This is a genomic window from Gymnodinialimonas sp. JB5-7 (assembly GCF_055693405.1).
Window position 1 is genome coordinate 1569759 of record NZ_JBVFUX010000012.1, and the last position, 230221, is coordinate 1799979.

At 60.4% G+C, this 230221-nt stretch carries 195 protein-coding genes, 1 tRNA gene, 1 other RNA gene and 38 pseudogenes (2 of these 235 only partly in view); 133 read left to right on the top strand and 102 right to left on the bottom strand.

Annotated elements, in window-relative coordinates; genetic code table 11:
- From ACZ1HK_RS16400 to ACZ1HK_RS16420, 5 genes and pseudogenes are all read left to right on the top strand, one after another.
- Positions 1-396, top strand: partial view of a hypothetical protein gene (locus ACZ1HK_RS16400; protein WP_472629593.1) — the 3' portion only. It extends 138 nt beyond the left edge of the window; only the last 396 of its 534 coding nucleotides appear in the window; its start codon lies off the left edge, out of view; it ends in the stop codon at positions 394-396.
- 8 nt (positions 397-404) lie between these two features.
- Positions 405-959: a hypothetical protein gene (locus ACZ1HK_RS16405; protein WP_472629594.1), complete on the top strand. Its 555-nt coding sequence runs from the start codon at positions 405-407 to the stop codon at positions 957-959.
- An 82-nt stretch (positions 960-1041) separates the two neighbouring features.
- Positions 1042-1584, top strand: coding sequence for a molybdenum cofactor biosynthesis protein B (moaB, locus tag ACZ1HK_RS16410; protein WP_472629595.1), 543 nt, complete (start codon positions 1042-1044; stop codon positions 1582-1584).
- Between the two features lie 82 nt (positions 1585-1666).
- A complete protein-coding gene (locus ACZ1HK_RS16415; protein ID WP_472629596.1) occupies positions 1667-3124 on the top strand; it encodes an efflux RND transporter periplasmic adaptor subunit in 1458 nt (485 codons plus the stop codon).
- Position 3125: 1 nt separating this feature from the next.
- Positions 3126-6509 (top strand): annotated as a pseudogene (locus tag ACZ1HK_RS16420) (efflux RND transporter permease subunit).
- Between the two features lie 6 nt (positions 6510-6515).
- On the opposite strand, the gene ACZ1HK_RS16425 reads toward ACZ1HK_RS16420, so the two are convergent.
- Positions 6516-7106, bottom strand: coding sequence for a protein-disulfide reductase DsbD domain-containing protein (locus ACZ1HK_RS16425; RefSeq protein ID WP_472629597.1), 591 nt, complete (start codon positions 7104-7106; stop codon positions 6516-6518).
- Positions 7094-7279, bottom strand: coding sequence for a protein-disulfide reductase DsbD domain-containing protein (locus ACZ1HK_RS16430; protein ID WP_472629598.1), 186 nt, complete (start codon positions 7277-7279; stop codon positions 7094-7096). The genes ACZ1HK_RS16425 and ACZ1HK_RS16430 overlap by 13 nt, the downstream gene beginning before the upstream one ends.
- A 152-nt stretch (positions 7280-7431) precedes the next feature.
- Here ACZ1HK_RS16430 and ACZ1HK_RS16435 point away from each other — a divergent pair.
- A pseudogene (locus ACZ1HK_RS16435) lies at positions 7432-8009 on the top strand (YqgE/AlgH family protein).
- On the opposite strand, the pseudogene ACZ1HK_RS16440 reads toward ACZ1HK_RS16435, so the two are convergent.
- Positions 8000-8954, bottom strand: a pseudogene (locus ACZ1HK_RS16440) (L-threonylcarbamoyladenylate synthase). The pseudogenes ACZ1HK_RS16435 and ACZ1HK_RS16440 sit on opposite strands and share 10 nt — an antisense overlap.
- Positions 8955-9070: 116 nt before the next feature.
- Between ACZ1HK_RS16440 and ACZ1HK_RS16445 the strand changes: the two are divergent.
- From ACZ1HK_RS16445 to ACZ1HK_RS16465, 5 genes are all read left to right on the top strand, one after another.
- Positions 9071-10750, top strand: a complete 1680-nt coding sequence (locus tag ACZ1HK_RS16445; RefSeq protein ID WP_472629599.1) for an acyl-CoA dehydrogenase — start codon at positions 9071-9073, stop codon at positions 10748-10750.
- Between the two features lie 3 nt (positions 10751-10753).
- On the top strand, positions 10754-10978 hold the full coding sequence (locus tag ACZ1HK_RS16450) for a hypothetical protein (protein ID WP_472629600.1): 225 nt from the start codon (positions 10754-10756) through the stop codon (positions 10976-10978).
- Complete coding sequence (locus ACZ1HK_RS16455; protein ID WP_472629601.1) at positions 10971-12011, top strand: MBL fold metallo-hydrolase; 1041 nt, start codon at positions 10971-10973, stop codon at positions 12009-12011. Before ACZ1HK_RS16450 ends, ACZ1HK_RS16455 begins: the two co-directional genes overlap by 8 nt.
- A gap of 111 nt (positions 12012-12122) precedes the next feature.
- Entirely contained in the window at positions 12123-12266 is a 144-nt protein-coding gene (locus ACZ1HK_RS16460) for an aa3-type cytochrome c oxidase subunit IV (RefSeq protein WP_368477447.1), read from the top strand.
- Positions 12263-12799, top strand: coding sequence for a hypothetical protein (locus ACZ1HK_RS16465; protein ID WP_472629602.1), 537 nt, complete (start codon positions 12263-12265; stop codon positions 12797-12799). The genes ACZ1HK_RS16460 and ACZ1HK_RS16465 overlap by 4 nt, the downstream gene beginning before the upstream one ends.
- Positions 12800-12983: 184 nt before the next feature.
- Here the strand turns inward: ACZ1HK_RS16465 and rpsU are convergent, their stop codons facing one another.
- The gene (rpsU, locus tag ACZ1HK_RS16470; protein ID WP_224816188.1) at positions 12984-13190 is read right to left on the bottom strand and encodes a 30S ribosomal protein S21; all 207 of its coding nucleotides are present in this window, start codon (positions 13188-13190) and stop codon (positions 12984-12986) included.
- Positions 13191-13295: 105 nt separating this feature from the next.
- Here rpsU and ACZ1HK_RS16475 point away from each other — a divergent pair, with 105 nt between their 5' ends.
- Entirely contained in the window at positions 13296-13982 is a 687-nt protein-coding gene (locus ACZ1HK_RS16475) for a COQ9 family protein (protein ID WP_472629603.1), read from the top strand.
- A gap of 118 nt (positions 13983-14100) precedes the next feature.
- On the top strand, positions 14101-15084 hold the full coding sequence (locus ACZ1HK_RS16480; RefSeq protein ID WP_472629604.1) for an NAD(P)H-quinone oxidoreductase: 984 nt from the start codon (positions 14101-14103) through the stop codon (positions 15082-15084).
- 5 nt (positions 15085-15089) lie between these two features.
- Here ACZ1HK_RS16480 and ACZ1HK_RS16485 read toward each other — a convergent pair whose 3' ends face one another.
- The 5 genes from ACZ1HK_RS16485 to ACZ1HK_RS16505 form a co-directional block, all read right to left on the bottom strand.
- Positions 15090-15557 (bottom strand): CDP-alcohol phosphatidyltransferase family protein, encoded by a 468-nt coding sequence (locus ACZ1HK_RS16485; RefSeq protein ID WP_472629605.1) that lies wholly within the window; start codon positions 15555-15557, stop codon positions 15090-15092.
- A gap of 171 nt (positions 15558-15728) precedes the next feature.
- Positions 15729-16241 (bottom strand): helix-turn-helix transcriptional regulator, encoded by a 513-nt coding sequence (locus ACZ1HK_RS16490; RefSeq protein ID WP_472629606.1) that lies wholly within the window; start codon positions 16239-16241, stop codon positions 15729-15731.
- A gap of 61 nt (positions 16242-16302) precedes the next feature.
- Positions 16303-16596 carry a PepSY domain-containing protein gene (locus ACZ1HK_RS16495; protein WP_472629607.1) on the bottom strand — a complete coding sequence of 98 codons (294 nt, stop codon included), beginning with the start codon at positions 16594-16596 and terminating at the stop codon, positions 16303-16305.
- Between the two features lie 133 nt (positions 16597-16729).
- On the bottom strand, positions 16730-17875 hold the full coding sequence (locus ACZ1HK_RS16500) for an MFS transporter (protein WP_472629608.1): 1146 nt from the start codon (positions 17873-17875) through the stop codon (positions 16730-16732).
- Positions 17872-18558, bottom strand: coding sequence for an HAD family hydrolase (locus ACZ1HK_RS16505; RefSeq protein ID WP_472629609.1), 687 nt, complete (start codon positions 18556-18558; stop codon positions 17872-17874). Before ACZ1HK_RS16505 ends, ACZ1HK_RS16500 begins: the two co-directional genes overlap by 4 nt.
- A gap of 98 nt (positions 18559-18656) precedes the next feature.
- On the opposite strand from ACZ1HK_RS16505, the gene clpS reads away from it, so the two are divergent.
- Genes clpS through ACZ1HK_RS16520 form a run of 3 tightly spaced genes read left to right on the top strand, consistent with a single transcriptional unit; the run spans position 18657 to position 20953 of the window.
- Positions 18657-19010, top strand: coding sequence for an ATP-dependent Clp protease adapter ClpS (clpS, locus tag ACZ1HK_RS16510; protein WP_472629610.1), 354 nt, complete (start codon positions 18657-18659; stop codon positions 19008-19010).
- 25 nt (positions 19011-19035) lie between these two features.
- Positions 19036-20031, top strand: coding sequence for a methyltransferase (locus tag ACZ1HK_RS16515; protein ID WP_472629611.1), 996 nt, complete (start codon positions 19036-19038; stop codon positions 20029-20031).
- A 40-nt stretch (positions 20032-20071) separates the two neighbouring features.
- Complete coding sequence (locus ACZ1HK_RS16520; protein ID WP_472629612.1) at positions 20072-20953, top strand: SDR family NAD(P)-dependent oxidoreductase; 882 nt, start codon at positions 20072-20074, stop codon at positions 20951-20953.
- An 11-nt stretch (positions 20954-20964) separates the two neighbouring features.
- Here ACZ1HK_RS16520 and ACZ1HK_RS16525 read toward each other — a convergent pair whose 3' ends face one another.
- The 4 genes and pseudogenes from ACZ1HK_RS16525 to ACZ1HK_RS16540 all read right to left on the bottom strand — a co-directional run bounded on the left by ACZ1HK_RS16525 (position 20965) and on the right by ACZ1HK_RS16540 (position 22418).
- Entirely contained in the window at positions 20965-21129 is a 165-nt protein-coding gene (locus tag ACZ1HK_RS16525; protein ID WP_472629613.1) for a DUF4453 domain-containing protein, read from the bottom strand.
- Positions 21107-21295 carry a DUF4453 domain-containing protein gene (locus ACZ1HK_RS16530; RefSeq protein WP_472630857.1) on the bottom strand — a complete coding sequence of 63 codons (189 nt, stop codon included), beginning with the start codon at positions 21293-21295 and terminating at the stop codon, positions 21107-21109. Before ACZ1HK_RS16530 ends, ACZ1HK_RS16525 begins: the two co-directional genes overlap by 23 nt.
- A gap of 36 nt (positions 21296-21331) precedes the next feature.
- A pseudogene (locus ACZ1HK_RS16535) lies at positions 21332-21466 on the bottom strand (YARHG domain-containing protein); the annotation flags it as partial.
- A gap of 196 nt (positions 21467-21662) precedes the next feature.
- Positions 21663-22418 carry a DUF1013 domain-containing protein gene (locus tag ACZ1HK_RS16540; RefSeq protein ID WP_472629614.1) on the bottom strand — a complete coding sequence of 252 codons (756 nt, stop codon included), beginning with the start codon at positions 22416-22418 and terminating at the stop codon, positions 21663-21665.
- A gap of 153 nt (positions 22419-22571) precedes the next feature.
- Here ACZ1HK_RS16540 and ACZ1HK_RS16545 point away from each other — a divergent pair, with 153 nt between their 5' ends.
- Complete coding sequence (locus tag ACZ1HK_RS16545; RefSeq protein ID WP_472629615.1) at positions 22572-23204, top strand: ribonuclease T2 family protein; 633 nt, start codon at positions 22572-22574, stop codon at positions 23202-23204.
- Positions 23205-23472: 268 nt separating this feature from the next.
- Here the strand turns inward: ACZ1HK_RS16545 and recR are convergent, their stop codons facing one another.
- From recR to ACZ1HK_RS16565, 4 genes are read right to left on the bottom strand one after another with little or no spacing between them, the layout of a single operon-like run.
- Entirely contained in the window at positions 23473-24072 is a 600-nt protein-coding gene (recR, locus tag ACZ1HK_RS16550) for a recombination mediator RecR (RefSeq protein WP_472629616.1), read from the bottom strand.
- Between the two features lie 4 nt (positions 24073-24076).
- Positions 24077-24421: a YbaB/EbfC family nucleoid-associated protein gene (locus ACZ1HK_RS16555; RefSeq protein ID WP_472629617.1), complete on the bottom strand. Its 345-nt coding sequence runs from the start codon at positions 24419-24421 to the stop codon at positions 24077-24079.
- On the bottom strand, positions 24351-24953 hold the full coding sequence (locus ACZ1HK_RS16560; RefSeq protein ID WP_472629618.1) for a GNAT family N-acetyltransferase: 603 nt from the start codon (positions 24951-24953) through the stop codon (positions 24351-24353). The genes ACZ1HK_RS16555 and ACZ1HK_RS16560 overlap by 71 nt, the downstream gene beginning before the upstream one ends.
- The gene (locus tag ACZ1HK_RS16565; RefSeq protein ID WP_472629619.1) at positions 24950-26698 is read right to left on the bottom strand and encodes a DNA polymerase III subunit gamma/tau; all 1749 of its coding nucleotides are present in this window, start codon (positions 26696-26698) and stop codon (positions 24950-24952) included. The genes ACZ1HK_RS16560 and ACZ1HK_RS16565 overlap by 4 nt, the downstream gene beginning before the upstream one ends.
- Before the next feature lie 79 nt (positions 26699-26777).
- On the opposite strand from ACZ1HK_RS16565, the gene ACZ1HK_RS16570 reads away from it, so the two are divergent.
- A complete protein-coding gene (locus ACZ1HK_RS16570) occupies positions 26778-27119 on the top strand; it encodes a hypothetical protein (protein WP_472629620.1) in 342 nt (113 codons plus the stop codon).
- Between the two features lie 19 nt (positions 27120-27138).
- Here ACZ1HK_RS16570 and ACZ1HK_RS16575 read toward each other — a convergent pair whose 3' ends face one another.
- From ACZ1HK_RS16575 to ACZ1HK_RS16585, 3 genes are read right to left on the bottom strand one after another with little or no spacing between them, the layout of a single operon-like run.
- Complete coding sequence (locus tag ACZ1HK_RS16575) at positions 27139-27501, bottom strand: YidH family protein (RefSeq protein ID WP_472629621.1); 363 nt, start codon at positions 27499-27501, stop codon at positions 27139-27141.
- Positions 27502-27540: 39 nt separating this feature from the next.
- On the bottom strand, positions 27541-27924 hold the full coding sequence (locus ACZ1HK_RS16580) for a Hint domain-containing protein (RefSeq protein ID WP_472630859.1): 384 nt from the start codon (positions 27922-27924) through the stop codon (positions 27541-27543).
- A complete protein-coding gene (locus ACZ1HK_RS16585) occupies positions 27806-28576 on the bottom strand; it encodes a Hint domain-containing protein (RefSeq protein ID WP_472629622.1) in 771 nt (256 codons plus the stop codon). The genes ACZ1HK_RS16580 and ACZ1HK_RS16585 overlap by 119 nt, the downstream gene beginning before the upstream one ends.
- Before the next feature lie 356 nt (positions 28577-28932).
- On the opposite strand from ACZ1HK_RS16585, the gene ACZ1HK_RS16590 reads away from it, so the two are divergent.
- On the top strand, positions 28933-30474 hold the full coding sequence (locus ACZ1HK_RS16590; protein WP_472629623.1) for an ankyrin repeat domain-containing protein: 1542 nt from the start codon (positions 28933-28935) through the stop codon (positions 30472-30474).
- Positions 30475-30477: 3 nt separating this feature from the next.
- Here the strand turns inward: ACZ1HK_RS16590 and rsgA are convergent, their stop codons facing one another.
- Entirely contained in the window at positions 30478-31521 is a 1044-nt protein-coding gene (rsgA, locus tag ACZ1HK_RS16595) for a ribosome small subunit-dependent GTPase A (protein ID WP_472629624.1), read from the bottom strand.
- 231 nt (positions 31522-31752) lie between these two features.
- Positions 31753-31849, bottom strand: an RNA gene (gene ffs, locus ACZ1HK_RS16600) — signal recognition particle sRNA small type.
- Between the two features lie 124 nt (positions 31850-31973).
- Here ffs and glgB point away from each other — a divergent pair.
- From glgB to ACZ1HK_RS16650, 10 genes and pseudogenes are all read left to right on the top strand, one after another.
- Positions 31974-33896: pseudogene (gene glgB / locus ACZ1HK_RS16605) on the top strand (1,4-alpha-glucan branching protein GlgB); the annotation flags it as partial.
- Between the two features lie 36 nt (positions 33897-33932).
- Positions 33933-35193, top strand: a pseudogene (glgC, locus tag ACZ1HK_RS16610) (glucose-1-phosphate adenylyltransferase).
- Positions 35190-35588: pseudogene (locus tag ACZ1HK_RS16615) on the top strand (glycogen/starch synthase); the annotation flags it as partial. The pseudogenes glgC and ACZ1HK_RS16615, both read left to right, overlap by 4 nt.
- A 61-nt stretch (positions 35589-35649) precedes the next feature.
- A complete protein-coding gene (locus ACZ1HK_RS16620; protein ID WP_472629625.1) occupies positions 35650-36612 on the top strand; it encodes a glycogen/starch synthase in 963 nt (320 codons plus the stop codon).
- Positions 36609-38687 (top strand): glycogen debranching protein GlgX, encoded by a 2079-nt coding sequence (gene glgX, locus ACZ1HK_RS16625; protein WP_472629626.1) that lies wholly within the window; start codon positions 36609-36611, stop codon positions 38685-38687. Before ACZ1HK_RS16620 ends, glgX begins: the two co-directional genes overlap by 4 nt.
- A gap of 12 nt (positions 38688-38699) precedes the next feature.
- Positions 38700-40331: an alpha-D-glucose phosphate-specific phosphoglucomutase gene (locus ACZ1HK_RS16630; protein ID WP_472629627.1), complete on the top strand. Its 1632-nt coding sequence runs from the start codon at positions 38700-38702 to the stop codon at positions 40329-40331.
- A 69-nt stretch (positions 40332-40400) separates the two neighbouring features.
- Positions 40401-42797, top strand: a pseudogene (locus ACZ1HK_RS16635) (glycogen/starch/alpha-glucan phosphorylase).
- Between the two features lie 109 nt (positions 42798-42906).
- A complete protein-coding gene (locus tag ACZ1HK_RS16640) occupies positions 42907-43836 on the top strand; it encodes a DMT family transporter (RefSeq protein ID WP_472629628.1) in 930 nt (309 codons plus the stop codon).
- 373 nt (positions 43837-44209) lie between these two features.
- Positions 44210-44803 (top strand): HupE/UreJ family protein, encoded by a 594-nt coding sequence (locus tag ACZ1HK_RS16645; RefSeq protein ID WP_472629629.1) that lies wholly within the window; start codon positions 44210-44212, stop codon positions 44801-44803.
- Between the two features lie 316 nt (positions 44804-45119).
- A complete protein-coding gene (locus tag ACZ1HK_RS16650; protein WP_472629630.1) occupies positions 45120-45440 on the top strand; it encodes a hypothetical protein in 321 nt (106 codons plus the stop codon).
- Between the two features lie 3 nt (positions 45441-45443).
- On the opposite strand, the gene ACZ1HK_RS16655 is transcribed toward ACZ1HK_RS16650, so the two are convergent.
- Both ACZ1HK_RS16655 and nudC read right to left on the bottom strand, forming a co-directional pair.
- The gene (locus ACZ1HK_RS16655) at positions 45444-45638 is read right to left on the bottom strand and encodes a hypothetical protein (RefSeq protein ID WP_472629631.1); all 195 of its coding nucleotides are present in this window, start codon (positions 45636-45638) and stop codon (positions 45444-45446) included.
- Positions 45639-45990: 352 nt separating this feature from the next.
- Positions 45991-46968, bottom strand: coding sequence for an NAD(+) diphosphatase (nudC, locus tag ACZ1HK_RS16660; RefSeq protein ID WP_472629632.1), 978 nt, complete (start codon positions 46966-46968; stop codon positions 45991-45993).
- A 152-nt stretch (positions 46969-47120) separates the two neighbouring features.
- On the opposite strand from nudC, the gene ACZ1HK_RS16665 reads away from it, so the two are divergent.
- From ACZ1HK_RS16665 to ACZ1HK_RS16685, 5 genes are all read left to right on the top strand, one after another.
- Positions 47121-49013, top strand: coding sequence for a bifunctional 2',3'-cyclic-nucleotide 2'-phosphodiesterase/3'-nucleotidase (locus ACZ1HK_RS16665; RefSeq protein WP_472629633.1), 1893 nt, complete (start codon positions 47121-47123; stop codon positions 49011-49013).
- A 138-nt stretch (positions 49014-49151) separates the two neighbouring features.
- Positions 49152-49664 carry an SRPBCC family protein gene (locus tag ACZ1HK_RS16670; protein WP_472629634.1) on the top strand — a complete coding sequence of 171 codons (513 nt, stop codon included), beginning with the start codon at positions 49152-49154 and terminating at the stop codon, positions 49662-49664.
- Positions 49665-49691: 27 nt separating this feature from the next.
- Positions 49692-50045: a YciI family protein gene (locus tag ACZ1HK_RS16675; protein WP_472629635.1), complete on the top strand. Its 354-nt coding sequence runs from the start codon at positions 49692-49694 to the stop codon at positions 50043-50045.
- Positions 50042-50755, top strand: coding sequence for a sigma factor (locus ACZ1HK_RS16680; protein ID WP_472629636.1), 714 nt, complete (start codon positions 50042-50044; stop codon positions 50753-50755). The genes ACZ1HK_RS16675 and ACZ1HK_RS16680 overlap by 4 nt, the downstream gene beginning before the upstream one ends.
- Entirely contained in the window at positions 50676-51242 is a 567-nt protein-coding gene (locus ACZ1HK_RS16685; protein WP_472629637.1) for a DUF6596 domain-containing protein, read from the top strand. The genes ACZ1HK_RS16680 and ACZ1HK_RS16685 overlap by 80 nt, the downstream gene beginning before the upstream one ends.
- A 171-nt stretch (positions 51243-51413) precedes the next feature.
- Here ACZ1HK_RS16685 and ACZ1HK_RS16690 read toward each other — a convergent pair.
- Positions 51414-52243 (bottom strand): annotated as a pseudogene (locus ACZ1HK_RS16690) (prephenate dehydratase).
- 111 nt (positions 52244-52354) lie between these two features.
- Between ACZ1HK_RS16690 and ACZ1HK_RS16695 the strand changes: the two are divergent.
- From ACZ1HK_RS16695 to ACZ1HK_RS16720, 6 genes are all read left to right on the top strand, one after another.
- Entirely contained in the window at positions 52355-52873 is a 519-nt protein-coding gene (locus ACZ1HK_RS16695) for a c-type cytochrome (protein ID WP_472629638.1), read from the top strand.
- A gap of 209 nt (positions 52874-53082) precedes the next feature.
- The gene (locus ACZ1HK_RS16700) at positions 53083-53814 is read left to right on the top strand and encodes an ABC transporter substrate-binding protein (protein WP_472629639.1); all 732 of its coding nucleotides are present in this window, start codon (positions 53083-53085) and stop codon (positions 53812-53814) included.
- On the top strand, positions 53745-55007 hold the full coding sequence (locus tag ACZ1HK_RS16705; RefSeq protein ID WP_472629640.1) for an extracellular solute-binding protein: 1263 nt from the start codon (positions 53745-53747) through the stop codon (positions 55005-55007). Before ACZ1HK_RS16700 ends, ACZ1HK_RS16705 begins: the two co-directional genes overlap by 70 nt.
- A 15-nt stretch (positions 55008-55022) precedes the next feature.
- A complete protein-coding gene (locus ACZ1HK_RS16710) occupies positions 55023-56177 on the top strand; it encodes a microcin C ABC transporter permease YejB (protein WP_472629641.1) in 1155 nt (384 codons plus the stop codon).
- 6 nt (positions 56178-56183) lie between these two features.
- Positions 56184-57503: an ABC transporter permease gene (locus ACZ1HK_RS16715; RefSeq protein WP_472629642.1), complete on the top strand. Its 1320-nt coding sequence runs from the start codon at positions 56184-56186 to the stop codon at positions 57501-57503.
- The gene (locus ACZ1HK_RS16720; protein ID WP_472629643.1) at positions 57500-59407 is read left to right on the top strand and encodes an ABC transporter ATP-binding protein; all 1908 of its coding nucleotides are present in this window, start codon (positions 57500-57502) and stop codon (positions 59405-59407) included. Before ACZ1HK_RS16715 ends, ACZ1HK_RS16720 begins: the two co-directional genes overlap by 4 nt.
- On the opposite strand, the pseudogene hemN reads toward ACZ1HK_RS16720, so the two are convergent.
- Positions 59404-60754: pseudogene (gene hemN, locus ACZ1HK_RS16725) on the bottom strand (oxygen-independent coproporphyrinogen III oxidase). The gene ACZ1HK_RS16720 and the pseudogene hemN sit on opposite strands and share 4 nt — an antisense overlap.
- An 84-nt stretch (positions 60755-60838) precedes the next feature.
- On the opposite strand from hemN, the gene fnrL reads away from it, so the two are divergent.
- The 9 genes and pseudogenes from fnrL to ccoS all read left to right on the top strand — a co-directional run bounded on the left by fnrL (position 60839) and on the right by ccoS (position 69757).
- On the top strand, positions 60839-61585 hold the full coding sequence (gene fnrL, locus ACZ1HK_RS16730; protein WP_472629644.1) for a transcriptional regulator FnrL: 747 nt from the start codon (positions 60839-60841) through the stop codon (positions 61583-61585).
- A gap of 176 nt (positions 61586-61761) precedes the next feature.
- The gene (ccoN, locus tag ACZ1HK_RS16735; protein ID WP_472629645.1) at positions 61762-63357 is read left to right on the top strand and encodes a cytochrome-c oxidase, cbb3-type subunit I; all 1596 of its coding nucleotides are present in this window, start codon (positions 61762-61764) and stop codon (positions 63355-63357) included.
- Between the two features lie 14 nt (positions 63358-63371).
- Positions 63372-64094 carry a cytochrome-c oxidase, cbb3-type subunit II gene (gene ccoO, locus ACZ1HK_RS16740; RefSeq protein WP_472629646.1) on the top strand — a complete coding sequence of 241 codons (723 nt, stop codon included), beginning with the start codon at positions 63372-63374 and terminating at the stop codon, positions 64092-64094.
- A 12-nt stretch (positions 64095-64106) separates the two neighbouring features.
- Positions 64107-64295, top strand: coding sequence for a cbb3-type cytochrome oxidase subunit 3 (locus tag ACZ1HK_RS16745; protein ID WP_472629647.1), 189 nt, complete (start codon positions 64107-64109; stop codon positions 64293-64295).
- Positions 64292-65213, top strand: a pseudogene (ccoP, locus tag ACZ1HK_RS16750) (cytochrome-c oxidase, cbb3-type subunit III). Before ACZ1HK_RS16745 ends, ccoP begins: the two are co-directional and overlap by 4 nt.
- 192 nt (positions 65214-65405) lie before the next feature.
- Positions 65406-66918, top strand: a pseudogene (gene ccoG, locus ACZ1HK_RS16755) (cytochrome c oxidase accessory protein CcoG).
- Complete coding sequence (locus ACZ1HK_RS16760) at positions 66915-67409, top strand: FixH family protein (RefSeq protein ID WP_472629648.1); 495 nt, start codon at positions 66915-66917, stop codon at positions 67407-67409. Before ccoG ends, ACZ1HK_RS16760 begins: the two are co-directional and overlap by 4 nt.
- 1 nt (position 67410) lies before the next feature.
- Positions 67411-69602 (top strand): annotated as a pseudogene (locus tag ACZ1HK_RS16765) (heavy metal translocating P-type ATPase).
- A complete protein-coding gene (ccoS, locus tag ACZ1HK_RS16770; RefSeq protein ID WP_368477503.1) occupies positions 69602-69757 on the top strand; it encodes a cbb3-type cytochrome oxidase assembly protein CcoS in 156 nt (51 codons plus the stop codon). The pseudogene ACZ1HK_RS16765 and the gene ccoS overlap by 1 nt, the downstream one beginning before the upstream one ends.
- 59 nt (positions 69758-69816) lie before the next feature.
- Here the strand turns inward: ccoS and ACZ1HK_RS16775 are convergent, their stop codons facing one another.
- On the bottom strand, positions 69817-71226 hold the full coding sequence (locus tag ACZ1HK_RS16775) for a D-alanyl-D-alanine carboxypeptidase family protein (protein WP_472629649.1): 1410 nt from the start codon (positions 71224-71226) through the stop codon (positions 69817-69819).
- A gap of 242 nt (positions 71227-71468) precedes the next feature.
- Here ACZ1HK_RS16775 and hemF point away from each other — a divergent pair, with 242 nt between their 5' ends.
- The 6 genes and pseudogenes from hemF (at position 71469) to ACZ1HK_RS16805 (ending at position 76760) form a co-directional block, all read left to right on the top strand.
- The gene (hemF, locus tag ACZ1HK_RS16780; protein ID WP_472629650.1) at positions 71469-72347 is read left to right on the top strand and encodes an oxygen-dependent coproporphyrinogen oxidase; all 879 of its coding nucleotides are present in this window, start codon (positions 71469-71471) and stop codon (positions 72345-72347) included.
- A 27-nt stretch (positions 72348-72374) separates the two neighbouring features.
- Positions 72375-73433: pseudogene (locus ACZ1HK_RS16785) on the top strand (glycosyltransferase family 4 protein).
- 63 nt (positions 73434-73496) lie between these two features.
- The gene (locus tag ACZ1HK_RS16790) at positions 73497-74204 is read left to right on the top strand and encodes an FkbM family methyltransferase (RefSeq protein WP_472629651.1); all 708 of its coding nucleotides are present in this window, start codon (positions 73497-73499) and stop codon (positions 74202-74204) included.
- Complete coding sequence (locus tag ACZ1HK_RS16795; protein ID WP_472629652.1) at positions 74201-74950, top strand: glycosyltransferase family 25 protein; 750 nt, start codon at positions 74201-74203, stop codon at positions 74948-74950. Before ACZ1HK_RS16790 ends, ACZ1HK_RS16795 begins: the two co-directional genes overlap by 4 nt.
- Positions 74951-74967: 17 nt before the next feature.
- Entirely contained in the window at positions 74968-76008 is a 1041-nt protein-coding gene (locus ACZ1HK_RS16800) for a glycosyltransferase (protein ID WP_472629653.1), read from the top strand.
- Complete coding sequence (locus ACZ1HK_RS16805) at positions 76005-76760, top strand: glycosyltransferase family 25 protein (protein ID WP_472629654.1); 756 nt, start codon at positions 76005-76007, stop codon at positions 76758-76760. Before ACZ1HK_RS16800 ends, ACZ1HK_RS16805 begins: the two co-directional genes overlap by 4 nt.
- On the opposite strand, the gene hemE is transcribed toward ACZ1HK_RS16805, so the two are convergent.
- Entirely contained in the window at positions 76757-77788 is a 1032-nt protein-coding gene (hemE, locus tag ACZ1HK_RS16810; RefSeq protein WP_472629655.1) for a uroporphyrinogen decarboxylase, read from the bottom strand. The genes ACZ1HK_RS16805 and hemE overlap by 4 nt on opposite strands.
- A 102-nt stretch (positions 77789-77890) precedes the next feature.
- On the opposite strand from hemE, the gene hemC reads away from it, so the two are divergent.
- The 6 genes from hemC (at position 77891) to ACZ1HK_RS16840 (ending at position 84824) form a co-directional block, all read left to right on the top strand.
- On the top strand, positions 77891-78853 hold the full coding sequence (gene hemC / locus ACZ1HK_RS16815; protein WP_472629656.1) for a hydroxymethylbilane synthase: 963 nt from the start codon (positions 77891-77893) through the stop codon (positions 78851-78853).
- Between the two features lie 70 nt (positions 78854-78923).
- The gene (gene rfbC, locus ACZ1HK_RS16820) at positions 78924-79490 is read left to right on the top strand and encodes a dTDP-4-dehydrorhamnose 3,5-epimerase (RefSeq protein ID WP_472629657.1); all 567 of its coding nucleotides are present in this window, start codon (positions 78924-78926) and stop codon (positions 79488-79490) included.
- Entirely contained in the window at positions 79487-80527 is a 1041-nt protein-coding gene (rfbB, locus tag ACZ1HK_RS16825; RefSeq protein ID WP_472629658.1) for a dTDP-glucose 4,6-dehydratase, read from the top strand. The genes rfbC and rfbB overlap by 4 nt, the downstream gene beginning before the upstream one ends.
- Positions 80524-81369, top strand: a complete 846-nt coding sequence (gene rfbD, locus ACZ1HK_RS16830; protein ID WP_472629659.1) for a dTDP-4-dehydrorhamnose reductase — start codon at positions 80524-80526, stop codon at positions 81367-81369. Before rfbB ends, rfbD begins: the two co-directional genes overlap by 4 nt.
- A 122-nt stretch (positions 81370-81491) precedes the next feature.
- Positions 81492-82364: a glucose-1-phosphate thymidylyltransferase RfbA gene (rfbA, locus tag ACZ1HK_RS16835; protein WP_472629660.1), complete on the top strand. Its 873-nt coding sequence runs from the start codon at positions 81492-81494 to the stop codon at positions 82362-82364.
- A gap of 6 nt (positions 82365-82370) precedes the next feature.
- Entirely contained in the window at positions 82371-84824 is a 2454-nt protein-coding gene (locus tag ACZ1HK_RS16840; RefSeq protein ID WP_472629661.1) for a glycosyltransferase, read from the top strand.
- Between the two features lie 5 nt (positions 84825-84829).
- On the opposite strand, the gene ACZ1HK_RS16845 is transcribed toward ACZ1HK_RS16840, so the two are convergent.
- Together ACZ1HK_RS16845 and ACZ1HK_RS16850 are read right to left on the bottom strand one after the other, a co-directional pair.
- Entirely contained in the window at positions 84830-85885 is a 1056-nt protein-coding gene (locus tag ACZ1HK_RS16845; RefSeq protein ID WP_472629662.1) for an ABC transporter ATP-binding protein, read from the bottom strand.
- An 18-nt stretch (positions 85886-85903) separates the two neighbouring features.
- A complete protein-coding gene (locus tag ACZ1HK_RS16850) occupies positions 85904-86713 on the bottom strand; it encodes an IclR family transcriptional regulator (protein WP_472630861.1) in 810 nt (269 codons plus the stop codon).
- A gap of 173 nt (positions 86714-86886) precedes the next feature.
- Here ACZ1HK_RS16850 and ACZ1HK_RS16855 point away from each other — a divergent pair, with 173 nt between their 5' ends.
- The 9 genes and pseudogenes from ACZ1HK_RS16855 to ACZ1HK_RS16895 all read left to right on the top strand — a co-directional run.
- A complete protein-coding gene (locus ACZ1HK_RS16855; protein WP_472629663.1) occupies positions 86887-88149 on the top strand; it encodes an ABC transporter substrate-binding protein in 1263 nt (420 codons plus the stop codon).
- 115 nt (positions 88150-88264) lie between these two features.
- On the top strand, positions 88265-89308 hold the full coding sequence (locus ACZ1HK_RS16860; protein ID WP_472629664.1) for a carbohydrate ABC transporter permease: 1044 nt from the start codon (positions 88265-88267) through the stop codon (positions 89306-89308).
- A 6-nt stretch (positions 89309-89314) separates the two neighbouring features.
- Complete coding sequence (locus ACZ1HK_RS16865; protein WP_368477521.1) at positions 89315-90166, top strand: carbohydrate ABC transporter permease; 852 nt, start codon at positions 89315-89317, stop codon at positions 90164-90166.
- Positions 90167-90292: 126 nt separating this feature from the next.
- Positions 90293-92337, top strand: a pseudogene (locus ACZ1HK_RS16870) (alpha-galactosidase).
- Entirely contained in the window at positions 92334-93104 is a 771-nt protein-coding gene (locus ACZ1HK_RS16875) for an SDR family NAD(P)-dependent oxidoreductase (protein ID WP_472629665.1), read from the top strand. The pseudogene ACZ1HK_RS16870 and the gene ACZ1HK_RS16875 overlap by 4 nt, the downstream one beginning before the upstream one ends.
- On the top strand, positions 93101-94012 hold the full coding sequence (locus ACZ1HK_RS16880; protein WP_472629666.1) for a 2-dehydro-3-deoxygalactonokinase: 912 nt from the start codon (positions 93101-93103) through the stop codon (positions 94010-94012). Before ACZ1HK_RS16875 ends, ACZ1HK_RS16880 begins: the two co-directional genes overlap by 4 nt.
- 3 nt (positions 94013-94015) lie before the next feature.
- The gene (locus tag ACZ1HK_RS16885) at positions 94016-94633 is read left to right on the top strand and encodes a 2-dehydro-3-deoxy-6-phosphogalactonate aldolase (RefSeq protein ID WP_472629667.1); all 618 of its coding nucleotides are present in this window, start codon (positions 94016-94018) and stop codon (positions 94631-94633) included.
- Positions 94630-95469, top strand: coding sequence for an SMP-30/gluconolactonase/LRE family protein (locus ACZ1HK_RS16890; RefSeq protein ID WP_472629668.1), 840 nt, complete (start codon positions 94630-94632; stop codon positions 95467-95469). The genes ACZ1HK_RS16885 and ACZ1HK_RS16890 overlap by 4 nt, the downstream gene beginning before the upstream one ends.
- A pseudogene (locus ACZ1HK_RS16895) lies at positions 95466-97333 on the top strand (beta-galactosidase); the annotation flags it as partial. The gene ACZ1HK_RS16890 and the pseudogene ACZ1HK_RS16895, both read left to right, overlap by 4 nt.
- 120 nt (positions 97334-97453) lie before the next feature.
- Here the strand turns inward: ACZ1HK_RS16895 and ACZ1HK_RS16900 are convergent.
- Positions 97454-98902: an NAD-dependent succinate-semialdehyde dehydrogenase gene (locus tag ACZ1HK_RS16900; protein WP_472629669.1), complete on the bottom strand. Its 1449-nt coding sequence runs from the start codon at positions 98900-98902 to the stop codon at positions 97454-97456.
- Positions 98902-99918, bottom strand: a complete 1017-nt coding sequence (locus tag ACZ1HK_RS16905) for a type I glyceraldehyde-3-phosphate dehydrogenase (protein ID WP_472629670.1) — start codon at positions 99916-99918, stop codon at positions 98902-98904. The genes ACZ1HK_RS16900 and ACZ1HK_RS16905 overlap by 1 nt, the downstream gene beginning before the upstream one ends.
- A gap of 134 nt (positions 99919-100052) precedes the next feature.
- Between ACZ1HK_RS16905 and ACZ1HK_RS16910 the strand changes: the two genes are divergently transcribed.
- Positions 100053-100607 (top strand): thioredoxin family protein, encoded by a 555-nt coding sequence (locus ACZ1HK_RS16910; RefSeq protein ID WP_472629671.1) that lies wholly within the window; start codon positions 100053-100055, stop codon positions 100605-100607.
- A gap of 647 nt (positions 100608-101254) precedes the next feature.
- On the opposite strand, the gene ACZ1HK_RS16915 is transcribed toward ACZ1HK_RS16910, so the two are convergent.
- Entirely contained in the window at positions 101255-101539 is a 285-nt protein-coding gene (locus ACZ1HK_RS16915) for a hypothetical protein (protein WP_472629672.1), read from the bottom strand.
- Between the two features lie 120 nt (positions 101540-101659).
- On the opposite strand from ACZ1HK_RS16915, the gene ACZ1HK_RS16920 reads away from it, so the two are divergent.
- Complete coding sequence (locus ACZ1HK_RS16920; RefSeq protein WP_472629673.1) at positions 101660-102574, top strand: LysR family transcriptional regulator; 915 nt, start codon at positions 101660-101662, stop codon at positions 102572-102574.
- Positions 102575-102729: 155 nt separating this feature from the next.
- Here the strand turns inward: ACZ1HK_RS16920 and ACZ1HK_RS16925 are convergent.
- The 6 genes and pseudogenes from ACZ1HK_RS16925 to ACZ1HK_RS16950 form a co-directional block, all read right to left on the bottom strand.
- A pseudogene (locus ACZ1HK_RS16925) lies at positions 102730-104129 on the bottom strand (carnitine 3-dehydrogenase).
- On the bottom strand, positions 104126-104665 hold the full coding sequence (locus ACZ1HK_RS16930) for a lipocalin family protein (protein ID WP_472629674.1): 540 nt from the start codon (positions 104663-104665) through the stop codon (positions 104126-104128). The pseudogene ACZ1HK_RS16925 and the gene ACZ1HK_RS16930 overlap by 4 nt, the downstream one beginning before the upstream one ends.
- Positions 104662-105570, bottom strand: coding sequence for a 3-dehydrocarnitine:acetyl-CoA trimethylamine transferase BcoG (gene bcoG / locus ACZ1HK_RS16935; RefSeq protein ID WP_472629675.1), 909 nt, complete (start codon positions 105568-105570; stop codon positions 104662-104664). The genes ACZ1HK_RS16930 and bcoG overlap by 4 nt, the downstream gene beginning before the upstream one ends.
- A 60-nt stretch (positions 105571-105630) precedes the next feature.
- Positions 105631-106419, bottom strand: coding sequence for a carnitinyl-CoA dehydratase (locus ACZ1HK_RS16940; protein WP_472629676.1), 789 nt, complete (start codon positions 106417-106419; stop codon positions 105631-105633).
- A pseudogene (locus ACZ1HK_RS16945) lies at positions 106416-108457 on the bottom strand (acetate--CoA ligase family protein). Before ACZ1HK_RS16945 ends, ACZ1HK_RS16940 begins: the two are co-directional and overlap by 4 nt.
- A complete protein-coding gene (locus ACZ1HK_RS16950; protein WP_472629677.1) occupies positions 108457-109617 on the bottom strand; it encodes an acyl-CoA dehydrogenase family protein in 1161 nt (386 codons plus the stop codon). Before ACZ1HK_RS16950 ends, ACZ1HK_RS16945 begins: the two are co-directional and overlap by 1 nt.
- Positions 109618-109716: 99 nt before the next feature.
- On the opposite strand from ACZ1HK_RS16950, the gene ACZ1HK_RS16955 reads away from it, so the two are divergent.
- The 3 genes from ACZ1HK_RS16955 to ACZ1HK_RS16965 are packed head-to-tail and all read left to right on the top strand — an operon-like array spanning position 109717 to position 112216.
- Complete coding sequence (locus tag ACZ1HK_RS16955) at positions 109717-110640, top strand: GlxA family transcriptional regulator (RefSeq protein ID WP_472629678.1); 924 nt, start codon at positions 109717-109719, stop codon at positions 110638-110640.
- The gene (locus ACZ1HK_RS16960) at positions 110637-111989 is read left to right on the top strand and encodes a 5-guanidino-2-oxopentanoate decarboxylase (protein WP_472629679.1); all 1353 of its coding nucleotides are present in this window, start codon (positions 110637-110639) and stop codon (positions 111987-111989) included. Before ACZ1HK_RS16955 ends, ACZ1HK_RS16960 begins: the two co-directional genes overlap by 4 nt.
- Positions 111911-112216 carry a thiamine pyrophosphate-dependent enzyme gene (locus tag ACZ1HK_RS16965; protein WP_472629680.1) on the top strand — a complete coding sequence of 102 codons (306 nt, stop codon included), beginning with the start codon at positions 111911-111913 and terminating at the stop codon, positions 112214-112216. The genes ACZ1HK_RS16960 and ACZ1HK_RS16965 overlap by 79 nt, the downstream gene beginning before the upstream one ends.
- A 4-nt stretch (positions 112217-112220) precedes the next feature.
- On the opposite strand, the gene ACZ1HK_RS16970 is transcribed toward ACZ1HK_RS16965, so the two are convergent.
- The 21 genes and pseudogenes from ACZ1HK_RS16970 to ACZ1HK_RS17070 all read right to left on the bottom strand — a co-directional run bounded on the left by ACZ1HK_RS16970 (position 112221) and on the right by ACZ1HK_RS17070 (position 138544).
- Entirely contained in the window at positions 112221-113876 is a 1656-nt protein-coding gene (locus tag ACZ1HK_RS16970; protein WP_472629681.1) for an ABC transporter ATP-binding protein, read from the bottom strand.
- Between the two features lie 4 nt (positions 113877-113880).
- A complete protein-coding gene (locus tag ACZ1HK_RS16975) occupies positions 113881-114810 on the bottom strand; it encodes an ABC transporter permease (RefSeq protein ID WP_472630862.1) in 930 nt (309 codons plus the stop codon).
- A 15-nt stretch (positions 114811-114825) separates the two neighbouring features.
- Positions 114826-115779 (bottom strand): annotated as a pseudogene (locus ACZ1HK_RS16980) (ABC transporter permease); the annotation flags it as partial.
- A 166-nt stretch (positions 115780-115945) separates the two neighbouring features.
- The gene (locus tag ACZ1HK_RS16985) at positions 115946-117514 is read right to left on the bottom strand and encodes an ABC transporter substrate-binding protein (RefSeq protein ID WP_472629682.1); all 1569 of its coding nucleotides are present in this window, start codon (positions 117512-117514) and stop codon (positions 115946-115948) included.
- 132 nt (positions 117515-117646) lie between these two features.
- Complete coding sequence (locus ACZ1HK_RS16990) at positions 117647-118987, bottom strand: M81 family metallopeptidase (RefSeq protein WP_472629683.1); 1341 nt, start codon at positions 118985-118987, stop codon at positions 117647-117649.
- A gap of 14 nt (positions 118988-119001) precedes the next feature.
- Positions 119002-119133: a M81 family metallopeptidase gene (locus ACZ1HK_RS16995; RefSeq protein WP_472629684.1), complete on the bottom strand. Its 132-nt coding sequence runs from the start codon at positions 119131-119133 to the stop codon at positions 119002-119004.
- Complete coding sequence (locus ACZ1HK_RS17000; protein WP_472629685.1) at positions 119126-121081, bottom strand: CocE/NonD family hydrolase; 1956 nt, start codon at positions 121079-121081, stop codon at positions 119126-119128. Before ACZ1HK_RS17000 ends, ACZ1HK_RS16995 begins: the two co-directional genes overlap by 8 nt.
- Positions 121082-121141: 60 nt before the next feature.
- Positions 121142-121702: a hypothetical protein gene (locus ACZ1HK_RS17005; RefSeq protein ID WP_472629686.1), complete on the bottom strand. Its 561-nt coding sequence runs from the start codon at positions 121700-121702 to the stop codon at positions 121142-121144.
- A gap of 17 nt (positions 121703-121719) precedes the next feature.
- Positions 121720-124422, bottom strand: a complete 2703-nt coding sequence (locus ACZ1HK_RS17010; RefSeq protein WP_472629687.1) for a DUF637 domain-containing protein — start codon at positions 124420-124422, stop codon at positions 121720-121722.
- A gap of 19 nt (positions 124423-124441) precedes the next feature.
- Positions 124442-124753: pseudogene (locus tag ACZ1HK_RS17015) on the bottom strand (hemagglutinin repeat-containing protein); the annotation flags it as partial.
- A 67-nt stretch (positions 124754-124820) separates the two neighbouring features.
- Positions 124821-128009: pseudogene (locus ACZ1HK_RS17020) on the bottom strand (two-partner secretion domain-containing protein); the annotation flags it as partial.
- Positions 128010-128027: 18 nt separating this feature from the next.
- Entirely contained in the window at positions 128028-129590 is a 1563-nt protein-coding gene (locus ACZ1HK_RS17025) for a ShlB/FhaC/HecB family hemolysin secretion/activation protein (RefSeq protein ID WP_472629688.1), read from the bottom strand.
- The gene (locus tag ACZ1HK_RS17030; RefSeq protein ID WP_472629689.1) at positions 129583-130143 is read right to left on the bottom strand and encodes an invasion associated locus B family protein; all 561 of its coding nucleotides are present in this window, start codon (positions 130141-130143) and stop codon (positions 129583-129585) included. Before ACZ1HK_RS17030 ends, ACZ1HK_RS17025 begins: the two co-directional genes overlap by 8 nt.
- Positions 130144-130472: 329 nt before the next feature.
- Positions 130473-131618, bottom strand: coding sequence for an iron-containing alcohol dehydrogenase (locus tag ACZ1HK_RS17035; protein WP_472629690.1), 1146 nt, complete (start codon positions 131616-131618; stop codon positions 130473-130475).
- Between the two features lies 1 nt (position 131619).
- Positions 131620-132996 (bottom strand): aldehyde dehydrogenase family protein, encoded by a 1377-nt coding sequence (locus tag ACZ1HK_RS17040; protein WP_472629691.1) that lies wholly within the window; start codon positions 132994-132996, stop codon positions 131620-131622.
- Positions 132993-133373, bottom strand: a complete 381-nt coding sequence (locus ACZ1HK_RS17045) for a VOC family protein (RefSeq protein WP_472629692.1) — start codon at positions 133371-133373, stop codon at positions 132993-132995. Before ACZ1HK_RS17045 ends, ACZ1HK_RS17040 begins: the two co-directional genes overlap by 4 nt.
- Positions 133370-134736: pseudogene (locus tag ACZ1HK_RS17050) on the bottom strand (glutamine synthetase family protein). The gene ACZ1HK_RS17045 and the pseudogene ACZ1HK_RS17050 overlap by 4 nt, the downstream one beginning before the upstream one ends.
- Positions 134737-134795: 59 nt before the next feature.
- Positions 134796-135830 (bottom strand): TRAP transporter substrate-binding protein, encoded by a 1035-nt coding sequence (locus tag ACZ1HK_RS17055; protein WP_472629693.1) that lies wholly within the window; start codon positions 135828-135830, stop codon positions 134796-134798.
- Positions 135831-135883: 53 nt separating this feature from the next.
- Positions 135884-137203 (bottom strand): TRAP transporter large permease, encoded by a 1320-nt coding sequence (locus ACZ1HK_RS17060; RefSeq protein ID WP_472629694.1) that lies wholly within the window; start codon positions 137201-137203, stop codon positions 135884-135886.
- A complete protein-coding gene (locus tag ACZ1HK_RS17065; protein ID WP_472629695.1) occupies positions 137200-137781 on the bottom strand; it encodes a TRAP transporter small permease subunit in 582 nt (193 codons plus the stop codon). The genes ACZ1HK_RS17060 and ACZ1HK_RS17065 overlap by 4 nt, the downstream gene beginning before the upstream one ends.
- Positions 137778-138544 (bottom strand): annotated as a pseudogene (locus tag ACZ1HK_RS17070) (N-formylglutamate amidohydrolase). Before ACZ1HK_RS17070 ends, ACZ1HK_RS17065 begins: the two are co-directional and overlap by 4 nt.
- A gap of 75 nt (positions 138545-138619) precedes the next feature.
- Between ACZ1HK_RS17070 and ACZ1HK_RS17075 the strand changes: the two are divergent.
- Genes ACZ1HK_RS17075 through ACZ1HK_RS17085 form a run of 3 tightly spaced genes read left to right on the top strand, consistent with a single transcriptional unit; the run spans position 138620 to position 140431 of the window.
- Entirely contained in the window at positions 138620-138886 is a 267-nt protein-coding gene (locus ACZ1HK_RS17075) for a MurR/RpiR family transcriptional regulator (protein WP_472629696.1), read from the top strand.
- Positions 138883-139665, top strand: a complete 783-nt coding sequence (locus ACZ1HK_RS17080; RefSeq protein ID WP_472629697.1) for a MurR/RpiR family transcriptional regulator — start codon at positions 138883-138885, stop codon at positions 139663-139665. The genes ACZ1HK_RS17075 and ACZ1HK_RS17080 overlap by 4 nt, the downstream gene beginning before the upstream one ends.
- Positions 139604-140431: a 3-oxoadipate:acetyl-CoA acetyltransferase gene (locus ACZ1HK_RS17085; RefSeq protein WP_472629698.1), complete on the top strand. Its 828-nt coding sequence runs from the start codon at positions 139604-139606 to the stop codon at positions 140429-140431. The genes ACZ1HK_RS17080 and ACZ1HK_RS17085 overlap by 62 nt, the downstream gene beginning before the upstream one ends.
- On the opposite strand, the gene ACZ1HK_RS17090 is transcribed toward ACZ1HK_RS17085, so the two are convergent.
- The 7 genes from ACZ1HK_RS17090 to ACZ1HK_RS17120 form a co-directional block, all read right to left on the bottom strand.
- Positions 140424-141812: an FGGY-family carbohydrate kinase gene (locus ACZ1HK_RS17090; protein ID WP_472629699.1), complete on the bottom strand. Its 1389-nt coding sequence runs from the start codon at positions 141810-141812 to the stop codon at positions 140424-140426. The genes ACZ1HK_RS17085 and ACZ1HK_RS17090 overlap by 8 nt on opposite strands.
- The gene (gene rhaM, locus ACZ1HK_RS17095) at positions 141809-142123 is read right to left on the bottom strand and encodes an L-rhamnose mutarotase (RefSeq protein WP_472629700.1); all 315 of its coding nucleotides are present in this window, start codon (positions 142121-142123) and stop codon (positions 141809-141811) included. The genes ACZ1HK_RS17090 and rhaM overlap by 4 nt, the downstream gene beginning before the upstream one ends.
- Positions 142124-142134: 11 nt before the next feature.
- Positions 142135-143148 (bottom strand): ABC transporter permease, encoded by a 1014-nt coding sequence (locus tag ACZ1HK_RS17100; protein WP_472629701.1) that lies wholly within the window; start codon positions 143146-143148, stop codon positions 142135-142137.
- A complete protein-coding gene (locus ACZ1HK_RS17105) occupies positions 143145-144131 on the bottom strand; it encodes an ABC transporter permease (RefSeq protein ID WP_472629702.1) in 987 nt (328 codons plus the stop codon). The genes ACZ1HK_RS17100 and ACZ1HK_RS17105 overlap by 4 nt, the downstream gene beginning before the upstream one ends.
- Positions 144128-145660, bottom strand: a complete 1533-nt coding sequence (locus ACZ1HK_RS17110; protein WP_472629703.1) for a sugar ABC transporter ATP-binding protein — start codon at positions 145658-145660, stop codon at positions 144128-144130. Before ACZ1HK_RS17110 ends, ACZ1HK_RS17105 begins: the two co-directional genes overlap by 4 nt.
- Before the next feature lie 69 nt (positions 145661-145729).
- A complete protein-coding gene (rhaS, locus tag ACZ1HK_RS17115; RefSeq protein ID WP_472629704.1) occupies positions 145730-146728 on the bottom strand; it encodes a rhamnose ABC transporter substrate-binding protein in 999 nt (332 codons plus the stop codon).
- Between the two features lie 37 nt (positions 146729-146765).
- Entirely contained in the window at positions 146766-147566 is an 801-nt protein-coding gene (locus tag ACZ1HK_RS17120) for a DeoR/GlpR family DNA-binding transcription regulator (protein WP_472629705.1), read from the bottom strand.
- 189 nt (positions 147567-147755) lie between these two features.
- On the opposite strand from ACZ1HK_RS17120, the gene ACZ1HK_RS17125 reads away from it, so the two are divergent.
- The 3 genes from ACZ1HK_RS17125 to ACZ1HK_RS17135 are packed head-to-tail and all read left to right on the top strand — an operon-like array spanning position 147756 to position 151107.
- On the top strand, positions 147756-149858 hold the full coding sequence (locus ACZ1HK_RS17125) for a bifunctional rhamnulose-1-phosphate aldolase/short-chain dehydrogenase (RefSeq protein ID WP_472629706.1): 2103 nt from the start codon (positions 147756-147758) through the stop codon (positions 149856-149858).
- 9 nt (positions 149859-149867) lie between these two features.
- Positions 149868-150806, top strand: coding sequence for an L-rhamnose isomerase (locus ACZ1HK_RS17130; RefSeq protein ID WP_472629707.1), 939 nt, complete (start codon positions 149868-149870; stop codon positions 150804-150806).
- On the top strand, positions 150742-151107 hold the full coding sequence (locus tag ACZ1HK_RS17135) for an L-rhamnose isomerase (protein ID WP_472629708.1): 366 nt from the start codon (positions 150742-150744) through the stop codon (positions 151105-151107). Before ACZ1HK_RS17130 ends, ACZ1HK_RS17135 begins: the two co-directional genes overlap by 65 nt.
- Before the next feature lie 198 nt (positions 151108-151305).
- Here the strand turns inward: ACZ1HK_RS17135 and ACZ1HK_RS17140 are convergent, their stop codons facing one another.
- Positions 151306-152202 carry a LysR substrate-binding domain-containing protein gene (locus tag ACZ1HK_RS17140; protein ID WP_472629709.1) on the bottom strand — a complete coding sequence of 299 codons (897 nt, stop codon included), beginning with the start codon at positions 152200-152202 and terminating at the stop codon, positions 151306-151308.
- A 98-nt stretch (positions 152203-152300) separates the two neighbouring features.
- On the opposite strand from ACZ1HK_RS17140, the pseudogene ACZ1HK_RS17145 reads away from it, so the two are divergent.
- The 9 genes and pseudogenes from ACZ1HK_RS17145 (at position 152301) to ACZ1HK_RS17185 (ending at position 159069) form a co-directional block, all read left to right on the top strand.
- Positions 152301-153513, top strand: a pseudogene (locus ACZ1HK_RS17145) (NAD(P)/FAD-dependent oxidoreductase).
- On the top strand, positions 153513-154553 hold the full coding sequence (locus ACZ1HK_RS17150) for a pyridoxal phosphate-dependent aminotransferase (protein WP_472629710.1): 1041 nt from the start codon (positions 153513-153515) through the stop codon (positions 154551-154553). The pseudogene ACZ1HK_RS17145 and the gene ACZ1HK_RS17150 overlap by 1 nt, the downstream one beginning before the upstream one ends.
- The gene (locus tag ACZ1HK_RS17155; RefSeq protein ID WP_472629711.1) at positions 154528-154725 is read left to right on the top strand and encodes a hypothetical protein; all 198 of its coding nucleotides are present in this window, start codon (positions 154528-154530) and stop codon (positions 154723-154725) included. Before ACZ1HK_RS17150 ends, ACZ1HK_RS17155 begins: the two co-directional genes overlap by 26 nt.
- Positions 154726-154728: 3 nt before the next feature.
- On the top strand, positions 154729-155565 hold the full coding sequence (locus tag ACZ1HK_RS17160) for an NAD-dependent epimerase/dehydratase family protein (protein ID WP_472629712.1): 837 nt from the start codon (positions 154729-154731) through the stop codon (positions 155563-155565).
- A 14-nt stretch (positions 155566-155579) separates the two neighbouring features.
- On the top strand, positions 155580-156287 hold the full coding sequence (locus tag ACZ1HK_RS17165; protein ID WP_472629713.1) for an SDR family oxidoreductase: 708 nt from the start codon (positions 155580-155582) through the stop codon (positions 156285-156287).
- Between the two features lie 27 nt (positions 156288-156314).
- Positions 156315-157415, top strand: coding sequence for an NADH:flavin oxidoreductase/NADH oxidase (locus tag ACZ1HK_RS17170; protein WP_472629714.1), 1101 nt, complete (start codon positions 156315-156317; stop codon positions 157413-157415).
- A 122-nt stretch (positions 157416-157537) separates the two neighbouring features.
- Positions 157538-158071 carry a TetR/AcrR family transcriptional regulator gene (locus tag ACZ1HK_RS17175; RefSeq protein ID WP_472629715.1) on the top strand — a complete coding sequence of 178 codons (534 nt, stop codon included), beginning with the start codon at positions 157538-157540 and terminating at the stop codon, positions 158069-158071.
- 85 nt (positions 158072-158156) lie between these two features.
- Positions 158157-158561, top strand: coding sequence for a nuclear transport factor 2 family protein (locus ACZ1HK_RS17180; protein ID WP_472629716.1), 405 nt, complete (start codon positions 158157-158159; stop codon positions 158559-158561).
- 97 nt (positions 158562-158658) lie between these two features.
- Positions 158659-159069: a hypothetical protein gene (locus ACZ1HK_RS17185; protein WP_472629717.1), complete on the top strand. Its 411-nt coding sequence runs from the start codon at positions 158659-158661 to the stop codon at positions 159067-159069.
- A gap of 64 nt (positions 159070-159133) precedes the next feature.
- Here ACZ1HK_RS17185 and ACZ1HK_RS17190 read toward each other — a convergent pair whose 3' ends face one another.
- Positions 159134-160201, bottom strand: a complete 1068-nt coding sequence (locus ACZ1HK_RS17190) for a pyridoxal phosphate-dependent aminotransferase (protein WP_472629718.1) — start codon at positions 160199-160201, stop codon at positions 159134-159136.
- 100 nt (positions 160202-160301) lie between these two features.
- Between ACZ1HK_RS17190 and ACZ1HK_RS17195 the strand changes: the two genes are divergently transcribed.
- From ACZ1HK_RS17195 to ACZ1HK_RS17210, 4 genes are all read left to right on the top strand, one after another.
- A complete protein-coding gene (locus ACZ1HK_RS17195; RefSeq protein ID WP_472629719.1) occupies positions 160302-161255 on the top strand; it encodes an ornithine cyclodeaminase family protein in 954 nt (317 codons plus the stop codon).
- A 222-nt stretch (positions 161256-161477) separates the two neighbouring features.
- The gene (locus ACZ1HK_RS17200) at positions 161478-162473 is read left to right on the top strand and encodes an MBL fold metallo-hydrolase (protein ID WP_472629720.1); all 996 of its coding nucleotides are present in this window, start codon (positions 161478-161480) and stop codon (positions 162471-162473) included.
- 146 nt (positions 162474-162619) lie between these two features.
- Positions 162620-163192 (top strand): TetR/AcrR family transcriptional regulator, encoded by a 573-nt coding sequence (locus ACZ1HK_RS17205; protein WP_472629721.1) that lies wholly within the window; start codon positions 162620-162622, stop codon positions 163190-163192.
- Positions 163193-164042: 850 nt separating this feature from the next.
- The gene (locus ACZ1HK_RS17210; protein WP_472630864.1) at positions 164043-164738 is read left to right on the top strand and encodes a heparan-alpha-glucosaminide N-acetyltransferase; all 696 of its coding nucleotides are present in this window, start codon (positions 164043-164045) and stop codon (positions 164736-164738) included.
- 18 nt (positions 164739-164756) lie between these two features.
- Here ACZ1HK_RS17210 and ACZ1HK_RS17215 read toward each other — a convergent pair whose 3' ends face one another.
- The 8 genes and pseudogenes from ACZ1HK_RS17215 to ACZ1HK_RS17250 form a co-directional block, all read right to left on the bottom strand.
- Positions 164757-165422 (bottom strand): hypothetical protein, encoded by a 666-nt coding sequence (locus ACZ1HK_RS17215; protein ID WP_472629722.1) that lies wholly within the window; start codon positions 165420-165422, stop codon positions 164757-164759.
- 136 nt (positions 165423-165558) lie between these two features.
- Positions 165559-166143, bottom strand: coding sequence for a L,D-transpeptidase (locus tag ACZ1HK_RS17220; RefSeq protein WP_472629723.1), 585 nt, complete (start codon positions 166141-166143; stop codon positions 165559-165561).
- Positions 166144-166320: 177 nt separating this feature from the next.
- Entirely contained in the window at positions 166321-166638 is a 318-nt protein-coding gene (locus tag ACZ1HK_RS17225; RefSeq protein WP_472629724.1) for a DUF411 domain-containing protein, read from the bottom strand.
- A 197-nt stretch (positions 166639-166835) separates the two neighbouring features.
- Positions 166836-167750 carry a cation diffusion facilitator family transporter gene (locus tag ACZ1HK_RS17230; protein WP_472629725.1) on the bottom strand — a complete coding sequence of 305 codons (915 nt, stop codon included), beginning with the start codon at positions 167748-167750 and terminating at the stop codon, positions 166836-166838.
- Between the two features lie 26 nt (positions 167751-167776).
- Positions 167777-170125, bottom strand: a pseudogene (locus tag ACZ1HK_RS17235) (heavy metal translocating P-type ATPase).
- Positions 170122-170835 carry a TVP38/TMEM64 family protein gene (locus tag ACZ1HK_RS17240; protein ID WP_472629726.1) on the bottom strand — a complete coding sequence of 238 codons (714 nt, stop codon included), beginning with the start codon at positions 170833-170835 and terminating at the stop codon, positions 170122-170124. The pseudogene ACZ1HK_RS17235 and the gene ACZ1HK_RS17240 overlap by 4 nt, the downstream one beginning before the upstream one ends.
- Positions 170836-170841: 6 nt before the next feature.
- The gene (locus ACZ1HK_RS17245) at positions 170842-171282 is read right to left on the bottom strand and encodes a DUF6010 family protein (protein WP_472629727.1); all 441 of its coding nucleotides are present in this window, start codon (positions 171280-171282) and stop codon (positions 170842-170844) included.
- A gap of 114 nt (positions 171283-171396) precedes the next feature.
- Positions 171397-172008, bottom strand: coding sequence for an EF-hand domain-containing protein (locus tag ACZ1HK_RS17250; RefSeq protein ID WP_472629728.1), 612 nt, complete (start codon positions 172006-172008; stop codon positions 171397-171399).
- Positions 172009-172175: 167 nt separating this feature from the next.
- On the opposite strand from ACZ1HK_RS17250, the pseudogene ACZ1HK_RS17255 reads away from it, so the two are divergent.
- The 7 genes and pseudogenes from ACZ1HK_RS17255 to ACZ1HK_RS17285 all read left to right on the top strand — a co-directional run bounded on the left by ACZ1HK_RS17255 (position 172176) and on the right by ACZ1HK_RS17285 (position 178576).
- A pseudogene (locus ACZ1HK_RS17255) lies at positions 172176-172907 on the top strand (response regulator).
- Between the two features lie 290 nt (positions 172908-173197).
- Positions 173198-174397, top strand: coding sequence for an ATP-binding protein (locus tag ACZ1HK_RS17260; RefSeq protein ID WP_472629729.1), 1200 nt, complete (start codon positions 173198-173200; stop codon positions 174395-174397).
- Positions 174387-176387, top strand: coding sequence for a heme lyase CcmF/NrfE family subunit (locus tag ACZ1HK_RS17265; RefSeq protein WP_472629730.1), 2001 nt, complete (start codon positions 174387-174389; stop codon positions 176385-176387). Before ACZ1HK_RS17260 ends, ACZ1HK_RS17265 begins: the two co-directional genes overlap by 11 nt.
- Positions 176388-176391: 4 nt before the next feature.
- Positions 176392-176952, top strand: a complete 561-nt coding sequence (locus ACZ1HK_RS17270; protein ID WP_472629731.1) for a DsbE family thiol:disulfide interchange protein — start codon at positions 176392-176394, stop codon at positions 176950-176952.
- Complete coding sequence (locus tag ACZ1HK_RS17275) at positions 176949-177431, top strand: cytochrome c-type biogenesis protein (protein ID WP_472629732.1); 483 nt, start codon at positions 176949-176951, stop codon at positions 177429-177431. The genes ACZ1HK_RS17270 and ACZ1HK_RS17275 overlap by 4 nt, the downstream gene beginning before the upstream one ends.
- On the top strand, positions 177428-178237 hold the full coding sequence (gene ccmI / locus ACZ1HK_RS17280; protein ID WP_472629733.1) for a c-type cytochrome biogenesis protein CcmI: 810 nt from the start codon (positions 177428-177430) through the stop codon (positions 178235-178237). The genes ACZ1HK_RS17275 and ccmI overlap by 4 nt, the downstream gene beginning before the upstream one ends.
- A gap of 120 nt (positions 178238-178357) precedes the next feature.
- The gene (locus tag ACZ1HK_RS17285; protein ID WP_472629734.1) at positions 178358-178576 is read left to right on the top strand and encodes a hypothetical protein; all 219 of its coding nucleotides are present in this window, start codon (positions 178358-178360) and stop codon (positions 178574-178576) included.
- 40 nt (positions 178577-178616) lie between these two features.
- Here ACZ1HK_RS17285 and ACZ1HK_RS17290 read toward each other — a convergent pair whose 3' ends face one another.
- From ACZ1HK_RS17290 to ACZ1HK_RS17305, 4 genes are all read right to left on the bottom strand, one after another.
- Positions 178617-178820 carry a thioredoxin domain-containing protein gene (locus tag ACZ1HK_RS17290; RefSeq protein WP_472629735.1) on the bottom strand — a complete coding sequence of 68 codons (204 nt, stop codon included), beginning with the start codon at positions 178818-178820 and terminating at the stop codon, positions 178617-178619.
- Positions 178792-180756: a protein-disulfide reductase DsbD family protein gene (locus tag ACZ1HK_RS17295; protein WP_472629736.1), complete on the bottom strand. Its 1965-nt coding sequence runs from the start codon at positions 180754-180756 to the stop codon at positions 178792-178794. The genes ACZ1HK_RS17290 and ACZ1HK_RS17295 overlap by 29 nt, the downstream gene beginning before the upstream one ends.
- On the bottom strand, positions 180750-181508 hold the full coding sequence (locus ACZ1HK_RS17300; protein ID WP_472629737.1) for a DsbA family protein: 759 nt from the start codon (positions 181506-181508) through the stop codon (positions 180750-180752). The genes ACZ1HK_RS17295 and ACZ1HK_RS17300 overlap by 7 nt, the downstream gene beginning before the upstream one ends.
- A gap of 291 nt (positions 181509-181799) precedes the next feature.
- Positions 181800-182102, bottom strand: coding sequence for a DUF2933 domain-containing protein (locus tag ACZ1HK_RS17305; RefSeq protein ID WP_472629738.1), 303 nt, complete (start codon positions 182100-182102; stop codon positions 181800-181802).
- A gap of 202 nt (positions 182103-182304) precedes the next feature.
- On the opposite strand from ACZ1HK_RS17305, the gene ACZ1HK_RS17310 reads away from it, so the two are divergent.
- The 8 genes and pseudogenes from ACZ1HK_RS17310 (at position 182305) to ACZ1HK_RS17345 (ending at position 188016) form a co-directional block, all read left to right on the top strand.
- Positions 182305-182772 carry a c-type cytochrome gene (locus tag ACZ1HK_RS17310; RefSeq protein WP_472629739.1) on the top strand — a complete coding sequence of 156 codons (468 nt, stop codon included), beginning with the start codon at positions 182305-182307 and terminating at the stop codon, positions 182770-182772.
- 434 nt (positions 182773-183206) lie between these two features.
- Positions 183207-183782 carry a c-type cytochrome gene (locus tag ACZ1HK_RS17315; protein ID WP_472629740.1) on the top strand — a complete coding sequence of 192 codons (576 nt, stop codon included), beginning with the start codon at positions 183207-183209 and terminating at the stop codon, positions 183780-183782.
- A 217-nt stretch (positions 183783-183999) separates the two neighbouring features.
- Positions 184000-184698, top strand: coding sequence for a c-type cytochrome (locus ACZ1HK_RS17320; protein ID WP_472629741.1), 699 nt, complete (start codon positions 184000-184002; stop codon positions 184696-184698).
- A 42-nt stretch (positions 184699-184740) separates the two neighbouring features.
- Entirely contained in the window at positions 184741-185874 is a 1134-nt protein-coding gene (locus tag ACZ1HK_RS17325; protein ID WP_472629742.1) for a multicopper oxidase family protein, read from the top strand.
- Positions 185867-186148 (top strand): multicopper oxidase domain-containing protein, encoded by a 282-nt coding sequence (locus ACZ1HK_RS17330; protein WP_472629743.1) that lies wholly within the window; start codon positions 185867-185869, stop codon positions 186146-186148. The genes ACZ1HK_RS17325 and ACZ1HK_RS17330 overlap by 8 nt, the downstream gene beginning before the upstream one ends.
- A 104-nt stretch (positions 186149-186252) precedes the next feature.
- A pseudogene (locus tag ACZ1HK_RS17335) lies at positions 186253-186615 on the top strand (c-type cytochrome); the annotation flags it as partial.
- Between the two features lie 114 nt (positions 186616-186729).
- Positions 186730-187368: pseudogene (locus tag ACZ1HK_RS17340) on the top strand (DsbA family protein); the annotation flags it as partial.
- Positions 187369-187497: 129 nt separating this feature from the next.
- On the top strand, positions 187498-188016 hold the full coding sequence (locus tag ACZ1HK_RS17345) for a L,D-transpeptidase (protein WP_472630866.1): 519 nt from the start codon (positions 187498-187500) through the stop codon (positions 188014-188016).
- A gap of 46 nt (positions 188017-188062) precedes the next feature.
- On the opposite strand, the gene ACZ1HK_RS17350 is transcribed toward ACZ1HK_RS17345, so the two are convergent.
- Positions 188063-189280 (bottom strand): sialidase family protein, encoded by a 1218-nt coding sequence (locus ACZ1HK_RS17350; protein WP_472629744.1) that lies wholly within the window; start codon positions 189278-189280, stop codon positions 188063-188065.
- A 342-nt stretch (positions 189281-189622) separates the two neighbouring features.
- On the opposite strand from ACZ1HK_RS17350, the pseudogene ACZ1HK_RS17355 reads away from it, so the two are divergent.
- Positions 189623-192133 (top strand): annotated as a pseudogene (locus ACZ1HK_RS17355) (heavy metal translocating P-type ATPase).
- Between the two features lie 15 nt (positions 192134-192148).
- The gene (cueR, locus tag ACZ1HK_RS17360) at positions 192149-192550 is read left to right on the top strand and encodes a Cu(I)-responsive transcriptional regulator (RefSeq protein WP_472629745.1); all 402 of its coding nucleotides are present in this window, start codon (positions 192149-192151) and stop codon (positions 192548-192550) included.
- Positions 192551-192631: 81 nt separating this feature from the next.
- On the opposite strand, the gene petA is transcribed toward cueR, so the two are convergent.
- Complete coding sequence (gene petA / locus ACZ1HK_RS17365) at positions 192632-193210, bottom strand: ubiquinol-cytochrome c reductase iron-sulfur subunit (RefSeq protein WP_472630868.1); 579 nt, start codon at positions 193208-193210, stop codon at positions 192632-192634.
- Between the two features lie 217 nt (positions 193211-193427).
- Here petA and ACZ1HK_RS17370 point away from each other — a divergent pair.
- Together ACZ1HK_RS17370 and ACZ1HK_RS17375 are read left to right on the top strand one after the other, a co-directional pair.
- Positions 193428-193878: pseudogene (locus ACZ1HK_RS17370) on the top strand (DUF305 domain-containing protein); the annotation flags it as partial.
- A gap of 36 nt (positions 193879-193914) precedes the next feature.
- Positions 193915-194661: a MauE/DoxX family redox-associated membrane protein gene (locus ACZ1HK_RS17375; RefSeq protein ID WP_472629746.1), complete on the top strand. Its 747-nt coding sequence runs from the start codon at positions 193915-193917 to the stop codon at positions 194659-194661.
- Positions 194662-194686: 25 nt separating this feature from the next.
- On the opposite strand, the gene ACZ1HK_RS17380 is transcribed toward ACZ1HK_RS17375, so the two are convergent.
- Genes ACZ1HK_RS17380 through ACZ1HK_RS17390 form a run of 3 tightly spaced genes read right to left on the bottom strand, consistent with a single transcriptional unit; the run spans position 194687 to position 195280 of the window.
- A complete protein-coding gene (locus ACZ1HK_RS17380; RefSeq protein ID WP_472629747.1) occupies positions 194687-194794 on the bottom strand; it encodes a DUF2274 domain-containing protein in 108 nt (35 codons plus the stop codon).
- Positions 194760-194924: a DUF2274 domain-containing protein gene (locus tag ACZ1HK_RS17385; protein ID WP_472629748.1), complete on the bottom strand. Its 165-nt coding sequence runs from the start codon at positions 194922-194924 to the stop codon at positions 194760-194762. Before ACZ1HK_RS17385 ends, ACZ1HK_RS17380 begins: the two co-directional genes overlap by 35 nt.
- The gene (locus tag ACZ1HK_RS17390; protein ID WP_472629749.1) at positions 194921-195280 is read right to left on the bottom strand and encodes a TrbI/VirB10 family protein; all 360 of its coding nucleotides are present in this window, start codon (positions 195278-195280) and stop codon (positions 194921-194923) included. Before ACZ1HK_RS17390 ends, ACZ1HK_RS17385 begins: the two co-directional genes overlap by 4 nt.
- A gap of 416 nt (positions 195281-195696) precedes the next feature.
- On the opposite strand from ACZ1HK_RS17390, the gene ACZ1HK_RS17395 reads away from it, so the two are divergent.
- Both ACZ1HK_RS17395 and ACZ1HK_RS17400 read left to right on the top strand, forming a co-directional pair.
- Positions 195697-196506, top strand: a complete 810-nt coding sequence (locus tag ACZ1HK_RS17395; protein WP_472629750.1) for a recombinase family protein — start codon at positions 195697-195699, stop codon at positions 196504-196506.
- Positions 196412-197350 carry a recombinase zinc ribbon domain-containing protein gene (locus ACZ1HK_RS17400; protein WP_472629751.1) on the top strand — a complete coding sequence of 313 codons (939 nt, stop codon included), beginning with the start codon at positions 196412-196414 and terminating at the stop codon, positions 197348-197350. The genes ACZ1HK_RS17395 and ACZ1HK_RS17400 overlap by 95 nt, the downstream gene beginning before the upstream one ends.
- A 39-nt stretch (positions 197351-197389) precedes the next feature.
- Here ACZ1HK_RS17400 and ACZ1HK_RS17405 read toward each other — a convergent pair.
- From ACZ1HK_RS17405 to ACZ1HK_RS17430, 6 genes and pseudogenes are all read right to left on the bottom strand, one after another.
- A tRNA-Met gene (locus ACZ1HK_RS17405) sits at positions 197390-197466 on the bottom strand.
- A gap of 63 nt (positions 197467-197529) precedes the next feature.
- Positions 197530-198093 carry a UTRA domain-containing protein gene (locus tag ACZ1HK_RS17410; protein ID WP_472629752.1) on the bottom strand — a complete coding sequence of 188 codons (564 nt, stop codon included), beginning with the start codon at positions 198091-198093 and terminating at the stop codon, positions 197530-197532.
- 289 nt (positions 198094-198382) lie between these two features.
- Positions 198383-200321, bottom strand: a pseudogene (gene acs / locus ACZ1HK_RS17415) (acetate--CoA ligase).
- A gap of 149 nt (positions 200322-200470) precedes the next feature.
- Positions 200471-201052 (bottom strand): ester cyclase, encoded by a 582-nt coding sequence (locus tag ACZ1HK_RS17420; protein WP_472629754.1) that lies wholly within the window; start codon positions 201050-201052, stop codon positions 200471-200473.
- Between the two features lie 42 nt (positions 201053-201094).
- Positions 201095-201148, bottom strand: a pseudogene (locus ACZ1HK_RS17425) (hypothetical protein); the annotation flags it as partial.
- Positions 201127-201459, bottom strand: a complete 333-nt coding sequence (locus ACZ1HK_RS17430; protein ID WP_472629755.1) for a hypothetical protein — start codon at positions 201457-201459, stop codon at positions 201127-201129. The pseudogene ACZ1HK_RS17425 and the gene ACZ1HK_RS17430, both read right to left, overlap by 22 nt.
- Before the next feature lie 189 nt (positions 201460-201648).
- Here ACZ1HK_RS17430 and ACZ1HK_RS17435 point away from each other — a divergent pair, with 189 nt between their 5' ends.
- From ACZ1HK_RS17435 to ACZ1HK_RS17450, 4 genes and pseudogenes are all read left to right on the top strand, one after another.
- Positions 201649-201993 (top strand): hypothetical protein, encoded by a 345-nt coding sequence (locus tag ACZ1HK_RS17435; protein ID WP_472629756.1) that lies wholly within the window; start codon positions 201649-201651, stop codon positions 201991-201993.
- A 35-nt stretch (positions 201994-202028) separates the two neighbouring features.
- On the top strand, positions 202029-202838 hold the full coding sequence (locus ACZ1HK_RS17440; protein WP_472629757.1) for an ABC transporter substrate-binding protein: 810 nt from the start codon (positions 202029-202031) through the stop codon (positions 202836-202838).
- A 174-nt stretch (positions 202839-203012) separates the two neighbouring features.
- Positions 203013-204248, top strand: a complete 1236-nt coding sequence (locus ACZ1HK_RS17445; protein WP_472629758.1) for a carbohydrate ABC transporter permease — start codon at positions 203013-203015, stop codon at positions 204246-204248.
- Positions 204155-205301, top strand: a pseudogene (locus tag ACZ1HK_RS17450) (carbohydrate ABC transporter permease). Before ACZ1HK_RS17445 ends, ACZ1HK_RS17450 begins: the two are co-directional and overlap by 94 nt.
- 25 nt (positions 205302-205326) lie before the next feature.
- Here ACZ1HK_RS17450 and ACZ1HK_RS17455 read toward each other — a convergent pair.
- From ACZ1HK_RS17455 to ACZ1HK_RS17470, 4 genes are all read right to left on the bottom strand, one after another.
- A complete protein-coding gene (locus ACZ1HK_RS17455) occupies positions 205327-205545 on the bottom strand; it encodes a hypothetical protein (RefSeq protein WP_472629759.1) in 219 nt (72 codons plus the stop codon).
- Positions 205512-206291 carry a LysR family transcriptional regulator gene (locus tag ACZ1HK_RS17460; protein WP_472629760.1) on the bottom strand — a complete coding sequence of 260 codons (780 nt, stop codon included), beginning with the start codon at positions 206289-206291 and terminating at the stop codon, positions 205512-205514. Before ACZ1HK_RS17460 ends, ACZ1HK_RS17455 begins: the two co-directional genes overlap by 34 nt.
- Before the next feature lie 4 nt (positions 206292-206295).
- On the bottom strand, positions 206296-206997 hold the full coding sequence (locus ACZ1HK_RS17465; RefSeq protein ID WP_472629761.1) for an Ldh family oxidoreductase: 702 nt from the start codon (positions 206995-206997) through the stop codon (positions 206296-206298).
- 84 nt (positions 206998-207081) lie between these two features.
- On the bottom strand, positions 207082-208020 hold the full coding sequence (locus tag ACZ1HK_RS17470) for a hydrogen peroxide-inducible genes activator (RefSeq protein ID WP_472629762.1): 939 nt from the start codon (positions 208018-208020) through the stop codon (positions 207082-207084).
- A gap of 492 nt (positions 208021-208512) precedes the next feature.
- Between ACZ1HK_RS17470 and ACZ1HK_RS17475 the strand changes: the two genes are divergently transcribed.
- From ACZ1HK_RS17475 to mnhG, 9 genes and pseudogenes are all read left to right on the top strand, one after another.
- Positions 208513-209013 (top strand): hypothetical protein, encoded by a 501-nt coding sequence (locus ACZ1HK_RS17475; protein WP_472629763.1) that lies wholly within the window; start codon positions 208513-208515, stop codon positions 209011-209013.
- Positions 209014-209064: 51 nt separating this feature from the next.
- Positions 209065-209655 (top strand): annotated as a pseudogene (locus ACZ1HK_RS17480) (proton-conducting transporter transmembrane domain-containing protein); the annotation flags it as partial.
- A 121-nt stretch (positions 209656-209776) separates the two neighbouring features.
- Positions 209777-210814: a hydrogen gas-evolving membrane-bound hydrogenase subunit E gene (mbhE, locus tag ACZ1HK_RS17485; RefSeq protein WP_472629764.1), complete on the top strand. Its 1038-nt coding sequence runs from the start codon at positions 209777-209779 to the stop codon at positions 210812-210814.
- Complete coding sequence (locus ACZ1HK_RS17490; protein WP_472629765.1) at positions 210811-211233, top strand: Na+/H+ antiporter subunit B; 423 nt, start codon at positions 210811-210813, stop codon at positions 211231-211233. Before mbhE ends, ACZ1HK_RS17490 begins: the two co-directional genes overlap by 4 nt.
- Positions 211233-211649, top strand: coding sequence for a Na+/H+ antiporter subunit C (locus tag ACZ1HK_RS17495; RefSeq protein WP_472629766.1), 417 nt, complete (start codon positions 211233-211235; stop codon positions 211647-211649). The genes ACZ1HK_RS17490 and ACZ1HK_RS17495 overlap by 1 nt, the downstream gene beginning before the upstream one ends.
- A complete protein-coding gene (locus tag ACZ1HK_RS17500; RefSeq protein WP_472629767.1) occupies positions 211646-213157 on the top strand; it encodes a Na+/H+ antiporter subunit D in 1512 nt (503 codons plus the stop codon). The genes ACZ1HK_RS17495 and ACZ1HK_RS17500 overlap by 4 nt, the downstream gene beginning before the upstream one ends.
- A gap of 70 nt (positions 213158-213227) precedes the next feature.
- A complete protein-coding gene (locus ACZ1HK_RS17505) occupies positions 213228-213704 on the top strand; it encodes a Na+/H+ antiporter subunit E (protein WP_472629768.1) in 477 nt (158 codons plus the stop codon).
- Entirely contained in the window at positions 213701-214030 is a 330-nt protein-coding gene (locus ACZ1HK_RS17510; protein ID WP_472629769.1) for an MrpF/PhaF family protein, read from the top strand. Before ACZ1HK_RS17505 ends, ACZ1HK_RS17510 begins: the two co-directional genes overlap by 4 nt.
- Positions 214027-214359, top strand: a complete 333-nt coding sequence (gene mnhG / locus ACZ1HK_RS17515) for a monovalent cation/H(+) antiporter subunit G (RefSeq protein WP_472629770.1) — start codon at positions 214027-214029, stop codon at positions 214357-214359. Before ACZ1HK_RS17510 ends, mnhG begins: the two co-directional genes overlap by 4 nt.
- 187 nt (positions 214360-214546) lie before the next feature.
- Here the strand turns inward: mnhG and ACZ1HK_RS17520 are convergent, their stop codons facing one another.
- From ACZ1HK_RS17520 to ACZ1HK_RS17535, 4 genes and pseudogenes are all read right to left on the bottom strand, one after another.
- On the bottom strand, positions 214547-215281 hold the full coding sequence (locus tag ACZ1HK_RS17520; protein ID WP_472629771.1) for a metallophosphoesterase family protein: 735 nt from the start codon (positions 215279-215281) through the stop codon (positions 214547-214549).
- Positions 215282-215352: 71 nt separating this feature from the next.
- Positions 215353-217871, bottom strand: a pseudogene (locus tag ACZ1HK_RS17525) (ABC transporter permease).
- Entirely contained in the window at positions 217868-218224 is a 357-nt protein-coding gene (locus ACZ1HK_RS17530) for a hypothetical protein (RefSeq protein ID WP_472629772.1), read from the bottom strand. The pseudogene ACZ1HK_RS17525 and the gene ACZ1HK_RS17530 overlap by 4 nt, the downstream one beginning before the upstream one ends.
- On the bottom strand, positions 218221-218910 hold the full coding sequence (locus ACZ1HK_RS17535; protein WP_472629773.1) for an ABC transporter ATP-binding protein: 690 nt from the start codon (positions 218908-218910) through the stop codon (positions 218221-218223). The genes ACZ1HK_RS17530 and ACZ1HK_RS17535 overlap by 4 nt, the downstream gene beginning before the upstream one ends.
- Here ACZ1HK_RS17535 and ACZ1HK_RS17540 point away from each other — a divergent pair.
- From ACZ1HK_RS17540 to ACZ1HK_RS17560, 5 genes and pseudogenes are all read left to right on the top strand, one after another.
- Positions 218909-219612: pseudogene (locus ACZ1HK_RS17540) on the top strand (arylesterase). The gene ACZ1HK_RS17535 and the pseudogene ACZ1HK_RS17540 overlap by 2 nt on opposite strands.
- Positions 219613-219699: 87 nt before the next feature.
- Complete coding sequence (gene glpD, locus ACZ1HK_RS17545; RefSeq protein WP_472629774.1) at positions 219700-221253, top strand: glycerol-3-phosphate dehydrogenase; 1554 nt, start codon at positions 219700-219702, stop codon at positions 221251-221253.
- 74 nt (positions 221254-221327) lie between these two features.
- Positions 221328-222074 carry a DUF805 domain-containing protein gene (locus tag ACZ1HK_RS17550; protein ID WP_472629775.1) on the top strand — a complete coding sequence of 249 codons (747 nt, stop codon included), beginning with the start codon at positions 221328-221330 and terminating at the stop codon, positions 222072-222074.
- A gap of 9 nt (positions 222075-222083) precedes the next feature.
- The gene (glpK, locus tag ACZ1HK_RS17555; RefSeq protein WP_472629776.1) at positions 222084-223556 is read left to right on the top strand and encodes a glycerol kinase GlpK; all 1473 of its coding nucleotides are present in this window, start codon (positions 222084-222086) and stop codon (positions 223554-223556) included.
- Positions 223546-224376 carry a carbon-nitrogen hydrolase family protein gene (locus ACZ1HK_RS17560; RefSeq protein ID WP_472629777.1) on the top strand — a complete coding sequence of 277 codons (831 nt, stop codon included), beginning with the start codon at positions 223546-223548 and terminating at the stop codon, positions 224374-224376. Before glpK ends, ACZ1HK_RS17560 begins: the two co-directional genes overlap by 11 nt.
- Here ACZ1HK_RS17560 and ACZ1HK_RS17565 read toward each other — a convergent pair.
- Positions 224373-228781, bottom strand: a pseudogene (locus tag ACZ1HK_RS17565) (Hint domain-containing protein). The gene ACZ1HK_RS17560 and the pseudogene ACZ1HK_RS17565 overlap by 4 nt on opposite strands.
- A 129-nt stretch (positions 228782-228910) precedes the next feature.
- A pseudogene (locus tag ACZ1HK_RS17570) lies at positions 228911-230221 on the bottom strand (GMC family oxidoreductase) (it continues 314 nt past the right edge of the window).

The window sequence follows — 230221 nt, forward strand, 5'->3', positions numbered from 1 at the left end:
GGATTGGTAATGTTTCGGGACGAGGCTGGAGAGGTCGCGTTGTGTGACCCTGCGAGGGGCCGCAACTTCGCGGAACTGGTGATCGAGTTGCAGATGGCGCAGACCGTGTTGCTGGCCTGTCCCGGCCTGACAAACCCGCACCGGACGGGCCGCGTCGCCGCGATGCGCGCCCTAGCCTTGCCGCGCTATGCTGAGCGGGCCGGTGTTGGAGAGGGTGTTGTAGAGGCGGCCTTCGACGCGCGGGCAGAGGCAGAGGTGGAACTGGTCACGCGGTGCGGCGTGCGGGCGAATGAGATCGTCGCGGATGTGTCCGATGATTGGTTTGAGACACGGCTGCGAGAGGCGATGGAGCCGGAGCGGGTGCCTGCGATGAGTTGCCCGAGGGGGTTGGAGTGAGGCGGAGATTGCTGACGATCTTTGTGTTTGTTGTCTTTGCGTTAGGGGGTCTGATCGCACTCACTGAAGGCCGAGAATCTGCAACGCCTTCAGAACAACCGCTTGATTTACTTGGGTTGGTCGACTCGGAGGCTTTGCTGACTTCGTTTCCACACGAGTTAGAAACATTCGAATACGGCGCTCCAATTGCGCACTTCCTAAATGGCCCATCTATTAATCTGACCGAATCAGGTGAGATCGAACGAATTGAAGTTCCGCGCGATGGTTGGTCTTGCCGTATGGTCCGCTTTATTGAAACGCTGGCTTATTCAGCGGCGTGTCCGGAACGCGTAACTGATGCTCAAGCTCACACGCTTGAGCAGGCAGAAGCCTTTATGGCTTCCATCTATTCAGAATTCGTGGTCGGCGCGGGCGCTTCTACAGAAGGGCAGAGTATTGAGCGGCGCATCGAGTTGTATGCCAATGGTCTCGCCACTCGAGAGCAGGCTGGCAGGAGCGTGCCACGTGTTGGGCGTTGCTACATTCGACGAAGCAGGCACATTCACCACTTCAGCAGGCGTTGATGCACTTGTAGCGGATCCACTACGCCCGATCATACTGGTCGTTCTTTCGCAAATTGATCAGTGCTTTCGAGATGGCTGACGCATGACCAAAATCGACCAAACCCGCCCCTTCATCCCCTGCCGCATCGCGGTCCTCGCCGTCAGCGACACCCGCACGCTGGCTGAGGACAAATCCGGCGACACCCTCGTTCAGCGCCTGACCGATGCGGGGCACACGCTCGCTGCACGCCACATCCTGCGCGATGACCGCGATGCCATCGCTGACCAGCTCCGCGACTGGTGCGCCAATCCTGAGATTGACGTGATCCTCAGCACCGGCGGCACTGGCCTGACGGGGCGTGACGTGACCGTCGAAGCACACCGCGATGTCTACGAGAAAGAGATTGATGCGTTTGGCACCGTCTTCACCCATGTCTCCATGGCCAAGATCGGCACCTCCGCCGTTCAATCGCGGGCGACTGGGGGCGTCGCCAACGGCACATACCTATTCGCTCTTCCTGGATCATCAGGCGCCTGTAAGGATGCATGGGACGAGATCCTTGCCTATCAGCTCGACTACCGGCACCGACCCTGCAACTTCGTGGAAATAATGCCGCGCCTCGATGAGCATAAGCGACGGAAATAACGCGTCCGTGCGTGTTCTTGGACGGATGCCTTTGCACCGCTACATAGATAACAAAGCTTCACCCTGAGCACGGGACATAATAATGCGGTTTTTTGGTCGCGCCGTAATTGGATTATTCCTGACAGCACTGACAGTCGGGCTTCTGGCCCTTGCCGGATACACAACCTATGGCGCTCTTCAGGCACGTTGGGCAGATGAAGGCAGGCCGCCACAGGGGCGGGAACGCGTGTTCGCGGTTGAGGTGGCACCAATTGCCCTTGGTGAAGAAACGCCTGTACTCACCGCTTTTGGCGAAATCCTGTCGCGTCGCACTCTTGAACTGCGCGCACCTGCCGAGGGCACGGTCGTGGAGCTCGCCGAGGATTTTGAAGAAGGCGGGGCAGTCGAAGAAGGCCAGCTGCTTCTGCGGATCGATCCATTTGAGGCGCAATCTGCGCGCGATACGGCGGCCGCTGACCTGCAAGACGCTGAGAACGAACTGGCCGAAGCAGAGCGCGCGTTGGATCTTGCGGAGGAGGAGGTCGATGCGGCCCGCGCCCAAGCCACTCTGCGCGCAACGGCTTTGACCCGCGCGCAGGATCTTGCGGAGCGTGGTGTGGGGTCTGCAGCAGCGGTTGAGACGGCGGAATTGGCACTTGCAACCGCCAACCAGGCCATCCTTTCGCAACGGCGCGCGTTGGCTCAGGCCGAGACGCGGCTCGATAATGCGGGAACCGCACTTGAACGACGCCGGATCGCGCTGGCAGAGGCCGAACGCCGCTTGGAACAGACTGAGCTTTATGCGGCCTTCACAGGTGTCTTGACCGATGTTGATGTCGCCACCGGTCGGCTGGTCGGGCGGAATGAGCGGCTGGGCAGCCTTTTGGACAATGAAGCGCTTGAGGTCGCGTTCCGCGTGTCGACCGCACAGTACGTGCGTCTTCTTGAGGGCAGCGGGCAACTGACTGAGCGCCCAGTACGTGTCATCCTGGATGTCTTTGGCCTGGACGTTCAGGCCAACGCCACGTTGACACGTGAAAGCGGCGCGGTAGAGGAAGGCCAGACAGGGCGGCTTTTGTTTGCCCGTCTCGATGCGCCGCGCGGAATGCGGGTCGGTGATTTCGTGCGCGTTGAAGTGGATGAGCCACCCTTGCCGTCTGTCGCGCGCTTACCCGCGACGGCACTTGGATCGGACGGGCTGATCCTTGTTCTCGGCGAAGAGGATGTTTTGGAGGCCGTCCCTGTCGAATTGATGCGCCGCCAGGGAAACGATGTACTGGTCCGCGGAGAAGGGCTTCGCGACCGCGAAGTGGTTTTGGCCCGCACGCCTGTCTTGGGTGAGGGGATCCGCGTGAGCCCGATCCGACCAGATGCTGCCGATACGGAAGAGGAGCCGGGTACAATCGCGCTGGACCCCGAGCGCCGCGCGCGGCTGATTTCATTTGTCGAAGGTAACAGTTTTATCCCTTCTGACGTGCGTGACCGCATGCTGCGTCAGCTGAACGAAGAAGAAGTCCCGGCACGGATGGTGGCGCGTATCGAAGCACGGATGGGCAGCTAACATGCGCGCTTTGCCCAACAGCGCAGGCGGCTTGCTCAGTTACTTCACGCGCCACCGCACGGCCGCCAATCTGCTGCTTGTGGTTATGATTGTGACGGGATTGGCGGCATTCCCACAGATGCGCGCTCAGTTCTTTCCTGATGTTGTCAGCGATACGGTCGAGCTGCGGTTTGTGTGGGAAGGCGCTGGCGCCGAAGATGTCGATGAGGGCATTGTTGCTGTGGTCGAGCCGACCTTGCTGGCGGTGGCAGGAGTCGTTTCATCCGAGGCACAATCAAACGAAGGCCGCGCCTATATCGGGCTGGAATTCGAACCCGGATGGGACATGGATCGCGCGGCTGATGACGTGCAAGCCGCGCTTGATACAATCACCGATCTTCCGGACGACGCCGAAGAGGGGCAGGTCAGGCGCGGAAACTGGTTCGACCGCGTCACCGATGTTGTGATTACCGGCCCGGTGGCCACAGAACAGATCGGACGCTTTGCAGATGAATTTGTAACGCGCCTGTTCGATGTGGGGGTCACCAACACCACAATCCGGGGGTTGCGGCACCTGAGACCGTGATCGAGATCCCCTCCGCCAATCTGATCCGCTACGACATTTCGATGGCCGAGATCGCGCGTGTTGTGGGCGAGGCGGCAGCAACTGCGCCTGCAGGGGACGTGGACGCCGCAAACGCGCGCATTCGCACCGGTGGCGAGGCGCGAAGCGCAGAGGCCATTGCGGCGCTGACCCTGCGGATCAATGACGATGGGTCGTCACTCACAATCGGCGATGTGGCCTTGATCGAGGTAAACGGCATTGATCGTGAGCGCGCATTCTTTGTGGGTGAGAACCCCGCGATCACCATTCGCATCGACCGGACAGAGGACGGCGATGCGATTGCCATGCAGGCCGCGGTGGAACAGATCGGCGGCGTCGCTTGAAGCGACGTTGCCGGCAGGAAGCTCCATTGACCTGATCAACACTCGTGCCGAGGCGATTTCGGGGCGTCTGAACATCTTGCTCGACAATGCGCTACTTGGGCTGGGACTGGTCGTCGCCTTGCTGTTCTTGTTCCTGAATGCCCGTACGGCGTTCTGGGTGGCCATGGGCATCCCGGTGGCGTTGACAGCGGCGATTGCTTTGATGTGGTTGGCGGGTCTGACCATCAACATGATCTCGCTGTTTGCCCTGATTATCACGCTGGGGATCGTTGTGGATGACGCGATTGTTGTCGGCGAACATGCCGATTACCGCGCGCGCCAATTGGGCGAGGCGCCGGTCGTGGCAGCCGAAAACGCGGCTCAGCGCATGGCGGCCCCGGTTTTCAGCGCCACGATCACGACCGTTCTGGCCTTCACCGGACTTGTTGCCATCGGCGGGACGTTCGGAAACCTGATCGCAGACATCCCGTTCACGGTAATCGTCGTTCTTGTGGCGTCGCTCGTGGAATGTTTCCTGATCCTTCCAAATCACATGGCACATGCGCTGGCGCATTCCGCAAAGACCCACTGGTATGATCTGCCAAGCCGCGTTGTGAACCGAGGCTTCGATTGGGTCCGCGAAACCCTTTTCCGGCCCTTGATGCGGTTTGTTGTCTGGGCGCGGTATCCAGTCATCGCGCTGGTGATCGTGATCCTGTCCACGCAAACCGCGTCGTTCATCCGTGGCGACGTAATCTTCCGCTTCTTCAATGCCCCTGAGACCGGCAGCGTTACCGGCAACTTCGCGATGGTCGATGGTGCGACGCGAGCAGACACCCTGGCCCAGATGGCGGAGTTGCAACGCGCCGCTGAGGCCGTCGGCGCTGAGTTCGAGGCAGAGCACGGCGTAAACCCGTTGGCCTACGTGCTAGCGCAAGTGGGCGGCGGCACAGGGCGCGGGTTGGCCGGGGCTGACAACAAGGATGCCGATCTTCTTGGCTCGCTGGATATCGAGCTGATCAGTGCCGATCTGCGCCCCTATTCCAGTTTTGCCTTCGCGAGTGCGTTGCAAGACGAAGTGCGCCAGCTTCCGCTAACAGAAACGCTCAGCTTCCGGGGCTGGCGGGGCGGCCCTGGCGGGGATGCCATAGACGTACAGATTTTCGGGGCTGAGACGGAAACTCTGAAGGCGGCATCGGAGGCTTTGCAGACCGCCCTTGTGGTCTATCCTGAGGTCACTGGCCTGCAAGACAGCATGGCCTATGACAGGGAAGAGCTGAGCCTAGAACTGACCCCGCAAGGCGAAGCCCTTGGGTTCGATATCGGCACGCTTGGCAGCACCTTGCGCAACCGCCTGGGCGGGATTGAGGCGGCAACTTATCCCGACGGCCCCCGCACAGCTGCGATCCGCGTGGAATTGCCAGCCGCCGAATTGACCGCCGATTTCCTCGATCGTACCCTTCTGAGGGCAGATAGCAGCCAATACGTCCCATTGGCCGACATCGTGACCGTCACATCGCGGCAGGGCTTTTCGACCATCGCCCGTGAAAACGGCATCCGGCTTCTGACCGTTTCAGGCGATTTGGGCGAAGATGATCCCGCTCGTGCAGAATTGGTGATGACCGAACTACGCGAGGTGATCATTCCCCGTATCGAGGCGGAATTTGGCGTTGCAACGCGCCTTTCGGGACTGGCCGAACAGGAACAGGAGTTCCTGACCGACGCACTCGTTGGCTTCCTGCTGTGCCTGATCGGTATCTACCTTGTGCTGGCGTGGATCTTTGCAAGCTGGCTCAGGCCGATGGTGGTCATGGCGATCATTCCGTTCGGGCTGGTTGGCACGATCTTCGGTCACGTGGCGTGGGATGTGCCGCTGAGCATGTTCACGGTGGTCGGGCTGATCGGCATGACCGGCATCATCATCAACGACTCCATCGTTTTGGTCACTACTGTCGATGAATACGCTGAGAAACGCGGTCTCTTCCCAGCCATCGTGTACGGCACCTGCGACCGCTTGCGCCCGGTACTTTTGACAACGCTGACAACTGTTCTTGGTCTGATGCCGCTGCTCTATGAGACCAGCCAGGACGCGCAGTTCCTTAAGCCAACTGTGATCACTTTGGTCTACGGGTTGGGTTTTGGTATGTTCATCGTCTTGCTTGTGGTGCCGGCCCTTCTGGCGATCGGACAAGACTTGGGCCAACAGATGCGCGGGTTTCGCCGTGCGCTTGGCTCGGCGGCGCACAGCAAGGGAATGGCCCTCAGCATGGGGGTACTTTGCAGCGTCGTGGCGGTCCTGTTTGCCATGACCTTTGGTTCATTGATGATCAATGAGAGCCTTTGGGGGCCTTTTGCAGCATTGGGCGACACCGCTTCGGCCGCATTCGGGGCGTTTGCGTTGGGCACTTTGGCTGTTTGTATCCTTGGATGGCTTGGCGCGGTTGTTGTGCGGGCCGCCACACGGCGTAGCACCGCATGAGCCAGATTAGCTGGTGCAGCGATCCAGCTCGATAGCGCGCTGACTGCCGATCACGGTAATTCTGAGATCACCGCGATCTAGTGCAAATGGTCCTTGATCGGCGGGAACGACCTCTGCAACGGCAGTAAGAGAGCTGCCCTGACGCTGCGTGACGGCCTCTGATACCCAGATCATCGGATCACGGTGTTCGACAACGACCGTCTCATCATTACCAGTATCCGGAACCTGCGCGCTTACAGTGACGCGCAGTCCATCGTTGATAGGCTCAATCGAGCAGTTGACTGCACCTGCCCCAGCCTCTGTCGCTGTGTAGGGGCGGTCAGACAGGGCAGCTGCAATTGTGCCGTCGCGCGCAGTGGACGCGGGCAGTGCACCCTCAAGATCGACCGAAATCGGCATGCAAACGTCGTAGCAAACGCCAAGCTCCAGCCTGCCTTCGACCTCTGCCGCGCCGCTGGTGTCCACAATGAATTCGACAGGCAGGATCACGGATCCTTCGTACCCCACGGACCGCAGGCCGTTGGTGAAAAACACTTGTGGGCTTGGCCAGTGGATCGCCATGCCCGTGACGCCTTCCGCGTCGGTCAGGCGCAGCACTGTCGGCACTCCCCTTCGCCGGGCGCGCGCCAATAGGTCTTCCAACCGGGCGCCAGATCAATGCGAATCGCGGCCATATGCCGATCATCCGACATCCGGTACCCGGGTAGCATGGTGATCTGCACCACCTCGTCTGCCGAGAAAAACTGGGCAGACGCGGGGAGGGCAGACATCAAGCCAAGCGCTAATGCGCCAATGGTGCGAGCGAAAAAAGTCATCGCACCGGACGTAGGAAGTTGCGCCTGAAATTGAAAGTCACGTTTCCGATACTCTGGCCAAGCGCTTGATGATTGATTGATTCCGGCAACAGGCCCATGCTTCCCCCATGACGATGCCGGACCTTGCACATGATCTGACCGGAAAGCTTCTTATTGCGATGCCGGGAATGGAGGACCCTCGGTTTGCGGGCGCGGTTGTCTTCATGTGCGTGCATTCGCCAGGTCAGTCGATGGGGTTGATTGTTAACAAACGCATGGACGAGATCACCTTTGCCGAGATGATGGAGCAGCTCGAGATTGCAAAGCACGGCGCAACACCAGATGTGCCTGTGTGCTACGGCGGTCCGGTAGAACTGCGGCGTGGCTTCGTGCTTCATTCTTCAGACTACAAGCCAAGGGGCGAAGAGGCTTTGCGCATCGATCACCGTTTCGCAATGACAGGAACATTGGAGATCCTGGAAGATATTGCCGCCGGAAAGGGACCGCAACGCGCGCTTCTGGCACTAGGCTATTCTGGATGGGGGAAGGCCAGCTGGAGGCGGAAATTCAACGCAACGACTGGCTCACAGCAGATGCCACGCCTGAACTGGTCTTTGATATTGCCATGGACCGAAAATGGGATGCGGCGTTGCAGAGTCTCGGCGTAACGTCCCTGACCCTTTCAAGCGAGGCGGGTCATGCCTGAGGATGCGAGGCCCGGCGAAGTCGATCGTTGATTGCTCGCCCAAGCCCGACTTCAGGAATGTCTGTCACGTGAATGCGCTGGAAGCCGCGCGCAGTGGCCAATTCATCTGCTTTGTGCATGACGGAAAACAACCGCGCGGCAGCTTCCACGAGATCGCCGCTGTCTGACAGCGTCAGATGTCCCTCGACCGGACCAAAGCCGATGCAGAGATCCTCATCCGCTGGCTCACCCCCGAGCACGAGCGGTACATGTGTCGCATAGTGCCGTTCCATTTGGCCTGGTGCTTCGACACGTCCGGGGGTGAGATCTACTGAGACGGGACCGACCAGCCGCTCCACCTCCTCACGCGCAATGCCGCCCTCGCGGAGCAGCCGCACACCGTCGTCGCTGGTCGTGAGGATCGTCGATTCCAAGCCAACCTCACAAGGCCCTCCATCGATGATTGCGTCGATCCGTGCGCCTAACCCCGCTTCAACATGGGACGCCCGCGTGGGGCTCACCTGCCCGGAAAGGATTGGCGGACGGGGCTGCAATCGGCCCACCGAACGCCTGCAAGATGCGCTGCGCAAGCGGATGCGCTGGAACGCGCACGGCTAGGGTCGGCAGGCCACCACTTACCAGATCTGCCACCTTGCCCTTGGAAGGGAGGACCAAGGTTAACGCACCGGGCCAGAACGCATCTGCCAGAATTCGCGCGTTCGGTCCGAGTTCCACCAGTTCCGCAACATGATCGAGTGTTGGGACATGAACGATCAGTGGGTTAAACCTTGGGCGCCCTTTCGCCTCGAAAATCCGGGCGACGGCCTTGCCGTTCCGCGCGTCCGCTGCAAGCCCATAGACTGTCTCAGTCGGAAGCCCAAGCAACCCGCCAGAACGCAGCACCTCAACCGCTCGGGCGACCCCGATGCAATCATCTTGTAACATTTCAGGGTAAGACAGCGGCATCCGTGACGTAACGTTGAAGTTGCGCAAACTTGGGGGCGACCCTAGGTCTGACCCATCAGACTGAGGCCCCTAGCGCAATCCATGCGCTTTCGCAAATCGCCGGGAGGAACCAGACCTTGCCATATCGCGCACCCGTATCCGATATTTCCTTTTGCCTGGACCATGTCGTGGGCTTTGACCGTGTCCAGCAGACAGAGATGTTTGCAGAGGCTTCGAGCGATCTTGTGGACGCCATGCTGACGGAAGCGGGCCGTATCTGCGAGGAGGTGCTGGCACCGCTTAATCGCGCGGGAGACCTGCATCCAGCAGTTCTTGAAAACGGAGTGGTCCGCACTTCACCCGGATACGGAGATGGCTACCATGCCCTAGCCGAGGCTGGCTTTGTCGGTATTTCCGCTGATCCCGAATATGGCGGACTGGGGCTTCCACATACGGTGACAACGGCCGTGAACGAGATGATTGGCGGCGCGTGTCTTTCGCTTGAGTTGAACCCGTTGATGACACAGGGCCAGATCGAGGCGTTGGAGCATCATGCCTCCGACGAGATCAAGGCGCTGTATCTGCCGAAGTTAACATCCGGCGAATGGTGCGGGACGATGAACCTAACTGAACCGCAGGCAGGCTCAGACGTGGGCGCGCTGACGTCTAAAGCCGAGCCAAAAGGCGATGGAACCTACGCAATCTCGGGCCAAAAAATCTACATCTCCTGGGGCGACAACGACTTCACGGACAATATCGTGCACTTGGTCCTGGCGCGCTTGCCGGACGCGCCTAAGGGGACGAAAGGGATCAGCCTTTTCCTTGTTCCGAAGAAAATACCAGATGCCGACGGCAATTCAGGCGTCGCCAATGATCTTAAGGTCGTCAGTCTTGAACATAAGATGGGCCTGCATGGCTCACCCACCTGCGTCATGCAGTACGACGGTGCAACCGGCTGGTTGATCGGCGAAGAGAACAAGGGCATGGCCGCGATGTTCACCATGATGAACAACGCCCGCCTTGGCGTGGCAGTGCAGGGTGTGTCCGTCGCCGATGCCGCCTACCAGCATGCCCTCAGCTATGCGTTGGATCGCAAACAGGGCCGAACGAATGGCGATACTGGCATGATCATCGATCACGCAGATGTCCGCCGCATGCTCATGGAAATGAAGGCCGAGACCTTTGCCGCGCGCGCTATGGCACTTGATCTCGCCGTCGCGCTTGATCTCGCCAAAACAGGCGACAAAACAGCTGAGGCGCGCGCCGCTTTTCTTACGCCGATTGCCAAATCCTATGGGACCGAAACCGGCATGAAAGTTGCCAACATGGGAATTCAGGTGCACGGCGGCATGGGGTTTATCGAGGAAACTGGCGCAGCCCAATATGTCCGCGACGTTCGCGTGACTGCGATCTACGAGGGCACCAACGGCATCCAAGCGATGGACCTTGCCGGTCGCAAACTGATGGACGGTGGAGAGGCTGCTTTTGCGCTGTTGGACGAAATCGCTACCGTTAATGGCGAATTTGCCGCGGTGATCCAACCGATGGTCGAGGCACTGCGTAAGACCACCGAAGACGTGCTTGCCCTGGACATGGCCGACCGTTTCGGTGGGGCGGTACCGTTCCTGATGGCCTATGCTCGCGTTCTCGGTGCCTATTACCATGCCAAGGCGGCGTCTAGCGGCGATGAAACACGCAAAGCGCTAGCGCATTTCCATATCACACGGCTGTTGCCAGAAACGCATGCCATGATGATGCAGGCCCGCTGTGGCTCGGCTGGCCTTTATGACCTTTCTCCCGAAAATTTGGCGGCATGAGGCGTGAGTGATCTGGGTTTCACTTGGAAGGTGCGCAAATCCGGTGAAATTCAGATTTTTCATCGTGGTAAGCTTGCGACGACCTTGCGTGCTGCGAAGGCTTCCGATTTTCTAGACCTTGCCGAAACTGGCGACACTGAAGCCGCGCAACAAGAAGCCGCACGGCTGACTGGAAACTACAAGCGAGGCAATGAACGCCTCGCCAAGGGGCACCCGCGCAATGCCTGACGGCACCAACCCGATCCGCACACCATTTGATCTGCCCCCAGTCGAAGCCGAAGCTGTCGAAGTCGCGGACAGTGTGCTCTGGCTGCGTATCTCGCTGCCGATGGCGCTGGATCATGTGAATGTCTACGCCTTGCGCGATGATGACGGCTGGACCGTGATCGACACCGGGCTCAACACCAAACGCACGCGCGCAATTTGGCGGGCGATCATTGATGGACCGCTGGCTGGAGCGCCCGTGCGGCGGCTGGTTGTGACGCATCACCATCCTGATCATGTTGGACTTGCGGGCTGGTTCCAGTCGCAGGGGATCGAGTTGTGGATGACCCGCACGGCCTGGCTCTTCTCACGCATGTTGACGTTGGATGAGCAGACGCAGGCCACTGATGAACAAGTACAATTCTGGATCGACGCGGGCATGGCACCCGAAATCCTTGAGAAACGCCGTGCTGAACGCCCCTTCAACTTTGCTGACATCGTGTACCCTATGCCGCTCGGCTTTAGGCGGTTGATTGAGGGCGACACCATCGCGATGGGTGGTCGCATCTGGGACATCCGCTTTGGCCACGGCCACGCGCCCGATCACGCGACATTCTGGAGTAAAGACGGCGAGCTTGTGATAGGCGGTGATCAATTGCTTGCCACCATCTCCCCGAACATTGGTGTCTATGCAACCGAGCCTGGCGCGGACCCAGTCGGCGAATGGATGGCTGCATGCGAGGCTTTGCAACCGCATGCGCTTGAAACTCAGCTCGTTCTGCCCGGCCACAAACTGCCGTTTACAGGCCTGCCGTCGCGGATGCGGCAATTGATTGATAACCATCATGGGGCGCTGGACCGCTTGCTGGACCATATCGGCAAGCAGCCCCGTACGGCCGCCGAATGCTTTCCACCGCTCTACAAACGCACGATTGACGAAGGCACTTATGGCCTGGCGTTGGTTGAAGCCGTGGCACATGTGAACCATCTGCATAGTATTGGTGCTGTGACACGCGCACGTCGCACGGACGGGGCTTGGGAATACAGCCTCATCTGATCACAATTCGCACCAGCGGCTTGACGCCACAGGGGCTTGGGGCTGACACTTTCGCTATTCTGCGATATTACAGCGCTCAATTGATTTTCCGAGGCATGAAGGACCAGATCGATGGCCGACAATGACGACTACAAGCATGGTGAAATGGACATCCGCGAGCAAGAAAAGACGTTCGATGGGTTCATGAAGTGGTCCACCAATGTGGCTATCATTTCGATCTTGATTGTTATCGGTCTGGCGATCTTCGCCACATGATGCGTGTCCTTCGCTTTGCGGTTTCTAGCGTCGTCGCCTTGGCGCTTGCCGGGTGTGCAGGCGAAGCTGTCTGGGACTCCGATGAAGCGGTGGCCCGCGCGACATATGTGGCCCCTGGCCCCGCAACGGTCACGTTGATCACGTCGATCAACACTCGCAACGGTTCTGGAGCACATTCCGCGCTGTTGATTGACGGGGCGCAGCGTTTGCTTTTTGACCCAGCTGGCAACTGGCACAATCCGGGCGTTCCGGAACGAAACGACGTCCTCTTTGGCATGTCGCCGGGCTATATGGATCTTTACTTGGCATTCCAGTCCAACGGCGTCTTTGAAGCGCATTTGCACACCATCGAGGTTTCGCCGCAGGTCGCGGCCCAGTTGAGCCAAGCCGTGCAGGCCTATGGTCCTGTCGCGCCCGCCTTCTGCTCGCGGTCGATCACGGAAATCCTGTCGGGAACGCCGGGCTTTGGTACAATTTCGCCGGGCTTTTTCCGGTCAACACAATGGAACAGTTCGCTCAATTGCCGGGTGTGACGTACCAGCTTGTCGAAGGCACAATTTCGGATGAGGCGAACGGCAGCCAAGAGGTGTTAGCGGCACAGGTTGCTGGACAAAACTGAACGGGCCCGCCTGACCAATCCCAAAAACAAAACCCCCGCGGCTAGGCCTCGGGGGTTTTTTGATTTTCTGATTCGCGGGTCGGACCCGGCAGTGATGCTCAGAGCATCCCTTCGCGCTGCGCCTTTTTGCGCGCCAGCTTGCGGGCACGGCGAATGGCCTCAGCCTTCTCGCGCGCACGCTTCTCCGACGGCTTTTCGTAATGCTGCTTGAGCTTCATCTCACGAAAGACGCCTTCACGCTGAAGCTTTTTCTTCAGGGCGCGGAGTGCCTGATCGACGTTATTGTCGCGAACACTGACCTGCATGTGGTGTCACCACCTTTCTAGGTTAGAATTGAGCGTAGGTGCAGGAGGTGGCCGTATAGCAAGGGCCTCCTACCTTGTCTACCATGGCAATTTGGAGGCCTTGAGATGAGTGATCAGAGCGACGCAATCCTGGATGCAGCGATGATGCATGTACCGTTCGACGGTTGGTCGGAGGCCAGCTTTGCTGCTGCGGCGTCGGATGCGGGTGTCTCCTTGGCTGAGGCGCGCGCGCTGTTTCCGCGTGGCGCGGTCGATCTCGCGGTGGCGTTCCACCGCCGGGGTGACCGAGCGCTGGCAACACGGCTTGCGGAAACAGACCTTACGGGAATGCGTTTCCGCGAGAAGGTATCTTGGGCGATCAAGGCGCGTCTCGACGCTGTTGAGGACGACAAAGAAGCCGTCCGTCGCGGTGCGACCCTGTTTGCCCTGCCGATCTATGCTGCTGATGGCGCAAAGCTTGTTTGGGAAACGGCCGATACGATTTGGGCCGGTCTGAGGGACACGTCCGAAGACCTGAACTGGTACACCAAACGACTGACACTATCGGGCGTCTACTCATCCACAGTTCTGTTCTGGTTGGGTGACGTATCTGAAGGTCATTCTGCGACCTGGGCCTTTCTTGATCGTCGCATCGAAGATGTGATGCGGTTCGAAGAGATGAAAGCGAAGGTGCGCGCGAACGCGATCCTCAAGCCATTTGCGGAGGGGTTTGAAAGGTTTGCGGCCTCGGTCAAAGCCCCAGCGCGGCGCGCGCCGGAAGATCTGCCGGGACGCTGGCCGCCTCCCGGCTAGACAGTCCGTTAACCCGCGCACTCTTTGCGCCCGGGCCGTCCCCGCACCTTTTTTGTGCATGCCGGGTTGTGTCCATCCGGTGTCTGGCGTGTTCTGACCCAAACGGAGGAGGCAACACATGGCTGCGATGATGCGCGCTATTGAGATCGCGAAACCCGGTGGGCCCGAAGTACTACGGCAGTGCGAACGCCCTGTGCCCAATCCGGGTGCCGAACAGATCCTGATCCGTATCGACCATGCTGGCGTGAACCGTCCCGATGCATTGCAGCGGGCGGGCAGCTATGCGCCGCCCAAAGGGGCGTCTGACTTGCCCGGATTGGAAGCTGCGGGCGTGGTCGAAGCTGTGGGTCCCGGTGTGACGCGCTGGCAACCTGGTGACGCAGTCTGCGCCTTGTTGCCGGGCGGCGGGTATGCCGAGTTCGCTGTAACTCATCAGGATCATGCACTCGCTGTGCCCAAAGGCCTTGGCATGGCGCAAGCTGCCGCCTTGCCCGAGACGTTTTTCACTGTTTGGTCGAACGTATTTATGCGCGCCGGCTTGACGGCGGGGCAACGGTTCCTTGTGCATGGCGGGTCCTCGGGTATTGGAACAACTGCCATCCAGCTGGCCAACACCCTTGGCGCGAGGGTGTTTGCCACTGCAGGCTCACCCGAGAAATGTGCAGCCTGTGCCGCACTGGGCGCTGAGCGTGCGATCAACTACCGAGAGGAGGATTTTGTCGACATCTTGCGCGAAGAAGGCGGGGCGGATGTGATCCTTGATATGGTGGGCGGCTCGTACCTGCCCAGAAACGTCAAGGCATTGGCCGATGACGGCCATCTGCAACAGATTGCGTTCCTGCAAGGCCCAAAGGTCGAACTCAATTTCGCACAGCTCATGGCGCGGCGATTGACGATATCTGGTTCTACACTGCGCCCACAATCGGATGCGGACAAGGCAAGGATCGCTGCAGAATTGCGCGACAAGGTCTGGCCGCTATTGGCTTCAGGTCGCATTGCGCCGGTGATGGACCAATCCTTCGCCCTTGAAGATGCATCAGCTGCACATGCACGCATGGAAAGCAGCGCGCATATCGGAAAGATCATGTTGAAAGTCGCATAGGCAATCTACGGCCCGAACATCGCCCATCCAGCAGCCAGCCGTGTAATTGCCGTCACCATGCAGATGGCCGCGAACACCCAAGCAATGACGGCAAATGCCGCCGGGAAAAGGCAGAATGCGGTGAAGACGGCAATCGTTTCCGCGCCCTCCGCAAGCCCACCGAGGTAGTAGATACCCTTGTTCGGATAGGCGTCCGATGACATGCCCCGCCGTTCCGCGATAATTGAAAACGCAAGAAAAGATGTACCGGTCAGGATGAATGTTGCTGTCAGAAACGCGCCGGGCACGGCGTTGGCAGCAGGATCAGCCAGCACGAAGCCGAGCGGGAAGCAGGCGTAGAATACGAAATCCAAGGTGATATCGAGGAACGCGCCGCGATCCGTAGGTTCCGTCATTCGGGCTACCGGGCCATCCAATCCATCGGCCAAACGGTTCAGGGCCAAGCCCAGGAGAGCGAGCCAAAAAGGCCGCATGCGGCAGCAAGTGCTGCCAATAGTCCAACGGCGCATCCGATGAGCGTGATTTGGTCTGCCCGAACCCCGCGCGCGACAAGGCCGCGTGCAATCGGCTCCATCAAGGCGCGTTGTAAAGGTAAAAGGCGGGCATCGATCATGGCCGCGTCTTGGCCGGACGAGGCCAAAGCGTCAATGCACGGGTTCTTGAGCGGTGGGCACAAGAGCATCGTTCATCAAATCATCCAAGAACAGCGAGATAAGTTGCAAGCGGCCCGATACCTCCGCTTTTCGGTAAACCGACGCTGCCTGTGCCTTGGCCGTTCCCTGCGCTGTCTGCCGAAGATCTGCGATTTCCGCGATCGAGTATCCCTTGATCGCCAAAAGTGCCACATCACGCTCAGCGCTTGTCAGGGCCCAGTCGGCGAACTTAGCGTCCAGCAGTGTCTGGAATGCGCCAGAGGCGACCTGAAGCTGTTCCGTCAGACGGGTTTGATGGCTCAGCGCGCGGCGCAATTCCGTTGCTGTAAAGGCAAGACCGAGGAACAAGGTTACCGTCACAATGCCCTCTACAAGATCGCTGTCGACCAGCGGATTGACGCTGCCAGGCCGGACGAAATCCAGCGTGATGTCGTAAAGAAAGTACGCACAGCAAAGTGCCTGAACTGCGAACAGGCTCCAAAGCACAACGGGGCGGGACGGCATGGCTCAGCTTTCCTGTCTAATGGGCCGGCCGCTTAGTCGCGACCGGCAGTGTCGTATCGGATCAGGCGTCGTCGTCGTCCGCTTCATCGTCATCTTCATCCTCGGCTTCGATCTCGACAATCTGGCCCGTGGTCAGGTCAACTTCGATCTCGAAAGCGGCGCCGTCCAGCATCACCTCAACTTCCAGCATGTTGCCTTCGGTCTCGGTCTCTTGGACGGTGTAGCCCTCAGCCTCGAGGAAAGCGAGGACATCTGCCTCTTGAGTGCCGGCAACGTCACCGGGGCTCAGTTGCGCAAAAGCGACGGTAGGTGCAGTGATAAGGGCCAGGATTGCGGCTTTGGTTGCAGTATTCATTTGGAGTTCCTTTCCAGATTGAGAATTCGCCACCTCGTTGTGGCTTGGGTTGATCTGGGCAGGTCATGGATTTTCCTGAATTGCACCTTTGGGGGATGACAGGCGGCATAGGCCAAAGGTTTACGTCAAGTTTTCATAATCCTTTGTGTGACGTCAGTCGAAAAACCCCTGTCGTGCAGAGCGCGATTGCCGCAAGCCCGGCAAGGCTCAAGAGCATAGCTTCCGGCCCGATGCGACCAATGAGCCAAGCGCTGGCCACGGGGGCCATGGCCGCCGAAAACATGGCCGGGCGGGCGACATAGGCCATGACGAGTGGATAGTTCTCAGAACCAAAACGCGCCAACGGCACTGTACCGCGCGCGATCGAATAGAGCCCGTTTCCAGCACCGTAGGCGATCAGCGCAGCTGCCGCAGGTGCATCGAACCACAAAGCCAGAACACCGGTCAGGACCAGCGCAGTCGCGGTAAACTGAGTCACAATCGGTCCATGGCGTTGGCGGCCCAACATCTCCAGCAGTCGGGCGCCAACTTGTGCAGGTCCGATCAAGGCACCCAAGCCAACCGCCGCGGCAAGGGAAAGGCCAGTGGCCGTCAGGACAGAGATCAGATGCACAGCAAGGGTCGCGAAAACAAAAGTGAGGCACACCGCGACAAGGGCCAACAGACGGTGGCGCAAATCTGGCCGTAGTCTGCCCTGCGACCGAACATTTTCTTCACTCGTCGGCGTCGGCAGGCCCCATAGGCAGAGAGGAAGCGTCACGCACAAATGCATCGCCACGTATCCAAGGCATGCCCCGCGCCAACCGAAGCTCTCCACCATCCATGCCGAAAGTGGCCAACAGACTGTGCTGGCAAACCCGCCCCAGAGTGTGAGTTGCGTTATGGCACCGCGCGCTTGATCACCGAAGATCGTACCAAGGGTCGAAAACGCGGCATCGTAAAGCGTCGCTGACATACCGCATCCGATCAACACCCATGCAAACAGATAGATCGGGGCAACCGGTGCTACCGCAAGGCACGCCAGCCCGAGGGCCAATACGACAATACCAACCGACATGACACGCCGACCGCTCCGTGCACGGATCATGCGTGCCACAAGCGGCGCTGCAAGGCCCGAGACCATCAACGCAATCGAGATGCCGGCGGCAACCAACTCCATTTGCCATCCGGTGTCCGCCCCGATGGGCGAGGCCAAAACAGCAAGCAGGTAAAGAGACGATCCCCAAGTCAGGATTTGTACCAAACCCAGAGCTGCAGTGATGCGGAACTGGGGCCTCACTCCCCTGCGACCGTCGCGACATGGGCGGGCAACCCCGCCAGATCTGGGATCTCATGGTAGCGCGGATGACGGTCGGGCGGGTCAGCGTGCTCCAACGCCCAACTCAAGCCGTGGGGCACGTAGACCGCCCATGACCCGGCCTCAAGCGCTGGCACAACATCGGACTTCATCGAATTGCCCACCATCATCGCGCGCTGCGCCCCGCCATGGTTCGCGAATGCTCTGGAATACACACCGGCCACCTTCTCCGATACAATCTCTACGCCTGCGAACAGGTCGCCCAATCCGCTTGCTGCCAATTTCTGTTCTTGATGCAGCAAATCCCCCTTTGTGATCAGGACCAACGGGTAACGAGCCGATAGGTCACCAAGCGTATCTTCGACGTGCGGGAGCAACTCAATCGGATGGCGCAGCATGTCCTGCCCCATCTCTAGGATCGGCCCGATCACACGCCCGTCGACCCGGCCTTCGGTCACATCCACCGCCGTCTCAATCATCGACAGCATGAAGCCTTTGATCCCAAAACCGTAGTGGCCAATGTTCTTCTTCTCAGCCTCTAGCAGCCGCTCTTTCAGGTGATCCCGTTCGGCGAAGTCGGCAAGTAATTCGGTGAAGCGTTCCTCGGTCAGACGAAAGAAGCTTTCGTTCTGCCACAGCGTGTCATCTGCATCGAATCCGATCACGCTTAACCTTGTCACGCGCCACCCCTCTTTTCTGTTGACCTATCCGTCTTATATAGTGCGACCTCAGCGCAAGCGATCACAACGGGATTCGCACCAACATGACGACCGACTGGCACATGATGGCAGACAAACGCGACGACACCGAAGACGGTGACGGCGATGTGTCCCTTGCGACGAAAACCAAGCCCAAAACGCAGCGCCCGCCGATGTATAAGGTGTTGCTTCTGAACGACGACTACACGCCGATGGAATTCGTCGTCCACGTTCTGGAGCGGTTCTTTGGCATCACGCATTCCCAAGCGGTTGAGATCATGCTGACCGTGCACAAGAAGGGTTTGGCGGTTGTGGGCGTCTTCTCGTATGAGATCGCCGAGACCAAGGTTGCGCAGGTGATGGATTTCGCCCGCCGGAACCAGCACCCGTTGCAATGCACCATGGAGAAAGAGGAATAGGGCCAATGAGCCCCTCCTGCATCCAATGACCCCAGACAGATGGACCCTCGCGATTGAGGGCGGTGAGTTTGACCCGCCCTCCGGCCCCGTGCTTGTCATGCGCGCCCGTGGCGATGCGGACTTCGCGGCTTTGGGTGATGTCACATGCGTCCAGGGCTTTAAGCCCGACCATGATCGCTTGGCCGCACGTGGGCTTACTGTGATGGTCGAACCACAAGGCCAGTTCGACGCCGCCCTAATTCAGATCGTGAAATCCCGCGCCGCGACCTATTCCGCGATTGCCGAGGCGATGGGCCACCTGCCCCCCGGCGCGCTTGTCATGGTCGACGGCCAGAAGGAAGAAGGCATCGAGGCCATCGTCAAATCCCTCCGCCTGGTGTTCGAGGTTGAGGGCGTGATGTCAAAATCGCACGGCAAACTCGCCTGGTTCCGCCGCCCCGAAACCCTGCCGCAGCAGGTGCTCGATTGGGTCATGGCCCCCGTGCCGACGCCCGAAGGTTATCTGACCGTGCAGGGCGGCTTTTCCGTCGATGGCCCCGATCGCGGCTCGGAAATTCTGATCGCCCTTCTGCCGCAACTGACCGGCCGCGTGGCTGATTGGGGCGCAGGGTGGGGTTATATATCGGGTGAAGTCCTCGATGAGCAGGAGGGGATCGAAACCCTCGACCTGATCGAAGCGGATCATGCCATGCTGGAATGCGCCCAGATGAATGTCGACGACCCGCGCGCCAGCTTTCACTGGACCGATGCAACGAAGTTCGCACCGGACGCCCCATACGACGCAATCCTGTGCAACCCACCCTTCCATGTTGCGCGGCGCGCGGATCCGGGCCTTGGCCGCGCGTTTATCGCAGCTGCCGCAAGGAACCTTACGCCACGCGGGCGCTTTTTCATGGTCGCCAACCGGCATTTGCCGTATGAAGACACGCTGAAGGCGTGCTTTGGAACAGGTCGCCTGCTTGGGGAACTTGAAGGTTACAAGATCTACGAGGCTGCGAAGCCGAAGCGCCAGAAGCGCTGAGCTGCGGCCAAACCAGTCCAATCATCCAAAGGAAATCCAGATGGGCCTTTCCATCCAGGGCAAAACCGCCATCATCACCGGCGCCGCGAACGGGGTCGGCCTCGCGATTGCGCGTCACTTCATTGATCGCGGTGCAAATGTCATGTTTGCTGATCGCGACAAAGAGCGATTGAAAGATGAATGCGGTGAAATCGAAGGCGCGGATGAGAATATCCGGTATTTTGCAGGCGATCTGCGCGAACGACTGACGGTTGAGAACCTGATATCGGCCACGATTGATGCCTATGACCGTGTTGATGTTTTGGTGAATGCCAGCCGACAGATCCTGACCACCGATCCGCTCGACCCGACGGATATATCCGTCGAGACGATGCTTGAGCAAAACACCTTCGCCGCGCTCCGGTTGAGCCAAGCCGTCGCCAAAAGGATGATTGCGCAAGCTGAGAGTGATGAACAAGACGAGGGTCCGGTTGGGTCCATCATCAATGTCTCATCCATTGCGGCGCGCCGAACACACCCTGATTTGATGGGGTATTCCATTGCCACTGCGGCGCTCGATCAGGTTACTCGCAGCCTAGCAGTCGCCTATGCTCCACATCGGATCCGCGTAAATGGGGTGGCGTTCGGTTCGGTGATGTCTGCAAGCCTGCAAGACAGTTTGAACCACACCGATGGGCTGCGGCAGGAAATCCGCGAGTGCACGCCGTTGGGTCGCATCGCATCAGCACGTGAAGTCACATCAGCCGTGCAATTTCTGGCCTCCGACGGGGCCGGTTTTGTGACGGGTGAGACGATTACCATCGATGGTGGGCGAACGTTGCTGGATAATGTCACTAAAGCCGCCCCAGGCGCACGTCGGAGAAGAATTGAGCGCTATCTGCACGACGTCACTGGTAAACGGTTTGGAAAGCGAATGCTGTAAAGTACTACTGGCTACCCTGCCATCCATTCACAAACATCTTCGGTCATCTCGATTCCCTGAACCCAGCCATGGGCCCGCTCTTCGCTGTCGGGTCTATAGACCCCAATATATTCCCAGCCACCCGGCATCTGCCGGTGTGCAAATCCGAAGCTGTCACCCTGGGCGCAGGTAGCCAATGACCGTTGTGGTGTTCGACATGCCAGAATGCAGCTCCCTAACTGGGCCCGTATACCCTCCGCATCCGTGCTCGCTGTCTGCGCGGATCGGAATGGTCCAAAGTTCGCCAAGATCAATCCGCCAGCGTTCCACGATCGGATCGAGCCGCGTCGCTGATGTGTCCACCGCGCAGCCGCTTTGTTCTTCAAGGTCCAGGTATTCCGCGACAATGTGCTGATCCAGTGGCGTCATAGGCCGCTCGCCGGGTGTGCAGTTTGAATTGTCGAAGATCGCCCGACCCAACGGTGTGCTGAAGCAGTGGCCTGCACGGTCCATGACCGTATTCCGCCCAAGCCAGAGTTCCTGGCACCAAGCTCCCCCTCAGCGTGGGCGGGTGCCGCCAAAAAGACTGATACTGCCGTGCTAGCCAATAAAACTGCAGACTTGCCGTGATCCTTGCGCCGTTTGTTCATCGCCGTCCCCAAAAACACAAAAAGCCCCGCGAGGCAGAAGCATCGCGGGGCCGCACAAAGGGTTCAAGCGGCGGATACGCTTACTTGTCGTCTTCGTCCTCATCATCATCGCTGCTATCGGGCAGATTGAAGAAACTGTCCGCATCAGGCGTTTCCTCAACCTCGGGCTTTTCATCTTCGCCACTGCCAAGCGTAAAGGTCTCAAGCCCGGCAATCGAGGATGGGACCGCGGGTTCCGGATCCATCAACAAGGAAGTCTCTGTCGACACCAGCTTGCGACGTTCGTCGTCGGTCATGGCGGTGCCTTCGGCGGCTTTTTTGGCATTGGCTTTCTGTACCGCTGCATCCAATTCGGACTGCTTGCACAAGCCAAGCGCCACTGGATCGATGGGTTGGATATTGTTGATGTTCCAATGCGTCCGCTCACGGATTGCCTGGATCGTGGGCTTCGTAGTGCCGACCAGCTTGGAAATCTGGCCGTCGGTCAACTCGGGGTGAAACTTCACAAGCCAAAGGATCGAGGCAGGGCGGTCTTGCCGCTTGGAAAGCGGCGTATAGCGCGGCCCGCGGCGTTTTTCTTCACCAACGGCAGCCGCGTTGAACTTCAACTTCAGTTTGTGCGAGGCGTCTTTTTCGGCCGCATCAATCTCTTCTTGTGTCAGCTGGTTATTCACGATCGGGTCGAAGCCCTTCACGCCGACAGCCACATCGCCGTCCGCGATGCCTTGCACTTCCAATTCGTGCAGGCCGCAAAAATCACCGATCTGTTTGAAGCTCAGTGTCGTGTTGTCGACCAACCAGACGGCGGTGGCTTTCGCCATGATAGGTTTGTTCATTTCTGGCCTCCAAGGCTCACGTCAAATGCGAGGAAAGACCGGTGGAGCCGGGAGCGAGGGCGGGGCCTTCGCGGTTCCTCGATTTCAGGGAAATCGCAGGCTATATAGGCGCGAACGACGGACGAGGGAACCCCCATTGGAAGAAGGAACCACATGAAACGACTGATTGCCGCGCTGATCTGCGCCGCCGGCATGGCGCACGCCGATGGAGAGCCTGCGGGCGAGTTCGACTATTACGTCATGGCGCTGAGCTGGACGCCCACCTGGTGCGCGATCGAAGGCGATGATCGCGACAGCCCGCAATGTGATGCGGGGCAGGGATATGGCTTCACCCTGCACGGTCTGTGGCCGCAGTACGAGCAGGGCTGGCCAAGTTATTGCCCTTCAGTGATGCGTAATCCGTCCCGCGGAATGACCGGCGAAATGGTCGATATTATGGGGTCCAGCGGCCTGGCCTGGCATCAGTGGAATAAGCACGGAGTCTGCACCGGGCTGGAAGCGGACGACTATTTCACCTTGAGCCGGGTTGCTTATGAAAGCGTCACGCGTCCGGACCTTCTGCGCCGCCTTGACCAGGAGGTACGCTTGCCTGCCGCCGTGATCGAAGAGGCTTTCCTTGAGGCCAACCCTCAATTGGAGGCTGACATGCTGACCGTGACATGCCGCGCAAACCGCATTCAGGAAGTCAGGATTTGCCTGACACGGGAACTTGAGCCGCGCACTTGCGGTGCCGATGTGATCCGCGATTGCAGTTCTCCGGACGCCCTCTTTTCGCCCATGCGATAGGCTAAACGGAAAGCCGAGGCAAGACGCCCACTGGCCCGCAAGGCCGCGCCTCGGCTTGCCAGGAGAAAGCACCCGCCCATCGGAGAAGCTGGCCATGGCTTGAGCCCCGATTTGCGGGCGGGAGCGATCGCTCCTTCATCGTGGCAAAAACTCCCGCCGTAGGCCGCGCATCTTTACTGTTGAGTCAGAGACCAAAGGCGAGGCGGGTCATTCGTCACGCGCGTCCATCAAGTCTGAAATGCAGTGCAGCTGATTGGATCGGTGAGAGTTAAACAGATTTCCGTGCACGCAACGCGGCAGAAATTGTCCCATCATCCAGATAGTCCAACTCGCCCCCGATTGGCACGCCTTGCGCCAGCGAGGTCAGGCTCACGCCTATGCCAGCCAATTCGTCCGCGATGTAATGAGCTGTGGTCTGTCCATCAACGGTGGCGTTCAGGGCGAGGATCACTTCGGTGATCCCTTCGTCGCCCATCCGCTCTTTCAGGCGTGGGATACGGAGATCGTCTGGGCCAACGTCGTCCAGCGCAGACAGGGTCCCACCAAGAACGTGGTAGCGCCCCTTAAAGGACCCACCCCGCTCCATGGCCCAAAGATCGGCTACATCTTCAACCACGCAAAGCTCACCAGTGGCGCGCCGCTGATCCGAGCATATGGCGCACAGATCGTTTGTTCCGATATTCCCGCAATTCACGCATTCCCGCGCTGTCTCAGCCACGCGCGCCATGGATTCCGCCAAAGGCCGCATCAGTGCGCCGCGCTTTTTGATCAGCGTCAGCACCGCGCGCCGGGCCGAACGTGGCCCGAGACCCGGCAGGCGCGCAAGAATGCTGATCAGCTCATCGATGTCCTTGGGGGTATCGGGCAACGGACTAGAACGGCATCTTCACGCCAGCGGGCAAACCCATTTCTTCGGTCAGGCGGCCCATTTCTTCGTTGTGTTTGTCCTGCGCTTTGGATTGCGCATCCTTGATCGCGGCCAGGATGAGATCTTCGACGACTTCCTTGTCGTCTTCATTGAAAATCGACGGATCAATATCTAGTGCCGTCAGCTCGCCCTTCGCAGTCGCTGTGGCTTTCACAAGCCCGGCGCCGCTTTCCCCCTGCACCGTCATCGAGGCCAGATCTTCCTGCATCTGGGCCATCTTACCCTGCAATTCCTGTGCCTGTTTCATCATCTTGGCCATGTCGCCAAGACCGCCCAAACCCTTCATCATCGCGATGCTCTCCTGCTGGAATGTCGTTGATCCACAGATACGGGCGATGCGGCGTCGCGGCAAGGCGCGCTATCGCAGCGCCTTGGCATAGTGATGCCGGAGCGGCGAAAGGCCGGACGCCTCGAACATGCGTTGCGCCTCGGAATTGGCGGCCCAGGTATCCAGTGTAAGCCGAGCACAATCCCGCGGAGCGCGCGATCGCCTCCGCCGCCGACAGGAGAGCGGATCCAATCCCCTCGCGTTGTCGGTTCGGTAGAACCGCAATGTGCTCGACATGCATCTCAGGGAGTTTCCATCCGTAGGGTGTTTCTTTGCCGGCGTGGCGTCGCGCGAAAACGTACCCTGAAAGGTCCTCGCAGATCAGGACATGGCAGGTCTCGTCTCCGATTTGTTCAGCAAAGAAGCGACGCATCAACGCTGGGTCAGGATCGGTTCTAAACACGTCCGGGTAGTGGTCGGCGTGCCATTGCTGCACCACAGAATTCAGCCTCAAGAGAGCGTCCAGATCATCGAGTGTCGCCGCTCGGATCACTCGTCCTCGAACGGGTCCCAATCCTCGGCCTCCTCAAGCGCTTCAACGGCGGCCTCTGCCTCGATCTCCGCATGGGACCGGATTTCAGCGATTTTCGCATTCGGGAACCGCGACAGGACTGCTTGCATCAACGGATGTGCCGTCACCTCGGCCTCAAGCTCATGGCGCTTGGCCTGCTCTTGTTCTTCAATTGTCGGACCGCCGCCTTCAGCGGCTACTGTAATTCCCCAGCGTGCGCCCGTGGCGGTCTGCAAAAGCCGCCCGAGCCGCGGGATGAGATCTCGCGGTGCGCTCTGCGTCGTTTCCACCTCGATCCGCCCAGGCGCATATGACACGAGCCGCAGGCCTGATTTCAATTCGATCAGAAGCTTGATGTCGCGGGCTTGTTCGACCAGCGCAACGACGCTCTCGAATGTTGGATAAACGCTCAGGTCCGGACCCACCTGCGGCGCCAGCGCCGCCTGTGGCCCACCCCCGCCAACGGGCGCGCTGCCTGTCGACCGGGCTTGTGGTCCTGGGCCAAGCGCTGGCCCACTTCCGCCGCCGCCACTGGCGGGAGCACCACCCGATGGCGGCGTCATCTGCCCCAGCTTCTTGACCAGATCACCGGGCGTCGGAAGCTCAGCAACATGGGTCAGGCGGATCACCGCCATTTCGGCCGCCATCATCGCATTGGGCGCAATGGCGACTTCTTCCAGCGCTTTCAGCAGCATCTGCCACATGCGTGTCAGTACCCGCATGGGCAGCTTTTCCGCCAGCGCCAGCCCGCGCGTGCGCTCATCGGGGGATACGGTCGGGTCTTCCGCCGCCTCTGCCGTGATCGAAATCACGGAAAGCCAATGGGTGATCTCAGCCAGGTCGCGCAGAACGGCAACCGGATCGGCGCCGTCGGCATATTGCGCGCCCAATTCGTCCAGCGCCTTGGCCGCGTCACCCGCCATGATCGCCTCGAACAGATCCATCACGCGACCGCGGTCCGCAAGGCCCAACATCGCGCGAACCTGATCGGCAGTCGTCTCGCCCGCACCATGGGCAATCGCCTGGTCCAGAAGGCTCATCGCATCGCGGACCGAGCCTTCGGCAGCGCGCGTGATCAGGGCAAGTGCGTCTTCGGCAATCTCTGCGCTTTCCAGCCCGGCTACCTTTTGCAGATGCGCAATCATCACTTCGGGCTCAATCCGACGCAGGTCGAACCGCTGGCACCGCGACAAGACCGTGACTGGGACCTTTCGGATCTCCGTCGTCGCGAACAGGAATTTTACGTGCGCAGGCGGTTCCTCAAGCGTTTTCAGCAGCGCGTTGAACGCGCTTGTCGACAGCATATGCACTTCGTCGATGATGAAGATCTTGTAACGCGCAGTCGCAGCGCGGTAGCTGACCGTCTCGATAATCGCATCACGGATATTCTGTACGCCAGTGTTCGACGCGGCGTCCATCTCCATCACGTCCACATGCCGACCTTCGGCAATGCCCACGCAATTCTCGCAGACGCCACACGGGTCCGTCGTTGGGCCGCCATTGCCATCCGGCCCAATACAATTCAGCCCTTTGGCGATGATCCGCGCCGTGGTCGTCTTGCCCGTGCCGCGGATGCCGGTCAGCATGAAAGCCTGCGCTATCCGGTCTGCCTCGAATGCGTTCTTCAGCGTGCGCACCATCGCTTCCTGCCCGATCAGATCGGCAAAGGTGGCAGGCCGGTATTTCCGGGCGAGGACCTGATAGGTGGGCTTTTCGTCAGTGCTCATGGGGACTCATATCATCGGGTCGCGGCACAAGCTAAGCCGCCCCGCCCGCAGCGTCCACCTGATTGCGCGGCGCGCCCGAATGCGCTTCACTGAGGCGAGACACCAAACGGAGGATGCCATGTCGTGCTGCGGAAAATGTGAGGATCGTGAAGAAATGGTTCGCGATGCCAGCGCCTGGATGAACAACCTCAAGAAAGGAGAACGTCGGTCTGTCACCCTGACATTTGAAGATAACTACGTCGCCAACGGCAAGTTCGTGGCACTCCATGACGGCTATTTCACCTTCCATAATGAGAACAATTATGGCCCCGGCGCACCCAACAGCAGCGACACGGCGTGGCGTCGCGAAGATCACCCATACTGCATGGTGAAGCGCATTCAGCGCGATTATTTCGGGGAATACAAAGGTTATGGCGAATAGGACTCTGGACCAGCTTCGACTAGAGCGACCACAAAATCGCACCCGTCAGAACGGTGGCCGTTGTCAGGATCACCGCGAGCGAGGTGTAGGCACGGGAAGGCTGCGCCTCGGCGTCAGTCTCTTTAAGGCGATGGAACGTCTTCAAGGCCTGCCGCCGCGCTGACCAGAAAATGAAGATTGCCGCCGTCAGAAAGACGGTGGCGACCAGTTTCGCGGCCCAGGTTGGCTCGAACGCCCCGAAAACGGCCTTCAGGCCAATGGCCACCCCGACAGATGCCATGCCCGTCCCCATCCATGATGAAAACGTGCGTTCATTGGCCAGGATCGTCCGGTCCTCCGCCCAATCGGTGCGTTGCTGCGCCAGGTCATCTTTTTCTGTCATGTGTCGCAGGTTAGGGCACTGCGCCGCGCGGGTCGACCGTCACGCGGCTTTGACGGGCGCGGAAAAAGACGGGTGGCTCTGGGGTTCACCGGGTCCAAGCAAAGCGGTCGCTTCAAACGATCGCAGGATTCTGCGCGCTGGCGGCCCGATCTTGATATCTTCCTCAAGGGCCTCGGGGAACAAGGCCCGGATCTCGGATAAAGCGCCGTCATCCAGCGTGTTCAGCGCTTCCGGGCCTGGGTATAGGCTTTCACAGGCCAGACCGTTGGCAACCACGATTTCGTGCTGATCAAAGAGCAGATGGTTATATCCAACCCCGCCTCGGATCGGCGCAGATGCAAGCGCGCCTTGTTCCGATAGAAATCGCGCAGCCACCAGCACCTCGGCTTCGCCAAACAGCATTTCGGCCTTCCAATCCGTCAGCATGACCCGGTGGTTTGGCGACAGGACCATATCCGTATGCGGCAGTATTTTGGCCGAAGGTGTGTGCACCAACCAGAAGCGGCCGAAAGTCTGGGGATTTCCGCAATTCCTCTGCCGAAAGCGCGCGGCGCCCGACCCATCGTAGAGGCTGGGGTCCGTTGTCTCGCGTCATAACCATATCACCCGGTCGCAGGTCTTCGACCTTCACCGGACCATGCGGCGTGTCGATAAGAGTTCCATCCCCGAAACAGATGATCTGGATTGGCTGAAACGGATCGGTGAAGTCTTTTTCGCCACCGTCCAGCGCTCGGATAAAGCCGGTATAGGTGTTCCCGTCTGACCCAATGTAGCTGAACAGAAATTCATCGTTGCGATCGGGGTTCACCATGAAACCGAACCCGCCGATGAACCCAATTGAGTCGCTTGGGTCGTACTGCAGGATATCGATGCGCAATCCGTCCTGCGCAAAGGTGCTTAGATCGACGGTTACGCTATCGGCATGAGTATCGTCGATAAACCTGATCTTGAAGAAATCGACTGAACTGTCCTCAGCCGTAATGGTTACGTCACCGCCGCCGGTGATGTTGAGATTGACGAAATCGTTGTCGCCTACGGCGACCGATCCATCGGATGTGACGTTAATTTGCGCCACCCGATCCGTACTCCTGCCTCGACCCGCGCGATTGTTGTTTTGGTGCGCTGGGTGCCGAACCGTATCGCAAATTAATTGAATTCGGTGAGAATTGGCGACGTTCTCCGGGATCGCACCTCGCGCTGTGGCGCTCGCGACACAAGCCGCAGCGGACCCAAAGGGCACGAGCGCACCTGTGTACAGGTGCTTTCACTTGCAAACGTTCCGCTCCCGCGTTAACCCATGGGAGGCTGACAGGGCAGCCCCCAGATCCGCGGAAAGCCGGAAACAGCACCCTCTAGAGCACGCGACAGACACATATTCGGTGTCTCTCAAGCCCTCCCGAGCGGATCGTTGGGCAGATACGAGGGAACCCGATGATACGAAATATCGACCAGCTTCGCCGTGATGCCACGGCTCTCAAGAAGGCGTACCTTGGCAATGACAAGGGCGCTTTTTTGCGTATTGAGGCCCACCGTCCGCGCTCCGGCGACAAGGAGCTTAAGCATGCGGATTTTCTACATGTCGTGGCGCGTGAGCAGGGATTTGCCTCTTGGCCACATCTGAAACTGGCGGCAGAGACCTTTGGTATGGACCGCGCCGCGCGGCAGCAGCGACTAGGGATTGCGTTGGCAAATGGTCAGGAATTCGTCGTGCGGCAATTGCTGACCGACGATCCTGATCTGCCCAAAGGGAATATCGGCCTCGCTTGTCGGCTTTATCTTCGTGATGAGGTTGCGGAGATGCTCGCCGCTGACCCGTCTCTCGCAGCGAAGCCAGCCCCGCTCAATCCCCCATTGCTCATGATGGCACAATCCAAGGCACTCCACATGTTCCCCGAACGCGAGGGTGCCATGCTCGAAATCGCCGACCTCCTGCGTGCGAATGGGGCGGATCCAAACTACGGTGCGCCTTATGAAGGCGACGTGGCGCACAAACTCTCCACGCTCTATTTCGCCATTGGGCATGCGGACAACATGGCGCTCGGCGAATGGCTTCTCGACAACGGGGCAAACCCAAATGACGGTGAGTCCCTCTACCACGCCACGGAACTAGGCCATCATGGCGGTTTGCGCTTGCTGTTGGCACATGGGGCTGACCCAAAGGGAACCAACGCGTTGCTGCGCGCAATGGATTTCCACGATGTGGAAGCGGTCCGACTTCTTCTTGAGGCAGGTGCGAAACCAGATGACTTCAACGATGCAGAGGTTGGTGGTGAGCAGCCTTGGGTGATTCCCGCACTTCACCAAGCCGCACGCAGAATGAGCCCGCCTGCAATGGTTTCGCTTCTGCTTGACCATGGGGCCGACGCGCAACGCGAATACGACGGCATGACCCCTTACGCCTATGCACGGGTTTTCGGGAACGCGCCTCTTGCTAAGCTTCTTGAAGAACGCGGGCACAAGACGCCCCTGAAGCCCTATGAAGCGCTCTTGGCACGCGTCGCAGACGGCGAGACTAAAGCGGGTGAATACATCGACCCCGCAGCCTTGCCCGAAACATGCCGGTTGATCATTCGGCATATCCTGCATCTGCCGGGCAAACTGCCCCATGTGCAACGGCTTGTAGCTATAGGGATCGAGACGGATCGCCCGGATGCAGAGGGGCTCACACCGCTTCAAATGGCAGGGTGGGAAGGGTTGCCGGACGTCATGGAGTACCTTCTGCGCCAGAAACCGGATCTCGGCCATATTAACGGATACGGCGGCACGCTGTTTTCGACCATTCTGCACGGGGCAGAAAACAATCCGTCACGCGATGGCCGGGACTACATCGCGTGTCTCCGCCTTGCGTTAGAGGAAGGCGTCGCAATCCCGCGGGCCGCCCCCGAACGGGTTGGCGACCCAGAGATCGCGGCCTTCCTGAAGGACTGGTCCGAAACGCATCCCGGCCAGGTGGTAGAGGGCGGGCCAGTCTAGTCCCTAGCGTTTCCCCCGCTTCCCGCGCTGTTCGGCCATCACCGTTTTCACCATGCGGTGAAAGCTCTTCTCGCGGGCACGGCGTTCATGTGGGGCCTCTTGATTGATCTCCTCTTCGCGGACCAGTTTGCCGAAACGGCGTAACCGGTCCGCGTCGAGATCACCTGCCGCAATGGCGGCCTGAACGGCGCACCCCGGCTCTGCCTCGTGCTGACAGTCGCGGAACCTGCATTGCTCGGCCAGTGCCTCAATGTCAGAAAAGACCGCGCCGATCCCTTCGGCTGCATCGTTCAGACGCAAGGCGCGCATGCCGGGCGTGTCGATCAGCCAGCCGCCAAAGATCGTCTGCGAAAGCCCGCGTGCCGTCGTTGTATGCCGTCCCTTGGCATCATCCTCGCGGATGCCTGCTGTGGCCTCGCTTTCCCCAGTCAACGCATTGGCGAGCGTCGTCTTGCCGACTCCGGACGATCCGAGCAGCGCCAGCGTCTGCCCGTTCTTGGCCCATGGCTTTAGCAGCTCTGCCGCATCCTCCGCCTTCGCGTTAAGCGACAGGGCCGTGGCGAGCGGCGAAAGTGCCTCGGCCTTTCGTTCATAGTCTCGAGCGTCCTCGGTCAGATCTGCCTTCGTCAGCACGATCAACGGCAAACAGCCTGCCGTGGCCGCAAGCGCCAGATATCGCTCCAGCCGCGCCACATTGAAATCCGCATTGCACGAGGTCACGATTGCCAGCGTATCGACATTGGCGGCGATCAACTGTGTCTCAAGGCCTGATCCCGCAGCGCGGCGGCTGAGAAGCGTATCCCGATCCAACAGGCGTATGATCTGGCCCGTCTCCGGATCGACAAGTATCCAATCGCCGGTCGCGTAATCTCCGGTGTTTTTGTCGCCAGGTGTGACGAGGCTCAGCGGTCCGTTGGCGGACAACGCGGTCAGCCTGCTGCGCGAGACGCGGTTGACTCGAGCGGGCATGAGCCCCGCGTCAGAATCGCTCAATTGGGCTGTATGGCGCTGGCTCCAGCCAAGCGCTGCAAGTGTGGGGTTCGTCATTGTGAAAAGTCCCGAAATGTCATGACAAAGGACGCAGCTTGAGGCTGCGTAGTCAAATCATCGGGCGCGGTCTGAACGTCAGACGCGGGCCCGGAGGGGGATGCAATTGGCATGCGGCCTCCGGCGTTTTCGTTAGGGCCCTGTGCACAGCGTTTTACCCACGCTCCTGGGCTGACGCGTACCGCTGCGCGGCACGCCCTTGCGCACCTTGCTTTTCAAGAACCGCAAGTGGGTGAGAGGCTGGACAACGACCCAAGCAGGAATCGTTATGGCTGCTTCCTTCCGGACCTGACCAGGTTGGCGAAGTGCTTGCCCGCGCCAACCTCTCACCCGTGCAGATAGTCGCCTTCCGACCGAGATCGCAAGATCGAGCGACGCCCGCAATTTGACCTTCCCGACGCCCCGTGCAACCTTGTGCGACCGCAAGCCAGTGTGATCCCGATTGAGGTGATATGTCTCAAAGCGACCCAGATCCCAAGCGACCCCAGACCATGCGGCCTGTCCTGACAGATTTTGACAAATACCTGATCGGGGAAGGGACCCACAAACAGCTCTGGCGCGTATTGGGGGCTCAGGTCAGCACGGAATTAGACATGCCGGGTACGCGTTTTGCGGTTTGGGCACCCAATGCGCAGCGTGTCAGCGTTGTTGGAGATTTCAACGGCTGGGATGGGACGGAACACCCCATGCAACCAGCGGGCGAGACCGGCGTGTGGGAGGTCTTTGTTCCGAACGTGACCGACGGCGCACTCTACAAATACGAGCTGGTTGGGGCTGACGGCGCAACGCAACACAAGGCTGACCCCGTTGGTTTTGGCGCGCAGCACCCGCCCGAACAAGCCTCCGTAGTCCGCGACATTTCGGGGTATGGATGGCACGACGATAAATGGATGAAATCCCGCGCCTCGGCCCATGATCGCGCAAGCCCGATTTCCATCTACGAGGTTCATCTGGGCTCTTGGCGGCGGCGCTACGATGATGGCGGTCGCCCACTCAGCTACCGCGAACTGGCCCGCGACCTGATCGACTATGTCGCCTACATGGGCTTTACGCATATCGAGCTTTTGCCCGTCTCCGAATATCCGTTCGACGGCTCCTGGGGGTATCAGCCGGTAGGTCTCTACGCGCCAACGATCCGCTTCGGTCCGCCGCATGAATTCCGGGATCTTGTCGACGCGGCCCATGCCAAGGGCATCGGCGTTCTGCTCGATTGGGTGCCCGGCCACTTCCCGACAGATGCCCACGGTCTGGCACACTTCGATGGCACGGCGCTCTATGAGCACGCCGATCCGAAGGAAGGATTCCACCAGGATTGGAATACACTGATATATAATTACGGTCGGACCGAGGTGCGCAATTACCTCAGCGCCAATGCGCTCTACTGGCTGGAAGAATACCACCTCGACGGCCTGCGCGTGGATGCCGTGGCTTCGATGCTTTATCGCGACTATTCGCGGGCCGAGGGCGAATGGATTCCCAACAAGGATGGCGGGCGCGAAAACTATGAAGCCATCGCCTTCCTGCAGGAAATGAACATCGCAGTTTATGGCGCGGACCCATCGATCATGACGGTGGCCGAAGAAAGCACTTCCTTTCCTGGCGTGTCACAGCCCGTCCACAATGGGGGCCTTGGTTTTGGCTACAAGTGGAACATGGGCTGGATGAACGACACTCTGCGCTACATGGAAAAAGACCCGATATACCGCAGTCACGATCATCACCTGATGACCTTTCCCATCGATTGGGCTTTTTCCGAGAACTTCATCCTGCCGATCAGCCATGATGAGGTGGTGCACGGCAAAGGCTCGATGCTGGCGAAAATGCCCGGTAACGAGTGGGAGAAATTTGCCAACCTACGCGCCTACTACGCCTATATGTGGACCATGCCAGGCAAGAAGCTCTTGTTCATGGGATGCGAATTCGCGCAGCCCGAGGAATGGAACCACGATACAGAGCTGAACTGGGGTGCGGCTGAACAGCCAGCGCACAACGGCGTCCGTCAAATGGTGCGGGATCTCAATTTACTTTACCGCGAAACGCCGGCCCTTCACGCAAAAGATTGCGAGGCAAGCGGCTTTGCCTGGATCAGCAACGACCCGTCGCAATCAACGCTAGCCTATGCGCGCTACGGTGGGCTAAACGACGCGCCGGTTATGGTCATATGCAACTTTACACCGGTTGAGCGGTTGGACTTCCGAGTTGGCGTTCCAAAGGAGGGCTTCTGGGAGGAAGCGTTTAACACCGATGCCAAGACATATGGCGGCGGGAACCGCGGCAATCTGGGCGGAGTGGCCGCAACAGCCACACCCCAAGACGGGCACGAGCACTCCGTGACTCTGACTTTGCCGCCGCTGTCAGTGATTGTGCTGGCGCAGCGGGATGAGAAAAACACAAAGGGGAGGTTTAATCACATGGCACTTACTCAACGCCTGACCCAGCGCTCGATGGTCTTCGTGCTTGCCGGGGGCCGAGGCTCGCCGCCTGAAAGAACTGACCGACCGGCGCGTGAAACCCGCCGTGCCCTTCGGCGGCAAAGCGCGGATCATCGATTTCGCTTTGTCGAACGCAATGAATTCCGGCATCCGCAAGATGGCCGTCGCCACGCAATACAAAGCGCATTCGCTAATCCGCCATGTGCAGCGCGGCTGGAACTTTCTGGGCGCCGAACGCAATGAATTCATCGATGTCCTGCCCGCGTCCCAGCGGGGTGATACGGAAAGCTGGTACAAAGGCACCGCCGATGCCGTGACGCAGAATATCGACATCGTCGATAGCTACGGCGTCGACTATGTCGTGATCCTGGCGGGCGACCATATCTACAAGATGGACTACGAGATCATGCTGCGCCAGCATGTGGAAAACAAAGCCGATGTGACTGTCGGGTGCCTGACCGTCCCGCGGATGGAGGCGACTGCCTTCGGCGTCATGGCCACCGACAAAAGCGGCCAGATCACCAGCTTCCTCGAAAAGCCAGCCGACCCGCCCGGAACGCCAGATGATCCAGAAAAGGCGCTCGCCTCCATGGGCATCTACGTCTTCAACTGGAATTTCTTGCGGGATCTGCTGATCCGCGACGCCGAAAATCCCGACAGTTCAAATGACTTCGGCAACGACCTGATCCCTGACATCGTGGCCAACGGCAAGGCTATGGCGCATCGCTTCGATGAAAGCTGCGTCCGCCCCGATGGTGCGCCAGCTTATTGGAAAGACGTTGGCACCGTCGATGCCTTCTGGCAGGCCCATATTGACCTCACGAACTTCACTCCTGAACTCGACCTCTGGGATCGTGATTGGCCGATATGGACGTACAACGAGGCCACGCCGCCCGCCAAGTTCATTCACGACGAACGCGACCGGCGTGGTATGGCGATTTCCTCTATGGTCTCAGGCGGTTGCATCATTTCGGGCACCGAAGTGCGCAATTCTGTGCTGTTCTCAAACGTTCACACGAATTCCTATGCCGTGCTCGACAATGCCGTCTTGCTGCCCGAAGTCGTCGTGCACCGCTCGGCCCGGCTCCGGCAGGTGGTGATCGACAAGGGTGTCGTCATCCCCGAGGGCCTTGTGGTCGGCGAAGATCCGACCGAAGACGCGGAATGGTTCCGTGTGACTGATCGCGGCACCACCCTGATCACGCAAGAGATGCTGAACAAACGAGCCGCCGCCTTATGACGCAAATCCTCTCGGTCGTCTCCGAATGTGCGCCCCTCATAAAGACGGGCGGGCTGGCGGATGTTGCAGGTGCGCTCCCCGGCGCGCTGGCCGAGCATGGCGATCACATGCGGGTGCTGTTGCCCGGCTACCGCGCCATCATGGGCAAGCTGGGCAAGACCAAGGTTGTTGACACCTACCGCGACCTTTTCGGCGGCAAAGCCCGATTGTTGGCTTGTACGGCCCATGACTTGGACCTGCTGATCGTCGATGCACCGCATCTCTTTGACCGCGATGGCGGGATCTACGGCGATGCAGGCGGGCAGGACTGGTCCGACAATCCTGAGCGCTTTGCCGCGCTTTGCTATGTCGCATCGCTGATCGCCAAGAATGGGGCAGGAGGCTGGACGCCCGACATCGTGCATGGCCACGATTGGCAAGCGGGCCTGACGCCCGAATACCTGCACGCGTCAAGGTGTGCAGACGCCTTTCGTCTTCACGATCCACAACATCGCCTTCCACGGAAATACGGGTGCAGATCGCCTGAACGCCCTGCGCCTCAATCCGGCCCGCTTCAACGCGGATCACTTCGAATTCTGGGGCCATATCTCTGCCCTCAAAGCTGCCATCGCCGGGGCCAACCGGATCACCACCGTCTCGCAATCCTATGCGCGCGAGTTGCTGACACCCGAATTCGGCATCGGCATGGACGGCATCCTGCGTGCCCGAAGCGCCGACCTGGCGGGCATCGTTAACGGCATCGACACGAAAGTCTGGAACCCCGAAGCCGACCCCAACATCACCCCTTACAAAGCGCCATCGGGCAAGGCCGCCAACAAACGTGCGGTGCAAAAGACCTTCGGCCTCGCCAAATGCAATGGCCCCCTATGCGTGCTCGTCTCCCGCCTGACCGAGCAAAAGGGCATTGACCTCCTCCTCGACGCGCTCCCTACGCTTCTCGACCAAGGCGGCCAACTGGCACTCCTGGGCTCTGGCGACCCGGCGCTCGAAGTCGCCCTTCTTGAAGCCGCCGACCGCCACCCCAACCTCGCCGTCAAAATTGGCTATGATGAACCACTTTCGCACGAGATGATTGCGGGCGGCGATGCGATCCTTGTGCCGTCCCGGTTCGAGCCCTGCGGCCTGACGCAACTCTACGGTTTGCGCTATGGCACACTGCCGCTTGTGGCGCTGACTGGCGGGCTGGCTGATACGGTGATCAACGCCTCCCCCGCTGCAAGCGCGGTTGGTGTTGCCACGGGCGTGCAATTCCACCCCATCACCGCGCAGGCCCTGTCGGACGCATTTGCTACTCTGTGTGCTCTTTATTCCGATCCGCGGACCTGGAAAAAGATGCAGCGCAACGCGATGAAGCAGCCCGTTGGATGGGACACATCTGCCGCTGCGTACCACGCGATCTACACTGATCTGACGTCATGAGCTTTAGCCACGGCGCCATCCAGCCCGGGCGTCCCGCGCCGCTTGGGGCTACGCCTGATGAGGGCGGCGTCAACTTTGCCATTTTCTCGCGCCATGCCTCACGGGTTGTTCTGTGCCTCTTCGATGACACCGGCGAAGAGATTGAGAATATCGCGCTGCCCGAACGCGAAGGCCATATCTGGCACGGCTACCTGCCGGGCCTGTTGCCAGGCCAGCAATATGGCTTCCGCCTCGATGGTCCGTACGCGCCCACACAAGGGCATCGCTTCAACCCCCACAAGCTTCTGATAGACCCTTACGCCAAGCGGCTTACCGGGCACCCGATCTGGAACGATGCGCTCTATGGCTACCGCCCCGGGCATGCCGACAAGGATCGTAGTTTCTCCAAGCTCGACAGCGCGCCCTACATGCCCCGCTGCGTCGTGGTGGATCCCGGTTTTGAGTGGGGCGATAGCGCCCGGCCTGCAACACCCATGGAAGACACGGTCATCTACGAGGCGCATGTCAAAGGCCTGACCGCCGGGCGAGGGGATGTTCCCAATGCAGGCACCTATTTGGCAATGGCCTCCGACCCGATCCTGGATCATTTGAACCGCCTTGGCGTCACTGCGATTGAACTTCTTCCCGTCCACGCCTTCCTCAATGACAGGTTCCTCGTGGACCGCGGCCTCAGCAATTATTGGGGCTACATGACCTACGGCTTTTTCGCGCCCGACGCGCGCTATATGGGCGGCGGCGATATTGCCGAGTTCCAGCAAATGGTCCGCCGCTTCCATGAAGCAGGTATCGAGGTCATCCTCGACGTTGTCTACAACCACACCGCCGAAGGCAGCCACCTGGGCCCGACGCTCACGTTCCGTGGCCTCGACAATGCCAGCTACTACCGGCTGGCCGACGATCCGCGTTACTACATAGATGATAGCGGCTGCGGGAATTCGCTGGATTTCGAAAACCCCTTTGTCATCCGCCTCGTAATGGACAGCCTGCGCTATTGGGTCGAAGTGATGGGCGTGGACGGTTTCCGGTTCGATCTGTGCTCTTCCCTCGGCCGCACGCGCCACGGCTTTGAACGCGACGGCCCATTCTTCCGCGCGATCGGGCAAGATCCTGTACTGAACCGTGTGAAGCTGATTGCCGAGCCTTGGGACATCGGCCCCGGTGGCTATCAGTTGGGCGCCTATCCCGCCCCCTTTGCCGAATGGAACGACAAGTTCCGCGACGACGCGCGCGCCTTCTGGCGCGGCGATGCGAGCAAGGTCGCGGCCATCGCTGCGCGCCTGTCAGGTTCGGCCGAGTTCTTCGACCACGATGGCCGGGCCGCCACGTCGTCGCTGAACTTCCTGACGGCACATGATGGCTTCACGCTGCACGATACGGTCAGCTATGCGGCCAAGCACAATGCGGCCAATGGCGAAGCAAACAACGACGGCCATTCCAACAATTACTCCGACAACCTCGGGGTGGAAGGCCCTTCAAACGACCCCGAAATCGTCGCGGCTCGGACCCGTCGGAAACGCAATATGATCGCTACGCTGATGCTCAGCCAAGGCACGCCGATGTTGCTGGCCGGGGATGAACTCAGCAACAGCCAGGCAGGCAACAACAACGCCTATTGTCAGGACAACGAGATTGGCTGGGTGAACTGGCCCGACGGTGACGACCCTTTCTTTACCTTCGTGGAGCAGGCCATTTCTTTTCGCCGTATGCACCCTCTTCTGCGCCAGAAGCGCTTTTTGCATTCGCGCAAACGCGTCGTGGATGGCGAGCCGGACCTATTCTGGCGCCGCGCCGATGGTACGGCCATGCAGCAAACCGATTGGGACAATCCCGACCTTGGTATCCTGGTGGCCGAAATGCGCATGGCCTCGGGCTCGCCCGAATATGTGCAACGCGAAGGCGCGCTGCTGGTCGTGCTCAATCGCGGTCCTGCAACCGACATCACGCCACCACCCGTGGCCCAAGGCCAATGGGTGCGACGCTTTGATACCAGCCAGGTTGATGCCATCGCCGTCACGGCAGGCTTCCACGTCGCCGACAACGCGGTTGTGGTATTCTCACATGAGACCGAGACGTAAGGGAGACACAAAATGCCCATGCAAACCGCACGCACCGAGCCGATCGAAGGTCAAAAACCCGGCACGTCTGGCCTGCGCAAGAAGACCAAGGTCTTCCAGCGTCCCCATTACCTTCAGAACTACGTGCAGTCGATTTTCGACGGCATTGGCGGGATCGAAGGCAAAACCCTTGTCGTCGGCGGGGACGGGCGTTTTTTCAATGATGACGCGATCCAGATCATACTGCGCATGGCCGCGGCCAATGGCGCGTCGCGCTGTATCGTCGGGCAAGGCGGGCTTTTGTCCACCCCGGCCGCTTCCAATCTAATCCGGCAGCACAACGCCGATGGTGGCCTGATCCTGTCGGCCAGCCACAATCCAGGCGGCCCGGACGCGGATTTTGGCCTCAAATATAACGGCCCCAATGGTGGCCCGGCGACTGAGGGCGTCACGCAGAAAATTCATGACCGCACCAAGACCATCGACGCCTACAAGATCACAGCATCAGGCGGCATCGACATCGACACGCTTGGAACGCGCACGCATCAGGGCATGCAGGTCGACATCGTTGACCCGGTCGCCGACTACGCAGCTTTGATGGAGCGGCTGTTCGATTTCGACAAGATTGCCGCCCTGTTCAAATCCGGCTTCACCATGCGGTTTGACGCCATGCATGCAGTAACCGGCCCCTATGCGACAGCGATCCTCGAAGACCGCCTTGGCGCGGCGCCGGGCACTGTGATCAATGGCACCCCAAGTCCCGATTTCGGCAAGGGTCACCCTGACCCGAACCCGATCTGGGCGAAGACCCTGATGGACGAGATGTATGGCCCGAGCGCCCCCGATTTTGGAGCGGCGTCTGACGGTGATGGCGATCGCAACATGATCGTGGGCAAAAGCGCCTACGTGACGCCCTCCGACAGCCTCGCGCTCTTGACAGCAAAAGCCCATCTTGCGCCCGCATATGCCAAGGGGCTTGCTGGCGTCGCCCGCTCCATGCCGACCTCTCGCGCTGTGGACAACGTGGCCAAAGCGCTTGGCATCGACTGCTATGAAACTCCGACCGGCTGGAAATTCTTCGGCAATCTGCTCGATGCTGGCAAAGTCACGCTTTGCGGCGAAGAAAGTGCTGGCACCGGCTCCGACCATGTGCGCGAGAAAGATGGCCTCTGGGCTGTGCTTCTCTGGCTCAACATCCTGGCCGTGACAGGCAAATCTGTGTCCGACCTGCTGGCCGAGATGTGGGCCGACCATGGCCGCTGTTACTATACCCGCCATGATTTCGAGGATGTGGACAGCGACAAAGCCAACGCCATGATTGATGCCTTGCGCGCGCGCCTAGCGGATCTACCCGGCACCCAGGCTGCTGGCCTCACAGTCGCGGCGGCAGACGAATTCGCCTACGACGATCCCGTCGATGGCTCCCGCTCGACCAGGCAGGGCCTGCGCCTGACTTTTACCAATGATGCACGCGCCGTCTTTCGCCTTTCGGGCACGGGCACCCAAGGGGCGACCATCCGTGTTTATCTGGAGCAGTTGGAAAGCGATCCCGCCCGACTTGGCCTCGATCCGGCGCTAGCACTTGCAGCTGTTGCATCCGCCGCACTCGAAATCTCCGATCTCAAAGCCATGACAGGCCGCGACGCGCCAGACGTTATCACTTGACCCCCTTTCGCCATGCCGCAATCTGTGTCACCTCCCGCGCGACCACGAAACGGCGCCGGAGTCGCAGCAATGAACGCCATGGCCGATATCTCAGCCGACGCCCTGCGCGCCCGCATCGCGCAGCACCTGACCTACACGCTCGGCAAGGACCGGCCCCATGCCAGCCTCACAGACTGGCGCATGGCCACCAGCTACGCCATCCGCGATCTGCTGATCGAGCCGTGGTTTGCTGCCACCCGCAAAACCTACGAAGCACAGGGAAAGCGTGTCTATTACCTGTCGATGGAGTTTCTCATCGGCCGCGTGATCGAAGATGCGATGGTCAATCTGGGTCTGCGCGACACAATCCGCGACGTGCTGGCAGGCTGAGGGCATCGACCTGGACACCCTGATTGCCGATGAACCAGACGCGGCCCTTGGCAATGGTGGCCTTGGGCGACTGGCGGCCTGCTTCCTCGAAAGCCTTTCCACGCTGGCATGCCCCGCCTATGGCTATGGGATCCGCTACGAACACGGGCTGTTTCGCCAGAAATTCGAAGATGGGCGACAGATCGAACTGCCCGAGGATTGGCTCTCTCAGCCCCATCCATGGGAATTCGAACGTCCCGAGGCGCGTTACGAAATCCCCTTCGCGGGTCATGTCGAGACGGTCGATGGCAAAGCCGTCTGGCATCCGGCAGAGTCAGTTTATGCCCGCGCCTACGACATGCCCGTGGTTGGGTGGCAGGGCCAATGGGCCAATACACTTCGGCTCTGGGGCGCACATCCGACCGAGCTTTTTGACCTCGACCGTTTCAACGCGGGCGATCACACGGCTGCCGCGGCGCCAGAGGCACTGGCTCGCACGCTCTCCCGTGTGCTGTATCCCGACGACAATACCGACAGCGGAAAAGCCCTGCGCCTGAAGCAGGAATTTTTCCTGACTTCCGCCGCGCTGCAGGACATCCTCCGCCGGTTCCTTTCAGAGTACGACGATTTCGCCCTTTTGCCCCAAAAGGTCGCGATCCAGATGAACGATACGCACCCCGCGCTGGCCGGACCGGAGCTGATCCGTCTGCTGACGGATGTGCACGGACTGGGTTGGTCACGGGCCTGCGCCATCGCGCAGCGGTTGCCTCAACTACACCAACCACACCCTGCTGCCCGAAGCTCTGGAAAGCTGGTCCACATGGCTGATGGGCAATGTCCTGCCGCGCCATATGCAAATCATCGAACGATTGGACGCCGAACATCGCGCGGCAACCGGCTGTGCGGAGACTCTGGGGATCGTGCATCACGATCAGGTCCATATGGGCACGCTGGCTTTTGTGATGGCCGCCCATGTCAACGGCGTCTCTGCGCTCCATACCGACCTGATGCGCAAGACGGTTTTCTCGGCCCTCGACGCGCACTATCCCGGGCGTATCCTCAACCAGACCAACGGCGTGACTCCCCGTCGCTGGCTGCGCATGGCCAACCCTGCGCTTTCCGATGTTCTGACGGACACCATCGGCCCCGGCTGGGAAAGCGACCTTTCACGCCTGTCCGACCTTCGTGATCATGCCGATGACCCTAATGTGCGGGACGCGATCCGCGCTGCCAAAAGGGCAAACAAGGTGGCACTTTCCAATTGGTCAGCCGATCGGCTCGGCCTGTCTATAGACCCGGACGCCATGTTCGATGTGCAGATCAAACGCATGCACGAATATAAGCGCCAGTTGATGAACCTATTTGAAACGGTCGCACGCTGGCAGGCCATTCGCGCCAATCCCTTCCGCCAACTGGACGCCCCGCGTGAAGATTTTTGGCGGCAAAGCTGCGCCCGGCTATGGCTTTGCCAAGGACATCATCCGCCTGATCAACGATGTGGCGCAAACCATCAACGCCGACCCGGTCACGGGGCATCTGCTCAAGGTGCTTTATCCGGCCAACTACAATGTCTCCATGGCTGAACGCCTGATCCCTGCTGCCGACCTGTCGGAACAGATTTCGACCGCTGGCAAAGAGGCGTCCGGGACCGGGAACATGAAATTCGCAATGAACGGCGCGCTAACCATCGGCACGCTTGACGGCGCCAATGTCGAAATCCGCGACAATGTGGGTCCTGAGAATTTCTTCCTTTTCGGCATGTCAGCGCCCGAGGCTCAGGCCCGTTACGCCATGCAAGATCATGCCCGCAAGGCCATCGAAGCGAGCCATCCACTGCAAGGCGTCTTGCAGGCCATTGTCGAAGGCACCTTCAGCCCCAGCGATAGCGACCGCTACAATCATATCGTCGATGTCACCTGGACCCATGACCCCTTCCTCGTCGCCTCAGATTTCGACAGCTATCAACAGGCGCAGGCCAGCGCTGACCAAGCTTTCTGTGATCCGGACGATTGGGCCCGCCGCGCCCTTCTTAACATCGCAGGCTCGGGCCCGTTTTCGTCGGACCGCACCATTAAGGGCTATATGGCCGAAATCTGGAACATTCAGAGCCTAGGCTGAACTCCTAGTCTTTTCATCCATGCGCAAAATGCCTTGGGCGAGCACCACTGGCGAAGTGCGACAGCTTGATCCCCTTGCGGGCCTCCTGCTGCGGGCGTAGCCAGCTTCCATGTCCACCGCACAGCATCCCCTCCGCGGCATTGCCCTCAAAGTCGCCTCCGTCTGTGTCTTTGTCTCCATGGCCTCGCTGATCAAAGCGTCGGCCGACGCGATCCCGCCCGGCCAAGCCGTCTTCTTCCGCTCCTTCTTCGCGATCCCTGTCATTCTTGCCTGGCTCGTGATCCAGCACGACCTCGCCCATGGGTTGGAGACCCGCAATCCGATGGGTCATGTGTGGCGCGGCCTTGTGGGCACGTCTGCCATGGGCTTGGGCTTTGCAGGTCTGGGCCTGCTGCCTTTGCCCGAGGTCACTGCCATTGGCTATGCCGCGCCGATCCTTGTGGTGGTCTTTGCCGCCATGTTCCTGAACGAACAGGTGCGCCTTTTCCGGCTTTCGATGGTCGCCGTTGGTATGGGTGGTGTGCTGATCGTGCTTTCTCCCCGGCTGAACCTCGACCCAAGCACCGCAGATACCGGTGAGGCTTTGGGGGCCATGCTCGTCCTGATGGGCGCCGTCTGCGCCGCGCTGGCCCAAGTCTTCGTGCGCAAACTGGTCCAGACGGAACGCACTGCTGCCATTGTGTTCTGGTTCTCTGTCACGGCGTCCGTTCTGTCCCTGCTGACCCTGCCGTGGGGCTGGGTCTGGCCCACGACCGGTCAATGGGTGCTGTTGATCGGGGCGGGCCTTGCGGGCGGTGTGGGGCAGATCCTTCTGACGTCGTCTTATCGTTTCGCCGATGCCTCCCTGATCGCGCCGTTCGAATATACCTCGATGCTGCTGGCCATCGGCGTCGGCTACTTCATTTTTGCCGAAGTCCCCACGGCCACCATGCTGCTTGGTGCGGCTCTGATCGTCACAGCCGGCATCGCGATCATCTGGCGAGAACGCCAGCTTGGCCTGCAACGCGGTGCGCGAAAGGCGGGCACGCCACAGCCGTGACGTAACGTCAAAACCACAACCGCCGCACATCTGACGCCGCCCCCCAAGGTTTTCCCCCTTCGTGACGCAATCTCCCTGTGTACCACCACGGCACGACGGGAGCGGCGGCAAGTGAAGGGGTCGCAGCGCCCGCATCCATCGAAGCGCGATTATCCGCAGCTTCGATCCGCGTCACCGAACTGGGTGGGGCGGCGGTGGCAAAGGAGCATCACTCCGCTCTCGATCCACCAAGGGGGCCGGGCCGTGCATCGGGCAGATCGCACGCTCGGCCCCTTTTTGATTTGGATGTAACGACCATTTGCGATCTATCGAGTTGACGCCAATCCGGCGTTCATTAGGTTCTGCGGCGACCTTCTCCAAAGGATGCAACGCCATGACCCGGACCGCTCTACGCAATTGCCTTATGACCCTGCCGCTCCTCATGCTCGCAACGGTGGCTTCGGCCCATACCGGTGAGGGGATTAATACCGGCTTTGCCTCCGGCTTTTGGCACCCGATCCTCGGCTGGGACCACGTCGTTGCAATGGTCGCCGTCGGTCTGTGGGGCGCGTTTCTGGGCAAGCCGGGTATCTGGATCCTGCCTGTCGTCTTCCCGCTGGTCATGGCCTTCGGCGGTGCGTTGGGCGTTATAGGTGTCCCGATCCCGGCGGTTGAAACTGGCATCGCGCTTTCCGGCGTAATCCTTGGTCTTTTGATCGCGTTTGCCGTGAAGGCCCCGCTTTGGGTTGCGGCCGTTCTTGTTGGTATCTTTGCCATCTTCCACGGGCATGCCCATGGCGGCGAACTGCCAGAGCAGTTCAGCGCCTATGGTTACGCCGTCGGTTTCGTCATCGGCACAGGTATGCTGCACGTGGTCGGCATCGCCCTTGGCTTCCTGACGAAAAGCTCTGTCGGCACATGGGCCGCGCGTGGCATCGGGGGCGCGATTGCGCTGGTCGGTGCTGCGTTCCTCTTTGGCCTCGCCTGACTTGAACGCGAAGACGACCCAGTGAAACAGCGCCTTCTCCTACCAGTGGCAATTGCCGCTGCGCCCACCAGCGCTGCGGCCCATTCATTTGAATCCGGTGCGGATCTTTATGCTCAATTCGTCGAAGGGGCAGGTGTCGTCGTCACCTATCCGGCCGTTTTCCTTCCCCTCCTGGCCTTGGGTTTTTTCCTGAGCCTTTGGCAGCCCGAGGGCATGGTGAAGGCTTGGCCCTATTTTCTAGTGGGTCAGGTGGCCGGCATCGCAGTTGCCCCTTTGGTTGGCGAATGGATCCTGCCGGTGATGATGGGTGCGGGCATTGTCGTTGGTGCGCTTGGCGGCGCTGCTGCCGCAGCCCACCCGAGTGCTTTCGCTGCTATTTGCGGCTGTCCTCGGCACAGTCGCACTCGCCCTCGGATTGGAGGGTCATCGGTTGTTCGAGCTTCCAATCCTGATCCATCTGGGTCTGATCTTTGGCGCGAACGCGGCCGTGGCACTTGCGGCAGGAATTGCGCGTTTGGCGATGGAGAAGGTACCCGCAGACTGGATTCGCATCACGGTCCGTGTGGCCGCGTCCTGGATTGCGGCAATGCTGATGCTGATCCTCGCCTTCACGCTGCGCGGTGGTGGCGTTACCTGAACACTACCCTTGCGCGCGGCGGTAATCGTCCTCGGCCAGATTTCCCTGTCGTGCCAGCAGCCCCTGTAGGCGCTGCATCACGCGGCCCCGCGCCAATTTCAACGTTTGAAGGGCCAGACGGGCCGAAAGCGTGTTTGCCGACATATCCAGCACGACCTGCACACGAGTCATGTCAGGGCGTAGTTCGAGAAACGTCATCTCGTAGACTGCTTCCATGCCGCCGACTGTGGTTTGGATTTCGCACCTCTGCAGGGGCGTCCATCGCGCTGATCTCCGACGTTAACGGCCGCATACGTCCTCGGACCGTAACAGAACCGCGCCAGCCGCAACCTGTTGCGGCTTCGCTCCAGTTCCCTACACGCGAAAGATCAGCCCCTCGCCCCTTCGCTTCGGCCTCAATCCCGCTGAAATCCGTGAACCTGGCCCATGTGACGGCCGCCGACGCGTCCACATCCTCGGAAACCTTGAACTTCATGACTGGTATTGCTCCTGCTCAGCCCCACATTCCGTTTGCAGGGGCCTGGGGTAGGGCGTCAAGGTAAAGGTCAGGTCAACTCAGCGTATCGGCCAACCAGTGTTGCAGCAGGAAATGCGCAATCGCGCCCTTTCGGGCAGGCAGCATCGTTGGATCATTGCCTGCCCAGACTTCAAGCATCTGAGATTTCGTCACCCATTTGGCGTCTTCGATTTCTTCAGGGTCAATGTTGATTTCGGTCGAGATCGCTTCACCCCGACACCCAAACATAAGCGATGCCGGGAATGGCCAGGGCTGGCTGGAGAGATAGTCGACTTCGCCAACCTCGATCCCAGCTTCCTCGTAAACTTCCCTTCGGACCGCAGCCTCGATGGTTTCGCCCGGCTCGACGAACCCAGCCAAAAGGGAATACATCCCGTCAGGCCATCCAGGCGAACGGCCGACCAAGACCGACTCCCCGTGCGTGATCAACATGATGACCACCGGATCTGTTCGTGGAAAATGGTGTCCACCACATTTGGGGCAATCGCGCTGCCAACCGGCCATGGCCAAAAAGCTTTTTGCGCCGCACTTCGCACAGAACTGATGGGTCGCATGCCATGTGAGGATTGCACGTGCGGTTGCGGCCAACTCCGCGTCGCGACGGGTCAAACTGGTCATAAGACCCCGCAATTCGCGAAAACCGGCGTCCTTTTCCGAGGGGTGAACCTGTATGCTCGGGTCAAGAAAGGCATTCACGCCGTCTTCGTCAACGTCGACGGGTGTCCAGGCCGAGACGTCGCGCGCAAAGAGCAGGCGCTCGGCGTCTTCATCATAACCCAACAGCACAGGGGGCTCGCTGGCGCGGCCAAAGACCGGGGCGTCCGCTGGCCGAAATGCGAGAGCGACAGTGCCGTCTTCGGGGTCCCCGTCAACCATCGGCTTCCCACGCCACATCGCCAGCACCTTTGCGTCGGCAGCGAGCGCGGCCTCAAGTGCGTCTGATTTCCCGCGCAATTCTGCGGCGCGATTCAACCCGGAAGTCCCGAAGGTCACGGCTTCTGCGTATTTCATAATTTTCCCTTCCTGAGCGTCAGGTGCCATCTCTATGGCCTGAGGGCAACACCGCAAGGACGCGGTGGAAAAACCGTCTGGAACCGAAAGGAAGTCTCTTTGGAAGCACAGGCGAACCGCTACTCTGGAAAAAAATGGCTGGGGCCAAAAACATGACCCTTATAGGGGCAACACAGGTTTCGCAGGTTTCTGTTGGACCAGATCAGGTGCACCTGCGCTTGCTGGCCACTACAGATTTGCACGCGCATCTTTTGCCGTTCGATTACTTCACCGACACTCGGGCGTCGGGCATTGGCCTTGCGCGCCTGGCGGATCTTATTCTCGCTGCCCGCGAGGGTGCCCCAAACACGCTCTTGTTTGACAATGGAGACACTCTGCAGGGGACGCCATTGGCCGACACCGCGCTGGCGGAGATCTTGCCCAGGGGTGATGCAAACCCGATGATTGCGGTGATGAATGGCCTTGGGTTTGACGCAGCCACACTGGGAAACCACGATTTCGACTTCGGTTTGGAGTATCTCGAAACCTCGCTGTCGGACGCCCGTTTCAAACTGACGCTTGCCAATGTGCATCGCCCCGATGGCGCTCCCTTCCTGCCGGAACGTCACCTGCTCGATCGCCGCGTGACCGATGGCACGGGGCGCACGCATCACTTGAAGATCGGTGTGACAGGTGTGGTCCCCCCGCAGGTTGCCGCTTGGTCCAAACCCCACGTTGACGGAAAACTGCACTTCTCGGACATGACGACCGCCGCCGCCGCGCAAACAGCGGCCCTGCGTGACGAAGGCGCAGATGTTATCATCGTCCTGGCCCATAGCGGTCTCGGGCACGTTGATGCGGGCAGTCGGTCCGAGAATGCGGCCCAACAGATCGCGGCCCTGCCGAACGTCGATGCCGTTGTGGCGGGACACACCCATGATCTCGTATCTCAGGCCGCCATTGATGGACACGCGCCCATCGTGCAGCCCGGCGCATATGGGTCCCATCTTGGGCTGATTGATCTGCTGTTGACCCCCACCGACCAAGGAAAGCGCTGGTCAGTCGCACCGTCCCAAGCCGCAACGCCTGCCATCCCAGCCCGCGCACGCGGACAGCGCTGGCGGCCAAAGCGGCTCCTCAGCCAATTCCCTGATTTGCGCCAGCAGGTCGCGCGCGCGCACCGTACGACCCGCCTTCATGTTGATCGCCCGCTTGGCCACACGACTGCCCCGCTTGAAACCCTGTATTCGACTATCGCACCTTGTGCCGCCACACAGGTGATCGCGGACGCACAGCGTGCCGCTGCATTGCACCTTCTTTCCAGCCACCCCGAACTTGCCGAACTTCCGCTCCTGTCAGCCGTTGCCCCCTTCCGGGCCGGTGGCAGGGCGGGCCCGGAAAACTATACGGACATCCCGACCGGTGATCTGAAGCTGCGGCATGCGGCGGACCTCTACATCTACCCCAATGCTCTTTGCATCGTTCGTGCAAGCGGGTCCCAAGTGCTTGAGTGGTTGGAGCGCAGCGTATCCATCTACACTCAAATCGAGCCTGAAGCGTCTAAACCACAAAGCCTCATCGACCACACCTTTGCGCCATATAACTTTGATCGTTTAACCGGACTGATCTATCAAATCGACGTCTCGCAACCGCCACGGACCAATGCGGAAGGCAACCAATTGCATCCCGAAGCATCCCGTATCTGCAACTTGCAATACCAAGATGGCCGCCCTGTTGCCGCCGATGACACGATGCTTGTCGTGACCAATTCCTATCGCGCGGCCGGGGGCGGGCATTTTCCGTCGGCCGCGCAAGCGGACATGGTCAAGACCAGCAGCATCTCCGTCCGTGATGCAGTGGCAAAGCACATGGCTCAGGCCGTCCATGGGCTGACACCGACCATTCAGCAGAGCTTCTCTTTCAAACCGCTCGGCGGTGTGGATGTCCTGTTTGAAACGGGGCCCGCAGCCAAGAAACACGAAGCCAGGCAAAACCAACTGAAACTCCGGCCTGCGCCGGATGCCCTTGGAAAACAGGGCTTTGCGACCTTTTTCCTCGCCCTCTGACATCTGCGAAAAACGCGCTCGGACCAGTTTTTCAATTAATTTCGAATTTTTTTGGGGGTCGTGTCGATTTGCGGATGGTCCCGTTCGTCATGTGGGTGAAGGCGCTGTTGCCTTCGCCCAAACAGACGGAGAAACCCCATGACCCTCACGACTATCCTCGCTGCCGGGGCTGCAACCCTCGTCCTCGCAACCGCAGGAACGTACCTGCTGCCCCGTCACGTCACCGTGGAGCGCAGCGCGCTTGTCGACGCTACACCTGCAGCCGTCCTCGCGCTCGCATCGACCACCGAAGGCTTTCAGCAGTTCAACCCCTACATCACCGCCGATCCCGACCTGCAAATCGAAGCGTTCGGCCCTGCTGAGGGCATCGGCGCAGGCTTCCGGTTCGATGGACGCGATGGCACCGGCACCCAGACGATTAGCGAAATCAGCGCCAACACGGTCACCTACACCATCGACCTCGGCGCGATGGGCCAGCCCACGCAACACATTTCCGCCATGCCGGAAGGTGCGCAGACTCGCGTGACCTGGAGCGTCGAATCCGACCTCGGCATGAACCCCGTCTTCCGCGTCTTTGGCCTGTTCATGGACCGGATGCTTGGTGGCACCTACGAAACCGGCCTTGCCAACATTGCCCGCGTTGCCGCCTAATTCCTCTCGCACAAAAGGACTAATCCCATGCGATACACTTTCTTGCTCTATTCCGATCCCGCCGATTTCGCCCATCTGGGGCCAGAGGATTGGACCAAAATGAAATCCGCCTACCAAGCCTATATCGGTGCGCTGAATGAAGCAGGTGTCTTCGTCGACACCGACCGCCTGCACCCACCGCAATCGGCCACGACCGTGACGCTCAAGGGTGGCAACAAGGTGGTCCAAGACGGCCCCGTCGCTGAAACGCGCGAGACCTTGGGCGGCTATTTCGTGATCGACGTGCCCGACCTCGACGCAGCCCTCGCCTGGGCCGAGAAATGCCCGGCGGCTGAATTCGGCAAGGTCGAAATCCGCGCCTCCGGCATGGCGGATCTATGAACAAGGCGGCGCGCGCGGCCCAGATGGCGGCGCGCACCTCCTACGGTAAGCTGGTTGCCATGCTGGCCAGCCGCACGGGCGATGTCACCGCCGCCGAAGATGCGCTGGCCGATGCGTTTGTTCAGGCGCTGCGCGTTTGGCCCGAACGCGGGGTTCCCGAAAAACCGGAAGCCTGGCTTCTGACCACCGCCAAGAACCGCCGCATCGACGCCGCACGCCGCGACAAGCGCGTTGATTTCACCGACACGGTACCCGACCTGCCCGACCCTGCATCCTGCGACAACGTTCCTGACGAACGCCTGAAGCTGATGTTTGTCTGTGCCCACCCCGCCATTGACGAAGCGGTCCGCACACCCCTGATGCTGCAAACTGTGCTCGGCGTGGAGGCCGCTGATATCGGGCGCGTCTTTCGGATTGCACCCACGACGATGGCGCAACGGCTTGTCCGGGCCAAACGCAAGATACGCGACGCGCGTATCCCCTTTGCGCTTCCACCGGAGGCCGACCTGTCGTCCCGAATTGCCACCCTTCTCGATGCCGTTTACGCCGCTTACGCGATCGATTGGCAGGAAGGGCTTGGTGACCCTGAGTCACGAGGCGCACTTCCTCGCAACGACCCTCGCAACCCTGTTGCCCGATCAGGCAGAAGCTCTTGGTCTGGCTGCCCTGATCACCTTCACCGAAGCCCGCCGCGAGGCCGCGCTGGTTGACGGTGTCTACGTCCCACTACCGGATCAGGATGAGCAGCGTTGGAACACCGACCTGATCGACCGTGCGGCCTACTTTCTCACCCGTGCCAGTGAATTGGGCCAAATGGGTCGTTACCAGTTGGAGGCCGCGATACAGGCCGTCCATGCAGAGCGGCATGTCACCGGTGAGACAAATTGGAGAGCACTCAGCCAGCTTTACGCGGGCCTGATGCACATCGCGCCGTCCCTCGGTGCCGCCGTAGGCCGCGCAGCAGCCGTTGGCGAAGATGCGGGGCCCGCCGAAGGCCTGCGCCTGCTCGATCTGATCGATCGACAGGCAGTCGAGACATTCCAACCCTACTGGGCCACGCGCGCGCACTTGCTGTCTGAGACCAATCCCCAACATGCGGCCGAGGCCTATTCACGCGCCATCGATCTCAGCACCTATCCTCCCGCCACCGCTTGGCTCGAATCCCGCCGTGCGACCCTGCGCGAAAGGCTCTCCTGACGGGCCGCTTCCTTGTTTCAAAAATACCTCGGGGGTCAGCGATCTTTTCCCCGGAAAAGTCGCAAGGGGGCAGCGCCCCCTCACCTGCGCCAGCAGGTTAAGAAAAGGTAAATGAAAATCGATATATTACCTAAAAACAGATGCTTAAACCACCTTATCAACCTTGATAAGCTAGTCCCGGGCCGGATCCGCTGGATAGGTTCCTAGGATCTTCAATTCGGAGGTGAAGTACCCCAACTCGTCCAGTGCCAGCTGAACGTTCTCGTCATCCGGGTGGCCCTCGATATCGGCATAGAACTGTGTCGCGGTGAAGGCCCCACCCACCATGTACGATTCCAGCTTGGTCATGTTCACGCCATTCGTCGCGAACCCACCCATCGCCTTGTAAAGGGCTGCCGGGATGTTGCGGACGCGGAAGACGAAGGTGGTCATCATATGATCCGACCGCCGCGCCATGTCCGCCTCGCGCGACATCACCAGGAACCGCGTCGTGTTGCGGTCGTGATCTTCGATATGACGCGCCAGGACGTCCAGCCCGTAAATCTCGCCCGCAAGTTCCGAAGCCAGTGCCGCTTTGGACGGCTCCCCCATTCCGCCACGTCCCGAGCAGCGCGCGCATTGTCGGGGCTGACCCGACCTGAAATTCCGTGCTCTCGCAGGAAAGTGCCACATTGCGGCAGCAGAACCAGATGGCTGTAAGCATCCGTCACATCTGCAAGGTTAGTTCCCGGCAAGGCCAACAGGTTGATGTGCACCCGAACGAATGCCTCGTCGATGATGTGCAGCCCGGATTCCGGGAGCAGACGATGGATATCCGCGACGCGCCCGTAGGTCGAATTTTCGACCGGCAGCATAGCAAGTTCAGCCTCCCCACTCCGGACGGCTTCGATCACATCCTCGAAGGTGGCGCAGGGCAGCGGCTGCATATCCGGTCGCGCATCGCGACAGGCCTCGTGTGAATAGGCTCCGGGCTCTCCTTGGAAGGCAATACGGGCTGTCATGTGCAAAATCCGCTCGAAAAGGTCGTTTCGTCGCGCTCCCTACACCTTGCCTTGCCCCAAAGGAACACCATACATAGCCGCGAACGAGCGACAGACCTTTGTGGAGCCGACATGTTTGACACGATGACCATCACCAAAGCCGGCGGCGCGGTTTGCGCGGCACTGCTGGTGTTCCTTCTGGGCGGCTGGGCCGCCGAAGAGCTTTATAACATCGACCACCATGGCGAAGATCACGTCAGCGGCTATCGCATTGAGATTGCCGAGCTGGATGAAGGGCCGGTGGAAGAGGTGCCGGAAATTCCGTTTGCGGATGTGTACGCCGTTGCAGACGCCGGGGCCGGAGAACGCCTGTGGCGGCAATGCTCTGCTTGTCATGCGCTCAATGCAGGTCAGAATGGCGTGGGCCCGTATTTGCTTGGCCTCGTAGACCGGCCCATCGCTTCGGCAGACGGTTTTGACTATTCTGACACGCTCGCCGGGATGAGCGACATGGCTTGGACGCCGGAAAACATCTCTGGATTTATTGCAAACCCGCGTGATTGGGCGCCAGGGACGGCCATGTCCTACAACGGCATGGACGATATCGAGGATCGCGCGAACCTAATCGCATACCTCGCGACGCAGCAGTAAATCCCGCCGAAAACCAATGGATGAGCGCCGCCCAAGGGCGGCGTTTTTCGTTTTCGAGGGAAAATGGTGAAAAAAGCGTCCAATCACTACTTGATCACGGAATCTCAACTTGAACCGAACGCAGGCTGGTCTCTAACGTCTTGTGACACATAATAATGGTAGCGCGATCTAGAATTGCGTCCAATGACCAACCGACGACGGAGGTGCATATGCAGGACCAGACCAGAGCCAAAGTTGCCGTAGCCGCCCAGGAATCGAACGACAAACGATCTGCGTTCACGCTTCCGCTTGCGGGCGCCGCCCTGATCCTTGCACTAGGCGCGCTTGCCGCGGATGCGCAGGACGTTGGCGATGACGGACTGATCCGAACCTACGGCATCTCGACCTTTGGCGAACTTCGCTATGGACCTGACAGTCCGCACCTAGATTATGTGAACCCCGGCGCGCCCCAGGGCGGTGAGATGTCTTTTTCCTGGTCGTCAGGGTCTTTCGACTCGATGCACCCCTATTCCCGGATTGGTCGCCCCGCGGTTTTATCGAGCATCTTCTTTGAGGCCATGCTTGAGGGCACTGCAGACGAGATTGGCTCAGCCTACTGCCTGTTGTGCGAGGAATTCGCCTATCCTGAAGACCGCTCCTATGTAATCTTCACGCTTCGTGAAAGCGTCACCTTCTCGGACGGCACGCCTATGACGGCGCAGGACGTGATGTTCTCCTACGAGATTTTGCGTGATGAAGGCTTGCCGTCGTTCCGTGCGAACATTCCGAACACTATTGCCAGCGCAGAAGTGATCGACGACCGCACCATTCGGTTCGATTTCAATCCCGAAGCCCCCTGCGAGACCGCATTCAAACAGCAGGCGGTCTTCCCGTGTTCAGCCAGGCAAGCCACGAGGCCTCGGGCCTCGCGTTCGAGGATAGCCGCCTGGATCCTCTCGTAGGATCCGGCGCCTATACGCTTGGCGAGGTGGAGCCAGGCCAGCGGGTCGTGTTCGTTCGAAACCGCGACTATTGGGGCGACGATCTTTGGATCAACCAGGGCCGCAACAATTTCGACAGCATCCGGATCGAGTATTACGGCGACAGCCTTGCAGCGTTCGAAGGGTTCACCGCCGGCAACTACACATTCCGGCAGGAAAGCAGCAGCCAGGCCTGGGCCAACAATTACGACTTCCCGGCGCTCGATGATGGCACCGTCATTCGGGAAGAACTGCCCGATGGCACAATTGCCAGCGGCCAATCGTTCATGATCAACCTGCGCCGTCCGCAATTTCAGGATGTCCGAGTGCGCAGTGCCCTTGCGCATATGTTCAACTTCGAATGGACGAATGAGACGCTATTCTACGGCCTCTACTCTCCGGTTGTCAGTTTCTGGGAAAACACCTGGATGGAAGCGGCAGGCATGCCTGAAGGGGAAGAGCTTGCCTTGCTAGAACAATTCCGCGACCAGCTTCCGGAGACGGTGTTCACCGAGGAGGCTTACGCCGTTCCCGAGTCTAACCCGGAACGTGCACTGGATCGTCGGCAGTCACGCCGCGCTTTGGCGTTGTTGGAAGAGGCAGGCTGGGTTCCGGGTGATGATGGCCTGTTGCGCAACGAGACAGGTCAAACGCTGGACGTCGAGTTCCTGAATTCGTCGCCGCTGTTTGATCGGATCATTAACCCGTACGTCGAAAACTTGCGTGCCATTGGTGTGAATGCGTCCATGAACCGGGTCGACAACGCGCAATTGCAGCAGCGGCAGCGCGACGCCGACTACGATATGATTACCGACCACTTCCCCATGACGTATGAGCCGGGCGCTGGGCTGCGGCAATACTTCGGCTCACTTGGTGCAGACGAAAGCCTGTTCAACGTGCCGGGGCTGGCCGATGAAGGCATCGACGCCTTGATCGAAACAGTCGTGAATACCGAAACCCGCGAAGAATTGGACGTCGCCGTCCGCGCGCTGGACCGCGTCCTGCGTGATAGGGTGATCCGCGTGGGCCAATGGTACAACGATGCCCATTGGGTGGCTTACTATGACATGTATCGCTACCCAGCGGAGTTGCCGCCTTATTCGCTTGGCTTCCTCGATTTCTGGTGGGTGGACCCGGATGCCGAACAGGCCCTTCGCGATGCAGGCGCGCTGTAAGGCCGGACATTAGCCATGGGCGCGTATATTCTCCGAAGGCTTCTGCTGGTGATTCCCACGATCTTCGGCGTGATGCTTCTGAACTTCACGTTGATCCAATTTGTGCCGGGCGGTCCGATTGACCAGATCATTGCGCAGTTGGAAGGCGAGGGGGACGTATTCGCGGGCATCTCGGGCGGTGGCGGTGACAACAGCGCCAACACGTCGGACTTCGATGTGGGTTACCAAGGCGCGCGTGGCTTGCCGCCGCAGTTTCTTGAGCAGTTGCAGGTCGAGTTCAACTTTGCCCGCATCGTCTGTGCAGAAGGTTTTACGGGTGAACCCGACCTTGATGCTGAGGAATGCGTGGCCGAGGAAATTCCGATCCTCGAACGTTTTGGCCTGATGATGATGGACTACCTGCGTTTCGACTTCGGCGAGAGCTATTTCCGCTCCATTTCGGTCGTTGATCTGGTGATCGAGAAGATGCCTGTGTCGATCAGTCTGGGCCTGTGGTCCACCATCATTGCCTACATCGTCTCGATCCCGCTTGGTATTCGCAAGGCTGTCCGCGATGGGACGCGTTTCGATAGTGCGACGAGTGCGATCATCATCGTGGCCTATGCCATTCCCGGCTTTCTGTTTGCCATCATCCTGTTGGTGGTCTTTGCAGGTGGGCGTTATCTGAGCTGGTTCCCACTCCGTGGACTGACATCTGACGGATTTGAGGACATGACCTTGATCCGGCAGATCATTGATTATTTCTGGCACATCACCTTGCCGGTTTTGGCGTCAACCATCTCTGCATTCGCGACATTGACGCTGCTGACCAAGAATTCGTTTCTGGACGAGATCAAGAAGCAATACGTGATGACAGCCAAGGCGAAAGGTCTGACCGAGCGGCGCGTTTTGTATGGTCATGTGTTCCGCAACGCCATGTTGATCGTCATAGCGGGTTTCCCGGCGGTCTTTATCGGCGTCTTCTTTGGTGGGTCGCTGATTATCGAGACGATATTCTCGCTCGACGGGTTGGGTCGGCTCGGGTTTGAAGCCGTGGTCAGTCGCGACTATCCGGTGGTCTTTGGTACATTATTCGTCTTCAGCCTGATTGGTCTGACCGTCGGGATCATATCGGATCTGATGTATGTGTGGATTGATCCGCGCATCGATTTTGAATCGTTGGAGGGCTAGCACACTATGGCCCTTCCCACGGAATCGCCCAACACCCCGCCGCTGCCGGACAATGATCCGGATGCAGCCGAAACCCATGGCCGAGTGCAGGGAGATCGCAAAGGCTGGCTCAGCCCGCTGAACCGTCGCCGTTGGCGGAATTTCAAACGAAACCGCCGTGCGTTCTGGTCGCTTTGGATCTTTCTGGTGCTTTATGGGCTGTCCCTTCTGGCGCCATACCTCGCCAATGACAAACCGTTGCTGATCAACTACCGCGGTGAATATTTCACGCCGATCTTCAACTTCTATCCGGAAACAGCCTTTGGAGGAGATTTCCGGACCGAGGCCGTTTACCGGGATATCGAGGTTCAGTGCCTCATCGTATCGGGCGGGCTGGAAGACTGCTGGGATGACCCAGAAGAAGTGATCGAGCAGGTCGAAGAAACCGGCTATTTCAACGGCGTAGAGGTCGATCAAGGGTGGCTATTGTGGCCGTTGATCCCGCACAGCTTCAACACAATCGTGGATCGTCCGGGCAACGCCCCGGCGGCGCCGAATATTATCGGTTGGTGGCCAGAAATTGAACGCGACAGTGCGGGTGAGCCGGTGTTGGACGAAGACGATCAACCGGTCATCGATTGGCAGTTTGGGCTGTTGCCCGAAGATCGTCGCGGCACAAACCTTTTGGGCACCGACGACACGTCGCGCGACGTAATGGCACGCGTGATCTACGGGTTCGAGTTGTCAGTAAGTTTTGCGCTGATCGTGACCTTCTTCACGTCGATCATCGGCATCTTCATGGGGGCCTTGCAGGGGTTTTACGGGGGGCTGGTTGACTTGATCTGGCAGCGGATCATCGAGATCTGGAATGCGACGCCAAGCCTGTACGTGATCATCATCGTTGCGGCGATCTTCCCGATGAACTTCACATTGCTGGTCTTCCTGATGGTGTTTTTCGGTTGGATGAACCTGACAGGCGTGGTGCGGGCCGAATTCCTGCGCGCCCGCAATTTCGAATATGTCCGTGCGGCCCGTGCGCTTGGCGTGGGTAACGGCACGATCATGTTTCGCCACATCCTACCCAATGCGATGGTGGCGACGCTGACCTTCCTGCCGTTCATCGTCACTGGCACAATTGCCGGTCTTGCGAGCCTCGATTTCCTTGGCTTTGGTTTGCCATCGTCCGAGCCGTCGCTTGGCGAGATGACATTGCAAGCAAAGAACAACCTTCAGGCGCCATGGCTTGGGTTCACGGCCTTCTTCACGTTCGCCTTCATGCTGTCGTTGCTGGTGTTCATTTTTGAAGGCGTGCGCGATGCGTTTGATCCACGAAAGACCTTCTCATGAGCCGCCGCGTTCTTGATATTCGCGATCTTACTGTCGACTTCACACAGGAAGGGGGCACGGTGAATGCCGTGCGCGGGGTTTCGTTTCACGTTGAACGGGGAGAGACAGTGGCGCTTGTCGGCGAAAGTGGGTCCGGCAAATCTGTGACGGCGTTGTCCACCGTTGATTTGCTGCCCGGTGCGGCGGAGGTCGGCGGATCGATTAAGTATGATGGGGCCGAGATGGTCGGAGCCTCGGATGCAGAATTGCGGCGTGTGCGTGGCAACGACATCAGCTTCATCTTTCAAGAGCCGATGACCTCGCTCAACCCCCTGCACACCATCGAAAAGCAAATGGCCGAAAGCCTCGTGGAACATGGGGGCTATAAGTATCCAGGCGGATTGAAGCGGACGGCGAGTGCAATCGCGGGTGGCAACCCTGTACCCGTGCTGATGGCGGTCTTTCTGCTTCTATCGATTGTCATGTTCTACATCTTCGCGGTCATTCAACCCGATGATTTCAGCGCCGTTCGAGATGTCGTTCAGGCGCGCGCAGGGAATGCCGGTATTCTGGTATTTGCTGTCGCCAGCCTGATTGGGGCCATCGTACAAGCAGCCCTTTGGACCACCATTATTGCCGTTCCCCTACTGCTTGTGCGGTTTGTCCTGCGGGCTTTGGGCTACACAGATGTCGTGTCGTCAGATCTTCGAACCCGGGTAATTGACCTGCTGACCAAGGTCGGAATACGCGACCCGGAAACCCGCTTGGGGGCTTACCCGCACCAATTGTCAGGTGGTCAGCGGCAGCGCGTGATGATCGCCATGGCGCTTGCCAATGGACCGGAACTGTTGATTGCGGATGAGCCGACTACGGCGCTCGACGTCACCATTCAGGCGCAAATCCTCGACCTTCTGGGGGATCTGAAGCGTTCGGAAGGGATGAGCTTACTGTTCATTACCCATGATCTTGCCATCGTGCGTCGTATCGCCGACCGCGTTTGTGTCATGCAGGGTGGAGAAATCGTAGAGCAGGGTAAGACGAGCGACATCTTCGATAATCCCCAGCATCCCTACACACGCAAATTGCTTGGGGCTGAACCATCCGGATCACCCGATCCTGTTTCTGGTGACGCAGAAGAAATCCTGACCACGGACGATCTGCGCATCTGGTTCCCCATTCAGCGGGGGCTGTTGCGACGAACCGTGGGCCATGTGAAGGCCGTGAACGCCGCCAATATTCAGGTGAAGCAGGGCGAGACGCTCGGAATTGTTGGCGAAAGCGGATCGGGCAAGACCACATTGGCCCTCGCGATCATGCGGCTTGTTCGGTCCGAGGGACCGATCACCTTCTTTGGTCAGGATCTTTCCCATGCCACCAAATCCGAGCTGCGCAGCGTGCGGCGGGACATGCAAATCGTTTTCCAGGATCCTTACGGCTCCCTCAGCCCGCGCATGACGATCGAGCAGATCGTTTCCGAAGGGTTGAAGGTGCAAGGTGTGGGCCCGCGTGAGCGGCGTGCAAGGGTTGGTGAAATCCTCGAAGAAGTCGGGCTGAGCCGTGACATGATGCACCGTTACCCGCATGAATTTTCGGGCGGACAACGGCAACGGATCGCGATTGCCCGTGCTATGATCCTTCGACCACGATTGGTTGTGCTTGATGAGCCCACCAGCGCCTTGGATATGACAGTGCAGGTGCAGATCGTCGAGCTGCTGCGCAAGCTGCAGAAGGACCATAACCTGGCCTATCTGTTTATTAGCCATGACCTGCGTGTCGTGCGCGCGCTCAGCCACAAAGTGATCGTCATGAAGCAGGGCGATGTGGTCGAGATGGGCGAGACCAATGCGCTGTTCGACAACCCGCAGCAAACCTACACGCGAGAGTTGATGGCCGCGGCGTTCGGCGATCGCGCCGGAGCAGCTTAGATCGCGGACGAATGGTTTCTGGCCTTCTCGCAGGTATACGCGTCGACGTGGCGCGCGATCAGGCGTGTCAGCGGGCGGGATGGCTCCAGAATGGTCAAACCATTATCGTTGCGTGCAACATGTCCGCGGAATGCCCGCGCGAGGTCATCTAGGATCGGGTCTACCGCATCGCGAGCAGTGGATGATGTTGCACGTTGATCAAAACCGAAATCACACATCAAGCGCTCGATTATGTGGCTGCGCAGGCGGTCCTGGTTCGTCAGAATGTGGCCGCGTCCAGTGGGAAGCTCACCCGCTCGAACGGCTTTCTGGTAGGCTGCAGTGCTCGCAGCGTTCTGAACAAACCCTTGCGGGAACTTTGAGATCGCAGAGGCGCCAACGCCGATTAGGACATCGCAACTGTCGTCGGTATAGCCCTGAAAGTTGCGCCTAAGCTGCCCTTGTCGAGCGGCCACGGACAGGCTGTCTTCGCGGCGTGCGAAGTGATCGATCCCGATCGGGTCATACCCGTCCCACTTCAATACTTCGCCAGCCGTTTCAAACAGCTGCAACCGGGCCAAAGGGTCTGGCAAATCCTCGGTAGGGATCAAGGATTGGCGTTTTGCCATCCACGGAACATGGGCATATCCGTAGAGCGCCACACGGTCGGGGCTCAGGGAAAGCAGCATTTGCATTGAGGATGTAATGCGTTCCCGCGTTTGCCGTGGGAGCCCATATAGGAGGTCAGTGTTAAGCGAGGCGACGCCGCGCGCACGAAGCGCTTCGACAGCGGCGCGCGTAACCTCAAAGCTCTGATCGCGCCCGATGATCTTCTGAATCTCAGGGTCAAAATCCTGAACACCGATCGATGCACGGCCCATCCCTGCATCGGCCAAGGCATCCAGCCGGACCTCGTCAATTTCGTTCGGGTCGATTTCGACCGAGAATTCAGCCGTCTTTGTGAGCGGTATGGATGTCCGAATCGCATCTGCCAGACGGGTGATCTCAGGTGCTTTCAGAAGGGTCGGCGTGCCGCCGCCCCAATGCAGTTTTGCAATTTCGACGCCCTGCGGCAATATGTTCGTAAGTGCCTGAATTTCTTGTATAAGAGTGTTCGTGTAGGCGACCACTGGTTCTTCCGATTGCATGCCTTGGGTTCGACATGCGCAGAACCAGCAAAGCCTTCTGCAAAAGGGCACATGCGACGTAAAGCGACACCTTGGCGCCCGGCGGAACATCGGCAAGCCAGGCGCGGTGCACCTCTGGCGTGACATCACCTGCAAAGTGGTTCGCCGGCGGATATGAGGTGTAGCGAGGCACGTTTGCCTCGAACAGACCCAACGTTCTCATTTGATAATATCTGTCCATAGGCTACAACTTAGGCGTGTCTGGCCTCATGCACCTTGACGCAGATCAAGCCAGAAACATGCGCGAACAGGAGATTCTTTAACGATGCAGCACACGGACCTCCGGTTCGAGAGGGTGGATTGTTCCGCTTGCCCAATCCGGCACCGGGCCGTCTGTGCGCGCGCGGACGATGACGAGCTTGAAAAGCTCAATGCCATCAAGTTCTACCGAAGTTTCAAAGCGGGCGAGACGATTGTTTGGGCCGGCGAAGAAGTGGATTTCGTGGCATCCGTAGTGGGCGGAGTGGCGACGCTTTCGCAAACCATGGAAGATGGTCGCAGGCAAATGGTCGGGCTTTTATTGGGCTCAGATTTTATCGGCCGCCCGAACCGCGAAACTGTCGCCTATGATGTTACTGCCATATCGGATGTGACCCTTTGCTGCTTCCGCCGCAAACCGTTTCAGGAACTGCTGTCTGACACGCCCCATATCAGCCAACGCCTTCTGGAAATGACGCTCGATGAACTTGATGCTGCGCGCGAGTGGATGTTGATCCTGGGCCGCAAGACTGCGCGCGAGAAGATCGCGAGCTTCCTCTCCATCATCGCTCGCCGCGAAACCGGCTCAGACACAGTAGACACTGGAAGCAATGTGGCCTTTGACCTGCCTCTGACGCGCGAAGCAATGGCAGACTACCTTGGCCTGACCCTCGAAACTGTCAGTCGGCAGATGTCGAGCTTGAAGCGTGACGATGTCATTGTGCTTGAAGGCAAGCGGAGGGTGGTTATCCCGGATTTTAACGCGTTGCTTGAAGAAACCGGCGATGATGCTGATGGCGGCGTGCTCGTCTGATCACATCTAACCTAGCACCTCATTAAACGCCCCGGCTTTCGGGGCGTTTTGCATTTCTTGCCATTGCTTGACGCAGATCAAAGTCAGCGACGGCACGAAGTTGGATGAAAGGTCCCATGGAATGCCCGTGGTCCGTCCAGATTCGGACTGCTGAGGGTGAGGTAAAGGGACGACCGATGCTTGATTATTTGAAGCTCGCAATGCTTGGCCTTGTCACCGTATTCGCGGCAATTGCAGCGAATTACGGTCTCGACGCGGCTTACAAGCTGCATGCGTGGATCATCATGGCGGTCTCCGGTGGCTTGTTCCTGTGGCAGTTGCGCCGCACGGGCGAGCCTGCGGTGGCCGTGCCAACCGGGGAATATATGGACGGGCCAGTCAGGGCCGCGGCAATCGCCACCGCCTTCTGGGGCGTCGTTGGATTTTTGGCGGGCGTGTTTATCGCCTTCCAACTGGCATTCCCGGCACTCAATTTTGAATGGGCGCAAGGCTACGCAAACTTCGGGCGCCTTCGTCCGCTGCACACCTCTGCGGTGATTTTTGCGTTCGGGGGCAACGCCCTGATTGCGGCTTCGTTCTATATTGTGCAGCGCACCAGCGCCGTGCGGATGTGGGGCGGCAACCTCAGCTGGTTCGTGTTCTGGGGCTACCAGCTGTTCATCGTTTTGGCGGCGACCGGCTACCTGATGGGCTCGACCCAAGGCCAAGAATACGCAGAGCCTGAATGGTACGTGGACCTGTGGCTGACGGTTGTTTGGGTGGCCTTCCTGCTGGTCTACCTCGGGACGATCCTCAAGAGGAAAGAGCCGCACATCTATGTGGCCAACTGGTTCCTGCTGAGCTTCATCGTAACCGTTGCCTTGCTTCACGTGGTCAACAACATGTCGATTCCGGTGTCGATCTGGGGGTCGCGTTCTGTGCAGGTCTTTAGCGGTGTGCAGAACGCAATGACGCAATGGTGGTATGGCCACAATGCCGTAGGCTTCTTCCTTACTGCCGGCTTTCTGGGCATGATGTACTACTTCATCCCAAAGCAGGCCGAACGCCCGGTTTACAGCTATAAGCTGTCCATTATCCACTTCTGGGCGCTCATCTTCCTGTACATCTGGGCGGGTCCGCACCACCTGCACTACACGGCATTGCCGGATTGGGCCTCGACCCTTGGCATGGTGTTCTCGGTGATCCTTTGGATGCCCTCCTGGGGTGGCATGATCAACGGTCTGATGACCCTTCAAGGGGCATGGGACAAGCTGCGGACGGACCCGATTCTTCGGATGATGGTCACATCGCTCGCGTTCTACGGCATGTCGACCTTCGAGGGCCCGATGATGTCCATCCGCGCAGTGAATTCTCTGTCGCATTACACCGACTGGACCATTGGTCACGTGCACTCTGGCGCGCTCGGTTGGAATGGCCTCGTGACCTTCGGGATGCTCTACTACCTGTTCCCAAGGCTCTGGCACACCAAGCTTTACAGCCTGCGTGCCGTCAGCTGGCACTTCTGGCTCGCGACGGTCGGGATCGTTCTGTACGCCGCGTCGATGTGGGTGACCGGGATCATGGAAGGCCTGATGTGGCGCGAAGTCGATGCGCAGGGCTTCCTCGTGAACTCCTTCGCCGACACGGTTGAAGCGAAATTCCCGATGTATGTGGTCCGCGGACTGGGTGGGGTCATGTTCCTCTCCGGCGCGCTGATCATGGCCTGGAACCTTTGGATGACCGTTCGGTCGGCGGGCCAAAAGCCCTCGTCCGATCTGGTCCCGGCGGAATAAGGAGGGCTTGGACCATGGGTGTTCTTGACCAACACAAGAAGATTGAAACCAATGCCACGCTTCTGCTGGCGCTGAGTTTCGCCGTCGTCACCGTGGGTGGCATCGTGGAAATCGCCCCTCTGTTCTACCTGGAGAACACGATTGAGGATGTAGAGGGCATGCGTCCCTACTCCCCGCTCGAACTGGCGGGACGTGAGATCTACATCCGCGAGGGCTGCTATGTCTGCCACAGCCAGATGATCCGCCCGATGCGGGATGAGGTTGAACGATATGGGCACTACAGTCTGGCAGCCGAAAGCCAATACGACCACCCGTTCCAATGGGGGTCGAAACGCACCGGGCCAGATTTGGCGCGGGTCGGGGGGCGCTATTCGGACGAATGGCACTACGACCACCTGATCAGCCCACAATCTGTGGTGCCGGAATCGATCATGCCGTCTTACGCGTTCCTTGCCGACAACACGCTGACAGGCGAACGCATCGGCGATCTGATGGGGACCCACGCCTTTGTGGGCGTCCCCTACACGGAAGAGATGCTTGAGATGGCGTCAGCCGACTTCATCGAGCAGGCGACGGATTTCGGGGATCCCGGCGTGGTCGAGCGCTACCCCGGCGCGCAGCAGCGCGACTTCGATGGCAACCCGGCAGTCACCGAAATGGACGCTTTGATTGCCTATCTCCAAATGCTCGGCACGTTGGTCGATTTCTCGACCTTCACGCCGGACGAAAGCCGATAGGAGGGCGCACAGATGGACTATGAATTCCTCCGCAGCCTGTCTGGAAGCATCGGAACAGTGTTCCTTGTCGCCAGCTTCTTCGGCTTTGTCCTTTACGCGTTTCGGCCTGGCTCCAAACGCGTCCACAGTGACAGCGCCGAGATCCCTTTCCGCCATGACGATGCACCGGCGCAAGATGCCGGGCAGGAGGCGCAGCAATGACCGATCAACCGCAACATCCCGAAGAACAGGTCCTGCAAGAGGGTGACCCTGACACAACGGGCCATTCCTGGGACGGGATCAAAGAGTTCAACAACCCCTTCCGCGTTGGTGGCTGTGGTGTTTCTACCTGACCATCATCTGGGGTGTGGCCTACACCGTGCTGTATCCGGCTTGGCCGGGCATCAGCGGGGCAACGGCGGGTGTGCTTGGCTATTCCACCCGCGCCGAAGTTGCTGAAGAGATTGAGCGTTTTGAAGCGCTCAACGCCGATCTTCGGACGCAACTGACCGAGGTTGAACTGGCAAACGTGACCCGCCAGGAAGCGCCTGAGCTTTACAACTTCGCCCTTCAGGCCGGCGCCGCGACGTTCACGACGTGGTGCTCGCAATGCCATGGCGAAGGTGCAGCAGGTGTGCAGGCTGCAGGCTATCCGAACCTGTTGGACGATGATTGGCTGTGGGGCGGTTCGCTTGAGGATATCCAGATGACCATCGCCCACGGCATCCGCAACGAGGATGATCCGGACGCGCGTTGGTCCGAGATGACGGCGTTTGAGGGCATCCTAAGCGATGAAGAGATCGCTCAGGTTGTGAACTATGCGATGGCCTTGTCGGATGTGGATGGTGACGGAGTGAACGCGGCCAACCATGCCTATGACACAACACTGGCCAGTGCCGGTGAGAATGCCTTCCTCGACAATTGCGCCGCCTGCCACGGCGATGCGGGGAAGGTGACCGCTTTCTTGGTGCACCGAACCTGACGGATGCCATCTGGCTTTATGGCGGCAGCGCCGAAGCGGTCGAAGAAACCGTGCGCCATTCACGCTTTGGCGTGATGCCCGCTTGGTCTGGCCGTTTGAGCGAGGCGGAGGTCAACGCGACCGCGCTTTATGTCCATAGCTTGGGCGGCGGCGAATAACGCGGCCCTTGCACCGAATGCCGGTGGCGAAACGACCCGTCACCGGTAGAGCGCCGATCCCATGTCCTGTTCGCGCTTTACCCATGGGATCGGCGCACATCCATCCAGGTTTGATCCACGTCAAAGTGACCGTGCGGACTTTGCCATAGACAGGATGTGCGAACAGACAGAATCTCACAGGACAGCCGTGCCATGGCCTCTCAAGATGCCGCGCCTAAACTTTACGCCGCGCAAGAGCCGATCTTTCCCAAACGGGTCAAAGGCCCGTTCCGGAACTTCAAATGGGCGCTGATGATCTTCACCTTGGGGATCTACTACATCACCCCTTGGATCCGTTGGGATCGGGGCCCATCACTTCCTGATCAGGCCGTGCTGGTGGACCTCGCCAATCGGCGCTTCTTCTTTTTCTGGATCGAGATCTGGCCGCACGAATTCTACTTCGTCGCGGGCCTTCTGATCATGGCAGGTCTTGGCTTGTTTCTGTTCACCTCTGCCCTCGGGCGCGTCTGGTGCGGATATGCATGTCCGCAAACCGTGTGGACGGATCTTTTCTACACAGTCGAGCGCTGGATAGAGGGCGACCGGAATGCGCGCCTGCGTCTGTGGAAGCAAAAGTGGGATTTCCGCAAATGGCGCCTGCGGGTCACGAAGTGGATTGTTTGGCTTTTGATTGCCGTGGCGACCGGCGGGGCCTGGGTCTTCTACTTTGCGGATGCTCCGACGCTTCTGGGTGACTTGCTCAACGGGCAAGCGGCGTTTGTGGCCTATGCGACAGTCGGCATTCTGACGGCAACCACCTTCATCTTCGGTGGCTTCGCCCGCGAACAGATATGCATCTATGCCTGCCCTTGGCCGCGCATTCAGGCCGCGATGATGGACGAACATACGATCACGGTCGCCTACAGAGATTGGCGGGGAGCCGCGCGGTAAGGGCAAGAAGCGCCGCGAAATGGCGGAGGCAGCAATCGAAAGCTCGCGACTCGCCGGGCCAACGATCCGAGGCACTCAGCCCGGCGCGACGTCGGCGCCGGAAGTGGAAGCGCCCGGCGACTGTATCGATTGTATGGCTTGCGTGAATGTCTGCCCCATGGGCATCGATATCCGTGACGGCCAGCAGATGGAGTGCATCACCTGCGCGCTATGCATCGACGCGTGTGACGAAATCATGGACAAGGTCGGCAAACCCCGCGGTTTGATCGACTACCTTGCCCTAACGGATGAGGCCAACGAACGGGCAGGCAACACGAAGGTGCCTGTGATGCGCCACATCCTGCGTCCGCGCACGCTGATTTATACAGCGCTCTGGGCCGCAGTCGGCGTTGGCTTGATTGTGGCTTTGTTCATACGTTCCGAAATTGATCTGACGGTTGCGCAGGTGCGAAACCCACAGTTTGTAACACTCAGTGACGGGGCGGTGCGTAACACCTACGACATTCGCATCCGCAATATGACGGCAGCAGATGCAACGTTTCGGGTTGGGCTGACCTCTGACGACGTCCTGCGCGTCGATCTGGAGGGAAGTCAGGACCTGATGGTTGAGGTGCCCGCCGACGAGACCCTCCTTCAACGTGTCTACGTCATCGCGCGGCCCGAGGATGCTGCATCAAGTCGTGAGCGTACCGATTTCCGTTTCTGGGTCGAGGAATTCGGCACCGAGGAGCGCGCCTACAACGACACAACGTTCTTTGGAAGGGGTCAGCCATGAACCATGATATGGAAGCGCAACGCACTGAAGCGCCGCGAAAAATCACTGGCCGACACGTCGCGTTCATGTTCATCGGGGGATTTGCGGTGATCATTGGGGTGAATGTCTTTATGGCCACCCAAGCGGTCTCCACCTTCCCAGGTCTTGAGGTCACGTCTAGCTATGCGGACAGTCAGACCTTTGATGATCGCCGCATCGCGCAGGACGCGTTGGGTTGGCAGGCATCTGTTGAAACACGCAGCGATGAGGTTCGATTGACCCTCGTCGATGCCGCAGGGCGCCCGGTCTATCCGGCGCACTTGGACGCACTGTTGACCCGGCCGACGACCCGAGCGGACGACCAGCCACTTGAATTGTCGCGTGGTGCAAATGGTGTTCTGGTCGCCCAGGCCGAAGTTGCTCCGGGGCGCTGGCGGCTGCGCCTGACGGGGACGGCGCGCGATGGAACGGATTACCGACACAACATCACCTTCACCGTGACCGAGGGCTGAAATGAGTGCCTTTGCAGATCCACAACACCCCTCGGCCTGCCCGGCATGTGATGCCGTTCCCTTGGCTGAGCAAGTTGCCGGAAAAGCATTGGACAATGCGCGCCTGATGTTGGCGCTACCTGGCATCCATTGTGCGGCGTGTATTTCCGGTGTGGAACGATTGCTTTGCGATCAGCAGGGCGTTCGCGCCGCCCGTGTGAATCTGACGTTGCGCCGGGCTTCGGTTGATGCGGAGCCGGGCGTTACATCGGAAGACCTTTGCGCTGCCTTGAACGAAGGTGGGTACGAGGCCCATGAACTCGATCCCGGCCTCCTCGCCGCTACGGACATGGATGCACGAGGGCGCGCATTGCTGATGCGTTTGGCCGTCGCCGTATTCGCAATGATGAACGTCATGCTTGCTTTCGGTTGCCGTGTGGTCGGGTGCGGACGGTGTCACCCGCGACATGATGCATTGGATCAGTGCGTCGATTGCGATCCCGGCTGTTTTGTTCTGTGGACAACCTTTCTACGGGTCTGCTTTTGCAGCTTTGCGCGTGGGACGGTTGAACATGGATGTTCCGATCACGCTGGCCATTGCGCTTGCGGTTGGCACCTCCCTTTACGAAACCATGTTGTCCGGCGAGCATGCCTATTTCGACGCCGCGATCGCTTTGTGCACATTTCTTCTGGCTGGTCGCTATCTCGACCATCGGACACGGGCGAACGCACGGTCCGCCGCACAGGAATTGGCAGCATTGGAAGTGCCACGTGCGTTGCGATTGGTGGGGCAGGGGACAGAAACGGTGGCTGCCGCGGATCTGCGGCCCGGTGATCTGGTGCGTGTGCTGCCGGGCGGTCGTATTCCGGTGGACGGGCGGTTGGTGGAGGGATGTACTGAACTGGACCGCTCCATCATGACCGGTGAGACGTTGCCGGCAGCGGCAGCACCCGGTTGCACGGTCCATGCGGGCGAGGCGAACCTCACTGGCCCGATCACCGTTGAAGTCACGGCAGCCGGTCGCGACACAGAACTCGCGCGTCTGGGCGATCTTGTGGCCGTGGCCGAGGCCGGCCGGTCCAACTACACCTCTCTCGCGGACGCTGCGGCGAAGCTTTACGCACCGGGGGTGCACATTGTAGCGGTTGCCGCCGCGTTGGGGTGGTTCGCCTATACGTGGGATTTGCGCGTGGCCCTCAACATCGCGGCAGCGGTTCTGATCATCACGTGCCCCTGTGCGCTTGGACTGGCCGTACCTGCGGTCACAACGGCGGCGTCCGCGCGGCTTTTCCGCAAAGGACTGTTAATCAAGGATGGCACGGCGCTTGAGCGTTTGGCCGAAGTGGACACCGTTGTTTTCGACAAGACCGGAACCCTGACCGATGGCGCGCCCGAGCCTTTGGGGCTGGACCAGTTGGATGAAAGATCGGCCCGTGTCGTCCTCGCTTTGGCCCAAGGATCGGCCCATCCATTGGCGCTGGCGCTAGCAAACGGGCTGACGGCGCGGGGCATCAAGCCCGCGCGAGTGGAGCAACTGCAGGAAGTTGCGGGCTTCGGTGTTGAGGGGGAATGGGAGGGCAAGCGCGTTCGTTTGGGTCGAGCCGGTTGGGTCGGCGGCGGAGCGGGTGTTGGGACGACCGCCACCTATTTGCGCATTGCAGATGGCTCCGCGCAGGCTTTGACCTTTGCCGACACTCTTCGCGAGGGCGCGTTGGAGTTAGTGCAGGAGCTTCAAAAGCAGGGCAAGCGCGTGGTCTTGCTGTCCGGCGACGTTGCGCCAGCCGTCGAGATCCTTTGCCGCACGCTTGGGGGTCAAAGACGTGATTTCCGAAGCTCGACCGGAAGCCAAGGCAGAGGCCGTTTTGGCGTTGGCCGAAGAGGGGGCTCATGTGTTGATGGTTGGCGATGGAATGAACGATACGGCAGCCTTGGCGGCAGCACATGTTTCAATTTCACCCGCATCCGCGTTGGAAGCGGCCCGTGCTGCATCTGACATGGTCTTGACCGGACGAAGCATTCTGCCGGTTGTCGACGCGATGCAGACGGCGCGACTGTCTCGGGCACGTATCAAAGAGAACTTCACCATTGCCAGCGTTTACAACCTGCTGGCCGTGCCATTGGCCGTAGCAGGCTTGTGTTCGCCCCTGATCGCGGCGCTTGCGATGTCTGCGTCTTCGCTTAGCGTTTCGCTCAATGCATTGAGGCTGCGGTAATGGACGTTTTGGGCATATTGATACCGGTGTCACTGCTGTTGGGTGGCGCAGGTTTGGCTGCGTTTTGGTGGATGCTGCGCAAGGGTCAGTTTGATGATCCGGAAGGCGACGCCCATCGCATCCTGCGCGAGGATTACGACGACCATCCGAAGTAAGGAAGGGCCGCCTGCAGGCGTTCGCTTGCCGCGTCGCCGCACCCGCCGTCCCGTCTTGCCTAAGGCCCGAACGTCTCGCACGTGACATTGCGGGCGTTCAGTCGGGCACAGGCCCGGTTCGCCTGATCTTCCGTCATTCCGGCAAAGCGTGCGTCATAGCCACGGCTGACCTGAACGACGCGGCGCAAGGCTTCGTCAAACGTTCCAAGCTCAGCCAATGCTGTGCGCAGCAAAAGGCGTTCGGCGGCATGGTGCGACGTCTGCGCCCCCAGCGAAACGCCAAACAGGCGTGAGCCGGTGGACGAAGCGCGGGTCACGACCTCGGGCTCGGGTGCCGGTCGTGGCGGGATGAGGGGCTCAGGCTCAGGATCCAATGCCGCTTGCGGCTCGGGTCGCGGTGCCGGACGCGGGGCGTCTTCAACGGCATTCAGGGCCGCCTCCACTGCAGCGGCGACCTCTGCATCGGCACCTGTCGCTTGTGTCAGGGCAGCACCTACAGCGTCATCTATGGCGGCGAGCACATCAGCGTCGACACCGCCATGGGGCCGCATGAACGGGCGGATGGAGGACGTGGGTGCACGTTGCCCTGGCGGCGTGTGGGACGACCCTGCAGTTCCGTCATCTGTATAAGTCGGTAGGGCGGGCGTTCGGAGCGCGACCGTCGATGGCGCTCGTTCGAACCCCATATCCAGCAATTCCATAACCCGTTCGTTTCGCCAGGCCGAACTTCGTCCGCCAAACACAGTGGCGATGATCCGTTCTTCGCCGCGTTGGGCGGAGGCGACAAGGTTGAAGCCAGCCGCGCGGGTATAGCCAGTCTTGATCCCGTCTGCGCCACGATAGTTCGTCAGAACCACGCGGTTCGTGTTGCGGACCTGCGCAATGCCGGCATCGGCGGTGATGCGAGAGAACAAGTTGTAGTACTGCGGGTAGTCATAGACGAGGCGACGCCCCAGCATCGTCATGTCGCGCGCTGTGCTCAGATGACCATCTTCTGTCAGCCCGTGGGCATTGCGGAAGGTGGTGCGCGTCATACCAAGGGCAGCGGCAGTGCGGTTCATGCGGCGCGCGAAGGCGGCCTCGGACCCGGAAATTGCTTCGCCGATGGCTGTAGCGGCGTCGTTGGCCGACCGAATGGCCGCAGCCCGAATGAGATAGCGGAAGCGGATCGTGGAGCCTGAGCGCAAACCAAGCTCCGACGGTGGCTCAGCCGCAGCGTTTGCTGAGATCGTCACCTCAGTGTCCAAGGTAATTTCACCCAAGCGGATGGCTTCAAACGCAATGTAAATGGTCATCATCTTGGTCAGCGATGCCGGATGCAGGCGCGTGTCAGCGTTACGCGAATGCAATACCTCGCCATTGCGGGCATCCATGACCATTGCGGCATATGGCGCCGCCTGCGCTGGCGAAAACACACCAAACGCCAATGCGGCGCCCAAAAGGGCGACGTAAAAAAATCGTACGAACATGAGCTGCTCTATCTGCCTCGTGTGCCGTCTGTTGCGGCTATTGCTGTCGATCCTAGGCGAAACGAATCTCAAAATCCATGCTGGAGTGGCGAAATTCTCAATAGCTGCAAGGAATTGGCAGATGTGGTCTTGCATGCAACACATGGGTCAAAATGTGCCCTCCCAAGTGGCGTGCATCGCATGGCGGCGCTTGGCGTGACCTGTTACAACCTAGGCGAGTGTTGCAAAAGGACCGCGACCCCATGAAAGACTTGATTGACGACCACAAGGCCCGCGCCTCCGCTTGGTTTCGTAGCTTGCGAGACGAGATCGTTTCGGCCTTCGAAGAGTTGGAAGATACGCAAGGCGGGAACGGTCCCGCCGGTCGCTTTGAGGTGACGGAAACCAAGCGCACTGGCGATGATGGCGAAGATGCCGGTGGCGGCCTGATGAGCGTCATGCGCGGCGGCCGCGTTTTCGAGAAAGTTGGTGTCAACGTCTCAACGGTCTATGGCACGCTCGGTGAACGCGCCCAAAAAGCGATGGCTGCCAGGGGTGTGCCTGGTATGGATACGGACCCGCGTTTTTGGGCGTCAGGCATCAGCCTTGTTGCGCATATGCAAAATCCCCGCGTGCCGGCTGTTCACATGAATACGCGCATGTTCTGGACCCCGAACGCCTGGTGGTTCGGCGGTGGTTCCGACCTGAACCCGGCGATCGAATATGACGAAGACACGGCGCATTTCCACGGTGTCCTGAAGGCGCATTGCGACAAGCACGACCCATCCTATTACGAAAAATTCAAATCTTGGGCCGATGAGTATTTCTTTGTTCCGCATCGCCATCGTGCAAGGGGCGTGGGCGGGATCTTCTACGATGATCTAAACACGGGCGATTGGGAGGCTGATTTTGCCTTCACGCAAGATGTAGGCCGTGCCTTCCTGCCCGCTTTTGTAGGCTGTGTTGAACGCCGTCGACACGAGTCTTTCGACGAGGCAGATCGCGAAGCGCAACTGGTCCATCGCGGGCTCTATGCCGAGTATAACCTTGTCTATGACCGCGGGACGAAGTTCGGTCTGGAAACGGGGCACGATGCGAATGCCGTGTTGATGAGCCTTCCGCCGATCGCAAAATGGACCTGACGCACGCGCAGGGGCAGTAAGCGCAATATGACGACCCTGCCTGACCTTTCCCGGATCGATGTACTGGTGCCGAACTTCAAGCGGCGCTTGAGTGGTGTGACTGCAACCATTGTCCGTTTGGTGCCGCTGCAGGCGAAAAAGGTGGCGGTAGTGGCCGTTGCTCCGGACATGCCCGCACATGTGCCGACGGTGTCTCCGTGGAAGATCATTTCCATGTCCCGCAAGGGACCATCGGGCACTCGAGTATGGCACGCGCGGCGGAATACCGAGATGCTGGCCGGCTTGTTTTTGAAGCATGTGCTCCGAAAGAGACTGAAGCTGCTTTTCACGTCTGCCTCGCAACGTGCGCACACCGGCTACACGAAGTGGCTGATTAATCGCATGGACCGGTTGATCGCGACGTCGCAAAAGACTGCGAGATACCTCGATCATCCGGCTGATGTCATCTTGCACGGTATCGACACGGAACAGTTCTCACCCCCATCGGACCGCGCAGATTTGCGACAGAGCCTTGGCCTTCCAGACGCGGTACTGGTGGGATGCTACGGACGCATTCGCGCGCAAAAGGGCACAGGCGATTTTCTTGAGGCGATGATCCCACTGATGGAAGCGCGCCCTGACGTTCATGCCCTCATCATGGGGCGTGCCACGGGAAAGTTCGTGGAATACGAACAAAGCCTCCGCGTCCGCGCAGAGGCGGCTGGGTTGCGCGGTCGCGTGCACTTCTTGCCTGAGGTGCCGGTTCACGAGATTGCCGACTGGTATCGCGTCCTCGATCTGTTTGTTGCGCCTCAGCGTTGGGAAGGGTTTGGCCTGACTCGTTGGAAGCCATGGCATGTGCTGTTCCGGTTGTTGCAACGACGGTGGGCGCATTTCCGGAACTGATCGCCGAACAAGTTGGGAAATTAGTCCCGCCAGAAGACACTCCATCGATGCAGGGCGCGATCACGTCATTTCTTGACGATACGGATGGGCGACGCGCCGCCGGAGTGGCGGCACGCGAACACGCGGTGAGTACCTTTTCCATTGAGCGCGAGATCCGATGCCATCCTCTCGATCTACCGCCAGCTTTTGGCGCAATGCTGACGCCCCTTTTCCAGCACCTTCAGACCGGCTACACGGGGCCGTCCAGATTCAGGATCTTTTTTCGTGTCCGACCCATTTCGCAATCTTCGTCGTGCTTGGCATATTGTAACTGGTACGAAACGGTTCCAGCACTGGGGCGTGACCTTGTGCACGGGTCCGGCTGACATTCCAAAAACCGTACGTGGCCACATCTTCAAGGGTGGATACGAAGCCGTCGAAGCGGAATTGGTCAAAGCTATCCTGCGCCCAAATGACCGCGTTCTGGAGGTGGGGACGGGTATCGGCTTTGTCTCGATCCTGTGCACGAAGATCGCGGGCGAAGGGCGCGTCACGTCATATGAGGCAAACCCCGCTTTGGAGGATTGGATCCTCCAGAACTATGCTGTCAACGACCTGACGCCCGATCTGCGAATGAAGGCTGTGACCGTGGACGGAAGCGCGATCAGTTTCTTCCAAGACCCGAATATTCTGTCTTCGTCGTTGATCGATCGCGATTTGCCTCTCGACGAAATTACGGTCGAAAGTCATGCAATTTCGGCCGTCTTGAACGATGTCCGTCCCGATGTGATCGTGATGGATGTGGAAGGTGCCGAGATCGATTTGCTGACCAAGGCCGACCTGACAGGAGTGCGGGCCATGATTATCGAGGTACATCCCCATATCGTCGGGGATGACAAAATTGCAGCCATGGACGCAGCCCTCGTCAGCGCTGGATTTCAGATCCAGGCGCGCCGTCACAAGACCGTTCACTACGAGCGCACGGCCATATGAACGAGCTCGTCTGGCCAATCCACGTCATTAATCTGGCGGACAACACCGCCAGAATGGAGAACGTGCGCCGCCAACTCGATGCACAAGGATTGCCCTTTGAACGTGTGGACGCCGTCAACGGTTGGGCCTTATCGGAACAGGCGATTACGGAAGTCTACGATGCCGCTGGGAATTTGAGGCGCCACAAACAGGATCTCGTTCCAGCCGAAATTGGCTGTTATCTAAGCCATATCGAAGCCTGGAAGCGAATTGTGGCGTCACCGGCGGCTGGCGGCATCGTCTTGGAGGACGATTTTGCGGCGGAGCCAGATTTAAGGCAAGTCTTGGTGGCCCTATGTGCCCACCGGTCCCCCGACTGGGATATCGCGAAACTCTTCAGCATATCAGCCCCAGCGCGGGTTTTGCGTTCTGCTTCCCTGGAAGGGAAATATGATATCGTCCTGCCCTATCGTGTCCCGTCGACGACTTTGGGATACGCGATCTCAAAAGACAGCGCGCGGCATCTATTGGATCATTCGCTACCATTCAGCCGTCCAATTGACGAAGATCACAAGTTTTTCTGGGAGCACGGGCAATCCATTGCTCTGGTACAACCCAACCCAATACGCGTTGGCGAACAGGACACCGAAACGGGCACAATAGGTGAGGCGCGCAGAAGTGTGGAAAAGACCGGTCGGTGGCGCAAACTGCGTTATCAACTGGGCTACCAAATGCGGTTGCGCTGGCATCGGATGCGGGGGCGTTAGTGGTTGAGCACCCAAAGATGCGCATCCTCCACATGTGCTTTGGCAAGGAAGGTGGCGCGGAAAGGTTTTTCGTGAACCTCGTCCAGGCGTTTGACCGACGCGGTGGGATTGAGCAGCGCTTCATCATCCGACCGAACCGGACCTGGCGTAGGCACATTGTTGAAATTGGGCCGACGATTGAGAACAACTACAACTATCTGTCTCTTTCCCGTTGGTGGTTGAGGGCCGAATATCGACGGATCATCCGCACATGGGAGCCGGACGTCGTCTTTGCTTGGGCGCCCCGCGCCGGCCGCTTGCAGCAGAAAAAACCGGAGGGACCTCTCAAGATCGTGCGTCTTGGAGATTTTCCACCGCATCTCGACCATTTTCAGAACTGCGATGTGATCGTTGCCAATACGCCAGCGATCACCGAACACGTCAGGCAGTTGGGCTGGGACAGACCCTCGACTACCATCACCAACTTCGCACGACCCGTTCGACCTGAACCTGTTCAACGCCATGATTTTGAGACGCCTGAAGATGCGTTCCTGGTTGCAACAGCCGGGCGGTTCGTCCCGCGAAAGGGTATGGACGCCGCCATTAGGGCAGTCTCCAAGGTACCTGGCGCATGGCTTTGGATCATGGGCGATGGAGAGGAAAAGGACTCGCTTCATGGCCTGGTGGCTGACCTCGGCATCGCGGATCGCGTGCGTTTTCTGGGTTGGGTTGATGAACCCGTACACAAATTCGCGGCGGCAGATGCCGTGATATTCCCGTCGCGCCACGAGCCTTTGGGAAATGTCGTCCTTGATGCGTGGCAGGCGCGCAGGCCCGTCGTGGCCACACGCTCAGAAGGGCCGGGCTGGTTTATGCGCGATGAGGTCGATGGGCTGCTGACCGATATTGATGACGTCGAAGCGATGGCGGCGGGGCTATCACGTCTGCAATCAGACCCGCAATTGCGAGAGCAATTCGGCAGTGCAGGTCATGCACGCCTTCAGTCTTTCTTCGGTGAGGATGCAATTGTTGACGCCTACTTGGAACTCTTCAGGACCAAGGCCGAGGCGGCGTCTTGAAGGCCCTGATCATCAACCTCGCCTCGGAGACTGAGCGCTTTGCGTTTCAGGCCAGCCAATTGGACCGCTTGGGTATTGCCTATGAGCGGGTCGAAGCCTCCACACCCGGCACGTTGATCCCACCGGCAGACGACCCTTATTGGTCCGGTTGGGAACGCCCACTGCGCAAGACCGAAATGGCCGCCTTTGCCAGCCACCGCACGGCATGGGCCCGTGTTGTGGACGCAAACGTGCCGTTCCTGATCCTGGAAGATGATGCCGTGCTTATGCCCGGCGTGCCTTCGTTGCTTGCACAGTTGTCGTATGTGGCAGAGGCCGAGTATGTCACGTTGGAAACCCGTGGCCGCCGCAAACGCATTTCCGCATCTCCTCACGGCGAATTGCCTTTGCGCAGACTGTGGCAAGATCGTACCGGCGCTGCCGCTTATGTGCTTTGGCCGTCGGCGGCCCGGAAGCTGTTGAGCCGTGTCGCATCCGCACCTGGATTGGCCGATGCCGTTTTATGCGCCGCCTACGAACTGAATGCGTGGCAGGCGGTCCCCGCCTTGGCGTGCCAGCTTGATCGTTGCAGTGCCGAGGGGTTTTCCCCTCCAATCGAGACGCATAGCGCAATTGGGAAAGAAGCCAAGCCAACGGCATCACCAAGCATTGCACAAAAGCTGCGGCGGGTTGCTGGACAAGTGCGGATGGGTCTGCGGGCGCTGGCACATTCGAATGCTCAGAACGTGGTCGTTCCGTTGAAGCGCGACTAGCCCCGGATCGCTTCTAGCAACAGATGGACATTCTCAGGATCGGCATCCGGTGTGATCCCGTGGCCGAGGTTGAAGATATGCGGCCCGCCCTTCAACGTGTCGCAAATCCGGCGCGCCTCTGATTGAAGGGCGTCCCCGCCTGAGACCATCAATTTAGGATCGAGGTTTCCCTGAACGCACGTATCGCCTTGCAGATTTTCGGCTGCCCAAGCCGCATCGACCGACGTGTCGATTGCCAACGCATCGGCGCCCACGGCATTTGCGAAGCCAACGTACTTCTCACCTGCTTCGCGCGGGAAAGCGATGACGGGAAGGTCTGGATGGCGCGACTTCAACTCGGAGATGATGCGTTTTGCAGGGGCGAGTGCGAATGCGTCAAAGGCTTCACCCTTTAGGGAACCCGCCCAGGAGTCGAACAACTTCACCACTTCGGCACCCGCCTGAACCTGCATATCAAGATATTCGATAGTCGCGTCGGTTAGCAGATCGATCAGTGCTTTGAACGTCGCGGGATCCTCCTCTCGCAACTTGTGGGCCGGGGCCTGATCGGGCGTGCCGCGCCCTGCGATCATGTAGGTCGCCACAGTCCACGGCGCGCCGGCAAAGCCAATAAGCGTCGTCTCTTTTGGCAATTCCTGCGAAAGAATGCGTACCGTCTCATAGACCGGAGAAAGGTGCTCGTGGATGGCGTCCTTGCTTTTCAGGCGATCCATTCCGGAGGCATCGGTGATTGTCGACAAGCGCGGACCTTCGCCCGTGACAAACCACAGATCGGCACCAAGAGCATCAGGGATCAACAAGATGTCGGCAAACAGAATCGCCGCGTCAAAGCCATAGCGCCGGATCGGTTGCAAGGTGACCTCGGCGGCAAGGTCGGAATTGTAGCAAAGCGATAGAAAGTCACCGGCCTGCGCGCGGGTGGCGCGGTACTCCGGAAGGTAACGCCCCGCCTGTCGCATCAACCAGACCGGCGGCACATCCATCGTTTCACCCGCAAGGCTACGGAGCAGTTTTTTCTTGTCGGGCATTGGACTTATCCTCAGGGTCGTATTGCGGGTCTGGCCACTCTCCTTATGAGTGTCAAGCCGCCGCCAGTTGTCAACCCAAGTTGACACCGCTAGAGAGGATATATGACGACCGAATTGCCAACTCCCGCCACCCCTTTGCGCATCGGAACACGTGGCTCGCCACTGGCCATGGCGCAAGCATTCGAAACCCGCGCCCGGCTCATGGGGGCCTTCGATCTTCCTGAAGATGCTTTTGAAATTATCATCATCAAGACAACGGGCGATGATCGTAGTCTGATCGAACGCGACATCGCGCTGAAAGAACTTGGCGGAAAAGGGTTGTTCACCAAGGAAATCGAGGAGGACATGCTGTCAGGCAAGATAGACATCGCTGTCCATTCGATGAAGGACATGCCAGTCGACCAACCAGATGGCCTGATGCTGGATTGCTATCTGCCGCGCGAAGATGTGCGCGACGCCTTTGTCTCGCTGAACCATGACAGCCTCGCGGCGTTGCCCGAGGGCGCAGTGGTCGGCTCATCCAGCCTGCGTCGCCGGGCGCAACTGGCCGCACGGCGCCCTGATCTGCAGGTCGTCGAATTCCGCGGCAACGTCCAAACACGCATGAAGAAGCTTGGCGATGGCGTGGCCGAAGCCACGTTCCTTGCTATGGCCGGTCTCCGCCGCCTTGGGATGGAAGACGTTGTAAAATCGGCGCTTGAGGCATCGGATATGCTGCCCGCCGTCGCACAGGGCGCTATCGGAATTGAACGCCGGGCTGAAGATGTGCGCATGGCCGCGATGCTTGAGGCCATTCATGACGGCCAAACCGGCCAACGTCTTTCAGCCGAACGCGCGTTCCTGAAGGGTTTGGATGGCTCTTGCCAGACGCCGATTGCTGGGTTGGCGGAACTCGATGGTGGCACAATCCGCATGCGTGGCGAAATCCTTCGCCCCGACGGGTCAGAGGTGCTTACAGATGAGCGCACGGCACCCGTCGAAGACGCCGCAGCCCTTGGTGCGGCCATGGCGGCAGATCTCCGCAAACAGGCCGGGCCGGGCTTTTTCGACTGGCACGAACACTGACCGCGCCCCGTTGCGGGGTGTGCCGGCGCATGGCATTGTCCCCCACAACAACGGCGGAACAGGCGCAGCCATGAAAATTGAGGAAACTGGCCTTCCGGGTCTTTTGGTTCTGACGCCTGACCGCTTCGGCGATGAACGCGGCTTTTTCAGTGAGACGTACAATTCCGCGAAACTCGCGGAGCACGGCATCAAAACCACCTTCGTTCAAGACAATCATTCCCTTTCTGCTGAACCCAACACCATCCGCGGCTTGCACTTTCAGGCCCCGCCACGTGCGCAGGCAAAGCTGGTGCGCTGCGGGCGTGGACGTTTGTGGGATGTGGCAGTCGACATCCGGGCTGGGTCGCCGACCTTCGGCCAGAATTTCGGCATCGAGCTGACGTTCGAGAACGCAAAGCAACTTCTGATCCCGGCCGGTTTCGCCCACGGCTTCATAACGAGGGAGCCGGGAACAGAAATCATCTACAAGTGCTCCGACTGCTACGCACCGGAAACAGAAGGTGCACTGGTCTGGGACGATCCTGATTTGGGCATTGATTGGAAGGTGACCGGAACGCCCATCCTTTCAGGAAAGGATGCCGCAGCTTCGACCTTCAAGGATTTCGAAACCCCGTTCCGGTACGAGGCCATTCCATGAAACTTTTGGTGACAGGCGGTGCGGGTTTTATCGGCTCCGCGGTTGTGCGTCTTGCCGTTGAACGTGGGCACGAAGTGATCAACCTGGATGCTCTGACATATGCCGCTTGCCTCGATAACGTTGCATCGGTCGCCCAATCCAATCTCTACACGTTTGAACATGCCGATATCCGCGACCGCGCGGCGCTTGACCGGATCCTTTCGACCCATAGCCCGGATGCCGTGCTGCATCTGGCGGCCGAATCCCATGTCGACCGCTCCATCGACGGGCCAGCCGCCTTCATCGACACCAATGTCACCGGTACAGCGACGCTCTTGGACGCAACCCGGAACCACTGGGAGGCGCGCGGTAAACCGGAAGGCTTCCGCTTTCACCACGTGTCCACGGATGAGGTGTTCGGCACTCTTGGCGCGACCGGACTCTTCACTGAAGATACCCCGTACGATCCGCGCAGCCCTTATTCAGCATCGAAGGCATCGTCCGATCACCTCGTGCGCGCCTGGCACGAGACATACGGCCTCCCGGTACTATTGACGAATTGCTCCAACAATTACGGACCGTATCACTTCCCGGAAAAGCTGATCCCGGTCGTCATCCTGAAGGCTGTTTCAGGGCAGGCTATTCCCGTCTACGGCACCGGCGAAAACGTCCGCGATTGGCTGTATGTGGAGGATCATGCCGACGCACTCCTGACCGTTCTTGAAAAGGGCAAGATAGGGCGCAGCTATAACGTTGGCGGCCATAATGAGATGCGAAATATCGACCTCGTGCGCGTGATCTGCGGCCTGCTTGATGTGCGCCGACCCGATGCTGCGCCCCATGCAGATTTGATCACCTTTGTCAGCGACCGACCCGGTCATGACATGCGCTACGCGATTGATGCATCCCGTATCGAAAACGAACTCGGCTGGACACCATCGGTGACGGTCGAGGAAGGTCTGGCGCGCACAGTTGATTGGTTTCTCGAAAACGAGGATTGGTGGCGCGCCCTGCTGGACCGCGAAGGCGTGGGCCAACGGTTGGGAACAAAGGCATGAAGCTTCTGGCATTTGGCCTGTCCGGACAGGTCGGACAGGAATTGGCCCGCCTTGGAGTTCAAACCCTCAATCGTCGGGAAGCCGATCTGGAGGATCCCTTGAAATGCGCGGCATTGATCGCGGCCAGCGACGCTGATGCAGTCATAAATGTGGCCGCTTACACAGCCGTCGACAGAGCTGAAGAGGATGAAGCGACCGCCCACATGGTCAATGCCGAGGCACCGGCCGCCATGGCCCAGACGTGCGCGGCGAAGGGCATCCCGTTCGTGCACATTTCCACCGACTATGTGTTCGATGGATCTGGCGAAAAGCCTTGGATCTCATCCGCGCCGACAGCGCCCCTTAGCGCCTATGGCCGTACGAAACTGGAGGGTGAACAGGGTGTTCGCGCAGCGGGTGGCACATTTGCAATTCTACGGACGTCTTGGGTGTTTTCCGCGCAAGGTGCAAATTTCGTAAAGACCATGCTGCGACTTGGGGCAGAGCGCGATGCGCTTTCGGTCGTCGCGGATCAAATCGGCGGCCCGACGCCCGCCCGTGATATTGCAGCCGCCTGCGTCTCACTGGCGGAAGCGTTGACTGCAAACCCAGGCAAAAGTGGAACCTATCATTTCGCCGGTCGTCCTGATGTATCCTGGGCAGATTTCGCACGTGAGATTTTTGATCAGGCCCAATTGCAATGCGCGGTCACCGATATCCCCACATCCGCGTATCCCACGCCCGCCGTACGCCCCAAGAACTCCCGTCTCGATTGTACGTCAACCGAGACTGTTTTCGGTGTTTCACGTCCCGATTGGCGTGAGGGCTTGGCGCAAGTTTTGTCTGATTTGAACGAATCCTGACGCCTGTTCAGTCGCCGTTAACGCATATTGTGGCATCCCGTCTGCAGGTGGCGGGCAATTGGCAAGACCCGCCCGACGCGTTAGGCCAAAGCATCTTGGCCTAAAGGACGGAGGCGCACAGAATGGCGCGCAAAGGGATCATACTTGCTGGCGGCTCCGGCACACGGCTCTACCCGGTGACAACTGGCGTGTCCAAACAGCTTTTGCCGATCTACGACAAACCGATGATCTACTACCCCCTCTCGGTCCTGATGCTGTCCGGGATCCGCGAGATCGCTGTGATCACCACGCCAACGGATCAGGACCAATTCAAACGAACTTTGGGTGACGGTAGCCAATGGGGCCTAAGCCTGACCTATATCGAACAACCAAGCCCTGACGGCCTCGCACAGGCCTACCTGCTGGCGCGCGATTTCCTGAATGGTGCGCCGTCGGCGATGGTTTTGGGGGACAACATCTTCTTTGGGCACGGATTGCCAACTGTTCTGGCCGTGGCGGATGCGAAAGCCGACGGCGGAACAGTCTTCGGATATCGCGTGACCGATCCCGAACGCTACGGGGTTGTGGATTTTGAGAAGGATGGCAGCGTTCGTGCGATCATCGAGAAGCCGAAGGTTGCGCCGTCCCCTTACGCTGTGACTGGGCTCTACTATCTTGATGGAACCGCACCTGACCGCGCCGCTACGGTCACGCCATCACCGCGCGGCGAGTTGGAAATTACGAGCCTTCTGGAAAGCTATCTCACCGATGGATTGCTGACGGTCGAGCGTATGGGGCGCGGCTATGCCTGGCTTGATACCGGGACACATGAAAGCCTTTTGGACGCCGGGAATTTCGTAAGAACTCTCACGCAAAGACAAGGCCTTCAGGTTGGCTCTCCAGACGAGATCGCCTTCGAACTTGGCTGGATCAATGCCGAAGACCTGTCTGCGCGGGCCGACCTTTTCGGCAAGTCCGGCTATGGCCGCTATCTGGCCTCACTTCTGAAAGGGTAAGACCGTTTGATCCGCCGCCTACACGCCCTTTATCTGCGCTATGCGGCGGTCCACGCGGGTCGATTGCGCAGCGTGCCCTTGGGTCCGTTCTGGCGACGATCCGGTCAGGTTGAACGCGTCGTTCGCCGCGGCGATAAGGTCGAGATTTCGGGATGGGCCAATGCCGACGGTGTTGTCCTGCGGTGGTCAGGCAGCAAGCGATCGGTAAAGCCGGACGTCCCCCGACCGGACGTGAAAGCCCGGCGCGGCGGCCCACCCAATCAGGGGTTTGCGTTCGCTATTCCGGCAACCGCTCGTGAACTGCGCCTTGAAACGATCCACGGCGGCCTTGTGCACCACAGCGCGATCATTCCCCACCCTTCCGAACCGGTGAGCTCGCGCGGCCGACGTCGTTTGCAGCGGGCGTTCCTGCGCGACCTCTACCGCGCCGTGCCTGCCTTGTTGCGCTACCTGCGGTCACCGGATGAACGTTCAAAACTGGCGGTGAAGCGCGCGCTTGGGTTGGAGCTCACGACCCGTGGCACAGACATTGAACGCGCCTGGCTTCTGGAGGCGCCGACGACCCGAAATGTCAGTTGCAACGCGGAAATCACCATTGTGTTGCCTGTCTACAATGCGCTGGAATTGCTGAAGGAATGCGTGTCTCGGCTCGAACGCCACACAGACCTTCCCTGGCACCTGATTGTAGTTGAAGATGGCTCCAGCGATCCAGAAGTGCGACCTTGGTTGACCAAGTGGTCAGCCCGACACCCCAAGCAGGTGACTCTGGTCTGTCATGATGAAAACCAGGGCTTCGTTGGAGCGGTAAACACAGGCCTGGAGCGCGCATTGGCCTGCAAGGGTGAGGGGCCAGTCGTGTTGCTGAACTCTGACGCGATGGTCCCAAAGGATTGGGCGAGCCGCCTTTGCGCACCTTTGATTGAGCCCTCTGTGGCTTCGGTCACCCCCATGTCGAATGCCGCGGAAATCCTTTCGGTTCCAGATATCGGTCCTGGCATCGCCCTGCGAACGGGCGAGGCTGAGCAAATGGACACAGTCGCACGCAGGCTCGGCGCGGTGCCCTTGCCAGAGATCCCAACAGGAATTGGCTTTTGCATGGCTTTGTCACGCAATTGGTTGCGCAGGGTTCCGCGTTTCGACCCGGCATTCGGGCGTGGCTATGGCGAAGAAGTTGATTGGTGCCAAAAGACACGCGCTCTTGGTGCATCTCACCTTTGCCAGCCTGGTCTGTTTGTTGAACATGTCGGGGGGCAGAGCTTTGGGTCACTCGAAAAGCGGGCCCGTATTCGGAGCGCCGGCGCCATGATCTCGTACCGGTACCCAAGGTACGACGCGGAGGTGCAACGCTTTATTGCCAACGATCCCATTGCCACGCCGCGTCTTGCTTTGGCAGTTGCCCTTGCCGCGGCCCGTGTGGATCGGTTGCCAGTTTACCTTGCGCACTCGCTTGGGGGCGGGGCGGACGCCGCCTTGCAAGTTGAACTTGCAGGGTGCGAGGCCGCGATAGTCCTGCGGGTGGGCGGCCTGAGGCGCTGGCAAGTGGAGGTTTATGTCGCCGATCAAGTCCTGGCCGGCCGGACGGATGATATTGATCTCGTTCGTCGCCTCTTGGCCTCGGCCAATGCACTCGATCTGATCTATTCCTGCGGCGTCGGGGACTCTGATCCAGTGAGTTTGCCAAAAGCCGTGCTTTCTCTGCGACGTCCCGATAGGCTGGACCGGATATTCATGCGCTTGCATGATTACTTCGCTCTCTCGCCGTCCTACACATTGATGGGTCGCGATGGGTTTGCGGGCGTTCCGGGACCCGAAACCTCCGACCCGTGCCATGCGGCGCGCAGACCCGATGGCACGCGTGTGACGCTTGCGGACTGGCGCAAGGCATGGGGCGCTTTGGTTGCGGAATGCGATGAAGTTACAGCATTTTCAAAAGCCTCCGCACGCCTGTTCCTGGAGGCATACGCCCATGCAAATGTAACGGTTCGGCCGCATCTGCGATTGGTCGCACTCCAACAAATGGTAGAGCAATCGGGGCGACGCATCGGCATTCTTGGGCATCTGAACATTCAGAAGGGCGCGCTGATCGTTCGCGATCTTGCCGCGGCCCATCCGCGCCAGACTTTCGTGGTCATTGGATTGGTCGACAGTTCCATCCCGCTGCCGCGCAACGTCATCGTTCATGGAAGTTATGATAGGGACGAGATTACCGAATTAGCGCACCTCTACGGCATCCGAGCATGGCTGATGCCCTCGGTCTGGCCAGAGACCTTTTCCTTTGCGACCCGCGAAGCGCTTGCGACCGGTCTACCGGTTGCTGGTTTCGCTCTTGGCGCGCAAGGCGAGGCGTTGCGTGATGCCTGCAACGGTTTCACCGTCCCGCTCGAACCAAAATCAGGCGCGGCGGAACGGTTGTTTTCCGTGGTCGATCCGGCGCGCAACATGCAAGCCGCCGCCGAATAGAGCGCTCAGCGCAGACGCTGCTCGGTGTTGGCGTCGAAGAAATACGCATCCTCCACGTCAAAGCTGATCCCGGTTTTCGAGCCTGAGGCAGGCGCGTGCTGATCATGCGCTTCTACAACGATCCGCGACCCGTCGGGTGCATTTACGTAGTGGTAGCTGATACCACCCAACCGCTCGGACAAGTCGACCTCATGGGTATCCCCTTCCGACAAGGTGACCTTGTTCGGGCGCACGCCGACGGTCACAGGCCCGTCTGACGTCAGACTTGCAGGCGCCCGCATAGTCGCCCCGCCAAGGGCAGGGACCGTAACCGTGCCCCCTGCGTTCACGCCATCAAAGAAATTCATGGCCGGGCTGCCGATGAAGCCCGCGACAAACTTGTTGTCGGGATCGTTGTACAGGTGCAGCGGTGCGCCCACCTGCTCGATATAGCCACCCCGCAGCACAACGATCTTGTCTGCCAGCGTCATCGCCTCGACCTGATCATGGGTCACGTAGATCATCGTGGCGCCGATTTCCTTGTGCAAACGCGCGATTTCCACCCGCATCTCGACCCGCAACTCGGCGTCGAGGTTCGACAGTGGCTCATCGAACAAGAACACTTCCGGGCCGCGCACAATGGCTCGGCCAATGGCAACGCGCTGACGCTGCCCGCCAGACAGGGCGACAGGCTTGCGCGCGAGGTAATCGTCCAGCTTGAGGATGCGTGATGCTTCTGAGACCTTTTCCTTGATCTCATTCGCGGGGTGACCGTTCATCTTCAGGCCGAACCCCATATTTTGCTCAACCGTCATATGCGGGTAGAGGGCATAGGTCTGAAAGACCATTGCTACGCCACGCTCGGCCGGGTCAGCGCGGGTCACATTGCGCGCACCGATCTCGATGGTGCCTTCCGTGGTCTCCTCCAGCCCGGCGACCATGCGCAGAAGGGTGGACTTGCCGCAGCCCGATGGGCCGACAAAGACACAGAACTCGCCGTCTTCAATGGTCAGGTCGACCCCATGGATGACCTGAGTCTGTCCATAGCGCTTGATGACGTCCGTTAGTTGCAGGCCCGACATGGCGGTCTCCTCCCCGTGTTATTCTGCTGCGTCGGGAAAGCGCCAATCTTGCGCCTCCCCGGCTATGGATGACACCGCGGCATGGATCCGCGGCAAATGGGCGTCCAGCCCGGCAAGGCTGGTGCGTTCTGTAGACGATGTGACGGAAACCGCACCCAATACGCGCCCCGCACGTGTAACGATCGGCACTGCTACGCAAATGATGCCCGGTTCATGCTCTTCGCGGTCATAGGCATGGCCACGCTCGTAAATCGCGTTCAACTCGCCACGCAGATCATCAGGTGTCGAAAGGGTATGCGCAGTGAACGGATGATAGCTTTGCTGAAGCAACAGCTTTTCCTGATCGGCCTCGGGCAAAAAGGCCGCCATCGCCTTGCCAACGCCGGTACAATAAACCGGCCCAACTTTTCCGGCCTGCGAATACATCTGCAAGGGATCGCGCGCGTTGATTTTGTCGACGTACAAAACCTGCCCGCCGTCCAATTGTGCCAGGTGCACGGTCTCGCCGACTTCAGCGGACAGCGCTTCCAGATAAGGCCGTGCGACCGGGGCAAGCGACGCGCTCTGCCACGCCGCATGCGCCAAGCGCACAAGGCGCAATCCGGGTGCGTAGGTTTGACGGTCCGGATCGTAGGTCAACATGCTTTGCTTGGTCAGGACCTGCATCAACCGGTACAAGGTCGCCTTGGGAAAAGGACTGTCGGCCAGCAGCTCTCCGAATCGCACCGGACGACCGTAAGACGCCACTGCATCAAGCACCGAGAGGGCTTTGCCTACGGTCCCGTCCGAGATATCGCTGGCCTCACCTGGCACAGGTTTTCCTCCCATTTCCGGCCCCGCGACATCCTCCATGACGCGGGGTGGATTTTGCGCTTTTCCGGGGTGGACCCGGCGCTTTGCTGTTGACAACCCTAGGCCGAGTCAGCGTAGGATTTCAATATAAGAAACCAGGTTTCAAATAATGGAACCAAATTTCAGACCGGATCACTAGGGAGGACACCATGCGATCCATCTTCAAAACTGGCGCCACGGCGCTGGCAGCTGCCACTATGCTTTCGGGCGTCGCTTATGCCGACGGCCACGGCGTCTCCGGCCCGCTGCGTATTTTCTCTGACATGTCGAACCCGGCGCCGCGCGCGGTGATGGAAGACATGGTTGCCCGCTTCACCGCGGAAAACCCCGAGGTCGAGGTCGAACTGGTCATCACCGACCGCGAAGCCTGGAAAACGCAGATCCGCAACGTTCTGCAATCCGGCACCGCCGACATCGTGAACTGGTACGCCGGTAACCGCATGGCCCCCTACGTAGACGCGGGCCTGTTCATGGACATCTCTGACCTTTGGGAAGAGGGCGGCCTGACCGAAACGCTCGCCTCCACCCAAGGCTCTATGACCATGGACGACGGCATCTGGGGCGTTCCCTACACGTACTATCAGTGGGGCGTGTACTACCGTGAGGACATCTTCGCCGAGCTTGGCCTTGAAGCGCCAACCACTTGGGAAGAAGAGCTTTCGAACTGCCAGGCGATCATCGACTCCGGTCGTGCCTGCTACACCATCGGCACCAAGTTCCTTTGGACAGCCGGCGGTTGGTTCGATTACCTCAACATGCGCACCAACGGCTACGACTTCCACATGGACCTGACGGCCGGTGAAGTTGAGTGGACCGATGATCGTGTTCGCGCGACGTTTGAAAACTGGGCGACCCTGATCGAAATGGGCGCGTTCATTGCCGACCACCAGACCTACTCCTGGCAGGAAGCGCTTCCCTTCATGGTCAACGGTGAAGCCGCAGCGTACCTGATGGGTAACTTCGCCGTGGCGCCACTGCGCGAAGCGGGTCTGTCGGACGATCAGCTGGGCTTCTATCAGTTCCCGCAGATCGACCCGTCGATCGAGCCCGGTGAAGACGCGCCGACCGACACCTTCCACATCGCGGCAAATGCCGAGAACGTGGAAGCGGCGGAAGCGTTCCTTCTGTTCGTGGCTTCGGCTGAGAACCAGACGCTCATCAACAATGGTGACAACCTGGGTCAGCTGCCTGTCAACGCCAACTCCGGCGTCGATGATGATGAGTTCCTGAATGCAGGCTTCGAGATGCTCTCGAACAATGCAGGCGGCGGCATCGCGCAGTTCTTCGACCGCGACGCACCGGCAGAAATGGCGCAGGTCGCCATGCAGGGCTTCCAGCAGTTCATGGTTGATCCGTCGACCCTGGACCAGGTGCTTCAGATCCTCGAGCAGGCGCGCGGCCGGATCTACTGATCCCCGTCGTCTGATCTGAGATCGGTTCGGTCCGCACATCGCTGCGGGCCGAACATCCCCCTCCCGCCCGGGTCAAGGCGGCACAAATTCCGATAGATCCGAGAGGACCGGACGCATGGCATCTGTCACGACCGACACCCCGATCCACAGCAATGATCCAGCGCCAAGGGCCAAGATCAGCCAACAGGCGATCGCACCTTGGTTGTTCTTGCTGCCCGCGTTCATCTTCTTCGCGGTCTACGTGATCATCCCAATTTTTCAGAGCTTCTACATCTCCGCATACGAGTGGAACGGCCTCTATTCGCCTGAATACCGCGCCGTCGCTGGCAGCGAGATGACCGACCTCGAATGTACCGAGCTTGGCAACCGCGCCGCCCGCACCGAAGGGTGCGAACCGACGGGCGAAAATGTCTGGACCGGCGAATATGTTGGGTTCGAGAACTATCGCAATCTCTGGTCCGACCCGTTCTTCTGGACCTCGCTCAAGAACAACGTCATCTGGCTGCTGCTCTACTTCCTGGCTATTCCAGGCGGCCTCTTCATCTCGCTGTTCCTGAACCAGAAGGTCTTCGGGATGCGGCTCTACAAGTCGCTCTTCTTCTTCCCATTCGTTCTGTCTCAAGTCGTTGTGGGCCTTGTATTCAGCTGGTTTTACCTGCCGAACGAGGGCCTTTTGAATGAGGTGCTCAGTTGGTTCGGCGGCCCGCGTACCAACATTCTCGGCTCCAACGACTACGCCACCTACGGCATCATCGCCGCCGGTCTCTGGCCGCAGACCGCCTATTGCATGATCCTGTATCTGACCGGTCTGAACGCCGTGGACCCCGAACAGATCGAGGCCGCGCGCCTTGATGGCGCGAAGGGCCCGAAAATGCTCTGGTACGTCGTGCTGCCACAACTCTGGCCTGCGACCTTCATCGCAATTGTCGTGACGGTTATTGGCGCCCTGCGGTCCTTCGACTTGATCACGATCATGACCAATGGCGGCCCGGGCTTCTACAACACCTCAGTGCTTGCGTTCTACATGTACGACGTAGCGCTCTCCGAATTCGGGTTCCGCATGGGCTATGGCTCGGCCATCGCCGTGATCCTGTTCCTCATCATGATGGTTTATATCGCCGGCTTCCTTTGGAAGATGTGGCGTGACGAGAAAGGATGATCTGACATGTTTCCTCGTCCGATTGAACAATACGGCCAAGGCACCCGCGTCGCCTACAACGCGGTTCTGCCCCTCGCACTTCTGGTTTGGCTGATCCCGCTATTGGCGGTGATCTGGTTCTCCATCAAACCCGGTGAGGATTTCACCACCGGCAATTACTGGGGCTGGCCCGAGAACGGCTTCCAGGGGATCACCAACTACATGACGGTGTTCACCCAATCTGCCATGCCGCAATACCTGTGGAACTCGGTCATCATCACCGTTCCCACGATGTTCGGCGCGGTTGCGCTCAGCTGTATGACCGGCTTTGCGCTCGGTGTTTACCGCTTCAAAGGCAACCTCCTGATCTTCTTCATGTTCGTGGCAGGCAACTTCGTGCCGTTCCAGATCCTCATGGTGCCGGTACGCGACCTGACGGACCAGATGGGTCTGTACGATACACGCTTGGGCCTGATCCTGTTCCACGTCGCGTTCCAGACCGGGTTCTGCACGCTCTTCATGCGCAACTTCATCCGCGCCCTCCCGCGCGCGCTCATCGAAGCAGCCCGCGTTGAGGGCATCAGTGAATGGCGCATCTTCTGGTTTGTCGTACTGCCTCTCATGAAGCCCGCAATCGCCGCGCTCTGCGTGCTGATCTTCACCTTCATCTGGAATGACTTCTTCTGGGCCGTCGTCTTGACGCAAAGTCCGGAAAGTCAGCCCGTGACAGCCGGCATCACGGCCTTTAATGGCCAGTACCGCGCGATGTATCACCTGATGTCTGCAGGCTCGATCGTCGCGGCTATTCCGCCGGTCGCCATGTTCTTCCTGATGCAGAAGCACTTCATCGCAGGCCTGACGCTCGGCGCCGTGAAATAAGGGAAACCGGCCATGGATGTGGTCCTGGACAGCGACATCGCTGAAGGCTTGCCCGTGGGGGCGAAGGCGTCGCAACTTGCCCGCCCAGTGCGCACATGGCGGCTGGATGATGACGGGCGGCAAACGATGGTTCTTGCCGCGACTGGCGACCGCCTTCCTCAGGTGGTTTACTGGGGTGCGCCATTGCCTGCGGATGAAGACCTCGAGACGCTTCATCGCGGACATGAGCTCGACGTTACCGGCGGCATGCTGGATGAAAACCCGGACCTCTCACTTTGCCCCGAGGCCGTACGCACCTTTCCCGGTCAGCCCGGCCTTATCCTGCGTGACGGCGACGGCACGCCGCTGCTTCCGAAGTTCTGTTACGCTTCGGAGCAGCAAAGCGAGGAGGGGCTTAACCTCACATATGCCGACGAGGCCAACGGCCTCATTCTGATCTTCGAATTCGCGACCGACCCCTCGACTCGGATCATCACTGCCAAGACCCGGCTGGAGGCGAACCGCGCCGTTCACCTACACTGGCTCGCGGCTCCAGTCTTGCCAGCCCCACAGCAAAGCGACGAGATGATCGATTTCGCCGGTCGCTGGACGGGGAGTTTCAGACAAACCGCACCGCCTGGTCCCCGGGCATGCGCTACCGCGAAAACCGAACGGGCCGCACTGGGCATGAGCATTTTCCGGGCCTGTTGATCCCGCTTTCAGGCTGCACCAACACACGCGGAGAGGCGTACGGCTTCCACTACGGCTGGTCCGGTGGCCACAAGATGATTGCCGAAGAACTTCCCGATGGCCGCCGCCAGATCCAGTTCGGGCACGCCGCCCGGATGGAGACACAGGCCGCCAAATCGTTCGAGTCTGCGACACTGTACGTCACCTACTCGCACAAGGGCCTCAACGGCTGTGCGGTCAGCTTCCAGCGCCATCTGCGCGACCGGATCGTGACGTGGCCCGATGCGAACCGCCTGCGCCCCGTCCATTACAATTGCTGGGAAGCGGTGTATTTCGACCACAAGCTCGACGTATTGAAAGACATCGCAACCCGCGCCGCCGCCCTTGGCGCGGAACGGTTTGTCCTTGATGACGGCTGGTTCGGCCAACGCGACGACGACACGCGAAGCCTGTCGGATTGGGAGGTGGACCCCCGCAAATACCCTGATGGCCTCGGCCCGCTGATCGATCATGTCCATTCCCTCGACATGACCTTCGGCATCTGGTTCGAGCCCGAGATGATCAACCCCGACAGCGACATCCACCGCGCCCATCCGGATTGGGCACTGGGCGGTGAGGATCAGACGCTGGGGCGTCAGCAAAAGGCCCTCAACATGGGTCTGCCTGAGGTGCGCGATTTCATTTACGATCGGATGGCGGCAATTCTGGCTGCGCACCCCATCGACTACATCAAGTGGGATCATAACCGTGTGCTCCCCATGCCCGATGCCGATCAAACCCGCGGCTCTTATGCTTTGATCGACCGCCTCCGTGCTGACTTCCCGAAGGTTGAAATTGAAAGCTGTGCCTCGGGCGGGGGACGCATCGATTTCGGCATCATGAAGCGCACACAGCGCGTCTGGCTATCTGACTCCAACGACGCCCTCGAACGCCTCCGCATCCAGCACGATGCGGCGCTGTTCCTGCCCATTGCCGTCACGGGCTCTCACGTGGGGCCGCGCCGGTGCCATACCTCGGGCCGTATATTTGATATCTCCTTCCGCGCATGGGTCGCCGCCCAACGCCATATGGGGTTCGAGATGGACCCAAGGGAGCTGGACGAACGCGAGGCCGCCGTCCTGCGCGAAGTCACAAGCTGGTGGAAACACAACCGCACCTGGATGCTCGGCGCGGACATTCTGCGTCTCGACAGTGCCGATCCGGCGGTCATGGCCGAACAGCAGATGACGCGCGAAGGCGACAAGTTCGTGGTGTTCGCGGGCAAGGCCGCCACCTCTGACCAGATCGCCCCACGCCCCCTGCGCCTCACCGCCTTGCAGCCAGATGCCCGCTACCGCATCACCTTGATGAATCGCGGCACCGCCCCGGCACTTTCCCGCGGAATGCCCGCGCTCAAGGATGGCCCAGTTGAGGTCTCCGGTGCATGGCTTATGCATCACGGCCTGACCTTGCCGTGGAATTACCCCGACACCATGTGGGTTGTCGAAGGACAGCGACTATGACCGATACCGCCATCTACCCCGACCTGAACGGCGCTTCCGTGTATATCACTGGCGGCGGTTCGGGCATTGGTGCTTCGCTGACTGAAGGCTTTCTGCGCCAGGGCGCCAAGGTCGCCTATGTGCAACGCTCCCCCAGCGATGATTTTGTCGCGGAGATGGAGCAAAAGACTGGCAATCGCCCATTGGGCCTCGTCTGCGACATCACGGACACGGAACGTCTGCGCGCCACCATTGCCGAGGCGTCCGAGGCCCACGGCCCCGTCACCGTGCTGGTCAACAACGCCGCCAACGACAAGCGTCACAAGACGGAAGAAGTGGATGAGGCGTTCTGGGATTGGTCCCAGTCGATCAACCTCAAAGCCTATTTCTTCGGGTGTCAGGCGGTGATTGCGGGTATGCGCGTCGCCGGAGGTGGCTCCATCATCAACATGTCGTCCATCAGCTACATGATGGGCAACGCGGGCTACCCTGCCTATACCTCTGCCAATGGCGGCATCACTGCAATGACCCGCTCGCTCGCCCGCGAATTCGGCCCCGACCGTATCCGCGTGAATGCGCTCGCCCCCGGCTGGGTGCTCACTGAAAAACAGCTAGAAATGTGGGCCTCGCCAGAAGATCTCGATGCGCATATGGAACGCATGTGTCTCAAGGAACATCTGGCGCCCGAGGATATCGTTGGCGGAACCCTGTTCCTCGCGTCAAAGGCGTCCAAAGCAATGACCGGGCAATGCATGGTCATCGACGGTGGCGTGGTGACAACCGGATGAGTGGACAGTCCACATATGCCGACTGGATCGCCGTCGATTGGGGCACCACCCATCTGCGCGCATGGGCCATGGTTGGTGACAGCGCCAAGGCTGAGGCAACAAGCGCGGATGGCATGGGTGCGCTCGACCGCGATGGGTTTGAACCTGCACTCCTTCGCCTCGTCGAGCCTTGGTTAGGCCAGGGCTCGATGCCCGTTATGGCCTGCGGCATGGTTGGTGCGCGTCAGGGTTGGTTCGAGGCACCCTATGTTGCAGTCCCCACCAAGCCCGGCTGTCTTGCCCCCGTCCATGCCCCGACCAAAGACGCACGCCTCAAGGTCATGATCGTGCCCGGTCTCAGCCAGGCCGAGCATCCGGATGTCATGCGTGGTGAAGAAACCCAGATCGCGGGCTTCCTTGCGTCCTTCCCCAAATTCGACGGCGTCCTCTGCCTACCGGGAACCCATGCCAAATGGGCGCGGATCAGCGCTGAAGAAGTCGTCAGCTTCCAGACCTGCATGACCGGCGAGTTGTTCCAACTGCTGGCCGAAAAGTCCGTACTCCGCCACTCCATTGGCGCAGCAGGTGAAGACCCAGATGCGTTTTCCGAGGCAGTCTCCGACACCATCTCGCGCCCCGAAAAGCTCGCCCAACGGCTGTTCGGCTTGCGCGCTGAAAATGTGCTGAACGGCCTTTGTACCGCGACCGCTCGCGCGCGCCTGTCCGGCTACCTGATCGGCGCAGAGCTTGCCGCCACAAAACCCTATTGGCTGGGGCAGGAGGTCGCCATTGCAGGCAACCCCGCGCTGGCCACCGCCTATGCCGCCGCCCTCAAGACCCAAGGCGTGCAGGCCCAAACCCATGATGCAGGCCCCCTGACACGGGCTGGCCTGGCGCGCGTACACGCTTCGCTGACGGAGACTGCATAAGCCATGACACGCAACCTGATTGCCATCCTCCGCGGGATTACACCTTCGGAGGCCGTTCCCGCAACCGAGGCGCTCATTGCCGCCGGGATCACCACCATCGAGGTGCCCCTGAATTCACCAGATCCCTTCTCCAGCATCGCCGCGATGGCCGAGGCCTGCGCAGGCCGCGCCGTGATCGGTGCAGGCACCGTGCTGACCGTCGCACAGGTGGGTGACGTGAAGGCGGCAGGCGGCACGCTTGTCGTTTCCCCGAACGTCGATACCGACGTGATCGAGGCAAGCGTTGAACATGGCATGGCCTCTTGGCCCGGCATCTTCACCCCGTCTGAGGCTTTCACCGCGCTGAAGGCCGGTGCGACAGGCCTCAAGCTCTTTCCGGGCAACATGGCTGGCCCCGGCGGTCTCAAAGCCATCCGTGCCATCCTTCCTGTCGGAACTCAGGTCTATGCTGTCGGCGGTGCAGGCCCGGAGAACTTTGGGGAATGGATCGCGGCAAGCGCCGATGGCTTCGGCATCGGTTCAGCCCTCTATAAACCCGGCATGTCGCCGGACGACATCGCCAAACGCGCGGCCCATATTGTCGAAGCTTACGACACCGCCACCAAAGGCCCCCTCGTATGACCGTCACAGTCTATGATGACCGCGCCTGCCTTCTAGGCGAGGGGCCGCTTTGGCACCCGTTGCGCGGTCAACTCATCTGGTTCGACATCCTCAACCACACGCTTCTCACCGAAGGCCACCAAATGCACTTCGACCGCGCCGTCTCTGCCGCCGGTTGGGTGGATGAAGATCGCCTGCTCGTGGCGTCCGAGACTGACTTGTTCCTTTTCGACCTTCGCGACGGCGGATCCGAGCATGTTGTCCCGTTAGAGGCTGACAACCAAGTCACCCGTTCCAACGATGGCCGCGCTGATCCGCAGGGCGGCTTCTGGATCGGAACCATGGGTCACATGGGTGAAACCGGGGCAGGGGCGCTCTACCGCTTCTACCGGGGCGAGATCCGCCAGATCCGCGACGACGTCACCATCCCCAACGCCACCTGCTTCACCCCCGATGGCCGCCACGCCTACTTTGCCGACACGGCCGAACAGATCGTCTGGCGCTACACCCTTGGCGAAGATGGCTGGCCCGATCCTGATCCCGAGATTTACCTCGACCATCGTGACACGGATGTGAACCCGGATGGCGCCGTCGTCGATGCCGATGGCCGCTTCCATTGCGCCGAATGGGGCGGCTCCCGTATCGGCGTATACAGTCCCGCTGGTGATCTTGTAGAAGAAATCGCGCTACCGGTTCCGCAGCCCACATGCCCCGCCTTCGGACCCGACGCGCTTTATGTCACTTCGGCGCGAAAAGGCTCGCCTGACGGCGACATCGACGCCGCCCCCCATTCCGGCAAGACACTGCGCATCGATACCAATGCACGGGGCCAGCAGGAACACCAAGTGATCCTATGAAACGCACACTCGGCACCTGCTATTACCCGGAGCATTGGCCCGAAGAGATGTGGGCCGACGATGCTCGTCGCATGGCAGACCTTGGCCTAACATGGGTCCGCATCGGCGAATTCGCTTGGTCCCACCTCGAACCCGCGCCCGGCGATCTGCAATTCGACTGGCTGGACCGCGCCATCACCACATTGACTGACGCAGGCCTCAGGATCGTCCTCGGCACCCCCACCGCCACACCGCCGCGCTGGATGCTGACCAAGCATCCCGACATGCTGGCTGTGGACGCAGAAGGTCGCCCGCGGAAATTCGGCTCCCGCCGTCACTATTGCTTCTCGCACGATGGCTACCGGGAAGAGTGCATCCGCATCACGCGCCTTCTGGCCGAACGCTTCGGCAGACGCGTTGCCGCCTGGCAAACCGACAACGAATACGGCTGTCATGACACCACGATCAGCTATTCAAAGGCTGCCGAACATGCGTTCCGCGACTGGCTCGCCCAGAAATACCAGTCAACGGACGCCCTCAACCGCGCATGGGGCAACGTCTTCTGGTCCATGGACTACGCCGATTTCTCCGAGATCGACCTGCCCAACTTGACCGTCACCGAACCCAACCCGGCCCATGCCCTCGACTTCCGCCGTTTTTCGTCCGATCAGGTTGCCCGTTTCAATCAAGCGCAAGTCAACGCCATCCGCGCCCATTCCGACGCACCTATCAGCCATAATTACATGGGCCGCGTTACCGAATTCGACCATTTCGACGTGGGCCGCCAAATGGAAATCGCGACGTGGGACAGCTACCCATTGGGCTTCCTGGAAGACCGCGTCGGCGCATCTGCTGAAGATCAGCGCCACTATGCCCGACAAGGCGACCCGGATTTCCAGGCCTTCCACCACGACCTTTACCGTGCCGTCGGTCAGGACGGCCGCTGGTGGGTCATGGAACAACAGCCCGGCCCGGTGAACTGGGCCCCCTCCAATCCCGCGCCGCTCCCTGGCATGGTTCGCTTCTGGACGTGGGAGGCGTTCGCCCACGGCGCTGAATGCGTCGCCTATTTCCGCTGGCGCCAAGCCCCTTCGCGCAGGAGCAATACCATGCAGGCCTCCTCCGTCCCGACAGCGCCGAGGCCGAAGCCTTCGTGGAGGCTGCGCAAGTCTCCGACGAAATCAAACAGATGCCAGATGTCGAACAGGCCCAAGCCCCCGTCGCACTGGTCTTCGACTACGCCTCGCAATGGGCGTGGGAGACACAGCCTCAAGGTACCGGCTGCGACTATTTCCAACTGGTCTTCGACCTCTACAAAGGCCTCCGCCAGCTTGGCCTCAGCGTCGATATCATCCCGCCCGACACCGCTTCGCTTGATGGCTACGCCCTTGTCCTTGCGCCCGGTGTCATCACGCTCACCGATGCTTTCAAATCGGCCGTAGCCAACTCCGATACACAGATCATCCTTGGTCCCCGCACCAATGCCAAGACCGCAGCGCTCAGCATCCCCGTGCCGTTGCCACCGGCAATCGAAAATCTTGGCGTGACGGTCTCACGGGTCGAAACGCTCCGGCCCGACAGCCCTGAGCCTTTTGCCGATGGGGGCCACTACAAGCTCTGGCGGGAGCAGATCGAAACGACAGAAGAGATTGTCGAAACGGACGCGGACGGGCGCCCACTGATGGCGCGCGCACACCACCTCAGCTATCTTGCCGCTTGGCCAGAGGCCGAAGCGCTTCGTCGCATCCTGACCCGCGCGGCCATCGCCGCCGGACTCGACCCTCAAGACCTGCCGAAAGACATCCGCATCCGCGATACCGGAACCACCCGTTTCACCTTCAACCATGGTCCAGAGCCGGTGGAGTTCCACGGCCAGACCATCCCCCGGCTGGCGTCCTCTGGACCTGAGGGTCCAACTTCCTTGTTTCAAAAATACCTCGGAGGGGGTCCGGGGGAGGCAGCGCCTCCCCGCGCGGTCGTCCCGGCGCAGCCGGGGCGAAACCGCTCAAATCCCGTCGATGCAGACGTATTTCGTCTCCAGGTAATCCTCCAGACCCTGCGATCCGCCCTCTTTGCCCAGGCCACTCTCCTTGACCCCGCCAAACGGCGCCTCGACCGTGGTGATCAGCCCGGAATTGATCCCGATCATCCCATATTGCAGTCGCTCGTTCAGGCGAAACGCCCGGCCCAGGTCTGCAGTATAGGCATAGGATGCCAGCCCAAAGACCGTGTCATTGGCCATCGCAATCGCCTCGTCCTCGGTCTCGAACTTGAATACCGGCGCCAGCGGGCCAAAGATTTCCTCTTGTGCAAAGGCCATGTCCTGCGTGGCCCCAGTCAGAACGGTCGGCTCAAAGAACGAGCCGCCGTTCGCATGCCGCTTGCCACCGGTCGCCACGTCCGCGCCTTTGGCGACGGCATCGCCCAACAGCTCCTCGACCTTCTCGACCGCGTCCATATCGATCAGCGGCCCCTGTTCGACGCCATCCTCGCGCCCGTCCCCAACTTTCAACGCACGCGTCTTTTCAACCAGCTTCTCGACAAAGGCGTCATGCACCCCCGCCTGCACGTAAATCCGGTTCGCGCAGACGCAGGTCTGCCCTGAATTGCGATACTTGGACACGATCGCCCCTTCGGCCGCCTTATCCAGATCCGCATCGTCAAAGACGATGAACGGCGCATTGCCGCCCAATTCCATCGACACCTTCTTCACCGTATCGGCACTCTGGCGGATCAATTCCTTGCCCACCTCGGTGGAGCCCGTGAACGTGACTTTCCGCACGCGGAAGTCTTCCATCATCGCGCCCGCAATCTTGCGCGCCGACCCGGTGATCACATTCACCGCACCTGCCGGATAGCCGACCTCTTCGGCCAACGCTGCCCATGCCAGCCCGCTATAGGGCGTGGCCGTGGCAGGCTTCGCAACCACTGGGCAGCCGACCGCTAGGGCAGGGGCAACCTTGCGGGCCAGCATCGACGACGGGAAATTCCATGGGGTGATCATTCCCACAACACCAACCGGATGCTTGGTCACCAGAATGCGACGCCCGTTCACGCCCGCGGGTACAATCTCTCCTTTCGCGCGGCGTGCTTCCTCGGCGAACCAGCGCACATATTGCGCGCCGATGGCGATCTCACCTTTTGCCTCGGCCAGGGGCTTGCCCATCTCAACGGTCAGCAGCTCGCCCAAGGCGTTCTGGTTGTCCATCAGGGCGTCGTGCAGCTTCCACAGCAGTCCGACGCGCTCCATAAGGGGCATTCCGGCCAATGCATCAAACGCCGCTGCGGCTGCATCAATGGCGTGCCCGGTCTCTGCCGCACCGCAATTCGGGACCGTGCCGATCACCTCACCTGTGGCCGGGTTTGTCACCTCAATGGTCTCGCCACTATCCGCGCCGATCCACGCGCCGTTCACAAAGGCCGCGTCGCGTTTCCATGCATCCCAACTGCCCATCAGGCCTCTCCTTTGATCTGTCGTCCCATGATTTCCGCCACATCGAGCATTCGGCAGGAAAACCCCCACTCATTGTCATACCAGCCAAACACCCGCAACATGCCGCCCTTGGACCGTTTGATCTCGGGGCCTGCAATGATCAGCGATTCCGGTCTTGCGCGTAGATCAGAGCTGACCAGCGGCTTGTTCGTGTATCCGATCAACCGATTTGCGTTAGCCTCAAAAAGTTCCCGCGCAGCGTCAGCCGTCGGCATTTCCCGGGTCATCACGGCCAGATCCACACAGGACACCGATGCCGAGGGCACCCGCACCGCTGATCCCGTCACGCGGCCTGCGAGATGCGGCAACACAACGTCCACCAGCGCCTCTGCCGAGGTTGTCGTGGGCACCATGCTCAGCGCTGCCGCCCGGCTGCGCGCGGCATCGCGCATCGGCATGTCAACGGTTGGCTGACTTCCTGTATAACAATGCACGGTCGTCATCAGCGCGGAGTCGAGCCCCCACACGTCATCAATCAATCGGACCAGCGGAGCAATCGCGTTGGTTGTGCACGATGCGTTCGAGACGATCCGATGCGCGGCGGTCAGATCCGAGGAATTCGCCCCCATCACGAATGTCAGGTCAGGGTCCACTGCAGGCCCAGAGACAAGCACGCGCCGCGCGCCAGCGGCCAGTGCCGCTTCGGCCACATCCCGCGTGCCGCGGCCCGTGCACTCCATAACCACGTCGACATCTTCCAAGGGCAGAGCGCCCGTATCGCGTTCCATCGTCAGGCGAATGTGCCGCCCATCCACGACGAGATCGCTTCCCTCAACGGACACATCACCAGGGTAGGGGCCGAAGACACTATCGAATTCAAAAAGATAGGCACAGGTGGCCGCATCAGCGATATCATTGATCGCCACGATCTCGATCTCGGGCCAGTGCGGCCCCAATCGACCACCCCCTTGCGCCCACGCCCGCAACACCGAGCGTCCGATGCGCCCGAACCCGTTGATGGCCACGCGGATTGTCATGAGCATTCCCCTTTGCGCGAAGTGATGCCTTGCGTAGGGTCAGGGTGCAAGCAGGCGCCGCGCTGGTCTAATCGCTTTTTGTGATTGGCCCGCCAACGCCGCGTGATCACACCGTCCGACGACCGGAGCTTTCCATGGCCGCCCTTACACCCCCCGTCTGCGACTTTGACTGGCCCGCACCGGATTTCACTCTGCCCGCCACCGACGGCCAAAGCTACAGCCTGCAAGATATCAGCGGTCCGAAGGGCACGCTTATCATGTTCATCTGCAACCACTGCCCCTTCGTCCTCGCCATCCTCGACCGGATCATCCGCGACACGTCGGATCTGCAAGCCATGGGCATCGGCGTTGCGGCCATCTGCTCCAACGACCCCATCGCTTATCCATCCGACAATTTCGAGAACATGACCCGCATGGCCGCCACACGCGGCTTTCCCTTCCCCTATCTCCACGATGCCGACCAATCCGTTGCCCGAACCTACAACGCGGTCTGCACGCCCGATTTCTTCGGCTTCAACGCGGATCTCGGGCTGCAATACCGGGGCCAACTCGATGCCTCCCGCGCCCAACCCGCGCCACCGGGTGCAAAGCGCGACCTTTATGAGGCCATGAAACAGGTCGCGGACACCGGACAGGGTCCGCGCGACCAAATCCCCTCCATGGGCTGTTCGATCAAGTGGGCGGCATGAAGCGCCAATGATCGCCTACGTCACCCTCGGCGCCGATGATATGGATGCGGCGGAACGCTTCTACACCGCGCTCCTCCTGCCCCTCGGCTACCGGCTAGAACACTATCACGGCGACCTCAGCTTTCTGCCGCCCGAAGGCACGACCGCCCCCGACCTCTACATCAAGCGCCCCTTCGACGGTGGCGCGGCCAGCGCTGGCAACGGCACGATGGTGGCACTGCAAGTTCCGACTCATGACCATGTACGTGATCTCCATGCTGCTGGCTTGGCTGCAGGCGGCACGAACGAAGGTTCGCCCGGCTTCCGCGATGCCTACAGCGCCGATTTCTACGTCGCCTACCTCCGCGACCCTCAGGGCAACAAACTGGCGCTGTTTTCAACGGGCGCGGAGGGGGAAGCCGTCCCCTACAGCCGACCGCGATCCGAAAGGAACGCTATGCCCAAACTTTTCAATCGCCGCCCCGGACCAGAGGCGGCGATGCGTGCAGGGCGCGGTTTGCGAGGCTCAATACCACAATGGCCCGCCCCCGGCGGACGGACACTGCCGTTGGTGCAGGGTCCAGGCGCGCACCACATCGTCCACGTCCGGGACGGGTCGCATGCCCTCGGCGATCCCGAAACGCCCCCAAACAGCGCGCGCAAAAGGCTCATGCCTGCGCGCCCGAAGGCTCAAGGAAATAGGAAAGCTGTTCGAGGAATCCGTATTTCCGCATCATTGCGTCGCCTTCCGGTGTGCGGGTCGCTTTTCGCATCGCTTCAAGGTCGTGCACGTCAACGACAACGGCGATCTGGTTCGGATCATTGGGATCGTCCAGAATTTTCGCCGGTCCGGCATATGCGCCCAACAAGGCGTTATGGTCGTTGTGAAACGCCTGCATTTCGGCCGCATCGGGTTTGCGTGAAACGCGCGCGATTGAAATCATCAAAGTCATGATCTTGCTTCCTTTTTCTGTGTTGCCCGCCGCGTGTTCGCGACTTGGGAAAGGATTGCGCAAAACGCTTTGTCAGATAAGTTAGGTATTATCCGTTTGATAATTCGATAGGATCGAACAGTGATTGATCAACTGCGCGCCATGGCGATTTTTCAAACCGTCGCCGAGGCGGGCTCGTTCCGGGGGGCCGCGCGCAAGCTGAACCTGTCTCCATCGGTGGTCAGTCACCACATAACACAGCTTGAAGACCAACTCGGGCTGGCGCTTCTCTATCGCTCCACCCGTCGCATATCCTTGACCGACGCAGGCGCCGATCTGCTCTCCGCAAGTCAGCGCATGACAGCCGCCGCACAAGAAGGTCTCGCCGCTCTCAATCTCCGGGTCGAACAGCCGGTCGGCACGCTGACAATTACCGCCAACGCCTCAAGCTCTGAACGGCCGTATTCCGATCTCTACGCCGGGTTCGTGCGCGCCTATCCCAAGGTGCAGTTAAAGTGTCACTTTTCCGATGAGAGTGTTCGTCTGGAAGGGTCGCAATACGACGTTGCAATCCGTGGCCGCATGACCGACCTCGACGACAGCAGCTACAAGGCGCGCAAACTGGGCAGTCTGGAGTTCTGCATTTTCGCGTCGCCCGATTATGTCCGCGCGCGTCCGCCCCTGAAAACCATTGACGATCTGGCCGATTGGGATCGCATCGCCTGCCCGGCGATCCCGTGGGCGAGTATCGCGACCAGCGTGGATGGACACACCCCCACCCGCGAACCGCGTGCTCTGGTGACATGCGACAATTTCGCGATGGCCCGCTCCGTTGTCGAAGATGGCATGGGGTTCATGATCGAAACCTACCCCTTGGTGGCCGAGGCATTGCGGGCCGGGCGATTGGTGGAACTGTTGCCGAATGTCCGACTGCGGCCGATCGACGTCTACGCGGTCTATCCGGCCAATGCCCCGCGCGATAGCCTCGCGCGATTGTTTGTGGAGTATGCCTCTGCACAAAAGTGGCTCTTTGGGGGCGTCGGGAAACCGGCGTGACGGTTTCGCCGCTTCTTGGCCAAAGCCAAAAGGGTGCAGCGGCGCTCCAATGGCATCTCACCCGCACCGCGGCTATTCAAATTTGAATGGAAATGCCGCGAAATTTGCGAATTCCATTCAGGAATGAATGATCAACGTGCAACACCCGCGCTGTCCTATCGCCCCACGCGCCCCGATCCCTCCGGCACAGGTACGCCCTTCTGCGCCTCCGCAACCTCCGCAAGCGCCCGCTGAACCGCCTCCGTCGGCGGGCAGGATTTCCGGGTCCCGAGGTCCACATGGAGCAGGAACGTCTCCACCGTCGCCACCACCTCACCATCCCCGCGCATCAGCGTGTGGAACAGGTGCAACTTCTTGCCCTCTCCGTCCAAAAGCCGCGTCTCGGCGCGCAGCCGATCCCCGCATGGGCCTCTGCCAGATAGCGGACATGGTTCTCGACGGTGAAGTAACTCAAGCCCCCCGCGACATAAGCCGCATCGGCGCCAACCATCTCCATGAAGCGGTCGGTCGCCTTTGATCCAGCTTCCAGATAATGGGTCTCGTTCATGTGCCCATTGTAATCGGTCCAACCTTGCGGGATTTGCCGATCCAGCGTCACAGGCATCCCTGCTTGCGCGAGCTTTGCTTCATGGGCCGTCACAACCCCGCCCGCGCCGGAGCCGGAGTGTTTCAACGCCCGCATGATGCCCACAAGGTTATCGTCGCGCAGACGCTCCAACTCCCGGATGCTCAGATGCCCCGACTGCGCATCAGACTGCCCGGCGATAAGATCGACCAGCTCATCGGTGAACTCCGGCACATCCATCAGCTTGGTCCAAGGGAAACTCAAACAGGGCCCGAACTGCGCCATGAAATGCTTCATGCCCGCCTCGCCGCCCGCCACGCGATAGGTCTCAAACAGGCCCATTTGCGCCCATCGCAGGCCAAAGCCCATGCGAATGGCCTCGTCTATTTCCTCGGTGGTTGCGATCCCGTCTTTCACAAGCCAAAGCGCCTCGCGCCAGACAGCCTCAAGGAACCGGTCTGCAATATGGGCGTCAATCTCCTTGCGGATATGCAGCGGATAAAGGCCCACCTCCCGAAGCATTGCCTGAGCCAAGCCACAGGTCTGCGCGTCACCCACCAGCTCGATCAGAGGCAGCAGGTAGACCGGGTTAAAGGGATGCGCCACGATACAGCGCGCGCCCTCAGCCGTCAGTTCTGACGGTTTGAAGCCACTGGTAGATGAGGCGATGATCGCACCGGGCGGTGCGTGACGATCCAAATCGCCGAGAACGCGATGCTTGATGTCCAGCCGTTCGGGCACGCTTTCCTGAACCCACTCGGCGCCCACTACCGCATCGGCAATCTCGTCGGTAAACCGCAAGGTGCCTTCCACAGGCAACGCGCGATCATAAAGCGCAGGCAAGGCGCGCCGCGCATTGGCGAGGACCTCTCCAATCTTCCGCTCTGCCTCGGGGTCCGGATCAAAGACCGAAACGTCCCACCCGTTCAGCAAAAACCGCGCGGCCCATCCACCGCCGATCACGCCACCCCCGATGATGGCCGCCTTCATGGTGTCACACTCCGCTGCAATGGGCCGAGATCATAGCCGTTGAAATCGAGAACCTCGCGCGCAGCCGCCAAGCGGTCCGGCGGGATGTCAGGATCCCGGTTGAGGATCCAACCGACACGTCCATTCGGGGCGCCGACCACGGCCGTCCGGTAGCCTTCATCGACCCACAAAACCCAATAGGGAGCGGCGACTGGCACACCCTGCAATCGAACGGAAAGCCGGCCCAAACCTTCATCTGTTGCAGTGCCGGTGATGGTATCCGTCGGCTGGCCGTTCGCATCGAGGCAGATATTTGTCACCGTCAAAACACCCGGCGATTCCGAAAGGCCATATTCCGCAATTGCGCCGGGACAGTCCGATTGGAACGGGTTCGGATAGCGGTAAACCTCGTACCAACGGCCCAGATAACGGGTTGGATCAAACGCAGCCGCTGATGCAATCTGAACGCTCTCATCCCGATAGGACGGCCCAAGCGCCACATCGCACGAAGCAACAGCGAGGAGGGCTGCAAGCCCAAGCAGAGGTTGAACTCTCATACCGGTGCCCGCTTTGTCAGGCCAAGTTTCTCGCGAACTTCCGCGGGCCCGATGATCCGCGCCCCCATGCCTTCCACGACACCGACCGCCCGTTCGACCAATTGCGCGTTAGTCGCCAGAACACCCTTTTCCAGCCAAAGATTGTCTTCCAACCCAACCCGCACATTGCCGCCCGCAAGCACGGCGGCCGCAGCATAAGCCATCTGGTTGCGACCAAGGGAGAAGGCGCTGAAGGTCCAGTCGTCTGGCACGTTGTTGACCATGGCCATGAAGGTGTTGAGGTCATCCGGCGCGCCCCACGGCACCCCCATGCAAAGCTGCACAAGGGCGGGGGCATCTAGCACGCCATCGGCCGCCAATTGCTTGGCATACCATAGGTGGCCGGTATCAAAGGCTTCAATCTCGGGCTTCACACCCAGATCGGTCATCATGCGGCCCATGGCCTGCAACATGCCGGGCGTGTTGGTCATGACGTAGTCGGCTTCGGCGAAATTCATCGTACCGCAATCAAGCGTGCAGATTTCGGGGAGGCATTCGGCAACATGAGCGACGCGTTCCTCGGCGCCAACCATGTCGGTTCCGGGGGCAACCGGCAGGGGGGCGTCCGTTCCGCCAAAAACGATGTCGCCGCCCATCCCGGCAGTCAGGTTCAAGACCACATCGACCTCCGCATCGCGGATACGGTCGGTCACTTCGCGGTAGAGTTTCAGATCACGGGACGGCACGCCTGTTTCAGGATCGCGCACATGGCAATGAACAATCGCGGCCCCGGCCTTGGCGGCGTCGATTGCGCTGTCAGCGATTTCTTTCGGCGAGCGTGGAACATGGGGGGAGCGATCTTGCGTTGCACCCGAGCCTGTGACCGCACAGGTAATGAAGACATCTTTGTTCATTTGCAGTGGCATGTTGTGTCCTTCTGGCCGTGGGTGACGCTGGCCTTCGGCCTCGCCCCACCCGCCGTCCCGTTAGCGGCCCTTCCAGACCGGGTCGCGTTTTTCCGCAAAGGCGCGCGCGCCTTCGAGTTGATCTTCCGAGCGATAGAGCCGTTCGACCGTTTCGAACTGGCTTTTGGTGATTTTGTTCAGCGCGTCCTGAAACTTCATGTCTTCAGCCTCGCGCACGATCTCCTTGATGGCCGCGTTTACAAGCGGTGGGCCAGAGGCGATGAGCGCCGCCATCTCGCGCGCCCGGTCCATCAGCGCATCAGCCGGATGCACCTGGTTGATCATGCCCCACCGCGCGGCCTCTTCCGCGTCCAGCCACCGGCCGGTGAACAGCATCTCCATTGCAATGTGGTAAGGGATGCGCTTGGGCAATTTGACCGACGCCGCATCTGCCACCGTGCCTGAGCGGATCTCAGGCAGCGCAAAGCTTGCATGCTCTGCGGCCAGGATGATGTCTGCGCTCAACGCCAATTCCAACCCGCCGCCGCAGCAGATGCCATTTACCGCAGCAATCACTGGCTTGTTCAGCCCGCGCAATTCCTGCAAGCCGCCAAAGCCGCCCACGCCGTAATCGCCGTCAACCGCGTCGCCATCGGCGGCGGCCTTCAGATCCCAGCCGGGGCAGAAAAACCTCTCTCCAGCGCCCGTCAGCAGCGCCACGCGCAGCTCGGGGTCATCGCGGAATTCGGTGAAGACCTGGCCCATGATGCGGCTGGTCGCCAAATCGATGGCATTGGCCTTGGGGCGATCCAAGGTAACTTCCAGCACATGACCATTACGGTGCGTCTTGATGGGGTGGGTATCGGTCATTCAATTTCCCTCAGTCGGATCAAGGCGTCGACAGCGACGGCGCGAGTCGGAGTGCAGATCAGGGGGTTCACTTCAACTTCAAGCACCCGGTCTGCGTTGCTGGTGACATAGTCCTGCACGGCCAGCACCGCGTTGACAATCGATTGCCGATGGGCGGCGGATGCGCCGCGATAGCCGTGCAAAAGCGGGGCGATCTTCAGGCGGTCGAGCGCGCCGTTGATTGAATCTTGGTCAGGGGAATCAAAAGGCACTGCGTATCAGAAAGAAGCTCCGTCCACGTGCCGCCTGCGCCGATGGTCAGAACGAAACCGTGCGCAGGATCCACCACGACACCGACGAGTAATTCAACGACGCCATCCTCAACCATTTCTTCTACAAGAAATTTCTCAGCAGGCATCTTACTGGCCGCCATGGCCACGTCTTGGCTTGTGCAAAGATTCAGTGCCAGCGCGCCGACCTCAGATTTGTGCGCAAATCCTTCTCCTTTAAGGGCCAATGGCGGCCGCAAGGTCTGCGAAAGCTGACCCGCTTCTGCGCCAGAAGATGCACTGACAGATTTTGGAACGATCATGCCGTGGCGGGACAGAGCTTCTTTTGCTTCTCCCTCGGTCAGGACTTTCGATTGCCCCTCATGAATTGCGCTCGGCAGCAGGATAGGCCCGGGCAGTGCCGTTGGGTCGGATTGCGCCGCGAGCTCGATGGCAGACAATGCGTCATCGAGCCCACAGAGCGGTACAATTCCATCTTGTACCAAGGCAATCGCGACCTCTTCGGGAAGCGTTTCCGGCAGCGAAGAGACAATTGCAATCGGCTTGCCGCTGGCTGCGATAGCATCCTTGATCGCGTCAATGACGATGTCCCACAGGGAAGCATCGCAACGGTCGCCGCGCGGGAAATCCAGAACCACGCATCCAAGCGACAACGACGTATCCATCATGGCCGCGAACGTCGCCGCCATCGCAGCCCGGTCGCCCCAGATGTAGGTGTGGTAATCCAGCGGATTGGCCAATGCGACCTTCGGACCAAGGGCGTGCCGCAGGGCAACGGTCTGGCTGACATTCAAGGAAGGAAATTCGACGTCGAACCGCACAGCCGTGTCCGCCATCAAACTCGCCTCGCCGCCGGAGCAGGACATGGACGCGATGCGGGCCGACGGCAATGGGCCAGTGACGTGCAGCAGTTTCAAAACTTCGAGGAACACGGAAAGCGACGTGACCTTCCGAATGCCGAGCCGGGCCAATAATGCGTCGGATCCAGCGGTGCTTCCAGCAAGGGACGCGGTGTGGGAAACCGTGGCCGCGCGGGCCTGTTCCGACGCGCCAATTTTCAGCGCCACAATCGGCTTGCCCAACGTTCGCGCCGCGTTGGCCAGAGCCTCAAACCGCCTCAGATCGCCGATCCCTTCGATATGAAGACCCAGTGCCGTCACGCGATCATCCGCCAGGGCCGCCATGCCAAGCTCTGCCAGGTCGACCTGCGCCTGATTGCCGGCTGTTAGCAGATAGGCAATCGGCAAGCCCCGTTTCTGCATCGTCAGGTTCAAGGCGATGTTCGAGGATTGCGTTATGATCGCCACCCCTCGGTCGACCTTCACCATGCCATGTTGGTCCGGCCAAATTGCCACTTCGTCCAACCCGTTCAGGAAGCCATAGCAATTGGGCCCGAAGATGGGCATCTCGCCCGCTGCATCCAAAAGGGCATCTTGGACCGCGCCGCCGTCAGACAGCTCTTCAGACGCCTCCAGGAAACCGGAGGCAAAGCACACCGCCCCACCTGCACCGCGCGCGGTCAAAGCGCGGATGATGTCGACCGTGGCGTGGCGATTGACGCCAATGAAGCTTGCATCCGGCGCTTCTGGCAAGGCGGAGATATCCGCAAAGGCCGGTTCGCCAGCTACAGTGGCGTGGGTTGGATGGACCGGCCAGATCGGGCCTCTGAACCCGAAAGCCCGCGCTTCACGGATCACGTTTTCGCACCACGCACCGCCACCAATCACGGCGATGCTGTTCGGTCGCAGAAGGCGCGAAAGGTCCCGCATCAGGCGCCCAAGGGACGGAACAAGTCACGCGATATGATGTGACGCTGGATTTCGCTGGTCCCGTCCCAGATGCGCTCCACCCGAGCGTCACGCCAGAACCGTTCGATTGGGAAGTCGTCCATCAATCCCATGCCGCCATAGATCTGCAAAGTCGTATCCGTGACCCGCGCCAGCATCTCCGTGGCATATACCTTGGCCGAGGCAATCTCGCGGTTTGCGGGCAGACCTTCATCCAGGCGCCATGCACCAGCCAGTGTCAGGAAATCGGCTGCGTCAATTTCGGTGATCATATCGGCAATCTGAAAGCTCACGCCCTGGAATTTGGCGATCTGCTGCCCAAACTGCTTACGCTCCGCCGCATAGCTTAGCGCATAGTCGAAACAGCGCCGCGCACGCCCAACGCTGAATGCCGCCACGGTCAGCCGGGTCGCGTAGAGCCATTCGTTCATGACGGCGAAACCGCCATCGACCTCTCCCAAAACCTGCGCGTCGGGCAGGCGACAATCATCAAATTCAAGGATGCAATTCTTGTAGCCCCGGTGGCTGACCGAATTATACCCGTCGCGCACCACAAAGCCCGGATGGCCCCGATCCACGAGAAAACAGGTGATCCGCTTCTTGGGTCCACGCGGTGTTTCGTCCACGCCAGTGGCCACAAAGACGATGAAGAAATCCGCGTGGTCTGCACCTGAGATGAAGTGCTTCGATCCGTTCAGCACCCAATCACCGCCATCTCGCACAGCCGCACATTTCATGCCGCGCACGTCTGATCCGGCCTCGGGCTCGGTCATTGCCAGGGCGTCCATCCGCTCACCGCGCACGGCGGGCAGAAGGTACTTTTCGCGCTGTTCGCCCTCACAGGCCATCAGGATGTTTTGCGGTCGCCCGAAGAAATGCGTCAACGCCATGGAGCCTCGGCCAAGCTCCCGCTCCACCAAGGTGAAATCGAGATGGCTCAACCCCGCGCCGCCCACCTCTTCGGGAAAGTTGCAGGCGTAAAATCCCAGGTCGATGACCTTTTGCTTCAGATCTTGTGCAAGGTCATGGGGGACCCCGCCGGTGCGCTCGACCTCGGCCTCATGGGGGTAAATCTCGTTTTCGACAAAACTCCGGACGGTCGAAACGATCATCTCTTGTTCATCGCTCAAGCCGAAATGCATGTGCTGTCCCCCTTGTTCTGCCCCTGCAATACCGCATAGCGTGACTTCCGGATCATGCAGAATACACAGTAAATCATGCACAATACGAAAAGCATCAATATGCTCATTTTCGACGGGTTTTCGAACCTGTGCCTTGCCAATGCGGTTGAGCCATTGCGTGCAGCCAACACCCTTGCCCGCCGCGCGCTTTATAGTTGGACTTTCCTCAGCCTTGGGGAAGCGGTGCTGCGATCGTCCAGCGGGCTGCCCGTCACGCCAACGCAACTGACGTCGGATCACCGGGGCGACGCGCTTTTCGTGATGCCGAGCTATGGTCATGCGGCCCTGGCCACCCCGCAGACTGCGCGCGCCCTGCGCGGCGCATCTACCCGGTTCGACCTTTTGGTGGGCCTTGATACGGGGGCGTACCTGCTGGCCCATGCCGGTCTTCTGGATGGCCGCCGCGCCACCTGCCATTGGGACACACTGACAGAAAGCGCTGAGGCGTTCCCGCAGGTCACGTTCACCGAAGACCGGTTCGTGGTTGATGGAGATCGCGCGTCTTGCGGTGGGGCGACCACCACGCTGGATCTGCTGCTCGCCCTGATTGAACGGGACCATGGCGCGGCGCTTTCCCTCGAAGTGGCCGCCCTGTTCATGTACGGTGAACGGGCCGAGCTGACGGACCCCCAACACTTGCTGCCCAAGCACCGTCTTGTGCGCGCAACCGCAGCGCTTATGCGACGCAACGTGGAACATCCCCTGCCGCTAAGGAAAATTGCCCGCGAACTGGGGCTCAGCTTGCGCGGGTTGGAGGAGGCATTTCGCACCCATGCCGGGCTGCCGCCCGCACGCCTGTATCGCTCGATCCGGCTGGCAGAGGCCCGCCGCAGGTTGGAGCAGACCCGTGACAGCGTGGCCGAGGTGGCCTTGCGCGCGGGCTACAAGGATGCCACCGCTATGACGCGCGCCTTCAAGGCCGAATTCGGGATGACCCCATCCGCCGCGCGCAAGGCCAAGATATCTGAGGGAGGGGCGCGATGAAAACCGTGGGTGAGGCGCTGATCGCGCATCTGGAAAAGCGCGGCGTCGATACGATTTTCGGCATTCCTGGCGTCCACACGGTCGAGATGTACCGCGGTCTGGCCGACAGCCCGATCCGCCATATCACTCCGCGCCATGAACAAAGCGCGGGATTCATGGCCGACGGCTACGCGCGCGCCACCGGAAAGCCGGGCGTGTGCCTTCTGATCACCGGGCCTGGTGTGACGAACGCGATCACACCGATGGCGCAGGCCCGCGCCGACAGCGTCCCGATGCTGGTGATCTCGGGCGTGAACCGGGTCGCAACCCACGGACACGAGGCGGGTTTCCTGCATGAGCTTCCCGATCAGCGGGCGATGATGCGTGAAGTGGCACTTTGGTCGCACACTCTGCACCGGGCTGAGGTTTTGGACCACGTCCTGACGCGAGCTTTCGCGGTGATGACCAGTGCGCGCCCCGGGCCGGTTCACATAGAAGTGCCACTGGATGTGATGAAGCAACAGGTCGCAATCCCCGCAACCCTTCCTGCTTTGCCGCACCCGACACGCCCCGCGTCTGAGCCTCTTCTTGAAACGGTCCGTTTGCTGAACGAGGCCAGCCGTCCCCTGATCGTTGCTGGTGGCGGTGCGGTTGGCGCGGCCTCACCCTTGCGCATACTGGCGGAACGTTTTGATGCCCCCGTGGTCACGACAACAAACGCGCGCGGCATTCTAGGCGGCAGCCCGTTGGAGCTTGGGGCCAGCCCAAGCATGGCTAGTGTTCGGACACTGATGGCCGAGTCTGATCTTGTGCTTGCCGTTGGCACGCAATTCGGGCGCACCGATTACGATATGTATGAAGACGGCAGATCGCCCGATCTGTCCTTCCTCGTCCGTATCGACAGTGACGTTGCACAGCTTGGCCGCAACCGCGTGCCTGACATTCCAATTGTGGCCGACGCGGCTGCTGCCGTGGGTGCATTGGTCGACCTCACGAAAGACACCTCGCAATCCAGCGGCGCCGCGCAGCGGGTTGCGGATACGTTGGATGCTGCGCTGGCCGAAATCGGCGAGGTCTACGCGGAACAGGTCAACATGCTGCACATGATCCGCGAAACGATCCCCGGCGTCCGCATCGTCGGGGACAGCACGCAGGCCGTCTACGCCGGCAACCTTGTGTGCCGCATGGACAAACCGCGCAGTTGGTTCAACGCAGCCACCGGATATGGCGCGTTAGGCTTCGGGGCCCCGCGGCTATCGGCGCAGCCCTTGGCGACCCGGACACGCCCGTTTTGTGCCTCACCGGGGATGGCGGTCTGCAGTTCGTATTGTCTGAGCTCGGCACCGCAATGGACGAACGAACCCCGGTGATCTTTCTCGTCTGGAACAACAATGGCTATCAGGAGATCGAACGCTTCATGGTCGACAACGCCATCAAACCGGAAGGCGTGAATCCCTCTGCCCCCGATTTCGTGCAAGTGGCGCAGGCCTATGGCATGCCCGCCGAAAGGATCGAAGGCACGGCCGCGCTGGCATCCGCGCTGGAGCGGGCAAAGACGGCCGGCTCCGCCTATCTCATCGACATGACCGTCGACTGACCGCTTAGTTCCCGGCGCCCTCTACGCTGGCGCCGGCCCCACCCGCGGCACGTTCTTCCAGCAGTTTGTCCAGCCAATCCGGGTCCATCTCGGGAACTGAAGACAGCAGCAATTCCGTATAGGGATCGTGTGGTGGCTGGAACATTTCGGATTTTGGCCCCTGCTCCACAACCACCCCTTCCTTCATCACCACCACTTCATCGGCGATGGATTTCACCGTCGCCAGATCGTGGGTGATGAACATGTAGGCGAGGTTAAATTCGGCCTGCAGCTTGTCCAGCAACTTCAGAATGCCTTCCGCCACCAGTTGGTCGAGCGCGGAGGTCACCTCATCACAGATGATGAACTGCGGCTCCGCCGCCAGCGCGCGGGCAATGCCGATCCTCTGTTTCTGACCGCCAGACAGTTCTGATGGCAGGCGGTCGATGTAGTTGTCGGGCTCCAACTCAATCAGGTCGAGCAGGTTGCGCACCCGTTCTTCCAGCGCCTTGCCGCTTAGCCCGAGGTACATCTGCGCGGGTCGTCCAATCAGCTCCCGCAGCTTCTGCTTCGGGTTCAGCGCCGTGTCCGCCATCTGGTAGATCATCTGCGCCTGCCGCAATTGGTCCTTCGTGCGTCGGCGGTAATCCGGGGGTAGGGTGCTGCCGTTGAACAGGATCTCCCCCTGGCGGGGCGGCAAAAGCCCGGTGATCACACGCGCCGTGGTCGATTTACCAGAGCCAGACTCGCCCACAACCGCAACGGTGCGGCGGGCATGAATGTCGAAGTTGATGTTCTTGAGCACGTCGAGCGTGCCATAGCCAGCCGTCACACCCTTGACCGACACAACCGGCGTGGTCCCGGCGGGTACCGACGGTTGCTCCGCCCTCGCATGGCTGCGCACGGCCCATAGCGATTTGGTGTAATCCTGCGTCGGCGCGTTCAACATGGTGCGGGTGTCGGCTTCTTCCACCTCCTCACCCTTCAGCAGCACTTTGATCTTGTCGGCCATCTGCGCCACGACGGCGAGGTCGTGGGTGATGTAGATTGCCGCAGTGTCGAATTGCTCAACGATATCGCGGATCGCCGAAAGCACCTCGATCTGGGTGGTAACATCAAGGGCCGTTGTTGGCTCATCGAAGATGATCAGATCGGGGCGGCAGGCCATGGCCATTGCCGTCATCGCGCGCTGCAACTGCCCGCCCGAGACCTGGTGCGGATAGCGAAAGCCGATCTCGTCGGGGTTGGGCAATTGCATCTTCGCGTAAAGCTCAACCGCGTCGCTATTGGCTTCGCCGCGCGACATGACGCCGTGCTGAACCGGGCCTTCGGCATATTGGTCGATCAACTTGTGCGCCGGGTTGAAGCTGGCTGCGGCCGATTGCGCGACATAGGCAATGCGCTTGCCGCGCAGGCCCCGGCGGGTTGTCTCGCCCGCATTGCGCAAATCGATCCCGTCGAAATCAATGGTCCCGCCCGAGATACGGCAACCGTCACGGGCAAAGCCCATCGCGGCAAGGCCGATCGTCGACTTGCCAGCCCCGGATTCGCCAATCAGCCCAAGGACTTCGCCCTTGTGAAGGGTCAGGTCCACGCCTTTCACGATTTCAAGCCATTCCTCATCAGCCCGGCCTTCGATGCGCAGATCGCGGATGGTCAGAAGCACTTCTTTGTCAGACATCGATTTACTCCTTCAATCCGCTGGCGCGGTGCAGCTGCCAATCGACCACGAAGTTCACGCTGACTGTCAGCAGCGCAATGGCGGCGGCGGGCAGAAGCGGGGTGACGTTGCCGAAGGTAATCATGGTCGCTGTATCCTTCACCATCGCGCCCCAGTCTGCCGTTGGTGGCTGGATGCCGAGGCCCAGGAAAGACAGGGCCGAGATGGTCAGGAACACGAAGCAGAACCGCAGGCCGAACTCGGCCACCAGCGGCGCCATGGCGTTGGGCAGGATCTCTCGTGTGATAAGGCGCCATAGGCCCTCACCGCGCAATTTGGCGGCTTCCACATAGTCCATCACCACGATGTTCATCGCGACTGCTCGGGCGAGGCGGAATACGCGGGTGCTGTCGATCAGCGCGATTACGATGATCATGTTGATGATCGACGTGCCCACAATCGTCAGCAAAAGAAGGGCGAAAATCAGCGCGGGGATCGCCATCAACACGTCCACCGTGCGGCTCAGAAGCTGGTCCAGCCAGCCACCGACAATCGCGGCCAGCAGACCCAAGACTGAGCCGATGATGAAGGCAAGCGCCGTTGTGACGAAGGCAATGCCGACCGTGTTTCGCGCGGCGTAGATCATGCGCGAAAGCATGTCGCGGCCCAGATTGTCGGTGCCCAGAAGAAACTCGGGATTGTCACCGGGGAACAGGAATTCCGGGCCCACAACCTCCGTCTCGGAGAACGGCGCGATGATGGGCGCGAAAAAGGCCACGAAGATGTAGCACAGGATCATGAACATGCCGAAGCTGGCGGTCAGCGGCGCGGTCTTGAGCTCTTTCGAAATGCCGCGCGGTGTGACCGCCACGGCGGCGGTGCGAAACAGCCAACCCGATGCCATTGCTGCGATAATCGCGACGGCGAGCCAGAGAAGTCCGGTCAGAAAACCCATAATCCAGCCCCCTAGCGACGGTGCACGAGGCGGGGGTTGGACAGGGTCGCCAACACATCCGCGGTGAGGTTCAAAAGCACGTAGGCCGCGGCAAAAATCAGCGCGACGCCCTTGGACCACGGGCATGTCCCGCGCGGCCACGCTATCGACCATCAACTGGCCGAGGCCGGGATAGACGAACACCACTTCGACCACGACCACACCGGTTATCAGGTAGGCGAGGTTCAGCGCTATCACGTTGATAATAGGTGCTAAAGCATTGGGCAGCGCGTGTTTGACGATGATCCGCATCGGGTCCATCCCCTTCAGGCGCGCCATCTCGATATACGGGCTCGCCAGCAGGTTGATGATGGCGGCGCGGGTCATGCGCATCATGTGCGCGGTGACGACCAGAGTAAGCGTCAAAGCGGGCAAAAACGCACGGTAGAGGAAGTCACCGAATTCAGGCGTTCCCCTGAAATTCGCCATCGACGGGAAGGCGCCACCGGCGCCGGCCAGAAGGAAAATAAGGATGTAAGCCACGAAAAACTCAGGGAAACTTATCGACGACAGCGCGGAGGCGTTCACGAACCGGTCGAAGAAGGAGTTGCGGAACAAGGCCGCCAGAATGCCCAGGATCAGGGACAGCGGCACCGCGATGGCGGCCGCGTAAAGCGCCAGCCTGAGGGTATTGCCAAGCCTGCGTCCGATCAGGTCGGCCACGGATTGCCCGTTGGCCAGACTTTCACCAAAATCGCCCTGGAGAATGTCCGTCAGCCAGCCTAAGTACCTGATATGCATAGGATCATTCAGGCCCAACTGCTCCCGCAGGGCGGCGACGGTTTCCGGCGTGGCGGATTGGCCGAGGATCTCTTGTGCGAAGTCGCCGGGCAGAAGCTCGGTGCCCAGAAAGATGATCAGCGACACGACGAACAGCGTCACGAAGCCCAAGGCCAGGCGCTGTGCGATCATGGTTAAGATATGTGACATGTCCGTCCCTTGAGGGGCGCAATGCCCCGGTATTTTGTCCCGAAAGATGCGTTCTTCTGCACGCAAATGCGTTCAAGTGAGCGCTCTTTTGCAGGAAAAAGCGTTCAGATGAACGCATATCCCGGGCCGCAGGGAACGCGGCCCGGAATGTGATCAGGTGAGCGGATCAGGAGGCGAACCACCAGCGTTCGCCGATCCGGTGCCCATCATTGCGCCAGTTCGACGCGATCTGTTCGGGATGGGCCAGACGGTCGCTGTAAGCGCCCACATAAGCCGCAAACATCGGGATGATGATGCCACCTTCGTCGGAGACGATCTGCTGCATCTCGAAATACTGCTCGCGACGCAGACCTTCGTCGAGTTCCGCACGGGCGGAGACGAGAAGCTCATTGAAGCGTTCGTTCGACCAGTAGGTCTCGTTCCACGGCACGCCCTCGGCGTAGGCGGTTGCGAACATCCAATCCTCGGTCGGACGGCCGCCCCAGTAGGTGCCGGCGAAGGGCTTCTGCATCCAGACGTTGGACCAGTAGCCATCGTTGGGTTCACGCACCACGTTGAGGTTGATGCCACCGGCAGAGGCCGACTCGGCGTAGAGAACGCCCGCATCCAGCGCGCCCGCAAAGGCGGCGTCGGCAAGGTGAATGTCCACATCGAGGCTTTCCATACCCGCTTCGCGCAGGTGGAACTGCACGCGGTCCGGATCGTATTCGCGCTGCTCAAGCTCGGTGTTGAAGAAGCGCTGGCCGGGGCCGATCGGGTGGTCGTTACCGAGCGAGCCGTAGCCGTTGAGGATTGTGTCCACGAGCTGCTGACGGTTGATGCCGTACTTGAGCGCGAGGCGCACGTTGACGTCGTTGAACGGCTCGGCGCGGGTGTCCATCGGCAGGCCGTAATGCTGGGTGCCGGTGACGGACAAAACCTCGATCCCCGGCGCGCGTTCCAGCAGGTGCACGGTGTTCAGGTCGGCGGTGTCGATATAGTCAACCTCGCCCGAGATCAGCGCGTTCTGACGGGCCGCGTCGTCGAAGATGACGATCTGCTCGATGGCGTCGAAATAGGGCAGGCCCTCTTTCCAATAGCCTTCGTGGCGGACGTAGCGTGCGCCGACACCGAACTCGATCTCTTCGATGGCGAAGGGGCCGCAACCATCCTGTGTGTTGGGGTCGATGGTGCCGTCGGCCTGTGCAGGCAGAATCGGCAGGTGATAGTCGGACAGAACGAACGGGAAGTCCGCGTTGCCCGCCGCGAGTGTCACGACGACGTTCATGCCATCGGCGGTCATATCGACGATATCGGCCACGATCGGTGCAGCGGCCGAGGTGCTGTCTTCGCCGCGGTGGTGGTTGATCGAGGCGATCACGTCTTCTGCGGTCAGCACGTGTCCGGAATGGAACTGCACGCCCGAGCGGATCGTGAAGGTCCAGGTGGCGGCGTCAGCCGAGGCTTCCCAGCTTTCGGCAAGCTCTGGCACGAGAGAGCCGTCGGCGGCGATCTCGGTCAGGTAGTTGTTGCGCGTATGCGCCTGGAAGATCATGAAGTCCGCTTCCCACGACCCCGGATCAAGCGCGTCAGTGGTCGAGCCGTGTGCCATGCCCACGCGCAGTGTGCCACCCTGAACGGGCTGTGCGCGCAGCGGTGTGCCCCATGGCGTCACCAGTGCAGCCGCACCGATTGCCGTGGCCCCTTTCAGCACGCCACGGCGGCTGGGGCTGGCAAAGTTTGTCAGTTGAGTCATTATCGTCTCCCTGTTTCGTTATTCTGGCGAACTGCCATCTGGGCGCTCGCGTTATGGTTTCATTCTGACTGCAAATATTATGTATTCAACCCGTTTATGGGTCTTTGGCTGCAACTTCACGTTGAATTGGACTCATGCAGGCGGGCCGTTTGGACCGATCCGGACGCCTTTTCGCAAGGCTTTGTACGGCACATCTGTCAGGAGACATCCCAGTGCACCCGGACTTGCGACAGGGATTGTGGCCTGCGCTATGGGATCGAAATCCGCGCGAAAGTGGACCGTGCTTTTAACGGCGATCAGACGCGCCGTTTCCGGTGATAGGCCGATATGGCGGAAATAGGCGAGGTCGAGGCATTGGTTGCGGACTGAGCTGACGACGACCTTCACATCGGCCCCACCTTGCGTGATGTGCAACACTGCCGTCGGCCCGATCTGGGCGATGCCGCCGCCATACATCGCACCTTCGTAGACGACTTCGCCGTCGCTGAGGGCGTGGACCGTGCATGCCACGTTGAAGGGTGTATCGTCGAACTGCCCGGACTTGCCGCCAAGGCCGAGCGTCAGGGTCGCCCCAACCCCAGCCTTATGGGCGGTTGCGGCGGCCTGCGGGTCGTAGAGCACGCCTAGCATTGCGTTTTGCGCCTGTTGGGCGACGAGCGCGCGCAAGAGGCCCGTTGTGTCAGATGATCCGCCGCCGCCGGGATTATCCTGCACATCTGCCAGAACCACGGGTTTGCCCATGGGCTGTGCCATGGCGCGTTGGACGGCGTCCGCAGGCGTAGGCAGCAGTTGGTCGAACGCGTCTTCCGCCACGAGGACCTGCGCCAGAAGGGCGTCGGCCATTTCGTCCGCGCGGGCTTGATCCGGTGCATAGGCGATGATGGACGCGCCGGTTGAGGGACAATCCCCGCCGCTGAAGCCGGTGGCGAACTCGGCCCATTGGCCGGGGGCGTCGTATGCGATGACAGCCTCATAAAGCGGGCCGGCGGGCGCGGTGCCGGTGAATTGGGCGTGCATCGGGATGATGTAGGGCGCTTGCCGGAAGGCTTTGGCGGGGCGGTGGCCGTTTAGGATGTCGCTGAGCGCCGCATGCGCGCGCGCGCCCGCATCTGCCATGTCGAGGTGCGGATAGGTGCGGTACATGGTGATGGCGGAGGCGTGTGCGACCAGCTCTGGCGAGACATTGGCGTGCAGATCGAGGCTGACGACAATGGGCAGATCGGGGCCTGTTTGCGCGCGGATGCGGCGGAGAAGTTCGCCTTCGCCATCGGGGTGGCCGTCAGCGATCATTGCGCCGTGGAGGTCGAGGTAGATCGCGTCTGGGCGGGCCTGCGTGATGCCGTCGAGAATTTCGCCAGAGATACTGTCGAATGCGTGGGCGGTGACGGGGCCGGACGGTTCCGCCGCGCACCACAGGATCGGGTGGAGATCCGCCTTTGCCGCCGCGATGAAGCCCGCGATGGGCAGGTTCATGCCACGGGTCTGGGTCAGAACCGCCTCGGCGCGCAGGAAGGGGGCCAGCTATCGGCCATCTCGAACTCGGGCAAGTCGGCCGAGAGGTGGCTGAAGCTGTTGGTTTCGTGCTGAAACCCCGCAATGGCGATGCGGGGTTTAGACATGATCCCTCGGGATGTTTTCGGACCAGTTGCGTTCAAAGATCATGGTGTCGTTCTCTTTCGCGGCCAGCCGGGCCTCGACAACCCAATGGGTGGCGGTGACGCGCAGACGCCCAGTGGCGATGACTTCGGTGGCGATGCCATCGCGGATGCGCAGGGCGGAGGTTTCTTCGTGCGCCTCAAGGCTGAGCGGGTCGCCGCGTGTGATTGACCAGCGGGCCTTGTGCGTGTCCTCGAATTGCAGGCCGTGCTCGGGATGGGTGCGGACACCGCTGGTGCTGGATTGCACGATGGTCGTTTTGCCGGTGGCGCGGTCTAAGGTGGTCGTCCGGTTATCCTCTGCCGGAGTTTGGCGCGGATAGGGAGGACGAGGATCGCCAGCGGGCGGCTCTGGCACCTCGCAGGGGCGGTAGGGTGCGCTTGGCACATGCAGGGCGGCGTGGCCAAGGTCGATCTGCGCGGTCACATCCGTGGGGGGCGGCAGGATCAGCGGGAAATAGGCGGTCGACAGGGCAAGGCGCAGCTTGTGGCCCGGCAGCAGGCGGTAGGCGGTGGCATCGAGGGTCAGCGTGATCTCTTCCGCCGTGCCGGGTGTCATCGGCTGTGGATCAGCGCTGCTGTGTCGATGGGAGAGGTTCAGGACACCCAGAGTGATCCGGTGCGCGCAGCCATCGGGATGCACGTCGATGAGGCGCGCGATCAGGTTGCCTTGGGGCGCGTCGATGGCCACGGGCAGGCGCAAGACGGGCATTCCGATGATGTCGAGTGGGTCGGACAGCGCCTCTGTCTCGAAGCACAGGGAGCGGCCATCATCGGCGCGTTGATCGGCGGGCATGTCGGTGTCGCCGCCTTGGGTGAAGAAGGCCCCGCCATCGGTGCCGGTGTCCAGTGGTGAGCGGAGAGTAACGGTTTCATGGACTGCATCCGGCCCCAATCGGCCGGGCGAGAGGCGCAGGATGGTCTCTGTCGCCTTATCCTGCGCGATCTCGATCCAGCGGCCTGGTTCCACGTCGCGCGGCGCATCGGGGCGGACGGCCTGCGACAGGAACAGCCGATGCGCTGGCAGGTCAGGCGCGGGGTCGCCGCGCAGTTGATGGCCGAACCACGATGCTGCCTCGGTAACAAAGTCCATACGGGGCCCGGGCACCGCGAAATGTGGGTAGAGATGCACCCAAGGTCCGGTGAGGGCGCGCGCCCTGTGCCCCAGCCCCGCGCGCGCTTTCCACGGCGTGTTGCGATAGCCATCGGCCCATCCGGCGATCATCAGGGCAGGGGCCTGCACGGCGTCGAAATCCTCACAGATCGAGCCATGTTGCCAATAGGCATCGCGGCGCTGGTGGGTGATCCATTTGAAGGCCAGGGCGGGCATGTTCTTGAGCCGGTCCAGCCAGATGTCCCGCCAGCTATTGCCCACTACGGCAGCATCGGGCGGCACAGCCGCGCGCCCCAGCATTTGCGTGGCCCAGTAAAGGTTGGTGCCCATCTGAGCGCCGCCCTTGGTGTGGATGTCATCGGCAAAACGGTCGACTGTGGAAGCGATGGAAATGACGGCCTTGAGGGCTGGCGGCTGGCGGGCCGCGACTTGCAGCGCGTTGAAGCCGCCCCAGCTGATCCCCATCATGCCGACATGGCCGTTGCACCAGGGCTGCGCGGCGATCCAGGCGATGGAGGCCTCGGCGTCGGCAAGCTCGGTCTCGGAATACTCGTCGTCGAACTGCCCTTCGCTGTCGCCCGTCCCGCGCAGGTCGACGCGGACACCGGCAAAGCCCTGCGCGGCGAGGGCGGGGTAGGTGGCCTCATCCCGCGGTGCGGTCACATCGCGGCGACGATAGGGGAGGAATTCGAGGATGGCAGGGACGGGTCTGTCAGTCTCCGGGCGCCAGATGCGGGCGGCGAGGCGGGTGCCATCGGGCAGGGGGATCCAGACGGTGGGATGGTCTTGATGGGTCATGGGGGGACGGTGGCAAGGATGGAGGGCTGGGTCCATCATAATCCGCGCTGGTCGCTCCTGTCAGGCGACCGCGCCTTCCAACAACGCCATACTCTGCTTCGCAGCGCTCGGGCCACCTGTTTCTGCGAAATCGTAGAAATACCGCTCTATCAGGCTTTGTGTCACCAAGCCCGTTCGAGCGGCTGCATCCATCAATGGCACCATCCACGACAAGGAGAATTCCCCATCGAGAAAGGCTGCGTTGGCAACGCCATCTTCCATGCCACGCAGACCGATCAGATTCCGACAAATCTCGAACACATAGCCCCACACGAGAACTGCATTTTCAGAAGGGGTACGTTTTTCATAGTCGAAGTCATACTCACCATAGACCGCATAAACATCATCTGCGTAGTCGCCAGCAAAGGGCGCCGCGCGAAAATCTCGCGCCTCTATCGCTGCTGTCAAATCGATCAGAACTTGCTCAGCTTTTGCTGCAAAGTCCGTAGCGAGCGGCAAACGCGCATTGAGCCAGCGGCTGAGGTCGATCAACAGCCCGAAGAATTCGTCGCTAAGTTTCACCGCTTCAAATCGGGATGCATCGAACGCATCCATGCGATCCAAGAGTGCATGGTCAGGCAAGATCGGTGTCCTTTCCTTTAGTCAAGCCGCACACCGTTCTGGATGCGCACAACTCCGCGTGCAGGATCGCTGACGACAATGGTCATATTCGGGTAGTGTGTCGAGAGTTGGTGGATCACGCCAGGACCAGCGCCAGGGTTGTTTGTATTGAAGCCCGCATAACAGGCTGAACACATGGTTCTTTCGACTGAGAAGAACACTTCGCCTGTCACCTGAGTACGTGGGATCCCACTTTGCGACAGCGTGCCATGCAGATTGTTCGCGAAATCGACTTCGGCATCCCTTGCGCCGCGGAATCCTGAATTGTTCTGGAAAGGCGCATCGCCATGTGGCCAGGCCGGAGTGCCGTCATCATTGCGGTGCAATCCTCCGGACCGCCCTTCAATCGAAGTTGTTGGAAGGCCGTCAATGTTGGTTTGCCCAGCGATGATTGTTCCCTCCGCGGTATCGAAATCGTTACGACGCGTTGCAACAGCCTGATCGAGGTCACCCATGACACGTTCAGTGTTGACCGGCGTCCGCGTCAGGGATGCCTGTGCCGCGGCGACCGTGCGATAGCGTTGACCATCAGGGCCTTCGATCACGCGTCGCCCCGAAGAGGTCACGCTGATGTTGAAGCCCTGATCAAGGATGTGTCCGAATAGCCCTTCTTCCAGGCTGAACTGGAGAGTTGCATCCCATGAGCCGTTCAGAACGGCATTCTCGATCTCTTCGGCGCTCAGGTCGTTCCGGCCAAGGAAGCCTTCTGCAAACCCACTTGCAGCAGCGCTTTGCGCCTCTTCAGGCAATGCTTCGATGATGCGTGATAGGCTGACCGCGCTTGCTACGTTTGGTTGCCCGTCACGGTAGCCGGATGCAGCATAAGCCTGGAAGTAGGCATGCGCCCGGTCGGGGTCTGACGCCAACGCTTCGACAAACGACACGGCCTCAACACTTGTTGGACGCTCGGCAAATTCGATGATTGCTTCATGCAAGAAGGCGTTGGCGGCATCCTGGCCCTCTGGCCACAGCGATTGAGCTGAAGCGAAGTCGTACAGGCTTAGGTTGTCGAGCGCAGTTGAAGCATTAAGCAGGCTGTTGCGGTACTCGAACGAGTTCGGATCCAGCGTCGCGAACATGTGCTGGTTGTCGACGACAGCCGGACCTGTGTAGGTCTCATTGATGAACGCTCGTGCCTGCTCGCCAAAGACAATGCGGCGTCCCGGGCTTCCATAGGCGCCGAATGTCTCGGACACGCCATCGAGCGTTTCAGCGGTCAAAATGCCAAGCGCCTGGGCCCGCGACATGTCGCAGACATCGTTTTCAGCGCACATCCATTCGGCAAATGCATCCGCATTTTCAATCAGCCAGTCGATCTCGTTCTCATGAAGCTGACGGTTGTTCAAATCGAGGGAGGTTGCGATTGCGCCAGCGATCATCGCGCCACCGGTATCACCATCGCTACTGATCAGAACAGCAGCCGTTGAGATCAGGCCAACGAGTTCCGCTTCGCGCTCTCCGGACAAACCCAGATCGCCGATCATACCGCCCGCCAGCGCAGCAACCGCCGCGCCGATCGCACCGTCAGCGAAATCCTCGCCCAGCAGTTCTGCTGCCAGCCCACCCGCAACCGCATGTGCGACCAAATGTTCGATGCCGCCTTCCGGCAAACCGTTCGCATCTGCGAAATTGCCAATCTCGTTTTGAACGATCGACAGCCCGCCCATAACCATTGCGTTGGTCCAGCCATCAAACAGGGCATCACCCAAATCTCCACCATTGATGGCCGTGCTGACGGTTGCATTCACACTGGCGCGAATAAGGTTCGCTTGAAGGTCACGGATTGCGACCTCGGTGAAGGTCGCGCCCTCGGCAAGTGGTCCGCTGAGCCCTGCTGCATCCACCAGATGCGACCCCAGTCCGGCCGATACCATAGCTGTGACCAGGCCCCGGATGCTGTCGCCGGAGGCAAGTTCTTCCAGCACCGCGCCGATATCGCCGCCGTTGTTGACCAGAGAAACGGAGGCCGTGCTGACCAGGTTCCTCAGACCTGCCTGGATAGCCGCTTCGGCAGCGCCGCCCGTGGCGAAGCCCAGACCTTGGGTGATCGACTCGGCCCAACCGGCGGTGAGGCCGGATGTGGCGAACGACACCACTGCCGTGACGAAAAGCGCCCCGGCCTCGGTCAGGCCCTGGTTTTCGTAGTCCCACTCCTCGAACGCGGTTTCGGCGGCTTGCCAGTAGACGCCATCTTCCAACTCGGCCAGATCGGCCATCCATTCCAGCCCGGGGGCTTCGGCCAGCTGGGCGATGCCTTCGTTGAAATCGCCGGTGGCGACATAGTCGACGATGATGTCGCCGCCCGAGATGATCTGCAGGCCACCGCCCGCTTCGATGGTGGTGAAGGTGCGGGTGACTTCCGAGCTGCCTTCATCCTCTTCGTTCCACCAAAGCAGGTCTTCTTCGCGGAATTCATCGCGTGTGAAGGCGCTGTCCTCGGTCGTCAGGATTGACACGGTGCCTTCCTCGGCAGCGATCACCGTCTCACCGCCGCTTTCAAGTGCGGGGGCTTCGAGCGTTACGTCTCCCGCGCCCGACGCAATCGTCAGGTTGCCGCCTGCGCTGATTGTGGTCTGCTCGGTCGTGACCTCTTGATCCTGTTCGCGGATGTCGGTGTCGACGCCGAAGAGGCCGCCGCCGTTGATATCCCAGACGACGTCTTCCTGTTCGACCTCCTGCACGGAGGCTGATCGTGACGTCACCCTCTGCCGTGAGGGCGGCATCCCCGCCGGCGTCGATTTCGGCCCCGGCAATGGTCAGATCTTCGCCGGCGTTGATTGCAACGTCACCGCCAGCCGTGACACCGGCCAGTTCCGCATCGCGGGTGAAGCCGCTATCGGAGCCATTTCCGAATTCGTCTTCGCGGCTGGTTTCCACCATCAGTGCGCCAATGGCCACGTCGCCGCCTGCGTCGAGCGTTGCGTCGCCACCGGCCGTGAATTGGCCACCTTCGGACGACAGATCGCCTTCGACGTCGATGTCGAGATTGCCGCCTGCCGCGATCTCGCCGATCTGCTGGACGCGGTCGGCGAAGCCGTTGCCAGATCTCGTCGCGGATCAAGGCGGTGGAGTTTTCCAATTCGCCTGCGTCGATGTCGATATCGCCGCCCGCGGTGATCTGGCCGGAGACGTTCGCAAGGCGACCTTCCACGTCCAATTCGGCGTCGCCGCCCGCTTCGATCTGACCGCCGATGTTGATCAGGTCAGCATCCGTTGCGATCTCAAGATCCTGTTCCGCGGTGATGGCGCCTGTGTTGGCCACAGTGCCTGCGTCGATGTTGACCTCGGCGGCCGCAATCTGCGCACCGGCGAGCGAAATGCCCTCGGCCCCATTTGCGCCAAGGTAGACGACGGGGACGAGAACGGCCTGACCGTCAATGATCTGCTCTTCCAGCCAGATGATGTTCTCGGTCAGGGCGGCCACCTGTTCGGGGCTGAGCGCCACGCCGGGGGTCAGTTGCAGGCCTTCGGCCGCTTCGACGGCATTGTCGTACATGCGCGCCATCAGATCGCGCAATTCATCGGGGTCATCCGCCGCGCGGCGCCCAGTCAGCGCGAAAAGCTGTTCCTGGATCAGGCGGGCTTCGACATAGGCATCGCCAAAGCGGCGCTGCGTTATGTTGGCGTCATAGCCGCCGATCTGTTGCAGGAAATAGTCCGACGACAGGAAGCGGCTGACATCGATGAATTCATCGCGCGTCTCGATCAGGAACGGCGCGTTGGGGTTCTGCGTCGGCGTGAAGAGCGCCGAGCGGTTGAGGATTGCGTTGGGGTTCACGGAGCCAATCAGCGGCGGGGCCGACAGGGCGCGACCCCCTGAGCTGAGGCCGACTTGGGCCACGCCATCGCGGACGGCGTTGTTGCCGAGGTAGCCGGTGACGGTTGCGTTCAGCGTGCCGCCTGCCTGAATTGTCGAGAACACCGAACCTGTGGTTGCGGTCGTCGTGATTGGAACGCCCGTCGCCTCGCGATCACGCCAGGAGCGATTGAGGCAGAAGCCCAGAATGCGAAGCGTGCACACGCGGACCCGGTAGTGCGTGACCGTTGTGCTGACGTTCGTTTCGATGAGGTCCAGACCAGTGTTCGTGACAGAGCCGGCGTTCAACGTCAGGTCGCCGCCTGCTGCAATCTGGCTGTAATTGTTCAGGATTGTGCCTGCATTGATGGTCAGATCGCCGCCTGCGAGGATTGCGGCAGGCGCGTCGGTGCCGGGTTGAACCACCATGCGGGTTGTTTCGGTTGTTTCCACAAAACGGGTGGTGTTTGATCGGTTGAGACCACCCGGAAAATCCGCAAGGTTGGTGCCTTCACGCACCGTGGTTTCGGTTTCAGTGATGACGGTGGGCGACGGCTGGCTGTTCTCAACGCTTGTTGCTGCAATCAGGATGGCGCCGGTGATGGCTTCGATCTGGGCGGAGCGGTTGAGGACCGAGGCTGCGCGCGCGCCACTTTCGCCGCGGATCGTGATGCCGCCTTCGGCGATCACGTCGGCCATCAAATTCTCGAACGCCCCATCCAGGCGCATTGTGAGGTTCTGACCGGCATAGATCAGACCACTGTTGGTGATGTCGCCAAGGGTGGTGAGGGCGACGTCGCCGCCGGACGAGCCGAGCGCATCGGAGTTGGTGATATTCGCAGCCTCGACGCTGAGCGCGCCTGCCGTGACGATGGAGCCGGTGTTGTTGAAAGCGCCGCCCGCGGACAAATCGCCTGTGGCCCCACCGCGGATATCGCCGGAATTGGTCATGGCGCCGCTGGCCGTTAGCGCAAGTGCGCCGCCGGCATCGAGATCGCCGGAATTTGTCAACGCGCCTGAGGTCGCCTCAAGCGTTGCGGCCCCCGCCGCGTCGAAATCGGCAGAGGTGTTGAGCGATGTGCCCGTCGCCGTCAGATCGCCGCCGATGGCGTAGTCGCCGCCCGTGATCGCCAATGCGCCCGGGCTGGTCAGGGTCATGTCGCCGCCGATCATGGCGCTGGCGCCGTTGGCGGTGAGCGATGCCGCATCGAGTGTGAGATTGCCGAGGAGAGTGAGCGCTTCGGCCCCGCCCGTTTGATTCAAGGTGACGGCACTGAAGCTGAGCGCTGCGTCGCCTGCCGCCGCGATGCGTGCGCCTGTTGCGTTCAATGCACCACCGCCGCTGAAGGTCAGATCGCCTGTCGTGCCGAGCGTGCCCGCGCTGTCTGCGCCCGCTGCTGCGAGCGCGCCGCTGCCCAGTGTGACGCCATTGGTCGCCGCGATCGTCAGATCGCCTTCAGCCGCAACGGTCGCATTTGCGGCGATTTCGGCTGAGACCCCTTCCAGCGAGATGGCATCGCCGGAAAACAGGGAGGTCTGGACCACAACGGGTGCCGCAGATCGCACGGCCACAGAGCCTGTGGCCTGCGCACGCCCGATCACCAGACGACCATCAGCGGTCAGCGTCATGCCGCCAGCGCTGGCCGCCATTTCGCGCGGGGCTCGCACGGCGACGCCTGCTTCGGTCGACAAAAGCGTGATCCGACCCGCGTAGAGCCCGCCCACGGCGGTGCTGTCGATGCCAAAGGCGGGTCCGGTGCTGCCGTCATCGGGCAGGGCCGTGACAGCGCCGCTGTCATAGGCAAAGGCATTGCGCCCGGCGGCCACGCGCACCTCATCACTGCCGGCAACGGCACCTTCGAACGTCACTTGGCGAGAGATGATGTCGAACAGGCTCACACCGCTGAGGTCTGCGCCGTTCGCGCCGATCAGGATGTCACCGCCATTCACGGTGAACCCAGACAGGGTGCCGCCGGTGATATCCGGGGTGCCGGTGGTCAGCACGGCGCGGGGCGTGCGGATGAACCCGCAGCCATTACAGGTGATGCCATTGGGGTTGGCCACGATCACATCGGCAGATTGGCCCGCCACTTCGATCACGCCCCCAAGCTCGGACCTATTGGTGCCAGCCACTTCGTTCAGGATCACACGGGCGGGCACAACGCCGGTCAGGTTGGGGTTGCCAGGCACAACGCCGCCCAATTGGCTGTTGCCGAAATTGCCGCCCTGGTTGTTGAGGATCAGACCTTCGGAGCCGACGTTGAAGTCTCCGTAGAGGTTATGGGACAGCCCGCCTGCATTGGGTGTGGCGATGTCGATCAAGGGCACGCCGTTGGGCGCCGTGTTCACGTTCAACCCGCCGGTGGCTGCCGGGTCGGCTGTGACCTGGGCCAGCGCTGTCTGTGCCCCAAAGCTGAGGGCCACGCCAAGGATCAGGCGGGAGAAAAGCGAACGGGTCGAAATCAAAGCCATGGGTCAGGTCTTTCCATTCTAGAAAGTCAGTCGGGCCTGGAGTGTGAACAGGCCGTCATCGGGGGCTTGGGCAAAGTCTGGGGCGGACAGGATGTCGCTGTAAACAGCGTCGATGGAGAACACACCGTCGCTGATTGTGGCACCAATCGTGTAGGAGGTGAGCGAACCGCCCTGAATGCCGAATTCGTTTTCGGCGAAGATACGGCCCGCGTCGAGGCCGATATAGGGCGTGATGCTGGACCCTTCACCAAGATCCAAAAGGCCGGGCGCGCTGAGTGTATTGACCAGCGACACGCCGGAATTGCCGAACAGAAGGCTGGTGCGGGCGCCACGGACGCTGGAAAAACCGCCGATCGAGAATTGCTCGGACCCGAACAGGTTTTGCGCGGATACTTGCCCAGAGAAACGCGAATTCAGCAATATGATCTGTTCACCGACCTCCCAGGGTCGCACCCAGGTCGCGTCGACCAAAAGCGCCGTATACTGCGCAATCGGGGATCCGGCGGGGGCGGTGTCATCGTCAAACGCGCCGAACCAGTCGACGCCGTGACGCAGGGTTGTGGTCAGGTCGATCTGGCCGCCCCAAAGCGGCTGTGACGCCCTGACATAAGCCTCGATCCGCGTCAGGCTGCGCGAAGATGTATCGATCCGCGCCCCAAGGATCTGGTTTTCATTGTCCGCCCATTGCAGGGCGACGCCTGCATCAAGACGCCCGACCTCGGACAGGGACACCAGCCGCTCTGCAGAGACGCGCGCGGTGCGCGATTGGCCGGAGCTTGCGATTGGCCCGGTCACACCGGGAATGTCGATGGCGTAGTCCGATCCGCTGAGCGACAGGGAATAGGTCCAAAACCCAAAGGGCATCGTGCCCGACAGGCTGTAGGAATTCCCGACCGGCGCATCGGGTCCAAACGAAAAGGCGCCCGGTTCCATGCTGCGCGAATAGGTCAACGTCCAACTGTCGTTGAGACCAAGCAGGTTGTCGTACGCAAACGTGGTTCCGAAATTATAGACACCCGTGGAGGGTGTTCCGCGATCATCAACGGAGATGTTGCCCGACAGGCGCGGACCCTGCGCGATCTGCACGGCCACGACGCTATCGCCCGGCTCGGCGCCGGGAAGCAGCTCGCTTGTGGCGTCGCTCGACGGCAGACGGTTGATCTGGGCGATACCCTGTTCCAGCCGCCGCAATTCCAATGGTCGGCCCTCCATCTGCGGGAAGGCCGTGACGGCCCGGCGGGGCGCGGGCGTGCCGTTTTCGGCGACCACAATCTCGGACACGCGGCCTTCGACGACCGAGATTTCAAGTTCGCCGTCGGACAAATCCTGTTCCGGCAAATAGGCCCGCGCCGCGATATAGCCCGCATCCACATAGGCCAGCGTTACCGCCTCCAGCATGGCGTTGAGCGCTTCCAGCCCGACACAGCCCAGAAAGGGCGAAAATTCTGCCTGCAGAGACGCCTCGGGCAGAAGTGTAACGCCGGTCAGCGTCACCCGGTCCACGTCAAAGCAGGTCTGGGCCAGTGCAGCAGAGGGGGCCATCGCAAGGACGATGGCGGTGGAGGCCAGTCGATTATTCAAAGGTTTGTCTCGCGTCTTCAAAGGCTGCCATGGCAGCCGTGAACCCCCGGAGGGAGAAGCTGATGCGCACCGTTTCGCCTTCGACAAGGCTCAGTGCGGCTTCGGCGGTGATGCCGCGGCGGAAGCTGTTCAGAACGCCGCTATCGTCGCGCAGCAGAACCCAGCACCCGGTTTCATTGCAGTTGCGATAGCGCACGCGCCGTTCGCCGGTGCCGTCCACGCGCAGGCCGAAATCGGCGGGCAGGTAGACGTCGAGGGGGACCTGAAACAGGACGACAAGCCCGCTATCGGCGGGCGCAACGGATACGGCCATCACGTCTTGCAGGCCGTCGCCGTAAGCCACCTGCACGCGCTGCCAGACCCGGCAACTGTCCGCGCTGTCGCCCGGGCAGGACATGCGCCAATCCTCAAACGCCGCTACGGCGGGGGCGGTGTCGTCTTGCGCCGTGGCGGGTGGTGCAATGGGGATCAGGCAGGCTGCGCCAAACAGGGCCATCGGCAAAGCGACCCTCACGCGCACAATGCGCCATAGTTTGGAAAAGCAGCTGTTCATGGACCCGCGTCAACGTTCTGTTAACGACCTTTGAAAGCGGCCTTCTCCGCGCGAAGTCAACGCGTCTTGAGGGAAATAGGCGGCAATGCGCCGGGGTGCACAAGGGTGCTGCGCTTCGGCAACACCGACGGTCAGGTTTTGTAGTTGGACCCATGACCGACCTACATATGAGCGCTGGACCTATCCGCTTTGAAGGGTAAGCCTATCGAATCGCATTTTCGGCCCCACGCGCACTAAAACCTGGGCAAAATCCGCAGGTTACGCAAAGCGGGTGCCGCGCCATGGCTTTGTCGGTCGGGTGGTCGATGGCAGCAGAGCCGGGGGCAATCCTAGATGACGGCCTCAAACAATGCGCGCAGGTTGGCGTCGGTCAGCTCCACCGGGTTTCCGCCGCAGGACGGGTCGCGCAAGGCGCCCGCGACGAGGTCATCCATCCGGTCAGCCGTGACACCCATATCGGACAGTCTGCGGGGAATGCCCAGGCTGTCATTGAACCCCTGCACGAAGGCGCAAAAACCATCAAATCCGCCGTCGACGCCGAGGTAGCTGGCGGCCGTATCGAACCGGTCGCGGATCATCGGAGCGTTCAGGTCCAGCACAGCGGGCATACACACGGCATTGGTGGTGCCATGATGGGTGCCGAAGATCGCGCCGACCGGATGGCTGAGGGCGTGAATGGCCCCGAGCCCCTTCTGAAAGGCTGTGGCGCCCATGGCTGCGGCGCTCATCATCTGGGCGCGAGCCGCGATATCCGAGCCATCGGCATAGGCGCGCGGCAGGTTCTCGATCACCAGGCGCATGCCTTCCAGCGCGATGCCCTGGCTCATCGGGTGATAGTGCGGGCTGGAGAAGGCTTCGACGCAATGCGCGAAGGCATCGAGGCCAGTGCCTGCGGTGATGGCGGGCGGCATGCCAACGGTCAGCTCCGGATCGCAGATCACAACCGCAGGCAGGACCTTGGGGTGGAAGATGATCTTCTTCTCATGTGTTGCGCTGTCGGTCAGCACGGATGCGCGGCCAACCTCGGACCCGGTGCCAGCGGTCGTTGGCACGGCCACAATCGGGGCGATGGCATCTGCATCTGCACGGGTCCACCAATCGCCGATGTCCTCGAAATCCCAAACGGGGCGCGTCTGGCCCGCCATGAAGGCCACCATCTTGCCCAGATCGAGGCCGGAGCCGCCGCCAAATGCGATCACGCCGTCATGGTTGCCGGTGCGGTAGGCCTCCAGCCCCGCTGCAAGGTTCACCTCATTCGGGTTTGGATCCACCTCGGCAAAAAGCGCGCGACCAAGACCCGCGCGGTCGAGCACGTCCAACGCTTGAGCGGTAATCGGCAAGCCCGCCAGGCCCCGGTCCGTGACCAGAAGGGGCCGTTTCATGCCCGCTTGTGCGCAGGCTTCGGCCAGCTCCGCGATGCGACCGGTGCCGAAGCGGATTGCGGTGGGGTAGGACCAGTTCCCAGTCAGGCTCATCTCAGGTGACCTTCTTCAGATGGTAGGATTTGGGGCGCGTCAGGTTGTGGTAGCCGATCACGGACAAGCCGCCACCGCGCCCGGTATTCTTGCAGCCCGTCCAGCACAGGCCGGGGTCGAGGTAATCGGCGCGGTTCAGGAAGACGGTGCCGGTTTCGATCCGGTCGCCCACATGCGCGGCGCGGTCCACGTCTGACGTCCAGAGGCTGGCGGTCAGGCCGAATTGGCTGTCGTTCATCAGGGCGATGGCTTCGTCATCGTCGCGCACCGGCATGATGCCGACGACCGGGCCAAAGCTTTCGTCCCGCATGACGCGCATCTTGTGGGTCACGTTCGTCAGGATCTGGGGGCTGAGGTATGCGCCGCCATCGTCCGCTGCGAAGGGTTCGATATGGGCGGTTGCGCCATCTGCCACGGCCTCGGCGATCTGGGCGCGGACGTCGTTGGCGAACCGGCGATGCGCCATGGGGCCGAGGGTTGTGGCCTCGTCCAGCGGATTGCCGAGGGTATAGCCGTTCACGATGGCAACGGCTTTCTCGACGAATGCATCAAACAGGCTTTCGTGCACATAGATGCGCTCAATCCCGCAGCAGCACTGGCCGGAATTGAACATTGCACCGTCGATCAGCGTGTCGACCGCGGCATCGAGATCGGCATCATCCATGACATAGCCCGGATCCTTGCCGCCGAGTTCGGTGCTGACGCCCGTAAACGTGCCTGCCGCCGCGCGTTCCATCGCCGCACCACCCCCGACGGAGCCGGTAAAATTGATGAAGTCAAAGGCATTGCCAGCGATCAGGTCCGACGTGGTGTCATGATCGAGGAAGATATTGGCGAACACGTCCTCCGGCACGCCAGCGCTGTGGAAAGCCCGCGCCATGCGTTCGCCCACCAGCAGCGTTTGCGTGGCGTGTTTCAGCACAACCGCATTGCCCGCGATCAGCGCGGGCGCAACGGTGTTGATGGCGGTCATGTAGGGGTAATTCCATGGCGCTACGACAAAGACGACGCCGTGCGGGATACGCTTGATGTAGCGGCGGAAGGTGGCATCCTCGCCCACCTCGATGTCGGCCAGCGCCTCTTCCGCAATCTGCGCCATGTGGCTGGCGCGTTCGTTAAAGCCGCCGAATTCCCCGCCGTAGCGCACTGGACGGCCCATCATCCGGGCCAGTTCCGGCACGATCTGGTCATTCATCGCACCGATGGCCGCCACGCCCGCCATGACGATGTCGATCCGCTCCTCCAAGGGCCGGGCGGCCCACGCGGCCTGCGCTGTTCGCATGGCGGCGATCTGGATCTTGGCGGCGTCGATGGAGGCGGTCTCGCGTTCCGCAAAAACCGAGCCGTCGATGGGTGAAATACAGCGCAACACGCTCATGGTGCTTCGTCCTTTGCAATCGGCTGGCCCGCGATGAACAGGAACGGTCCGTGGATCAGGTGGAATTCACGTTGCCCGTTGGCGCGCGGCCCGGGTGCGTCACGATGGGAGGCGGGCAATTGCTGGATAGCCTCCTCACGCTCGGCCCACAGGGCGTCGACGTCATCGCAATCCATGTAGATCACCAACTGCCGGGCGGGATCATCCATGTCCGCATCTGGCGGTGCGTTGATGAAATGCACACCTGCATCACCGCGTTCGCAATAGGCGTGCCCCTCTCGCCTGACGAGTGTCTCAAACCCGAGGCAGTCTTTGACAAAGGCGCAAGCCGCGTCGATATCAGCGACCGGCAAGACCGCATTGGCCGTTCTGATCATGCCTTCTCGAACCCCCGTTTGATCTCGTAGTCGGTGACGGCGCGGTCGAATTCCTCGATCTCCCATGCGGCGGCGCGGGCATAGTGGTCGATCACCTCGTCGCCCATTGCGGCCCGCAACATCGCGGAGTCTCGTGAGCGCCGTGCGCGCATCGCGCAGGGTGGTGGGGATGTGGGTTGTATCGGATGTCTCATAGGCGTCGCCGCTGAACGGCTCTTCCAGCGACAGGCCCTCATCAATCCCGGCAAGGCCGCAGGCGAGCATCGCGGCGAGGCCGAGATAAGGGTTCATGTCGGCGCCCGGGATGCGGCATTCGACGCGCACCCCCTTCGTGCCATCGCCCACCAGGCGGAAGGCGGCGGTGCGATTGTCGACCGACCAGACGATGCGCGTGGGCGCGAACGTGCCTTTGGAGAACCGCTTGTAGCTGTTGATGTAGGGAGCAAGGAAACAGGTGACGTCTGGCGCGTATTTGAGGAGGCCTGCCATGTAACTGTCCATCAACGCTGGATTTGGCAAGCGGGCGATCGGGGTCGTGAAAGGCATTCTCGCCATCGCGGAACAGCGATTGGTGGATATGGGCGGCGGAGCCGACACTGTCGGCGGAAAGCTTGGGCAGGAACGTGGCCGCAAATCCCTGCCCATGCGCGATTTCCTTCACCGCATGTTTGGCCAGCGTGTGGTGATCGGCACAGCCGAGCGCATCGGCATATTTGATATTCAACTCTTCCTGACCGGCCTCAGCCTCGCCCTTGGTGCCTTCAACCGGCACGCCCATGGCGCGCAGGTGATTGCGGATCGGGCGCATCACAGGCTCTTCCTTGGAGGTTTGGAAGATGTGGTAATCTTCATTGTAATGGCTGATCGGTTGCAGGTTCTGGAACCCGTTATCGGCGATTTCGTCATGGGTGCCGCGGAACAGGAAGAATTCCAGCTCGGTCGCCATGACGGGCGACAGGCCCATCGCCTCGGCCCGTGCGATCTGGCGTTTCAGAACCTCGCGCGGGGCGTGGGGGACTGGGGCGTGTGTGTGATGATCCAGCACGTCGCACAGAACCATGGCGGTGCCGTCGAGCCATGGCACAGGCCGGAGGGTGGACAGGTCGGGCCGCATGACATAATCGCCATAGCCCCGTTCCCAGCTGGACGATGCATAGCCATCGGGCGTCGCCATGGCGAGGTCGGTGGCCAACAGGTAGTTGCAGCAATGCGTCTCATCCTCGGCGATGTCGAGGAACGCCTCGGCATGGAAGCGCTTGCCCATCAGCCGGCCCTGCATGTCGACCATGCAGACCAGAACGGTGTCCACCGCGCCCGAGGATATCTGCGCTTTCAGCGCCTCGAAGGACAAAATGTCAGCCATGTCTCAACCTTCTGATGGGGCATTGGGGCCCGATGCTGTGCCGGGCCCCGATGGTCGCTTTAGCTGTAGCGGTACGGGCGGCCAGCGGCCTCCATATCTGCGTTGTACTGGCGCAGGATTTCAACCACGCGTGCCTTGATCGGGCTTTCTGCGGCGATTTCGTCCCAGAAGGCGACGGCGGCCTGTTCGACCTGGGCCCATTCTTCATCGGGGATGGTCGTAAGCTCCATCTTGTCGCCATTCACGCGCAGGCTGGCCTCGCCGCCCCAATACCACCATTGGCGATAGTAGTGCGACTGGTCACAGCACACGCGGAAAAGCGTTTGCAGATCTTCCGGCAGTTCATTCCAGCGGTCCATATTGGCAAAGAACGAGCCTGCCCATGCGCCCGAGATGTTGTTGGTGAGGAAGTAGTTGGTCACATCCGCCCAACCGACCGTGTAGTCTTCGGTGATGCCGGACCATGCGATACCGTCCAGCTCGCCCGTTTGCACGGCGACCTCGATGTCTTCCCAAGGCAACGTCACCGGCACGACGCCGAATTGCTCGAGGAAGCGTCCAGCGGTGGGGAAGGTGAAGACTCGCTTGCCTTGCAGATCTGCGAGGCTGCGGATCGGGTCAACGGTGGCGAAGTGGCAGGGGTCCCAGGACCCAGCGGAGATGTGCTTTACGCCGACGGCGGAATATTCCTCATCCCAGATCTCATTGAGGCCGTACTGGTTGAACAGCACCGGCACGTCGAGAGAGTAGCGCGAGGCAAAGGGGAAATAGCCGCCGAAGACGGTCACGTCCGTGGGCGAGGCCATCGAGTCATCATCGGATTGCACGGCATCAATCGTGCCACGCTGCATGGCGCGGAACAGCTCGGACGTTGGCACAAGCTGATCTGCGTAGAACAGTTCGATCTGCATCCGGTCACCCGCAATCTGGTTGAACATGCGGATGGCCGGGTCGATCACATGCTCTGCCAAAGCCGGTCCGGCATAGGTCTGCATCCGCCATGTGATCGTGCTTTGCGCAATTGCTGGCGTCGCCAGCGGGGCGGCGGCTGCGCCCACGGCAGCGGTTTGTAGAAACTTACGTCTGGTGGTCATTTGATAGTCCTCCGTTGGGTTTCAAAAAATGCCCGCTCCCCGGGTCTTATTCGTTAATTTCCATAGACATAGCCCGGCAGCCACAGGGCGATTTCGGGGAAGGTCATGATCAGGGCAAGCGCCACAACCATGACCCCGACAAAGGGCAGGATCGAAACATAGATGTCGCGCAACGTGATCTCGGGCGGGGCCATCGCGCGCATCAGGAACAGGTTGTAGCCGAAGGGCGGGGTCATGTAGGCGATCTGCGTGGTGATCGTGTAAAGCACGCCGTACCAGATCAGATCGAAGCCCAACTCGCCGACCAGCGGCACGTAAAGGGGGGCGACGATCACCAGCATCGCGGTGTCGTCCAGAAACGTGCCCATGACGATGAAGCTGAGTTGCATCAGGATCAGGATGACCCAGGGGCTGAGGCCGAGTTGCTGGGTAAAGAGGCCCTCAATCGCCTCCACCGCGCCGAGGCCATCGAAGATCGCGCCGAAGCCAAGGGCGGCGAGGATGATCCACATGAACATGCACGAAATGCCGAGGGTTTTGCGAACCGAGGCCTCGAACACCGTCCAGGTCAGGCGGCGCTTGAGGATGGCGGCGAGAAGCGCTGTCAACGCGCCAACCGCGGAGCTTTCGACGAGCGAGGTCCAGCCTTTCACGAAAGGCACCATCATGGCGGCGAAGATCAGCAGGGGCAGAAGGCCGGCCAGGAGCAGGCGGAATTTCTCGGCCCTCGGCACGTCACCCGCTTCGGGCAGAGCCGGGCCCAGTTCCGGTTGCCGTTTGCAGCGCAGCCAGATGTAGAGGATGAACATTCCCGCCATCATCAGGCCCGGCAGCACACCCGCCAGCCAAAGCTGGCCCACAGGTTGGCGGGCGATCATGGCGTAGAGGACCAGAACGACAGATGGCGGCACAAGGATGCCAAGCGACGAGCCCGCCTGCACCACGCCCGTGACCATGCGCTTGTCATAGCCCCGGCGCAGAAGTTCGGGCAGGGCGATCGTGGCCCCGATGGCCATGCCTGCAACGGACAGCCCGTTCATCGCCGAGATCAGGACCATAAGGCCGATTGTGCCAATCGCCAGCCCGCCATTCACCGGTCCGAACCAGACGTGGAACATGCGGTAAAGGTCGTCGGCCAGCCTGCTTTCGCTCAGCACGTAGCCCATGAAGATGAACATCGGCAGGGTCAGAAGGGGATACCAACTCATCAACCGCATGGTTGCGGCGAAGGGGATTTCCTGCCCACCGGTGCCGTAAAGTGTAATCGCCGCGATGGCCGCAATTGCGCCAATGGCCCCAAAGACCCGCTGACCGGTGAACAGCATCAGCATCATCGACGTGAACATGAAGATGGCGATGTATTCCTGGCTCATACCTTCGCCTCCGCCCAGTCGAGGCCGCGGATACGGGCGATGTCCTTGCAGAGTTCCGACAGGGCTTGCAGCAACATCAGGATGAAGCCCACCAGCATGATCGTCTTGACCGGCCAGAGATAGGGCCGCCAGGCGGTTGGGGAGCGTTCTAGCCGGCCGATTTCCTCGCTTCCGGTGAGCAGACCGGCGAAGAACGAAACCGGCTCTAGTCCCCAATAGCCAAGCGAATAGGACAGCGAGCCAAGCGCGCCGTAGATCAGCACGCACAGATAGAAGATCAGGAACAAAACGGTCAGCGCGTCGATGGTGGCTTTCCGGCGCAGGGACCAATTGCCGTAGAACAGGTCCATCCGCACATGGCTGCCCATCTGGATCGCGTAGGGCCCGCCGATCACGTAATAGGCGACCATAGCGAATTGCGCGGTTTCCAGCGTCCAGTTCGCGGGGGTGAAGAAGGTCTTCGAGACGGACGACCACAGCAAGATCCCCATGATCACGAAGATGCCCCACATCGCCACCCGGCCAATGCCGTGGTTCATCGCATCGACGATGCGGACAAAGCGGTGCATGACGTTCATCCCAGCACCTCCGCGCGGGCCGCGCGTAATATGCCCTCTAGATGCTGCGCCATCGCCTTTGCGGTCTTTGGCGTGTCGATCAGGTCATTTCGCACCTCGACCATTACATTCGCCAACCCGCGCGCGTCCCCATGCAATTGTAGGGTGTGGGTCACGCCGTCACTGGCCGAATAGGGGGCGTTCAGGGCGGATTTGTATTTTGCGGTCCTGGCCTCAGTCCGCAAGGCGGCCTGCGCCAACCGGTCATCGCGATCACAGAGATAGCCGATATCGACGCTGCGGTGTTGGCCGTTATAGACCGGCGTGAAACTGTGGATGGTCACAAAGGCAGTGTACGGGGTGCGCCTGCCAGAAGCTTTGACACCGCGCCGTGGAACGGCTGGTGGACCAGATCGTAGCGCGATTTGCGGTCTTCATCGCTGAGCGCAGCATTCCCGGGTATTGCGAACACCTCGCTCTGCGCGGGAATGCAATCGGCGGAACTGAGCGGGCGGTTGCAATCGTAGACGAGGCGCGAGACCTCGCCCATGACCAGCGGAGCATTCAGCCGGTCGGCGAGCGATATCGCGAGATCCGCCGCGCCAATGTCCCACGCCGCATGGGAAAAGCGCGCATCGTCGGACAGGCCAAGCTGTGCAAGATGGTCAGGAATGCGGGCCGAAGCATGTTCACAGACCAGCACGAAATCCAGCGGTCGGTCCGCGCCGTGCAGCGTGACAACCGTTCCAAAGTCGTGACCCGTGTCTTGAAGACTCACCCCCATGTATGAAATGATCACTACATGGCCTAGCGCTCTGTCAAGAAAATTTCTGAACGGAATTGTTCAAGCGATACCGGAGTGAATAAGATTTCATCATCTGCCCCAGAAGCGCCCCTGATCCGGGATCTGATCCGCGAACGGCAAGCTGATCTGACGGCGTCCGAGCGGCGGCTGACCGCGCTTTTGCTGGACGATTCCCTGGTGGTTGGTCTGCAATCCATCACCCGGCTGGCGGAGAATGCGGACGTGTCGACGCCCACCGTTGTGCGCCTTGCCCGCAAGCTGGGCTTTGGCGGCTTCCTGATTTCCAGGACGCGATCCGCGAGGAAATCGCGGCCCGGATGAAGGAGCCGTTGGCGAAGCTGGACCCGGAACTGGGGTCCGAGCGGAAGGATCACATCGTCAGCCGGTTCGCCCGCGCCATGTCAAAGAACATCAATGCAACCATCGATCGCCTTGATACGGAGGAGTTTGATCAGGTCGTGCGCCTGCTGTCGGACGTGAACCGGAGGGTGTCCGTGCTGGGCGGGCGCATCTCACGCTCGAACGCACATTATTTCTTCAACCATCTGCAGATCATCCGTCCCGGTGTGACGTTGATGGATTCCTCGCCCAGTGTCTGGCCGCAGGCGCTTCTGGATATGGACGCGCAGTCGGTTCTGGTCGTGTTCGATATCCGCCGCTACGAGAAGGAGCTTGACCGCCTTGCCGCACAGGTCGCGGCGCAGGGGGAACGGTTGTGTTGTTCACGGATCAATGGGGCTCACCCATTGAGCGCAACGCGGCGCATTGCTTTCGCACGATGGTCGAAGTGCCATCTAGCTGGGACTCGACGCTGGCGATCAACTTCCTGCTGGAAGCCATGGTCGCAGCCATCCAGGCGGCGTGTGGCAGCACAGACCGCCTGCGCGCCCTGGAAGACATCATCGGGGATTCCCGCATCTTTCGCGGTGGGCGGGATTGAAATTCGCATGGCCAAAGGCCGCCTGTTGGAAGATAAACGGGCCATGAAAAGGGCCAGTCCCAACATTCGATCCACGACCTCAAACGGGCGCATCCACCATGACCAACCCTTGCATCATTTGCGTGGCTATCACCGGGTCGCTGCCCCGGAAGGAGGATAACCCGGCGGTTCCGATCACCGTGGCCGAGCAAATCGAAAGCGCGCATGAGGCGTTTGAGGCCGGCGCCACGATCTGCCATGCCCATGTGCGCAATGACGATCAGACGCCGTCCAGCGATCCCGTCAAATTTGCGGCCCTGAAGGAGGGGTTGGAACGGCACTGCCCTGGCATGATCATCCAGTTCTCAACCGGTGGTCGGTCGGGTGCGGGGCGCGAACGCGGCGGCATGCTGCCGCTCAGACCCGACATGGCCTCCCTTTCCGTGGGATCGAACAACTTTCCCACGCGCGTCTACGAAAACCCGCCGGATCTGGTGGATTGGCTTGCCGCCGAAATGATCAAACATCAGGTGAAGCCCGAGATTGAGGCCTTTGACCTGAGCCATATCCTGAAGGCGAAAGAGATGGCCGAAAAGGGCCAGCTTGCGGGCACGCCATATGTTCAATTCGTGATGGGCGTGAAAAATGCCATGCCTGCGGATCGCGCGGTCTTCGATTTCTACGTGGAAACGGTTCATCGGCTGTTCGGAGAGGATGCGCCGTGGTGTGCGGCGGGTATCGGCGCCAATCAGATCAAGCTGAATGAATGGTCCATCGCGGCAGGCGGCCATGCGCGCACGGGGTTGGAGGATAATGTCCGCCTTGATCGCGCGACCTTGGCGCCGTCGAACGCCGCGCTGGTGGCCCGTACTGCTGAACTCTGCGCCGCCCATGATCGCCCCGTCGCAACCCCTGCCCAGGCGCGGGATATTCTGGGGCTTACTTAGCGCGCCTGTTGACGGGTTGACCTACCCGGTCCCGCCAGCGGGCCGCATAGTCTGCCAGAGCGTCGGGAACGCGCGCAGGCACGATAGGATCGTGCGCTGGCTGCTCATAAGTCGGTCCATCCACAAGCAGCGCGGCACCCACACTTGTTCCGGTGCGCCCCGCGACAGCAACGGCCGGTGACCCGGTCGCCGCCGCGAGCATCGTCGCATAGGCCCTGTTCGCGGAAAACGGACCCTCCAGAACGATGTCACCCCGATGCCCCGTCAGGTCGAGGCAGACGGACGTGACCATGGCGCAGTAGAACGACGCCGCAATCTGGATCACATTTTCATCCACGGGCTGCGTGCCACCCACCCATCCACCCAACTGCCCCTTGAACGGCCCGGTATCCGGCGCGAAGGCGGGGTGCAGCATAATCTGCTCGGTCAGGACTGTGTTGAGGGCGGTGTCAGTCTGATCTGCTGCCGGGTTCGGGCAGATACTCTCGAACTCCCGCCCGCCCATGAACCGGGCCGAGGGGACGGGATCGCCGTTGGCGGACACGTTCATCAACGTGTCACGATCGGCGTCCAAAGCCACGGGCGCGCCGCCGATGGTCATCGTAATGATCCAGGTGCCGGTGGAGACGACAGAAAACGGCGCGGTGCGCGACAGCAGATGTGGCAGCAGCGAGGCGTTGGAATCGTGGATCCCACACGTGACGGGCGTTGTCACCGGCATGCCTGTTTCCTGCGCAACCGCTGGGGTCAAATGGCCGAGGGTGTCAGCAGGCGCGTGAACCGGCGCAAGCTTGTCGGCGATGCCCAGGGTGCGGGTCAGGTCCGAAAACCGCCCCTCATGCGGAAGCCACAGGTCCGTGTGACACCCCAATGAGGTCACATCCGTCGCAGTCACACCCGTCAGCAGATAGGCCCAATATTGTGGGTAGGTCACAATCTGTGCGGTCCTGTCCCGAAGATCAGGGTCTTGCGCGAACATCCAATGCAGTTGCGCGCCCACATTCAATCCGCCTGCCAGTTTGGGCGAGCCAGTCGCGACAAAGTCGGGCCGGACGGCGGCATAGGTATCTGCGGCATCGTCGGGGCCGGGATGTTCATAATCCAGCATGGGGGCGGCCAACCCACCGTCCGCGCCCAACAGAACGATGGATGCGCCATGGGCCGTGATCGAAATTGCGTCGACCCCGTGCGCCCGATGGAATCGCGCCAGAGATGTCTTCAGAAAATCCCAGTGCCCCGCGAGATCGAAATGCGGCCAGGGAGGGCCGGGCCGCACAATATTGGGCCGGGTCACAACGGCGATCTCGACCAGCGTTTCGCGATCCACCAGGGCCAGCTTGGCATTGGTCTTGCCGATGTCGATCACGGCGACATGGGTCATGGCAGGTGAAACACCGGCACCAGCGGCGTGGCCACAGGCGCGTTATCGGGGTGTGTTTGCATGATGTCAGCCATATGTGCCCACCAGCGTTGCATCACGGGATGGTCGGGCAGGGCGTCCATGCCGTGATCCTCAGATCGACAAAGCACGCCGAACAGGATGTTGGTCTCGGGATCAAGATGTATGGAATAATCGCTTACCCCGGCCTCGTGCAAAAGCGTCACAAGCTCGGGCCAGATCTCATCATGGCGCTTGCGATAGTCTTCGAGGCAGCCGGGGTTCAGCTGCATCTTGAACGCGTATTTTTCCATTTTCCGCTCCGTCATGGGCGCCACATGGCCCAGAGCCGGGGCAGGGCGATGACGCCGATCAACAGGCAGCCGATGAAGATCGACATGACGATCCCCGGCACGTTCAGCAGCCCAAGCCCGAAGGTCACAAGTCCCATGACGAAAGCCGCAATCACCACGCCGGGGATGGACCCGGACCCGCCCAGAATATTGACACCACCCAGAACGACCATGGTGACAACTTCAAGCTCCCACCCCAGTGCAATCGTGGGCCGTGTCGAGCCGAGCCGCGATGTCAGACAGACCGCAGCCACACCCGCCATCAGGCCCGTCAGCAGGAACAGGATGAACTTCACCCGGGCCACCTTGATGCCTGAGAACAGCGCACCGGTAGGATTGTTGCCAATGGCATACACCGCGCGCCCGAAATTCGTGCGATGCAACAGCACGTAGTAAACAAGGGCGAGCCCCGCGAAGAGGACGAATTCGAAGGAAATCACCCAATAGACATAGCCTTGCCCAAAGAAGCTGAAATCGTTGGGATAGCCCCGGAACCCCTGATCACCGAGCACGATGTACGAGATGCCGCGAAACAGGCTCATCGTACCGATGGTCACGACGATGGAAGGCAGTCCAAGGCCTGTTACAAGCAAGCCGTTGAACGCACCGCAAGCCAGCCCTGTTGCCAGCCCGATCACCACCAACCCCCAGGTGCCCACATCAAATTGCAACGCATACCCCATGGCCGTGGAGGCCAGTGCAATGATCGAGGCGACGGACAGGTCGATCTCGCCTGCAATGATCAGCAGCGCCATGGCAAAGGCGATCATCGCCTTCTCGGTGAAGTTGAAGGTCGCGTCGCTGAGGTTCCAGGCGTTGAGGAAGTAGGGCGACAGGAAGCTGTTGGTGATGAAGATCGCGATGGCGACAGCCAGCAACAGCGTTTCCCAAGATTTGAAGGCCTTGAGCGCCGGGCTTTGCAGACGGTCGGGAATATTGCGTGTCGTGTCGGGGATCGATGCGCCTGACGGGGTCATGTCGCTCATGCTTGGGCCTCCTGCTCGGCGCGTTTGAGGATGATGCGGCCTTGCCTGCGCCCCGCTCGGGCGTTGAACGCAACCGCGATCACGATGGCCGCGCCCGAGATGGCCAGTTGCCAGAAGGGGGAGATGCCCACGACAGGCAGCGCGTTCTTTATGATGCCCAGAAACAGCGCCCCAAGGACCGCGCCCATGATCGTGCCTGCCCCGCCTGCAATGGCGATGCCGCCAATCACGCAGGCCGCGACAACCTCCAACTCGAACCCGCGCGCGATATCGACATAGGCCACGGAGTAGCGCGCCACCCAAAGATAGCCGCACAGACCCGAGAGTGTGCCGGACAACACGAATGCCCAGAATTGCGTCCGCCCGACATTGAGCCCGGTGTAAACCGCCGCATTCGGATTGCCGCCCACGGCGTAGAACGCGCGGCCAAGGGGCGTGCGTGCCACCATGACCAGCAGGGCCACGGTTGTCAGAATGGCAATCCAGGCAAGTACGGGCAGGCCGAGGATATCGGTTCGGGGGAAGCCAGTGAACGCGGCGCTCATCTCATGGGCATTGACCCATTGGCCATCGGATATCACGAAAATGATGCCACGATAGATCGTCAGCGTGCCAAGTGTGACGACAATGGGCGGGATGGAGAGCTTCCAGACCAGAATGCCATTGAACGCCCCAAGAACGGCACCCAGCGCCAGCGCGACCACAAGGATCACCGGGATCGGCAGGCCTGGAAAAGCCACGTTCAGCATCGCGCAGACCATCCCCGTCAGCGCGAGGTTGGAGGCGACCGACAGGTCGATGCAGCGCGTCAGGATCACCACCGCCTGCCCAAGGGCAAGGATGATCAGGGGTGAAGTGTCGGTCAGCACATCAACCAGATTGCCGGGTTGGATAAAGGCCGGGAAGCGGCTGGCGATCAGCGCCAGAAGTGCCACGATTACGCCCACCAATAGTGCCTCGCGCGATTTCAGAAGGCGGGTCATGGGGCCTCTCCTATTCCGGCGGCATGGCGGACAAGGGTTTCCGGGGTCAGGTCTTCGCCCGCCAACTCAGCCGCAATCAGCCCCTCCCGCATCACCACCACACGGTCGGACATGCCGAGGATTTCGGGGATTTCCGAGCTCACCATGATCACGGCCAGCCCTTCAGCGGCGAGCTCGGCCATGAAGGCGTGAACAGCCGCTTTGGAGCCGATGTCGATGCCTTTGGTTGGTTCGTCCAGGATGATGACCTTGGGCTTCGTGGCCAGCCACTTGGCGATGACAACCTTCTGCTGGTTGCCCCCTGAAAGGTTGCCCACATCCTGATCCAAGGCAGCCGCGCGCAGGTCGAGCCGTTCGGTATAGCCGCGCGCAAGGTCGAATTCGCGGGCCAGCTTCAAAAAGCCACTGCGCGAGGTCTGGCCGAGGGAGGGCAAGGTCACGTTCTGGAAGATCGGCAGGCCCAGGATCGCGCCTTGCTGACCGCGATCCTCGGGTACGTAGACGATGCCGTTTGCAATCGCGTCCGCGGGGGACCGGATGGTACGGGTCTCGCCGTCAATCGTGAGGGTTCCAGCCGAAGGCCGGGTGATGCCGAAAATGGCCTGCATCAACTCCGACCGGCCTGCACCGACCAGACCGTAAAAGCCCAGGATTTCGCCGGCCCGCAGCGACAGATCGATGCCGTCGAATTCCGTGGGATGGGCGAAGCCCGTGATGCGCAGGACCTCGTCGCCGGCTTGGTGCTCACGGTCCGGAAAGATCTGATCGACGGCCCGGCCGACCATAAGCTGCACAAGGTCGCCCTCGGTCACATCCGCCATCAGGCCAGCGCCCACATGTTCGCCGTCGCGAAAGACGGCGTAGCGGTCGGCGATGCGGAAGATCTCATCGAATTTGTGCGAGATGAAGAGGATCGCGCGCCCTTCCGCCTTCAGGCGGTCGACCAGATCGTAAAGCTCTTCAATTTCCTTCTGCGACAGGGCGGCTGTGGGTTCATCCATCACGACAACACGAGCATCGACGGACAGGGCCCGCGCGATGGCCACAAGGTGCTTGTTGGCAATGCCAAGGTCTTTGAGCGGAGTCGTCGGGTCCAGGTTCGCGTCGATCCTGTCGAGGATTTCAGCGGCACGGCGGTTCATCGCGCCTTTGTCGATCAGGCCGAAACGCCCGCGCGGGGCATGGCCGATGAAGATGTTTTCCGCGACCGATAGCTCATCGAACAGAACAGTTTCCTGATGGATTGCCGTGATACCTGCCGCAGTGGCGTCGTCGGCCGTGGCGAAATGAACGGGGGTGCCATCAACCTCGATCCTGCCTTCGTCGGCACGGTAGATGCCGGTCAGAACCTTGACGATTGTGGATTTGCCCGCGCCGTTCTCCCCGATCAATGCGGTGACCTGGCCGGGGTAAAGCTCCAGCGACACGCCGCTGAGCGCGTGCACGCCGGGAAATGTCTTTGTCACGTCGGACAGTCGCAGCACGGGGATCTCGTGCGCCGCGTCCGCTTTGGGGGCGAGCTGTTGCATCATGTCCGTCCGAACGCTGGGGGCGCCCGGCCCGCAAGGCGCGCGGACCGGGCAGGAGAGCCGCGTTGATCAGAAGATCTCGCGGAACTGCTCGATGTTTGAGGCGTCATAAGTGAACGGCAGGGCCATGGCGCCCGTTGTGGTGTCGTCCAACTCCAACTCGCCCATGCGGCCCATCGGGATGACAGCGCCAGGCGCAGCTTCGGCCCCGTTTGCCGACAACTCATAGGCCAGCATGGTCGCGGCATAGCCCAGATCAATCGGGTTCCAGATCGCGAAGGACTGCGACGCACCGGACTCGATGGCGCCCGCCATCTCGGACGGCAGGCCAAGGCCTGTCACGTTCACCTGACCGACCATATCCTGATCGACCACAGCCTGCGCGGCGGCCACGATGCCCACCGATGTCGGCGCGATGATCGCATCGAGGTCGGGATAGGTCTGCATCAGGCCCACGGCCTCACGATAGGACCGGTCGGCAAGGTCATCGCCATAGACGGTCGCCACCACCTCGATGCCCGGATAGTCGCCCATCACGGCGTTCATCTCGGCGATCCAGGTATTTTGGTTGGTCGAGGTTGCAGTGGCCGACAGAAGCGCGACCTGCCCGCCATCGGGCAGGTGATCTGCCGCAAGCTGGATGATCGTGCGCCCGATCAGCGCGTCCGACGATGGCGCAAGGTGCAACATCCGCCCGGCTTCCGCGACACCGCTGTCAAACGAGATCACGGCGATCCCGCGCTGCATTGCGCGCTCCAGAACCGGAACCAATGCGTCAGGGTCGTTGGCCGAAACGGCGATGGCATCGACGCCCTGTGCGATCAACGAGTTGATCACCTCGATCTGCCCCTCGGCGGTGGTTGACGTCGGGCCGGTATAGATGATCTCGACATTGCCGAGCTCTTCCGCGGCTTCCATCGCGCCGTCATTGGCGGCCTCGAAAAAGCCGATCCCAAGCGCCTTCACGACCAGCGCGATGCGCACAGGATCGTCGGCATGGGCTGCGCCGCCTGCCAGCATCATCGCGGCCAGCGCCGTACCCCCGAAAATTCTGCGTGTGATACTCATGATAGTTCCTCCCTGAGAATGAGCTTTTCCGGGCATCTCAGCCCGACCCTGTCTGGGTCGCGGCATGTGGTGTGGCCACGACCAGTTTAATATCTGCCGCTTCCAGCATGGTCGCTGCGCGGTCGGAAATGCCGTCGTCGGTGATCACGACATCGATCCGCTCAAGCGGACACAGAACAAGGCTTGAGCGTTGCTCGAATTTCGAGCTGTCGACCAGCACCACAAGCTCATCGGCTTGCCCGATCAGCTTTTGTTCGGCCTGGATCAGCAGAGGGTCCGCCTCCATCAGACCAAGCGGCCCAAGGCCCTGCGCGCCCATGAACATGCGTTTGGCGGCAAAGTTGCGGGTCACATCATTGTCGAACGGCGACAGAATGATGTTCTGCTCGCGGTAAATCGCACCGCCCGACAGCATGATCGTGTTCTTCGAATGCTTCAGCAGATGCTCGGCAATCGGGAAAGAGTTGGTGAAAACCTGCATCCGGCGCATGGCCAGCGGGTGGACCATCTGAAAGGTCGTTGTCCCGCCGTTGATGATGATCGCGTCGCCGTCATCGCACAGCTCCACGGCCGCACGTGCAATGGCCTGCTTTTCAGCGCTGCGCATGGTTTCATTGACGGCAAAGGTGCGGCCCGCAAGGCCTACGAATTGCGGCGGGGTGATCGCCTCGGCCCCGCCCCGAACGCGGCGCAGGCGCTTTTCCATGTGAAGGGTGTTGATGTCACGACGCACTGTTGCTTCCGACGCGCCGGTCAGCGCGCATATGTCGGCAACGGTGATAACGGGGCGCTCCTGAACGGCGCTGAGTATCACGTTATGGCGTTCTTTCTCGTGCATCGAATCCTCCCAGGCCTGTTCAATCGTGGATTGTGTTTTCATCATCTGTCAATCAATAAATGTCATAACCAATCATTCTGCGGCGCAGCATGATCATAAATGATCGTTTATGATTGACTTTCCGCCATGTCATTCGCAACCTAGGGAGGAATTGATGCAGGGCGCACCGCGCTCGACCGGGGAGGTCCCATGCTGGAAACCGTTGAAAGAAAGCGCCTTTTGAACAAGTGGGACGCAAGTGTTGCGGCGGATATGTCTGAGTCGGAGAAGCTTCTGTATCGGTCCAATCTGTTGGGGTCGGACAAGCGGATCACCAATTACGGCGGCGGCAACACCTCGGCCAAGGTGATGGAAAACGAGCCCCTCACCGGCGACCCGGTCGAGGTCCTTTGGGTCAAGGGTTCGGGCGGCGATGTCGGCTCCATCAAGATGGATGGGTTTGCCACGCTCTACATGGATAAGCTGCGTGCCCTTAAAGGCATTTACCGTGGTGTGGAGTTCGAGGATGAGATGGTGGGCCTTCTGCACCACTGCACCTTCAACCTGAACCCGCGCGCGGCCTCCATCGACACGCCCCTGCACGCTTATGTGCCGCGCAAACATGTCGATCACATGCATCCCGACGCGATCATCGCGATTGCGGCGGCGCAGGATTCCAAGGCGCTGACAGCCGAGATTTTTGGGGATGAAATTGGCTGGCTGCCCTGGAAGCGGCCAGGCTACGAACTCGGCCTATGGCTTGAGAAGTTCTGCCAGGACAATCCCGATGCGAAGGGCGTCGTGCTGGAAAGCCATGGCCTGTTCACTTGGGACGACGACGCGCGCGCGTGTTACGAACTAACGCTGGATGTGATCCAGAAGGCGATGGATTGGTTCGAGGCCAAGACGGCCGACACCCCAGCCTTTGGCGGCCCAGTCCATGAAAGCCTGCCCGCCAGCGACCGGCGCAGTATTGCCGCGCGCCTGATGCCGGCGATCCGCGGCATGGTTTCGGGCCGGCAGCACATGGTGGGCCATTTCGACGACAGCACGGCCGTTCTGGAATTCGTGAATTCCGCGAACCTCAAGCCTTTGGCGGCCCTCGGCACCTCGTGCCCGGACCACTTCCTGCGCACAAAGATCTGCCCTTTGGTGGTGGAGTTTGATCCCGCCGCGCCAGATGTCGACGCCGTCCTTGCTGGGCTCCAGGCCCAGGTCGCTGCCTACCGCGACGACTACGCCGCCTATTACGACCGCTGCAAACGGCCCGACAGCCCCGCCATGCGCGACCCGAATGCGGTTGTCTATCTGGTGCCGGGCGTCGGCATGATCACCTTCGCCAAGGACAAGGCCACGGCCCGCATCTCAGGCGAATTCTACGTCAACGCCATCAACGTGATGCGCGGCGCCTCCGCCGTGTCGGAATATCAGGGCCTGCCCGAGCAGGAGGCCTTCGATATCGAATACTGGCTGCTGGAAGAGGCCAAGCTGCAACGCATGCCCAAGCCGAAATCGCTGGCCGGTCGCGTGGCGCTTGTCACCGGCGCGGCGGGTGGGATCGGCTCGGCCACGGCGGAACGCTACCTGTCCGAAGGCGCCTGTGTGGTCCTCGCGGATATTGACGCCGACGCGCTCGCCAAGACAACCGAAGCCCTGGGCAATCGGTTCTCAAACGATGTCGTCCGTCAGGTTGTGATGAACGTCACCGAGGAAGCCCAGGTCTCCCGCGCCATGGAGGATGCCGCCGTCGAATATGGTGGCGCGGATATTCTTGTCTCCAACGCCGGGATCGCGTCTTCATCTCCGATTGAGGAGACGTCGCTCGCGCTTTGGCAAAAGAACATGGATATCCTCAGCACTGGCTATTTCCTTGTTAGTCGCGAGGCGTTCAAACTGTTCCGCGCGCAACGCATGGGCGGCACGGTCGTGTTCATCGGGTCGAAGAATGCTTTGGCGGCCAGCCCGAATGCCGCCGCCTATTGCACGGCCAAGGCCAGCGAGTTGCACCTTGCCCGGTGCCTTGCGCTGGAAGGAGCGGGGGCCGGCATCCGCGTCAATGTCGTCAACCCAGATGCCGTGCTGCAAGGCTCCAAAATCTGGCAGGGCGAGTGGCTGGATCAACGCGCCTCGACCTACGGCACCGATAAAGCGGGGTTGGAAGAGATGTACCGCGAACGCTCGATGCTCAAACGCTCCGTCCTGCCGCAGGACATTGCCGAAGCCGCCTATTTCTTCGCCGCCGATACGTCGGCGAAATCCACCGGAAACATCATCAACGTCGATGCGGGCAATGCCCAGGCCTTCACGCGGTAGGGGATTGTCATGAGCTATGAAAGCGCGAGGGCGCAGTTCGCGGACTGGGGTGTTGATGCCGAGGCGGCCATGGCGCGGCTCGCCACCATCCCGATCTCCATGCATTGCTGGCAGGGAGATGATGTGGTCGGGTTCGAGACGCGTTCCGGCGCGTCGGGCGGCGGTATTCAAGCCACCGGCAACCATCCCGGCCGCGCCCGCACCCCTGATGAGCTTCGGGCCGATCTGGACTTCGCCTTTAGCCAGATTCCCGGCTCCCACCGGCTGAACCTGCACGCCATGTACCTCGACAGCGATGCAAATCCGGATCGTGACGAGATCGAGTACGACCATTTCGCCCCATGGGTGGATTGGGCGAAGGCGCAGGGCATCGGCCTCGATTTCAATCCGACCTTCTTCGCCCATGAAAAGGCCGACGATAATCTGACCCTCAGCCATCCAGATCCCGGCATCCGGGCGTTCTGGATCGAACATGGTCGGCGCTCGCGTGAGATTGCGGCCCGCTTCGGCGCGGAGTTGGGCAGCGCCTGTGTCAACAACATCTGGGTGCCCGATGGCTATAAGGACAACCCTGTCGACCGCATGGCAGCGCGCGCACGGCTAGAGGCGTCGTTGGACAACATGCTGTCCGAGCCCCACGATCCCGCGCATCTGCGCGACGCCGTGGAAAGCAAACTCTTCGGCATCGGGGTGGAGGCCTGCACAGTCGGCAGTCATGAATTCTACCTTGGCTACGCGATCCGCAAGGAAACGCTCCTTTGCCTGGACATGGGCCATTTCCACCCGACCGAAAGCGTATCGGACAAGCTGAGTTCCGTCGCGCTGTCGTGTGCCCGAGATCCTGCTGCATGTCTCGCGCCCCATGCGATGGGACAGCGACCATGTGATCCTTCTGAACGACGACATCCTGTCGATGGCGCAGGAATTGGTCTTTGCCGACCTGCTTGACCGCACCCGCATTGGCCTGGATTTCTTCGATGCCACAATCAGCCGCACCGCCGCGTGGGTGATCGGCACGCGCAACATGCAAAAGGCCCTGTTGCGGGCCCTTCTGTTGCCCAAGGACCGTCTAAAGGGGGCTGAGACCCGGCTGGATCACACGACACGCTTGATGCTGACGGAAGAGGCCAAGGACCTGCCTTTTGCGTCCGTTTGGCAGGAGTTCTGCAGACGGCATGGCACCCCATCAGGCGCAGCGCTGATCGACGGGCTTGATCAGTACCAGTCGCGTGTGGCGGGCCGGGTCTAGGTCAAAAGTCCAGTAGCCAGAGACAGATTTCCGCTCGAACCCAGGTTGTCGCGCAAGCGATGCGCGTCGGTCGGGCCAACTGATTTGCGCGACGGAGCTCAGCTCGTCCGTACTTTTCGGTCCCACAGTCTATCTCCTTTGCCGCAATAAGTGGTGCCAAAGGAGAGGCGTCAAACCGCGACACGTCTACAGCGACGATCAAGACCGCACGGCTTTCCTTGTGGTACGACTTGATTGAGTGATCAACCACGCGACCACTACTTGAAGATTAGACGCGGGTTTTGCGGATCTTGGGGTAAGAAGATAAAAGTCCTGACTGGCGATATCGATCGGGGTGCCAACCTCAAGGAGGTCCCCGGAAGCAAGTTCGCGCTCAACCAGAAAACGGCTAACCAGGGCGACGCCCTGTCCAGCTTTGGCGGCATCAATCGCGAGCGCTGATTGGCTCAGTTGCAGCCCATGTCCACCCGCATCTTTGAGCCCAAGGCTCGCCAAGTACTTGGGCCAGAGATTGTGGGAATCGTGGATTTTTGGCAAACGCGGCAATTCAGAAGGTGCGATGGGGACCACACGGGCTCCGATCAAACTGGGTGAGGCGACGGCCACAATCTCTTGTTTGAACAGCAAGGTCGCGTCCAGCGATGCCCCAAAGGGCGGCTGCCCTTGCCGGATCGCCAGATGGATCCCATCGCTGTGGAAGCTGTTGACCCTTTCAGTGGCCAGAATTTCGAGGTCAATTTCCGGGTGCTGAGCAGAGAAACTGGGAAGGTTGGGGATCAGCCATTTGGAGGCAAAACTTGGCGTCACACTGATCAGGACCTTCCCAGAAAGCGGCTGAATACGCTCGGATGCGGCTGTCAGCTTTCCAAACGCCTCCGCCACTTCCGAGTGATAAGTGCGTCCGTTGGATGTGAACACCAAGCCCTTTGAATGACGGTCAAACAGCGAAATGCCTAGGTAGGTCTCGAGGTTTCGCACCTGTTGGGCCACCGCGCCTTGGGTCACGCCAAGCTCGTCCGCCGCCATGCGGAAATTCAGGTGACGACCAGCGGCGTCAAAGGCGCGCAGGCCATTCAAAGGGGGAAGGTGTGCCATGTGACAGTAGTAAATCTACTGTCACAAAAGATCAAATCTAGTGAAGGGATCGCTAATCCCGAAGGTATTTAGAAAGGGAACGACGAAGGAGTCTCACGATGGCGAACCAGCCTCCCCAACATAACCGGTATGACGTCGTGATCATTGGCGGGGCGATTATGGGTGCGTCCGCCGCATGGTTTCTATCGGATGACAAGGATTTCGACGGCAAGGTCTTGGTCGTGGACCGCGATCTGAGCTACGAGAACACCTCGACCATGCACACCAACTCGTGCATGCGGCAGCAGTTCTCGGGCGAGTTGAACGTGCGGATCAGCCAATTCGCGGCGGATTTCGTCAAGAACCTGCCGCGCTACATGGGCAACGACGACCGCGTACCAGAGCTGTCGATCCGGTCGTTCGGCTACATGTATCTGGCCGATACCGAGGCGTTTGCGGACGTGCTGCGCGAAAGCCATCAGGTGCAGCTGGCCGCCGGTGCCGCGACGCAATTGATGACGCCCGATCAGATCAAGGCGGCCTATCCGTTCTACAACGTCGACGACATTGTTCTGGGCTCGATCAACCTGGTCGATGAAGGGCTCTGGGATGCGACAGCGGTGTTCGACTGGTGGCGCAAGTCGGCACGGGAACGCGGAGTGGAATACATCGAGAACGAGGTGATCGAGATCACCAGGAACGCGGCGGGCACCCGCGTGGAAAGCGTGACTCTGAAGTCCGGAGAAGTGATCGCTTGCGGGCAGGTTCTGAACGCGTCCGGCCCCCGCGCGGCACGCACGGCGCAAATGGCCGGGATCGAAGTGCCGGTGGAGCCGCGCAAGCGCTATTCGTGGATCTTCTCGGCGGCGGAACCGCTGGACCGCGACCTGCCGCTGACGATTGACCCTTCCGGCGTGCACGTGCGCGAAAACGGTGGCGGCACGTACCAATGTGGCGGGCATTCGGACATCGACCCTGCCGTGGACTACGATGATTTCCACATGGATCACGGCATCTGGGAAAGCCATGTCTGGCCCATTCTTGCGACCCGCATTCCGCAATTCGAGGCGATCAAAGTGCAGTCCGAATGGGCGGGGCATTACTCGATGAACACCTTCGATCACAACGCGATCATGGGGCCGCATACGGAAGTGGAAAACTTCTACTTCCTTAACGGGTTCTCCGGGCACGGATTGCAGCAATCCCCCGCCATGGGACGCGGCACAGCCGAGATCATGGTGCATGGCGCGTCACAAGACGTTGGACATGTCACAGTTCCATTTTGACCGCATCCCCGCGGGTCGGAAGATCATCGAGAAGGCAGTTATCTGATGAAATACGCGTCCTCCCGCCTCGATCCCGTCAAACCCTCGGCCTCTGCCTGGGTCAGCCAGGCCGCGAAAGAAGCCAAGGCGCGGGGCGAAGATGTCATTGATCTGGGTCTGGGCGAGCCCGATTTCGACACGCCCGCCCATATCGTGGACGCCGCACATCAAGCCGCCTTGCGTGGCGAGACACGGTATCCTCCGACGAATGGCACACTAGAGATGCGCCAAGCCGCTGTGGACAAGCTGCAGCGGGAGAACGCCCTGAGCTATGCGGTGGATGAAGTCATCGTCTCCAACGGCGCCAAGCAGGTCTTGTTCAACGCGATGATGGCGACGCTGGAGCCGGGCGATGAGGTGCTGATGTGCGCGCCGTACTTTGGGCAGTACAAGGACATCGTGCTGATCCTCGGCGGTCAGGCGGTGGCGCTGAAGTGCCCGGCAGAGAATGGCTTTCGCCTGACCCCGCAGCAGCTTGAGGCCGCGATCACGCCCAAGACGCGCTGGATCATGCTGAACCTGCCGTCGAACCCGGCGGGGGCTGTTTACTCCGACGACGATCTGCGTGCGCTCGGCGCAGTCTTGGAACGCCACCCGGACGTCCTGATCCTGTCAGACGAGATTTATGAACACATCCTGTTTGATGGCCGGACGCTCCTGTCTTTCGCGGCGGCAAACCCTTCGCTGAAGCACCGCACGCTAACGGTCAACGGCGTCTCCAAGGCCTATGCGATGACCGGATGGCGGATCGGCTATGGCGCGGGCCCCAAGCCATTGGTCGCGGCCATGACAAAGGTGCAGAGCCAGATTTGCTCGGGCGCGTGCTCGGTTGCGCAGGCCGCGGCAGCCGCCGCGCTGAATGGCCCGCAAGGTGACGTACGCGCGTTCTGCTGTGCCTTTGAGGCACGTCGCGATCTTGTCGTGCAGCGGGTGGCGCGGATCGATGGCCTGACGCTCGACCCGCCCGGCGGTGCCTTCTACGGCCTGATCGGATGCGCGGACCTGATCGGGGCGCAGACGCATGGATGGCGACACACTTGGCGATGATGCCGAGGTCACCGCCCACATCCTGAAGGACGCGGGCATCGCGGCCGTTCCGGGCAGCGCCTACGACCTGTCCCCATTTTTCCGCATTTCAACGGCCGCCTCCATGGAGGTTTTGGGCGAAGCGATGGACCGCATCGCCGCCTCGGTTGCCAAACTCGAAAGAAAGCCCTGAACCATGAAGAAACTCGTTCTGACAGGGGCCGCCGGACGCCTTGGATCCTACCTGCGGGAGCCGATGTCGAAGATGTGCGACGCGCTGGTCTCCACCGATATCGTGGATGATATCGGCACGCTTTATCCCGGTGAAACCTACGCCAAGGGCGATCTGGCGAGCCTGGATGACATGATGCGTGTGCTGGAAGGCGCGGACATGGTCGTTCACATGGGCGCCTATGCCGATGAGGGGCCGTTTGAAAAGTTGCTCGGGCCCAACTTCGTGGGCGCCTACAACATTTGGGAGGCGGCCTATCAGAACGGCCTGCGGCGGGTCGTCTACGGAAGCTCCATCCACGCGGTCGGCATGCACCCGAAGACTGATTTCATCGGAACAGACGTGCGCCATCGCCCTGATACTTTTTATGGCCTCGCCAAGTGTTTCGCCGAGGACCTGGGCTCGATGTATTGGGACAAACGCGGGCTGGAGAGCGTTCACATGCGCATCCTGTCCTGTGCGCAGGTCACCAATGCGCGCGCGCTGGGGTCGTGGCTGTCCTACGATGATTTGATCCAGCTGGTGCAGCGCTGCATTGAGACCCCGACAACGGGTTTCTCCGTCGTCTACGGCGTGTCCGACAACGACCGCGCGCCGGTGGACAATGCGAAGGCCAGCTTTCTGGGCTATCGTCCCAAGGACAACGCCGAACAATTCGCGCCAGAGATTTTGGCCGAGACCGAACCGATGGACACCCAGGACCCCGGCAACATGTGCCACGGCGGACCCTTCGCGGCGGTCGCGCTTGGCAACAGCGGCGTGGCCACCATGAACATCATCGACGACACCAAGAAAACCTGAAGGGAGGGCACGATATGTCCGACGCAAAAGTAGCACTGATCACTGCAGGTGGCTCTGGCATGGGTGCGGATTCTGCACGCGCGCTGGCCGCAGATGGCTTCAAGGTCGGCATCCTGTCGTCTTCGGGCAAGGGTGAGGCCTTGGCCAAGGAGCTTGGCGGCGTGGGCATCACGGGCACCAACAAATCCGAGGATGATCTGAAAAAGCTGGTCGATGCCGCGATGGGGCATTGGGGCCGCGTGGACGTGCTGGTGAACTCGGCGGGCCACGGCCCTCGCGCGCCAGTGTTGGAGCTGACGGACGCGGATTGGCACGAAGGGATGGAGGTCTACTTCCTCAACGCCGTGCGGTCTTCGCGTTTGGTGACGCCGATCATGCAAGCCCAAGGCGGCGGCGCGATCATCAACATCTCGACCTTTGCGGCGTTCGAGCCGAACCCGGTCTTCCCAACCTCCGGCGTGATGCGCGCGGGTCTCGCCGCGTTCTCCAAGCTTTTCGCGGACAAATACGCGGCCGAGAACATCCGCATGAACAACGTGCTGCCTGGCTTCATCGACAGCCTGCCCGAGAAGGAAGAATTCCGGTCCATGATCCCGATGGGGCGCTATGGCAATTCCCTGAACGAGATTGCCAGCGTGGTTGCGTTCCTGGCGTCAGAAGGTGGCGCTTATATCACCGGACAAAACATTCGCGTGGATGGCGGGATCACGCGGTCCGTTTAAGGCAACACCTCCACCTGGGAAACTCACATGACCAACTCGCTCTTTTCACCGCTGCGCATCAACGGCGTGACCTTCAAGAACCGCATCGGGATGTCGCCGATGTGTCAGTACAGCTCGACCGATGGCGTGGCGAGCGATTGGCACATGGTTCATCTGGGCGCGCGCGCGGTGGGTGGTGTGGGTTTCATCATGGCGGAATGTACCGCCGTGTCGCCCACCGGGCGGATCTCAGCGGGGTGTGCGGGGCTGTGGAATGACGCGCAGGTCGAAGCGCTCAAGCCTATCGTGGCGTTTCAACGGAGTTTCGGCGCCGTGACAGGTACGCAGATTTCGCATTCTGGCCGCAAGGGCAGTGCCGCCACGGCGTTGGAGGGTGGCAGTCATCTGGATGCCAGGGACCCTACGGGCTGGGAGACCGTAGGGCCGACAGCCGACGCATTTGACCCCGACGGCACGCGTCTTTGGAAGGCCCCTCGGGCATTGTCTGTGGACGAAATACAGGAGATCCAAGGCCAATTCGTTCATTCCGCCAAGCTAGCCCTGGACGTTGGGTATGACCTTCTGGAAGTGCACTGTGCGCACGGATATCTGCTGCATTCCTTCCTGACACCCTTGGTGAACACGCGCGAGGATGCCTACGGCGGCGATCTGAAGGCGCGCGCGCGGTTTCTGTTGGAGGTCGTTGAAAAGGTCCGCGCCGTTTGGCCTGCGGAGAAAATCCTGTCGGTGCGCCTGTCTGTCGTTGATTTCGCGGAAGGCGGCCTGTCGCTGGAAGACACGGCGCAGGTGGGTTTGTGGCTGAAAGATCTGGGCGTTGACGTGCTGGATTGCTCAGGCGGCGGCGCGGTTCCCGCGGCACGCGGTGCGATCGGCAACAGAACGGCCGAGCAACCGGACATGGCCGGTGTCATCCGGGCGGCGACAGGGCTCCCCGTCATGGCGGTCGGTGGCATCACAGATGCGGCGCAGGCGGATGGCTTAGTCGCCGCGTCCAAGGCCGATGTCGTATTGCTGGGGCGTGAGATGATGCGCGATCCGCATTGGGCATTCCGATCGGCAAAAGAGCTCGGCGTTGATCCGCGCCACGTGCTGGCCGAGCAATACGGGTTTTTCGTGGGCGCGTCCTAGGCTGACGCGCTGTCCTCCCAAGACTCCGGCCCTCGTCTCTGGGGCCGCAACCATTCTGTCTTGCTTGAATGCTCCAACCGACATAGATGTAGGTAAATATTCTCCTCCTGAGGATCACCCCTGTGTCCGATACCCGCACCCGCATTCTTGACCTGGCAAATCAGCTTACACAGTCCAAGGGCTTCAACGGGTTCAGCTACCTCGACCTTGCAGCCGAGATTGGCATCAAGAATTCGAGCATTCACTATCACTTCAAGGCCAAGTCGGACCTCGCCCACGCCATGGTCGAACGGCACCGCAAGACAACGGCGGAGTCCTTTGCGCAACTCGACCACCAACTGACGCGGCCACAGGACCGCCTGAAGGCGGTAATTCAGTATTTTGAGGACGATTTGCGGGAAGGGAAAATCTGCCTGTGCGGAATGATGGCGGCAGAATTTGAGTCGATCAGCGTGGAAGTGCGGCGCGAACTTGCGCTCTATTTCCGTGGGTTTCAGGATTGGCTGTCTAAGCAGTTCTCCGAAATGGACCATCCGAATCCACCGCTGGCGGCACTGCGATTTCTGAGCGCCCTGGAAGGCGCTTTGCTGCTCGCCCGGCTGCAAGGGGACGTTACGATCGTAGGTCAGGCGCTTGACGAATTCGTGAACGGATGACGTTCATTTCGCACTTGCATCTACATACATGTAGGTAGATATGTTATGCACAACGAACATAGCACCCTCATCTTGGAGATATACCATGACCACCCTGACCCAAATCACCGAAGCGGACGAGGTCCACAGCTTTGCCGAGTACAAAGCCGTTGAGGCGGCGCTGAAGCCCTACATCGACGCAGCGAGTTCCGGCGACGGTGCCCTGTCGCGCAGCGCCTTTATGGACCACGCCCATATCGTCGGCTCTGTCGCTGGTACATATTACGATATGGACGCCGACACATTCGGAGGCGCCGTGTCCGAGGGTGGCCCGGCCCCTGACGTGCAAAGCCACATCGCTTGGATCAATGTCTCGGGCCCTGCGGCTGCCGCGCGGGTCGAGTTCCTGAACTGGGGCGGCATGCGCTACACGGACTTTTTTGTGCTCTACAAGAAAGACGGCGTCTGGAAAATCAGCAGCAAGGTCTACGATTCCCACGCCAAGAACTAAGCTCAGCAAGGACTGAACTCTCCCCAGCCCTCCCTGCCTCGGGGCGGCGTGAACGCGCGCTGCCGTGCGAAAATCCACACCTCAAGGAACTTCAACAATGACCTTCAATGAAGCTGTTGCCGTGCATGCCCCCGCCTGGGTCGGCATTTGGCTCAACATTTTGCTCCTGGGCGCAATCGTGTTGCCATTGGCGCTGTTTATCTGGAAATCAACGCGTCTGACCGCGCTTTTCACCCTGATTGCCGGAGTGGTCGGCGTGGCCGGTGTGATGGTGCTCTACCAGCAGCTGGGCTACGTCAAATTGCTCGGACTGCCCCATATCATTGCCTGGACGCCGCTGGTGATCTACCTGGTCTACAAGTTGCGAACTGCGGAGCTTGGCCGCGCGCCCCAGGTCATCATCGGCATCGCCATCGCGACAATCACAACCTCGCTGGCATTCGATTACGTTGACGTGCTGCGCTACATCGCCGGTGAACGGACACCGCTTGTGATGCCCGCCTCGTAATAGCGCACAAGAGACGCATTTTGAGGGGCGCAGAGCAGGTCTGCGCCCTTTTGCATGACCCGGCCTATTTCAGATTCCGGGATAGATGCGCATCAAGCGCGGCCAACCCTTCATCAAGGTCTGCGCGACCAAACCCCAGCCGCAGGCGATCCGTCGGGGTCGGCCCGAGATCGGACGAATAGATCGTGCTGGGAAGGAACAGAACACCGCTTTCCTCGACCAGCGAGGTGCAGAATGCCTCAACCCCATCCCGCCCCTTATAGCGCGGAAACGCCATGCAAGACCCGTCGGGGCGGTGCCAGTCGAACAGGTCCGGATAGCGGGCAAAGAAGGCGTCCCACTTCGGCAGGTTCTCATCCACAATGGCACAATTGCGCGCAAGGATGCGGTCCTTGTTACTGAGCGCGATCATCGTCAACCGTTCGCTGGGGCCCGAGTTGCAGATCGACAGGTAATGCTTCAAGCGCTCCATCTTAGAAATGATCTCGGCATCTTGGCAGGCTATCCATCCGATCCGCAGCCCCGGCAGGCCGAAAGATTTCGACATCACGTTGAGCGACAGGCCGCGCTCATAGACATCTGCGATGAAAGGCAGGTGCCGGGCGCCGGTTTCCCCTAATCCGTTGAAAATCTCGTCATGCAGGATGTAGATGCCGTGCTTTCGGCACAGCTCAACCAAGGCCATGTAGCGGTCCAGCGGCAGGATCGCGCCGGTGGGGTTGTGGGGGAAATTGATCGTGACAAGCCGAGTGTTCGGTCGGATCGCGGCGGCGACGCGGTCAATGTCCAGCGACCAATTGTCGTCCGGATCCAGCGGCACGCCCGTCGCCTCACAAATCGCAACGGGGAGCGTCTCGTGGGATTGGTAGTTCGGCGTGACAACGATCGCGTGGCTGTCTTGATCGAGGATCACCTGATTGGCCGCAAAAATACCCTCGCTGGCGCCAGCAAAGCAAAGAATGTCCGATGCCGTCTGCCGCCGGTAGGTCTTACTTATCTTCTCACGCAGATCGGGCGCGCCGAAGGTTTCGGTGTATCCGAGCCACATCTCTTCAAACGCCTCGCGCTCATCCGGCGTGGCCATTGCCAAAAGATCGCGCATCGACATGGCTTCGGCGTCCGAGGCGGTCATGTGATAACGCGCCTTGAATTCCCACTTGGAGAAATGCGTTTCCAGTCGAAAATCAGGCAATGTCGGCATAGGGTTACGGCACCTGTGTCGGAGTTCCCGCATGATTAGCTTAACGCGCCCAGAAATCGAAGCGCTTATCGATCTACGCGCGGTCGCGCCTGCGATAGAACACGCCTACCGCGCCACCCGCCTCGGCGACGTCAACTTGCCGCCTGTTGGGCACATCACTTTTCCAGAGAACGGCGGGGACTGCCACCTCAAGTATGGGCACCTGAAAGGGGACCGCACTTTCGTGATCAAGGTGGCGACCGGATTTCCCCGGAATGACCAACTTGGTTTGCCCAATGGCAACGGGATCGTCTTGGTGATCTCGGCCGAAACTGGCGCGGTTCAGGCGATGCTGCATGATGAGATGGTGCTTACCGATATTCGAACGGGCATTGGCGGTGCCATTGCCAGCCGGACTTTGGCGCGGCCGGGTAGTCGAACCGCTCTGATTGTTGGTACGGGCACACAGGCGCGTCGCCAAATCGAAGCGCATGCCGCATTGATGCCGGGCATGTCCTTTCGCGTTTGGGGTCGGGATGCCGAGAAGGCGGCAAGGCTTGCAGGCGACATGTCTGACATATGTGCCGTGACGCTTGCGCCAAACCTACAGACCGCAGTCCAACAGGCGGACATTGTGGTCACCGCCACCGGATCGACCAAATTCATCCTCCCGTCCGACTGGGTGCAACCGGGTACACATATTACCGCCGTTGGGGCGGACGCTCCGGGCAAGCAGGAGTTGGACGTGGCCCTGATTGCGCGTGCGGACATCTTGGCCGTTGATCTGACATCGCAGTGCCTGGACCATGGCGAGGTTTCTCACGCGGCCCGAAGCGGGTTGATCGAGACGGCGGATCTGATCGAGATCGGCACTTTGCTGCGCGCGCCGGAACTTGGGCGGAGCGACAATGAGCAAATCACAATCGCTGATCTGACGGGAATTGCCGCACAGGACATTGCGATGGCGAACGCCGTGCTTAAAACGTGGCGAGACAGACAGCTGTAGGTTGGGCCGGGAAAGCTGGTTGGACAGCGGGCGGTGACAACGGATTCTGAGCGGATTCCGCAAAGACCTAATGCGCCCTAAGAGACTGATTAATAGACACGATATCCGCGCTCACGGAAGCGTTACGCGCATCTTTCGTATTTCGATTGTCAAATAAGACGACCGGTCGTATTCAAATGATACACAGATGAACCGTCAACTTAACCCAATAGGAACGCTCCCATGTCTGGTACCTCCCATTCCCTCCTCAACCGCCGTTCATTCCTGTCCAGCTCTGCAACTGTGGCACTGGCAGGCGCCGCGCCGTCTTCGTTGGTGATGCCTGCGCACGCGGCCACGCCCATCGCCGGCACGCAACTTCCTCAGGTGTATCGCCGCCGTCTTGGTGCCTATGAGATCACCGTTCTCGGCGATGGCTACCTCGACCTGCCGCACGAGATCTGGGCGGACCTCAGCCCCGAAGATCTCGACGGCTATCTGACAGACGCATTTGTGCCCACCGGGTCCATGCGCAACGGCGTGAATGCCTATCTGATCAACACAGGCGAGAAGTTGATCCTGGTGGACAGTGGCGCACGTGATCTTTTCGGCCCGAACGCGGGTCTGTTGCCTTCGAACCTTGCCGCCATTGGCGTGCAGCCGGAAGACATCGACAGAGTCCTCGTGACACACATCCACCCCGACCACATCGCGGGCCTTTTCACCACCGAGGGTCAAATCACCGTGCCCAACGCCGAGGTGTTCGTTGACGCGGCTGACCTCAATTACTGGACCAGCGAGGTGGAGCAGGCCCAAGCGCTTGAAATGACGCGTCCATGGTTCGACATCGCGCGCCAATGGCAGTCTGTCTACGATGGCCGCATCTCCACGTTTACGGGTGAGACCGATCTTGGTGACGGCATCTCGTCCTTCCCGCTGCCGGGCCACACACCGGGCCACACGGGCCTGCGCGTCGAAAGCGAAGGCGAAACCCTTCTTATCCTCGGCGACGCCGTGATCAGCGCGGCCGTGCAGTTCGCCAACCCCGAAGCGTCCGCCATTTGGGACACGAACACGGAACAGGGCATCCAGTCTCGGCGCACGATCTTTGATCTTGCTGCCCATGAGCGCACCTTGGTGACAGCAACGCACCTGCCGTTCCCGTCCTTTGGCTACGTCGACCGACGCGCCGATGGGGGCTTCCATTGGGTTCCCGAAGAATGGCGCTACGCGACCTGAACGAAATTGGGCGCCGGTTCTGCTGGCGCCCGCCTTCATCCCTTCAAGCGAATTTGCGCTCGTCACCCTTGGACGCGACCGTATAAAGCAGCAGGCGGGTGCGGGTTAGGACCTTCGAGCACCCGACCACCAAAGGGAAACGATCGATGCCAAGACCAAGCAACAAAGACCAAATCGTCCAATCCGGTTTGGCTGTCTTTCATGAGTTCGGTTACCACGCGAGTGGCGTCCAAGCCGTCGTTGACCACGCGGGCGTTCCCAAAGGCTCTTTCTACAACCACTTCAAAAGCAAGGATGAATTGGGGCTCGAAGTCCTCGGCGTGTATTGGGCGAAATCCGAAGATATGCGTGCCGCGCTCAGAGATTCCGCGCAACCACCCCTTGATCGCATTGAAGCGCACCTAGAGGCCTTCAGCGTCACCCAAAGCGGTTGTTTGGTGGGAAACTTCACCAGCGAAATGGCGAACGAGCCGCAATTTCGAGAGGCGCTTCGTGAGGTCTATGAAAGTTGGATCGCAGATTTCGAAGCCTGCATCACAGAGGGCCAAAATGACGGAAGCATTCGCGTTGATGAGACTGCAAAAGTTTTGGCGGAATTTGTTGTGACCGCGCTGGAGGGCTCCGTCCTGAAACGCAAACTTGAAGACGACGATCAAGCTCTCGTCAATTTCCGGAAAACTATGTTGTTGTTCTTAAGCGCAAATAGTGCGTCGGACTAATTCTGGCTTGCTGATGTGAAAGGGAGAAGTGAGAACGAGCGTCACCTTCCGAAACACCTACTCGACACTGGCAACATTGTGGCTCTCCAAAAGTGTAGCCTTTGCGGGAACCCGGTTCATGCGAGAGACTTCATCCAAAGTGTGTGCGCCGCAATGCTCGAAGTGCGGAGCCGCATTGGCTCTCAATCCGACGCGTTCTTGGCCACCCGCTTTTTCTGCAAAAATCGAACGCAAGGTCTGGTTTCGTAGGCGATTCAAGCACAGACATTTCAGGTTCAACGTAAAGCTTCGTAAGCTTCGCCATGGGAGGTTGTTCGTTTTTGCGGCGACAACGATAGCTCTCATTGTCCGCTTCCCACCCACTCCTTCCGTAACTTTCATGCAGCTTCGTAGCACCGACGTCGGTGATCGGCGGTGAATAGGCCGTGGTTGAAATGCAACGGAAGTGCGACACTCACCTGGTATTCTTTGCGTACTCCTGCCGCAAAACCCAGCACGAAAAAGCTGACAGAAACCCGGTGCGTTTACAATGCGTCGGAACAGTAAACCGACGCCTTTGAGAAACGGTAGCGGAGGAGCGCTACCACCAATCCCCCCGAGACTTCTCAGCGAAGTTTCTGATTGAGCTGTAATATCTGCTCATTTGGGCAGTTCTGTTGATTTGTTGCTGGCGTTTAGTCCCGCCGGTGAGTGCTTTCTTGAAAACCTTGCAGTGAGGGATGGTAGCGAAATCGGAATTGGGCGACTATTGCGCAAGCAGAGAGGATCCTTCTTCCAAGATGTTTGTGACCGCAACAAAGCGAAGTGAGCTTGCCAGTGATCACGGGGGGGCAAGCCCAGGATACTTGTTCTGGATATTGCTAGGGTCGTTGCGCTACTGGCGATGGTCGTTTTCCACTTTGTCTTTGATCTTGAGGTTTTCGGTCACGTTTCTGCTGGAACGACCGGCTCAGGTTTTTGGCGCGGGGTCGCGGTGTTCTCGGCGAGTTCTTTTGTGTTTCTGGCCGGAGTTGGTTTGTGGCTTTCGCACAGACACGGCATTCGATGGGCTGCGTTTGGTAGGCGTCTCGCCATCCTCCTGATCGCAGCGGCGGCTGTATCCTTCGCTACCTACGTCGTCTTTCCCGATCAGTTCGTCTTTTTCGGCATCCTTCATTCGATTGCATTGTGCAGCATCCTGGGCCTCGCATTTCTGCGGCTGCCTGTCCTCATCATAGCGGTGTTGGCCGTTGTGGTCTTCGTTGCACCCAATTTTGCGACGTCGACCGCGTTTGACTCGCCTTGGCTCTGGTGGACTGGACTGCAGACTGTTCCATTGCGGACAGTGGATTATGAGCCGATCTTTCCCTGGTTCGCGGCGTTCCTTGCGGGCATGGCTGTTGCCAAGCTCGCGTCGCATCTGGGCCTGTGGGAAATGCTTTCAACCAATACGTCATACCGTGGCTTCGGCGCATTGACGTTTTTCGGGCGCCATACACTTATCGTGTACCTCATCCACCAACCGATACTGATTTCGGTAGTCTGGGCTGGAACCATACTGTTCTAGGGGCACGTGCGCGCTTTGCTATTGAACGAGACGGGCGACGGTTCCTAGAGCGAGGGTCATGGCGACAAGGGCGACAAAGGTCACAGAAAACGCGGCGACGATGGGCCATATCCAAGGCTCGTGAACTGCCACTTTCGTAGTTTTTGCGGGTGCAGCCGATGTTGAACAGACCTGCAATGCCCGAACATAGAGTGGCATAGCGGGCAGAAGCACCGAGTAGAGATAGACGCCTGACAGGTTTTCGAGGAATGCGGACCGCTCCAACGTCGGAAAAACGACCCTCATGCCTTGGACCCGATCGCCTCCGAACGATCCGTAGACATCGGCCGACAAGGCGTAGATCACGATATGAAGAACGACAAAAAGAATTGGCCGGAGTAGTGCGTCCAAGGCTATGTACCGGGCGCCAAGCGACCTCCGTTCAGAGAAGGTCGCGAAGAGGAAGAAGGCCGCATAGTTCACGGCAAAGATGACAGGCAGACCGTTCGTCAGCAATTGCCGGATCAAGCGCGCCCGTGCAGCTGGCATGCTAACGAGCGTTTCCCAGAAGGCGGCAGGGGAGGTTGCGATATAGATTGGCACCAATGCGAGACAGGGCACAAGGCTGACCAGCAGGCATTTCCACGCAAATGTGGAGAAGGGAATTTGCGTGCGAAAATGGCGCTCTGGTGGCCAGAGCGCCATCTACGAGTTCAATCCATATTCAAGGGGCACGTCGTTCTTTGATGGTAGGCGTATGCGAAACTTCAACTGAAAGCGCCGCGGTCTGATGGGTCACGCAGGTGCATAGAGTGTGATTCGAGTGCCAATGGGAACCTCTTCATAGAGCCTGCATGACATGATCGTTTACCAGTCTGACACATCCTGACGACGCTGCCGTTCCGATTGTCCACGGCTGCGGTGTTCCATGGACCCGAAGATATGTATCGCGCCCTGCCGCATCGTACATGTAAAGGGCGCGTGCACCCAATGGGTTGTCAGGCCCGCCAGGAACTCCACCGGCATATGGTCCATAGACCTCTGGCTCGCGTGCAATCATGTTGGCTGTTGGCGTCCAAGATGGCCATTCAACCTTGCGGCGGATCGTGTAAGTGCCCGGCGACTGAAGCCCCGAACGGCCAACGGCCACGCCATAGCGCATCGCCGTTCCGTCGTTTCCTATGTGATAGAGATACTTGGCAATCGGGTCCACATGGAGCGATCCTGGTTCAAGGCCATCACGATGGGTGACGCGCGTTGGCATAAAGCGCGGGTTCAAGCCCCAAGGATTGTTTGCGTTCGGATCAGCGTCAGGACGCACGACTGTATCGTCAAAGCCAACAGCATCCTGGGCGATTGCAGGCGCTGCAAGCAATACGCCGGCAGCGCAAAGAGATCCTGCCGCAAATGTCCGGCGATCCATCATATCGTCTACCTCTTCGCACCATGACTATTGCGGCTATGACTACCCGCTAATGCCCATGTAACGAAGCTTACATACTTCACAAATCCCTCAAGATTTGCGGGCTCGGGCCGCCCCTTTTGTTCGTCGAAGTATACATGGCCGTGATAGCGACCCGAACGACGGGAACGCGCGCCAGCGTCATGCGTGGCTTTGAAAGACCGTAGTTGTGCCATCGCGCGCGACCAGCAGCGTTTCGAACGCATCTACGCGTCCGCCCATTTCCATCCCGGGCGATCCCGCCGGCATACCGGGCACAGCGATCCCGAGCGCGTCTGGCGCCGTTTCAACCAAGCGCATGATGTCGGATGCAGGAACATGCCCTTCAACGAAGTATCCGTTGATTTCAGCCGTGTGACAGCCAGCCGCTGTTTCTGGCACGCCAAGCTGGGCTTTCAGGGTCCATAGATCATCCTGATCCATTTCGATCATCGTGACATCAAATCCAGAATCCAACATGTGTTGAGCCCATGCCCCGCAGCAGCCGCAAGTTGGTGAACGGTGCACCGTCAGTCGCAACGGTGTGGCCCACGCAGCCGTGGAAAGCAGGGGCAGGGTAAGTGCGGCAGCAACAAAGGTTCGACGGTCCATGTGTATCCTCAGCAGGTTCTGACTTGTTGAATATATAGATAACGCACCAGTAACGGTAGCGACACCTAGGTGTGTCCGAACGCCGCGATGTCGATGGCTTCGGATCCTGCCTCGTCCAGGCAAGCATTCTCTATCTGGAGCGTCACAAAGAAGAATCCGTATTCCTCTTTCAGGAGCCGATGCGCCCGGCGCATGAGGTCGGCCGTTTCTTCATCATCCGACACCCGTATATGAGAAGACATGACGCTTCGATTGCTGGTCAATGCCCATGCATGGAGGTGATGAACATCAACGACGCCGTCAAGTTTCTCCAATGCGGCGCGAACATCCGCCAGCGTGATCTCGTCCGGTGTTCCCTCCATCAGAAGGTGAATGGCATCTTTGAGAATGCCCCAGCTAGCCCACAGCAGGACGAACCCGAATGCCATACCGAGAAGCGGGTCAATCAGCAGGAAACCGGTAAACTCAATCACCAGAGCCGTCACGACGATGAGGAGACTGCCGACGAAAGTCTGGATGATGTGCCAGAGGGCGCCCCGCGAATTCAGATCCGATTTGCTTTGACGCCAGAGAAGGCCTAGCGCGATTACTTCAGTCAGTAGGCCTCCGGCTGCGGCAAGCAACATGGGCAACGTCGGCAGATCAATGGGGTTCGTCAGGCGCATGGAGGCCATCACGATCACCACCAACGCCATGGCAAGCAAGAAGGCACCATTCACCAATGCGCCCAGGATTTCGGCCCGATACCATCCGAAACTCCTCCGGTCGTCGGCCGGGCGTTGCGACAGCTTTCTTGCGACGAGTGCGACCAGGACACCCCCGACAGCGGAAAAGGTGTGCATCGCGTCAGAAATGACAGCGACCGATCCTGTCCAAAGTCCGATCGCCAGTTCGACCACAAAATAGATACCGGTCAGCCATGCCGAGATGGTCAAGCCTTTGCTTCCGTCCGGCATCGCATGTTGGTGACCCGCGGGCATGATGCGTCCTTTTCTACTTTCAGAGGTTAATGCGCTTCAATCCGCAAGGCGTTCGCGATGACCGACACGGAGGAGAGGCTCATCGCCGCTGCGGCAATCATGGGCGATAGCAGCAGACCGAAGACGGGAGAAGAGCACGCCTGCCGCGACTGGCACGCCAAGCGAGTTGTAGGCAAACGCGAAGAACAAGTTCTGCTTGATGTTGCGCAATGTGGCCTTCGCCAGTTTTCGCGCCCGCACGATCCCAGTCAGATCGCCACCCAATAGTGTGATGCCCGCACTCTCAACGGCAACGTCGGCGCCGGTCCCCATCGCGATGCCGACATCCGCAGCTGCCAGGGCGGGCGCGTCGTTCACACCGTCCCCTGCCATGGCGATCAGATGCCCGCTTTGCCGTAAATCCTCGACCAGATTTTTCTTGTCCTCAGGCAGAACCCCGGCCCGCACTTCGTCTATCCCAAGTTTGGCAGCCACGGCTTTCGCGGTGCGCTCGTTGTCCCCTGTGGCCATGATGACGGTCAGCCCGAGGTCATGCAGCGCCTTGATCGCGCCGGAAGTGGTATCTTTGATTGGATCTGAGACAGCGATGATCCCGGCAACGTTTCCGTCAATTGCAACGAACATCGCAGTCTTTCCGTCGTCGCGGAAGGTGTCCGCCTGCTCTTGAAGCTGCGATATGTCTGCGCCGATACTGGCCATCATCGCCGGATTGCCAAGGGCGACTTGGCGGTCTGACACACGCCCAGTAACTCCCTTACCGGTGACGGCCTGGAAATCACTTGCCGACTGAGTGTTTGCGCCACGTTTCATGGCACCTTCGACGATGGCTTCGGCAAGGGGGTGTTCTGATCCGCGTTCCAATGCGGCAGCAAACGTCAGGAAGTCTTCTTCGGTGATCCCTCCGGTTGCAACGACATCTGTCAGGGTCGGCTTTCCGAGGGTTAGCGTTCCGGTCTTGTCGACAATCACAGTGTCTATTCGCGCCATCCGTTCAAGCGCCTCTGCATCCTTGATCAGAACCCCGGCTTGTGCCCCGCGCCCCGCAGCGGTGGTGATAGAAATCGGGGTTGCAAGGCCCAAAGCACAGGGGCAGGCGATGATGAGCACCGACACTGCAGAAGCGAAGGCGAAGGTCAGGGCAGGGCTTGGGCCGAATGTCAGCCACGCGAAAAACGCAGCCAGTGCGATCAGAACGACGGTTGGAACGAAGATCGACGAGACCCGGTCGGCAAGGCCCTGAATGGGCGCGCGCGAGCGGCGCGCGGCGACCATATCCACAATTTGCGCCAGCACCGTATCGCCACCCACGCCGGTTGCACGAACCGCAAGCGTACCGTTTTTGTTGATCGTCCCGCCCGTAACGTTGTGCCCTTCAGATTTTTCGACCGGAACCGGTTCGCCGGTGATCATGCTTTCATCGATGGTGCTGCGGCCGTGCACGACCTCACCGTCCACGGGAACACTGTCGCCGGGACGTATGCGCAGTAGGTCGCCTGCAAATATGTTTCCAAGCGGCGCGTCGTATTCTTGGTGGTCGGGAAGAATGCGCCGCGCGGTTTTCGGAGCCAAGTCTAGGAGCGCCCTAATTGCATCGCCCGTACGCTCACGCGCGCGCAGTTCGAGTACCTGGCCGACGAAGACGAGGGTAACGATTACGACCGCGGCTTCAAAATAAGTGCCAACGCCTCCTCCTGCCCGGTATTCGGCTGGGAACAGGCCCGGCAGGAACGTGGCGACGATAGAGTAGAGATAAGCCGCACCAACTCCGAGCGCGATCAAGGTCCACATGTTTGGGCTTCGGGACAGGATGGAGTCCCAACCTCGACTGAAGAACTGGCGCCGCAGCCCACAGAATGATCGGCGTTGCGAGGAAGAATTCGAGGTAGTAGGAAAGCTGCTCTCCTATCCAGTGCCGAACCGGCAAACCGACCAGCTCGCCCATTGTCAGAATGACTAACGGGATGGCTGCTGCGGCGCTCGCCCACATGCGTTTCGTAAAGTCGATCAGGCTCTTCGCTGGGTTCGTCACTCGGCAGCATTGGTTCAAGCGCCATACCGCAGATCGGACATGCACCCGGGGCATCGCGAATGATTTCAGGATGCATGGGGCAGGTGTATTGGGTGTCGGGTGGCGCCACATCATCGTGATCCCGTGCCCGTCCGGATGCATAATGCCAGGGGTCAGCCTTGAACCGTTCGTGGCACTTTTCAGAGCAAAAATGGAATGTATTGCCATCGTAGCTTTCGGTCGGAGTATTCGGACCGGGGTCAACTGACATGCCGCAGACCGGATCAAAGACGGCAGCAGCATCGTCTGAGGCCACATGAGTTTGATGATGGTGGTGTTCTCGATCTTGAGCATCAGACTGTGTCATCGAGCGGATTCCTCTTCTGCGGACCGTGTCGTGCAGGGTGTGTTGGCTGCGGAGGCCTTTGTGCGACCGACAAGTGCGATGCCGATGACGCTTGCTGCGCCCAGGCCAAGCGCGATCCACAATCCAAGCGCATTTCCGTCACGTGCTTCGGCCCCCAAATGGGCCAGAAAGAAGCTTGCCGGAACGATCCCGGCAAGCGTTGCAACGGCAAAGCGAAACGTGGTGATCCTGCTGAGGCCAGCGGCATAGCTGATCACGTCGAACGAGACGAATGGCAGCAGCCGGCTAACAAAAACCGTCAACATCAGCGCGTTCTGCGATCCCAGAAGACGCTGGCTGATACGTTCACCCAACCAACGTTCGACGTAGGATTTTCCAATCTTTCGAGCGAGACCGAAGGCGATCAGGGCCCCTGCCTCGACTCCGACGATCACCAGAAGACCGCCCCAAAGATGGCCGTAGAGGAGCCCGGCAGCCAACGCGATGGGCGCACTTGGGATTGGACTGGCGACAATGGCCAATGTCATCAGGCCAACAATCGCAATCGGCCCGAACGGTCCGACTTGAAGCACGAGCGCCTCGACGGCGGCTTGATCGAAGGTCTGGATGATTGCCCGTATTTCGGGCGCGTAAAGAGTGGCCAACCCGATCGCAATGGCCGCGATCAGGAACCAAACAAACCGCGGAGTGGTTTTTGAAATTTCCATCATGGGCGCTCACAAAACGAAAAGCAGCGTGATCACTACAGCTGCTGCGATGTCAAAAATGGCGCAAAAGGGAATGTACCATTTCGGCACGGGTGCACCGAAATTGCGCAAATGGTGGAGAAAATCCCAGAGTCCATGAAGGAGAAGGCCTAGGGGAATGAACAACCAGTGCACGCTCAGCCCGAGAAACGCGAGGACGCCGAACAGAAAGGCTGTGGATATCTCGATCCAGAATGATCGTGCGTCATGGGCTCTAGCGGCAAATCCGATATAGGCACCACCGATGAGGGCAAGCATCACGGTTGCAAGCTGCACGGCCATAGATTCTGGCAAGGCCAAATGAACGACCGTGTAGATCCCAAGCGCGACCATGGCAAACAGGATGGGAGCCTTCCGCGGGTCCATTCCCGAGTACGCGATTGGTGCGTTGGTTTCATCAAGCCGAGCCATAGAACTGCCGTAATCCCTCCACTAACTGGAAGGTCAAAGATTTTTTGACGCAACCGTTGTGCATTTTTGAAGAGATGCGGCGCAGGGGGACAATCTGCGCCGCATCGGGATGGATCACTCGATTTCCGAAGACCCCGATCCATCCATTTCCATGTCGGACATGGCGCTGTCGCCGATCATGGCTCCACCTCCCATCATGCCAGACATCCCAGACATGCCGCCGCCCATCATGCCACTGGAATTCCGCGCCATGACCTGCGCGGCAACTGCCATCTCGTCAGCTGTAACCGCCCCATCGCCGTCGGCATCAAGCTGCTGAAATCGGTCCACGATGTGGTCTGCAAAGGCCATTGCGTAAAATGCGCGAAATTCATCCAGATCGATTGTTCCGTTCGCGTCCGCGTCGAATTGCTCAAGCTGGGTGTTCAGCCCGCGCGTCCAGTCCGCCTCGGACAGGGCACCGTCCCCATCCATGTCGAAACTGTTCACCATGCCCATCGACATGCCCTGCATCGGCATCGCCATGCCGCCGCCGGAATGCATTTGCATCATCATGTGCATCATTTGCGCCATCATGTCGTGTCCTCCAGCCATGCCGGCTCCACCGTTCAAGACAGCGTCTTCGGCGACTCCAGTTTCACCGTGTCCGTGATCGCCGTCTGCAAGTGCGCTTGTTGCCACCGTCAAAGGTGCGGCGAGCATTGCCGCTACGAGAAATGGGCGCATCTCTTATCTCCTTTTTGCGTTTCGATGCGGATGACTTGGGAACACTGCGCGGAAGCGTAGAGGGAGGGAATGTTGGAATTGTAACGGTCTGTCTTGACCAGCGCGTTTGATACAGAATGCGACAAAGAAAGGGCGAAGCGTGCACCTCATTCCCGTAAGACTGGGTCATGACAGTGGAAGAGCCGCATATTCTCGTCGTTGACGATCACCGTGAAATCCGCGACGCCGTAACACGCTTCCTGCAGAAGAACGGCTTGCGTGCAACCTCGGCTGTGGATGCGTCGGACATGGATCAGAAGTTGAGCGTCGGGCAGTTCGATCTCATTGTCCTCGACGTCATGATGCCGGGTGAGGATGGTTTGTCGGTCTGTCGGCGGCTCAGTGCCAAGGGGGATATACCGATCATCATGTTGACGGCGTTGGGTGAAGAGACCGAGCGGATCGTTGGCTTGGAGATCGGGGCGGATGATTACCTGCCTAAGCCCTTCAATCCGCGTGAGTCTGCTTGCACGCATCAAGGCTGTCCTGAGGCGGGTACAAAAAGCAGAAACGCTTGCTGCAGCGTTTGCAGGGCACGTTGTGCGCTTTGCGTCTTGGCGGCTTGATGTTGATCGCAGGACATTGATTGGGGACGATGGCCAGGAGGATCGACTTACGAATTCCGAGTTCAAACTTCTCATCGCGTTGATTGAACGACCGCGCGTGGTTTTGAGCCGGGAGCAGGCTCGCTGGACATTACCGCAGGCCGCTCGGCGGGTCCGTTCGATCGAACGATCGACAATCAGGTCAGTCGCCTGCGTCGCAAGATTGAACCTGATCCATTGCGTCCTCGGATCATAACGACGGTCCGCAACGGCGGATACAGTCTTGCAACTGACGTTGATGTTCTCCAGCCATGAAGTCTTTCCTGCAAAGCCTTCGCGGGCAGCTGATTGTTTTGCTGTTGGTAATCCTGCTTGCTGCCCAAGTGATAAGTGTTCTCTTTTTTGTAGACGAAAGGAGCCTGGCGGTCAGGGCTGCCCTTGGTTTTGAGGCAGCCGGTCGGGCAGCGAGTGTCGCGCGACTGCTGGAAGAGGCGCCGCAGGAATTACACGCATCCATCTTACGTGCAGCTAATTCGCCACTGGTTCGCTTCGACCTTGCCGAAAATGCGATCGTTGAACGCCATAGTCATCAGGACGGTGGTGCAGTGGAAGACAGGATCCGAACACTCCTTGGGGAGACTTTTACTCGTGAGATCCGCGTTGATGTCCACGAGATCGAAGGCGGAATTCTTCCCTTGCCGCATCTGTCCCCCGAAATGGCTGAAATGCATGTAGCTATGATGCGCGGTGACCTTTCCGCCATTGAGATGAGTGTCTCGATCGCATTGTCGGGCGGGCAATGGTTGAATGTGGAGACGCGGTTTGAACGCCCGCCCTTGCAATGGGGATGGGCGACGGTCGCGCCGTTTTTGACCACCGCGGCGATCTTGATCGTGGCCGGATTCTGGTTCCTTCTAGCGCGGATCTTGGGTCCGCTCAGAGAACTTGCAATTGCCAGTGAAAGATTGGGTCGCGGCGAAGACACTCAGCCGCCTGCGCCGCGAGGGCCGCGCGAAATTCGGGATCTCACCATAGCGTTCGCAAATATGCAGGAACGGCTGACCCGGTTTGTGGTTGAACGCACGCGTATGCTAGCGGCAATTGGCCACGACCTGCGCTCACCGCTGACGGCAATGCGTGTTCGCCTCGAGATGGTCGAAGACGATGAAACACGTGATCGTTTGGCCGCAAGCGTCGATGAAATGCAGCAAATGCTGGACGCGACACTGACGTTTGCGCGCGGTGTGGATGCCTCCGAACAATCAGAACGCTTTCAGATTTCTGACGTCTTTGCGTCGTTGGAAGAAGTTTATACGGGCCGGTTGGTAATCGAACGGCTTCCGCCTGCGGAGGTCATGGTTCGACCGGTCGCATTCCGGCGTGCCGTACGCAACCTGATCGAGAACGCCGATCGATATGGCGGCGGGGCCAGCGTCAAAGGGCATATTGATGACCAAGTGGTTGTCATCGACGTGGACGATACAGGGCCGGGTATCCCGCAGGATTCGATCGAAGAGGTGTTTCAGCCGTTCCACCGGTTGGAGACGTCCAGATCCCTTGAAACGGGTGGCCATGGACTTGGCCTTTCCATCGCGCGTGACATTTTTCGGGCGCATGGCGGTGACGTCGTTCTGAGCAATCGCGATGGTGGCGGACTGCGCGCACGAATTTCAATTCCGGCGGCTGACGAAGACTCGTTTGGCGACGTGGCCGAGAACCGGACGGACGCGCATGACTTCAGCGATCCGCCAATTCGTCACCTAGCTACGCCATCGAGCTTATCAGGAGGCCGAAATGATCCCTGAAATCGGACAGTTTGCTCTGACGCTCGCGCTCGGCTTTGCGGTGGTTCAGGGCTTCCTCCCGCTCTGGGGCGCCGTGAGGGGCAACATGGTCTGGATGCGCTCGGCAACAGCAACGTCGTTGGCGCAATTGGCGTTCACGTTCGTAGCCTTCGCGGCCCTCATGCGATCGTTCGTCGTGAGCGATTTCACTGTCAGAAACGTCGTGGAGAATTCGCATTCCCTAAAACCCCTTTTGTTTCGGATAGCCGGCACCTGGGGCAGCCACGAAGGTTCGCTCCTCCTTTGGGTCTTGATCCTAACTCTGTTTGGAGCGGGCGTCGCCCTGTTCGGGCGGAACATATCTGACACGTTGAGGGCGCGCACATTGGCGGTTCAAGCGTGGATCAGTGTCGGCTTCTTTTCATTCATGCTGTTCACTTCGAACCCGTTCGAACGCGTCTTTCCGGCGCCGCCTGACGGCCAGGACCTGAACCCTTTGCTGCAAGACGTTGGTCTCGCGATGCACCCGCCATTGCTTTACATTGGATATGTCGGGTTCTCGATTGTCTTTTCGTTTGCAGTTGCGGCCTTGCTGGAGGGCCGCGTCGATGCAGCGTGGGCACGATGGGTTCGGCCTTGGACCCTGGCTGCATGGATGAGTTTGACTGCTGGAATCGCGCTTGGTTCCTGGTGGGCATATTATGAGTTGGGTTGGGGTGGGTGGTGGTTCTGGGACCCAGTCGAAAACGTCAGCTTCATGCCTTGGCTGCTTGGTACGGCTTTGCTTCATTCGGCCATCGTGACGGAGAAGCGGGACGCTTTCAAAAGCTGGACGATACTTCTTGCGATCCTGACATTCTCGCTGTCCCTGCTCGGCACGTTCATCGTGCGGTCCGGCCTGCTGACATCCGTTCATGCGTTTGCGGTCGATCCCGAGCGTGGTCTCTACATCCTCTGGCTTCTGGGCATCAGCATTGGCGGGTCGCTGATCCTATATGCGTGGCGCGCTCCGGCACTTGAACCGGGTGGGTTGTTCCGTCCCATCAGTCGGGAGGCTGGATTGCTCCTGAACAATGTTCTGCTGGCGACCGCCACCGGTACCATCCTTTTCGGCACGCTGTACCCCCTGTTCGTCGAAGCGATTTCGGGCGAGCGTCTGTCTGTCGGCCCTCCATTTTTCAACGCGGCTTTCATTCCCTTGATGCTACCGCTTGTGGTCGCGATGGCGGTTGGACCGTTCCTTTCGTGGAAGCGCGCGGACCTTGCCGGCATCTTGCAACGGCTACGGTTCGTTGCCGTCATCTCGGGACTTGTCGCGCTTGGCGTTTGGTACTTTGCTTTTGGCGGGCCGGTACTGGCCTATCTTTCGATCGCGATTGCCGTGTGGCTGTTGCTGGGTACGCTGCGTGAATGGGCCTGGCGCATACGGCTGGGGGACGTTCCGTTCGCTGAGTCCCTGCGCCGTGCCCGCAACCTACCGCGCTCCAGCCACGGCATGACGTTGGCCCATGCGGGACTTGCGGTTGCCATGCTGGGCTTCATCGGGTCCAGCGCATGGAAATCCGAGGAGATCGTTTTCGTCACGCCGGGCACCGAGATCCAGATTGCCGGGTTCGACGTAAGGTTCGAGGGCGCCGAAGGTGTGGCAGGGCCAAACTACGTGGCGAACCGTGGCACACTGACGGTGTCGCGCGACGGCGAATACGTCACGACACTTTACCCGGAACGTAGAAATTACCCTGTGGCGCAATACAACACGACGGAATCCTCGATCCGTTCGACACTCGCCGGGGATCTCTATGCCTCGCTCGCAGAGCCTGCTGATGCGCAGGCCGAGGCGCAGGGCGCGTGGACCCTGCGCATTCTTTATGAACCGCTGGTCAACTTCATTTGGCTTGGGTCGGCCTTGATGGTTCTGGGTGGGCTTGTGTCCCTGTCAGATCGACGGTTCCGCATAGGTGCTCCGCATCGCGCGGCCCGGCCAAATGCCGTTGCGACACCGGCGGAATAGGCTCGTGCAACGATTCCTATTCGCCCTACCGCTTGTGGTCGCCTTGGTTTTTGGCGGGTTCTTTCTGTGGGGACTGAACCCCGAAAGAGACCCCAACGCGATCCCGTCCGTCCTGATTTCCCGTCCCGCGCCGGACTTTGAGTTGCCACCTGTCGACGGCGTGAATGTACCTGGTTTTTCCCGTGCGGACCTGTCTGGGAATGATGGCCCGGTCGTGGTCAATATCTTCGCGTCGTGGTGTGTGCCTTGTCGCGCCGAACATTCGGTTCTGACCCGCTTCGTGGAGGAGGATGGCGTCCGGTTGTTCGGCATCAACTATCAGGACCAACCGGAAGACGCCGCTCGTTGGCTGGACGAACTCGGCAATCCATATGAGCGGATTGGCTCGGACATCGATGGGCGCATTGCGCTCGATTGGGGACTGACTGGCGTTCCGGAAACCTTCATCGTCGGTCCCGATGGCACGATCCTCTTCAAACAGATCGGCCCGATCCTTGGGGACGATGCGATCCGCGCATTCACAACCGCGCTGGAACAGGCGCAAGCCTCAGTGGTAGGATCATGATACGTATATTGCTTTTTCTTTCGGCCATGATGTTGGCCGTTGCCGCCCATGCCGTTCAGCCGGACGAAATGCTTTCGGATCCGGTCCTTGAGGAACGTGCCAGAGAGGTCTCGCAGGCCTTGCGGTGTGTGGTCTGCCAAAACCAGGATATCGACAGCTCGGATGCAGGCATTGCGCGGGACATGCGCCTTTTGGTCCGCGAACGCATCCTTGCTGGCGATACGAACCAGCAGGTGCTGGATTTCATGGTCGATCGTTACGGAAGCTACGTCCTGCTTCGCCCACCGTTCAATGCCACAACCGCACTTTTGTGGTTTTCGCCGGTTCTGATCGGCCTGATTGCCGCCCTCGCCGCCATCATGGTTCTGCGGGGTACGCGCAAGACGAAACAGCGACGACCCGAGCCGCTCTCGCCCGAGGAAGAGGCCGAGGTTGCCCGCGCCCTGTCAGAAATGGACCCGAAAGGATCATTGAAGTGACCACCGCTCTGGTTTTTGGTACGATGGCGTTGATCGCCGTTGCGATAATGGTTTGGCCATTTCTGAGACGGTCAGATACCATTGTTGATTCGACCGATGGAGCGATGGCCGTTTTGCGCGACCAGATCCAGGAAGTTGAACGCGATCGGGCGCGCAAAGTGATCTCTGCAGCAGAGGCTGACGATGCAATCATCGAAATCAAGCGCCGTCTATTGCTGGTCTCGAAAAGGGCTCAGTCGCCCCGGTCGGCTGCCACAGGCGGCGTTTGGCTGGCCGCGCTTTCCGTCGTGATCGTCGGTGTAACCGGCGTTGGTCTTTACACAGTCCTCGGCAACCCTGCCGTTCCCAGTATGCGCTACGCGGATCGTGCCGCGGAGCGTGAAAGCAGCGCAGAAATGCTGGCCCTGACCTCGGAGTTGCGCGGACGGCTGGACGCGGACCCCGAAGGCGGGCCATTCGATGGATGGATGATCCTTGGCCAATCGCTCATGGGCATGAACCTGTTTACGGATGCGGCGGAGGCGTTTTCCGTCGCCAGTGAACGCCCCGAAGCAACGTCTTCAACTTTCTCGCGCCTGGCCGAGGCACTGATTGCCGCTGAGAACGGTGTGGTCACGCCACCGGCCGAAGCGGCCATCGAGGAGGCTGTTGATCGCGATCCTTTGAACCCGGCGGCCATCTACTATCAGTCTATTGCGCTGGGGCAGGCCGGGCGAACTGCCACCGCTTATGATCTTCTCGCGGATCGGATCGGGCGTGAGGCGGAGATTCAGCCATGGATGGGTGCATATACCGACCAAGCTTGAACCGTTTGGGTGAGCAAATGGGCCGACCGCCGGTGGGGCCGATGATGCTCATGGCGCAAAGCGGGCACGGCCCAGCGACCGAGGATGTGGCCGCAGCGTCCGAGATGAGTGCCGAAGATCGTGCTGCGTTCATTCGCTCGATGGTGGATCGTCTCGCGACGCGGCTTCGAGGAAACCCCCGACGACCTCGACGGTTGGCTACGTCTTGCCAATGCCTATTCGGTATTGGGCGAGCGAGATCAGGCGCTCGAGGCGCTGGACCGTGCTGAGCCATTGCTGCCTGATGCAGGGCCCCAACGCCAGACGTTCGATCAATTGCAACAGGCGCTGCAAGACTGACCTCGTTGCGACACGGAACGCCAGCGGTCTTTTTGCCCGTTCAGTTGCTGCGCGCCTGTTCCAACGCGGCTCCACCTGCATTTTCGAGCGCGTCCAGTACCACGGAAGGCGTCAGCACTTCCGGCAAGACCAGCCCGTTTGGAGCGGCTGGTCCGTAGACTGCGTTGAACGGAATGCCATATCGATCAAATGAGGCGAGATAGCGCGAGATCGACTCATCCGGGCGCGTCCAATCTGCGCGCATGGTGGTGACTGATCTCGTCCAGCAGGGCAGGCAAGACTGGCTCACGATCCAGAACCAGCACCTTGTTGGCCTGGCAGGTCAGGCACCAGTCGGCGGTGACATCGACGAAGACGATCCCGCCGCGCGAGACGATCCGCGCGATTTCCGCCCGGTCGAACACGGCCCATTCGGTTTCGGCCAACCCTTCTGCGGCCTCTCCGCGTTCCGGGCCGAGTGAAATGGGAGCGAAAACGAGGGCAACCGCAAGCCCGACAATGGCACCCGTTTTTGCCAATGCAGCCGGTCGACGGACCGAAAGCGTTGCTACGATCGCAAGACCCAGCGCTACAGCGACGATGGTCGGAGACTGCCCTGCAACCCGGCCCATGACCCAAACCAGCCACAGGGTTGTCATGGCCAGAAGCGCGCCCAGAACAACCTTAACAAGGATCATCCATCGTCCCGGCTTGGGCAGTTTGGAAACCAGCGATGGGACCATGGCGATGGCCAGATAGGGCAGCGCCAGGCCGAACCCCATCGCGGTGAAAACGACTGCAATGTCGATTGCTCCGCCAGTGAGGGCGAAAGCGACAGCCGTACCCAGCAGCGGGGCCGAGCACGGCGTGGCAAGAATTGCGGCAAGTGCGCCTGTTGCGAAATCGCCTGTATATCCACCCTCAGCCCCTCGCTGTGCCATCCAGGTTTGCAGCGAAGACGGCAGGTTGATCTCGAACAGACCAAACAGGTTGGCCGTGAATACCAGAAGGACAGCAATCATGATTGAAAGGAAAACGGGGCTTTGAAATTGTAACCCCCATCCAACTGTGACGCCGACCCATTGCAAGGTAAAGAGTGTCGCCGCTAGCATCCACATGAAGGCCATGACCCCTGCAGCAGACGCGATGAAGCCGCCCCTGACGCGGCCAGCTGTCATGCCTTCATGTCCCACTATAGAAGACAACTTGATCGAGAGAACCGGAAGAACGCATGGCATCACGTTAAGGATCAAACCGCCAAGAAAAGCGATGAATGCAATCCAAAGTATATCTGAAATTTCGGCAGAGGCGAGGTCGATCTGGTACGGCGGGCTCGGCGCGGTTTCAACAGGCGTCACGGGGAGCGTTGTTGCTGACGCGCCGTCGGTTACGGTGAGCAACAGCGTGTCGTCCCCGGCTGGATCATAGGACAGGATCGGGATCGAGGCCCAAATCGTACGGTCGCCATCGCCCAAACGGATGTCTGGTGCACCAAAAGCTGTGTATTGGTTCAGTTCAGGAAAGAGGTCGGGTTGGGTGAAAGGCGCATCGCCACGCGCCTCTACCGTCAGCAGCCTACTTTCTTCATTCCAGTGAGCCTGCACTTCGCGAAGGAACGGGCCTTCTACCTCCTGTGGTATCCGTTCGGCAAATCGCGACACAAGTTCAGCAGACGTGAGGTCGATGTTGGGTGAACCGCCAGTTGCTGCCGGAATTGTCAGTTCGAATTGGTATTCGGCAGGGACGCAAATATCCGAGCACAAAAGCAAGGTGACATCCGCGCGAACAACTGCTGGTTCACCGGGCTCTTCAAGAAGTATGCGCAGCGGATATGCGACCTCGTCCGAATACCCGAAATTCTCGATACCGAAGGCCGTGAACCGCTCGGGAGCGGGCCACAGGATCTCGAAGTCGCGCACATTCTCAGATGCCGAAAGGTCAATTTCCGGAGGAAGCCCAACCTCGCCGGGATTGCGCCAGTACGTTTTCCAACCTTCGGCCAGATTGACGTGAAGCGCTGCGGATATGCTTTCTGCAGCAGGCACGACCGCGTTTTCGACGGTCACCATCCTGACCTCGGCAGCGGGACTGGTTGTTGCTTCGGTTGAGAGCGCCTGTATCGGCCCTGCGCCAAACACCAGCGCGGCGGCCAAGACGGCCAGACCGAATGTCCGCAGCTTGAGAGGTAAGGATTTCAACATATTGACCGCCAATTCGATGATCTCTCCGACTCGATGATATCGCGCATTTGCCGATCTGAAATCTGACCATATACGATGGTGCGCGCAACAACGAGCATCGGAGTTCCGACAGACCGGAAAATCCGGGACAGGATGATACTTGTTTCAAGCAGCCGTCGGACTGTTTCGCTCGCCATATCCCGCAAAAGTTGTTCGTAATCCATACCGGTTGAAGACGCCAGTTGTTCGACGTGTGCGTCATCTGACCGAACCGGTGTTCGGATGAGATGCTCGTGGAATGCCGTGTATCGACCCTGTAAGTCAGCCGCCAATGCGGCACGTGCTGCCGTTTCTGAGGTCTCGCCAAGAAGCGGGAGTTCCTGCCACTTCACAATCATACTGTCACTATTGGCTGCAGCCATGTCACCAAGGGCACGGGTTTGGACCCGACAAAAGGGGCCACAATAGTCTGCAAATGATGCGACTGGGACAAGACCCGAGGGGATGTCCCTTCCAAAGAGCGATGCGTAAATGTCGGCACGAGCTTCATCTTCGGTCACAAACGGCGTGGGGGCCTCAGCCTTGTTTCCGGGCCAGCAGGTGAACACACTGAACGGGGAGGAAACTTCACCGTTCGCGATAGATCGAAAACCTGTCGGGTCTGAGAGTTCCTCGAAATCGAAATCGCTGGGGATTGACGCCGGAAGATGTCGGATCGCGGCATGTCTTCCGCCGTCCGAAGTTCCCAAATGAAGAGTGGATCTTCTATTCACAATCTAACCCGCCCGGCGCATCCCTTCACGCTTGAGTAGGTCGGATGCAGGAGAACTGAAATCACATCCGATGCACACCCGCCCGACCATCTTCACAGCTTACGTCCCAAAGGCCATTGCCTATCTCACGAGTGACTGAACACCCTTCTGGAATATCGAGATGAGGACCAGATGAGCCTGCTCATGGTCGCGCTAGAATATTCACAGGTCCTGGAAGCCGCTGAACAGGCCGACAGCAAGACCAACGCGGCAATACTAATGTTGCGGCCAACCCTTCCGGACCGTCCTGTCTTAGTGGCTGCGGACATTTGCCTCCTGCGGCACAGGCTGGACATCTGAACCTGAGTACTCGTCGTCGGCGGATTCCGCCTCTTTCCCTTTGTGGCAGGAAACTCCCATGAAGCGGTGCATCAGGAAATGTGCCCCAAGGCAAACAACCAACGGCAGCAAGACGCCGACATTGCCAAGGATATCCGCAACCGCTCCGCCGTTCAGAAGAAACAGCACGAGTGGAGCAACCATAATGCCGCAACAGATCAGCATGCCTGCATGAATGACACGGTCGGTGGTCGAGGTTGTTGTTTTGTTGCCCATCTCATGATCCTTACATTGGAATTTCATTACGTTAGCCACGCTCCAGCGCGGTAGAGTCAAGGATACATTGCGATACAAAAAAGCAGGCTCATTCCACGTGCGATTGTATTGACGTTCCCGCGCTGGAACCTTCGATCTACGAGGCACGGATAGCTGTGCCCAGGACGGCGCGGCCTACAATTTTTAACATAAGGGCGTGCGGGTGCAGGTATCAAAAGCAGGCTTGGGCATCGCGGCATTTTTCGCCGTGGGCGGCGCAGTAGCGCTGGCCAGTATCTTTTCGGGTCCTGAGCAAAACCCGATGGGTCATTCGATGGAGCCACCGGACACAAGTGACATCGCGGAAGGTGGTCCCATTGTGGACGTCGCGCTTCCACTTGAATTGTCCAGCGAGGCGCAGTTGGGTGAACGCGCGTTCAACGTGGCTTGCAGCGCTTGCCATGGTGAGAATGCATCCGGTCAAAATGGCGTCGCTCCGCCACTCGTGCATATCATCTACGAACCTGGCCACCATTCCGATGAGGCCTTCCAGGTCGCCGTCCGCAATGGCGTACGGTCTCATCACTGGAACTTTGGCAACATGCCTCCGATAGAAGGTTTGTCGCGCGCCGATGTGCGTGCGATCGCGACCTATATTCGTGAGTTGCAACGAGAGAACGGCATCTTCTGATGATGAGGTCATCTGCGCGATATCGATTGGTCGACCCCGGGCTGCGTTCCGTCCTGACCTTGGTGTTGGCCACGTTGCTCGCGTTGATATTCATGTCTGCCACAGCGGACGCGCATATCGATCAGAGGCCCGCCGATCAGCACAGCTTTACAGCTGTAGAAGATCCGACCGCTCCACATGAGGCAAGTGGCGGCTCCCACGATGAGCTTGAGCATCCAGCGCTCGGTGGCCACTGCCATCCGTCCCTGGAATGCTCTCTGGTCGCGGCGCTGGACTTTCCGGCTCTACCCAGTCGGACCATCGCGATATCAAGTGTCACGTATGACGTTCAAGCGATGTCGGCACGTCCGGTCCATTTTGGTTTCGACCCGCCGCCTCCACGTTCCTTGATGTGATTCAAACCTCACATCAAAATGTCACAGGAACGAACCCAAATGAAAAAGATTGTTTTGACGGCGGCGACCGCAGGTGTCGTCTTCGCTGCAGTAGCAAGTGCCCACACGGGCGCGACCGGCGTTGTGCTAGAGCGCATGAATGGAATGAGCGCCATGCAGGACGTGGTGCGGAACCTCACGCCGATGATGCGCGGCGAAATCGACTACGACCCGGACGCGGTGATCGCAGGCGCCGCAACGCTTGAGACCCATGCTGGCGAGACCATGACGGAGCTTTTCCCGGAGGGGTCAGACGGCGGAGTCTCCTACGCGCGTCCCGAGATCTGGGAAGACTGGGAACGGTTTGCTGAATTGGCCGAAGACCTTGAAATCTTGGCAGTCGGGCTCGCAAACGCTTCCGTAAACCCGCCAGGTTCCCCGATGCCCGAGAGTGATGGCGATTCCATCATGGGCGGTAGCAGTCTGATGGGCGGCGGCACCTCCATGATGGGCGGCGGAGCGACACCTGCACTTGATGCCGCCGTGCTGGCCGACATGCCCGTCGATCGTGTTTTCACGATGGTGGCGCAGTCCTGTTCCGCCTGCCATACCTCATACCGGGCCGAGCAGGATTGATGGTACGACGTGTCATAATCGGCGGCATCGCGTTTGCGTCGCTTGCGGCAATAGCCGGAGCGGCAACTGTTGCCTATTGGCCGATTGGCTCCGGCCCGCCCGGGATTGACCTCGCGGGCGATGTCGCCCGGGGGGATATCTTGCGCGAGCAAGTGGCTGCATCGCCTGTCACACGGATTTCGAGCGTGGCGGTGCCCCACTTGCGGGCGGCGTCGAATTGGAAACGCCGTTCGGGACCTTCTATTCCCCGAACCTGACCACGGACGAGACCCATGGCATCGGCGATTGGACGGTGGATGAATTCGCGGTTGCGGTGCGTCAAGGGATCAGCCCCGAAGGCGATCCCTACTACCCCACATTCACCTATCCATTCTATTCGACCTTTACCGACCAGGACATTGCCGATCTTTGGGCAGCGTTCCAAACTGTCCCAGCGGTGGCTGAGGCAGCACCTGAACACGAGCTTGGCTTCCCGTTCAACCTGCGTTGGGGCATGAAACTCTGGCGTGCCGCCTACATGGTCGATCCGCCGACAGAGCCTGTCGAAGGGGAAAGCGAAGCCTGGAACCGCGGGCGCGAACTTGTTCGTGGTGCTGCCCATTGCGCGGCCTGTCACACGGGGCGCAATTTCGCAGGTGCCAGATTGCCGAACCTGTTTTTTGCCGGGAACGACGACTTGCCCGGAGGGGATAGCGCACCAAGCATTCGTCCCGATGATCTGGCCGAGGAAGACTGGACCGTATCGAACCTCGCCTACGCCCTTGCGACAGGTGTTACGCCATCGGGCGACGTCTTCGGCGGGTCCATGGGCGAGGTCGTCCAATACGGGACGAGCTTCCTTACAGATGAAGACCGAGAAGCAATCGCAACTTATGTGATGGGGGCCGACAGGGACCCATCCGTTGATCTGAACTGAATAAGCGTTGGCCTGGCCTCGGCTAGGCCAACGAATGCAATTATGGAAGTGACAACAAAGATGCTTTCAAGACGGACTTTTCTGCAAAGCGCTGCCAGCAGTGCTGCTTTGGTCGCCGGCATCGGCCGCGCGACAGCGGATGAAACGTTTGAGACCCTCACCGGACGTGTCGCGCGCGTGCAATTGGCCCCGGACGGCTACCCCGAAACTGAAATCTGGGGGTATGACGGCATGTCACCCGGACCAACGCTCCGGGTCTCGCAAGGCGCGCGATTGCAGCGCCGCTTCCTAAATGACCTGCCGCAGCCGAGTTCTGTGCATTGGCATGGCATTCGGATCGAAAACGCAATGGACGGTGTGCCTGGACTTACGCAGGATGCCGTCGCCCCCGGCGATACGTTCGACTATGACTTCACCGTGCCCGATGCCGGCACCTATTGGTATCACGCCCACAACCGCTCGGTGGAACAGGTGGCGCGTGGCCTTAATGGCCTTTTGATCGTCGAAGAAGCCGACCCGCTCGACATCGACCGGGACCAGCCGCTCGTCCTTGATGATTGGCTTTTGAACCCCGAAACCGCCCAACTGGACCCGGATTTCGCCGCGCAGATGGACCGCAGCCATGGTGGCCGGAACGGCAACCTGCTTCTGACAAATGGCACCTACGACCTGACGCTTACGGCGCAACGGCACGAACGTCTCAGGTTGAGATTGATCAATGTCGCAAATGCGCGGATCTTCGTGCTTGGGCTTGAGGGGATGGAGGGGTGGACAGTTGCGTTGGACGGTATGCCCCTCGAAACGCCTGAACCGATTGAAGGGCCGATCCTTCTCGGGCCCGGCCAACGTGCCGACGTGATCGTCGATATCGTGGCGGATGAGGGGGAGCGCGCCTATGTGACCCGCCTCGACAACGAGCGCGGCGAAGCGCAAGTGACGTTCGACATTCGTGGCACGGCAAGCCTTGCGCGCCGCGGGGCACCTCGTGCATTGCCGCCGAACCGAATGCCGGACCTCCGGCTCAATGGCTCCGGAGTTGGTTGCGACGCTGGATATGGAAGGCGGGGCAATGGGCAGGATGCGTCGGGCGACTTACGAAGGCGAGGAGTTGAGTTTCAGCCAGCTTGCGCAACGCAATCAATTCTGGGCCTTCAACGGTGTCGTGGGGATGCCTGAAACGCCTTTGCTTGAGGCCGGACTGGGGCAAACTGTACGCGTGAACGTAATTAACCAGACATCCTTCCCGCACGCGATGCATTTACATGGCATGCACTTTAGCGAAATCGGACCGGAAGATCGCCTTGGGCCACTGCGCGACACATTGCTGATCGGCGGCGGCGAGCAGCGACAGATCGCCTTCAACGCCGATAACCCCGGTGACTGGCTGTTCCACTGCCACATGTTGTCCCATGCGGCAGCGGGCATGATGACGTGGTTGCGTGTGGCATGAGAAAGCCTGTCGCAGTCACTTTGGCCTTGGGCCTGGGGCTTGCCTCATTTGCCGTATGGCAAGGCATCGCGCAGACGGTTGGTGTGGACGGCGAAATTGTCGCCATGCCAGCGTCCGTCGATGTCGAAGCTGGTGCTACTCTCTACGCCGAAAGCTGCGCCGCGTGCCACGGTGCCGAGTTGGAGGGGCAGGCCGATTGGCAGGTGCCCGGTGATGACGGACGTTTGCCGGCGCCGCCCCATGATGCCAGCGGGCACACATGGCATCATTCTGATCGGCTTCTCTTCGAATATACCGCGCTTGGCGGGGCGGAAGTTATGGCGCGCATGGGGGTCGAGTTCGACAGTGGGATGCCCGGCTTTTCAGACGCTCTGACAGATCAGGAGATCTGGAACATCCTCGCCTACATCCAATCCACTTGGCCTGAGCGCTTACGTGAGGCTCAGGCTCAACGAACGGCCGCAGATCTTGCGGAACAGGAGTTCACAATGAAGTCTTTCTTTCGAATTTTTGCGGCGCTATTTCTCGCGGCACTTCCTTTACAGGTTTCCGCACAGGACCTTACGGACGACCGGGTGCGCGAGCTTGTTCGTGAAACGATCCTGGCAAACCCGGAAATTCTTCTCGACGCGTTTGCTATCCTTGAACAGCGCGCCATTGAGGAAGAGGAACTGGCGCGAGCCAATGTGCTCGACCAGCAACGGCTTTTGTTGGAGCAGGACCCCAACGCGCCCGTTATTGCCAATCCCGAAGGAAGCGTCACAATCGTTGAGTTTTTTGACTACAATTGCCCCTACTGCAGACGCGTGAAGCCAGAGGTCCAAGGCCTGCTGGCCGCGGATGATGATATTCGTGTCGTCTATCGGGAATGGCCGATCCTGGGCGAAGGCTCGGTCTTTGCGGCCCAAGCCGCACTCGCAGCGCGTGAGCAAGACCTCTACGAAGAATTCCACTGGGCGATGATGGGGATGGAGGGCCGCGCCGAAGAGCCATCCGTTCTACGCATTGCCCGTGAAGTAGGCCTCGACATCGAGCAATTACGTATCGACATGCAAGCACCGGAAGTCACCGAGCATATCGAAACCTCCATGCGGCTGGCGGAGCTTCTGGGCATCACCGGCACGCCTGCATTCATCATCGGAGACAATGTCGTGCCCGGCGCTGTCGATCAGGCCACGCTGGCCGGTTTCGTCGAGCAGGCTCGCGAAATCAACGAATAAGAAACCAAGAACAAAGTAGCTCATTGGAGGCGCAGCATCATCTAAGACAAAGGGGACCATAAATGAGTCGAATTTATACCTCGCCGCGCTGTCACTGCGGGATTGGCCGCCAGTGCCATCGCTGTGCCTATGGTGGCGCGTGCGCATGATTTCGAAATACCGGAGCAATTCCTGCCGCAATTGGTCAATACGGGCCGGCGCGACTGGTTGCCCGGTGATGTGCATGTCGTGCCGGATGATTTCTTCCTGTACTTTATGCTCGAACGCGGGCGCGCTATTCGCTATGGCGTCGGCGTTGGCCGCGATGATTTGTACGAAGCTGGCACGTTCAACGTGGCTCGAAAGGCCGAATGGCCTTGGTGGAGGCCTACGGACGCGATGATACGACGCGACCCGGCCCAATATGCGCGTTTCGCAAACGGCGTTCCGGGTGGACCGAACAATCCATTGGGCGCGCGCGCTATCTATCTTTACGATGATGCCGGCGTAGACACCTACCTACGGATCCACGGAACAAACGCGCCACGGACAATTGGAACGGCCGTGTCCAATGGATGTGCGAGGCTGACAAACGAGCACGTCATCGACCTCTATCCGCGGGTCGAAGTTGGCGCGCGCGTGTTCCTCTATCCTAAGGTTACGACCTGACCCAGAAATGTACGAATTGCCGGGCGCGGATGCTACCGCCCCGGCTTCACTCCGTGCTTCGCAACACGCGGATCGTGTCCGTTCCATCCGGCATGGGATAGGTCAGCGCAAGAAAGATCGTATCACCGAGGGCGACCATGCGCGGGAAGTTCATGGAGCCTCCGTTTGGGTTGGTCGCCACGATTTGAGGGGCGTCGCACCCGTTCGCGTTGACCTCGCAGAGGAAAAGCACTTCTTCCGTGGCGGACCATTCCAACCACGACACAAGGGCACGGCCATCGTCCAGCATGACAGCATCCACGCGTCCTTCAGGCGCGCCGCCATCAATACGGACCGCGTCACCGAATGTGACACCCGCGTCTGACGAGAAAGAGATTTGCACCGCGGGTTCGTCATCCGCCGCTGTGAACCACGCAACGATTACCTCCTCGTCTCGCGCTTCAATTGCCGGGCCGTTGACCGGGCAGCCGGACAATTCCCAGCCGTCGTCATGAACGGGTTGCGGATCAGACCAAACGCCGTCACGCAGTGCGACAAGGGAAATGTCACGTATCTCTGCCTCCGTCCGGTCCCGGTATACGACAAGCAAATCGTCTCCGGCCAGCGCGGCTGCGGTTTGGCAGCACGAACAGGTCATGAAGTCGAGGGCAGTATCTTGGGTGATTTGCCCATCGGGCGACAGGGTCGTGGTGCGCAACTGCATCCCATCGACGATGGCGCCCGGCTCGATCGACGCGCCATCGTAGGCCCGTCCATCGAGCCACACAGCCATGATGTCCGCGCCAATGGGCAGAAGCGAAACGAATCCGTGCTGCGCTTCGGTAGTATCTGCGTATGGGGCGAGCGGCGTGCTCCAACCGTTGCTCGAGCCATCCGAAAAAGACAGGTTCACATCGTAGTCATAGGAAAAGCGTTGTGTGGCTTGCAGCCAATGCGCCACCAGGGTTCCGTCCGCGAACGCTGCCACCGACGGAAAGTCTGCCCAATTCACAAACAAGTCTTCGGATATTGTGATCGTCTCAGGCGCCTGCCATGTCCCGTCCACAAAGCGTGCCATCCGCACCGCTGTTCCTTCTGCGTTGCGTTCCATCCAACTCAACAGGAGCGATCCATCGGGGGCCAGCGCCAGGTTCGGCTCTCGTGCGCCAACTCCAACCGGGGGCGCAAGATCTTCGAATTGCCATCGCGTTTGCGCGTCCACACCCGGTGCGGCCAGAAAAACCCCGGTACAGGCGAGAAGCGCAGTCCTAAGGGAATGCAGCACCCCTATAGGGCCTCGGCAGGGTAGCCAGCCTTGCCCAAAATGGCCTGAATGTGCGCCAGCGGCATCGCGCTCTGGATTTCGACGTTCCGGGCTTCCATGTCGAAGGACAGTGCCGCGTTTGGCTCCGCTCCCAAAACCGCCTTTTCGATGGCCGCCTTGCAATGGCCGCGACTTCATGTCTGGCACGCTAAACTTCATAATTCGCCTTCCTTGTTTACGCATTCAACCGTGCAACCTTCCTTTACTGGAAGGTCAAATGAAAAACTTCCTTGACCTTCCAGTTAGTGGAAGCCCTATCTCAATTACAACATGCTAGAGGCCCGCTGCGGTTAGGAGAAACACATGTCTGGAACTGCCCTCTCGATCACTGGAATGAGTTGCGCGTCATGCGTCGGCCGGGTCGAGCGCTCGCTCTCCGAACTTCCGGGGATTGAGAACGTGCGCGTCAATCTCGCAACCGAACAGGCGGATTTCGATGCCTCTGGCGCGTCGGCGATTGCCGCCGCGTCGAACGCGCTGAGTGAACTCGGATATCCTGCCCGCACCGAAACGATCACTCTCAATGTGGCGGAGATGTCTTGCGCGTCCTGTGTTGGTCGGGTCGAACGGGCCATTCTTGAGACGTCCGGCGTGGTGGGTGTCAGCGTCAATCTGGCGTCCGAGACCGCTCGTGTGACCTATTTCGACGGCGCGACAACTCCGAAATTCATCGCCAATGCGGCCACCGAGGCGGGCTATCCGGCGCAACTGGCGGTGGCAACGCCCACGAAAGATCGAGTCTGAAGAGAAAGAGGCCGAAGCAGAAGACGCGCGTCGCAAGACGATCCTCTCAGCGGTACTGACGCTCCCGGTCTTTTTGCTGGAAATGGGTTCGCACCTCTTCCCTCTATTCACATGCTGATTGGGTCAACGATCGGCCATCAGACCAGTTGGCTGATCCAGTTCGCGCTAACCACGCTGGTCCTCTTTGGTCCGGGCCGTGGCTTCTACCTCAAGGGCTTCCCCGCTTTGTTGCGCGGCGCCCCCGACATGAATTCCCTCGTCGCGCTCGGGACCTCGGCGGCCTACGCCTATTCGTTGGTCGCGACCTTTGCCCCGGCGATCCTGCCCGAAATCGCGCGTGCGGTTTATTTCGAGGCGGCGGCGGTCATCGTCACCCTGATCCTTCTGGGACGGTTTCTTGAGGCGCGGGCCAAGGGCCGAACCGGTGCGGCGATCCAGAAACTCGTCGGACTCCAGGTGCGAACAGCGCGGGTTTTGCGAGATGGAGAAGCCTTTGACATCTCGGTCGATGAACTTGTGTTGGGTGACATCCTCATAGTGCGCCCTGGCGAACGGATCCCCGTCGATGGCGAGGTCGTCGAAGGCAGAAGCCACGTGGATGAAAGCATGATTACCGGAGAGCCGATCCCATCCGAAAAAGCACCGGGCGATCCGGTGACGGGCGGCACCGTGAATGGGGCAGGCGGCTTCCACATCCGCGCAACGCGCGTCGGGGCCGACACGACGCTCGCTCAGATCATCCGCATGGTGCAGGACGCGCAAGGCGCAAAGCTGCCCATTCAGGCGTTGGTCGACAAGGTCACGATGTGGTTCGTGCCCGCCGTCATGGTGATCGCCGCGCTGACAGTGGCGGTCTGGCTCTTGGTGGGGCCGGACCCGGCGGTGACATTCGCACTGGTGGCAGGTGTGTCCGTCCTGATCATCGCATGCCCCTGTGCCATGGGTCTTGCAACGCCGACATCGATCATGGTGGGAACAGGGCGGGCCGCGGAAATGGGGGTGTTGTTCCGCAAGGGGGATGCGCTTCAGGGACTGACCTCCGTTGATGTTGTGGCCTTTGACAAGACCGGGACACTGACCGAGGGTCGCCCGGAACTCACTGATCTTGAACTGGCGCCTGGCTTCAATCGGCGCGACGTTCTCGCAAGCCTGGCCGCGGTCGAGGCGCAGTCAGAGCATCCGATTGCCGAAGCCATCGTTCGGGCCGCCAAGAACGAAGGTTTACCGACACCGACGCTCTCCGACTTTGAGGCGCTTGCCGGGTTTGGTGTGCGCGCGACCGTCGCGGGCCAGGATGTGCTCGTTGGTGCCAATCGCCTGATGGAACGATACAGCGTCGCCTTGGGGGCATTGGACGCTTCGGAAAAGGCGTTGGCGTCTCAGGGGAAGTCCGTCCTCTACGCGGCCATCGACGGAAAGATCGCCGCCCTTGTCGCCGTATCCGATCCGGTGAAACCGGCCAGCGCCGCCGCCGTGAAAGCGCTTCACGCGCAAGGTCTGCGTGTTGCCATGATCACGGGCGACAAAGAAGCCACGGCGCGCGCGATCGCGGCCGAAATAGGGATCGACGATGTGGTCGCCGACGTCTTGCCCGAGGGCAAGGTTGCAGCCCTGACCGAATTGGCAAAAGGGGACCGCAAGGTCGCATTTGTCGGCGACGGCATCAACGACGCACCGGCCTTGGCCCATGCTGAAGTCGGCATCGCCATTGGCACGGGAACAGACGTGGCCATTGAATCCGCCGATGTCGTCCTGATGTCCGGTGATCTAACCGGCGTCGTGAACGCCTTCGAAGTGTCGCGCCGCACGATGCGCAACATCCGCCAGAACCTTGTTTGGGCGTTCGCATATAACACGGCCCTGATCCCGGTAGCGGCTGGCGTCCTTTACCCGGTCCTTGGCGTGCTGTTATCGCCCATCTTTGCGGCGGGCGCGATGGCACTGTCCTCGGTGTCTGTGCTGGCCAACGCGCTGCGTCTGCGTGCGGTGCGCCCGATCATGCAGGAAGCCAGCGCGCCCACCGCCCCAGCAGAGCCAGTTTCACATGAGCACAAGATGGCCGCTGAATAGCTTGGAGGTTTTGAGATGAATATCGGTGACGTTGCCGAAGCATCGGGGGTCCCCCCGAAGACGATCCGCTACTACGAGGATATTGGTCTTATCCGTCCTCTGAGAAGCGCGAATGGCTACAGGACCTTTCGAGACTCCGACCTGCACAAACTCGCCTTTTTGGGACGCGCACGGGCACTTGGGTTTTCCATCGCTGATTGCCGGAACCTCCTGGCGCTCTACGAAGACGACACGCGCACCAGCGCCGAGGTCAAGGATATCGCAACGGGCCATCTGCAAGAGATCGACAAGAAGATCGCCGATCTGTCGGAAATGCGCGCGACGCTCTCTGAACTGGTGGCAAGCTGTGCAGGCGATCACCGGCCGGATTGTCCCATTCTCACCTCGCTGGCCGAAAGCAACGAAGCGACGGTTTGAAGCCAAGGTTCTTCAATCACGTTGAAGCAGACCTGCTAAAGAGTATCCCGCGCGACGCGGGATATGACGCGTATCACGTGCTCAAGCCGGGCTTTCGCCAAGGATGAGCGTAAGATCGTCAAGCAGCGTCAATTCGGGAATGTGCAGGTTTTCGGGCGCAGGACCACGTCGGATGCGCCCTGCAGTGTCGTAGTGAGAGCCGTGACAAGGGCAGAACCAGCCCCCGAAATCGCCCGCCCCATCCCCGAGGGGGACGCAGCCAAGATGGGTGCACACCCCGATCATGACCAGGAATTCGGGATGATCCTGTACTTCGCGATATGCATCTGTCGCTAAGCTACCGTCCGGTGCATTGGGGTTTCTAGAGGCCGGGTCAGGCAAATCCTCCACGGCCTGCGACTGCGCTGCTGCGATTTCCGCATCTGTCCTATGCCGAATAAAGACCGGTTTGCCGCGGAATTCCACCGTAAGCTGGCTACCAACTGCAACGCCCGAGATATCCACGCGTATAGACGCCAGTGCCAAAACATCAGCGCTTGGGTTCATCGAGGCGATCAAGGGCCAGACAGCGGCACCGGTGGCGACTGCTCCAAAGCCCCCTGTTGCATAAAACAGGAAGTCTCTTTTTGACGGGTCGAATGGCTCTGCTGCGTCATCCATTTTCAATTCATGGCTCCTTCCATCGCTGGAAGGTCAACCAAAACGTGAGTCGCAACTTTTTTCTCAAAAACGGCGGAACCTTCCAGCGCTGGACCCCCGTTTAAGCAGCAATCCATGCGAAAAGGAGTTAAAAATGGCTTTGTCAGATAGCACATCGATTGCCCACGACACTCACCAAAAAACTGGATCTCGTGAGAACGATCACGGATCTTCCTACATGCGCTTCTTTGCCATGATCGCGACCTCGACGGTCATCATGTTCGGCTTGATGTACCTGAATACCTACGCGTTCGAGCACTTCTACTTCAGTGAAACGCGCTTCTACATGACCGGCATAATGGCTGCGACCATGGCAGTCGTCATGCTGACCTTTATGCTTGGCATGTATAAAAGCAAGGCCGTGAACGCGGCGATCTATATTGGCGCGATTGCGCTCTTTGCCGGATCCCTCTGGCTGGTCCGAAGCCAGACGACCGTGCAAGATGTCGCGCTGGATGCGGGCCATGATCCCCCACCACTCCATTGCGATCCTAACGAGTGAACGCGCCGAATTGAGTGACCCCCGTGTTCAATCACTCGCCCAAGACATCATCGAAGCGCAGCGGCTCGAAATCGCAGAAATGGAAGCGCTGATTGCCGACCTCCAGGGTGGGCCTGCTGCAACGCCCGAAGTTGACGGCCGCTAACAAAAAAGGAGCTTTGCAATGCTGGATGGATCGCAAACCCGGAAAACGGCACAGCTCTGGCGGATGGTCATGCCGGACCATGAATGCCCCTACGGACTAAAGTCGAAGTGGTTGCTGGAAAAACAGGGCTACGACGTCGAAGACCGCCATCTGACCACCCGTTCGAAAACTGATGCGTTTAAAGCCGAACACGGGGTCGAGACAACGCCGCAGACGTTTATCGATGCCGACCGGATCGGCGGCTATGATGCGCTGCGCGAACACTTCGGTGATGAACCGGCATCCGAGGATGAAACGACTTATCGACCGGTCATTGCCCTGTTTTCAATCGCCGCTCTGATTGCCGTCGCAATCACTTGGATCGCACAGGAAACGGCATTCGTCCCGCAAACAATTGCCTGGTTCATCGCAACCGCCATGGTCTTGCTGGCATTGCAGAAGTTGCAAGATGTCGAGGGTTTCTCGACCATGTTCCTCAATTACGACCTGCTGGCGAAACGTTGGGTGCCGTACTCCTACGTCTACCCTTTCGCCGAAGGTGCGGCGGGCGTGCTGATGCTGGCGGGCGTGCTGCCATGGCTCTCAATTCCTGTTGCGCTGCTTATCGGAACCGTTGGTGCGGTCTCTGTCTTCAAGGCGGTCTATATCGACAAGCGCGAACTGAAATGCGCATGTGTCGGCGGGTCGTCGAATGTTCCGCTTGGTTTTGTATCATTAACTGAGAATCTGATGATGATCGGAATGGCGGTCTGGATGCTCTTGTGATGCGTCTTACGTGTCTCACTATGCTTTAGGTGCTCTTACCGCTGTTTTTGAGGCTCTTACGAAGACGCCGAAAGGCGCGATCACCATGCATAAACTTCTCAAGCATGGGTGACACGAGCCCGAATTGGTTCATGCTTGTTGTCTGACCCTCGGCTCAGTATTTCGGCATAGTCGCTCAAGTCTCGGAAAACTTCAGGAAAGAGTTCTACCGTAAGTTTGATTGGTTTTGGGTTCGGAATCTCAGTTAGTCGTAGTTTCGTCATCTCACTTCTCCCAAAGGCTCTAGGATCAGGTCGCGGGTGACCATGACGCGGACGGGGAAGCCAGGGCGGATGGTCAGTGTCGGCGGGACGGCGAGCTGTTGTCGCACGATCTCGTCCCCCGTCTGCCCGATCGTGTCTTGTGCGGCCTCGCGGATGGCGCGGGCGACGTCATCCTCGCTTTCGGCAACGCGCTCAAGGCCCAGGTTCAGGATCGTGGCGAGGCCAGCGGCTAGGAAGACGCGACCCCAATGGTAGGCCACCCGGTCCTGCAGGCCGGACACATTCGCGCCGCGCGACACATCCACCTTGTAGCCGCCGCTGATGTTACGCCCGGCATCGACAATCTCGGTATTCATAAGGGAGCCTCCGCGACGGGCGACCGGGAGCCACTCTCTCGACCTCCAAACCCGTCACGGGAACAGGCGGCACGCCTGTCACTTTTGATATCCGATCCTGAAAGTTCGAATGCTTCGTCGGAATCCGACCATCCGATTTGCACGATTTCGGTGCCTTCTGTGCGATCCTTCTTGTGCGGTTCTTTACGCGGTCATTCGTCAAGCTCAGCTTGCCTCTATGGATGATCGCAGGCTTGCACCATCTAAAGGAATTCCCACGTCTGGCATCTCGCCCAAGGCGGCGTCGCTCGGCGGCACACCGCCTACTCTTGACGAAGCCCTGATAAAAATTACCCGTGCGCTTGCCAGAGCGGCAGCTCAAGAGGATCATCGAAAAGAGACGCTTTCAGAGGATTGACCCAGGGGGCAAACCCGCAATGACACGCACAGCGATCTATGCAAGGTTCTCAACCGAACTTCAGAACGATCGCTCGATTGAGGATCAACTTCATCTTTGCACGACCCACGCGGCTCGCGAGGGATTGGAAGTTGTCGTAACCTACTCTGATCGCGCACGCTCTGGCGCGTCGGTTCACGGTCGGGATGGCCTTTTGGAGATGTTACAAGAGGCAAAGTCCGGGGCTTTCGATGTGATCTTGGTAGAGTCGCTCGATCGATTGTCGCGCGACCAAGAGGACCTTGCCGGGATCTGGAAACGTCTGACCTTCGCCGGTGTCGAATTGCGTGCAGTGCACGAGGGTAAGGCAGATCAAGTGCAGATCGGAGTTCGAGGGCTGTTGGGGTCGCTGTACTTGACGGATCTAGCAAACAAGGTACGCCGTGGTATGGATGGTGTCGTCAGGGACGGACGGCATGCCGGAGGTCGCGCCTATGGATATCGGCCCGTCGCCGGACGGCCAGGCGAGCTTCAAATCGTCGATCAAGAAGCAACCATCGATCGGCGGATTTTCGAGCAGTATGTCGCGGGCCGGACACCGCGGGAAATAGCACATGATTTGAATACTGACCAAATTGCTCCTCCAAGGGGACAGCGCTGGTCTGCTTCGACGATCAATGGCAACAAATCTAGGAACTACGGCATCCTTCTAAACGAGTCTCTATGCCGGACGTTTGGTCTGGAACCGAGTACGCATGCTGAAGGATCCGGACACGGGCAAGCGTATTTCGCGGGTAAATCCCGTAGAGGAATGGAAGCGGGCGGAAGTCCCGCATCTCGCAATCGTTGACGCAGAGATCTTTGATACTGTTCAGGCCAAAAAGGCGCATCGAAGCCACGCCGCTCCGCATCGCTACCGTAAAGCGAAATATTTGCTTTCCGGTTTGCTGAAATGTGGTCTTTGCGGCGGTGGCATGTCTGTGAAGGACCGGGACCACGGGCGCATTCGGGTGCAATGCAGCGTGAGGCGGGAATCCGGCACATGCGACAACAGAAGGGTCCTGTATCTGGATGAGATCGAAGCTTCTGTGCTGTCGGGATTGAAGCGTCACCTCAAGGCACCGCACCTCTTGAAGGAGTTTGCGCGGACCTATCAAGAAGAGCGAGAGCGTCTCGTGGCAGACAAACGAAAATCTCGCACCGGATTGGACGCCAAGCTTTCAAAGACAAAGCGGCTTCTGGAACGGGCGTGGTCCGACTACGAGGCCGAGCGCCTTCCAACGGAGCTAATTGGTGCCAGGATGAAGGAATTGCTTGCCGAACAAAAACAGATCGAGGCCGAACTTGAAGCAGCACCTCAAGATGAAAAGGTAATTGGCCTACATCCCGCGGCCCTTAGCCAGTTCGAGACGTACATCCGGGATTTAGAGTCACTCTTCGGTAATGGAATAAGCGCCGATACCAAGGAGGCGGCAGAACAAATTCGCGGATTGATCTCGCGGGTTGTGGCAACACCAAAAGACAAAGGGTTCGATCTACGGGTTGAAGGCAGACTGGCGGAACTTATGGAGGCCCCAAACCTCTATCCCAACATGCGAATATCCAAGTCGGGGGGATTGATGGTAGCGGAGGAGGGACTTGAACCCCCGACCCAGAGTATCGCGCAAGCGATGCGCGTCGGTCGGGCCACCTGATTTTCGCGACGTCGATCTTCAGGGCGATCAGGGGAGGTTTGGTAGCGGAGGAGGGACTTGAACCCCCGACACGCGGATTATGATTCCGCTGCTCTAACCAACTGAGCTACTCCGCCACGATGGCGCGGTGGGTATGCGAGCGCGGGCGATGCGTCAACACGAAAATCGCATCTTTGGGCTTACAGATAGACCAAGCGCGCATCGTCCACGGCCACGCGCAGGATTTGGCGGGCGATCACGCGGTCAGATGCGTCGAAGGCGGCTGTTCTTACCACCAGCAGGGCCGTATGCCGATCCGTCGACAAGGCCACCGATTGTGACATGTCCGTCACTTCGGCCCGCGCATCTGCCCGCACCGTTGCGCAGGCGACGCCGTGATGCTTCAGCAAATCGGCCAGATTTGCCGGAGCGTCTTCATCCAGATTGGGGATCATCCCCAACGGCACGGCAACAGCCTCCAGCGCCGCGCGGGCACCGCGATGCTTCAGCGTGCGCTCCAGAACAGCCACACGGTCGCAGCCCATCGTCTCGGTCTCGGATGCCGTCGCCGCACGGGTTGCCGTACGTCCGCGGAACGGCTCCAGCGCTAAGGGGGCGCCGTCTGGCCCACACAGGACCGGTACTTGCGGCTTGGGCGCGTTGCCATTGGCGGGTGCGGGGGCTTTCGCGGCCACAAGGGTGCCGCGCCCGGGCTTGCGGTTCAGATAGCCCTGGCCTTCCAGCGTGATCAACGCCCGGCGCATCGTGCCCTGGCTAACGCCGAATTCGTCAGCCAGCCTGAAATTCGTTCGGCAAACGCCGGCCGATTTCCCAATCGCCCTTTTCGATGCGGGCGATCATTTCCGTCTCAGTTGCTTTGTATAGCGGTGTGCGGGCCATACCCGGACTCTCCTTTGCGTGCGCAGCAATCATGCCGCATTGCAGCATAACACACAACGGACGTCTCGTCGCGGCTGCCATGCAGCCAGATCATAGACATGGAAAGGGCCGCCCGAACTCAATCAGGCGGCCCATGTCTCAATTGCATCAACGCTACTTGTTCGCGCGGTTTTCGATCAGATCATCAACAACGCTGGGGTCTGCCAGGGTCGATGTATCGCCCAATGCCCCGAAATCATCCTCGGCGATCTTGCGCAGGATCCGCCGCATGATCTTGCCGGACCGGGTCTTCGGCAAGCCCGGCGCCCACTGGATCACGTCCGGCTTCGCAATTGGCCCGATCTCCGTCCGGACCCACGTCTCCAGCTCTTTGCGCAATGCCTCGGACGGTTCTTCCCCCGCCATCAGCGTCACATAGCAATAGATGCCCTGGCCCTTCACGGGATGCGGATAGCCCACCACTGCAGCCTCGCTGACAGCTTCATGGGCGACCAGAGCACTTTCGACCTCAGCCGTGCCCATGCGGTGACCTGAAACGTTGATCACATCGTCCACGCGCCCGGTAATCCAATAGTGCCCATCTTCATCGCGACGGCAGCCATCGCCGGTGAAGTAATAACCTTTGTAGTCACTGAAATAGGTTTTCACGAAACGCTCGTGATCGCCCCAAACTGTCCGCATCTGACCGGGCCAGCTGTCAGCAATGACCAGCACGCCCTCAACACCGTCGCCCTCGATGATTTCGCCAGAGGTCGGTTCAAGAACCAGCGGCTGAATGCCAAAGAACGGGTATTGCGCCGCGCCGGGCTTCAACACATGCGCGCCGGGCAGGGCGGTCATCAGATGGCCGCCAGTTTCGGTCTGCCACCAGGTATCGACAATCGGGCAGCGGCCCTTGCCGATATTGTCGTTGTACCAATTCCATGCCTCGGGGTTGATCGGCTCCCCCACCGTGCCAAGCACCTTCAGATCGCTCAGGTCATAAGGCTCGACGAACGACGTGCCTTGACCCATCAGCGCCCGGATCGCCGTGGGCGCGGTGTAGAACTGGTTCACCTTGTGCTTTTCACACACCGCCCAGAACCGCCCCGCATCGGGGTAGGTCGGCACGCCTTCGAACATCAGCGTCGTAGCGCCATTCGCAAGTGGGCCGTAAACGATATAGGAATGCCCGGTGACCCAGCCGACATCAGCGGTGCACCAGAAAATATCGCCGTCCTGATAGTCGAACGTGTATTGGTGCGTCATCGACGCATAGACGATGTAGCCCCCCGTCGTGTGGACCACGCCCTTGGGCATGCCTGTCGAGCCAGAAGTGTAGAGGATGAACAGCGGGTCCTCCGCCCCCATCTCCTCCGGCGGACAATCGGGAGAGGCCGCCTCGGCCAGCGGCTCATAGCGGTGATCGCGGCCCTCGGTCATGGCCACATCCCCACCGGTCCGCGTCACTACCAGCGCCTGCGTCCCGATTGTGTTGCCGTCCAACGCCTTGTCCACATTGGTTTTCAGCGGCGTCGCGCGCCCGCCGCGCGGGGCTTCATCGGCGGTGATGACCAGCTTGGCTTCCGACCCCATGACGCGCGCGGCCAAGGCCTCGGGCGAGAAGCCCGCGAAGACGATGGAATGGATTGCGCCGATCCGGGTGCAGGCCAGCATCGCATAGGCCGCCTCGGGGATCATCGGCATGTAAAGCACCACACGGTCGCCCTTGCCCACGCCAAGCCCTTTGAGCACGTTGGACATCCGCCCAACCTTGTCGGCCAACTCATTATAAGTGATATGCAGCGCCTCATCGTCAGGGCTGTCAGGCTCCCAGATGATCGCTGTCTGATCGCCGCGCGTTGGCAGATGCCGGTCGATGCAGTTGGCCGACACATTCAGCGTGCCATCTTCGTACCAGCGGATATGCACGTCTTCGTGGGCGTAGGAGACGTCCTTGACCTTGGTATAGGGCTTGATCCAGTCAATCCGCTTGCCCTGTTCGCCCCAGAATGCCTCTGGGTCGGCGACAGAACGCCGCATACATTTCCTCATAACCCGCCCCGTCGATATGGGCGTTCTGCAATAGCGGCGGCAGGGTATCTTTGGGCATGGGCGCGGTCTCCTCCGTCAGGTCCGTTTCGCGGGGCCTCGTCTTCCAGCGGGTCCCGTTCTGATTTGAATCGGGCGGAGTGTGCCGCCGGAGGCCCGTCAGCACAATGGGGCAACGCGCGCGCGAATACAGCGCGGGTTTCGCCTGGGTCAGAGCTGCGCCGCCTCGGCAATCACATCAACGCCCATCTGGTTGAGCAGGTGAATATAGTCCAGCAACACCCAGTTCTCCGCGATCAACCCGTCTGCGCAGCGGTAGAAATCCATCACCCTGAGCGTCAGGGCCTTGTCGGTCGCAGGCACGCCCAGATACGTGCCCTTGTGGGTCATCGTCATCGACGGCCAGCCCGAAACCGCCGCATATGCCCCGTCCCCGATGCGGCAATAGTGATTGCCCCCTTGCCGGTCGGGGAAGGCCTGCAGGAACTGCGCGCGGTGATGGTCGACAAATCCCGGCCAGGTGACAGTCGATCCGATCCCGCCCGGCCCGTACCACGCAAAATCCGGCGCCCATGTGCCGCCTGCGCCGACCTGACCGTCAGACCCGAAGCTGTCCGGGTCATAGACATGAAGCGCGCCCAACATGCGCTCCACCACATCAAGCGAGGCCGCGCCCGCCTCCCGGTTGGCGGGGCACAGCCCGTCTTGCGTGGCGGGGGCCGGAAAGGTGATCGGCGCGCCGTAATGCGCCTCTGCCAAAGGCCAGCGTCCACATTGATGGAGGAGGTCCAACAGATCGACAATGACCCGCCCCTCGACGATCTTGTCACCCTCAACCCGCCAGAATTCGCCGATGCGCAGATAGATCAGCTTTCCGCTGGGCGCGATGCCCCAAAGCGGTGCGGTGAAGAGGCCCGTGACATGCGTGACCGCGCTGACCCATGTGCCGCCATAGTCGCGGCGATTCTGCCCCCGAACACCATCAGATCGCGACGGCGCGGGCCTGACAGGGCGCGCCGCAGTGGCGCTACGAAGCCCTCAACGATGTCATTCGTCCCGTGCAGCACCCCCACCGGATCCGAGACATGTACCTCGGCATCCGGCGCGAATGTGGCGCCCATTTGCGCCTCAAGCGCCTTGTTTTCAACGGTAAACAGCCCTGCCAATTGGCTTTGGATGTGGGGGCGAATGTCTGTCATGGGGGAACTCTTTTGCTTGCCTGCGCGACAGGCTTGCCAGAACGCACAGACTGGCACTAGCCAATTCTTGCAAACCTATGCAAATTCGGCACAGTGAACCTCAATCGGGCCTTTCCTTGGGCGCGAATTGGATGAAGACTGTCAAGGTCACCGGAAAACCGGGGCCGATTAGAACACAGGGAGAAACACATGTTCTTCAAACGCCTTGCCCTTGCGGGCGCGGTCAGCGTTGCAGCCACCGCCGCCTATGCGGACGGCCACGCAACCTGCGACTTTGAAAATACCACCGAAATCACCATGCTCTCGGCCGCGTTCGAAGCCTGGGTTGCCGTCACCGACGGCATGGCGGCGTGCGGCAACTTCTCGCCCGAGCTTGATCAGGAATTCCGCACCAAGCAGCCCGAAGGCTTTGCGGCCGATCCGTCGCTCTACCAGCTGGGCGGTGTGTCCAACGGCACGATCACGCCTCTGCTGAATGCAGGCACGATCCGTCCGCTCGACGATCTGATTGCGGCCCACGGCGATCGCAGCTGACGCCAAACCAGCTGATCCAGATCGATGGCCAGACCATGGCTGTGGCCATGATGGTCAACGTCCAGCACCTGATGTTCCGTGAAGACATCCTCTCCGATCTGGGCATCGAGACGCCTACGACGTGGGAAGAGGTCCTGACCGCTGCCGAAACCATTCAGGAAGCCGGCGTTGTCGATTACCCGCTCGGCGCGACCATGAAGGCCGGCTGGAACATCGCGCAGGAATTCGTGAACATGTTCGGCGGCTTTGGCGGCACGCTCGTCAACGACGACAACACGCCCGGCGTGAATTCCGAGGAAGGCCTGGCCGCCCTCGACATGATGATGCGCCTGACCGAGTACATGGACCCCGAATACCTCGTGTCCGACTCGACCTACGTGCAGCAGCAGTTCCAGCAAGGCTCCATCGCCATGGCAAACCTCTGGGCCTCGCGCGCAGGTGCCATGAACGACGAAGCTGAAAGCCAGGTCGTGGGCCTCGTGGCAACCGCCGCAGCCCCGCTCGCCATGGAAGGCGGCGCACCGGCCACCACCCTGTGGTGGGACGGCATCGTCGTCGCGGCCAACATCTCGGATGAAGAAGCTGAAATGGCCTTCCGCACCGCGATGGCAGGCATCGACTCCGAGACCGTTGCCGCAGCACCGGACGCCGCCATCTGGCTGATCGAAGGGTATGAGCCCAACGATATGTCCGCAGGCGCCATTGCTTCGGCCACGGCCAACCCGGCACCGCCCGCGTACCCGTCGACCACGCAGATGGGTCTGATGCACACCGCATTGGGTGATGAGCCTGCCCGCCTTCTTCACCGGCGACGTGTCGGCAGAAGAAGCGCTTGCCGCTGTTGAGGCCGCCTACACGGTCGCCGCACAGGAAGCAGGCCTGCTGGAGTAACCAGCGGCGTCTGAGTGGATCCTCCGCCGCGCGGAGTGGTCCGCACGGATCAAGATACCGGTCAGGGCGCGCCCTCAATATCATAGGCGCGCCCCGGCCAACCAAATCAGGCACGGGGGCCTCTCACGATGAAATTCAAGACATTCATTTGGTTTGTCGGACCATCGCTGTTCCTGATGCTCCTGTTCATCGCGCTGCCCCTTTACGCCGTGCTCATGGGCTCGTTCCAAGTCACCCAACCCGTGATGCAAACGGTCGAGGTTGAAAGCTGCTCCGCCGGCTTCCTGGCCCAGACCTGCACGACTGAGGTCCGCACCATCCCGGTCCTTGATGAGGAAACCGGCGATATGCTGACCACGACCGAATGGGTCGGCTGGCTGTCGTACGAACGTGTGCTGGAACCCCAACGCGCCTGGGACGCGATCACCTCGCTCAACTACGGCGCGCTGATGCAGATTGATTTCTGGGCCGCGCTCCGCTTCACGCTGATGTTCACCTTCATCACGCTGCCGCTGGTGATCGGAGTAGGCCTTGCCATAGCACTGGCGGTCAACAATGCCGCGAAATCCATTCGCGGCCCGATCATCTTCATCTCGCTTCTGCCGTTCATCATCACCCCCGTGATCGGCTCGCTTTCGATCTACTGGCTGTTCGTGGGCGATGGCATCCTGACCCGCGGGATCGAGAACCTGCTGGACCGCGACATCGCGATGTTCGCGCAGGCCTGGACGATCGAGCTTCTGATGCTCTTTTACCGCGTCTGGCACGTGGCCCCCTTCGCCTTTGTCATCTTCTATGCGGGCCTTCAGACCGTGAACCAGGACACGCTGGAATCGGCCATCATCGACGGCGCCTCCCGCTGGGACCGCCTGAAATACGTCGTCATCCCGCACCTGATGCCGCTGATCGTTTTCATCGCGCTGATCCACCTGATGGATGCCTACCGCGTGTTTGACGAGATTGTCGGCTTCCGGGCCGAGGCGCACGTGACCTCGCTCCAGTATCTGACGTTCAACTTCCTCCAGCCCGATGATGCCGGCAACCGCGCCTTCAGCCGCGCCTCGGCCTCATCCATGCTGACGATGGTCGGCATCGTCATCCTGCTGATCCCACTCCTCCGCCGCACGTGGCGCGACCATAAGGAGCTCGCACTAAGATGTTCGACACCCCTTCAGTTGAAAACTCCAGTTTTTCAAACGGAAATCTGCAGATTTCCGGGTCCAAAACCAAACAAGCACTGCGAGCCTGATATGAGCGACACCCCCGCGCCATGCGCCAGCCCTTCGGCCTTCGCCTCGGCTCCGCCGCTTTCCTCGCCTTCTGGTGCCTGCTTGCTGCGTTCCCCATCGTCTGGATCACGCTGATGAGCTTCAAGTCACCGGTGGACGCCTTCGCGGCCAATCCGTTTGACGTGATCCTCGGCCCCGTCACGCGCGAGCGCGGCAATGGCCTGTCCGTCCTCGACATTGCCCTGGGGCTGGTCGTTCTGTTCTTCGCGATCAAGCTGGCGTTCAGCTGGCTCCCCGGTCGCGTTAAGGCGTGGAGCCCGGCCGGTCAGGTCTGGGCCGGGTGGATCATCGGCGCCATGGCCTACGGCGTCGCCTTTGTTTTCGCCTTCTTCCTGATCCTGCCCGTCGATCCTTGGTCGTGCTGAACCCGATCCTCGGCCCGCTTGGCACACCGATCGTGGGTCTGACGACCGAGCACTACCAGACGATCTGGATCGAACGGGGCTTCTACAACAACTTCATCAACTCGCTGATCGTCGTGGGCGGCACGGTCACGATCTCGCTGACCATCGGCACATTGGCGGGCTACGGCCTTGCGCGGTCCGGGTCCAATATCGCGTTCTGGATCCTGATCGTGGCGCTGATCTTCCGCGCCCTGCCGCACTCGGTTCTGCTGGCGGGCTACCTGCCTGTGTTTGTGAACTCGGCCGAGATCCTGCGCCCCTGGCTGGGCGATAACGCCCCCACGCTCTACGGCCAGCCGCTGGCCGTGATCGCCGTGCTGGTGTCCATCAACCAGCCCTTCACCATCTGGATGCTGCGCAGTCGTTCTTCCAGAATATTCCCGAACGAGTTGGACGAAGCCGCCCGCGTCGATGGCTGCACCCATTTTCAGGCGTTCCGCTGGGTGATCATGCCGGTCATGTGGCCGGGCGTGATCACCACTGGCCTGTTTTCAGCTTCCTGCTGGCCTATAACGACTACCTGATCACCGCGCTGCTTCTGGATGGCACGAACCAGACCATGGTTCCGGCCATCGCAGGCTTCTTCAACCGTGAGACGACGACGACCGATCAGGTGGTAGCCGTGGCCGCCGCCGTGTCGATCATCGCACCGCTCTTCCTGCTGGTGATGATCTTCCAGCGCCAGATCGTCAGCGGCCTGACCGCGGGTGCCGTCAAAGGGTGAAAGGCGGCTCAAAACGCACGTTGCTTCAGCCGAGCACGCGGAAGCTCTCGCCGAGCCAGGGCATCTGTTCCAGCCCGGGCTCCCAGAAGTGTTGCCCGATCAACTCGCGCGCCAGTTCCGCGATCTGCTCTGGGATGCCGCCCGACCAGTCCGAGGTCGCATAAAGCACGATCTGCCGCGCCATGGCCTGCCCCGGCAGGGGGTGCGCATCTATCCCGCCCGCAAACCGCCCGGCCCGCAACATGGAAAGGGGGTGGTGATGGTCCAACCCTGACCGGCGGCCACCAGCGCGCTGATGGATTGGTTTGAGTCCATCTCGAAGCGGTTCACTGGAACCGTGCCCATGCGGCCCAGCCAGCTCTCGATCTGCTGGCCCATGATCTGTTCCATGTCCCGCCGCAACAACGGCAAATCCGCAAGCCCGTCCAATCCGGCGCTTACGCTGCGACCCTTGGGCACGACAAGGATATAGGGGTCGTCCAACAACGGCAGCGCGACCGTATCCGCAGGCGCCGTTGGCCCGGCGGCGGCAATCACGATATCCAGCTCCCGCGTGGCCACGCGGGCCTGCAGCAAATGGCTCGGCCCGGTCTGCAAGGTAAAGGCGCACTGGCTCATGGCGTCCGCCAACCGGGTCGCCAGAAGCGGCGTCACTTCGTTCTCGAAATCCTCGATCACTCCCAGCGACAGCGTGGACAGCTCGCTCAGATCCAGCGCCGTCAGGTCCCGTTGCCCCGCGCGCAACGCCTTTAGGGCGGCTTTCACTTGCCCCAGAAACAAGCGGCCCGCCGGCGTCAGCACCATCGGCCGGCGCGACGCGTCAACCAGATCGGCATTCAGCGCCGTGCTCAGGTTCTTCATCTGCTGGCTGACAGCGGGCGCGCTCATCCCCAACTCAGCCGCCGTGGCCGCGACCGAGCCTGTGCGGGCCAAGGTCTCGAACACTTCCAGCCCGCGCAGCGTCAGTCCTTTCAGGAGTGGAGAGGACATGGGCCTATGCGTTCACAATCTGCGCCAGCAAGTCCGGCGCCAGCGCAATGCCCGCCCGCGTGGGCGAGGCTTTGACCGTCGGAAGGCTGTTCAGCAGGTCATGGCCCGCCGTCACGTCCGGGTTCAGCGCGGCAATCCAGCCGGAATGCGTCACGGGCCCATCCATGGGCGAATCCGCCGGGGCAGGGGCCAATGATATCAGCGAGGACAACATCGTATCTGCACGCGCCTCAAACGGAGTGACCGTCTGCGCGCCAGGGTGGACCGCATAGGCCGCCCCGTTCGGGCGCAGCGAAATGCCCACCAAATCTGCAGATGCCAGCCCTGTCATGGCGCCGGCCATGGCGCCGGGATCACTTGAATTGGTCAGATGCAACAGCGCCAGGCCCTCGCTCAGGGCTGCGTCGATCAGACTGGGCAAGGCTTTGGCCAGGGCCGGTGCAGAAAAGCCATGGCCTGCATCGACTTTCAGGACTGCACCCGCCGGGGCCGATATCCGGGCCACGGCATCCAGATGCACGCGGCCATACCGCAGAAGGCGGATATCGCGCAGGAGCGCCTCGAACCCGCTGTTCCGCTCGCCGGACGCTTCGGCCAAGGCCACATCACGCGCGATTATGCGCGCATCCCCATCGGAAACACCCGCCCGCGTCAGACAATCCTTTGCCAGCATCTCAAGGTCGGACAGGTCGTATAACTCAGCCATGGGCGCAGTTTTTCCGCCCATTGCGCCCAAGGTCAATGCCCGTTGGCCAGTCTGCGTATCTCCGGCGACCTCACGCCGGAGGGTCTAACCTTCCAGAACCAGCTCAGGAAAGCGCCCCGCGGTCTCACGGATCGCCTTGGCGAGCCGTTCAAACGCCGCCGTGGCCCCCGAACTTGATCGCCACACCAACCCGATGGAGCGGGAGAATTTGCGCCCCCGGAACGGCCGCACCACAACGTCCTGCGCGCGCCCTTCGATCTCGGACCGAACATACAGGGCTGGCAGGAACGTCAGTCCCATGTCCATCGCCACCATCTGCCTCAGCGCATCAAGCGAGGTGCCCTCATAGTCGCGGCTCATCTGCGCCCCGGTCTCCTGACACAGGGCCGAGATCTGGTCGTGCAGCGCATAGGCGGGCGACAGCGACAGGATGGTCTGATCGGCCAGTTCCGGCCCTTCGATGTTCGACGCGGACTCAAGCGCATGGTCAACCGGCATGGCCACACCCAACGGCTCCCGAAACAACCGGGTCGAGGTCAACCGCGCCCCGGGCACAGGCAGTTGCGTCAGGATCAGGTCGTGCACGCCGTCATTGAGTTCCCGCAACAGCGATTGCGGCGGCCCCTCGCGGATATAAAGGCGCAGGTCAGGATGCGTGCGGTGCAGATCGCCCACGACATGCGGCATCAGATATGGTCCCAATGTCGCGGATGTTCCAAGGCGCAACGTGCCGCCCATGCCCGATTGCAACGTGGCGGACAGGTCCACAATGCCTTGCCCGGCATCCAGAATGTCGCGCGCGCGCGCCGTGATCTCGCGGCCCGCCTGGGTCAGGCGCACGGGGCCACGCCCACGTTCGACCAGCGTCAATTCCAGCGCGTCTTCCAGCGCCTTGATCTGGACGGAAAGCGAAGGTTGCGAGATGCCGCACGCCTCAGCCGCCTCGCGGAAGTGTCGGGTATCTTCAAGCGCTGTCAGGTATCGCAACTGGCGCAAGGTGAAGGGAAGGTTCTGTTTCTGCACGATCGTATAGTTTTTTCCAATTGAAATCTTATGCCGCAGGGACTTTTCCCTATGACGCTCGTGGAATAGGTTAGGGCCGTTGTGATTGAAATCAATTGCGGTGGGGCACGCTGCCGCATTTGAGGATGGTCCTGCTGTCTTGGTAAGTTGTCCCTTCCAGTGTGCACGCACCAGCAGACCATCGCCACCGGGTGGCGCACGAAAACACCAGCCGTCAGTTTTTGTGCGCCGCCCGATGGCTATTTCGACTGGTTGAGCGACGCTTAACGCGCTCAACCTCCGCGTGAAATTAGCACAAACCTATCAAAAAATCAAATTCGGTAGCCTTGAACTATGGATTGGTTCGCCCTATCTCCCGCTGCGAACCCGGCCATTGCGCATCAAAATGCAACTTCATCTGGACCTGAGCGATCATCGCCCCACTTTCAGGTGCAGACCGGCCAAGAACGAGCGACGCTGTCGAACCGACAGCAATCGGAAGGACGAGACGACGTGGCAGAAGGCGGCGCGGAGGTGCCACGGTTGGCGGGCGGTCCGGCGGGCTGGGTATCGGTTGCGATCCCCACAGCCCTCTTCGTGTGGTTCGCGCAATTCCTGCCAGCCGTAGCAGCGGGACAGACGCCTCTGATCGGCTTCGATTGGGTACCCTCCATGGGCATCCGGCTTGAGATGTTGATTGACGGCCTTTCGCTGACCTTCGCGCTCCTGATCACCGGCATCGGCACGCTGGTCACGCTCTACACCACCTCCTACCTCGGCAAGCACCCTGAATATCCGCGCTTCGTGCTCTACCTGATGACCTTCATGGTCGGCATGTTGGGCCTTGTGCTGGCCGACAACCTGATCGCGCTGTTTCGTTTTCTGGGAAGTCACCACCATTTCCAGCTACCTGCTGATCGGCTTCACCTCCGACAGCGCCAAGTCGCGTCGTTCCGCCCTTGCAGGCGCTGCTTGTCACCGGCACCGGCGGCCTCGCGCTCCTGGCGGGCATGATCCTGCTGGGGCAGGCGGCGGGCACTTATTCGCTGGCTGAAATTCGCACAAATGGGCGACGCGATCCGCAACCACGAACACTACATCCCCATCTTGGTCCTGTTCCTTGCAGGCGCGTTCACCAAGTCGGCGCAATTCCCGTTCCACTTCTGGCTGCCCAACGCCATGGCCGCGCCCACGCCAGTCTCGGCATACCTCCACTCCGCGACGATGGTGAAAGGCGGCGTCTACCTGATGGCGCGGATGAACCCGACCCTTGGCGGGACCGAGCCATGGTTCTGGGCGCTCGTCATCGCGGGCGGCTTCACCACGGTCTTCGCCAGCGTCCTTGCCATTCGCCAAACCGACATCAAGCAGGTGCTGGCCTATACAACCCTCATGGCCCTAGGTGCCCTAACGCTCTTCATCGGCGCAGGCTCCTCCGACGCGATCAAGGCCGCGATGATCTTCCTCGTCGTCCACTCGCTCTACAAAGCCGCGCTCTTCCTCATGATCGGCATCGTCGACCATGAAACCGGCACCCGCGAAGTCGCTGACCTGCGCGGCCTCGCCCGCAAGATGCCTGTGACGTTCCTCGCAGGTGCGCTCGCCGCCATCTCCATGGCTGGCATCCCGCCCTTCTTCGGCTTCATCGGCAAGGAATTCCTCTACAAAGCGGGGCTTGAGGCGGAGACTGCGCAACTCTGGATCACCGGCACCATCTTCGCCGCCTCCGTCCTGATGTTCGTCGCCGCAGGCATCGCCGTCGCGCGGCCCTTCCTCGGTGCCGCCTGCCCGAGCAGTTCAACGACGTCCACGAAGGCCCGATCGCCAATGTGGATCGGCCCTTTCCTGCTGGGCGCGCTGTCGCTGTTACTTTGGCATCTTCTCCGACATCCCGGAAATCTGGCTGGTCGGCCCTGCCACCGATGCCGTCTACGGCAGCGACGTCTCCGTCGATCTCTATCTGTTCCGAGAGGTCAACGCCGCCTTCATCCTGTCGATGATCACCTTCGCCGTGGGCTTTGTCCTCTACCTCATGCACGCTCGCATCCGCGATGCGCTCGCCGCGATCATTCAGGCCAATCCGATCAAGTTCGACCCCGGCTGGGACCGAACGCTCGATGGTGTCAAAGCCCTTGCCGAATTCCAGACCCGCTACCTGCAATCCGGCGTGCTGACCCGCTACGTGTTCATCATCTTCGCCACCTTTGCGGCCACCACCGGCTTCACCCTCTGGGCACAGGACGCGCTGAACTTCCAGCTCGACATCGCGGCGGAACTTGACGGCCTTCTCTTCAAGCATTGGGCGGTTCTAGTCTTCATCACCGCAGGCGCGATCCTGACGGCGCTGACCCGCTCCCGCATGACGGCCATCGCCGCCCTCGGCGTCGTTGGCATCGGCGTGGCGCTGCTCTTCATCATGTTCTCCGCCCCCGACGTCGCGATCACCCAGCTGCTGGTCGAAACCCTCGTCGTGGTCCTCGTCGCCGTCGCCATGCTGAAGCTGCCCCACCTCGGCGTGCGGACGACCGAGCCCAACCGCCCCGTCCACGCGATGCTCTCCATCGCGGTCGGCACCGTCACCACGCTCGTTCTTGTCGCCGTCCTGCAAACTGACCTCGACCTGCGCCTGACCGAGTATTTCAACGCGACCTCCTATTATGAGGCCTTTGGCTCCAACATCGTGAACGTCATCCTCGTGGACTTCCGCGCGCTCGACACCTTCGGCGAAATCGCCGTCGTCGTCATCGCCGCGCTCTCGGCCTACGCGCTCCTGCGCGGCACCCGTTACGGCGCGATCCGGGAGGATGACACATGATGAATTCCATCATCCTCAACGCCGCCACCCGCCTTCTAGTGGCGCTGTTGCTGCTCTTCTCCGTCTACATGCTCCTGCGCGGCCACAACCTGCCGGGCGGCGGCTTCATCGGGGGCCTTATTGGCTCCACCGGGTTCATCCTCTACGCCATCGCCCAAGGCCCAACCGCCTGCCGCAAGGCGCTGCATTTTGAGCCGCAAAACATCGCCATGATCGGCCTCGGCACGGCACTCGCTGCAGGCGTCTACCCGGTCTTCTTCAACGATGCTTTCTTCACCGGCCAATGGTGGTTCATCGGCGACCGCGCCTCGGGTGACTACATCCCGATCTCCTCGGTCCTGGTCTTCGACATCGGCGTCTACCTCGTCGTCTTCGGCGCCATCCTCACCCTTGTCCTCGCGTTGGAGGATGAAGTCTGATGGAACTCCTCGTCGCCCTCATGGTCGGTGTCCTTGTCGCCGCATCGGTTCACCTGATGCTGGCCCGCAACGTGCTGCGCTTCATCTTCGGCCTCGTGCTGATCTCCAACGCCGCCAACCTCACGATCTTCGTCTCGGGCCGCCTGACGCCTGAAAGCCCGCCTCTGATCCCCGAAGGCGCTACAACCCCCGTGGCCGACGCCGCCAACGCCCTGCCGCAGGCCCTCGTGCTGACCGCCATCGTGATCGGTTTCGGCCTCTTCGCCTTCGCGCTGACACTCGTCTACCGCACCTACCAGAACCTCGGCACGCTCAATTCAGATGAGATGCGCCTGGCCGAACCGCTCGAATCCAAACCGAGCACCGCCAAACAGGTCGCCGAAAAGCAATACATCGCGCGGGACACCACATCATGAGCTGGATCCTCGCCACCCCCATCATCATCCCCTTCGCCACGGCAGTGCTGGCCTTCCTATTCCGGCACGGCCCGGAAGGGCGCTGGATCTCCGTGCTCGGCTCCGCGGGCCTTCTGATCGCCTCGATCATCCTGATGGTGGAGGTGCTCGACCAAGGCGTAATCGCCGCCCAGATGGGCCAATGGGCCGCCCCCTTCGGCATCACGCTTGTGGCTGACCTGCTCAGCGCGGTGATGGTCGTCATCACCGGCATCACCGGTCTGGCCGTCGCCATCTACGCGCTGGCGGACGTCGAGGAACGCAAGGAACAGCTCGGCTACCACGCGCTCTACCAGGTCCTGCTCGCGGGCGTTTGCGGCGCGTTCCTGACCGGCGACCTCTTCAACCTCTACGTCTGGTTCGAGGTCATGCTGATCTCGTCCTTCGGCCTCCTGATCCTCGGCGGTCAGCGTCAGCAACTCGATGGCGGCATCAAGTACGTCACCCTCAACCTGATCTCCACGATCCTGTTCCTGTCGGGCGTCGGCCTGCTCTACGGGATGACCGGCACCCTCAACATGGCAGACCTCCACGGCGCGGTGCAGGAGGTCGACAATCCCGGCCTCCTCGTCGTCATCGCCGTGATGTTCATGATAGCCTTCGGCGTGAAGGCCGCCGTCTTCCCGCTCTTCTTCTGGCTGCCCGCCAGCTACCACACCCCCGCCATCTCGGTCTCCGCCATCTTCGCGGGCTTGCTGACCAAAGTCGGCGTCTACTCCCTCATCCGCATGTTCACGCTCGTCTTCACGACAGACGTCGCCTACACCCACACGATCCTGCTCTGGGTTGCGGGCTTCACCATGGTCACGGGCGTCCTGGGTGCGGCCGCGATGAACGATTTCCGCCGCATCCTGTCGTTCCACATCGTCAGCCAGATCGGCTACATGATCCTCGGCCTCGCGCTCTTCACACCGCTCGCCCTGGTCGGCGCGGTCTTCTACCTCGTCCACCATATCATCGTGAAAGCGAACCTTTTCCTCGTCGCCGGTGTCGCGCGCCGCATCGCAGGCTCGACCGAGCTCAGCCAGATCGGCGGACTTTACAAAACCGCGCCTTTGTTAGCGCTCCTTTTCCTGATCCCGGCCTTCTCCCTTGCAGGTTTCCCGCCTTTGTCCGGGTTTTGGGCAAAGTTCGTTTTGATCAAGGCAGCACTCGAAGATGGCGGCTATGTCATCGCCGCGGTGGCCCTGATCGTGGGCTTGCTGACGATCTATTCGATGACCAAAATATGGGGCAACGCTTTCTGGAAACCGCACCCCGCGGGCCTCCAGCCGCGCCTGTCCAGCCTTCCGCCGAAAGACCGCGCGGCCCTGCTCACCCCCATCGCGGCGCTGGCGATCCTGACCTGCATCATCGGCCTCTTCCCCGAGCCGTTCGTACAGTTCGCCACCCGCTCCGCCGACCAACTCCTGAACCCAGAGGTCTACGTCCAAACCGTCCTCTCCGCCGCTCCGGAGGTCAGCCAATGACGCGCCGTCCTGCCCATCTTTGTTCCATGAAAATGCACAGCGACATCGCCCCGTGCGGGAAGGCCCAGACATGAACATCTTCGGCCTCAACATCGCACTTGCCGTCGCCTGGGCGGCCCTCACCGGCGAGATCACACTCGCCAACCTGCTGATCGGCTTCGCGCTGGGCTCTGCCGCCCTCTACGTGACGCGCCCGCTCTTCCCCGGCTGCGACCGCTACTTCACGCGCACCTTCCGCTGGATCAAACTGGTCATCACCTTCCTGTGGGAACTCGTCGTCTCGTCCGTGCAGGTCGTCATCGACGTCCTCACCCCCCAGCACATGGCGCGCCCCGGCATTGTGGCGGTGCCGCTCGACGTAAAGGACGAAATGGCCGTTCTGGTCCTGACGAACTACATCTCCCTCACTCCCGGCACCCTGTGTCTGGATGTGACCGAGGATAGCAACACGCTCTGCATCCACGCCATGTTCGCCGATGACCCGGACGAGATCCGCCGCCAGATCAAGGAAGGGGTGGAGCGTCGCGTGAAGGAGGCCATGGAATGAGTCCCATCCTGTCCACCGCCGTCGATATCTCCTTCGTCCTCGTTATGCTGGGCGTCGTGGGCGGCTTCATCCGCCTCGTTAAGGGCCCCAGCCTGCCGGACCGCGTGGTCGCGCTCGACATGATGACGGTCCTAATCGTCAGCTTCTGCGGCCTCTACGCGATCCTGTCTGAACAAACCGCGTTTGTGGACGTCGCCATCGTGGTCGCCGTGATCGGCTTTCTCGCCACAGTCGCACTCGCCCGCTACGTCGAGCGTCGCCAGCACCGCTATGACGGCTCCACTCCCATCACAGCGCCCGGCGCCAAGAAGGAGCCTGAGGCATGATCGTCGAATACATCCTCGCGGCCCTCATTATCCTCGGCGGCTTCTTCTGCTTCGTCGCAGGCCTCGGCGTGCTGCGCCTGCCGGACGTTTTGATCCGCATGCATGCCTCCACCAAGGCGGGCACCCTCGGCTCGGGCCTGATCCTGATCGCCGTCGCCATTTTCTTTGCAGATACCGGCACGATCACCCGCGCGGTTGCGACGATCCTCTTCCTGCTGATCACCGCCCCCGTCGCGGCTCACATGATCGGCCGCGCCGCGTTCCGCTCCCGCGTGCCGCTGTGGAACACCAAGTTGGAGGAAGGCGCGGAAGAGAAGCTGTCGCGCTAACCCAAGCACCCGCCAAAACTGCGTTCATCTGAACGCAGTTTTGGCAAACTTCCGACCGCACCCAAAACCCCGACCATTTGGACGCTTTTTTCCGGGAAAAAGCGTCCAAATGGTCAGATATGCGACCAGATGGTCACTTATGTCTGCAGGAAATCATGCCGCCCATCCGTGCGGATTGCACATGCCGTCAACCGCCCGGTTTTCCACGCACCGGTATCCGTCGCAATGCGCCCGTCATCTGCCAGGGGGCCTCCATCTCGGTATGGCCATGGGCAATCCACAACCCATCCCCGCGCGGCGCGCTATCAAACTCCGGATGCCCCCAAAGCAACACGCGCGGCGTCTGATCCTCCATCGCGTGGCCGGGATCAGCGCCCGCATGGACAACCCACAGATTGCCCGATGTATAGCTAAGCGGCAGCGCCTCGATCCACTCGCGCAGGCCTTTGGGCAGTCTGCGCCGCAACGAATGGGCCGCCGCCGGGAAGGCATCATATTCCGGGCTGTCTTCCAGATCAGCCGTCGCGACGCCAAAGCTGCGCAGGGTTTCACCGGCCCCGGCACGCATCCAGCGCGGCCCGCGCGTGGCCGGATCATCTAGGAAATCCAACAACATACGCTCATGGTTGCCCATCAGGCAGACGACATTTTCGGGGAACGTCTCCTGCAATTCGCGCATGCGTTGCAGCACAACCGCACTGTCGGGCCCAAGGTCGATATAGTCGCCCACAAAGACCAGTTTCGGGTTCGTGGCCGAGGTGCCGCCGATATGGGCATCGATCAGCTCAAGCATCAATTCCAGCAGGTCGGCACGCCCGTGAATGTCGCCGATCACATAGGTTTGCTGTTCGGGGCAGGGCAGGTCCGCCACCTCTGCGACCGCGTCCTGCGCCTCGGATTTCGCCTGATTTTTGCGCCCCAACAGGGACTTCACCGACCTCAACATGTTCTAACAGGTGCGGCCTCAGACGGGGTTTGGCAAGGGAAAAGCCGTCAATCTTGCGCGCGCAGGATGCGCGCCGGTCGCGCGCCCAGGGGTCGCCACGCAAATGCAAGGCCCGACAGCAATGTCGCCGAGGCGCCTCCAACCACGATTGCGCCCGCAGAATAAGGCTCAAACACGTAGTCCGTCTCCATCACGAAGGTCATCATCGCCCACCCGCCAAGGGCACCCGCGAAGATCGCGACAAGCCCCGCCGCAGCCCCCAACAGCGCCGCACGCAGCGCGAAAGAGCGCAGGATCAGCCCCCGCGACGCGCCGAGCGTTTTCAGGACAGCCGCCTCAAAAACACGGCCCCGCTCGCCCACCGCTGCTGCACCGATCAGCACGATGAAGCCCGTCAGCAGCGTCGCCAAAGCCGCGTAAGATGTGGCCGACGCGATAGACCGCAAGGCCTCAGCCACCTGATCCAACGCATCCCGCACGCGGATTGCCGTGATGTTGGGCGCGTCGCCGGCCACATCGCGCAGGATCTGTGCCTCGGCTTCTTCCTCGGCATAGACGGTTGCGATATGGGTGTGCGGTGCGCCCGTCAGGGCGGCCTGGTTCATCGTCACGATGAAGCCTATGCCTGCGTTTTCAAAGGAAACATCGCGGAGCGCGGCGATTTCCGCGGTGAAGTCGCGGCCCAGAATGTTGACGGTGATCGTGTCGCCGATGCCGATCCCGATCTCCAACGCTTCCTCAGCCGCGAAGGCCACAAGCGGCGGGCCGCTATAGTCCTCGGGCCACCATTCGCCTGCCACGATTTCCTCGGCGGGCGGCGGCCCCGCCATATAGGTCACGCCCCGATCACCCTGGATGACCCAATGATCGCCCGCCACATCCTGCGCGCGTTCGCCGTTGATGCGCGTGATGATGCCGCGCAGCATCGGGGCGGTGTCGACCCGGCTGACCTGGGGGTCGCCTTCGACACGGGCCAGGAACGGCTCTAGCTGATCCGGTTGAATATCCACGAAAAAGTAGGAGGGCGCGACTTCGGGTAAGTCGCGCTGGATCGCACTGCGCAGGTTGGTGTCGATCTGTCCGATTGTCGCCAGGACGGACAGGCCAAGACCCAGGGACAGCACCACCGACGTCGCCTCGGACCCCGGCCCACCGATCGCGCCAAGCGTCGTGCGCAGGGTCGTGCGGCCCCGGACGATCCGACTGCGCGCGAGCACACGCGACAGAACGCGGATCAACAAAGCCGCAAGGGTCAGGATCAGCAGCGATCCGAATATGCCGCCCGCCGTTCCAAGCGCCAGGGTCGGCACACCCGAAAAGGCTACGGCGGCCCAGACAAGGCCGAATGCCAAGGCAAGGATCACCAGCAGGAACGGAAGGCGCGGCCAACCTTTGACGGGCGCGGTGGCATCGCGGAACAGGGCGGCGGCACGGACTCGTTCGGTGCGCGCCAGCGGCCAAAGCGTGAAAATCAGCGCCGTCAGGGTGCCGTAGAGCGCGGCTTCTGCCAGCGGTGCCGGATAGACGCTGATCGCTACAGGGACCGGCAGTTGCGCTTCGATCAGCGGACCAACGGCGATTGGGGCCAGCGCGCCGAGGAACAGGCCGATGGCGACGCCCACCAGTGTCAGCAAGCCAACCTGCATGAAATAGGCGGCAAAGATCGTACGGCTTTCCGCGCCTACGGTTTTCAGCGTAGCAATGGTAGCTGTCTTGCGGTCGAGGTAGGCGCGCACTGCTGCGGCGATGCCGACCCCGCCCACGGCAAGGCCCGCAAGGCCGACCAGCACCAGAAACGCGCCGATCCGTTCGATGAATTCCGCGATCCCCGGCGCGCCGTTCCGTGCATCGCGCCAGCGCGCGCCTGTGGCCTCAAATGCCTGCGCCTCAAGCTCCAATGCGGCAAGATCCGAGCCTTCGGGCAGAGCGAGCCGGTACTGGCTTTCGTAAAGCGTGCCAGGCTGGATCAGGCCCGCGCCCTCAAGCCCCTCGAGCGAAACGATGGTGCGTGGCCCAAGGCCAAAACCCGAGGCCGCGCCGTCCGGTTCGTCGACAAGTGCCGCGCGAAGCTCAAAGTCCTGGGTGCCAAGGGTGAACGTGTCGCCAAGCTGCAGGGCCAGCCTGTCCATCAGAAGTGGCGCCATGACCGCACCGGGCAGGTCCCGAATCTCCAGCGCGTCTGCCATGACCATGGGCGGGTCCAACCCGGCCTCTCCATAAAGGGGCCATGCGCTGTCGACACCGCGCACCTGCGTCAGGCCGCGTTCGACTGGGTCCCGGTCCACCACCACCATGGAACGGAAATCAACCGTCTCCGACACCGCCTCTGCCACGCTTTCCATGAACGCCCGTTCGTCGGGTTCGGCGAAGCGGTAGGTGAAGGACATCTCGGCATCACCGCCAAGGATCACCGCGCCTTCGCGGGCCATGCCTTCCTCGATCGAGACGCGGACAGAACCCACAGCGGCAATCGCGCCGACCCCAAGGGCGAGGCAGGCGAGGAACACGCGGAAACCCGAAAGCCCCCGCGCAATTCCCGCCGGGCGATGCGCCATGCGTTTTTCACCGGCGGATGCCCATGTTCCAAGGCGGTTGGTCGATGGCGATCAGGCGTTGGGTTGTCTCAGCTGCGGCGAGCGGATCATTCTCCCATTGGTGGATGTAGACGCCCACATCGGCGCCCTCCAGCAACGCCTGCCGCGCCATGGGGTGGGGGCGATCCAAGACGGCGCGCAGCCAGCCATGCTTGAGGTAGCGGATCGCCCCGGCCGCGCTCGAAAGGCGCCCCTCAGCGTTCACCCCGCGTTCGACAAAAGCGACGATCCCTTGCGGGTCGCCCTGCGAAGGCTGGTCAAGCGTCACGCCCTGACCCTCCAGCACAAGGGTGCCAAGCCCCTGATATTTCCAGCGTCTCATCATTCTGCTGCATCTTGTAACACCGGATCGAGGCGCCCGTCGCGCAGCCGCACCTCTCGGTCGCAGCGATTGGCGAGGTCTTGCGCATGGGTGACGAGGATAAGGGTCGCGCCATGGCTTTCGCGGAGGCGCATCAAAAGCTCCATGATCTGCGCGCCGGTGGACCCGTCGAGGTTGCCGGTGGGCTCATCAGCCAGCAGAATATCCGGGCGCGGGGCCACGGCACGGGCAAGGGCTACGCGCTGCTGTTCGCCGCCTGACATCTGGGCGGGGTAATGGGTCAGGCGGTGGCCAAGGCCCACGGCCGTCAACTCGGCCTCGGCCCGGTCGAATGCATCGGCGTGACCGGCCAGTTCCAGCGGCGTGGCGACATTTTCCAGCGCTGTCATGGTGGGGATCAGGTGGAAGGATTGGAAAACCACCCCCATATGATCCCTGCGAAACCGGGCGAGTTGATCTTCGGTCATCGCGGTCAGATCGTGGCCAAGCGCCATGACAGTGCCGCCTGTGGCCCGTTCCAGCCCGCCCATGAGCATAAGGAGAGAGCTTTTGCCCGACCCAGACGGCCCCGTCAGCGCCAGCGTTTCCCCCTTGGTCACGTCCAGCGTGATGCCGTGCAGGATATCGACGAGGCCTGCATTGCCATCCAGCGTCAGGCGTGCGTCGTTCAGCGAAAGGATCGGGTCCATGGGGCAGGGCCTTTGGGCATTGGGTTCACTGGCATATGGGGCCTCGGTGCGGCGAGGCAAGCTGACCGCACTCGCCTCTGCGAGCCTCCTCGCATCGGTGATGCCGCTCGCCGCAGAGGAAGTCGTGATCGCAGCGCTCGGCGATAGCCTGACACAGGGCTACGGTCTGGTGCAGGAAGACGGCTTCGTGCCGCAGATGCAGGCGTGGTTGCAGGCGCGTGGGCATGACGTGCGCCTGATCAATGCAGGCGTGTCGGGCGATACAACCGCCGGGGGCTGGCGCGCGCGGCCTGGACGCTGACCGAAGATGTAGACGGGATGATCGTGACGCTTGGCGGCAACGACCTTCTGCGCGCCATTCCGCCGGAAGCCAGCCGGTCCAATCTGGCGGGCATACTGGATGTCGCCGCTGGAGCGGAGGTTGAAGTATTGCTTGTCGGGATGACGGCGCCGGGAAACTACGGGCCCGATTTCCAGCAGGCCTTTGATGCCATGTACCCGGAGCTCGCCGCCGAATATGGGACGCTTTATGCGGAAAGCTTCTTTGGCGGGTTTGATGGGGACGCCGAAAGCGACCCGGGCAGCGTCCTTGACCTCATGCAAGCCGATGGGATTCACCCCAACGCCAGAGGTGTTGCAGTGATCGTCGATGCACTCGGCCCGCAGGTGGAAGCGCTGATCGCGGCAATCGCAGCAGACTAGCGCGAAAAGCGAACAAAAACGAAAGCTGAGCTTGACGAAGCGAACATGAGATGAAACGACGCTGCCACGGAACGCGGAGCGGATAACATGGCAGAGACCTACGACCTGTTCGTCATCGGGGGCGGCATTAACGGCTGTGGCATTGCACGGGATGCGCAGGGCCGGGGCTTGAGCGTTGCGCTTGCCGAGATGGAGGATCTGGCCGGGGCCACGTCGAGCGCGTCGACCAAGCTGTTCCACGGCGGCCTTCGTTACCTGGAATATTTCGAGTTCAAACTGGTCCGCCACGCGCTGAAAGAGCGTGAAACGCTGTTGCAGGCCATGCCCCATATCAGCTGGCCCATGCGCTTTGTCCTGCCGCTGTCGAAAGACATGCGGTTTGACAATTCCACGCCGACCTCGCGCATCCTGACCATGGTGATGCCGTGGATGAAGGGCCGTCGCCCGAACTGGCTGATCCGGCTCGGGCTATTCCTCTACGACAACCTGGGCGGGCGGAAGATCCTGCCCGGCACGGCAAGTGTCTCACTTGACGGCACGGCTGAGGGCGCACCGCTGCAGGATCGGTTCACCAAGGCGTATGAATACTCCGATTGCTGGGTCGAGGACTCGCGCCTCGTGGTGCTCAACGCGCGGGACGCGGAAGAGCGTGGTGCGAAGATCATGGTGCGCACCAAGGTTGTCAGCGCCGAGCGTGAGGGGGACCTTTGGCGGATTGAGCTTGAAGGGGAAGGCGCAGGCACCGTCTACGCGAAGGCGCTCGTCAATGCGGGCGGGCCTTGGGTGGCCGATGTGGTGCGCAACGTGGCACGGCAGAACTCCAGCGAAGGCGTGCGGTTGGTGCGGGGGTCGCATATCGTCACGCGCAAGCTGTTTGACCACGAAAAGTGCTATTTCTTCCAAGGCACGGACGGGCGGATCATCTTTGCCATTCCGTATGAGACGGACTTCACCCTGATCGGCACCACGGATGCCGAACATACCGACGATCCGCGCAAGGCGGACTGCACGCCTGAAGAGCGCGACTATCTGCTTAGGTTTGCAAATGAATACTTCAAGGAAAGCCTGACGGCGGACGATGTCGTCTGGACCTATTCCGGAGTGCGTCCGCTTTACGATGATGGGGCGAAATCGGCTACGGCCGCGACGCGGGATTACGTGTTGTCGCTCGACAATAACGGCGCACCGATGCTCAACGTCTTCGGCGGCAAGATCACGACCTACCGCGTGCTAGCTGAGGATGCGTGGACCAAGCTCGCGCGCTTTTTCCCCAAGCCAAGGGAAAGTGGACCGCTGGCGTTCCGTTGCCGGGGGGATTTCCCGGTTGATGGAGTCCAGGCGCAGATCGGTGCGCTGATGGTGGCTTATCCATTCCTGACCGACCGTTGGGCGCGGCGATTGGTGCGCGCCTATGGCACCGATGCGAAGGACCTGTTGGGCCTGGCCAAGACAGCGGAGGATCTGGGTCGCGACTTTGGGGCGACCCTGACCGAAGCCGAGGTGCGCTGGCTGATGTCCCGTGAATATGCGCGGGAGGCCGCGGACATTGTTTGGCGCCGGTCAAAGCTGGGGCTTTTGATGAGTGAGGATCAGGTTGCGGCATTGGACGCGTTCATGTCCGAGCAGAGGCAGGCGGCCTAGAGGCCGGACTGCCTTGACCTTGCCCGCAAAGCCAAGATCAATGCGGACCGAACGATCTGGAAGGACTGCGCCCGATGACTGAATGGTTTTACGCGACGGGGGATACCCGGAACGGCCCTGTCGACACCGCCGAAATCGAACGCTTGATCGAGGCTGGCACAGTCACTCCAGACACTTTGGTGTGGAAAGCGGAATTGGCCAATTGGGAGGCCGCGCGGTCCCATTTTACTTTTATGGGCGCCACTCCGCCGCCGATCCAGCAGGTGGCGGCCCCAGCCGCGGCCAACCCAGACATCGGACCCGACGGGTTATATGTCGGCGCGCCGTCGCGTGAATTCATCGATGCAACCAAGGTCTGCCTTTCGAAATATGCCACCTTCTCTGGCCGGGCCAGCCGGTCGGAATTCTGGTTCTTCTACCTGTTCTGGAACCTTCTGGTTGTCGTGGCGCAGATCCTCGACTTTGCGATCATCTTTGCATTGATCGCGTCCGAGATTCCGTTCTTCTTTCCGATCTTCACCATGCTGGCCGTGTTTGGAATGATGCTTCCGCAACTGGCGGTATCGTGGCGGCGTTTGCACGACATCGACCGCACCGGGTGGTGGCTTGGGGCCGGGATGATCGCGATCTTCCTGTTCTATGCGGGCATAATCGGGGTCGTGGTTGCCTCAGAGGCCAGCGGCGGATTTCAAGGTTCCGAACCGCCCCCCGCGCTCGCGCTTGCGATTGGGCTGCTGTTCCTGGGCATGATCCCCTACGCAATCACCATATTTGTCTTCTACGTAACCCGAGGCACGCTCGGGCCCAACCGCTTCGGATAAGGACATTCCATGACCCAGATCCTTGCCATCGACCAGGGTACCACTTCGTCGCGCGCGATCGTTTTTGACGGCGACCTGCGCCCCAAGGCCTCCGCCCAGAAGGAATTTACGCAGCATTTTCCGGCGTCCGGCTGGGTCGAGCATGACCCGGAGGAAATCTGGGAAAGCGTGGTCGAGGTCTGCAAAGGCGCGCTGGCCAAAGGCGGCGATGTTGCGGCCATCGGGATCACAAACCAACGTGAGACTGTTGTTTTGTGGGATCGTAGAACCGGAGAACCGATCTATAACGCCATTGTCTGGCAGGACCGTCGCACCGCTGATTTGTGCGCGCGCCTCAAGGCCGATGGGCATGAGGCGATGGTCCAGAATAAGACGGGCTTGCTGCTGGACCCCTATTTCAGCGGCACCAAATTGGCCTGGCTTCTGGACAATGTCGACGGGGTCCGTGAACGGGCAGAGGCGGGCGAGCTTGCTTTTGGTACAATCGACAGCTTCCTGATCTGGCGGTTGACCGGCGGCGAGCGCCACGTCACCGACGCCACGAACGCCGCACGAACTTTGCTGTACAATATCCGAGAAGGCGGATGGGACCCGGCGATCTGCGCGATGCTGAATATCCCAATGGATATCCTTCCGCAGGTCCTCGACTGCGCTGCAGATTTTGGCGAGACAACGCTGTTCGGCGGCAGCCTTCCTATCCTGGGCGTGGCGGGTGACCAGCAGGCCGCGACCGTCGGGCAGGCCTGTTTCCAGCCTGGCATGCTGAAATCCACCTATGGCACGGGTTGCTTTGCGCTTTTGAACACGGGCGACACGCTGGTTTCTTCACAAAACCGGATGCTTGGCACGATCGCCTACCAATTCGATGGCAAGCCGACCTATGCGCTGGAAGGATCGATCTTCATTGCGGGCGCCGTTGTGCAATGGTTGCGCGATGGGCTGAAGATTATCGCGGCTGCGCCCGAGACCGCCGCGATGGCCGCGGCAGCTGATCCGGCCCAAACCCTCTACATGGTGCCCGCCTTCACCGGCCTTGGCGCGCCCTATTGGGATCCGGACGCACGCGGCGCGGTCTTTGGCCTGACCCGCAATTCCGGCCCGGCCGAATTCGCGCGTGCCGCGTTGGAAAGCGTGGGTTTCCAAACCCGCGATTTGCTGGAAGCGATGGCAGCCGACTACCCCGGCGAAACCGGTACAGTGCGCGTTGATGGTGGCATGACGGCCAGCGATTGGACGATGCAGTTCCTGAGCGACATCCTGGGTGCGCCGGTGGATCGCCCTGAGGTGCTGGAGACCACTGCGTTAGGTGCTGCGTGGATCGCGGGCAATCGCGCGGGCCTTTACCCGGATCGGGAGGCCTTCGCGGCCCGCTGGGCCGTTGATCGCACGTTCGAGCCGCAGATGGACGAAGGCACGCGCGCCGCCCGCTACGTTGGTTGGAAAGACGCCATCGCACGCACGTTGAGCGATCATGGAAAATAACCTGCGCATCGCACTCGCCCAGATGTGTTCGGCCGATAGCCATGCGCCGAACATCGCGACGATGCGCGCTTTGGCGGCTGAGGCGACAGGGCAGGGCGCCGATATGCTGGCCTTGCCCGAAGTCTCGGGCCTGATGAACGCCAACCGGGCCGTGTCACGGACGCAAGTTGTGGTGGCGGAGGAAGACCCGTTCATTGCCGCCTGCCGGGAAGAGGCCGCAAAGCAAGGGATATGGGTCCATTCAGGCTCGACCCCAGTGCTTGCGCCTGACGGGCGGTTCTTCAACCAATCCGCCCTGATCGACCCGGGCGGCGACATCCGGGCGACTTACAACAAGGTGCATCTGTTCGACGTTGACGTCCCCGGCGCGACCTTCAAGGAAAGTAAGGCCTTTGCGCCAGGGGATGCGGCTGTCTTGGCTGACACGCCATGGGGCCCAATGGGCCTGACAATCTGCTACGACATGCGCTTCCCGCATCTGCACCGAACGCTGGCAGAAGGGGGTGCGCGTGTGATCTTCAGCCCTGCCGCCTTCACAGTGCCCACAGGCCGCGCCCATTGGCATGTGCTCTTGAGAGCGCGGGCGATTGAGACAGGCGCTTTTGTCATTGCTCCGGCACAGGCGGGCCACCATGCCGATGGACGGGAGACCTATGGCCATGCGCTGGCCGTGGATCCGTGGGGCAAGGTCATCGTCGATCTGGAGGACGGCGCCCCGAAGCTGAAGGTGGTGGAGTTGGACCTTACGAAGGTCGAGAAAACCCGCGCGCAAATTCCGAACCTTGTGAACAAACGCGACGCGCCGCTACGGCGGCGTTAGAGCACAGCCTCTGTCAGCAAGGCGGCCTCATGGGCCTTCAGGCTCAACCGGGCCGAAGTGTAATGTGCGCGACCCGTCTCAGTGCCGAGCTCAGGGAATTCCATCAACAGATCGCCGAAAATCTCACGCGCTTCCTGATTTTGCACCATGTCTCCGGGTTGGAAGCTTTCGGTCCACGCCTTGTCCACACAGATCACCTCATGGGCTTCGCACATCAGGTGGATGTAGGTCACACGCTCGCATGCGCTGATCACGTCTACGCCGGGCAGGTGGGTCAAATGCTTGGCGCGCACCAACACTTGGTCATGGCCGAACAAAAGCTCTGCCTGAACGCCTTCGATCAGCATCCGGTGTTGGGGGAGACCTCCATATCGCGGTTGGGCACGCCTTTGCCCAACGCGCCCTTGCGGATACGGATGGGACGCAGATGCGGCGCCAGCGCCAGATCGCGTTGGTTCAGTTTCTTACGCCCAATCCAGCGGATGGGTTGCAAGCCATTGTCGCGCGTCTCGATCAGATCGCCCACGCGCAGATCTTCGACCTTGTAGGTCCCACGTTCCACTTTGACCCGGCTGCCTGGTGTGAAGCAGGGGATCACTGTTTCGATATTCGTGAAGGTCAGCGTTGTGCCGTCGCTGAACGTGACCGTTCCGTTTTCGGGGTTGCCGCTGTCATAGTTTATGACCGCGCCGTCATCGCCAAGAAACAGCGTATCGTTGTCGTCGCCGCCTTCGCCGCCGTCGATCACGTCACCGGAGGAGCCGAAGATCCAGTCCGCGTCGTCGCCCGAATTGACCGTATCCGCGCCCTGACCGGTGATGATGCTGTCCTGGCCGGAGCCGCCCAGGATATTGTCATCACCCTCACCGCCGTCGATGGTGTCATTGCCCGCGTCGCCCGAAAGCTGATCAGCGCCTTCCTCACCCATGATCGAGTCGTTGCCATCGCCGCCTTCGATCGTGTCGTTGTTTGACGATCCGGCGCTGGTGAACGTTGTGGGATCAATCGAGGTGTCGTTGGTGGAGACAATCGCGAAATTGTCGAATGCGTAGCTTTCATCGCCAACGCCCTGGTTCAGGGTTGAGCCAAAGCCAAGCTCCAGCGTGTCAGGGGCATCCTCGACCTCGATCCGCACACGGAAGCTCTGGTCTGTCGTCCAGCTTTGCCCGGACCAATAGCCATTTTGTGCGGCGTCACCGAGCGAGGTTAGGGTCACATTGTAGGTGACGCCACCAACCGTGATCGTATTCGACCCACCCACGGCCGTATTGGGAAAGAACGCCTGGCTAAAGATCTCATCGCCATTGGCGTAGATCTGGAATTCTTCGTTGTCCCAGCTGTCGATGCGGTGGAAATCGAACTCGATGACCGCATCGTCATAGCTGTTGTCCAGATCGAATGTCCGGCTGATCTCAATATCGCTGGCGTTTGATGTGCCTTGGACGCGACCAAGGACCGAGCCAAAGAACGGGTCTGTGTTGTCGCTGGTCGGGTTGCTCCAACCTGCGGCGCCATCGTCGAAATCATCCTCGTAGATCAGCGTCCCGTTGGCTGATGAGCCGTCGCCGCTATCGCCATATAGGGTGTCGTTGCCTGACCCACCCACAAGGCTGTCGGCCCCGTCGCCACCGATGAGGGTCTGGTCAGCCGTGGATGCGCCGGCATCAATCGTGTCGTCCTGGGCCGTGCCGGTGACTTGTTCGATATTGGTGAATTCGACCGAGTCCGCGGACCCGGTATCGCTCACGTCGCCCTGTTCATCGCCATCAAAGACCGCATTGATGCCGGTCGACATTGCGCTGAAATCAAGCGTGTCGAGATCGTCACCATCCTCGCCTCCATCGACCGTATCGGTGCCGAAGCCATCGCCGAACTGGAACCGATCCTGCTCTGCACCGCCAGACAGGCTGTCATTGCCCGCGCCGCCATCCAGCGTATCATTGCCGAAGTCGCCGGACAGCGTGTCGTCCCCTAGTCCGCCGTCCAAGCTATCGGCGCCCGTGCTGTCGAACACTTGGGTCGAGCCATTGGCAGGGGCTTCATAAACCTGAAGAATGTCGCCGGTGGAGGGATCACGGAGCACCCAATTGGTCTGCGTGGTCGATGCGGCAGTGAAGTTATTGCCTGCGGGGATGGTAATGACAGAGACCACCGTGCCGGTAGCATCAACCTGCGCCAGCTCTACCGCATAGGGGCTGTCATTCTGGAACGTGACTGAGGTGGCCGTGCCACCTGTACCGGAAGGTATGGTGGTCGGGTCAATCGCGAGTTGGTCGCCAAACAGGACATCATTGCCTGCGCCACCTTCCAGCGTATCGCCACCCTGATCGCCGTGCAGGACATCGTCGTCAAACTCGCTGGCGGTGTAGTGCACATCCGTCAGGTAGACGAGCTGACCGCCGGTGCTGCCGTTCTCGTAGATCACCTCAAACGAGGTGATGGGTCCTGCAATCTCGACAAGAACGGATCCGTTGGCGAGGTTGGGGTCATCCGCAGCTGCGCCTGCCGTGACGGTCTGGCCAGAGACGGTATCATCTCCGGTAGGTGTCAGCGTGACGGTCACTGGGTTTCCGTTCGCGTCAAAGGCGTTGACGGTGACGATGTCTTCCCAGGTGTTGCTGTCGATGTCGTTGATACGGAAGGAAACGTTGGTCAGTTCCGCGTCACTGTCGAACGTCACGGTGGCAACGTCAGGCCCGCCATCGCCACCAAGGGAGAGGCCGGAATTGGTCGCGAACGGTTCCGTTCCGCCAGCGGTGTATTGCGTTGTAGTGTTGACCTGCGATTGGTTCAGGGCGCCGTCATTGGCAATCGACACGGTTACATTCGCGACACCGGTATCTTGCGTGAAGCCATCGGACAGGTCGGTGCCGTTGGCGCCTTCCCCAACCCAGCTGAGGTTTTCGACACTGCCAACGTTCAGCGAGGCACCAGGGCCGCCAACAACGGAATCGTCGCCTTCGCCAGCATAAACGGTGTCGTCGCCCATGCCCGCCTGGATCAGGTCCTGATCGCCGGTCGTCCCGAGTGTGCCGTCATTATTGTCGACCTGTTCGAGGTTTTCATCGACGTAGTTCGCGTCGATAACGTCATTTCCCGCTGTGCCCGCAACGATACCGTCCGGGCCGCCATTCACGATCAGCTCTTCAATGCCGGTGAACGTTGCAGTGGACCCATCGTTGAAAACGACGGTGCCGTTTTCGCTATTGGTCGGGTCGAAGATGACCTCGGCCACATCGTCGACAATCAACTGGTCGGCCGTGTCCGTGCCGCCTTCACCACCGATGACCACGTCACCGCCCGAAGCGGTGATGGTGTCGTTGTCGTCACCACCATCCAGCGTATCTGCGCCTTCTCCGCCGGTCAGGATATCGAAGCCGCTGCCGCCCAAGAGGCTGTCGTCACCCGCGCCGCCTTCCAGCGTGTCGTTGCCGCCGTCGCCCTCTAGCGTGTCATTGCCGTCGCCGCCGAGAAGGCTGTCGGTCCCGCTGCCGCCTTGAAGGCTGTCCTGCCCGTCGCCGCCAAGTGCGGTGTCATTGCCTGCGCCACCAACAAGCGTGTCGTTACCGCTGCCGCCATCGAGGCTGTCGTTATTGTCGCCACCATCCAGCAGGTCATTGCCGAACCCACCAAGGATCGTGTCATCGCCGGCCTCACCAAAAAGCTGGTCCTCGTCAGATGGAACTGCATCAAATTCGACATCCGTGATCCAGGCCAACTGTCCGACGGTGCCGCCATTGGCATAGATGATCTCGAAAGATGCAACGGGCCCCGCGATCTCCACTAGAACAGAGCCGAGCGGATCGTTCGCTGACGTGCCGCCGGGACCTGCCGTTACGGTATTGCCTGAAACAGTGTCGTTGCCTGCAGGCGTCAAGACGACAGGGATCAGGTTGCCGTCCGCGTCATAGGCGTTGATCGTGAAGATATCCGTCCAGCTGCCCGCGTCGATATCCTGCAGGCGGAACGAGACATTCTCGACCTCGTCCGCAAAGCCAGAACCGGTAACGGATGAAAAATCGACATCCACGGTCCAGGCGTCCGCGCCTCCATTGCCGCCCAATTGCAGATTGGAATTCGCGTTGTAGGTTTCGCTGCCCGCAACATAGGTTGTGGTCGTGCTGACCTGCGCGGACGTCCCTGCGCCATTGTTTGTGAAGCTAACGCCGACATTGATCCCGCCCGCGTTCTGGGTGAATCCGCTTGCAAGGTTTGTCCCATTGCCGCCTTGCGACGTCCAATTCAGATCAAGTGGGGTAGGGGCAAGACTGGGCGCACCGCCATCGATGAAATCATCGCCGCCGCCACCGGAAATGGTGTCGTCGCCAGAAAACCCGGTGATGCTGTCGGCGCTGCCTGTCCCGGTCAGACTGTTGTCTGACGCGTTGCCGTTAATCGTTGCCATGTGGCCTGCTCACTTCGACCTTTTCGGCCGTTACTGGTTATTGAGGGCAAGTTAACCAGTATTGCGTGACAGGAATTGGGCGAAACGCACCCCAAATATGGCAAGAATGTGGCGCTCTCATTCGCCCTATTATGCCGCGGACAAGGCTGCTTTTGCGTCTTCCAGAATCAGGTCCGAGGCTTTTTCACCAATCATGATCGCCGGTGCATTGGTATTGCCTGAGACGATCTCGGGCATGATCGAGCAATCGGCAATGCGTAGCCCCGAAATCCCGTGAACCCGCAGGCGGGCGTCCACCACTGCATCAGCGCCCTGGCCCATCTTACAGGTGCCAGTCGGGTGATAGATCGACGCCGTATTGGACCGCGCCCAATCCAGGGTCGCATCATAATCGTCGATGTCGAGCGAAGGGTTCGGCCGGTATTCCTCAGAGATTTTTGAGGTCAGCGGGGCGTGCCGCGCGATGGTGCGCGCGATATTTACGCCCGCCACAACGGTCCGGCAGTCTGTCTCGGTCGACAGGTAGCGCGGGATGATTTTGGGATAGTCACGTGGATTGGCTGAGTTCAACCTGATTTCGCCTTTGCTTTCAGGCCGAAGCTGGCAAACCGACATGGTGAACGCACTGAATTTATCCGCTCCTTTGCCGGGGTTTTCGGCCGACAATGGCTGCACGTGGAACTGAATGTCAGGCGTTTCGACACTGTCATTCGTGCGCATGAAGCCGGTCGCAAGGCTTGCCGCCATCGTCATTGGACCGGCACGGAACATCAGATATTTCAGGCCGATACGCGCTTGCCCGACGAGGCTGGAAACCTCGTCATTCAAGGTCGGTTCATTGCACTTGTAGACCAGACGCGCTTGCAGGTGATCTTGGAGGTTCTTGCCGACACCTTGCAGATCTTGGACCGTTTCGATCCCGTGTTCGGCGAGCTGTGCGGCCTCACCAATCCCGGACAACATCAGAAGCTGCGGGGAATTGATCGAGCCGCCGCACAAGATCACTTCGCGACCTGCATTGACGACCTGAACCTGACCGCTGCGATCGGTATATTCCACGCCGGTCACGCGCTTTCCGTCCATCCGCAGGCGATCAACTTGTGCGTGCGTTACAATTTGCAGGTTTTCGCGGCTTCGCGCCGGTTTCAGGTAAGCCACAGCCGAGCTGCAGCGGCGCCCATTCTTGGCAGTAAGCTGGAAATATCCGACGCCCTCTTGCTCGGCGCCGTTATAGTCCGGGTTGAACTTGTAGCCAGCGGCCTGCGCGGCGGCGACCCATGCATCCGTGATCGGGCGCTGGATGCGCATGTTCGACACCGACAAGGGCCCTTGATCGCCATGAAATTCGTCTGCCCCACGTTCATTGCGCTCAGCTCGCTTGAACAGCGGCAACACGTCATCCCAACCCCATCCGGCATTCCCCATCTGGCGCCAGCGGTC

Bases quoted from the DNA above. Each gene is read 5' to 3' on its own strand.
- ACZ1HK_RS16905 (WP_472629670.1), bottom strand. From the start codon at position 99,918: ATGACAATCCGCGTGGCCATCAACGGGTTCGGGCGCATCGGACGCTCG.
- ACZ1HK_RS17440 (WP_472629757.1), top strand. From the start codon at position 202,029: ATGGCTGTGGCCATGATGGTCAACGTCCAGCACCTGATGTTCCGTGAA.
- ACZ1HK_RS17125 (WP_472629706.1), top strand. From the start codon at position 147,756: ATGCTGGAAACCGTTGAAAGAAAGCGCCTTTTGAACAAGTGGGACGCA.
- hemC (WP_472629656.1), top strand. From the start codon at position 77,891: ATGACGACCGAATTGCCAACTCCCGCCACCCCTTTGCGCATCGGAACA.
- ACZ1HK_RS16760 (WP_472629648.1), top strand. From the start codon at position 66,915: ATGAACCATGATATGGAAGCGCAACGCACTGAAGCGCCGCGAAAAATC.
- ACZ1HK_RS16680 (WP_472629636.1), top strand. From the start codon at position 50,042: ATGAACAAGGCGGCGCGCGCGGCCCAGATGGCGGCGCGCACCTCCTAC.
- ACZ1HK_RS17185 (WP_472629717.1), top strand. From the start codon at position 158,659: ATGACCTTCAATGAAGCTGTTGCCGTGCATGCCCCCGCCTGGGTCGGC.
- ACZ1HK_RS17030 (WP_472629689.1), bottom strand. From the start codon at position 130,143: ATGAACAGCTGCTTTTCCAAACTATGGCGCATTGTGCGCGTGAGGGTC.
- ACZ1HK_RS17410 (WP_472629752.1), bottom strand. From the start codon at position 198,093: ATGCGCCGGGCGTTGATCACGCTGGAAGGCCAGGGCTATCTGAACCGC.
- ACZ1HK_RS16890 (WP_472629668.1), top strand. From the start codon at position 94,630: ATGACCGTCACAGTCTATGATGACCGCGCCTGCCTTCTAGGCGAGGGG.
- ACZ1HK_RS16515 (WP_472629611.1), top strand. From the start codon at position 19,036: ATGACCCCAGACAGATGGACCCTCGCGATTGAGGGCGGTGAGTTTGAC.
- ACZ1HK_RS17385 (WP_472629748.1), bottom strand. From the start codon at position 194,924: ATGACGAAACTACGACTAACTGAGATTCCGAACCCAAAACCAATCAAA.
- ACZ1HK_RS17275 (WP_472629732.1), top strand. From the start codon at position 176,949: ATGATACGTATATTGCTTTTTCTTTCGGCCATGATGTTGGCCGTTGCC.
- ccoO (WP_472629646.1), top strand. From the start codon at position 63,372: ATGGGTGTTCTTGACCAACACAAGAAGATTGAAACCAATGCCACGCTT.
- ACZ1HK_RS17105 (WP_472629702.1), bottom strand. From the start codon at position 144,131: ATGACCCGCCTTCTGAAATCGCGCGAGGCACTATTGGTGGGCGTAATC.
- ACZ1HK_RS16565 (WP_472629619.1), bottom strand. From the start codon at position 26,698: ATGAGCACTGACGAAAAGCCCACCTATCAGGTCCTCGCCCGGAAATAC.
- ACZ1HK_RS17305 (WP_472629738.1), bottom strand. From the start codon at position 182,102: ATGGGCAACAAAACAACAACCTCGACCACCGACCGTGTCATTCATGCA.
- ACZ1HK_RS16845 (WP_472629662.1), bottom strand. From the start codon at position 85,885: ATGTCGGGCCTGCAACTAACGGACGTCATCAAGCGCTATGGACAGACT.
- ACZ1HK_RS16480 (WP_472629604.1), top strand. From the start codon at position 14,101: ATGGCTGCGATGATGCGCGCTATTGAGATCGCGAAACCCGGTGGGCCC.
- ACZ1HK_RS16675 (WP_472629635.1), top strand. From the start codon at position 49,692: ATGCGATACACTTTCTTGCTCTATTCCGATCCCGCCGATTTCGCCCAT.
- ACZ1HK_RS16485 (WP_472629605.1), bottom strand. From the start codon at position 15,557: ATGCGGCCTTTTTGGCTCGCTCTCCTGGGCTTGGCCCTGAACCGTTTG.
- ACZ1HK_RS16960 (WP_472629679.1), top strand. From the start codon at position 110,637: ATGAAAACCGTGGGTGAGGCGCTGATCGCGCATCTGGAAAAGCGCGGC.
- ACZ1HK_RS17110 (WP_472629703.1), bottom strand. From the start codon at position 145,660: ATGCAACAGCTCGCCCCCAAAGCGGACGCGGCGCACGAGATCCCCGTG.
- ACZ1HK_RS17240 (WP_472629726.1), bottom strand. From the start codon at position 170,835: ATGATGGAAATTTCAAAAACCACTCCGCGGTTTGTTTGGTTCCTGATC.
- ACZ1HK_RS17505 (WP_472629768.1), top strand. From the start codon at position 213,228: ATGAACATCTTCGGCCTCAACATCGCACTTGCCGTCGCCTGGGCGGCC.
- ACZ1HK_RS16985 (WP_472629682.1), bottom strand. From the start codon at position 117,514: ATGACTCAACTGACAAACTTTGCCAGCCCCAGCCGCCGTGGCGTGCTG.
- ACZ1HK_RS17160 (WP_472629712.1), top strand. From the start codon at position 154,729: ATGAAGAAACTCGTTCTGACAGGGGCCGCCGGACGCCTTGGATCCTAC.
- ACZ1HK_RS17400 (WP_472629751.1), top strand. From the start codon at position 196,412: ATGCTGAAGGATCCGGACACGGGCAAGCGTATTTCGCGGGTAAATCCC.
- ACZ1HK_RS16865 (WP_368477521.1), top strand. From the start codon at position 89,315: ATGTTTCCTCGTCCGATTGAACAATACGGCCAAGGCACCCGCGTCGCC.
- ACZ1HK_RS17130 (WP_472629707.1), top strand. From the start codon at position 149,868: ATGAGCTATGAAAGCGCGAGGGCGCAGTTCGCGGACTGGGGTGTTGAT.
- ccoS (WP_368477503.1), top strand. From the start codon at position 69,602: ATGGACGTTTTGGGCATATTGATACCGGTGTCACTGCTGTTGGGTGGC.
- ACZ1HK_RS16775 (WP_472629649.1), bottom strand. From the start codon at position 71,226: ATGTTCGTACGATTTTTTTACGTCGCCCTTTTGGGCGCCGCATTGGCG.
- ACZ1HK_RS17315 (WP_472629740.1), top strand. From the start codon at position 183,207: ATGAAAAAGATTGTTTTGACGGCGGCGACCGCAGGTGTCGTCTTCGCT.
- ACZ1HK_RS16990 (WP_472629683.1), bottom strand. From the start codon at position 118,987: ATGAACCTGCCCATCGCGGGCTTCATCGCGGCGGCAAAGGCGGATCTC.
- ACZ1HK_RS16590 (WP_472629623.1), top strand. From the start codon at position 28,933: ATGATACGAAATATCGACCAGCTTCGCCGTGATGCCACGGCTCTCAAG.
- ACZ1HK_RS16430 (WP_472629598.1), bottom strand. From the start codon at position 7,279: ATGTCTGCCCTCCCCGCGTCTGCCCAGTTTTTCTCGGCAGACGAGGTG.
- ACZ1HK_RS17550 (WP_472629775.1), top strand. From the start codon at position 221,328: ATGACTGAATGGTTTTACGCGACGGGGGATACCCGGAACGGCCCTGTC.
- ACZ1HK_RS17455 (WP_472629759.1), bottom strand. From the start codon at position 205,545: ATGTTGCGGGCCGGGCGGTTTGCGGGCGGGATAGATGCGCACCCCCTG.
- ACZ1HK_RS16415 (WP_472629596.1), top strand. From the start codon at position 1,667: ATGCGGTTTTTTGGTCGCGCCGTAATTGGATTATTCCTGACAGCACTG.
- ACZ1HK_RS17215 (WP_472629722.1), bottom strand. From the start codon at position 165,422: ATGGCGCTCTGGCCACCAGAGCGCCATTTTCGCACGCAAATTCCCTTC.
- ccoN (WP_472629645.1), top strand. From the start codon at position 61,762: ATGCTTGATTATTTGAAGCTCGCAATGCTTGGCCTTGTCACCGTATTC.
- ACZ1HK_RS16915 (WP_472629672.1), bottom strand. From the start codon at position 101,539: ATGACTTTGATGATTTCAATCGCGCGCGTTTCACGCAAACCCGATGCG.
- ACZ1HK_RS16645 (WP_472629629.1), top strand. From the start codon at position 44,210: ATGACCCGGACCGCTCTACGCAATTGCCTTATGACCCTGCCGCTCCTC.
- ACZ1HK_RS16520 (WP_472629612.1), top strand. From the start codon at position 20,072: ATGGGCCTTTCCATCCAGGGCAAAACCGCCATCATCACCGGCGCCGCG.
- ACZ1HK_RS17250 (WP_472629728.1), bottom strand. From the start codon at position 172,008: ATGCGCCCATTTCTCGTAGCGGCAATGCTCGCCGCACCTTTGACGGTG.
- glpK (WP_472629776.1), top strand. From the start codon at position 222,084: ATGACCCAGATCCTTGCCATCGACCAGGGTACCACTTCGTCGCGCGCG.
- rpsU (WP_224816188.1), bottom strand. From the start codon at position 13,190: ATGCAGGTCAGTGTTCGCGACAATAACGTCGATCAGGCACTCCGCGCC.
- ACZ1HK_RS17085 (WP_472629698.1), top strand. From the start codon at position 139,604: ATGACCAACCCTTGCATCATTTGCGTGGCTATCACCGGGTCGCTGCCC.
- ACZ1HK_RS17395 (WP_472629750.1), top strand. From the start codon at position 195,697: ATGACACGCACAGCGATCTATGCAAGGTTCTCAACCGAACTTCAGAAC.
- ACZ1HK_RS16545 (WP_472629615.1), top strand. From the start codon at position 22,572: ATGAAACGACTGATTGCCGCGCTGATCTGCGCCGCCGGCATGGCGCAC.
- cueR (WP_472629745.1), top strand. From the start codon at position 192,149: ATGAATATCGGTGACGTTGCCGAAGCATCGGGGGTCCCCCCGAAGACG.
- ACZ1HK_RS17430 (WP_472629755.1), bottom strand. From the start codon at position 201,459: ATGACAGACATTCGCCCCCACATCCAAAGCCAATTGGCAGGGCTGTTT.
- ACZ1HK_RS17500 (WP_472629767.1), top strand. From the start codon at position 211,646: ATGAGCTGGATCCTCGCCACCCCCATCATCATCCCCTTCGCCACGGCA.
- ACZ1HK_RS17295 (WP_472629736.1), bottom strand. From the start codon at position 180,756: ATGTTGAAATCCTTACCTCTCAAGCTGCGGACATTCGGTCTGGCCGTC.
- ACZ1HK_RS17325 (WP_472629742.1), top strand. From the start codon at position 184,741: ATGGAAGTGACAACAAAGATGCTTTCAAGACGGACTTTTCTGCAAAGC.
- mnhG (WP_472629770.1), top strand. From the start codon at position 214,027: ATGATCGTCGAATACATCCTCGCGGCCCTCATTATCCTCGGCGGCTTC.
- ACZ1HK_RS16670 (WP_472629634.1), top strand. From the start codon at position 49,152: ATGACCCTCACGACTATCCTCGCTGCCGGGGCTGCAACCCTCGTCCTC.
- nudC (WP_472629632.1), bottom strand. From the start codon at position 46,968: ATGAAATACGCAGAAGCCGTGACCTTCGGGACTTCCGGGTTGAATCGC.
- ACZ1HK_RS16655 (WP_472629631.1), bottom strand. From the start codon at position 45,638: ATGACGTTTCTCGAACTACGCCCTGACATGACTCGTGTGCAGGTCGTG.
- hemE (WP_472629655.1), bottom strand. From the start codon at position 77,788: ATGCCCGACAAGAAAAAACTGCTCCGTAGCCTTGCGGGTGAAACGATG.
- ACZ1HK_RS17065 (WP_472629695.1), bottom strand. From the start codon at position 137,781: ATGAACGTCATGCACCGCTTTGTCCGCATCGTCGATGCGATGAACCAC.
- ACZ1HK_RS17055 (WP_472629693.1), bottom strand. From the start codon at position 135,830: ATGACCACCAGACGTAAGTTTCTACAAACCGCTGCCGTGGGCGCAGCC.
- ACZ1HK_RS17165 (WP_472629713.1), top strand. From the start codon at position 155,580: ATGTCCGACGCAAAAGTAGCACTGATCACTGCAGGTGGCTCTGGCATG.
- ACZ1HK_RS16465 (WP_472629602.1), top strand. From the start codon at position 12,263: ATGATGCGTGTCCTTCGCTTTGCGGTTTCTAGCGTCGTCGCCTTGGCG.
- ACZ1HK_RS16460 (WP_368477447.1), top strand. From the start codon at position 12,123: ATGGCCGACAATGACGACTACAAGCATGGTGAAATGGACATCCGCGAG.
- ACZ1HK_RS17225 (WP_472629724.1), bottom strand. From the start codon at position 166,638: ATGTTGGATTCTGGATTTGATGTCACGATGATCGAAATGGATCAGGAT.
- ACZ1HK_RS17180 (WP_472629716.1), top strand. From the start codon at position 158,157: ATGACCACCCTGACCCAAATCACCGAAGCGGACGAGGTCCACAGCTTT.
- ACZ1HK_RS16910 (WP_472629671.1), top strand. From the start codon at position 100,053: ATGGCCGCCCTTACACCCCCCGTCTGCGACTTTGACTGGCCCGCACCG.
- ACZ1HK_RS17230 (WP_472629725.1), bottom strand. From the start codon at position 167,750: ATGCCCGCGGGTCACCAACATGCGATGCCGGACGGAAGCAAAGGCTTG.
- rfbB (WP_472629658.1), top strand. From the start codon at position 79,487: ATGAAACTTTTGGTGACAGGCGGTGCGGGTTTTATCGGCTCCGCGGTT.
- ACZ1HK_RS17080 (WP_472629697.1), top strand. From the start codon at position 138,883: ATGAAGGAGCCGTTGGCGAAGCTGGACCCGGAACTGGGGTCCGAGCGG.
- ACZ1HK_RS17195 (WP_472629719.1), top strand. From the start codon at position 160,302: ATGATTAGCTTAACGCGCCCAGAAATCGAAGCGCTTATCGATCTACGC.
- ACZ1HK_RS17140 (WP_472629709.1), bottom strand. From the start codon at position 152,202: ATGGCACACCTTCCCCCTTTGAATGGCCTGCGCGCCTTTGACGCCGCT.
- ACZ1HK_RS17380 (WP_472629747.1), bottom strand. From the start codon at position 194,794: ATGAACCAATTCGGGCTCGTGTCACCCATGCTTGAGAAGTTTATGCAT.
- ACZ1HK_RS17510 (WP_472629769.1), top strand. From the start codon at position 213,701: ATGAGTCCCATCCTGTCCACCGCCGTCGATATCTCCTTCGTCCTCGTT.
- rhaS (WP_472629704.1), bottom strand. From the start codon at position 146,728: ATGAGTATCACACGCAGAATTTTCGGGGGTACGGCGCTGGCCGCGATG.
- ACZ1HK_RS16710 (WP_472629641.1), top strand. From the start codon at position 55,023: ATGGGCGCGTATATTCTCCGAAGGCTTCTGCTGGTGATTCCCACGATC.
- ACZ1HK_RS16720 (WP_472629643.1), top strand. From the start codon at position 57,500: ATGAGCCGCCGCGTTCTTGATATTCGCGATCTTACTGTCGACTTCACA.
- ACZ1HK_RS16930 (WP_472629674.1), bottom strand. From the start codon at position 104,665: ATGAGAGTTCAACCTCTGCTTGGGCTTGCAGCCCTCCTCGCTGTTGCT.
- fnrL (WP_472629644.1), top strand. From the start codon at position 60,839: ATGCAGCACACGGACCTCCGGTTCGAGAGGGTGGATTGTTCCGCTTGC.
- ACZ1HK_RS17330 (WP_472629743.1), top strand. From the start codon at position 185,867: ATGCCTGAAACGCCTTTGCTTGAGGCCGGACTGGGGCAAACTGTACGC.
- rhaM (WP_472629700.1), bottom strand. From the start codon at position 142,123: ATGGAAAAATACGCGTTCAAGATGCAGCTGAACCCCGGCTGCCTCGAA.
- ACZ1HK_RS16715 (WP_472629642.1), top strand. From the start codon at position 56,184: ATGGCCCTTCCCACGGAATCGCCCAACACCCCGCCGCTGCCGGACAAT.
- ACZ1HK_RS17150 (WP_472629710.1), top strand. From the start codon at position 153,513: ATGAAATACGCGTCCTCCCGCCTCGATCCCGTCAAACCCTCGGCCTCT.
- ACZ1HK_RS17460 (WP_472629760.1), bottom strand. From the start codon at position 206,291: ATGTCCTCTCCACTCCTGAAAGGACTGACGCTGCGCGGGCTGGAAGTG.
- ACZ1HK_RS17100 (WP_472629701.1), bottom strand. From the start codon at position 143,148: ATGAGCGACATGACCCCGTCAGGCGCATCGATCCCCGACACGACACGC.
- ACZ1HK_RS16855 (WP_472629663.1), top strand. From the start codon at position 86,887: ATGCGATCCATCTTCAAAACTGGCGCCACGGCGCTGGCAGCTGCCACT.
- ACZ1HK_RS16800 (WP_472629653.1), top strand. From the start codon at position 74,968: ATGCGCATCCTCCACATGTGCTTTGGCAAGGAAGGTGGCGCGGAAAGG.
- ACZ1HK_RS16695 (WP_472629638.1), top strand. From the start codon at position 52,355: ATGTTTGACACGATGACCATCACCAAAGCCGGCGGCGCGGTTTGCGCG.
- ACZ1HK_RS16970 (WP_472629681.1), bottom strand. From the start codon at position 113,876: ATGTCTGACAAAGAAGTGCTTCTGACCATCCGCGATCTGCGCATCGAA.
- ACZ1HK_RS17040 (WP_472629691.1), bottom strand. From the start codon at position 132,996: ATGAGCGTGTTGCGCTGTATTTCACCCATCGACGGCTCGGTTTTTGCG.
- ACZ1HK_RS17265 (WP_472629730.1), top strand. From the start codon at position 174,387: ATGATCCCTGAAATCGGACAGTTTGCTCTGACGCTCGCGCTCGGCTTT.
- rsgA (WP_472629624.1), bottom strand. From the start codon at position 31,521: ATGACGAACCCCACACTTGCAGCGCTTGGCTGGAGCCAGCGCCATACA.
- ACZ1HK_RS17200 (WP_472629720.1), top strand. From the start codon at position 161,478: ATGTCTGGTACCTCCCATTCCCTCCTCAACCGCCGTTCATTCCTGTCC.
- ACZ1HK_RS17560 (WP_472629777.1), top strand. From the start codon at position 223,546: ATGGAAAATAACCTGCGCATCGCACTCGCCCAGATGTGTTCGGCCGAT.
- ACZ1HK_RS17205 (WP_472629721.1), top strand. From the start codon at position 162,620: ATGCCAAGACCAAGCAACAAAGACCAAATCGTCCAATCCGGTTTGGCT.
- ACZ1HK_RS17445 (WP_472629758.1), top strand. From the start codon at position 203,013: ATGAAATTCAAGACATTCATTTGGTTTGTCGGACCATCGCTGTTCCTG.
- ACZ1HK_RS16570 (WP_472629620.1), top strand. From the start codon at position 26,778: ATGCGCTTCACTGAGGCGAGACACCAAACGGAGGATGCCATGTCGTGC.
- ACZ1HK_RS17530 (WP_472629772.1), bottom strand. From the start codon at position 218,224: ATGATGAGACGCTGGAAATATCAGGGGCTTGGCACCCTTGTGCTGGAG.
- ACZ1HK_RS16575 (WP_472629621.1), bottom strand. From the start codon at position 27,501: ATGACAGAAAAAGATGACCTGGCGCAGCAACGCACCGATTGGGCGGAG.
- bcoG (WP_472629675.1), bottom strand. From the start codon at position 105,570: ATGCCACTGCAAATGAACAAAGATGTCTTCATTACCTGTGCGGTCACA.
- ACZ1HK_RS16630 (WP_472629627.1), top strand. From the start codon at position 38,700: ATGCCCATGCAAACCGCACGCACCGAGCCGATCGAAGGTCAAAAACCC.
- ACZ1HK_RS16885 (WP_472629667.1), top strand. From the start codon at position 94,016: ATGACACGCAACCTGATTGCCATCCTCCGCGGGATTACACCTTCGGAG.
- ACZ1HK_RS17000 (WP_472629685.1), bottom strand. From the start codon at position 121,081: ATGACCCATCAAGACCATCCCACCGTCTGGATCCCCCTGCCCGATGGC.
- ACZ1HK_RS17090 (WP_472629699.1), bottom strand. From the start codon at position 141,812: ATGACCCATGTCGCCGTGATCGACATCGGCAAGACCAATGCCAAGCTG.
- ACZ1HK_RS16640 (WP_472629628.1), top strand. From the start codon at position 42,907: ATGTCCACCGCACAGCATCCCCTCCGCGGCATTGCCCTCAAAGTCGCC.
- ACZ1HK_RS16700 (WP_472629639.1), top strand. From the start codon at position 53,083: ATGCAGGACCAGACCAGAGCCAAAGTTGCCGTAGCCGCCCAGGAATCG.
- ACZ1HK_RS16955 (WP_472629678.1), top strand. From the start codon at position 109,717: ATGCTCATTTTCGACGGGTTTTCGAACCTGTGCCTTGCCAATGCGGTT.
- ACZ1HK_RS16860 (WP_472629664.1), top strand. From the start codon at position 88,265: ATGGCATCTGTCACGACCGACACCCCGATCCACAGCAATGATCCAGCG.
- ACZ1HK_RS17535 (WP_472629773.1), bottom strand. From the start codon at position 218,910: ATGGACCCGATCCTTTCGCTGAACGACGCACGCCTGACGCTGGATGGC.
- petA (WP_472630868.1), bottom strand. From the start codon at position 193,210: ATGGATGACGCAGCAGAGCCATTCGACCCGTCAAAAAGAGACTTCCTG.
- ACZ1HK_RS16995 (WP_472629684.1), bottom strand. From the start codon at position 119,133: ATGTCTAAACCCCGCATCGCCATTGCGGGGTTTCAGCACGAAACCAAC.
- hemF (WP_472629650.1), top strand. From the start codon at position 71,469: ATGAAAGACTTGATTGACGACCACAAGGCCCGCGCCTCCGCTTGGTTT.
- ACZ1HK_RS17495 (WP_472629766.1), top strand. From the start codon at position 211,233: ATGGAACTCCTCGTCGCCCTCATGGTCGGTGTCCTTGTCGCCGCATCG.
- ACZ1HK_RS17170 (WP_472629714.1), top strand. From the start codon at position 156,315: ATGACCAACTCGCTCTTTTCACCGCTGCGCATCAACGGCGTGACCTTC.
- ACZ1HK_RS17035 (WP_472629690.1), bottom strand. From the start codon at position 131,618: ATGAGCCTGACTGGGAACTGGTCCTACCCCACCGCAATCCGCTTCGGC.
- ACZ1HK_RS17375 (WP_472629746.1), top strand. From the start codon at position 193,915: ATGCTGGATGGATCGCAAACCCGGAAAACGGCACAGCTCTGGCGGATG.
- ACZ1HK_RS17490 (WP_472629765.1), top strand. From the start codon at position 210,811: ATGATGAATTCCATCATCCTCAACGCCGCCACCCGCCTTCTAGTGGCG.
- rfbA (WP_472629660.1), top strand. From the start codon at position 81,492: ATGGCGCGCAAAGGGATCATACTTGCTGGCGGCTCCGGCACACGGCTC.
- ACZ1HK_RS16795 (WP_472629652.1), top strand. From the start codon at position 74,201: ATGAACGAGCTCGTCTGGCCAATCCACGTCATTAATCTGGCGGACAAC.
- ACZ1HK_RS17345 (WP_472630866.1), top strand. From the start codon at position 187,498: ATGGTGGCGCGTGCGCATGATTTCGAAATACCGGAGCAATTCCTGCCG.
- ACZ1HK_RS17220 (WP_472629723.1), bottom strand. From the start codon at position 166,143: ATGATGGATCGCCGGACATTTGCGGCAGGATCTCTTTGCGCTGCCGGC.
- ACZ1HK_RS16975 (WP_472630862.1), bottom strand. From the start codon at position 114,810: ATGGGTTTTCTGACCGGACTTCTCTGGCTCGCCGTCGCGATTATCGCA.
- ACZ1HK_RS16850 (WP_472630861.1), bottom strand. From the start codon at position 86,713: ATGGGAGGAAAACCTGTGCCAGGTGAGGCCAGCGATATCTCGGACGGG.
- ACZ1HK_RS17435 (WP_472629756.1), top strand. From the start codon at position 201,649: ATGTTCTTCAAACGCCTTGCCCTTGCGGGCGCGGTCAGCGTTGCAGCC.
- ACZ1HK_RS17060 (WP_472629694.1), bottom strand. From the start codon at position 137,203: ATGAGCCAGGAATACATCGCCATCTTCATGTTCACGTCGATGATGCTG.
- ACZ1HK_RS16745 (WP_472629647.1), top strand. From the start codon at position 64,107: ATGGACTATGAATTCCTCCGCAGCCTGTCTGGAAGCATCGGAACAGTG.
- ACZ1HK_RS16880 (WP_472629666.1), top strand. From the start codon at position 93,101: ATGAGTGGACAGTCCACATATGCCGACTGGATCGCCGTCGATTGGGGC.
- ACZ1HK_RS17390 (WP_472629749.1), bottom strand. From the start codon at position 195,280: ATGAATACCGAGATTGTCGATGCCGGGCGTAACATCAGCGGCGGCTAC.
- ACZ1HK_RS16540 (WP_472629614.1), bottom strand. From the start codon at position 22,418: ATGAACAAACCTATCATGGCGAAAGCCACCGCCGTCTGGTTGGTCGAC.
- ACZ1HK_RS16900 (WP_472629669.1), bottom strand. From the start codon at position 98,902: ATGGGCAGTTGGGATGCATGGAAACGCGACGCGGCCTTTGTGAACGGC.
- ACZ1HK_RS16950 (WP_472629677.1), bottom strand. From the start codon at position 109,617: ATGCATTTCGGCTTGAGCGATGAACAAGAGATGATCGTTTCGACCGTC.
- ACZ1HK_RS16475 (WP_472629603.1), top strand. From the start codon at position 13,296: ATGAGTGATCAGAGCGACGCAATCCTGGATGCAGCGATGATGCATGTA.
- ACZ1HK_RS17245 (WP_472629727.1), bottom strand. From the start codon at position 171,282: ATGGCTCGGCTTGATGAAACCAACGCACCAATCGCGTACTCGGGAATG.
- ACZ1HK_RS16555 (WP_472629617.1), bottom strand. From the start codon at position 24,421: ATGATGAAGGGTTTGGGCGGTCTTGGCGACATGGCCAAGATGATGAAA.
- ACZ1HK_RS17120 (WP_472629705.1), bottom strand. From the start codon at position 147,566: ATGCACGAGAAAGAACGCCATAACGTGATACTCAGCGCCGTTCAGGAG.
- rfbC (WP_472629657.1), top strand. From the start codon at position 78,924: ATGAAAATTGAGGAAACTGGCCTTCCGGGTCTTTTGGTTCTGACGCCT.
- ACZ1HK_RS16665 (WP_472629633.1), top strand. From the start codon at position 47,121: ATGACCCTTATAGGGGCAACACAGGTTTCGCAGGTTTCTGTTGGACCA.
- glpD (WP_472629774.1), top strand. From the start codon at position 219,700: ATGGCAGAGACCTACGACCTGTTCGTCATCGGGGGCGGCATTAACGGC.
- ACZ1HK_RS17155 (WP_472629711.1), top strand. From the start codon at position 154,528: ATGGATGGCGACACACTTGGCGATGATGCCGAGGTCACCGCCCACATC.
- rfbD (WP_472629659.1), top strand. From the start codon at position 80,524: ATGAAGCTTCTGGCATTTGGCCTGTCCGGACAGGTCGGACAGGAATTG.
- ACZ1HK_RS16495 (WP_472629607.1), bottom strand. From the start codon at position 16,596: ATGAATACTGCAACCAAAGCCGCAATCCTGGCCCTTATCACTGCACCT.
- ACZ1HK_RS17465 (WP_472629761.1), bottom strand. From the start codon at position 206,997: ATGGCTGAGTTATACGACCTGTCCGACCTTGAGATGCTGGCAAAGGAT.
- ACZ1HK_RS16940 (WP_472629676.1), bottom strand. From the start codon at position 106,419: ATGACCGATACCCACCCCATCAAGACGCACCGTAATGGTCATGTGCTG.
- ACZ1HK_RS16875 (WP_472629665.1), top strand. From the start codon at position 92,334: ATGACCGATACCGCCATCTACCCCGACCTGAACGGCGCTTCCGTGTAT.
- clpS (WP_472629610.1), top strand. From the start codon at position 18,657: ATGACGACCGACTGGCACATGATGGCAGACAAACGCGACGACACCGAA.
- ACZ1HK_RS17290 (WP_472629735.1), bottom strand. From the start codon at position 178,820: ATGCGCGCAGATTGGACGCGCCCGGATGAGTCGATCTCGCGCTATCTC.
- ACZ1HK_RS17045 (WP_472629692.1), bottom strand. From the start codon at position 133,373: ATGATCAGAACGGCCAATGCGGTCTTGCCGGTCGCTGATATCGACGCG.
- ACZ1HK_RS16455 (WP_472629601.1), top strand. From the start codon at position 10,971: ATGCCTGACGGCACCAACCCGATCCGCACACCATTTGATCTGCCCCCA.
- moaB (WP_472629595.1), top strand. From the start codon at position 1,042: ATGACCAAAATCGACCAAACCCGCCCCTTCATCCCCTGCCGCATCGCG.
- ACZ1HK_RS17190 (WP_472629718.1), bottom strand. From the start codon at position 160,201: ATGACCGCCTCGGACGCCGAAGCCATGTCGATGCGCGATCTTTTGGCA.
- glgX (WP_472629626.1), top strand. From the start codon at position 36,609: ATGAGCTTTAGCCACGGCGCCATCCAGCCCGGGCGTCCCGCGCCGCTT.
- ACZ1HK_RS16490 (WP_472629606.1), bottom strand. From the start codon at position 16,241: ATGCCGTCCCGCCCCGTTGTGCTTTGGAGCCTGTTCGCAGTTCAGGCA.